The sequence below is a fragment of the Nocardioides kongjuensis genome (assembly GCF_013409625.1).
GTDB classification, from domain to species: domain Bacteria; phylum Actinomycetota; class Actinomycetes; order Propionibacteriales; family Nocardioidaceae; genus Nocardioides; species Nocardioides kongjuensis.
Genome location: NZ_JACCBF010000001.1, coordinates 4,495,017 through 4,719,180 on the forward strand (window position 1 = coordinate 4,495,017; position 224,164 = coordinate 4,719,180).

Here is a 224,164-nt window from a genome sequence, read left to right on the forward strand (position 1 = left end):
GCAAGTGGTGAATGGGTGGACGTGGTGACGTCCCCCTGTGCGTCTGCCTCTGTTCGGGGCGGCGTACTGGCGCCGCAGGCGGTTGCTGAAACCGCCAAGAGAAGTGCCGGACCTCGTCGAGTGGCCTGCCTAACCATGGAGCCCGTGGCCGTGTGCCGGCCGCGTTCTCGTATCAGGCGGGCGCGGAGGTCCTGGCGGCAGTTGTCATGAAGCTCGGGCGATCTCGTTGCGTTCACGTTCCCTCCCAAGAACGGTACAGTTCCGTACTTCACTGCAAGGTACGCTCGCGTACGTGACTGGTCAAGAGTTGAACTCGGCAGCATTGCCCAAAGGCCCGCACAGTTTGACGCGGGAAGAGGTACTTGCGTCGCAGCGCGCTCGGCTATTGACGGCGACGCTCAACGCGGTGGGTCAGTGCGGATACGCCACGTTGAAGGTTGAGCGGATCACCTCCGAGGCGCACGTGTCTCGGACGGCCTTCTACGAGCAGTTCACCAACAAGGAAGACGCGTTCTTGCAGGCTTACGATTCTTTCGGCGAGGCCTTCCTGGCTCAGTTGATCGAAGTGAGCTCTCTGGCGAGCCATCCATTGGCTGCTGTCGAATCGAGCACGAAGCTGTTGGTCGGGTGGCTGACCGAACGTCCCCTCGCGGCCCGTGCGTGGCTGCTGGAGATCTACGCCTTGGGTGATCGTGGGCTTGACCGGCGCGCGTCCACCATGCGCGCTGTCGAAGAAGCGTTCGGCCTTGCAGCACGATGGATACGTCGACTCGATCCCGAACTGTCCGCAGTGCGACCGTTGGTAGCTCGGGGTGTCGTGGCCGCCTCATTCGAGCTCCTCAGCGAGGCTGTCAGGGATCCCACGCCTCAACAGATTGCTGAAGCGACGACCGCCATTAGTGACCTCTGGATCATGGGCATGACATCGATGCCCTACGAACCAGGGTCATCGCCCAAGCTGACCAGAGACGGGTAGAGCGGAAGAGGGAGGAATTGGAGGCGAAGCCCCGACGGATCCCCCAACTGTTGCTCATAGAGCGCAGCGGCCTCTGCGCCGCACCTTGTCGAGTACGGCCCAGAAAATGAGCGAGAGCCGGTGTGCGTGTCAATGCAAGCCACGAGGTACTGCGTCGGCCCGACAGTGCATCCCGCGCACACTTCCGATTCGTCGGTGGCGCCATCTGAACGTCTGCGGTGAGGCATCCGAGTCCCCCTTCGTACGTATCCCGTGCTAAAGAGACGCACGTGGGCGCGCAGCACTTACCCCATTAGGAGCGCTTGGAGCGTGCGGACCGATGACGCCTGCGGGTCTGTTGTCCGGCCTGGCTTGGTGCGCGGACCACAGGTGTCGATGCTTTCCGCAGCACAGCTCCAGTTCGCCCAGGGCTGTGGGCAACAGGGTTGGCCAGCAGTCTCAAGATGGCCTGAGATCAGGCGCCTCTGATGCGATGCACGCCAACTATCTCCCCGTCTCCGGATGGGACTCGTGTCGGGAGCGGCTCCTCTGGGGCGCGTAGCCTGCCTCGCTGTCCTATTGTTCTAACGAATTGAGACGCTGATGAAGAGTCGCTCGCATCCAGTCTCCACGCTGCGCCGCACCGGCGTGAGCTTCGGTATCGGGTTGATCCTCGCCGGCCTCGCCGTGCTCGGCTGGGTGGCGTGGCAGTTCTGGGGCACCAACTGGCAGTCGGGCCAGCGGCAGGACGACGTACGCCGTGCGCTCCAGTCCGGCTGGGGCGACGGCCAGGACGTCGTCCGCACCGACTTCGGCAATGCCACCGCCATCGTGCACATCCCGAAGTTCGGCAAGGACTACGCGGTGCCCGTGCTCGAGGGCTCGAGCCAGGAGGTGCTCGCTGCGGGGGTGGGCCACATGGCCGACACCGCGGACGCGGGTGCTGCCGGCAACTACGTCCTCGCCGGGCACCGGGTCACCCACGGCGAGCCCTTCGCCGAGCTGCCCTCGCTGGAGCCCGGCGACGAGGTGGTGGTCGAGACCCGCGCTGCGACGTACACCTACGTCCTCGACACCGGCGGCCAGGACCTGGTCATCCCGTTCACCCAGACCTGGGTCCTCGACCCGAAGCCGGTGAACCCTCACGGCGGCACCCAGCCGCCGGCCGACGCGGGGGACCACCTGATCACCCTGCTCACGTGCTCGGAGATCTTCCACACCGACAACCGCTCGGTCGTCTTCGGCCACCTCGTGTCAGTCGCATCCCCTTAGGGGAGCGTCAGCCTGTGGATCCGCTGGGCAGCTTCTAGAGGCCGCAAACGACCACGACCGAATTTTCCGGCGATCGGTGTTAGAAATCGCTGGTCCCAAGCGTCATTCGTGTATGACGCCGCCCAATGCAGACGACCCCGGGCACCTTGAACGGCGAGGAGAGCTCCGCCCGCCGAATCCCCAGGACGCCCTCGATCCAGCGGCCTTCGAGAGCGGCATGGCACGGCTGGTAGAGATCCTTGTGGCCGACGAGGTCGCTCAGTTGGATCATCTGCACATCGTGATCCTGAGGAGTTCGCTGACGACCCAGTTCGTTGGCCCCTTTCCTGACGCCATCGCCGCTGCTTGTGCTGCGGAGGTTGAGATCCAGACCAACGAGCAACTGGCAGAAGAAGATCGCCTCTGCATCACGGTCGCTCCACTGCTCAGTCCTTCTCCTTCGTAGCCCAGTCGGCACTTGCGCCACGCCATCGCTTGATGGGCCGGCTTGGGCTGGAGCAAGTGGAGGCCTGATCTGCGGGCTTCATCTCCTCTGCGCGCAAACGGCTCGTGGACTTCGGCGCGGGCGGCCGCGCGTGGATGATGGACATCGAGAAGGTCGGGGCATGCCGGCCCGACATGCTCCTAGGGTTGGCCCCCTCCGTCGCGCCGCGGCGTGTCGACAGTCCGGCCGCTAGGTCACCACGTGCACCCACGTCGACAGGCCACTGCGACGCCGCAATGACCTGTGTGCGATTCAAGAATGCGGCCCTGACTCTCGTAAGTTTCCCGCCAGTGGCGACGTCCTTTCCACATGACTGGACTCGTGCTGGGGATCGCCCTGTTGGTGGTGGCGGTTGCCGTCGTGCTGCAGCGCCCGACTGCGGCGGTACTCATGTCAGACGCGGTCCGGGGTGCTGGGCCTAGCTTCGAGTCGGGCGCCTGCCCGTCCTCGACGTCCAAGCGCTCAGACGTGCGCCAGGAGGCCACCGCGATGTTTGTAGAGCGCGGACGCGATGCGGGCTACACCACCTACCTCACTGCTGACGCCACGGAATCACTCCGCGCGATGAACCATGAAGATGGTCGGGTCATATGTGCCTTCATCTTCGGGGACTTGGCATTGGCGCCCCAACGCCACGGGGCGCGGGTTCTCAGCGCCTCTGATCCAGCCTGGCAAACTGCGTGTGGCGGCTACAGGATCGTCTACGTGATCAGCGCCGTCGAGCGTACGGTCCATGTTCTGGAAATCGCCTGACGTACCGGCGGCTTGAACTCTTCCGGTAGTCATTGAACGGCCACCGGCGACGTGATTCGCAGCCGGAAGAGGTGGCCGGATCGACGACGACGGATAGCGTCGAGTTCGTCGTCGAACCGCCTCGGCGCGACGGTGCCGTGGGCGTCAAACCGGTAAGGCTGTTTGCGACCAGGTGGCGGTTTGCCTCGGCTTTCGTTGCCACCTTGGAGTGTCGACCTGCGCTGTGGGAGGGCAACCACCAGCTTCAGAAGATCTGGTGACAGCATGCTGCGAGCCACGCGCTCTGGGGGAGCCGGCATCGTCGCGTACTCGCGACGTTCCACAGGCCTCGGATGACAGTCGGTAGGAAGTCGGATCCAGGTGATGAGCTCGCTCGCATGCCGATCCTGCGAGCTCAAGGGAGCTCGATGACGGCAGTGCGCAAACGGCCTGCGAACTGCCGATAGGCCGCAACGCGGCGCGAGTGATTCGTAATCTCCTTGGCGTCCTGCACGTCTTCCTGCAGGGAGACTGCGCGAATCCACGCCGGGCTCGGGTCCTGACTGGCTGGCTCCGTTCCGTTCGCTTGACACCTTAGGAGACTGCGATATCTGTGATGACAATGTGGCTGGTTGCCATTGTCTCGTGGTTGTGCCTAGCGGCAGTTGTCACCTGTGCCTTGACGTCCGCGTCACGGAAGGGACGGTTTGCCGAGGAGACGGGACCGGAGCCGGACGAAGATGTGCGTGACACGCTCCAGTAGAGCGGCGCTGCGCAGCGGCATCGCTCCGGCGAACCGCATCCGACAGCGGTCGTTGTGTCACGCCCGAAGTGCAGCGCCGGCACAAGGCCGACGTGGGTCGACTCCAGTAATGATCACTCGATGGCCCGCGTCTCATATCCGATGTCGAAGGAGCGCGGGCAAGCGCCGCCGTTGTCGCATGGCTGACGGCGAGCATTTCCTGTTCGAGCCCTTGTCGGGCGCGCTTCGACTGACGGACGTTCTAGTGGGCGGATGTCCACCCTAGCCCCGTGGCGCGGACGACTGGCCCTGCTGCCGAATCGACATCACCCGGCTCGGTCCAGACTAGCTTGAGGAAAGCAAACGATGTCCTGTCTTCGGCGCGTTGGCGCACCACTACTTCTCATTGCCCTCGCGATTGGCTTGGCGACCGCGCCGGCCACAGCGAGGGCGCGGCCCGGATCCACACAGTCTCTGTCGGCTGTCGCCCATGACGTCCAGGCTGGAGACAGGAATGACTTGATCTTGTGGCGAGGCGTACCGGACCTCGACCGTGCCTACCTCTTAGGTCGCTTTCGCTGGTCGCGATGCCGGATCGTGCCAGTCCGGGTAGTCGGCGGCACAACCATCTGGCGTGCGACCCGGGCGGCGGTGGCCCATGTCAGAAGGGCCAGTGGTTTGCCGCTCCACATTCAGGCGGAGCCACTTCCAGATGGCCGAGGTATCCGCGTCCGTGCCCATGCTCTTCGCGCTCGCTACACACTTGGTGAGACCAGCTTGTTCTCATTGGGGGGCGAGCTGTGGCGTGCCGATTCGGATATCGACGTTGCGAAGGCGGGTTCGGAACGCCTCAGCACGGTAATTGAGCACGAGTTGGGCCACGCGCTCGGCATAAGGCACTCGCCTCGGTACGAAGGCGACGTCATGTCGCCCGTTGTGCGGCGTGGTCCGTTGCCGTTGTCGGCTTGGGACCGAGCCGCATTCGCGTACTCCGGCCGCGGAAGGTGTTCTCCGTGAGTCGCCGTCGCCGGTGTGTAAGCGCAGGCGCGGCGAAAGAACGTCGGCGCCATTCGATGGCCGGGCTGCGCCGTAAGATCGACGGCTCTCTGCACGTCTGAGCGATGAAGACGACATTGAGTCAACCGGGCAACCGAAGGGCGTGGCATGGGCAGCAACAGGGTTGGGTACGTCATCACAGCAGCTGGCCTGGTGGCTCTATCGGTGCCGCTCGGCACGCAAGCAGTCGCAGCCGAACCCGGTCCCACCCAGGCACAGGCCGTCGGAGAACCTCGACTAGCTTTCGAGCTTCCGATGGGCGATGTCTTCGGACACCATGACGCGGCGCGCTTGGGGAGCGCTTCGATGTTGGCCAGCCCGCCAGCGCCGCTGCCGCCGACTCCTCCGGCGTCGCCGACGGCGAGCCCCTCTGCTAGCGCGTCACCGACACCGCATCCGCCGCAACCGCCGGCGTCCCCGTCGAGTTCGCCGTCGACCACCCTGCCGGCGTCGCCCGCCGCGACTTCTAGTCCATCGGAGACGGCAAAGCCGCCGGTGGCGACGCCAAAGGCCGATCCAGCGCTGCCTGAGGTCGGCAAGTCCGAACCGAGCGAGCGTCCCGCTGAGGTGCAGACTGGCATGGGCCCCGCGGAGGAACGCGACAATGAGGGAGACGTCGCCGCACAGGTAGGCACGGCGGGTGTAGCGGGGCTCGCAGCAGGCGTCGCAGCCTGGATCGGGCTTTCGCGGCAGCGCCGAAAGAGCGGCCGCCGATGACTCAAGTCATGCCCAGTCCTCGAGAGATATTCTCACGGGTCTGGAGCGGCGTCGTACCTGCGGATGTCTGCGAGGCAGTCATCGCTGAGGCGACCGGAGTCGAGGCCTTCGAAGGGACCGTCGTCGACCGCGACCGCGAGGGTGGGCGCCTTGATCACAACATTCGCAAGACGCTGACTGTCGGACTGGACGGCGGCAACTGGGCCTCATCGTTGATCGTGCGGTACGCAGATCTCGCCAATCAGGAGATATGGAACTTCGACGTCAATCAGCTCGAGTCGCCGTTCTCACTGCTCCGTTACGAGCAAGGCGGTCACTTCGACTGGCACAGCGATGTGCTGAGAGAGCCCGCATCATCGAATACGCCGTTCGGGCCGGTTCCAGCAGAACGCAAGCTCAGCGTCACCATCAACCTGTCAGACCCGGACGACTATGACGGGGGGCGGTTCGAGGTCGCAACCCCACACGGCAAAGTCATTACGTCTCCAGAGCTCGCGGCCCGCGGAAGTGTCGTGGTCTTTCCTTCGACAGTCGTACACCGAGTCACGCCAGTAACAAGAGGGACACGATGGGCCCTGGTCGGCTGGCTCCTCGGTCCTCAGCTGAGATGATGCACGCGTGCGGCCGCGGCTTCTTGCGGCTACTCCTGTTACTGGCGGCAACCCTCATGCTCGCCTGCAGTTCCAATGAGCCGATCGAGGATGGCGGCCAATCAATTCTCCCTTGGCCCCGCGTGGATGCAATGCCGATCCCGGACGGCAGCTCGGTGCAGACAGAGCGGCTCCCAAGGGGGCGCCCTGTCGCTGTGACCGTCGTTCGACATGACAGCCGCGAAGTCCTCGTCGATGCTCCGGTCTTGCCCGTCGTGCTCGACCCCAGCGGCGTACTTGCGCCGCCGGCGGGCATCGCAGGCTGGTACCACGAGCCTGGATGGCCACGGCCCGGGGAGGAAGGGGCCGCGATCATTGTCGGTCACGTCGACACAAGAGACGGGCCCGACACCTTCGCCGAACTGCCCGCAGCCCGACCGGGTGACGCTGTTCACGTCCGCTACTCCAGTAACGATTCCGTCGATTTCGTTGTTCGGCGGTCAGCCTCGATGGCCAAGACCGACGTACCTCACGATGACACGATCTGGGACGTGCGCGATGGGCGGGCAGTGATCCGACTCATCACCTGCGACCCGGAGAGCAGACCGGTCAATGGCCACTATGGCGACAACTGGGTGGTGTGGGCAGACCGCACCACGTTCGCGTACTGAGGAGGGATTACATGCTTCTCATTGAACAGCGCTGCCTGATTCTTCGCATGCCCAAGACAGGTTCGAAATGGGTAGCGCGCGCCTGCAGGAACGCGGTCTACGGTAGCGTGGAAGAGATCGGGCACGAACACGGGACCCTGCGACACGGAGTCAATCTGGTTGGCGACCTGAATCCGTTCATCGCGACCTTTGTGCGGAATCCAATCGATTGGTACGTCTCGGCCTGGCTCTACTGGAGGCGTTCGGGAATCTTCCCTGCCTCATCAGATGCGCAGCATTTGGCCGACCCAGGATTTGAGCGAACCGTACTTAACTGCCTTGACTACTGGCCAGAAGGATTCGTCACGAGAACGGCTGAAGGATTTGCTGGCCGATGGTTCCAAGGTGTCCACTTCGTCGGACGGCAGGAATCTCTCTGCGCGGATTTGGCCACCGTGCTGCGGCGGGCAGACATCCCCTTCGATGAGGAGGCCCTCGGGGCAACGCCACAGGTGAACCAGCGTGAGGCCAGCGCGACGGATCCTATGACGCTCGAGCTGGCCGAGGTGATCTCGGGCGCTGAGGGTGATCTGATGCGTCGGTTTGGATACACGGTGCCGGGCGGTCTGGCGTCGCAGGAACGCCTGAGCATCGGTTGGGGGCCTAACGAATCTGAAAGAGACTTGGCGACGGGCTTCGCTTCTGATTGATCAGCCGCTGGCCAACAGTTGCCGGTGCCGAATGCTCCCGTAAGCGACGTTCCGCCGGCTCGTCTACTTGGCAATACGCCCGCCTCAGTGACTGATGTTGTCTGGTGAGGAGACCCGTGCCGACGAGAGACGAACCTTGGCCGCCAGGTACGCCCAACTGGGTTCACCTGTCCGCGGGCGATCCGCACGCGGCGGCCGCGTTCTACGGTGACTTGTTCGGCTGGACGTTTCATGACTCCAGCGAGGAGGAGAGGCGACTACTTGCTCGCATTCAAGAACGAGCGCCTGGCGGCCGGGATAGGGCCAAGTCCCGTCACCGGACTGCCGGCCCACTGGTCGACCTACTTCGCGTCGAACGATGCGGATGCGACCGCAGATGCGGTGAGGTTGGCTGGCGGCGCATTGCTGATGGAACCGTTCGATATCCTCGACTTGGGTCGAATGTTCTTCGCTAGCGCACCTGATCACTCGACGTTCGGTGTCTGGCGGGCCGATAGCCACATTGGGGCAGGGATCTACAGCGAGCCTGGGGCTTATGCGTGGAACGAACTGCACTCGCAGGACTTTGAGGCCGCGCATGTGTTCTACGCAGCGGTATTCGGGTACGCGTACGACGACATGAGTACGGCAGGCCTCACCTACTTCGTCATGAGGCGGCGTGATGGTCACGGCGTGGGCGGTATGACGGCAGCCTCCATATGGCCGGTTCATGCGCGATCCGCGTGGTTGACATGGTTCGCTGTCGAGTCGTGCGACGACGCGGTCGAGAAGGCGGTGTCAGGTGGCGGGGCCGTGGTGATGGCGCCGCACGACGGTCCCTTTGGACGTAAGGCGATCCTGACGGGTGCCGAAGGTGAGACGTTCGGAGTTATCGATCTCGATGCTTTTGGCGTACGGAGCTGAGCGTCAAGAGCTTATGGCCGAAGAGTGGGCGTCTGGTCGGAGCTATCCGGCCGGCGCTCGACGGTGGCGGCCACCAGACCCGTTGCCAGTGACCGCCACCTGTGCCTCAGCCTGATTGTGGGGACAGAACTGTGACACTGATAGGCACGCACGCTCCGTTTGACGAAGCGGCGTGCGACCGAGCCTGGGCTGCGTTGCCAGTCCAACGGTCTATGGACACTGACGAACGTCAGGGCTTCTTCCTTACAGGCCAATTTTCGTGGGGTCCTTGCATTGACGCGCCGACCCGTTCTCGCTTGGTTCGAATGAACATCGCTCGCCGCTCGCAAGGGCTGCGCTGCCCGAACAACAACCGCTTACGGCGTCGGTTCCCCTCGTTTCTGGCGCTCCCTTCCTCCGGCGCCCGAGTTCGGTGCGACAAGGACTGGTCCTGAGCGCGATCTGTCTCACGACTGTGCCGGCGTGGTAGTCACAGGCCACGAGGGTCATCACGCGCGCAGCGATGCCCCGCCGTGCTCTCGAGTGTCGCCCTGCTCAAGGTCGGCAGTTGCCCGCGATCACGTAACAGAGGTGTTCTCAGCGCTCCGGCCGGTTCAACCAGTCAGAGCCGTCGAGAAGAGATGTGTCTGGATGGACTTCCACAACTTCCAGGGTTGCTGTATCCAAGAGCCCCGCAACGAGGTCTGCTCCGCCCGCGACTATCGTCGAGTCCAGGTCGATCTCAGAGGCCACAAACCACCGTCTGTCTGCTGGCCACCAGAGGTTCGGGGACTGAACTGCCCCCGAAGCCCTCAGTCGAGCCGCGAGCCGAGTCTGGTCAATCACGTCACCTCCGGCATCCGAATCGGTCAGACTTGTCATGGCCAGTCGACCGCCGGCGGCCGCTTCTGCGATGCCGGCATGCTCGAAGTCCAATGAGAGTTCAACGACTCGAGCCAGCGGCTCCGCGAACAGCCAGTAATCCCGGCCGGGCAGGTGGAAGGTCGGCGACTGCCGCCACGCGCTGGGTTGGTGTCCGTAGCCGTCCCACAGCGCACACCAACACGCGTTTGGGGTGGACGTGTGGCTGGTCAGGATGTCGCGGAGGATAGGGAGAGTCATCTGATCCAAAGTGCCCTCGAGCGGCTCATCGCCGCGAGTGTGATCTCTCAGCTCGGTGCGAGCGATCGCGGCGAACTCGCACTGCGGATGGACCTGGGTGTCGTTCCGTGCGGCCACCGCGGCCCACGATGGCGGCGACAGTTGATCGGGCTGGCCGTGGTCCGGTCGATGAAGAATCCGCGCGAATCGCTCGAACGACCGATGGGGAACCAAGTTCCTGACGATTGCTCCGAATCCGGTCAACTCGCGTGCTACCCAAGACGCCGGCCCAAGGTCGTCGACAGGTTTTGGAATCGTGGGGAACCTTGTCATTACGCCTCGCTGTCACTTGGCGGGTCCGGTGTTGCTGCGCCGCGGTCATCTGGGTCCGGAAGCTGGACGGCGCCAGACGGAGATCGACTGCGGTTCGGGGCAACGGCCGATCATCCTGTTAACGGTGAACGGACCTCCGATCCCCGTCTGGCAAAGGGCGCCTGGCGTGGCATCCTTCTTCCTCCTTGACGTCGCCCCGTCGTCGTTCCTTACGCCGCCCGGACCGGACGCGGGGGAGGTCGGAGTTGTGTTTCGCGGGACCACCCCGCGGCCGCGAGTGTCCGGCGTCACTGCGGGAACGCTCGCGGGCGCACGCTGGAGGGTCGAACTAGCCCGACGTCCTGACGCGACAAGCCAGATGCAATGCAAAGCGATCGTCGGCGTTGTCCAAGTCCAATCCGAGCATGGGCACCAGCCGCCGGATACGGTACGTGACAGCGTTGGGGTGTAGATGAAGCCGAGCGGCGCTCCTCGTGGGCGAGCATTGTTCGTCGAGGTACGCCAACAGGGTCTCAATCCCCTGCGCAGCCCGGTCAGGACCGGCTGCATCCAACGGGGCGAGCACTTCGTCGAGGATGCGCCGACTGGTCGAGGACGCCGCGATCTCTGCCAGGACGCGCCGGACGCCGGTGCCGTCGAACGTGACCGGGTCGCCGACTCGGTTCTTGTCGTGGGCGATGCGAGACGCCACCCGCGCTTCCGTGACAGCCGAGCGAAGTCCTTCGACTCCTTGCCACGGACCGCCAATGCCGACATAGACTTCGATGCCCGGCTCGGTCGAAACCGCCCTCAGCAACTGCTCCAACCCTCGGCGAAGGTCAGCCACCAGGTGCTCAGGTCGAGTGGGCGAGTTGCCAACAACAAGCAGGTTTCCCGCAACCGGGACGAGATGCCAGACGCCGGCCAAGTCAACGAACCGTTGCAGTCCTGCAAGTTCGACGCGGCCCAGTAGTCGGCGTCGGCGCGCCAAGATTTCGGCATCCTCTGCATTCAACTCGCCGAAGTCGAGCCACGCAGCGCAGTGGTGGCCGTCCGCTCGGAAGCCAACTCGTCGCGCCTGTTCCACGAGAGACGGCAGGAGGCTGGGTTCGGCGAATGCCACCTGGCTGACCAGCTCTGCACGCGTGCGTGTCTCCGCGAAGAGATGCGCCAGTTCCCGCTGCTTCGCACGAGACAAGGCGACGCACAGAGCTGGAAGCGCAAGTTGCACTCCCTCGTCATTCGGCGCGCGCACGAAGCCAACGACCTGTTCGCCGATCGTCACTGCCCCCGTCGAACCGTCCAGTTCGGAATCGCTGTCGCAGGCCTCAAACTCGAGCGGGACCCCAAGTGCATCCTGTGCACGTTCAAGGAGTTCGGCGGCGCTTGCCGTGGGGTCGGAGACGGCTGCCTGTGCAGCAGCGAGCCGCTCGAGAACTACGGCGGCGGTCGTTGTCACGAGTCTGTCAATCCTGATGATCAGGCGCGCTATGTCAGACGTAGCGGGCGTCGCCAGGAGGACGAGCCCGCTGCGTTCGGCGAGCTTGCGGCAGGTCGCGGGAACGTCGATGTCGCCAACGAACAGCAGCGCAGCGCATTCCTGGGAGCTCGCGAGCTTTGCGGCAATGTCCAGCTCGTAGGGCGAGGCACGCTCGACCGAACTGGTGGTCAGCACGACGACACGACCGCTCTGCTGATCGGCAACGTCGGTGAGTCGTTCGACGGCGCGCACGCCAGTAATGGATCGGCCTGGCCCGTGCCCCGCGAGCCAACTGATCTGCAGATGGTGGGCGTCAGCCAGATCCTGCGGAGTAGTCACCGACCAATTGTGGGCCAAACTGTGATGTCGCGACAAGGCACACCTGATTCCTATGATGGTGCCACATTGCTAGTGAGGTCAGTCACTTCAAGAATCGACGCCATGCAACGAGTTCACGAGATCGACCTGGAGACACTCGATGCGTTGGGCCGGGGGTGCGCCGTTCTCGGCACCGGCGGAGGTGGAGACGTCGCTGCCCCGTTGATTGCCGCGGCTCACGCCATCCGTACCCGCGGTCCGGTGCCCATCGTCCAGCTCTCCGACCTGCCCAACGATGCGCTGATCGCCCCGCTGTCGGGCATCGGTGCCCCGACCGTCAGCGTCGAGATGCTGCCCGGTCAGTCCGAGGTGCACCGACTCCGCGAGGCTGCCGAGCGGTTCATGGGCGGGCCGCTCTCAGCGGTGATGTCGTCGGAGATCGGCGGCTCGAACGGCGTGGAGCCCTTGTTGTGGGCCTCCTTGCTCGGGCTACCGATCGTCGATGCCGATGGGATGGGCCGCGCCTTCCCGGAGGTGCAGATGGTCTCGATGAACGTCGCCGGGCTGCCGGTGAACGTCGTGATTGTCGCTGATCTCGCAGGAAACGTGACGACTATTCAGCCGATCGACGGTGACTGGTCCGAACGAATCGCCCGAGCCGCTTGCGTTGCCGGCGGCGCCTCGGCGCTGATGGCCGATTACATCCTCACCGCCGAGCAGGCCAGGGGCGCTGTCATCGAAGGCAGTGTCAGCCATGCAGTTCACCTCGGTCAGTCGACTGTCGGCGCAGCAGACCCGCTCGAGGCTCTGCGAAGCGAGCTCGACGCGCGCGTCCTCATCAGCGGCAAGATCGTCGACATCGAGCGCCGTACCGGCGGAGGATTCGTCCGCGGCTCGGTCGTTGTCGAGGAGATCGGGGGAGCTGGTCGACTGACGCGAGTCGAGATCCAGAACGAGAACCTGGCCGTATTCGAAGACGGCGAGGTCCTCGCAAGCGTCCCTGACCTGATCTCGGTGGTGGACACCCAGACTGCTTCGGCGATCTCCACGGAGTCTCTGCGGTACGGGCAACGTGTGAGCGTGCTCGCCTGGCCGTGCCATCCCTTGTGGCGAACCGATCGCGGACTGACCATCGCCGGCCCTAGGGCTTTCGGCTACGCCATCGACTACGTCCCCGTTGAGAAGATTGGATCCTCCGTTGTCTGACGACCTCCGGATCGGCATTGACGTCGGCGGCACGAACACTGACGCCGTCGTCCTCGACCCCAATGACAAGATCCTTGCCTGGACCAAGGCACCCACCACCACGGACGTCTCCTCCGGCATCCACGCCGCGATTGCGGCCGTGCTCTCCGACATCGGCGATCGAGCCCGTCACGTACGCCGCGTCATGCTCGGGACGACGCACGCTACGAACGCGATTCTCGAGCGACGCGGCCTCGGACGCGTGGCTGCCATTCGCATCGGTGCGCCGGCCACAACTGCCATTCCGCCCCTCACTGGATGGCCCGCGGATCTGCGCTCGGTGGCCTGCCCTGCCGCGACCGTGGTGCACGGCGGCTACCTCGTCGACGGACACCCCCTCGCCCCATTCGACAAGGCCGCCGTCGCCGCCTTCCTCGAATCCGTCGGCGGCAAGGTGGACGCAGTCGCTGTCACCGGCATGTTCAGCCCGGCGTTCCGTGACCAGGAGCTCGAGACAGCAGAAATCGCAGCCAAGGTCCTGGGCGCCGACATCCCTGTGACCATGAGCCACGAGCTCGGCAGTCTCGGCTTGATCGAACGAGAGAACGCTGCCGTTCTCAACGCTTCGCTGTACGCCGTCGCCAGTGATGTGACTCAATCGCTCGCGCGCGCCCTTGCCGAGCACGGGCTCGACGTCACCTGCTACTTCGCACAGAACGATGGCACCTTGATGGCCGTCGACCACGCCGAGCGCTATCCGGTTCTGACGATCGGCTCCGGACCGGCGAACTCTATCCGCGGGGCGGCGTACCTGTCGGGGCTCGACGAGGCCATCGTCGTCGACGTCGGTGGGACCTCGAGCGACTTCGGCGTCCTCAAACAGGGCTTTCCCCGCGAGTCGGCCTTGGCTGCAGACATCGGTGGCGTCACGACCAACTTCCGGATGCCTGACGTCCTTGCCGTGGCCATCGGCGGCGGAACCATGATCTCCGGAGCGGCGCAGGCGCCGGTCGTGGGCCCCCAGTCAGTCGGTTATCGAATCCGGGAGCGTGGCCTCGTCTTCGGAGGCGACACCGCGACGCTGACCGATGCTGCCGTGGCAGCCGGCCGCACCGAGATCGCGGGACGCGCCCTGCCATCTCACGTCGACAGCGAGCTGTTCGCAGCCGCCCTCCGAGCGTCCGACCGCCGCCTGGCTGAGGCTGTCGATTCCGTGTCTCTCGGCCGTCACGACAACCGTCTGGTGGCCGTGGGCGGCGGTGCCTTCCTCGTGCCCGACGACCTGGAGGGTGCCGCTCAGGTAGTCCGACCGGATCACGGACAGGTGGCCAACGCCGTCGGAGCTGCCATTGCGCTGGCCAGTGGCTGGTGGGAGACGATCATTCCCACCGGAGACGGTCGTCGTGAGGCCATCGAAGAGGCGTCCGATGTTGCACGCCGTCGCGCAGTTCACGCCGGCGCAGCACCGGACCAGGTCGAGGTGGTCGAGATCACCGAAGTGCCGCTGTCCTACCTGCCCAAACCCTCAGTTCGCCTCTCGGTCAAGGCTGCCGGGCCTCTTGCCCGATCTTGAGCCCATTGCACCCGCGCCCAACATCATCGAATCTGGAGATCTCATGAAGCGCTTGTGGCCCCTCATGGCCGCTGCCGTAGCCGCGGCCCTCATTCTGGCAGGGTGCGGGGGAACGACCCGCTCGCCCAGTGGCAGCGCGGACAAGACGTTCGTCTACGCCTTCCACCTCAACGTCGTGACCGAGTGGGACCCGGCAGTGTCCTACTCCAACGAGAGCATTGCGATGGGCAATCTGTACGAATCGCTCACGAAGTACGACGCAACCACCAAGAAGGTCGAGCCGTCGCTGGCAAGTTCGTGGACGAAGTCCGATGACGGTAAGACCTGGACCTTCACCCTGCGTGACGGCGTCAAGTTCCACACGGGGCGGGCGCTCGACTCGACGGCGGTCAAGGAGGCGATCGAGCGGACAAAGAAGTTGGCCGCTGGTGCCGCCTACATCTGGGACCCGGTCACCAAGATCGATACCCCGGATCCGACCACTGTGGTGTTCAGCCTGGAGTATCCGGCGGCCCTCGATCTGGTCGCTTCCTCCGGATACGGCGCGTACATCTACGACACCCAAGCTGCTGGCAGCGGCGATCTGGCGGCGTGGTTCAAGGAGGCGAAGGACGCAGGCACTGGTCCGTACACCGTCGACACGTGGAAGGCAGGCGCCGAGACCGAACTCCGGCTGAAGGCGTATGACGACTACTGGGGTGGCTGGAAGGACGACCAGTACAAGGCCGTCGAGTTCCGGGTCACGCCGGAGGTGACGACCGCGTGGCAGCTGCTCCAGCGTGGAGACGTGTCCTTCGTCGACAGGCTCACCCCGCAGATCTTCGAGCAGGCGGCAAAGACTGACGGCGTCAAGACCGGCGAGACCAGCTCGTTCCAGAACCTGCTCGCCCTCTACAACACGGAGTCCGGTCCGATGGCCGACGTGCGGGTGCGTCGTGCTGTGCAGATGCTCACCGACACCGACGCGATCATCAGCGCGCTGCACGGTGCTGCGGCGCCCGCCGATGGCCTCATTCCGCCTGGACTGATCGGAGAGGGCAAGGTTGGAGTCCAAGCTGACGCGGAGGCTGCCAAGAAGCTGCTAGCCGAAGCTGGCTTTGGTTCCGACAAGCCCCTGCGGCTGCAGCTGACTTACGCCCAAGGCGACAAGGACCAGTCGCTCTACGTCACGCTGCTGGGTTCGGCGCTCAAGGCTGCGGGTGTCGAGTTGGATGCGCGACCGATGCAGTGGGACGCACAGTGGACTCGCGCGAAGAGTAGTGACCCCGCAAAGCGTCAAGACATCTTCGTCATGTACTGGTACCCGGACTATGCCGATCCGTACTCGTGGTTCGTCAACCTCTTCCAGAGTGCGGAGAAGCCGTACTTCAACCTGGCATACCTCCACGATCCTGAGGCGGACGCGGCCATCAAGAAGGTGCCGGAGGAGACTGCGACGTCCCCCGACCAGGCGGCCCAGACCTACCTGAACCTCCAGAAGCGGATCGTGGTCGACGACGCCGCGGTGACCCCCCTGTATCTCATCAACTACCAGCGTGCGTACAGCGCTCAGGTTGACGGGTACGTCGACAACCCTGCGTACCCCAACGTCGTGTTCGTTCACGACCTCAGGATCAAGTGACCGATCGTGACCACAACAACCACTGTCGCCGCGGCCGCGAGATCCGCCCGGCGTCGGCCGTCGGGCTTGGGAAAGGTGCTACTCAGACGCCTCACCCACGCCGCCGTGGTTGTCGCGGGCGTCGTCTGTCTGACGTTCATCATCGCGCGGCAATTGCCTGGTGATGAGGCGGTCACGGCAGCCGGGGCCCGCGCCACGCCAGAACAGCTCGCCGCGGCTCGGGCGCGACTCGGCCTCGACGATCCACTACCTGTTCAGCTGTGGCACTACTTGACTGGCCTCGTTCAGGGTGATCTCGGGACTAGCCTGCACACCAGGCAGCCCGTGCTCGAAGACCTCAAGCGCGCGTTGCCGGCGTCATTGGAACTCGTTGGCTCGGCCATGATCCTCGCGGTCCTGATCGGGCTACCGCTCGGGGTGACCGCTGCCCGGTTCGCCAAGCGGCGGACCGACCTGGCGGTCAGGACCGGATCCATGCTGCTGGTCTCTGTACCGGTGTTCTGGCTTGCCCTGGCGATGCAGCTCCTGCTGTCGACGCGACTCGGCTGGTTTCCGGTCGCAGGAGAGTACGACCGCTCGCTCGACTCCACCTCGCCGTTGACCATCTACACCAACATCACTGCAGTGGACGCGCTGATCACGGGGAACTGGCCGATCCTGTTCAGCACGCTGCACCACCTCGTCTTGCCGGCACTGGTTGTCGCCGCATATCCGATCGGCGTGGTAGCTCAGATGACACGCGCCGCGCTGATCGAGGAGAGCCAGCAAGACCACGCACGAATGGAGCGAGCGCTCGGCTTCCGACCACTGGAGATCCTCCTTCGCTTCTCGTTGCGCCCCGCGATCGGTCCGGTGCTGACGTTGCTCGCGCTGGTCTTCGCCTACACGCTCGTCAATAGTGTGCTCGTCGAGGCGATTTTCAACTGGCCCGGCATCGGCACCTACACCGCCGATGCGATCCGGTCCGTCGACACACCGGCGATCGCCGGCGTCACCCTCGTCATCGCCTTGGTCTACGTTCTCGGGAACCTGGCCGTGGACGTGGCTCAGATCGCGATTGATCCTCGGACAAGGAAGTCATGAGTACCACCACGAACCGCCGGCAGGCGTCCCTGCGCGTGAGAGGGCTGCGTCGCCTGCTGCGCCAGGATCCGCCGACGACAGTTGCGGGCACCGTCCTGCTGGTCATCATCGTCGCGGCAGCACTGGCGCCGCTGATCGCGCCATACCCGAGCGACGGCACCACGGCCACCCACCCCGCGGAGTCCCTGCTCGGTCCGTCCGGCGCCCACTGGATGGGAACGGATGCGGTCGGCCGCGACATCCTCACCCGGGTCCTGTTTGGGGCCCGAACATCGTTGCTCATCGCCGCCGCCGTCCTTGCCCTGTCGGCAACCGTGGGCACTGTGCTCGGCTGCGTCGCCGGATACGCGGGGGGCTGGGTGAGCGACGTCATCATGCGGGTCACGGACGTGTTCCTCGCCTTTCCCGCGCTTCTGCTCTCGCTCGCGCTGGCGGTCATCTTGCGGCCGGGGGTTGGCACAGCGATCATCGCCATAGCTGCAACGTGGTGGCCCTGGTACGCCCGACTGGCCTGCTCGGCGGCGAACACCATTCGCCATCGCGCCTACATCGACTCGGCCCGGTGTCTCGGACTGCCGGCCTGGCGGATTGTGGCCGGGCACGTCCTTCCCAACTCGATGACACCGGTAACAGTTCAGCTCTCGCTCGATGCCGGCGGTGTGATCTTGACCGCTGCGGCCCTGTCCTACCTCGGCTTGGGTGCCGTCGAGCCCACCAGTGAGTGGGGCCTGATGGTGCAGCAAGGTCAGACGAACTTCACCACCGAGTGGTGGATCGTCACCTTCCCGGGTCTGGCGATCTTGGTCACCGCATTCTGCTTCAACATGCTGGGTGAGGGCCTTCGCCAGATCCTCGACCCGAGGAAGGTGACACGATGAGTCACACCACCAGCGACGTCCGCACCGATCTCCTCCTGCGGGTCGATGACCTTCAGGTGCTGTATGGCGGACGTCAGGTGTCCAGCCTTCCCTCCCTCAGCATCGCCCCCGGCGAGGTGGTGGCCATCGTTGGCGAAAGCGGATCGGGCAAGTCGACTGCACTCATGGCGATCCTCGGTCTCCTGAACGGCACGTCGGCCCAGGTGCGCGGGTCGATCGATGCCTTCGGAACCCAGGTCGTCGGCAGTTCCGAGCGCCAAATGCGGTCTCTGCGCGGCTCGGAGATGACCCTGATCATGCAGAGCCCGCAGGCGTCGTTGAACCCGACGATGCGTCTGCGGACTTTGATCCATCGCGCTCTCCGACGACACGGTATCGACAAGAGCGAGGCCGCGAGTCGGATCCAGGACGCCATGACAGCGGTTCGGTTGGACGAGAAGATTCTCGATCGGTACGCCCACGAGGTGTCGGGCGGTCAGGCGCAACGCTTCGCCATCGCCCTTTCGGTCTGCCTGGGGGCAAGGCTGATCGCGGCGGACGAACCCACAAGCGCACTGGACGCGACCGTGCAGCTCGAGGTGCTGACCCTGATCCACCGGCTCGCCCAGGAGCGGTCGACTGCGTGGCTCGTGGTCGCGCACGACCTGGCCATGGTTTCGATGATCGCCGACCACGTCGTCGTCATGCGCAACGGAGAGGTCCTCGAGGCGGGCTCAACTCGCACCGTGCTCGGCGAGCCTCAACACGAGTACACCCGGACGCTGCTGGATGCGGTGCCCACCCTTCCCGGAGAAGGAGTCGAACATGTCTGATCCGGCTGCGTCTGATCCGATCCTGACCGTCAGCGACGTCACGTTGGCGTACGGCGACAACGTTGCTCTCAACAACGTCAGTCTGTCGTTGCGTCGTGGCGAGGGTTCGGTGGCCATCGTCGGTGAGAGCGGTTCGGGCAAGACCTCGCTCGCCAGGGCGGTGCTCGGCCTTCTACCACCGCGTCACGGCACCATCGAGGTCGGTGGCATCGACATCAACCAGAGTCGCGGCCGCGCGGCGCGTACGTGGCGACGCAGAATTCAGCCGGTGTTCCAAGACGGGCAGGAGGCTCTCGATCCGCGCCGCACGGTCGGCTCGACTTTGACTGAGGCGCTCCGGATGGCTGACACGCCTCGGCAGCGGTGCGGCGATCGCATCGAGGAGCTCCTGACCGAAGTCGATCTGCCCGCAGAGCTCGCACGCCGACGGCCGCACGAGCTCTCCGGCGGCCAGCGGCAAAGGGTGGCGATTGCGCGCGCTCTGGCAGCATCGCCGGATCTGTTGGTGCTCGACGAGCCGACGAGCGCCTTGGACGTCACCGTCCAAGCGCGCATTGTCGCCCTCCTCGAACGAGTGGCCGAGGCCCAGCAGATCCAGCTCCTGCTCATCACGCACAACATCGCGCTCGCGCAGGTACTGACCAACCGCGTCGTCGTTTTGTTCCGCGGAAACGAGGTCGAGTCGGGCCCGACGGCCGACATCTTGCGCATGCCGCGGCATCCCTACACGCACCGGCTGGTGTCATCGACGCCCAGGATGTGGGCTCCCCTGCCCAGTCTCTCTCCGAGTGCCCCAGCGGCTGCCGACACCGCCGGCTGCAGCTATCGGTCCCGCTGCGACCGTGCCGATCCCGCCTGCCATTCGGTTCCGCCTCTGCTGGGATCTCCTGCCGTGGCCTGCCACCACCCGCTCGTGCAGCGACCTCCCGCGCAGCCTACGCGATTCGAGCAGGCACTCCCGGCGAACGGCGCCTGACGCACAGGTCAGGCAACGCCCCAGTAGCGACACGCCTCGGCTCTTATACGGCGCTGACGTGGGTGATCAGCGACGGCGCTCATGCCAGCCGGTCTCACAGCGAGCCCGCAAATTCGGCCGTCAATCTCGTCGAACCGGCCTTGACATCCTTCCCGCCAAAGTATCCCGTCCGAAAGGACCCGCGTTGCCGCACGAACTTCACTGCCGCTCCGTCGTTGCCGACACTCACAACGACCTGCTCTGTTCGGTTGTCGCGCGCCCGCCGGACGTGTGGAGTCACTACTTCCGCGACAACTGGCTCCCGCAACTGAAGGCAGGAGGTGTCAATCTCCAGGTCCTCCCAGCTTTCATCGAAGACCCGTACCGGCCTGAGGGCGCGCTCCGCAGAACGTTGCGGATGATCGAAGCCGGGCACCGCATTGCAGAGGGGAATCCGAACGATGTCTCCATCTGCCTGACCGGTACGGAAGTCGACTCCGCCGTCGACGCGGGAAAGATCGCGCTCATCTTGGCTCTCGAGAGCGCTCCCGGCGTTGGTGAGGATGTCGAACTCCTTGAGACGCTGCATCGCCTCGGCATCCGGGTGGCGTCCCTTGCTCACTTCGGTCGAACCGCACTCGCAGACGGAAGTGGCGAGGATGCCACCGGCAGCCGGCTCACGCGTGCAGGTGTTCGGGCGGTCGCAGAGATGGAGCGGATGGGCATGATGTTCGACGTCAGCCACCTCGGAGCGAGCGGGGTCGAACACGTCCTCGAGCTCGCAACCCGTCCGATCATCGCCACACATTCGTCGGCAAGGGCGCTGCGGGACCACCACCGTAACTTGACTGACCAGCAACTTCGGGGGATCGCCGCGACGGGCGGCGTGGTTTGCGTGAACTTCCTGGGTTCGTTCCTGCATCCGGAGGAGTACACCCTCGAGAAGCTGCTGGACCACATCGAGCACATCGCAGCTGTGGTCGGTGTCGAACACGTCGGGCTCGGCCCCGACTTCATGGAAGAAGTGATCGCCGACACCACGCCACCTTGTTGTGAAGGAATCATCGTCGAAGGCATGCCGTGGCGCTCGTATATCCCCGGGCTCGAAGGTCCCGCCGGCCTCCCACTCGTCACCGAAGGGCTTCTCGGCAGAGGATGGTCGAATCATGAGGTGACGTCCGTTCTGGGGGAGAGTGTGCTGCGTCTGTTCAGAAACGAACTTGGTCGGCCGGCGTCCGCGGGCGGCTGACAGTGAGCGCCCGGGCCTTCGACGCTCAGGCCGATCCGGTTCCGAGCCGCGGCTTAGAACAGTGCCGAGATCTCAACGGAGCACTCGCAGCTGGTGTGGCGAGGGATAGAGGTCGTAGCTGAAGATGCCGAATTCGGCGTCTGCAAGATGGTTCGACTTTCCCGTACGGCGAGTGCCCAGCGGGCAAGCGACCGCGTTAGACATACGGGGCGGCCAAGCAATGGCCCGCATCCGAGCGAAAGTTACTCGGGTTGACGGAGACCGCCATGCCTAATCATGACCAGCTGGAACCAAACCGCCCTGGGCAGCTCGGCGGCCAGACGGCACAGCCGAATGCCCGCGTCCTGACGGGTGATGAGTCGGAGGAGCTCGAGCCGCAAACTGGTGCCCAACTAGCTGCCGAACATCAGGAATTGAGTCAGTACCTGCGCCGTGCAGGTGCAATTGGTGCCGACGCAGACGATCTCGCCTCCGAAGCCATCTGTCGCCTTTGGGTGGCGTCCCAAAAGGGGTTCTCGGCCAACAGCCGAGCAGCTTGCTTGCGCACTATCGCTCGTCGCCTGTACATCGACCACGTTCGCTCCCTGGCACGTGAACGCGCACTCGAACAGGTCTTGCTGGCTAAGGTTCGGACAGCGCCGTACCCTTCGAACTTGACCGATCCGCAGGATGAGGCGCTGCGGATTGCCGTTGAGGTCGCGCGTGCGCGGCTCCCGATTCGCTTTCAGCGCGTCCTGATCTGCACTGTCGATGCACAACTGACGCTCGAGCAGACTGCAGTTGCTCTCGGGCTCCCCTCGGGCGGCGCGGCGGGCGTACTTGCCCATCGAGCCCGACGTGCCCTCGCGGCCTCGTTGACCGACCGCACGTGAAAAGGTTCGTCTCGCGGCAGTTGCAGATGCCCCCCAGGGGCCGTCCAAGGTGTTGAACTACCTAGGCATAGAACTGCTTGGGCTAAAAGCCTCCCGGAAACCACGTAAGCCCAGAACTTCCCTGTGCGTCTCAAGGGTGGATCGGCTGCCGGGACCCACACTCGACGCGGGTCCATGCGTTCTGCTTCGGGACAAGTAGCACGCACCCCTTGGTGCCGGAACATCTCCAGCTTGTTGCGGCGCTGCGGTGGGGGCCGCGAGGCTGTGGAATAGACCTCGCCGCCCCCACCGCCTCGAGGCATCGTCCGTCGGCATCTTCCAGCCGCACATCGGTGCCTCGCAGCTGATGCCGGTCCACCCACCGAGGCCTTCATCGCGGCTGTCGCAGACCAACTCGCCTAGCGTGCCCTGCTCGACGCTGGTTCGCTCCTCGCGACTGACCGGACACGCTGTAGATCCAGATAGTTCGTAAGGCCGTGCCGATTGGGAACGTCGCATGGGTGTCGGACAACGGAGCCCGACGTGACTGCCGTGCGAGCGCTGCGCCAGGCACCCACCCAACTCGAACGCTGAGTGGGTGACGCCCGCAGCACGATCACGGCCCAGCGCTTTGCTGACGTCACCTCGCGCAGCAAGCAGATGATCCCGGGAGTTGAACGGTGCTCTTTTCTGATGGACGGACTTGGCTCGGCCGGAGCCTCAGGCCGACAGTGACTGCGATTGCGATGGTTGCGGCAGCGGTTGTGTTGTCGTTGTTTCCCTTGCGTCCAGCTCACGCAGGATCGCTTGCCGGCGGCGAGCTGCAGCGCCTCTCGGCGAGGGCGGCTGATCCCTCATACGTGGTGGCACCCGGAATCGTCTTCAACCATCCCTTCCGTAAGAAGAAGCGAACACGTATCCAGCGCAAGATCATCAACACGGTCAGGAACGTTCCCGCGGGCGAGACGATTCGACTGGCTACATGGAACTTTGACTCACCGATCCTGGCAAGGGCGTTCATCAAGGCTCATCGTCGGGGGGTCTCGGTGCAGATCATCATGTCGCGTGGCCTGGCGAGGGCTCAAGGAGCCGGCGGCTCGTACCAGACCCTTCGATCTGCGCTGGGAAAGGGAAACGCAGACCGGCCTCCGTCTATGCGCAGCTGGATCCGCACGTGCCGATACACGTGCCGCGGCAAGGGGGGTGCCATGCACTTCAAGTTCATGCTGGTCAGTCGGTCCGGTGCGACCAATTGGGTCGTCTCTCAAGGGTCAGGCAACTTCACCGGTGCCGCCGCCGTTCAGCAGTTCAACGACTGGACGACCGTCACTGAAAACAAGGCATTGTGGGATGGCTGGATCAACATCTGGAACCAGGCTGTGAAGGACCGGAACTTTCCCGCTGTCCGGTTCACAACCGGCGAGATCACCTCAACGTTTGCTCCCCACAAGAGCGATGTGGATCCCGCGTTGGCTGTTCTGAACAAGGTGCAGTGCACGGGAGCGGCGAACACTGCAAGCGGGCGTACGAAGGTTCGCATCGCCAACGCTGTGTGGGGTGAGGAGCGCGGAGCACGAATCGCACGGAAAGCGCGAGAGCTCGATCGCGCAGGCTGTGACGTCGAGATCGTCTTCATGATGATGCAGCGAAAGATCCGCGCCATCCTTCGGGGGATGCGCGCCAAGCAAATGGTCTACATCGTGGGCGCGACGGCCGACAAGTTCAAAGACCGTTACGTCCACCTGAAGGGCCTTGCAGTTCAGGGAAACGTGGCCGGTGCCGCGGACGGAAATGTCGTGCTGTCAAGTAGCGAGAACTGGACGCGCCTCGGATGGCATTCCGATGAGCAGGACGTCATCTTCTGGAACGACGCAACGATGGCCTCGAAGTATGCGAACTGGGTTGACCTGATCTACCGCCAGGCGCCTCGCAGCCTGAACAACTACGTCAACTCAGCCGACCCCGCGCGTCGAGTCCCGGGTACGGAGTACCTCAAGCCCAAGGACTACCCGTTCGAGGATCTCGAGGCTGAGTTGGGGTAGAGAACCGCAGCGGTTCTGCCCGAACACAGGCTTGGTTCGGTCAGGTTGCGAACCAAGCCTGTGTGCGGTGCGACGCTCGGGCGGCTCCATGCCTTCCAAGCCAACGCCGTTGGACCGGGCTGCACTCGTCGAGACGGAGCGCAAACGACTGTAAGGATCTGTCATCGGCAGTCGTCATTGGGTTCGAGCCTTCCCGCGGTTGAGGGAAAGCTGTAGAGAAGCCGGATCGATCAGCACGCCCCTCGGCAAGTCGACTCCAGAGGAGAACAAATGTCCCATCACGCCAACGTGGCCGGCCCTAGTACGGCCAAGATCATTGCCGCGGAGTTCCTCGGCACGTTCGTCCTCGTCTTCGGCGGCTGCGGAACGGCTGTCCTCGCGGGCAAGGAGGTCGGCTTCGCCGGCGTCGCGGCCGCGTTCGGTCTCACCGTCGTGGTGATGGCCTACGCAGTCGGCCACATCTCGGGCGGCCACTTCAACCCGGCGGTCACGCTGGGTGCTGCGGCAGGGGGCCGCATCGCCTGGAAGGACACCCCGGTCTACATCGGCACCCAGGTCGTGGCGGGCATCGTCGCGGGCGCGGTGCTCCTCGTGGTGGCCAGCGGCACCGACGGCTTCGACGCCGTCAAGAGCGGCTTCGCCTCCAACGGGTACGACGACCGCTCGCCGCTGGGCTACAGCCTGGCCGCCTGCCTGTTGGTCGAGGTGCTGCTGACCGCGATCTTCCTGTGGGTCATCCTCGGCGCCACCGACTCGCGCGCACCCAAGGGCTTCGCGCCGCTGGCGATCGGCCTGTCGCTGACGCTCATCCACCTGATCAGCATCCCGGTCACCAACACCTCGGTGAACCCGGCGCGCTCGATCGGCGTCGGCCTGTTCGCCGGCGGTGACGCGATCGGCCAGCTGTGGCTCTTCATCCTGGCGCCCGTCATCGGCGGGCTGATCGCGGGCTTCTCCTACGCCGTCCTGCTGGGCAGCGACGAGACCGTGCCGCTCGCCGACGCAATGGAGGCCTGAGGCCATGTCGACATCGGCGCCCTTCTGGCTGGACGGCGGGCGTAAGGTGGCCCGTTGTCGGACGCTGACCCGTGACTTGGCCAGTTGCTCACTTCTTCGATCCGGTGCGTGACCGCGCTCCAAATCTATTGCCCAAGCTCAGCGCGTAGTGCAGTGCGCGCCCGGTGGACGAGCACGGCTGCGGCACCCCGCGAAGGAAGTCCGAGGTGGCGAACGATCTGCTCGTAGGACATGTCCAGTTCAACGAGGCAGAACAGAACCTGTTGGTAACGACGCGGCAGCCGTCGCCGAGCCTCACGAAGCGTAAGCACCTCGGCCACCCCCTCGGGGCTTCGATCGTCGTTGGCGCCGGGGATATCCCCGCAGTGTGCGAGTGCAGAGAGTTGGGCAAATCTCGCCCACTCGCGCGCCGACTGACGTTCGTGGTCGCACCGTAGGTTGCGAACAATGCACATCAGATACGCAGCAGCACACTCCGGTCGATAGCCGGACTGCAGCCGACACCACAAGCGCAGCACTGCCTCGGCGGCTAGGTCCTCGGCGGTCGCCGGGTCCACCCCGTGGCGGACCAAGTAGATGCGGGCCAACTGGAGCGCCTCGGTGAGATCCAACGGTGGCTCGGGCTCCAGTGCATCGCCCGTCCTGTGCAAGGCGTCGCAATCTGCGGCGCCCTGATTCCCTGGTGCGGGTGCGCCAACCAGCGTCGCTCTGTTCGAGGTTGCATGTTGATCAAGAGCCATGGCGCACACCTAGAGCCCATCTCGCGAGATGTAGTGCCTTCCCGAGTCCTGTCAGCCAATTCAACGTCCGACCCCGACGATTGGTTAGGCATTTCGCATCGATCCGAGCCGAGTCGCTACGTGACGTCCTCAGTGAACGCCGGTGACGGCTTCATCGGCGTTTCTCGGAGGAGCGCTCGTGGTCGCGAAGCCGCTGCATGCAGATGTCCAGTGTTGGCCCGGCCGCCGGTTCGGCACACGGCGTTGCATGAATGAGATGAGGGAGGCGGTCCGAGGGCGTGGCGGTCCGAGGGCGTGGCGGTCCGAGGGAGCTAGGGACCCTCGCTGCCAGTTGGTCGCGTCGAACGTGCACCTAGCAACTCGAGCGGATTGAGTCCGAGCTGCTGGGCGATGCGTTCCACGGAGCGCAGTGACAGATTTCGTTCGCCTCGCTCGAGACCGCCGACGTAGGTCCGGTGGTATCCGAGGAAATCGGCGAACGCCTCTTGGGAGAGCCCGCGCTGGTCGCGGTAGCGCCGCAGGTTGCGCCCCAGCGCTCGCTGCAACTCTCCCTCTGCCATTGCCCGAACGCTTCCGGGCTGCTACTTGTGGGTCTACAGACTTATAAGTAGCGCACCTGGTCCGGCAGGTCCATCGGCAAGGCGACCGGTGTCGTTGGCGATGCCGGATCCCGTTGGAGAGCAGTCCGGCGAATGCTGCCTGAATTCCGGCACTGGGGAGACAGCGCTGTGCTGCCGCACACCTTTAGGGCGTGGAGAATGAAGATGAAGACCTGCTCGTGCCGAGCGAATGTGCAACTGTGGTGGGACTCGCTGTGAAGACGCTCGCGAACTACCGCTACCTTCCTGGCCCCTATGCCGGACCGCCATACATCCGAGTTGGGCGTGGGCGAGGGCGTATCCGCTATCCAAGGACGGAAGCCGTTGCGTGGGCAGCTGCGCAGAGGCGTGACACTGGTTCGTCGAGGCGAGGCTGATGGGCAGGCCCGCGATCCGCGACGGCCAGCGAGGTCGAATCGTTCCGAGGAGACGCGGCACGGCTTGGTACTGCCGAGTCCGCTATCGGGATCGTTCTGGGGTGCGACGTGAGTTCAATGTCGGGCCCTTTCCGCGTGCGCGCGACGCGGAAGACGCTGCAGAAGCGCGTTGGTCGGAGATCGAGGGAGCGATGGGTGTGGCGTCAGCGATCTCCCTCAACGACGTCGCTGCCAGATGGCTGGCCGCGATGGAGGCCGACGTGGAGATCAAGCCCGGCAGCGTCCGATCGTGGTCCAAGACGTGGCATGCAACCTTGGCTCCTGTCATTGGCGGCCGCGACGTCAACGAGTTCGCTCGCGCCGACGCAGTCGAGGCGCTGCGTTCGCTCTATCGGCGAAAGCCACGACGGCGCCTCAGGGATGTCAATGGTCGGATGATCACGATGCTCATCGACGGCGAAGAGCGCGCAATCTGGGAGCACGACTTGGCGTCGTGGGGGAGTGGTCATGTCAGGGATCAACCTCACGGACCGGACTGTGCCTCGAACTGGATTCCTCTTGCGGGCTCGCAGCCTCGCTCTGTTCTCATGATGGTCCTGCGGTTTGCAGCGGACGAAGGTCTTCGCCGCGATGGCGTTGTCGTACTCGAAGGTACGAGAGCGCCGAAGCGCCCCCGACCGCAGCCACGCGAGGTGATGTCCCGCGACTTCGAGCGCCTGCTGGACATGGCGAATGCAAAGGCGCAGCACCAGCGGAGTGACACGAACCTCCGGGATCTACTGATCCTCTTCTATTACTGCGGCGTCCGCATGGGTGAAGCCCTGGGGCTCACGTGGGACAGGGTCTTCCTCGATGATGATGAGGCCCCGTGGATTCTCGTCGACCGTCAACTGCTTGAAGATGGCGGCCTGGCATATGGCAGCACGAAGGGCACCCGGGCTGACGGGCGGATGGAGGTGCGGCGAATCGTGCTGCATCCGAGGGTGGCCGAGATGCTCGAGCAGCGTCGAACTACTTCGAAGTGGACAAGGCCCGAACACCCGGTTTTTGCAACGGCCAAGGGCGGGAGTTCGACGGTCACGGAGCGAGGCGTTGGACGGGTCCTAATGCCTGTCCACCTGCGGCACTCCAACGTCCGCACTCGTATCCGAGCTCTGGTTGCTGGCACGGACCTGGACTGGGTGCACGCACACTCGTTCAAGCACTCGCTACTGACCAAGGCGGATCGCATCGCCGGTTCAGCAGTCGCTGCGGATTTCGGCGGGCACGCCAGTGACGCGGTAACGAAGAAGCACTACATCGTCAGAGAAGAGTTCACGCTGCTTGACCCACGCGCATTCTTTGACGACGAGGGCGTTGGATGAACACACGAACGACACACGCAAAGCCGGTCGAACGGGCACTGCCGGGCACTCCCGGGCACTCCATTGACAGTATCTCCGCAGGTCGCGAGGCGTGTGGGTTTGCTCTGCTTTGACCAGTGTTGGCGGTTTATGCGCCGACGCAGCTCGATTAGGTCGTCGGTTCGATTCCGACAGGCGGCTCCGAAAAGGGCGTCCGACCAGCGGGAACGCTGGTCGGAGGCCCTTCGTCGTTCGTCCTGGGCGACACGTCTCGTGACGCGATTCGGGCCAGACGGGCAGCTCGGCCGTGGCGTCATGCATACAGTGCTGTCGCGCCGCCCCAGAGCGCACCCGGGTTCAGCCGGTCGGGGAAGCGCTGGAGCATGGCGTTGAAGAAGTCGAGCGCGGTCGTCTGTTCCGCCAGCATGGTGGCCGCAGTGGTGAGGTACTCCCGGGTCTCGCGGATCGTGCGCCGCGCATCGTCGTCGAGGACCTTGTTCTTGTGCCCGGCCACGACGAGCCGCGGGCGCAGTGACTCGACAGCGTCGATCGCGCGGAGCCAGGCGTTGATGCCGTCGCCCTGCGCCTCACGCAGGAACTGGTGCACATCGTTGTAGATGACGTCGCCGGCCACGACCAGGTCGAGGCTCGCGACATGGAGCACGCTGGTGTCGTCGGTGTCGGTGCCCGACGTCGATCACCCTGAGCGTGTGTCCCTCGAGCTCGATCGCGTTGTTGGGCACCTCCGTCGCCACGACCTCGGTCGCGGGGATCTGGCCCGGGAAGAGGGCATCCCAGAAGAGCTCGCGGATGGCGAGGTTGCCGTGCATCTGGTCGATCGTCCCGGCGGTGGCCACCACCTCGGCGCCGAACCGCTCGGCGAGCTCGGCGGACCCGAACCAGTGGTCCCCGTGGCCGTGGGTGACGAAGATGTGCGTCAGGTTCTTCCCGGTGGACTCGACCCAGTCGCCGACAGCCGCGGTCTGGGCGATCGTCATCGGCGGGTCGACGAGGACGGCGTCCCGGTCGCCGGAGACCAGGGTGATCGAGAGCGGGGAGAACATGCGCTTGTCGCCGTTCGGCACGAGGTCGGTGACGTCCTGGGGCACGGGGTCGGCGACGAAGACCTCGTAGGACAGATGGTCGGACATGGGAGCTCCAGTGGTCGGTGGTCGGGGCTAGCTGAAGAGCAGGCAGGTGGCGATGGCGTGGGCCACGACGCGCCCGCGGTCGTCGAGCACCTTCGCCTCGGCGGTGGCGGTACGACGCCCGATCGTGACGACCTCTGCGCGACAGCGGAGCAGGCCGCTGTCGAGGTTGGCGGCCCTGGTGAACTTGATGTTCAGGTCGAGCGACGTGTAGCCGGCCCCGGCCGGCAGCTTCGTGTGGACCGCGCAGCCCAGCGCCGAGTCGGCGAGCCCGGCGATCATCCCGCCGTGGACGGAGCCGATCGGGTTGTAGTGCCACTCCTCGGGCTGCATCTCGAACTCCGCCCAGCCGTCACCGACGGCGACGGGGAGGATGTTGGTCGTCGCGCCGGCAGGGACGAGGGGCAGCTCTCCGCTGCCGATCCTGTTGAGGAAGTCCAGCCCGGCCAAGCCGGCGGCGGCATCCACGAAGACCTTGGGATCCTCCCAGGAGTACGTGCGTTCCCTGCTCATGCCTCGCTCCGTGCGAGCTGGGGGTAGAGGGCCTCGACCGGTGCGGCGAGCCCGGCCTTCACCTGGCGGCTGAGCTCGTCGGCGAGGATCTCGTAGCTCCCTGCCTCGATGCCGTCGTACGCCGAGCGGACCACGTCGGCCGGATCGAGCTTGGGAGCGTCCACGCCCCGGGTCATGGGGGTGTCGGCGTACCCCAGGTGGAGGCCGGCGACGTGCACGCCGTCGGCGGCCAGCTTGATGCGCTGGGTGTTGGTCGCCTGCCAGAGCGCGCCCTTGGTGGCGGAGTAGGCATCGCCGATGCCGAGCCAGCTCAGGACGGACAGCACGTTGAGCAGCGTTCCGCCGGACGACCTCAGGGCCGGGGTGAAGGCGTTGGTGACCTCGAGCGCTCCCCAGAAGTTCACCTCGAACAGCTCGCGCGCGGCGGACAGGTCGCCGAGGACGCTGGACCCGTTGGACGCCCCGGCGTTGTTGATCACGACCGTCACGTCACGGGCGATGTCGGCCGCGACCGCGACGGACTCCGGTGAGGTGACGTCGAGGACCAGCGGCGTGACGCGGTCATCGCCCCACTCGCGCGGGTTGCGGGCTGCTGCGTAGACCTTGCTGGCACCGCGTTCGAGCGCCTGGTGGACGAAGTGGGTGCCGAGGCCGCCATTGGCTCCGGTGACGAGCACGACGGCTCCGTTGAGGGTGGGCATGTCAGTTCCTTTCGGGGACGAGGGGTGTGGAGGGCGCAGCGGGCTGCTGGTGGCGGACGAAGAGCGCCGCGAGCACGGCGATGGCGAGCAGGACGAATCCGCCGACCAGGAGCCCCCCGTGCAGCGCCGTGGTGAACGCGTCGGGCACGGCCTGCGGGAGCAGGGCCAGGGCCGTGGCGTCGCCCTTGGGGGCCTGGCCGTGGCTGATGCTCGCGGCGACCGCGTCCGCGGTGGCCCGCGGGACGCCCTTGTCGTCGAGGCCTTCGGCGAGGAGCGAGGGGAACCGGCTGGTGGCGATCGTCCCGAGGACGGCGGGGCCGAGCATGGAGCCGAGCTGGCGGAAGAGGTTCACGCTCGCCGACGCCATCCCCGCCTGCAGGGGGCCGACGCTGTTGACGGCCGCCGCCGTCGACGGGGCGATGAGCAGTGCACTTCCGACGCCGGCCAGCAGCAGTCCGGGCCACATGTGTGCGTAGCCGCTGTCCGCGCCGTTCCACAGCAGGGACAGTGCGCCGGCGCCCATGAGCAGCAGGCCCGCCGTCAGCGTCACCGTGAATCCCACGGTCCGCACGATCCGGGCACCGAAGGCGCTGAGCACGACGTAGCTGAGCATCATCGGCATCAGCCGGACCCCGGCGCCGAGCGGGTCGTGCCCGGCGACCCGCTGGAGGTGCAGCACGCTGAGCAGCGCGATCCCGACGAAGCCGAACATCGCCGCCGCGCTCACCAGCATGACGGTGGTGAACGACCTGCTCCGGAACAGACGCAGATCGAGCATCGGGTCGTGGTGGGTGGACTCCACCCGCAGGAACAGCGCGCCGGCCACGGCGGTCACGGCATAGGCCACGACGATGTGGGGCTCGCCGTAGCCGTTGGCTCCGCCCTCGATGACCGCGTACGTCGCCGCCGCCACCGTGACCGTGCCCAGGACGACGCCGAGCGGGTCCAGCTGGCGCGAAGGGTGCCTGCTCTCGCCGAGCACCAGGAGCGCGAGGGCTCCGGCGACGACGCCGAGGAGCACGTTGGTCAGGTAGACGCTGTGCCAGGAGAACTCGCGGAGCAGCCCTCCGGCGACCAGCGGTCCGATGGCCAGCCCGAGCCCGGCGCAGCTGGCCCAGATGCTGATCGCTCCGGTGCGCTCGTGGGGGTCGTGGAAGCTGGTGCTCACGATCGCCAGGCCCGACGGCAGGATCGCCGCCGCGCCCACGCCCATGACCGCCTGCGCGGTGATCAGGACGCCGGAGCTGTCGGCCAGGAACGCCAGCAGGCTCCCGCCGGTGAAGACCGCAACGCCCGAGACGTAGGTGAGACGCCGACCGTAGAGCTCGGCGAAGGTCCCTGCCGACATCACCAGGCTCACGAGCGCGAGGGCGAAGGCGCTGGTGACCCACACGAGGGAGCTGCCCGGGACGTGGAGGTCGTCCTGGATCGACGCGAGCGCTCCGATCGTCGAGGAGGCGTTGACGAACGTCATCATCACGCCGATGCAGACGACGAACAGGCTGGGCCACCTGTTCCGGACGAGCGGCACGCCCGCCGTGCCGCGATCCTGACTAATAGAAACCATAGCCAGACCGTACACGCTGACTTGCAAAAGGCAAAGCCAGATCTAGAATCGAGTCATGGATCACGACGGAAGCGCGAGCGGCCCGAGCGACGTCCTCGAACGGCTCGGGGCCTTCTCGGACCGCGACGAGTGGCCCGCGCAGGGCTGGTGCCGGATCGAGCGCTCCCTCGAGGTCATCGGCACCCGCTCGGCGATGCTGGTGATCCGGGAGCTGTTCTACGGCGGCACTCGGTTCGACGAGCTCGTCCGCCGCACCGGACTCAGCGAGGCGGTCGTTGCCGGCCGGCTCAAGCAGCTCTTCGCCGACGGCATCGTCGACCGCAGGCCCTACCGTGAGGAAGGCAAGCGCACTCGCGACGAGTACGTGCTCACCGAGCGCGGGCGCGGGATCTTCCCGATCATCGTCGCCATGGTGCAGTGGGGCGAGGGGCTGCGCGACGACCACCGGACGGGGGTCGAGCTCGTGCATCGCGACTGCGGTACGCCGCTGTCCGCGAGCGTGACGTGCCGCAAGGGGCACGAGGTCCCGGTGGAACAGGCGGCGGTCCGGCTCAAGGACGAGGACTACGCCCTCGCAGGCCGGCGCCGCGGCCGAATCTAGCGCGTTCGCCCGTGTGAACGTCGCGGCCGGCTCAGGTCCGGCTCGCCACGCCGCAGCTGAACGACCGGGTGTCCGTCGTCCGCTGGGCGGATCGGCGGCGGTGAAGCCACGGGACGTGCCTGAGGCGCCCTGATCGCGCGGCTATCCGCGCGCGAGGGCAAGGGCGGTGTCGCGGGCGGCGGCGTCGGCGATGTGGCGCAGCTCGTCCGGCTCGTGCCCCAGGCGGCTTCGCTGGATGAGGCCCTGCGACAGCGTCACGTAGTGCGCGCTGAGCGCGGCGACGTCGACGTGCGCCGGGCTGTCGCCGAGGTCGCGGAGGAGGCGTTCCTCGAGGATGGTCTGCAGGTCCCGGGTCGTCCGGTCGATGACCGCGCGCAGCTGCGGTACCTGGTCGAGCAGGGTGAGGCTGTTGAGCATGAGGCAGCCGCGGCGTCCGGGCTGGCTGGTGCAGTCGCAGATGATGATCTCGAGGTAGTCGCGCGCGCTGGCGGCGACGTCGCCGGAGGTCCCCGCCATCCCGGTCCCGACCATCTGCGTCAGGGCCTGGCAGTAGCGGGTGACGGCGCTGACGTAGAGCCCGTTCTTGGAGCGGTAGGCGGCGTAGATGCTCCCGTTGCCGACGGTCGTGGCGCGGGCCACGTCCTCGATCGAGGTGCCGGCGTACCCGCGGCTCCAGAACAGCTGGATCGCGGCGTCGAGCAGTGCTGGCTCGTCGAACTGGCGCGGGCGGGGCATGAGGCGAACCTACGTCCTGGTGGTCGAGGTCACGAAACGTGTCGTGGCCGCCGGACCGGGGTAGCCGCCACGAGGGTTATGGAGGCATCATTCCACAATGACGTCGCCACGCACTGCTCGTCGGATCGGGTTCCTGGCCTTCGACGGCGCGATGCTCCTCGACCTGAGCGGCCCGGCGGAGGTCTTCGTCGCCGCCAACAGGCAGGCTCCCGGGGCCTACCAGCTCGAGGTCCTCACCGCGACGGGAGGACCGTTCGAGACCTCGGTCGGGGCGCCCATGGTCGCGGCACCGGTGCCGGCCTCGGGTGACTTCGACACGGTCCTCGTCGTCGGCAGCGCCGTTCCTGCGGCGCGGTTCGTCACCCCCGAGGTCGTCGCCGCCACCCACGACCTGGCCCGGCGTACCCGACGCCTCGGCTCGATCTGCACGGGCGCCTTCGCGTTGGCCGAGTCCGGACTGCTCGACGGGCGGGTCGCCACGACGCACTGGAAGTTCACCGCCGACCTCGCCAGCCGCTACCCGCGCGTGGCCGTGAAGCACGACGCGATCTACGTCCGCGACGAACGGGTCTACAGCTCCGGCGGCGCTGCCGCGGGCATCGACCTGGCCCTGGCGCTGGTGGAGGAGGACCTCGGCACCGAGCTGGTGCAGGCGGTGGCTCGCGACCTGCTCGTCTACCTCCAGCGAGGAGGCGACCAGTCCCAGTTCTCGCCCTCCGCCGGCGCGAAGGTGGCGGAGGCCGGCCTGGTCAGGCGCGTCACCGACCACGTGCGCGCCAACCCGCAGCTGCCGCACACGGTGCGCTCGATGGCGTCATTGGTCAGCCTCAGCGAACGGCAGCTCACCCGCCTGTTCCGCGAGGAGCTGGACACCACGCCGGGGTCGTACGTCGCCGACCTGCGCTTCGAGATCGCCTGCGACTCCCTGCGTGCCGGATCGACGATCGCCGGCGCAGCTGCGGCGGCCGGCTTCTCCGGAACCGAGATGATGCGGCGCACCTTCATGAACCGGCTCGGTCGCTCGCCCCGCGCGTACCGCAACGAGGTGTACGCGATCAGTGACCTGCGGCCGGTGCTCACCGGTCGTGGCGCAATCCGAGGGATTCCTGTCGCACGAGGTGCAGGTACGGGCACGGCCGCTCGGTAGAGACTCGAGGAGCCAAGCCCACCGGCGGCGCCCGACCCGGGATCCCCCTACCGAGGAGCACACCCATGCCCACCATCACCACCGATGACAACGTCGAGATCTTCTACAAGGACTGGGGCTCCGGTCAGCCGGTCGTCTTCAGCCACGGATGGCCGTTGTCGTCGGACGACTGGGACGCCCAGCTGATGTTCTTCCTCAACCAGGGCTTCCGCGTCGTCGCCCACGACCGTCGCGGCCACGGACGCTCGGAGCAGGTCGCCGAGGGCCACGACATGGATCACTACGCCGACGACCTGGCGGCCGTCGTGAAGCACCTCGACCTCCGCGACGCCGTGCACGTCGGCCACTCGACCGGCGGCGGTGAGGTGGTGCACTACCTGGCCCGTCACGGACAGGACCGGGCGGCGAAGGCCGTGCTGATCAGCGCCGTCCCACCGATCATGGTCAAGACCGAGTCGAACCCCGGCGGTCTGCCGAAGGAGGTCTTCGACGGGATCCAGCACGAGGTCGCCACCCGCCGCGCGGCCTTCTTCCGTGAGTTCGCCGAGGGCCCGTTCTACGGCTACAACCGACCGGGAGCCGAGCCGAAGGAAGGCATCATCGCCAACTGGTGGCGTCAGGGAATGGCCGGTGGCGCCAAGGCGCACTACGACGGCGTCGTGGCCTTCTCCCAGACCGACTTCACCGCCGACCTCGAGGCAGTGACGCTGCCGGTCCTCGTCCTGCACGGCGAGGACGACCAGGTCGTGCCGATCGCCGACTCCGCCGAGCTCTCGGCCAAGATCTTGCCCAACGGCACCTTGAAGACCTACCCGGGCTTCCCCCACGGGATGCCGACGACGAACGCCGACGTCATCAACGCCGACATCCTGGAGTTCATCAAGGGCTGACCGAGCGGTGCCGGCCATCGCCAGGGAGACCTCAGCCGGTGGCCGGCACCGACGAGATCGTCGCGAAGTGCGGCCCGTCCCCACCCGGTACGCCGCGCAGCCCGCGACCGGGGGTGCGCAGCGTGATCCGGACCCGGTCGGAGCGGAACAGGTCGTGGGAGAACTCGAACGGCGTCCCTGCGGTGTCGTACGTCGTCCGGGTGATCGAGACGAGCGGGTCGCCGACGGTGACACCGAGGAGGGCGGCCTCCTCGTCGGTCGCGTGGACCACCTCGACGACCTCCTCGGCGTCGGCGATGGTGACGCCGTAGTCGTTCTCGATCAGCTCGTAGATCGACCCGCCGAGCGGCTGCTCGAGCAGGCCGGGGAACCGGTCGGCGGGCAGGCGCGCCTGGTCGAGGGAGAACGGGGTGCCGTCGGCGAGCCGCAGGCGGCGCACGTCGACGACGAGGTCGCCCTCGGCGAGCTGGAGGGCTCGCCGGGTGGGGGCGTCGGCGACGCCCATCCGGGTGGCGACGACGCGGGTGCCGGCGGAGTAGCCCTGGCGCGCGAGGTAGGCGGGCACGCCGACCACCTTGGTCAGGTCGTGCTCGACCTTGGCGTGGTTGATGAACGTGCCGCCGCCGCGGCCGGCGACGCGCCGGACGAGTCCGGCCTCCTCGAGCGCGGCGAGCACCTGGCGCAGCGTGGCGCGGCTGACGCCGTAGTGCTCGGACAGCTCGCGCTCGCTGCCCAACCGGGCGCCGGGTGGCAGGGTGCCGGCGCCGATGTCGGTCAGCATCCTGCGGCGAAGGGTCTCCGCGACGGCGTGCTCGGTGGCCATGGTGCCGCTCCTTCCTCCGGTCCTCTTCGGTCGGCCCGATCCGCCGAATGGTCTGACCAGATGCTTGCAACCTACCTCAGGGCCGCGGCAGCGGCCCTCAGATCTCCTCGAGCGCCTGAAGCGACTCGGGCAGCACCTGGCCGCCGTCGACGATCAGCGTCTGCCCGGTGATGTACGACGCCTCCTCGGTCGCGAAGAAGAGGGCGGCGTTGCCGATGTCGGCGACACCGCCGAGCCGCTTCTGCGGCACGCTGGCCGCCATCGCTGCGAGGTAGTCCTCGCCGAGCCCGTCCAGCCCCTCGGTGGCGATGTTGCCGGGCAGCACGGCGTTGATCGTGATGGAGCGGGGCGCGAGCTCGAGCGCGGCGGTGCGCACGAAGCCGAGCTGGGCCGCCTTGCTGGCGCCGTAGTGCGACCAGCCGGGATAGCCGGTGTGCGGCCCGGTGATCGAGGAGGTCACCACGACCCGGCCGCGGCCGCTGGCGGTGAGTGCGTCCAGGCAGGCCTGGACCGCGAACACCGTGCCGTTGAGGTTCGTCGCCATCACGCCGTTGAGGTCGTCGGCCGTCATCGCGTCGAGGCGCGCGGCCGGGAAGACACCTGCGTTGGCGCACAGGACGTCGATGCCGCCGTGGCGCTCGACCGCGGTGGCGGCCATCCGGTCGCAGTCCTCGCGCCGGCTCACGTCGGCGACGACGAACGACGTCTCGCCGCCGATCGACGCGCACGCGGTCGCCAGCGACTCCTCGTCACGTCCGGTGACCAGGACGCGCGCGCCGGCCCGGGCGAAGACGGTGGCGATGCCGCGGCCGATGCCCTTGCTGCCACCGGTGACGACGACCGAGCGTCCGGCGAGTGAGGTGAACATGGGGTCTCCGATCCAAGGTCTGTGCTACAGGGATGCGCCGTCCGACGCGACGTAGCGCCGCGCCAGCTCGACGGTGCCGGCGGTGTAACCGGGCCCGAGGTCCTGGCACTCGCGGGAGTGCGCGTGCGAGCCCATCCAGGCGACGAGGAGCAGGCGGCGCATCATGACGAACGTCGCGAGCATGGCCTCGTGCTCGGCGGCCAGCTCGCTGACCGAGCGGTACCCGCGCAGCCAGGCCGCCTGCCACTGCGGCAGGCGCGGGTCGTGCTCGATGAACGACACCGCGGTGCCGAAGTCGTACATGAACCACGAGAAGCCGCAGTCGTCGAAGTCGATGACGGTGACGAGGTCGCCCTCGACCAGCAGGTTCGCCAGCCGGAGGTCGGCGTGGACGAGACCGAACCGGTCGGCTCCCGTGCCGTACGCCGAGAGCCGCTCCCGGACGACCTCGACCGCCGCCCCCAGCGCGGCCTCCTCGACCGGGCCGACGCCGATGCCGTCCTGCCAGCGTCCCCAGCGGGGCTGGTCGCCCAGCGAGTGCTCCCAGTCCCAGCTGAACCGGTGGAAGTCGTGCGGTGGCCTCCAGGTCCGGGCGTGCTGGTGCATGCGGGCCGTGATCGCGCCGAGCGTCTCGAAGTCGGCGGTACCGAGAGCCACGTCGTCGGGCTCGATGCCGGGTACGACGTGGAAGAGCACGGCGTGCCGCTCCTCGCCGTCGACCTCGACCGTGGTGACCCACTCGCCGCCACTGGTCGGCACGACCTCGGACGTCGCGACCCCGGACTCCTCCCGCAGTGCCGCCAGCCACGACAGCTCGCTCTCGATGTCCGCACGCGAGTGGTAGCCCACCCGGTGCACCCGCAGGATCGCGCTCCGCTCGCCGTCCTCGACCAGGAAGGTCGCGTTCTCCGACAGGTTGATCATCCGCAGCGCGGTGTCCGGGCCGAAGCCGTACCGCGGCAGCACCAGCTCGGCGACCCGCGTGTCCGCGGCAGCGGTGGTGGCGCCCATCAGTGCTCCCGTCCCTCGATCGATTCCAGGACCTTGGTGATCCGGTCCCGGGCCACCTCGACGTCCCCGGTGCTGCCGCTGAGGTAGAGCCGGCCCGCGGCCCCGATGAACTGGACGTCCACCATGGTGATGCCGGGAGCTGCGCGCTCGGCCTCGTTGGCGGCGACGGCCGCGAACAGGGCGGGTGCCATCTCGTAGACGAGGAGGGACTGTCCCGGCATGATCATCGACCCCGAACGGTTGCGGTTGAGGATCACCGCGTGCTGGTCGGTGATGCTCTCGATGATGTCGTGGAACAGCACCCGCGGGCGCAGCTGGTCACTGGCCGAGCTGCCGGTGCCGTCGAGGACGGCCTGGCCCGCCGCGACGACGTCCTCCAGCGACGAGGCGTGCAGCTCGAGCACCCCGAACTGCCGCTCGACGAAGAGGATGCCCGGCTCGACCGACGGCGCCGCCCGCAGCGCGAGGTCGATGACCCGCTCGATGGCCAGTGCCGGGGCGACCTCGATGATGAGGGCGTGGTCGCCGGCGTACGGCGGGTAGCCCCGGGCACGGGTGGGCGTGCCCAGGTAGGCGGCGAACTGCGGCTGCAGGTCCTCGACCATCAGGTAGACCCGCAGCTCCGCGCGGGCATCGGTGGCGGCCATCGGACCTCCTCTTCTCGTGGGCTGGCTGGTGGGGGGTGAGGGACGGCGCTACTTCGAGCTGACGTCGAAGTGGTTGCCGAGCTCGGCGTGCGGGCGCGGGATGACGTGCACGCTGACGAGCTCACCGACCTGGGAGGCGGTCTCCGCGCCGGCCTCGGTGGCGGCCTTGACCGCGCCGACCTCGCCGGCGATGACCACGGCGACGAGGCCGTCGCCCACCTCCTGGCGGTCGGTGATGGTGACGTTGGCGGCCTTGACCATGGCGTCCGCGGCGGCGAGCGCGGCAACGAAGCCCTTGGTCTCGATCATGCCGATGGCGGTGCTGGACATGTGGTGCTCCTTGGTTGTGCGGTGGGGTTGTGCGGTGGATGGTGCGCGGGGGCCGGCGGCGCCCCGGGAACGGGGGTCAGGACGAGGCGGGCGGGCTGTCGATCGAGCCGATCACCAGCGCGTCGACCGGTGGTGGCGTCCCGGGGAACCAGGCCGCGGCCACGGAACCCTGGGCGACCAGGACGGTCTCGCCGACGCCGCTGCCCAGGACGTCGAAGGCGACCAGGCGACTGCCGCCGCCCTCCACCTCGACCTCCAGGAACGCGCCGTTGGGCAGGCCGTCGATCCTCTTGGTGGACCAGACATTGCCGGTCACGACTGCTCTCAGCATCAGCGCTCCTTCTCGATGGGAACCCCCAGCGCGCGGGCCTTCTCGCGCGCCAGGGGAGTCAGCACGGCACGGCGGCCGAGGACCAGGCGGCGGCCGGCCTCGGCGGCTGCCTTGACCTGTCGCTCCGTCACCGCGCCGGTGTCGACCCGCTGGGCCGGCCGGTCGGACGGCACGGCGGTCGCGGCGCCGCCCTCGAGGCGGAAGCGCAGGCGTCCGGCGCGCAGGTCCTGGCGGTTCTTCGGGTTCTCGAACAGCGCCAGCAGGTGCCGGGCGAACCGGTCGAGGTCGGCGTCGTCCCCGATCCGCACGGCCTCGACGCGCTCGCGCATCGCGGGTGGGGTCACGTGCTCGGAGCCCGCGACGCCGGCGGGTGCCGCGGCGACGGCGGGAGGGGCCGGCGCCGCGGCGGTCGGTGGTGCGGGCGCCGCCGGCCCGACGAGCTCGGCGACGACCTCGCGGACGATGTCGCGGACCTGGTCGGCGACCATCGCGCGCAGGTCGGGGGAGGTGCTCACGTCAGGCCCCGGAGCGCTTCCTCGGCGGCCTCGGCGGCCTGCCGGACGTCGGCCTCCTTGCCGGACAGGTAGACCCGCCCGGTGGCCCCGATCATGCGGTAGTCGACGACCTTGATGTCGGCGGCCTTCTCCGCCTCGTTGGTCGCCACGATCGCGTAGGACGCGGGCTGCACCTCGAGCACGTACATCGACTCGCCCGGCAGCACCATCGACCCGATCTTGTTGCGGTTGATCAGGAACGCGTGCTGGTGGTCGATCGAGCTGATGATCTTGCTGGCCAGGATCTGCGGCCGCACCGCGCTCGAGGCGTCCGCGTCGAGCGCGTCGAGGACGCCCTCCGCGGCGGCCTTCACCGAGCCGGTCTCGCCGTGGAACTCCAGGTAGCCGAACTGCCGCTCGACCACGAGCACGCCCGCCGCGACCTCGGCGTGCTTGAGGGCGACATCGGTGATCGGCTCGATGTCGATGCCGGGCGCGACCTCGATGATCTGCGCGGCCATGTGGGCGCGCGGCAGGGTGCCCTTGATCCAGGTGCCGAGGTAGCACAGCGTCTGCGGCTGCAGCCGGTCGATGAAGATGAAGGAACGCAGTTCAGCCATGGGTCAGCCCTTGATGAGGTGGGAGAGCTCTTCGACGACGAGGCGTCGTACCTGCTCGCGGAAGGCGGCGTCGTCAGCGCCGGCGGTGGTCGTGCGTGCGCCGATCCGGTCGACCAGCGCGTCGACGGCGAACGGCGCGCCGGCGCGGTCGTCGTTCGACGCCAGCGGGTACGCCGGCACCGGGTCGTGGTGGTCACGCCAGGGGCTCAGCCCCGCGTACGCCGGCATCGCCTCGGCGGGGTCGCTGTTGTAGGCGATCCGGGTCCAGTTCACGAGGTGCTTCGGCTGGAGGTTCTCGCCGAGGGCGCTGCGACCGACGAAGCCGGTGCCGATCGTCATGGTCGGCGCCAGGTTGGTGTCGAGGCCCGAGCTCCCCGTGCTGTTGCCGACGTTGACCGACACGCGCAGCACGGGGACGTCGGCGGCGTACCGCATCACCGTGGCGGGATCGGTCGAGTGGATCGCCGCGCTGTGGCCGGCACCGGCGATCCGGACGATCGCTCGGGCCGTCGCGATGCCGGTCACCGCGTCGGGGACCCGGATCATCCCGAGCACCGGTGACAGCTTCTCGTGCGTGAGCGGCTCCTCGGGGACGGCCACGTCGAACGGGGCGACGAGGACCTTCGTGCGCGGCCCGACCCGGACCCCGGCCTGCTGCGCGATCCACGACGCGTCCTTGCCGACGACGTCCACGTTGAGCCGGCCGTACGGGAACATGTAGTCACGCAGCCGTTGGGCGTCGTCGGGGCCGAGCACTGCCGCGCCGGCGCGCTCCATCTCGCGGACCAGCCTGTCGGCGACGGACTCCTCGACCACGAGCACGGACTCGTTGGTGCACAGCACCGAGTTGTCGAAGGCCTTGCTCTCGACCAGGCGCTGCGCGGCGGACCGGATGTCGGCCGATGCGTCGACGAGGACCGGGACGTTGCCCGGGCCGACGCCGATGGCCGGATTGCCCGATCCGTAGGCGGCGCGCACGACGCCGGTGCCGCCCGTGGCGAGGATGACGTTGGTGCGCTCGTCGCCCATCAGCGCCTCGACGAGCGGGATGGTCGGCTCGGCGACGCACTGGACGATGCCGTCCGGTGCGCCGGCCTCGACCGCGGCCCGGGCGAGGAGCTGCGCGGCGTCGTGACAGCACTCCTTGGCCATCGGGTGCGGGCTGACCACGACCGCGTTGCGGGTCATCAGGGCGAGGATCACCTTGAAGAAGACCGTGGCGACCGGGTTGGTCGACGGCGTCAGCGCCAGCACGACACCCGCCGGTCGCGGCACCTCGACGATCTTGTCGTCGAGCCGGACGTGCGGGGTGACGAAGTCCTGGCCCGCGTAGGTGTCCAGCAGTCCGCGCGAGCAGGCCTGGTTCTTGCGGACCTTGTGCTCGACGACACCGAACCCGGTCTCGGCCACCGCCCACTCGGCGTACTTCTGCGCGTTCGCGTGGGCGACCTCCGCGACGGCGCGCACGATCCGGTCGACGTCGCCCTGGGAGTAGGTCGCGAACGAGCGTGCCGCCCAGCGGGCGCGTTCGAGCATGTGGCCGGCCTGCGCGGGTGCGGCCACGGGTCCGTTCGGCTGGTCGGCCATCAGCTTGCCCTCCGGCGGGAGACAGCGGGGTCGGCGGCCGCGCGGCCGATCGCCAGCGCGGTGCGGTCGAGGAGCTCCTCGACGAGGTCGGGCGTCATCAAGATCCCGGGCTTGTACTGCAGGACGCGCGGGTCGAGCGTCGAGAAGATCGCCCACACACCGAGCGCGTAGAGCTCGCGCATGACGTACTTCGCGCCCTCGGGGTGGGCGAACTCGAGGCCGAGCACGACGCCGTTCTGGCGGATCCCGACGAACCAGTCGGGGTACTGGGCCTGCACCTGGCGCAGGCCCGAACCGACGAGGTCCGCGATGTAGTGCACCATCGAGCGCACCTCGGGCCGACGGCTGATCTCGAGGGTCTTCAGCGCCGCGACGCAGCCGAGCTCGGCGCCGCCGAAGGTGGAGATGTGCCCGAAGCCGTCCTCGCGCAGCCACGCACCGGCCCGCTCGCTCAGGAGCACCGCGGCGATCGGGTAGATGCCTCCGGACAGGCCCTTGCCGCTGACCAGGATGTCCGGCTCGATGCCGTGCTTGGTGATGCCCCAGAGCTCGCCGGTGCGCATCAGGCCGGTCTGCACCTCGTCGGCGATGTAGAGCGCGTCGTACTTCTCGCACAGCCTCTTGACGGCCTCGAGGTAGCCGGGCTGCGGGAGCGGGAAGCCGTAGGTCGCGGGGATCGTCTCCATGATCACCGCGGCGACGTCGCGGCCCCGGAGCGCCTGCTCCATGGCCTCGAGGTCGTTGAACGGGACCTGGGGGAACTCCTCGGGGCGGTCGGCGAGGAAGAGCTTGGAGAAGCGGTCGTCGCCGGTGGCGACGGCGAGCCCGGTGTGACCGTGGTAGGCCTTCACGATCGAGACGATCTTGCGCTTCTGCATGGCGTGCCGGGCGCTCTTGAGGGCGATGTCGATCGCCTCGCCGCCACCGGACGCGTAGGCGACCTTGGTCAGGCCCGCCGGGGCGGACTCGACCAGAGCCTCGGCGAGCGCGGTGCGGCCCAGCGAGGGGAAGTGGTGGTTGCCGACGTCGAAGCGGTCCATCGCCCGCTTCACGGCGGCGACCACCTCCGGGTTGCGGTGGCCGAGGTTGTAGGTGCCACCGTTGAGGTGGACGTCGATCAGCCGACGGCCGTCCATGTCCCAGAGCAGGTAGCCCTCGCGACGGTCGATGACCAGGTCGATCCCGCTGTCGGACCAGAACTTCGTCTTGTCCGGGTTCCAGTAGTGCGCCGACTTCTCGAGCATCTCTGCCTTCGAGTCGAAGCTGAACGCGTCGTAGTCGTGCATCGCCATCCCTTGGTGTCGGTGGCCACGTCCGTGGTCACCGGAAGCCTTGTGTCGAGAAGCCTGTTTGGTCAGACCGAAAAAGTCAATGGTCTGCGCCCAAACAAATTGTCTGACCCAAACCCTTGATTTGGTCTGTTCGGTAGTGCCAGCATGCCGGGATCTGGCGTGAGCCAGGGCACACCGGGACGTGCTGCGAGGCACGGGAGAGAGAGTCCGCATGTCTGCAGAAGAGACGCGTACGTCGTCCGAGGCCGAGTCGGGGGTCCAGCGCCTGAAGCCGAACGCCGTGGGCCTGTTCGGGGTCATGTTCATGGCGGTGGCCACCGCTGCGCCGATCACGGCGATGGTCGGCAACGTCCCGATCGCGATCGGCTTCGGCAGCGGCGCGAACGCGCCGGCCGGCTACCTGGTCGCCACGATCGTGCTGGGCCTCTTCGCGCTCGGCTACTCCGCGATGGCCAAGCACATCGTCTCGACCGGCGCCTTCTACGGCTTCATCTCGCACGGCCTCGGCCGCGTGGTGGGCATGGGTGCCGGCGCACTGACCACGCTGGCCTACGTCGTCTTCGAGGCCTCGCTGGTCGGCATCTTCTCGTTCTTCGCCGCGAGCTTCTTCTCCGCGCACTCCTCGCTCGACATCTCGTGGGTCTGCTACGCGCTGCTGATGCTGGGCGTCAACGCGGTGCTGACCTACTACGACATCAACCTCACGGCGGTCGTCCTGGGCGCCTTCCTCGTGACCGAGATCGTCATGCTCGCCGCGATGACGGTCTCGGTCGTCGTCTCCGGAGGTGGCCCCCAGGGCTGGTCCCTGGGCTCGCTCAACCCGATCAACGCGTTCTCCGGGCTCGACGGCTCCGTCGTCCACCCGGACACCGGCGCGACGCTCGCGGTCGCGGGGACCGCGGGCATCGGACTGTTCTTCGCGTTCTGGTCGTGGGTCGGCTTCGAGTCCACCGCCATGTACGGCGAGGAGTCGCGCAACCCGAAGAGGATCATCCCGCTGGCGACCATGCTCTCGGTGCTCGGCATCGGCATCTTCTACGTCATCGTGTCGTGGTCCGCGATCGTCGGCACCGGTCCGGACAATGCCGTCGCCCTCGCCCAGGACAGCGCGACCGCCGGTCAGATCTTCTTCGGTCCCGTCGAGCAGCACCTCGGCCACTGGGCGGTCATCGTCTTCGAGTTCCTGCTGATGAGCGGCTCGTTCGCCTGCGGCATGGCGTTCCACAACTGCGCCTCCCGCTACATCTACGCGATCGGCCGCGAGGACCTCGTCCCCGGGTTCGGGAGGACGCTCGGTGCCTCCCACCCGGTCCACGGCTCGCCGTACGTCGCCGGATTCGCGCAGACCACGCTCGCCACGGTGATCGTGGTGGGGTTCTACCTGACCGGCCGCGACCCCTACGGCCAGCTCTACGCGCTGATGGCCATCCTCGGGACCACGGCGATCCTCATCGTCCAGGCGCTGGCGGCCTTCTCCTGCATCGCCTACTTCCACGTCCAGGGCAAGCACCCCGAGACGGCGAACGTGTTCCGGACCTTCCTCGCCCCGCTCGTCGGCGGCATCGGCATGGTCTACGTCATCTGGCTGCTGATGGAGAACGCCGGCTTCGCGGCGGGTGCCGCCGCCAGCGACATCGTCTTCAAGCTCTCGCCCTGGATCGTCGGGGTCGTCGGGCTGTCGGGCCTCGGGTTCGCCCTGTGGGCCAAGAGGTTCGCCCCCGAGCGCTACGACACCATCGGCCGCGTCGTCCTCGAGGACACCCAGGAACGTGCGGACTGAGACGTTCGACCGGAGGCCACCGGGGGAGCGGCGGAGGGCGTACGCTTCAGGGATCGCCAGCTGGAGGTCCCGATGAGCAGTCGTCCTTCGCCGCTCGACCTGGTGGCCGACGTCGCCGCCATCTGCGTCGAGCCCACACCTGCGGCCGATCGGGCGTCCGCCGTCCTGCAGCGGATCGGTGAGGCCATCCCGCTCGAGGCGGCCGCACTGGCCACCTTCGACCCGGTCGAGGGGCGCCACTTCACCGTCGCCGAGATCGGCTACAGCGACCCGGTGCTCAGCTACCTCAACGACGGCTTCGTCAACGAGGACCCGGCCTTCCTCACCATGCGCTTCCGCAACCCGCGGCCGCTGCGCTGGTGCGACATCCCCAACTACCGCAACATGTTCAGCGCCCACGAGGTGTTCATCCCCGGCGGCTTCGCCGAGGGGTCGACGACGTGCCTGTTCACGCGCGACGGGCGCTACACCGGGGCGCTTCACCTGAGCTCCGACTCTCCGTTGCCGATCAGCGACTCGGCGATCGAGACGCTCATCGCGCTGCAGCGGGTGATCGCCCCGGTCATGGACGCCATGCGTCCGCCGGTGGGACACACCTGGACCGACCTGCTCGAGGAGGCCGCGGAGGCGGCGCTGCTCACGGCTGACCGCAGGCTCGTCACGCTCCCCGGGCTGCGTCGCGACAAGTGGCTGGCCGACGACTCCCCGCTGGTGGCCGAGCTGCTGGCCGGCGCCGAGGGGGCGGTGCACCGGTTCGCGTGGGTCTCGCCCACGGGCCGCTGCCACGAGGTACGCCGCACCCGGCTGGCCGCGGGCGTGCTGGTGACGCTGCGCGAGGCGGCGGCGCCGTACCGGCTCTCGCCGCGGGAGGTCCAGGTCCTGACGCTCGTCGCGGCCGGCCTCGGCAACCCCGACATCGGGCTCGCGCTGTCCCTCAGCCCGCGCACCGTGGCGACCCACGTGGAGCACATCCTCGCCAAGCTCGGCTGCGCCACCCGGGTCGCCGCGGCGAGCAAGGCGGTGGCGGAGGAGATCGTCCCGCTGCCGGGGCCGCCGGCCACCCCCCTGCTCGTGCGCACCTGAGGCTCCTGTCGTCGCGGCCCGGGATCAGGCGCCGAGCTCGACCGGCGTGCCGATCGTCCAGCCGCCGTCGACCAGCAGGTTGTCGCCGACCACGTGGTCCGCGAGCGGGCTCGCCAGGAACAGAACGGCGTTGGCGACGTCCTGCGGGCTCGCCCAGCGTCCGCGCGGCGTCTGCGCGGCGAGCGCGTCGTGCGTCGCCTGGTCGTAGAGCGCCGTCATGTGGGTGGTGACGAAGCCGGGTGCGACCGCGTTGACGTTGATGCCGTGCGCGGCGTAGTCGAGCGCGACCTGGCGGGTGAAGTTCACGATCGCGCCCTTGGTCGCGCAGTACGCCGCGAAGCCGGGGTTGCCGCGGAACCCGCTGATCGAGCTGATGTTGACGATCTTGCCGGGGCTCTTGCGCGCCAGCAGGCCGCGGACCATCTCGCGGGTGCAGTGGAAGGTGCCGTCGACGTTGACGAGGAACTGGGTCCGCCAGGTCTCGTCGTCGGTCTCGTGGACACTGCCCTCGCGCAGCACCCCGGCGTTGTTGACGAGGATGTCCAGACCGCCGAGGCGCTCGTCGAGCTCGGCGAAGACCGAGGCGACGTGGGCACTGGCCGTGACGTCGAGCTTCACGAACTCCGCGGAGCCGCCGGCCGCGACGATCACGGCGGCCGTGGCCTCGCCGCCCTCGCGGGCCTCCTCTGTCAGGTCGGCGACGACGACGTGGGCGCCGACCTTCGCGAGAGTGGTGGCGATGGCGCGGCCGATGCCGGACGAGCCTCCGGTGACGACGGCCTTCTTGCCGGTGAGGTCGATCATGATCGGGTCCTTTCGATGGAGGTGGGGGTCACTCGGCGCCGCACCAGTCGAGGGCGAGCGAGGCGTAGGTCCGGGCGGCGAGGTGCACCTCGTCGACGAGGCAGTACTCGTCGTCCGCGTGCGCGACCCTCAGGTCGCCGGGCCCGTAGCTGATCGCCGGGATCCCGGCGGCGGTGAGGAAGCTGCAGTCCTCCACCGCGCAGAACCCGGCGACCGGGGGCGGCCCCTGGTAGGCCGTCATCCCGGAGACCCGCTCGTGGGCCGAGGAGACCGCGGCGGTGATCGCGGTCGCCGCGTCGCCGGGGTCGTTGGCCGGCCAGTTGAGCTTCCAGTCCACGACCGGCGGGTGCTCGCGCAACCAGCCGTCGGTCTGCGCGATGGCGCGGATCTGCGCCTCGACCTCGGCCTTCACGGTCTCCGGGTCGTCCTGCGGCGGGTACCAGATGCAGTACTCGATCGTCATGTACTCCGAGAGGATGAACGGCACGAGCACGCCGTGCGGCCCGCCCTGGACGACGCCGGGGTGGATGGTGAAGTGGCCCGGCGCGAACAGCGGGTGGGTCTTGGTGAAGGCCCACTCCTCCTCCAGGCGCTGCATCGCCTGGAAGACGAGCATCCCCTTGTCGATCGCGTTGACCCCGACGGCGCTGCCACCGCCACCCGCGCGGATCGTCTGGCCTCGCATCGAGGAGTGCGTCGCCTTGCCCTGCACCGTGACCGAGAACCAGAGGAGCCCTGGGGTCACCGGGATGACGCCGAGGTTGGTCGGACCGCTCGGCTCGGCCACGACGGCCGCGTCGGCGCGGTAGCCGTGCTCGATCGTCGAGGTGACACCGCACTCGTGGTCCATCACCTCCTCGCCCACGACCGCCTGCACGATCAGGTCGCCGTCGAGGGCGACGCCGGCGCGCTGCAGGGCCTTGACCGCGAACGCCTGGGCCACCAGGCCTGCCTTCATGTCGCTGGCGCCACGGCCCCAGACCCGGTCGCCGTCCACCTTGCCGGAGAACGGGTCGCCGGACGTCCAGCGGTCCGGGTTGCCGGGCGGCACGACGTCGACGTGGCCGTTGAAGATGAGCGAGCGCCCACCGCCGGTGCCCTTCAGGGTGCCGACCGCGTTGTCGCGGCCCTTCTCCACCGCCCAGTACTCGACGTCGGCGCCGGCGTCCTCGTAGATCTCGCCGACGAGGCGGGACACGCGGCCCTCGAGGCCGACCACCTCGTCGTACACCTGGCCGGGATACTTCGGGTTCACGCTCGGGATCGAGATGACCTCCGAGAGCGTGGAGACGAGGTCGTCCTTGAGGGCGTCGACCGCCGCCAGCACGCGGTCGTGGGTCTCCTGGGATGTCATGGCACAGCTCCGTTCGGGAGGGGACGGGATTCAGCGAGTGGGGGAGAGGGACGGCTCGGGCCGGGACCTGCCGGCCTCGAAGAGCTCGTCGATCCGGCGGCGCTCCGACTCGGAGTGCGGCACCAGGTAGGCCACCACGACGTACACGACGAGGTTCACGCCGAGCGCGACGACGCCACTGGTGAGGCTGCCGAGCCCGGGCATGTCGTCCGGGTACTGCCAGGTGAGGACGGCGGCCACCACGAAGCCGGTGCACATCGAGGCGAGCGCCGCGACCTTCGTGCCGCGCTTCCAGAACATGCCGAGGAACATCGGCACCGAGAGCTGCACGATGCCCTGGTAGGACATCTGCGCCAGCAGCTGCAGGCGCGGGTAGTCGAAGGCGATGTAGGCGACGATCGCCGAGGCGAGCATGTAGACGACCATCGAGCCCTTGGCGACGACCTTGAGCTGGAAGTCGGTGCGGGGCGAGATGACGTGGACGATGTCGTTGGCGATCTGGGCGCCGCAGACCTGGACGCATCCGTCGATCCAGCCCATGCTCGCGGCCAGGACGATCACCAGGGCCATGCCGAGCAGCCACTGGCCGCCGCGGTCGTAGAGGAGGGTGAACCAGCCGTCCTGCGGCGCGGCGGCGATGTCGGTCATCGAGGCGGCGGCGAGGGCGACCAGGGTCAGCATCAGGTAGAAGCCGCCGGCCACGACCATCGTCTGCAGGGTGCCCTTCTTGACGCTGCGCACGCCCTTGGCGGTGTAGATGCGCTGGTAGCTGGTCGGCCAGCACAGCGATCCGATCACGCCGGTGACGATCAGGGAGAAGAGGTACCAGTGACCGTAGGTGCCACCGTCGCCCGGGACGTGGAGCAGTGCGTCCGGCAGGTCGGTGACGGCGCTGAAGCCGGCCGAGTCGGCGGGCCCGAACAGGATGCCGAGGCAGACCAGCGCGGCCAGGCCGTAGGCGACGATGCCCTGCACCAGGTCGGTGATGACCAGGCCTCGCATGCCCATCTGGACGGTCCAGATCTGGCGGACGGCGATCACCGCCACACCGACGACCAGGCAGGTGGTCACCGACCACTGGCCGAAGCTCGCGAACCGGAAGATCAGGCCCATCGCCTGCATGCCGAGGACGATCCACGGGAACAGGCACACGACGCCGATCGCGCTGGCGATCACCCGCACCGCCGGAGACTGGAAGCGCAGGCCGAGCATGTCGGGCTGGGTCTTCAGGTCGTAGCGCTTGCCCCACAGCCAGGCCCGCTCGGCCATCAGGTACATCGCCGTCACGCCGAGCAGCGAGTAGGCAAGGGCATAGAACCCGAGGACGCCGGCGCCGACGCTGAGGCCGAAGAAGGCGGTGTACGTCGCGCCCGGCCACCAGGAGTTGGTGTAGGACATCGCGATGTACCAGCTGCTGAACGAGCGTCCGCCCACGGCGTAGTCCGAGAAGGACTTGGCGTTGCGGTTGGTCGCGTAGAGCACGAAGACGATGAGGGCGAAGAACGCCGTCAGCAGGCCGAGCGTGACGGCCATCGAACCGGTCATGGTGGACATCAGGCCGCCGCCTCCTCGGGCTCCTCGCCCACCTCGCCACGGATGTTCTCGAGGATCCACAGCAGCCACACCGCGCCCGTGGCGAGGAGGGCGTCGAAGATCCAGTAGGCGACGCTGAACGGCACGCCGAGTATCGGGGTGTCGATGCCGCTGCCCGCCAGGTAGAGCGGGGGGAACACCGCGAGCAGGATGCTGCTGCCGAAGAGCAGCCAGAAGATCGTCATCTTGGTCCGTGACGACATCGCACGGATGGCGCTTGTCATGGGTCCTCCAGGGTTCGGTCTGACCGAGATGCCCCGAAACTATGTGCGCCAGATCACGCCCGGTATCGGGTCAGGTGCCCGATCTGGGCAGCCCGGAGGAGCGGAGCATCCGTCAGTTGACGGATGCCGCCGTGGGGGAGAACGGTTCTCGCCGGGGCGCCCGGTGGTCGGACCGAAAGCCGTCTGGAGGGTCCGCGACGCTCGGGCGCGGTGGGTGCTCGGCGTTGACGGCCGCGGCGGCGACGTTCATCATCAGCCGTGTCGAGGTGCTGACCCGTCCGAGCGCCCGCCGAGCCGCCTGGAGGTGCGATGGGAGTCCCTGCCCTCGCCCGGCTGACGGTGGACCACGGGCGATCCGTGCTCGCGGGCACGGGGGACGCCGACCAGGTGATCGAGGCCTGCACCGGTGCGCTGCGCCCGCACACGCTCACCGTCCACGAAGCCGGCAGCCCGCTGGCGACCCGGCTCACCCACGTCCCGCTGCAGGACGTCTCGGTCAACCTGCTGCGCTACGGCGCCCAGGTCACGGTGAGCTCGGGTGACGGGGTGCTCGACGACTACCTCCTCACGCTGCCGGTCGCCGGCGCCGGCCGGTTCCGGTACGGCGACGCGGTGGCCGTGGCGACCCCGGAGCGTGGTGTCATCATCGGTCCGCACCGCGAGTTCGAGTTCGCCTTCGACCAGGACTGGGACCAGGTGGTGGTCCGCCTGGACCGCACGCGGGTGGAGTCGGTCGCCGCTGCGCTCACCGGGGAGGTCGGTCCGGTCCACTTCGAGCTGGCCCTGGCCGACGGCATCGGCAGCCTGGACGGGCTGCTGGAGTCAGCGGTCAGCCTGGTCGACTCCACGGCGGTCGAGCACCGGCCCCAGCTGCTGTGGCAGTTCGAGCAGCTCCTCATCGAGACCCTGCTGCTCGCCCAGCCCAACAACCGCACCACCGCGCCCCGGCCCGAGGCGGGCAGGCCGGTCTCGCCGCGCGTGCGGCAGGCGATGGACTTCATGGTCGACCGGATCGGCGAGCCGGTCACCGTCACCGCCGTGGCCGAGGCCTGCGGGACGAGCGTGCGCAGCCTGCAGTCCGCGTTCCGCACCGAGCTGGCCACCACGCCGGTGCAGTGGCTGCGTGCCCAGCGGCTCGAGCGCGCCCACGCCCTGCTGGCCAGCGGTGCGCCCGGTCTCTCGGTGACCGACGTGGCCTACCGGTGCGGGTTCTTCCACCTCGGGGAGTTCGGCGCCGCGTTTCGGGCCCGGTACGGACTCACGCCCTCGGCGCTGCTCTCGTCCCGGCGCTGACCCGGCGCTGACCCGGCGCTGACCCGGTCCTGACGCGCGCGGTCGCGCGAATCCGAGTGCGCCCCGTCGCACTTCCGATATCGGGTGTGGTCGCGGTCACATGAGGGTGGGGGCATGCAGATCGCCCTCCTCCAGCTCGCCAGTCCGGACCACGAGTCCGTCCGGGACCGGCTCGCCCGCGTCGACCGCACCGTGCTCGCCGAGCGTGCCCTTCGTGACGTCGACCTGCTGGTCCTGCCGGAGATGTGGACCGCCGGCTACTTCTCCTTCGAGCAGTACGCCGAGCGTGCCGAGCCGTTCGAGGGCGCCACTCTCGCGGCCGCCCGCACCTGGGCCACCGCGGTGCAGGCCTTCGTCCACGTCGGCAGCTTCGTCGAGGTCGACGCCGCGGGCCGGCTGCACAACACGTCGGTGGTTCTCGCACCCGACGGTGCGCTCGTCGCCGAGTACCGCAAGGTCCACCTGTTCGGCTACGGCTCCCGGGAGTCCCAGCTCCTCACGCCCGGCGACAGCATCGGCGTCGGCCCGGTCGCGGGGGTGCCCACCGGTGTCACGACCTGCTACGACCTGCGCTTCCCCGAGCTCTACCGAAGCCTGGTCGACGAGGGCGTCGAGCAGGTCGTCGTCTGCGCCGCCTGGCCCGCGGCCCGCCTCGAGCACTGGCGCCTGTTCACCTCGGCGCGCGCCGTCGAGCAGCAGGTCAACCTGATCGCCTGCAACGCCGTCGGTGAGCAGCAGGGTGTGCTCCTCGGCGGCCACAGCCGGGTCGTCGCCCCCACCGGCGAGGTGATCGTCGAGGCGGGTGCCGACGAGGGCTTCACGTACGCCGACCTCGACCCCACCCTTCCGCGAGCCTTCCGCGCCGAGTTCCCCGCCCTGGCCGACCGCCGTTGGTCTGCCACCACCACCACCAAGGAGTACGCATGAGCACCACCGCGACGCGCCTGCGCCTGAGCACCGCCGACGGTGCCGAGGTCGAGGTCGCGCCGACCCACCTCGTCGTCGCCGGCTACACCGGCCGCGACCAGGAGGCGGTCCGCCACCACATCGACGAGCTCGCCGCGATCGGCGTACCGGAACCGGAGACGATCCCCGCGTTCTACCCGCTCGACGTGGACCGACTGACCACCGGTGACGAGGTCGAGGTCGGCGGCTCCGCCACCTCCGGCGAGGTCGAGCCGGTCCTGATCCGGGCCAACGGCACCTACTACCTGACCGTGGGCTCGGACCACACCGACCGCGAGATGGAGACCGTCGGCATCCAGCTCTCCAAGGCTGCCTGCCCCAAGCCGATCGCCACGACGGTCATCGAGCTCGGCGACCCGCCGGCCCTGGTCGACTGGGACGCGATCGTCGTCCGCAGCTGGGTCGACGACGAGCTCTACCAGGAGGGCACCCTCGCCTCGATGCTCCCGATCACCCAGGTCCTCGCCGAGTGGGACCAGATCGGCGGCACCGGCGACGTCGCGCTGGTCCTCTTCGGCGGCACGAAGCCGTTGCTCGACGGCACCTTCCGCTACGGCCGCGACTGGCGCATGCAGCTCGAGGTCCCCGGCCACGCCCCCATCGAGCTCGCCTACACCGTCTCTGTCACCACTCCCGGGAGGAGCAGCTGATGCGCACCAGCGCCGACTACCTGAAGTCCCTGTCCGACGGCCGTCAGGTCATCGTCGACGGCTCGCCCGTCGACGACGTGACGACCCATCCGGCCTTCGCGCCCATCGCGCGCACCGTGGGTGAGCTGTTCGACCTCGCGGCCGACCCCGCCAACGGCATGCAGGTCACCGACGAGGTGACCGGCAACCCCGTCAACCGCCTCTACGTCGCCCCGCGCACCGCCGAAGACCTCACCGCCTGGCGCGCCGCCGCGCAGGTCTGGGCCGACCACACCAACGGCTGGGTGGGGCGCTCGCCCGACCACGTCGGTGCCTTCGTGGCTGCCTTCGCATCGCACCCGGAGGCCTTCGCCACCGAGCGTGGCCTGGCCGAGAACGTGGTGGCCTTCCAGCGCCGCGTCGTCGAGAACGACCTCTACGTCTCCTACGCGATCATCCCGCCGCAGGTCTCCCGCGCGACGACCGCGCACGCTTGGGACGGCGACTTCGTCCAGGTCGGCGTCAAGGAGGAGCGCGAGGACGGGATCGTCGTCAGCGGCGCCCAGATGCTCGCCACCGGCGGCGCCGTCGCCGACGAGATCCTGGTCTCCTGCATCAAGCCGCTGACGCCCGAGGACACCGACTTCGCGATCTCCTTCACGGTGCCGGTCGCGACGGACGGACTCAGGCTCTACTGCCGCCGGCCCTACGCCACGGGCGCGACCAGCGACTTCGACTACCCGCTCACCACGCGGTACGACGAGACGGACGCCCTGCTCGTCTTCGACGACGTGTTCATCCCGTGGAAGGACGTCTTCGTCTACAAGGACGTGCCCGGGCTGCGCCAGCAGTTCTTCGACACGGGTGCCCACGTCCTGGGCAACTTCCAGGCCCAGATCCGCTTCGCGACCAAGCTCCGCTTCCTCGCCGGCATCGCCCGCAAGGTCGCCGCGGTCAACGGCGTCGACCGGTTCCCCGGCGTCGTCGAGAAGCTCGGCGAGCTGGCGAGCCTGGTCTCGGTCGTCGAGTCGGCCCTGCACGCGGCCCAGTTCACCGCCGCCGCCGACGAGCAGGGCCTCCACCGGCCGGGCGCGCAGTCGCTCTACGCCGCGATGGGCCTGCAGGCCGAGCTCCACCCGCGCGTCATCGGCATCCTGCGCGAGCTGGTGGGCGGGGGAGTGCTCCAGGTGCCCTCGTCGGTCGCCGAGCTCCAGAACCCGGACACCGCCCAGGACATGGAGCGCTACGTCTCCAGCCCCGGCATCTCGTCGGTGGAGCGGGTCAAGCTGTTCAAGCTGGCCTGGGACGCCATCGGCAGTGAGTTCGCCGGTCGTCACCAGAGCTACGAGCTCTTCTACTCCGGCGCCCCCTTCGTCGTGAAGGGCTATGCCTTCCGCAACTACGACTACGACCGGCCCGTCGCGGCCGTCGACGAGTTCCTGGCGTCGTACGGCGTCACGGAGCTCCCCGCCCTCCAGGAGGTCCCCGCATGAGCAAGCCCGAGATCGAGTTCACCCCCGTCACCGACGTCGAGTACACGCTGTGCCCCGGCGACGACCCGCTCATCAAGGAGCGGATCCTCGCGGCCGATCCCGTCGGCGGCGTGGCGACCCGGATCCTGCGCTACGAGCCCGGCGCCGACTTCACCCCGATGGGCGTGCAGAAGCACGACTTCTGGGAGGAGGTCTACATCATCGAGGGCTCCTTCCACGACGTCACGCTGGACAGGACCTTCGTGGCCGGCGAGTTCGCCTGCCGACCGCCGGGCATGCCGCACGGCCCGTGGCGCACCGACGAGGGCGTGACGACCTTCGAGGTCCGCTACCACGCCCGCGCCGAGGACTGAGGAGATGGTGACGATGACCGCGCCGCTCGTGGACCCGATGGCGATGCGCCAGGCCATGGGGCGCTTCGCGACCGGCGTCGCCGTGATCACCACCGAGCACGACGGCATCCCCCACGGGATGACCGTGAACTCGCTGACCTCGGTGTCCCTCGACCCGCCGCTGCTCCTGGTGTGCTTCAACCACGGAGCGCGCACGGCGGAGGCCGCCGTGGCGGCGGGGCGGTTCGTCGTCAACGTCCTCTCCCGGCGTCAGCAGGCGATCGCGCTGCGCTTCGCGGCCCGGGGCGAGGACCACTTCGCCGGCCTCGAGCTCGAGTACGCCGAGCACCGTGTCCCCGTGGTGCCCAAGGCTCTCGCGCACCTCGAGTGCGACGTGGAGCGGGTCGTCGAGGCCGGCGACCACACGATCGTGTTCGGCGCCGTCATCGGCCTGGACACCCGCGACGGGGAGCCGCTCGGCTTCTTCGGCGGCAAGTTCAGCGACGTACAGCAGCACGGGCACGAGCCCGAGCACTGGTTCTTCTAGCAGGAATGCCTCGGTGGCTGCGCCAACAGCCACCGAGGCGAGGTCACCGGACACGCACCCTCAGGAGAGAAACACATGTCCAACGCAACCCTCGAACAACCTAGCAACGAGCGGCAGCGCCGCGGCCACACCAGCCTCCCCGTCATCGCGGCATCGAGCCTGGCCGGTACCGCCGTCGAGTGGTACGACTTCTTCCTCTACGGCACCGCCGCCGCCCTGGTCTTCCCGGCCCTCTTCTTCCCCGACTCCGATCCGCTGATGGGTACCGTGCTGGCGTTCGCCACCTATGCCGTCGGGTTCGTCGCCCGGCCCGTCGGCGCCGTCGTGCTGGGACACTACGGCGACCGACGCGGGCGCAGGGCCACGCTGGTGGCGAGCCTGCTGCTCATGGGCGTCGCCACGTTCCTCATCGCCCTCCTCCCGACGTACGGCGCCATCGGCATCGCGGCCCCGATCCTGTTGGTGCTCCTCCGCCTCGTGCAGGGCTTCGCGCTGGGAGGCGAGTGGGGTGGCGCCGTGCTCCTCGTCTCCGAGCACGGCGACTCCGCCCGCCGCGCCTTCTTCGCCTCCTGGCCCAACGTGGGCCCGCCGCTCGGCAACCTGATGGCCGCCGGCGTGCTGGCGATCCTCGGCGCAACGCTCTCCGACGACGCCTTCCAGTCCTGGGGCTGGCGCCTCGCGTTCGCGTTGTCGGCGCTGCTCGTCGTCATCGGCCTGGTCCTGCGCCTCTACGTCACCGAGACCCCGATGTTCGAGCAGGCCCAGCGCACGGCGGACAGCGCGCCCAGGGGCCTGCCGGCCGGTGTCGTCGTGCGGAAGCACTGGCGCACGGTGCTGCTCGCCGCTGCCACCCGTTTCGGCGAGAACGCCGGCTTCTACATCTACTCGTTGTTCGTCATCACCTACGTCACGAAGATGCTCGAGCTCGACAAGTCCGTCGCGCTGACCGCCGTGATGATCGGCCAAGGTGGGGCCGTGGTGGCGATCCCGCTGATCGCGATCCTCGCCGACCGCATCGGCCGGCGTCCGGTCTACCTGGTCGCGTCGGTCGCCACCATCGTGTGGGCCTTCGTCTTCTTCGCCCTGCTCGACTCGAGGAGCCCGGGCCTGACCATCGTCGCCGTGGCCGGAGGACTGCTCATCTTCGCGGCCTTCAGCGCGGTCATCGGCGCCTTCTTCTCCGAGCTGTTCCCGACCGAGGTCCGCTACTCCGGCGTCTCCCTCGCCTACAACCTCGCCTCGGTCCTCGCCGGCTCACTCGCCCCGATCGTCGCGATCTGGCTCTACGCGAGGTTCGACAGCGGCTACGCCATCGGCGCCTACCTCGCCGCCATGGGCGCGGTCTCCCTCGTCGCCTCGCTCATCGCCGAGGAGACCCGCGAGACCGACCTGACCACCGTCGGTCAGGGCTGACAGACAGACAGGTCCAGACGTCCTCGGCCCGGGCGTGACGCCCGACGCGCCGCGGGCGAGCGCGGGCCCCGGCCTCAGCCCAGCGGCGGCGTGCGCGGCGGCACCGTACGACGCTCGCCGGTCGCCTCGAAGGCGGCGGCGAGCTCGAGCAGCGCGGTGTCGTCGTACGCGCGGCCGGCGATGGTCAGGCCGACCGGCATGCCGGTGTCGGCCATGGTGCCCATCGGCACGGTGACCGTCGGGATGCCGAGGTGGCGGATGGCGAGGTTGCCGTTGGCGACCCAGACGCCGTTGCGCCAGCCGAGGTCGGCCGACGCCGGGTCGACGTCCATGTCGGCCGGCGCGACGTCGGCCATCGCCGGGAACACCACCGCGTCGAGGCCCAGGGCGTCCATCCACTCCTCGAGGTCGCGGCGGCGGGTCTCCTCGAGCCCGCGCACGCCCTCGGCCAGGTGGGGGATGTCGGTGAAGGCGGCGTACGGGTGCTCGCGCACCTGCGCGGGGTACGACGCGATGTCGTCGTCGAAGCCGGTGTAGCGGTCGGGGAGGGCGCCCTCCGGGGCGGGGAAGATCAGCGCGCCGTCGACGTCGGCGAGGGCGGACAGGTGCGGGTCGCCGTTCGCGGCGAGGAAGTCGTCCCAGGCCCAGGCCGAGAGGTCGGCGATCTCGTGCCGGAGGAAGTCGGGGGACACCAGGCCGCGGGTGCTGATCGTCGGGGCGCCGGCGCGGTCGCCCTCGTAGTTGGTCACGACCGGGAAGTCGACGTCGACCACCTCGGCGCCGGCGGCCTCGAGGTCGCGGCGGGCGGCCTCCCAGAGCGCGATCACGGAGGGACGGGTCTCGATCCGCTCGCCGGTCGGTCCGCCGATCGTCGTACCGGTGCCGGCCTCCGGGTCGGCGTTGACGTACATGCGCGGGACGCCGAGCCGCTTGCCGGCCAAGGATCCGCGCAGGTCGCGGTAGGAGGGCGGGCGCACGCTGGAGGACGCGGGGACCTGGACCCACGGTTGGGCGCGCCAGAAGTCACCGCGGGTGTCCGCGTCGTCGGCGACGATGACGTCGAGGAGCTCGAGCAGGTCGGCCATGGTGCGCGTGTGGGGTACGACGACGTCCATGGTCGGGACGAGCGGCCAGTTGCCGCGCACCGAGATCACGCCCCGCGAGGGCGTGTAGGCGCACAGGGCGTTGCAGGACGCCGGAGCACGGCCGCTCGACCAGGTCTCCTCACCCAGCCCGAACGCCGCGAACGACGCGGCGGTCGCGGTGCCCGACCCGTTGGACGAGCCCGAGCCGAACGCCGAGGTCAGCCACGCCTCGTTGTAGGGGCTCTCGGCGCGTCCGTGGACACCGCGCTGCATGCCGCCGTTGGCCATCGGCGGCATGTTGGTCAGGCCCAGGCAGATGGCGCCGGCGGCCCGCAGCCGCTCGATGGTGAACGCGTCGCGCTGGGCGACGAGGTCGGCGAAAGCGGGCGAGCCGGCCGCTGCGGTCAGGCCGCGGACGAGGTAGCTGTCCTTGGCCGTGTAGGGGATGCCGTCGAGGGGCCCGAGCGACTCGCCGCGTGCTCGCCGCGCGTCGGACGCGGCCGCCTCGGCGAGGGTGTCGGGGTTGCGCACGACGACGGCGTTCAGGGCGGTCGGCGTGCCGGGGGCGTCGTAGGCCGCGATCCGGGCCTCGTAGGCGCGCACCAGGTCCACGCTGGTCGTCTCGCCCGACTCGAGGGCGGCGCGCAGCTCGGCGATGCTCGCCTCGAAGACCTCGATCATCGCGTCGCGCCCTCGGTGCGGAGGGCCGGTTGCTGCTGGGTGATGCAGTGGATGCCGCCGCCCCGCTCGAAGATCGCCCGCGAGTCGACGGTGACCGCGCGGCGGCCGGGGTAGGCCTGCTCGAGGATCTCGCGCGCCACGGCGTCGGCCTTCTCCTCGCCGAACCCGCAGACCACGATGCCGTCGTTGACGACGAGGTGGTTGATGTAGCTCCAGTCGACGAAGCCCTCGTCGTCGGTGATGGTCTCCGGGGCGGGCACGTCGACGATCTCGAACGGGCGCCCGGCGGCGTCGGTCTGCTGGGCCAGGAAGGCGCGCAGCTCGCGGGTGACGGCGTGGTCGGGGTGGTCGGGGTCGGGCTGGTGGTGGACCAGGACCTGCCCGGGCGCCGGCATCCCGGCCACGATGTCGACGTGGCCGTTGGTGCCGAACTGCTCGTAGTCGCGGGACAGGCCGCGCGGCAGCCAGACGAAGTGCGTCGCGCCGAGGGTGCGCGCGAGCTCGGCCTCGACCCGCGCCCGGTCGGCGTACGGGTTGCGGCGGGGGTCGAGCTGCACGGTCTCGGTCAGCAGCACGGTCCCCGCGCCGTCGACGTGGATGCCGCCGCCCTCGTTGACGAGGAGTGAGCTGACCAGCTCGGCGCCGCTGGCCTCGGCGACGATCCGGGCCATTCCCGCCGACTTGCGCCACTGCGACCACTCGTGGTCGCCCCAGCCGTTGAAGATCCAGTCCACGGCACCGAGCACCTCGGGCCGGTCGGCGTCGAGCACGAAGGTCGGGCCGACGTCGCGCATCCAGAACTCGTCCAGCGGCGCCTCGAGGATCTCCACGTCCGAGCCCAGCAGGTCGCGGGCGCGGCCGGTCTCGCTCGGGTCGACGACCATCGTGACCGGCTCGAACGCGGCGATGCTGTGGGCGACCGCGCTCCAGGAGCGGTAGCACTCCTCGGCCGCCTGGGGGGTGTCGCCGAGCGTCGGCCCCGCGCAGGGGAAGGCCATCCAGGTGCGCTCGTGGGGAGCTGATTCAGCAGGCATGCGCCACGTCATGGATCGAAGGTACAACTAGTATCGACTAGTGACAAGTTCAATATTGTCGCGGACGGGTGCGCCGCGGCCGCGGCCGGGGACCGCTGACACGCCTCCTACGATGGGCGCCATGTCCTCCGCGTCGCTGGCCTCCAAGCGCGCCGCGACGCGTGCGCAGATCCTCGACGCCGCCGTCGCGACGATCCACGCCGAAGGCGTCGCCGGGGTCCGGATCGACGACGTCGCCGCGACGGCCGGTGTGTCCCCGGGGCTGATCTACTACCACTTCGCGAACCGGCAGGCCCTGGTCCGCGCCGGCCTCGCCGAGGCGCTGGACCGCTACGCGGCCGAGGCCGGACCGGCGGGCCGACGTGACCCGCTGGCCCACCTCGTCGACGAGCTGCAGCGACACATCGGCCTGCCGGACGGCGACGGCGCGGCCCGGGGGCGGGTCCGGAGCGCCGCGCTCGAGGCTGCGGTGTTCGACCCCGACCTGCTGCCTGCGGTCCAGCAGTCCACCGGGCGCTGGATGGCGGGCGTGGCCGACCTCGTCGACCTCGCCCGGGGCGGAGGTGGCGACCCTGTCGAGCGCGCGCGCGTGGCCGAGGTGCTCACGGCGCTCGCCGACGGGCTGCGCCAGCGCGTCCTGTCGGGCACGCTGCAGCCGGCCGAGGCCCGGCAGCTGGTCGCCGCCATGGTCCCGGTCGTGCTCGCCGGAGCGGCCGGAGCGCGGGGATGAGCCAGGCGACCGCCGAGACCAGCCGGACCCGGATCCTCGCGGCGACCTGCGAGGTCATCGGCGCCCAGGGCATCGCCTCGTTCGCCGTCAAGGACGTCGCGCGGGCGGCCGGGGTCACGACCCAGCTGCTCTACTACCACTTCCCCAACCGCGAGGCGCTCGTCGCCGCGGCGCTCGAGTACGCCAACGAGCGGGCTCCCTCGGTCAACCTGCTGCAGGGCGAGCCCGACGGCACGGGGTACGACGCGCTCCGGGCCGCTCTCCTCGCCGAGTTCGACGACGCGCCGGCGGTCCGCAGCCTCAACCTGCTGTGGAACGAGGTCGCCGCCTCCTCGGCGCAGCAGTCCGAGCTGCACCCGGCGCTCGAGCGGGTCACGACCGGGTGGGACCAGAAGATCGCCGTCGGCGTGCTGCGCGGCATGGTGGACGGCTCGCTGCGGACCGACCTCGAGCCGCACCTCGTCGCCCGGACGCTGACCTGTGCGGTGGAGGGACTGAGCCAGCGCTGGCTCGCCGGGATGATGACCACCGAGCAGGCGCGCGCCGCTCTCGACCTCCTCCTGTCCTCGCTCCGAGGGCAGGACGACGGGCGGGCCCTTGGCAGGATGGCGCCATGAGCACGACGATCGCCTTCCTCGGCTGCGGCTCGATGAGCGAGGCCATCATGGCCGGGCTCCTCGGGAGCGGCTTCCCGGCGGACCGGGTCCGCGCGACCGTCCGTACGACGACCCGCGCGACCTGGCTCGCCGACACCTACGGCGTGACCGCGACAGCCACGGACGGGACGGACGCCAACGCGCGTGCGGCGACCGGCGCCGGCCTGGTGGTGCTGGGGGTGAAGCCGGGGCTGGTCCGGGAGGTGGTGGCGGAGGTCGCGAGCGTGCTGGACCCCGCGGCGGTGGTGGTGAGCGTGGCCGGCGCCGTACCGCTGGCGAGCATCGAGGCGGCCCTGCCGGCGGGACAGCCGGTGGTGCGGTCGATGCCGAACACCCCCGCCCGGGTGGGTCACGGCGTCACGGCCCTCGCCGCCGGCGCCCATGCCCGGCCGTCCGACGTCCAGCAGGTCGCCGACCTGTTCGCCACCGTCGGCCTGGTGGTCGAGGTCGAGGAGGACCAGATCGACGCCGTCGGGACGGTGAGCGGGTCGGGACCGGCGTACGTGTTCTACCTGGCCGAGGCGATGGCCGAGGCGGGGGAGCGGTTGGGCCTGCCGGCCGACCTGGCCCGGACGCTCGCGGCGCACACCGTCGCCGGGGCGGGTCGGCTCCTCGACGACCCGGACGCCGACCCGGCCGCGCTGCGGCGTGCGGTCAGCAGCCCGAACGGCAGCACCGAGCGGGCGATCGCGGCGTTCGAAGCGCGCGGCATGCGCGACGTCGTGGCCGCGGGCACCGCGGCCGCGGAGGCGCGGGCGAAGGAGATCACCCGCGAGATCACGGGCTCCTGACGCTCCCGGGCAGGCACGTCACCGCCCGTGGTGGTGGGCCCGGCCGAGGCTCCGGGCCCCCACCACGTGGCCGCCGAGGTAGCCGGCGACGGCCGCGCCGAGCGCAGCGGTGACGTGCAGGGCGACCGGCAGGACCACGCCCCTGCGCCGGTGCTCCTCCTCGCGGACCGACGCCATGGCCGTGGTCCAGTACTCCACGGCCGGGTCGCTCGTGCCGGCGCTCATCGCGGGTCCGTCGCTTCGTTGTCGTCACGGCCGAGGAACAAGCCGAGCCCGATCATGCCGAGGCCGAGGACGAGGTGCAGCCAGTTGTCCGCCTTGTCGAGCGGCACGACGTTCGCGTCCTCGTGGCGGTCGACCAGGAGTCCGTAGATCGTCAGGAGCAGGTAGACGGCGCCGCCGCCGATCAGGAACGCGCGGGCGCCGGTCCAGCTGGTCGCCAGCAGGAAGCCGGCGACGCCGAAGGCCAGGTGCACGATGTTGTGCAGGACCGAGACGGCGAAGAGGTCCAGGAGCTGGGCGCCCGACTCGTGGCCGGCGAAGGTGATCTCGTCGTAGCGCGTGGTGATGCCCGGCACGAAGCCGAGGATGCCGACGAGGACGAACGTGCCCGCAACCACGGCGGCTGCTTTCTGGCTGAGCGTCGTCATCGCCGTGGGAGCGAGCGAGGTGTTCATGGCCGGGTGGTACCCCGAGCCTGTGGTGCGAGACGTCAGGCCGCGTAGTCGCCCGCGAGCACGATCGCCTGTTCCTCGAGCAGGTGGTACTCGGCTCGGGTGATGGTGGTGGTGCCGCTGCCGGTGACGAGGCGGTGGAGGCCGTGGGGTGTGCCCCAGACCCATTTGTCGGGTCCGAGCTGCAGGACGGTGTAGCCGAGGTGGGTCTTGGCTCGGTGGTGATGGCGCGACAGTGGGGTGTCGTTGTGGTCGCCGGTCTGGCCGGGTGGGCCGTTCTTGTCGTAGGGCGTGGTGTGGTCGTGGTCGGGTGCCCGGCCGTGCCGGGTGAAGAGGCCGGTGGCGTGGGGGAACACGTCTCCGATGGTGCGGAGCTCGGTGCGCTTCTTGACGTCGGTGGGGTGTTCGTAGCCGTTGACCGACCTGCCGGTGTGGAGGTCGATGACGGGGGTGAGGGTGGCGTGGGCGTGGCGGCGGAGCAGGTCGCGGACCTGGTCGAGGAGCCGCGGGCCGAGCCCTTCGACGCGGGCCAAGGGGCCGAGGGTGCCGTCGGACTGCTGGGCGACGTGGACGACGATCTCCGCGGCCGGAGCGCTACTGGGCTCGGGATCCGCTTCGACGCCATGGAGGAACGCGAGGACGGCGGCGGGGTCGGCGAGCATCGCGAAGGCCTCGGCCCGCCAGTGGTCCATCCCCAGCGGCTCCTCGCCCTCAGCGGGCGGTGCGGCGTGTTCGGCCAGCGCGGTGGCGAGGTGCTCGACCATGGCCGCGTGCTCGATCGCGTCGGCCTCGTCGAGACGGGCGAACACCGTGCCCAGACCAGCGGTGTTCTCGGTCTCCTCGACCTGCGCCCCGGGGCGGGGTTTCGGGTACCAGACGCCCTTGCCCCTGCGGTTGTCGCTGATCCGCTTCGCGTGGGCGGCCGGGTCGGCCTCGATGATCTTCGCTTCGGCGATCGCGAGGATCCGTGCGGGTGCCTCGTCCAACGCGGCGGCGACCGCGTCGTCGACGATCCGGGCCTGGTGGCGGTCGAGCTTGCGGGACCAGCGGGCGACCTTGCGGACCACCCACATCTCGCAGCGTCCGGCCTTCACGCCGGCCCACACGGCAGGGAGGCGGTGGCGCAGGTCGAACGCATCAGCCAGGGCGTTGCGGGTGGTCAGCACGCCCTCGTGGCGGGCGATCGCGATCTCGACCAACGCCAGGTCCTGGACCTCCGGCGTCCCGTCCCCACCGAGGATGATCAACCGCGGACCGCCGAACCTGACGGGCACGGCGCCGGGCTCGGCTTGCGGGTCACCCGAATGCAGGTCGGCCCAGGCGAGCAGCAACTCCAGCTTGTCGACCTCGACCTGACGGGCCACGCGGACGCGCCCCTCGGCCGCGTGGAGCAGCTGCTCCGGCGTGGCTTCCGAGAGGTCCGAGATCATGGCTTGATTCTATCGCACACATGTTCGAACAGCCAGTGTCGTGCGGCGAGTTTCGCCTTGTTTCTAGCGTGTTTTCGAGGTTGGTCGGGTGGTCTCGTCACGGTCGCTGTGCGACCTCCTCGACCTCCGGGAACGCGGGCCGACCGTGCGACCCGGCCATCTATGCCCCTTCCTCGTCGCTGCCTTTCGGAACGGTGCCGGCCAACCAGCTGAAGCGCGCGGACAGTTCCGGCAGTAGGGCCGGTGGTCTCGCGACAGTCGCTGTGCGACCTCCTCGACCTCCGGGAACGCGGGCCGACCGCGCGACCCGGCCACCGGTGAGCCTCACACCTCGACGGGAGGTCACAGCCCCAGGTCGCGCCCGATCAACATCTTCATGATCTCGTTCGACCCCGCCCAGATCTTGGTGACCCGCGCATCCCGCCAGGCCCGCGCGACCCGGTACTCGTTCATGAACCCGTACCCGCCGTGCAGCTGCACGCAGTGGTCGAGGATGTCGTTCTGGACCTGGGCGGTCCACCACTTGGCCTTGGCGGCCTCGATCGGGGAGAGCCGGCCGTGGGCGTGGGCGAGGATGCACTGGTCCACGAAGGCCTGGGTGACGTCGGCCTTGGTGACGAGCTCGGCGAGCAGGAATTGATTGTGCTGGAAGCTGCCGATCGGCTGCCCGAACGCGGTTCGCTCGCGGGCGTAGGCGATGGTCTCGTCGAGGATCTGGCGCGCGTGCGCGAGGTTGCCGACGGCGGCACCGAGGCGCTCCTGCGGGAGCTGCTGCATCATCAGCGGGAAGCCGTTGTCGATCTCGCCGATCACGTCGGCCTCGCTGACGACGACGTCCTCGAGGAACAGCTCGGCGGTGTCGGACTCGGCCTGGCCGACCTTGTCGAGCTTGCGGCCGCGGGAGAACCCGGGCGTGTCCGTGCGGACGCCGAACAGCGTGATTCCGCGCGCCCGCTTGCCGGGTGAGGTCGAGGCGGCCACGACGACGAGGTCGGCGGAGTAGCCGTTGGTGATGAACGTCTTCGAGCCGTTGAGGACGAAGCTGTCGCCGTCGCGCACGGCGGTGGTGCGGAGCGCGGCGAGGTCGGATCCGCCGCCGGGCTCGGTCATGCCGATCGCGGTCAGCAGGTCGCCGGAGCAGACACCGGGCAGCCAGCGTTCGCGCTGCTCCTCGGTCGTCAGGTGCACGAGGTACGGCGCCACGATGTCGGCGTGGATGCCCCAGCAGCTGGCGAGTGCCATGGTGACCTTGGCCAGCTCCTCGGTGAGCACCGCGTTGAACCGGTAGTCGGGCTCGCCCTCGAGCTCGCCGCCGTACTCCGCCGGCACCTCCAGGCCGAGCAGGCCCTGCTTGCCGGCCTCGGTCCAGAACGTGCGGGGGAGCGCCTTGTCGGCGGCGAACTCGCCGACGTACGGGCGGACCCGGCGGTCGAGGAACTCCCGGACCGAGTCGCGGAAGGCCTCGTGGTCGGGGCCGAACAAGGTGCGCATCCGGGTGTGCCTCCAGGGGTCAGTGCTTGATGGAGCCCCCGTCGACGACGAGGGTCTGGCCGGTCACGAAGGACGCGCCGGGGGAGAGAAAGAAGCGGACCGGCTCGACGAGGTCGGCGGTGGTCGCGGCACGCTTGATGGCGCGGGAGGCGATGTTGGCCGCCTCGGTGGAGGCGATGATCTCGGACATCGGGGTGACGACGAGACCGGGGGCGACCACGTTCACGGTGATCCCGCGCTCGCCCAGCTCCTCGCAGATGCTGCGGGCGAAGCCGATCACGCCCGCCTTCGAGGCTGCGTACGCCGCCGCGCCGCCCGGACCCTTGAACGCCGTACCCGAGGAGAAGAGCACGACCCGACCGTGGTCGGCGAGGGTGGGGGACAGGGCCTGGACCAGGTTGATGGTGCCCTCGAGGTTGACCCGTACGACCCGCTGCCACTCGGTCGGTGTCATCTCGGCGAGCCCGCCGAACGCGGCGACACCGGCGCAGTGGACGAGCGCGTCGAGGCGCGAGACTCCGAGCGCGGCCAGTGCCGCGCCGACCGCGGCGCCGACGCCGGGGTCGGTGACGTCGGCGCACACCCCGTCCGGGCGCACCTCCGCCCGGTCCAGCACGACGACCCGCCAGTCCGGCTCCAGTGCAGCCGCGACCGCGCGACCGATCCCCGAGGCGCCCCCGGTGACGAGGACGACCGGGCGCGGGGTGGTCACCGGATCCGGCTCCGCATGAGCTTCTGCAGGCCGAGGATCGCGTAGTCGAGGGCCATCGACATGATGCCCATGGCGAGCAGGACGGCGAACGACTCGGCGACCTGGAAGTTGTTGGTGGTGACGACCAAGCGCTGGCCGAGACCCTCGTAGGCGCCGACCATCTCGGAGACGACGGCACCGAGGACGGAGTAGACGGCACCGAGGCGGAGCGATCCGACGATGCTGGGCAGCGCGTGCGGCAGCTCGACCTTGAAGAAGCGCTGGCGGGCGTTCATCGACAGTGACTGGGTGAGCAGGCTGACGTCGTGGTCGATGCTCTTGAGCGCGGCCATCGTGGTGGTCATCAGCAGGAAGAAGACGACGCTCGCGGCGACCAGCGCCTTCGGTGTGAAGCCGAGGCCGAACCAGAGGATGAAGATCGGCGCCAGGGCGGGGCGCGGGAGGCTGTTCATCAGCGTGAGGTACGGCGCCGCGGCGCGGTCGAGCACCTCGGAGCGGGAGAACACCAGCCCGGCCAGGATGCCGGCGACACCACCGGCGAGCAGGCCGGCCATCGCGCCGCTGAAGGTGGCGCGCAGGTCGACCCAGAACACCGAGTCGGTCAGCTGGTGCCGGAAGGCGTCGAACACCTCGCGCGGGGTGGAGATGAGGAGCGGGTCGACCCAGCCGCGTGTCGTGGCCTGCTGCCAGAGCAGGTAGATCGCGACGAGGAACCCGAGGCGCAGGACCCAGACGAGGGTGTTGGTACGACGGCGGGCCCGGCGCCGCTCGGCGAAGATCGCCCTGTCGTCGGCCGCGGCCGGACGGGTGCGCTGGACCGGTGCGGAGGTCACGGCGTTCTCGGTCATGGGGTCAGGCTCCTCGGGACGGGGATCAGGCATCGACCGGCTGGCGGACCAGGTCGATGTCGGCCGGGGTGGAGGTCAGCGGGCCGCCGGCGACGGGCAGCACCGCGCCGGTGATGTAGCTCGCGGCGTCGGAGCACAGGAACAGGCAGGCGCCGGCGATCTCCTCGGGGCGGCCAACCCGTCCGATCGCGACGTACCGCTCGACCCGCTGGAGGATGTCGCCCTCGGCGGCGAAGCGGGACGACTCGGTGAGGATCGCGCCGGGCTCGATGCAGTTGACCCGGATGCCGCGGTCGGCCCACTCCCAGGCCATGGTCCGGGTCAGCGAGGCAAGCCCGGCCTTGGCGGCGGCGTAGGCGCCGCGCAGCGGGTGGGCGTGGTTGGCCGACACCGAGCCGACGTTGACGACGACGCCGCTGCCCTGCTGCTCGAAGGTCGGCAGGCACGCAGTCGCGCAGTGGAAGGCGCCGCTGAGGTTGGCCTCGATGGTCGCGTTCCAGGCGTTGGGGGAGAGGGTCTCGAGGCGGGCGCCGAAGTTGCCGCCGGCGTTGTTGACGAGCACGTCGATGCGCCCGTACGCCGTCAGCGCGGCGTCGCGGATCGCCTCGGCCGTCTCGCGGGTGCGGATGTTGCCGGTCACCCAGACCGCCTCGATGCCACGCTCGGCGAGCTTGCGGGCGAGCGACTCGAGCGCGTCCTCGCGTCGTCCGTGGAGGACGAGCCGCGCGCCGGCGTCGCCGAAGGCGTCCGCGACGGCCGAGCCGATGCCGCCGGAGGCACCGGTCACGATGACCACCTGGCCGGCGAAGTCGAAGCTCGCCCGGCCGGTGGGCAGGGGCTGCTGTGCGGATGTCATGGTTGCAGCGTGGTGCGCGTCACGTCCGGGTGCAACGCGTCGTCCCCTATCGCCCCGATAGCCCGGGTGGCCGCCGATTTCCTTGACTCGCCGCAGGCCAGGAACCACGATCGAACAACCCGGCCGAGTGAGCCGCCTCACACGGTGAAGCCCTCGGGATCTCAAGGCGCGAACCCCTTGGTCGCGGCCTGCTCCGGGACCGGACGAACCCTTGCTGGAAGGTGATGACATGACGGCGACCACGGTGCGCAGCGACGAGGCGACGCGCGGCCTCGGCGTGACCTTCGAGCACGTGGAGCACAGCTTCATCCACGGCAAGCGGGCCGTGAAGGTCCTCGACGACTTCAACCTCGACATCGCCCCATCGGAGTTCGTGAGCATCGTCGGCCCCTCGGGCTGCGGCAAGACCACGGCGCTCAGCATGACCGGTGGCCTGGTGCGCCCGCGCGTCGGCTCGGTCCGGCTCGGCGGCCAGGAGGTCACCTCGACCTCGCAGGACGTCGCCTTCCTCTTCGCCCGCGACGCCCTCCTGCCGTGGCGTCGGGTGCGCAGCAACGTCGAGCTCGGCCTCGAGGTGCGCGGCGTCCCGAAGAAGGAGCGGCGCGAGCGGGCCACCGAGTGGCTCAAGCGGGTCCGGCTCCACGACTTCGCCGAGTCCGACGTCCTGCACCTCTCGCAGGGCATGCGGCAGCGGGTCGCCATCGCGCGGACCCTGGTGCAGAGCCCGAAGGTCGTGCTGATGGACGAGCCCTTCGCCGCCCTGGACGCGCAGACCCGCGCCTTCCAGCAGGAGGAGTTCATCCGGCTGTGGGAGGCCGAGCGGCCGACGGTCATCTTCGTGACCCACGACCTGGAGGAGGCGATCCTGCTGAGCGACCGCGTCATCTTGATGGCAGCCCGGCCCGGCCGGATCATCGCCGACATCGAGATCGGCCTGGAGCGTCCGCGCACCCAGGAGATGCGCACGTCCTCCGACGTCTTCCGCCAGCACTTCGAGGAGCTTTCCGACCTGCTCCGCAAGGAGGTCCTGGCCGTGGACTCCGCCCAGGGGGACAAGTGAGCGAAGCGCGCTTCGCCGCGTCCGACGGTACGACGATCGCCCACCGCACCTTCGGCAACGGTCCTCGCGTCGTCACCGCCCTGCACACCCTCAGCCTCGACGGCTCCTGGTACGCCCGCCTCGCCGAGGCGCTCGGGTCGTCGTACCGCGTGGTGTGCCCGGACTTCCGGGGCCACGGCGGCAGCGACGAGGGCCCGGAGCCGATGACCCTGGCCCGGCTCGCGGCCGACGTCGTCGACCTGTGGGAGCACCTCGGCATCGACACCTCGGTCGTGCTCGGCGTCTCGATGGGCGGCATGGTCGCCCAGGCCGTTGCGGCGAGTGCCCCGGACCGGGTCGAGGCGCTGGTGCTCACGGCGACCGGCGGCGGGTTCGCCGAGGACGCCCGCGAGGGTGCGCTCCAGCGCCTGGCCGGCGTCCGCTCCGCCCCCGACATGGGCGCCCTGGTGCCGGTGACGCTCGAGCGCTGGTTCGGCGACGCGGCCGCGGCCGACGACCTGGACCGGGCCCGGGACGCCCTCGCGCGGACGAGCACCCGGATCCACGCGGACGCCCTCGAGGCGATGCTCGACGTCGGCCGGTTCGGCCCACCCGAGCCCGCCGTGCCGACGCTGGTCGTCGGCGGCGACGCCGACGTCAGCGCTCCGCCGGCGGCGATCGACGCGCTGGCGGCCAAGTACCCCGGCTCACGGCGCGTGTCCGTGCCCGGCCCCCACCTCTTCGCGCTCACCGACCCGGCCGTCTTCGCGGCCGAGGTCCGGGCGTTCCTCGACGAGCACCCCATCGCTGACCGGGAGACCCCACGATGACCAGCACCATCCCGAGCTTCCCCACGATCGAGGAGATCCGCGCCCGCGCGGCCTCGACCGAGGTGCCGGCGCTCCTCATGACCGTCGCCCACGTCACCGGCGACGTGTCCGTCCTGCGCGACGAGTGGCGCCCCGACCCGGCGCTTCTTCCCGCGAGCGGCCTGGCCCCCGAGATCGCCGACGCCGCCCGTGCCCACGCCCTCGACCGGCTCGAGGCAGCCCTCGCCGAGGACCGTCCCGTCTCCGTCGAGCCGCCCGCCGGCGTGCTCGAGGCGATCGGCCGGTGGAGCCTGGGCGAGACCGCCGACGGCATCGACGACCTCATCGAGGCGGCGTTCGTGCCCGACGGCGTCGACCCGCGGGCGCCGCGCTGGACGCTCGAGGAGCTCGCCCCGGGCCGCACCTTCGACGTCGCCATCGTCGGCACCGGCATCTCCGGCCTGCTCTCCGCGCTGCGGATGAAGCAGGCGGGGATCCCGTTCACGATCTACGAGAAGGGCCACGAGGTCGGCGGCACCTGGAGCGAGAACACCTACCCGGACTGCCGCACCGACGTCCACAGCCACATCTACACGTACTCGTTCCACCCGCACGACTGGCCGTCGTACTTCTGCCGGCAGTCGGTGATCCTCGACTACCTGCGTGGGTTCGCCGAGAAGAACGGCCTCCTCGAGCACATCCGGTTCGGTACCGCGGTCGCCGCAGCCGCCTGGGACGAGGACTCCCACACCTGGTCGGTCACCACGGTCGACGAGGAGCAGCGCGAGACGACCACGTCGTACTCCGTGCTGATCAGCGCCGTCGGGCAGCTGAACCGGCCGTCGATCCCGGCGATCGAGGGCCTCGAGAAGTTCGCCGGCCCGGCCTTCCACTCCGCCGAGTGGGACCACTCCGTCGACCTCGCCGGCAAGCGCGTGGCGGTGATCGGCACCGGCGCGAGCGCCCTGCAGTTCGCCCCGGCTGTCGCGAAGATCGCCGAGCAGGTGACCATCGTCCAGCGCAGTGCCCCGTGGCTGATGCCGACGCCGGAGCTGCGCCGGGACATCGGGGCCGACGAGCGCTGGCTGCTCGCCTGCCTGCCGCTCTACCGGGCCTACTACCGGCTCTCGATCTTCCTGCCGCGCGTCATCGGCCAGCTCTCGGCGGTCACCGTCGACCTCGACTACCCGCCGACCGAGCGCGCCGTCTCCGCGGAGAACGAGCAGCTGCGGCGGGTGCTGACCGACTACCTCCTGCAGCAGGCCGGCGAGCGCACCGACCTCGCCGAGGCGATCGTCCCCGACTACCCGCCGGGCTCGAAGCGGATCGTGCGCGACGACGGCACGTGGGTCGCGACGCTCAAGCGCGACAACGTGCGGCTCGTGACCGGCGGCGTCACCCGGGCCGACGAGACGGGGATCTGGACCTCGGGCGGCGAGCACGTCGAGGCCGACGTGATCCTGTTCGGCACCGGTTTCAAGGCGTCGGAGTACCTCATGCCGATGCGGATCACCGGCCGCGACGGCCGCGACCTGCACGAGCTGTGGGGCATCGACGCAGCGGCCTACATGGGCATCACGATCCCCGGGTTCCCCAACCTGTTCTGCGCCTACGGTCCCAACACCAACCTGGTGGTGCACGGCAACCTCGTCTTCTTCCTGGAGTGCCAGGCGGCGTACGTCGTCGACGCGATCCGGATGCTGCTCGAGGGCGGCCATCGCTCGATGGACCTGCGCGCCGACGTCTTCGAGGCCTACCAGGACGAGATCGCCGAGCAGAGCGCCCTGCGTGCCTGGGGCTGGTCGAAGACCCACAGCTGGTACCACAACGCCGAGGGCCGCTCGACGGTCATGTGGCCGCTCCCCGCGCAGCGCTACCTGCACGGCACCGCCGCCGCGCAGCCCGAGCTCTACGACATCGCGTGACACCAACAGGAGAGACATCCCCGTGATCCAGACCGAGACCGTCGTCGTCAACGACCTCGAGACCCGCTACCTGCACGGCGGCCCGGAGGGCGCGCCCGTCGTGGTGTTCCTCCACGACGGGGCGTGGGGCGCGAGCGCCGACGTCACCTGGAGCGGCGTGCTGCCGCTGGCCGCCGAGCGCTTCCGCGTCATCGCCCCCGACCTGCTCGGCTTCGGCGGCAGCGCCAAGGCGATCCGGCTCGACCAGGCGCCCTTCGGCTTCCGGCTGCGCCACGTCCTCGCGCTGCTCGACCAGCTCGGCATCACCGAGCCCGTGCACCTGGTCGGCTCGTCGTTCGGGGGCTCCGTCGCGCTGCGCGGCCTGACCGACCCGGCGCTGCGGGCGCGGATCGCGTCGGCCACCACCATCAGCGGCACGGGCGGTCCCTGGCGGACCGAGGCGGGTGCGGCGCTCGGCCCCTTCGACGGCACGGAGGCCGACGTACGACGCATCGTCGGGCTGCTCGTCGACGACTACGCCGGCATCGACGACCAGGTCCGCGAGCGCTACCGGTGGGCGGTCGTCCCCGGTCACTACGCCGGCGTGATGGCGATCCACACGCCCGTCCCGGAGGCGCTGCAGGTGGAGCGCCCGGCCGACCCGTACCCCGCATCGCTCGGCGGCGTCCAGCAGCCGGTGCTGCTCGTCGCCTGCACGCAGGACCCGCTCGTCGACCAGGCGTGGACCGGTCACCTGCGCGAGGTCCTGCCGCAGGCGCAGGTCGCCGAGCTGCCGCACAAGCACTCGCCCAACATCTCCCACCCCGAGGAGACCTGGCAGGTGCTGGAGGACTTCCTCGCCGGCGTCGCCGGTCTGACCCGCGAAGGAGCCACGAGTGCTGCCGAGTGACCCGCTGCACCCGGTCGGTGCGACCGAGGTCGACCACTCCGCGCTGTTCCGCCTGGACGGCCGCACCTACGCGGTCATCGGTGCCGGAGCGGGGATCGGCGAGCACGTCGCGCGCACGCTGGTGTCGATGGGCGCGCAGGTCGTCTGCGTCGACATCGACGAGGCGAGCGTGCGCGCCGTCGCCACCGACCTGAAGGCGATCCACGTCGTCGCCGACGTGACGACGGAGAAGGGCGCCGCGGCGCTCGCCGCGGTCGTCGGTGCCGAGGTCGACGTCCTCGACGGGTACGTCGACGTGATCGGCCAGATGCAGCGCAAGGCCTTGGGTGACTTCAGCCTCGCGGAGTGGGAGCAGGACCTGCGGGTCAACCTGCACCACGCCTTCCTGCTCGGCCAGACCCTCGCTCCGCGGGTCGCGCAGAGCCCCGCCGGGGCGATCGTGCACGTGTCGAGCGTGATGGGCGCCCGTGCGGGGCGTCGTTCGCCCGGCTACGGGCCGGCCAAGGCCGCGCTGGAGATCTGGGTCAAGCAGCTCGCCGCCGAGTACGGCGACCGCGGGGTCCGCGTCAACGCCGTCGCACCCGGCCTGTTCCTGTCCCCACGCTTCGTGAGCGGCCCGGGTGCCCAGGCCGAGCCGATGCTCTCCGCGCGCACCATGCTGGGCCGGCTCGGGCAGCCCTACGAGGTCGCGGCCACGGTCGCCTTCCTGCTCTCGCCCGCCGCCGGCTACATCACCGGCGCCACGATCCCGGTCGAGGGCGGGTCGCTGTCCACGGACTCGACCGGCCTCGACGACCTCCCGCTGTGACCCCGGTCTCACAAGGCCTATCAGCCCGATAGCCGTTCTGACGGGGTCCCGTCCTTGACTGGCGAACCGGGTCGCACGAGGATCGGGAAACCGGTTCGCGCAAGGTCGAAAGAGCGCGAAAGCCGCTAGAAACAAGGGAAATCTCCGCTTCGGTCGAGGCGGTCCCAGCTCTCTCTCGGATCACCACAAGGAGTGGACATGACCGGATCTCAGCGATCCATGACCTCGCGCCGGGGCTTCCTGCGCTACACCGGGATGGGCGCGCTCGCGATCGGGTCGGCCGGCCTGCTCGCCGCGTGCGGCGACGACGGCGGCAGCGCCGCCGGCAAGGGCGGCGCGGCCGGGGCGCTCACGAAGCCGACCCGGTTCCGGATCGCCAGCGCCCCGGGCGACAACTACTTCCTCGACCAGGTCAACGTCTCCGAGAAGCAGTTCGAGGCCTACAACCTGCAGATCGGCAAGCTGATCTTCCCGCAGAGCGGCGTGCAGGCGATGCAGCTGCTCGCCGGCGGCGGCGTCGACGGCATGGTCCAGGACCCGATCCTGACCATGGCCAGCTACGTCAACGGCCAGAAGGGCAAGCGGCCGGTCATGGTCGGCATGCGGATCCCCGAGACGACGTACTCCATCGTCGCGAACGCCGGCACCGACTTCCCCGACGACTCGGCGTCCTTCGAGGACAAGATGAAGGCGCTCAAGGGCAAGCGGGTGGGCGTCGCCGCCGTCGGGGCGGGCTCGGACCAGCAGCTCAAGCTGGCCCTCGAGGCGGCGGGCATGACCTACGACGACGTCGAGCACGTCGGCGTCGGCCAGTTCGCCTCCGGCATCGCCCAGATGAAGGCCAAGCGGCTCGAGGCCTACGTGACGGTCACCTGGGCCACCACCCGGCTCGCCGCCGCGCAGACCGGCGGCCGGGTGTACGTCGACTTCCTCGCCGACAGCACGCCGGAGGTCCTGCGCAACCAGCAGGTGCAGTACTTCATCACCCGGGAGGACTTCCTCGAGAAGAACCCCGCCGTCATCCAGGCCTGGCTGGACGCCCAGACCGAGGCCAAGGACTGGGTCGTCGCCAACCCCGACAAGGCCGCCGACCTGCTCAACAAGACGAGCTTCGACGGCAAGGGCGAGCAGTTCGCCAAGGACTACATCACCCACTTCACCGACGTCGTCGTGCCGAAGATCCAGCCGGACTGGAGGGTCCCGAAGGACGCGGTCGACTTCATGATCGACATCGCCGTGCAGCTCGGCACCGTCAAGGAGGGCCAGGTCTCCTACGAGGACCTGGTCGCCGAGTCGGCCCGGGCCTGACGACCCCTGCCGGACCCGCGCCCCTTGGGGGTGCGGGTCCGTCGCCGGGTCTAGCATCGCGACATGCGGTTCGAACAGCTCAGCTACCTGGAGGCCGCCCTCCGCACCGGGTCCTTCCGGCAGGCCGCCAAGGAGCTCGGCGTCTCGCAGCCGACGATCACCATGCAGGTGCAGCGGCTCGAGGAGGACCTCGGCGTCATCCTGGTGCTGCGTGACGCCCACGGCGTGCGGCCGACGTACGCCGCCGAGCGGATCCTGCCCCACGTCGTGGCCGCCATCCGGGCCGAGCACGCGATGCGCCAGGAGGCCAGCTCGCTGGAGAACCTGAAGGTCGGCAACCTGCGCCTCGCGGTCGTGCCGACCGCCAGCGACACGATCATGCCGGGCGTCGTGAAGCGGCTGCACGACGAGCACCCGAGCATCCGCTTCGAGGTCGCCGAGGGCGGGTCCGACATGGTCCGCCACGGCGTCCAGACCGGTCACTTCGACGCCGGACTGCTGACCTACCTCGGCTTCGACGAGCTCGCCGACGACCTCCACTACGTCGACCTGCTCACTGGCCACCTGGTGCTCTGCGTCCCCGAGGACCACCCGATCGCCGACAAGGACGAGGTCACCGCCGCGGACCTCGCCGGCGAGCCCCTCGTCTTCTTCTCCAAGGGCAGCATCCTGCGCCGCGCCTTCGAGAGGCTCGTCGCGGACGTCGAGACCAACGTCGTCTACACGACCGACGGCGTGAAGGCCGCCCAGCGCATGGTGCAGGCCGGTGTCGGCATCTCGCTGGCCAACACCCTCTCGCCGTACACCGCCAGCGGTGACGGCGTCATCCTCGTCCCGATCCGCGAGGACTGGGCCCGCGCCACGCTCGCGGCCGTCGTGCGCAAGGACGAGGCGCGCCCTGCCGTCGTGCAGACCTTCCTGCGCCTGCTCAAGGAAGCCGCGCACCCTCCCCGCCGATAGCGCTTCGGTATCACCCCGCCAGTCACTCCGATCTTCCCGCCCCTCGCCGGATCCCGTGAGACTGCGTGCGTTGCGTCACAACGCCGCAGATCCTGCGTACGCCGATGAGGAGAAGGTCCCGTGTCAATCGATTCGAGCACGATCCCGGTCCAGGAGCTGGCCTCGCGGGTCGTCGAGGACGCCCTCCAGTCCGGCCTCCAGGTGCTGCCGGAGTACGTCGGGAAGATGCTCCTCGCGGCCGGCGGCATCGCCGTGCCGGCCGGTGTCGAGATCGTCGACGTCGACGAGGTCCCGGCCGGCCTGGCCGGGCCGTTCGCGGTCAAGGCGGTCTCGACCACCCTGGTCCACAAGACCGACGCCGGCGGGGTCCGGATCGGTGTCGGCCGTGACCAGCTGGCCGCCGAGACGGCCGCGATCCGCGCCAGCCTCGCCAACGCCGGGCACGAGTGCGAGGGCTTCCTCGTCGAGCAGATGGCGCCGAAGGGCGAGGAGGTCGTGGTCGGTGCGGTCCGCACGGAGGGTCTCGGCTGGGCCGTGATGGTCGGCCTCGGCGGCGTGTTCGTCGAGGTGCTCGAGGACGTCGCGTTCGGCGTCGCGCCGATCACCCGCGACCAGGCGGCCGCCATGCTCGCCGAGCTGCGCGGCCTCCCGCTGCTGCAGGGTGCGCGTGGCCGCACGCCGGTCAGCACCGACGCCCTGGTCGACGTGATCGTCGGGCTCGCCGGCGCCGACGGCCTGCTGGGGGCACTCCCCGCGCAGGTGCGGGAGATCGACCTCAACCCGGTCATCGTCTCGTCCACCGGCGCGGTCGCGGTCGATGCCCGGTTCGTGCTGGACGCCGAGGCCGAGGACGACGCGACCGACCACGCCGCTGACGAGGCCGCCGACCTCGGCCCGCTCTTCGAGCCGCGCCGGGTCGCGGTGCTCGGCGCGAGCGCCAAGGGCACCAACGGCGGCACCCTGTTCATCCGCAACCTGCTGGGCTACGGCTTCCCGGGCACGATCGTCCCGATCCACCCGAGCGCGGAGAGCATCGAGGGCATCGCCGCCGTGCCGTCGCTGGCCGAGGCCGGCGACATCGACTACGCCTACGTCGCCCTGCCGTCGGGCGCGGTCGCCGAGGCCCTCGCCGCGGCCGAGGGCCGGGTCCGCTTCGCCCAGGTCATCTCCAGCGGCTTCGCGGAGACGGACGAGGGCGTCGAGCTGGAGCGGGACCTGGTCACCCGGATGCGAGCGCTCGGCACCCGGGTGATCGGCCCGAACTGCCTGGGCACCCACTCGACCAGGGGTCGGATCACCTTCGTCCCGGACGCACCCAAGGAGGTCGGCGGTGTCGCCGTCCTGTCCCAGAGCGGCGGCCTCAGCGTCGACATCCTGCGCCTCGGCGAGGCCCGCGGTGTCGCCTTCCACAGCGTCACCAGCATCGGGAACAGCGCGGACCTGACCGCCGCCGAGATGCTCGAGCACCTCCTCGACTCGCCGGACACGCGCGTCGTCGGGCTCTACCTGGAGTCCCTCGCCTCCGGCCGGGCGGTGCTCGACGTCCTGTCCCGGCGCGCCGACGCCAAGCCGGTCGTCCTCCTCGCCGGCGGTCGTACGGCGGACGGGTCCCGTGCGGCGACCAGCCACACCGGTGCCCTGTCCGGCCACCACCGGCTCTGGCCCGCGCTCGCCCGCCAGGCCGGTGTCGAGCTCGTCGACACCCTCGGTGACTTCGTCAACGTGCTCGCCGCGATGGACCTGCTCGACGGCGGGTACGCGGTCGACAACAACGAGGTCGTGCTCTTCGGCAACGGTGGTGGCGCCAGCGTGCTCGCCGCGGATGCCATGCAGCGGGTCGGGCTGACCACCCCGCGCCTGCCCGACGCGACCATCGCTCACCTCGACGGCCTCGGCCTGCCGCCCGGCAACGGCCTGGCCAACCCGATCGACGCCCCGGCACCGACCTTGGCCGTCAACGGCGGCGCGGTCGCCAGGGACATCCTCGGCGCGGTCCTCGACGCGACCCGTCCGGCGGCCGTCATCTCGCACTTCAACGTCGGCATCATCCAGCGCAACATGGGCGCCACCCACGGCGACGTGACCGGCACGCTCATCGACGCGATCGCCGCCGCCCGGGACGCCGGGCCTGCGCCCTGCCACCACCTGATGGTGCTCAAGAGCGACGGCAAGGCCGACATGGAGGCGCTGGTCCGCGACTACGCCCTGCGGGCCCGCGAGCGCGGGTTCCCCGTGTTCGCCGAGCTCGAGGAGGCCGCCGTGGTGGCCCGCGCACTCGTGCGCCGCGGTCGTCGTACGGCCTCGTCCACCCACTGACACACCCAGCAACCCAACCGAAAGAGGGCGACGTCGCCATGGAGCAGTCCCTTGCTGCCAAGCACCACGAGGAGCGCCGCGCAGCGGCCCTGGCGATGGGCGGGGAGGCCAAGCTCGCCAGGCGGAGGGCCGCCGGCGTGCTCAACGTCCGCGAGCGGGTCGACCTGCTCGTCGACGAGGGCACCTTCCACGAGCTCGGCCTCTACGCGACCTCGCCGGTCGACGCCGACAAGGACGTCACGCCGGCCGACGGCAAGGTGACCGGGACGGGCGACGTGGGCGGGCGCCGTACGGCGCTCATCGCCTACGACTTCACCGTCAAGGGTGCCTCGAGCAGCTCGGTCAGCAACAAGAAGATGGCGCACCTCAAGGACATGGCCGCGCGCTGCGGCATGCCGCTGGTGTTCCTCACCGAGTCGACTGGCGTCCGGATGCCCGACGTCATGGGCGGCACCGGCATGGGCAACGGCAACGAGAAGGACCGCTTCCGCCGCAACCGGCAGAGCCCGTGGGCGACCGCCGTGTTCGGGTACGCCTTCGGCTCGGCCACCTGGCACACCGTCTGCGCCGACTTCGCGGTCTTCCGCAAGGGCACGGTGATGGCGGTGTCCAGCCCCGGGCTGGTCAGCCGCGCCACCGGCCAGGAGGTCGACGGCGAGGTCCTCGGTGGCTGGAAGGTCCACGCCGACGTGACGGGCCTGGCCGACGCCGTCGCCGACACCGACGAGGAGGCGATCGCGCTGGTGCGGCAGTTCCTGTCGTACCTGCCGGCCCACAACGGCGAGGCGCCGCCCGTCGTCGCCGTGCCGGAGGGGTCGGGCAGCCGGGCCGAGGAGCTGCGCACGCTGGTCCCCGAGTCGCGCACCCAGGTCTACGACATGCGCAAGGTGCTCGAGGTCGTCGCCGACGAGGGCAGCGTCTTCCCGATCAAGGCCCGCTTCGGCAAGAGCCTGGTCACCGCGCTGGCCCGGGTGGACGGCCGGACGGTCGGCTTCATCGCCAACAACCCGATGTTCAAGGGGGGCGCCATCGACGCGGATGCCTGCGACAAGGCGACCAGCTTCCTGGTGCTCTGCGACTCCTACAACATCCCGGTCGTGTTCATGGTCGACCAGCCGGGCTTCCTGATCGGCCTCGAGGCCGAGCGCAACAAGGTGGCCGGCAAGGTGATCAACTGGATGAACGCGCTCTCGCAGGTCACCGTCCCCAAGGTGACCGTGATGCTGCGCAAGAACTACGGCCAGGCCTACGTCAACATGGGCGGCGCCGGTACGGCGGACGCCAGCGCCGCCTGGTGGTCCGCGGAGGTCAGCTTCATGGACCCGCGCTCCGCGGTCGGTGTCGTGCACGGCATCACCGAGGAGGAGCACCCCGAGGAGTACGCCCGCCGCCTCGACGAGATGGCCCGCGACTCCACCGGCTACGACGTCGCCCGGGTCTACGGCGTCCACGACGTCATCGACCCAGCCGACACCCGCGACTACATCGTCCGCTCGCTGCGCGACAACCACCTCGCCCGCACCAACGGCGTCGGTGAGCACCTGCTCAGCGGCTGGCCGACGAGCTTCTGAGAGGGGCACCGACGATGACGAACCCGCTTCCCCAGCGCGTCCTGGTCGCCAACCGCGGCGAGATCGCGCGCCGCGTGATCGCCACCTGCCGCCGCCTCGGCGTCGGCTCGGTCGCCGTGCACCACGCGGTCGACGCCGGCCTCCCCTTCGTGGCGGAGGCGGACATCGCGCACGAGATCACCGGCGACGTACCGGTCAAGGCCTACCTCGACGGCGCCCAGCTGATCGAGGTGGCGAGGTCGACCGGAGCGACCGCGATCCACCCCGGCTACGGCTTCCTCGCGGAGAACGCCGACTTCGCCCAGCAGGTGACCGACGCCGGCCTGACCTGGATCGGCCCGACGCCGGAGTCGATCCGCACGATGGGCGACAAGGTCGAGTCGCGCCGCGTCGTCGCGGCGCACGGCGTCCCCGTCAGTGGCGGCGCCGACGACGCGCTCGCCTCCGTCGAGGAGGCCGTCACCGAGGCCGCCCGGATCGGCTACCCGGTCATCGTCAAGGCGTCCGGCGGCGGTGGCGGCATCGGGATGGCCGTCGCCCACGACGAGGAGCAGCTGCGCAAGGCGTTCGAGAGCACCCGCTCCATGGCCGAGCGCAGCTTCGGCTCCGACCGCGTCTTCGTCGAGCGCTTCGTCTCGACCGCCCGGCACATCGAGGTCCAGGTGCTCGGCCGCGCCGACGGCAGCATCGTCGCGCTCGGCGAGCGCGACTGCTCGGTGCAGCGCCGCCACCAGAAGCTGGTCGAGGAGTGCCCGGCCCCACACCTGTCCGACGACGTACGCCGACGGCTCCACGAGAGCGCCGTGCTGGCCGCCGGATCGGTGGGCTACCTCAACGCCGGCACCGTCGAGTTCCTCCTCGACACCGTCACCGAGGACTTCGTGTTCCTCGAGATGAACACCCGGATCCAGGTCGAGCACCCGGTCACCGAGCTCACCCACGGCGTCGACCTCGTCGAGCAGCAGCTGAGCATCGCGCAGACCGGCACCACCACCGCCGACTTCGCGCCGGCCCTGAAGGGGCACGCCATCGAGTTGCGCATCTGCGCCGAGGACCCGAAGCGCTTCTTCCCGAGCCCGGGCGACATCGACGTGTGGGAACCTCCCACGGGACCGGACATCCGGCTCGACGCCGGCTACGCGCAGGGCACCACCGTGACGCCGTACTTCGACCCGATGATCGCCAAGCTCTGCGTCCACGCCGACACCCGCGAGCAGGCCGTCGAGCGCGCCCGCGCCGCGGCCGCTGCCTTCGAGATCGGCCCGCTGACCACGAACCTGCCGTTCCTGGTCGAGCTGCTCGACTCGGCGGAGTTCAGCGCCGGTCGCTACGACACCAACATCGTCGCCAACATCAAGAGCAAGTAGAAGAGGAGCCGTCCCGTGCCGGAGACGATCAGCGCCGAGATGAGCGCCAACATCTGGAAGATCCTGGTCGCCCCCGGCGACGCGGTCGAGGAGGAGACACCGCTCATCATCATGGAGTCGATGAAGATGGAGATCCCCGTCCTGGCCGAGTCCGCCGGCGTCGTGGTCGCGCTGCGTGTCGCCGAGGGCGACATGGTCAACGCCGGCCAGCCCCTCATCGACATCACCACGGACTGAGGGGATCGCCGATGCAGTCCACGATGAAGGCCTGGTCCGTCACGTCCCTCGGTGAGCCGAAGGACGTCCTGCAGCTGGTCGACGCCCCCACCCCCGAGCCCGGCCCGCGCCAGGTCCTGGTCAGGGTCCTCGCCAGCGCCGCGAACTTCCCCGACGTGCTGCTCTGCCGCGGGCTCTACCAGATCAAGCCCGAGCTGCCGTTCACGCCGGGATCCGAGCTGTGCGGCGAGGTCGTCGCGGTCGGCTCCGAGGTCACCCGACTGGCCGTCGGCCAGCGGGTGCTGGGCCTGTGCGCCCTGCCCTACGGCGGGTTCGCCGATCTCGCCCTGATGGACGAGCACACGACCTACCCCGCACCCGCGTCGCTCGACGACGCCCAGGCGGCGTCGCTGTTCATCGGCTATCAGACCGGCTGGTTCAGCCTGCACCGCCGTACCGTCCTCCAGCCCGGCGAGACCCTGCTCGTGCACGCCGCTGCCGGTGGTGTGGGCAGTGCCGCCATCCAGCTCGGCAAGGCCGCCGGGGCGCGGGTGATCGGCGTCGTCCGTGGCCCGGAGAAGGCCGAGTACGCCAAGCAGCTCGGCGCGGACGTGGTCGTCGACCGTCGGACCGAGGACTTCGTGGCCGTCGTCAAGGACGTCACCGAGGGCCGCGGCGCCGACGTCGTCTACGACCCGGTCGGCGGCGAGACCTACCAGCGCTCCACGAAGTGCATCGCCTTCGAGGGCCGGATCCTGGTCATCGGCTTCGCCGGCGGCGAGATCCAGAGCGCCGCGCTCAACCACGCGCTGGTCAAGAACTACAGCATCATCGGCGTGCACTGGGGCCTCTACAACGCCCAGAACCCCGCCGCCGTCGCCGCCTGCCACGACGAGCTGACCCGCCTCGCCGATGTCGGCGCGGTGCGCCCGTTCGTCAGCGAGACCTTCGGCATGGCCGCGGTTCCCACGGCCGTGCAGCGGCTCGCCGACGGCGAGACCGTCGGCCGGCTGGTGTTCCAACCGTGACAGTCCCGTCCCACGACGACGCGAAGGGCGCCGGGCCGACTGGCCCGGCGCCCTTCGCGCTGGTGTTGCTGTGTGCCGGGCGGGACTGCGCCGACCTGGAAGTAACACGTTGTCCACCCGACTACCTGTCGATTCTCAGCACGACACGCCGTGTGAAACGGCCCGAACCTGCTGAGAAGTGGCGAGCAGTCGGATGGACAGCGTGTTACAGCACCTTGCGCGCCGACGCCCCGGCGTCGTCGCGGTCAGGCGATGGCCAGCACGCCGACCAGCGACACCGTCGCGACGACCAGCGTCGACACCATGCCCAGCGCGAGCGGGCGGCCGCCGCTGTGCAGCAGCTTGCCGAGGTGGACGCCGGTGCCGAGCGCGAACAGCGCGGCCGCGAGGGTGATCGTCTGCAGCGTGCTGATGACGTCGAGCACGCCGGCCGGCACCACCCCGCTGGTGCGCAGCAGCACGCAGGCCAGGAAGCCGAGCACGAAGAGCGGGACGATCGGCGGGCGGCCGGCGGCCGCACCGTCGGCCGCCGGGTGCGTACGACGACGGGTCGCGCTCACGACCGCGACCACCGGCGCGAGCAGCAGGACGCGGGTCAGCTTGACCACGACGGCCAGCGCGACCGCGGTGGCGCCGGCGGGCCCGGCGGCGGCGACGACCTGGCCGACCTCGTGCACGCTGGCGCCGGCCCAGATGCCGAGCTGGCGGTCGGTGAGGCCGAGAGGCGCCTGCAGCAAGGGGATCGCGATCATCGCGAGGGTGCCGCACAGGGTGACCATGGTGATCGCGGTGGCGACGTCGTCCTCGTCGGCGTCGGCGGTGCGCTCCATGCCGGCGATCGCCGAGGCACCGCAGATCGAGAAGCCGGTCGCGATCAGCAGGCTGCGGGCGGGGCCGACCTGCATCCTCAGGCCGAGCCACCAGGTGAAGGCCAGCGTGCTGACCAGGGTCAGGACGACCAGCGCGATCACCGGTGCGCCGAGGGCGCCGATCGCGGTCAGCGACAGCGAGAACCCGAGCAGCACGACGCCGACGCGGAGCAGCTTCTTGACCGCGATCCGCAGGCCCGGTTGGGCAGCGATCGGGATGAGGTCGAGGTTGGCGGCGACCGCACCGAGCAGCACCGCCCAGGTGAGCACACCCACGGAGGGGACGACGTGGTGACCCGCGGTGGCGAGTGCCACGCCGACCCCCGTGATCGCGAGCCCCGGCAGCAGCACGGATCGCTGCGGACGTCGGGCGCTCGTCGTCGTACGGACCGGAACGGTTCTCGTGGCCATGTCCTCCACCCTCGTGGCGTGCGGCAGGCTTCGGTAGTGAGCACCTCGGCATCACGTCATACGGAGGACGCATGAGCACCCCCACCCGGCGACCGGACCTCGACGACCTCGAGGTGCTCGCCCTCGTGGCACGCAGCGGGAGCATCGGCCAGGCAGCGCAGGAGCTGCGGCTCTCGCAGCCGAGCGTCTCGCGACGGATGCTCGCACTGGAGCGGCGTCTCGGCGTGACCCTGCTGCACCGCACCAAGCAGGGCACCACGCTGACCGCGCACGGCCGCCTCGTCGTCGACTGGGCCGGCGAGCTGCTCGATGCCGCCGAGCGGTTCACCCGATCGGTCGCCACCCTGCGGGCGGAGGGCGAGCGCGTCGTCCGGGCGGCCGTGTCGATGACGATCGCCGAGCACTACGCGCCGGCCTGGCTGGCCCGGCTGCACGCCGTCGCGCCGGACCTGCAGGTCTCGCTGAGCGTCGCCAACTCCACCGAGGTCGAGCGCCTCGTCCGCACCGGTGCGGCCGAGCTCGGGTTCGTCGAGGTGCCGACCGTGCCCGACGGGCTGCGCCACCAGCAGGTCGGCGCCGACCGGCTCGTCGTCGCGGTCGCGCCCGGCCACCCGTGGGCGGACCGGACCGAGCCGGTCGGCGCGGCCGAGCTCGCCGTCGGTGGCGTCCTCGTCCGCGAGGAGGGCTCCGGCACCCGGGTGACCCTGGAGGAGGCGCTGCGCCGCGAGGGGCACGAGCTGGTCCCGGGCCTGGTGATGGCGTCCAACAACGGCCTCACGCACGCCGCGATCGCCGGGATGGGCCCGGTCGCCCTGTCGGAGCGCGGGCTCGAGGCCGACCTCAAGCTCGGCGAGCTGCGCGCCGTGCCGCTCGACGGGGTCTTCCTGCTCCGCCCGCTCACCGCGATCTGGCCGGCGGAGGCGACGCTGTCGGACGCCGCCGCACGCCTGCTCGCCGCTGCCGGGCCGACCGGCACCGCGCGTCCCGGCTATCCCACCGATAGTGCCGAAGGGGGTTCCGGTCGTGCCTGCGCGCCATGATGCTGGGATCGTCATCCCCTGATCCGAGGAGTCGTCATGCCCGAAGCCGTCATCGTCTCGACCGCCCGCTCGCCGATCGGCCGGGCCGGGAAGGGCTCGTTGAAGGACATGCGTCCCGACGAGCTGTCGGTGCAGATGGTGCGGGCGGCGCTGGCGAAGGTGCCGGGGCTGGACCCGGCCGAGATCACCGACCTGATCCTCGGCGTCGGTCAGCCGGCCGGCGAGGCGGGCAACAACCTGGGCCGCGCGGTCGCCGTGCTGTCCGGGATGGACCACCTGCCCGGTGTGACGGTCAACCGCTACTGCTCGTCGTCGCTGCAGACCACGCGGATGGCGTTCCACGCGATCAAGGCGGGGGAGGGCGACGCGTTCATCTCCGCCGGCGTGGAGACGGTGAGCCGGTTCTTCAACGGCTGGTCGGACAACCCGGAGGGCCAGAACCCGGCCTTCGCGGACGCGCAGGCCCTGACCGACAAGCGTGCCCAGGGTGGCGCGGAGACGTGGGTGGACCCGCGCACGTCGGGTGAGCTGCCGGACCTGTACATCGCGATGGGCCAGACCGCGGAGAACGTCGCGCAGGTCCTCGGCATGTCGCGCGAGGAGCAGGACGTGTTCGCCGTCCGCAGCCAGAACCTCACCGAGCAGCGGATCGGCGAGGGCTTCTGGGCCCGCGAGATCACCCCGGTGACCCTGCCCGACGGGTCGACGGTGTCCGCGGACGACGGCCCCCGGGCGGGTACGACGCTCGAGGCGGTCTCCGGCCTCAAGCCGGTGTTCCGTCCCGATGGCACGGTCACGGCCGGCAACGCGTGCCCGCTCAACGACGGCGCCGCGGCACTGGTGATCATGTCCGACACCCGTGCCAAGGAGCTGGGCCTGACCCCGCTGGCCCGGATCGTGTCGACCGCGGTGACCGGGCTCTCGCCCGAGATCATGGGCCTGGGCCCCGTCGAGGCGATCCCGGCCGCGCTCAAGCATGCCGGCATGTCGTTGGGCGACATCGACCTGTTCGAGATCAACGAGGCGTTCGCCGTTCAGTCGCTGGGCTCGGCGCAGCAGCTCGGCATCGACGTCGACAAGCTCAACGTCAACGGGGGTGCGATCGCGGTGGGTCACCCGTTCGGCATGACCGGCGCGCGGATCACCGCGACGCTGATCAACTCGCTGCAGTGGCACGACAAGCAGTTCGGTGTGGAGTCGATGTGCGTGGGTGGCGGCCAGGGCATGGCCATGGTCCTGGAGCGGCTCAGCTGAGCGGGGCGCGCGTGACACACGGTCCCGTCGATGTCAGTGCCGCCCTCCGTGCCGTGGTCGTCGACTTCGGCGGGGTGCTGACCACGAGCGTCGGCGCGGCGCTCGCCGTGCTCGGTGCCGGCATCGGGCCCGACCCGATGCTGCCGGCCCGACTCCTGTCCCGCGACGAGCCGTCCTCGCGCCTCCTCGTCGAGCACGAGGAGGGCCGGCTGTCCCAGCGCGGGTTCGAGGAGGGCTTCGCCGAGCGGCTGCGCGCCCACGGCGCCGACGCCACCGCCGACGGGCTGGTCGCGACGATCCAGGCCGCGCTCCGGCCGGACCGCGCGATGCTCGACCTCGTCCGCGACCTGCGGTCCTCGGGTGTCCCGGTCGGGCTGCTGTCGAACTCGCTCGGCGACGACTGCTACGCCGGCTTCGACCTGCCCGCCCTCTTCGACGCGGTCGTCATCTCCGCCGAGATCGGTGCGCGCAAACCCTCGCGCCGTGCGTACGGCGCCGCGTGCGAGGCCCTCGGTGTCGCACCCGAGGAGGCGGTGATGGTCGACGACCTCGAGCACAACATCGTCGCCGCCCGGCGCTTCGGGATGGCGGGCGTCGTGCACACCAGCGCCGCGGTCACCGTCGCCGCGCTCGCCGGGCTCGGGATCCGGGTGCCCGCTCAGTCGGCCTGACCCGGCACCCGGACCAGGCCGAGCACGCCCCGTCGTACGGCGGCCAGCTGGTCGGCGTCGAGACCGAGGCCGCGCTGGTAGATCGGCTCCATCAGGGTCCAGCCGACCAGCAGCGACCCGATCGCGGCGGCGGTCACCCGCGCCTCCTCGACGTCGAGGGCCGGCTCCTGCCCGGTCAGCTCGGCGACCAGGGTGCGCATCAGCGGGAAGTCCCACTGCATCGAGTCCATCAGCTCGGGGGATGACACCAGGTTGGCGAACGTGCGCCACGCACCGGTGTCGAGCGGCCGCGTCGGGAGCTCCTGCCACCACGACCGCGCGGAGCCCGCGCGGCTCGCGCCCTCGCCGAGCTCCGCGGTCAGCTCCTCGAGAACGGCGCGGAAGATGGCCTGCTTGGAGCCGAAGTACTGGTGGATCAGCCCGTAGTTCACCTGGGCGGCCGTGGCGATCCGGCGTCCGGAGATCTGGGCGGCAGGCATCTCGCCGAGCAGCCGGCGCGCGGCCGCGACCAGCGACCGCTTCACCTCCTCGACGCCCCGGGGGGCCGGCTCCTCGCTCACGGGCGTCACCGTACAACGCCCGCCGCGGCGTCGTGCGGACGGCGAGAGGGGTCCGATGGCAGGGCGATAGCCGTCCCGGATCACCCCTGTTGACAGGTTTAGCCGACTGGCTAAAACATGGTGCAGGTCACACAGCCCGAGGAGGAGTTCCCCATGGAGCAGCCCGGTTGCCCGCACCTGCGGCAGTTCACCCTTGCGCCGCCCGCCGAGCGGCCGCTCGACGAGCCGGACTACTTCGGTGAGCTCCGCACGGAGTGCCCGGTCTCGAAGGTCAAGCTCTCCGAGACCAAGGAGGCCTGGTTGTTCACGAAGTTCGACGACGTGAAGGCCGTGCTGGCCGACCCGCGCTTCAGCTCGGAGTCGGGCCGCGATGGATTCCCGATCGAGGGCCAGCCCGGCGGCCTGCACCCGGTCAACGTCGGCATGTTCATCCGCCAGGACCCGCCCTTCCACACGAAGCTGCGCCGCATGGTCGTCCCTGCCTTCACCCCCAAGGCGGTCGCGGACGCCGCGGAGTTCATCGAGAAGGCCATCGTCGCCCGGCTCGACGCGCTGGCCGCACTGCCGCAGCCGGTCGACCTCGTCGAGGCGTACGCCATCGCCATCCCCTCCGACGTGATCGCTCGGATCATGGGCGTCCCCGCTTCGGAGACCGAGCGCTTCCAGCAGCTCACCGAGCGGCTGGTGACCATCACGCTGACGCCCGACGAGCTCGACGAGGCCATGGACGCGTTCATCGCCTTCTGCGACGAGATGATCGCGCTCAAGCGGGCCGAGCCGGGCGACGACCTGATCACCCAGCTGATCACCGACCGCCTCGACACCGGCGAGATCGACCGCGACCGCCTGCTCGGCTTCATCATCCTGCTCGTCCTCGGCGGCCACGACACGACCGGCGGCATGATCGCGCTCGGCATCTTCACCCTGCTCAAGCACCCCGACCAGCTCGCCCTGCTGCGCAGCGGCCAGCGCTCGTGGGGCGTCGCCGTCGAGGAGATGCTGCGCATCCACTCCGTCGCCCGCTCCGGCCCGCGCCGGGTCGCCTCGGAGGACCTCGAGGTCAACGGCTTCCAGGTGCGCGCCGGCGAGGGCGTGATCCCGTCGGTCCTCTCGGCCAACCACGACGGAGAGAAGTACGGACCCAGCCGGTTCCGCGACTTCACCATCCCCGAGGAGCGCCCGCGCCACCTCGCCTTCGGGTTCGGCCCGCACCAGTGCGTGGGCCAGAACCTCGCCCGGGTCGAGGTCGGCGTCGCCGTCGAGCGGATCCTCGAGCGCTACCCGAACATGCGCCTGGTCGACGACCGGGTGGAGAACGTCCAGGTCCGCAAGGACCGGGGTTTCTGGGGGCTGCGTGAGCTCCTCGTGGACCTCGGCCCGGCGGCGGAAGGAGTCGAGCGGTGAGGATCGAGATCGAGGCCGACAAGTGCTGCGGCGCCGGCCAGTGCGTGATGTTCGCGCCGACCTACTTCGACATGGACGACGCGGGTGTCGCGTTCGCCCTCGTCGACGAGGCCGACCCGGCCGACGTCGCGGACATCCAGGAGGCGATCGACTCCTGCCCGACCCTGGCGATCCGCCTTGTCGGCGACTGACCTCGACGACGGCGCAGGTACGTCGGGCAGGGCCGTCGTCGTCGGCGGTGGCCACGGCGGCACCCAGACCGCCGACGCGCTGCGCCGCTTCGGCTGGACCGGGCCGGTCACCGTCGTCGACGCCGACCCCTGGCAGCCCTACCAGCGCCCACCCCTGTCGAAGGGCGTGCTGGGCGACGCCCGCGACGACCTCTGCTTCCACGGGCCGGAGCACTACGCCGACGAGTCGATCGACCTGGTCCTCGGCGACGGTGCGGTTGCCCTCGACCGCGCGCAGCGGGAGGTGCGCCTCGCGTCCGGCCGGGTGCTCGGCTACGACCACCTCGTGCTCGGCCTCGGCTCGGTCGCCCGGCCGGTGCCGTTCGACACCGCGGGCCTCGACGGCATCGGTGTGCTGCGGACCCGGCAGGACGCGGACGCCTTGCGCCGATGGGCCTTCGAGGCCCGCTCCGCCGTCCTCGTCGGCGCCGGCTTCATCGGCCTCGAGCTCGCCACCCAGCTGCGCGGCATCGGCCTCGACGTCACCGTCGTGGAGACCGCACCCGCCCTGCTGACCGCGGCCCTGTCCGACGTGACGGCCGACTTCCTGCGCGCGCGGCACGAGGCCGACGGCGTACGCCTGCGCTTCGGGGCCCGCGTCGTCGCGGTCGACGGCGTCGGCGGCCGGGTGCGCCGGGTGCGCCTCGACAGCGGCGAGCTCCTGCCCGCCGACCTGGTCGTGGTCGGCGTCGGCGCGCTCCCCAACGACCGCCTCGCGGCGGACGCCGGCCTGGCGGTCGACGACGGCATCGTCGTCGACCACGACTTCCGCACCAGCGATCCCGCGATCTTCGCGATCGGCGACTGCGCGCGCTTCCCCACACCTGGCGGGCCGTCGCGGCTCACGTCCGTCCAGCACGCCTTCGACTCCGGCACCCGGGTCGCCAAGGTCCTCACCGGTCGCGAGGGCGGACCCATGCCGGTGCCGTGGTTCTGGACCGACCAGGCCGGCGTCAAGGTGCAGATGGCCGGCGGTGTCGGCGGCCACGACCGGGTCGAGGTCCTCGGCAGCATCCAGGACGCCCGGTTCTCCGTACGCCGCTACGCCGGCGACCTGCTCGTCGGCGGCGAGTCCGTCGGCTGGCCGCAGGAGCACCTGGCCACACGGCGCGAGCTGGCCGCTGTCCCCGCCCCGAGCTGACGTCAGCCGTCCAGGAACTCCAGCTGCGCGAGGCTGTGGTGCTCGCCGGCGGCCGGCCCGAGCCCATCGAGACGGGCGAGCTGGTCGGCGGTGAGCACGACGTCGGCGGCCGCGAGGTTCTCCTCGAGCCGGGCGATCCGCTTCGTCCCCGGGATGGGTACGACGTCCGGTCCGCGGTTCAGCAGCCAGGCCAGCGCGACCTGGGCGGGCGTCGTACCGGCTTCGGCGGCGACGGCGGCGACCTCGTCGGCGAGTCGCAGGTTGTGGTCGAAGTTCTCCGCCTGGAAGCGGGGGATCTGGGCGCGCCAGTCGCTCGTCGAGATGTCGGCGGCCGAGCGCAGCGTGCCGGTGAGGAAGCCGCGGCCGAGGGGCGAGTAGGCGACGAACCCGATGCCGAGCTCGCGCAGGACGGGCAGCACGGCAGCCTCAGGATCGCGCGTCCACACGGAGTACTCCGACTCCACGGCGGTGATCGGGTGCACCGCGTGGGCACGACGGATCGTCTCGGGCCCGGCCTCGGACAGGCCGATGTGCAGCACCTTCCCCTCGGCGACCAGCTCGGCGAGGGTGCCGACCGTGTCCTCGATCGGCGTGCCCGGGTCGACCCGGTGCTGGAAGTACAGGTCGATCCGGTCGGTGCACAGCCGGCGCAACGACCCTTCCACGGCGGCCCGGACGTTGGCCGGGCTGCTGTCGGGCAGGCCGGCGTCCCCGCGGACGTGGGAGATCATGCCGAACTTCGTGGCGACCACGGCGCGGTCGCGGTGCCCCACGAGCGCCTTGCCGACCAGCTCCTCGTTGGCGTACGGACCGTAGAACTCGGCCGCGTCGATGAAGGTGGCGCCGAGGTCGAGCGCCCGGTGGATGGTCCGGATCGACTCGGTGTCGTCGCTCCCGGTGCCGTCGAAGCCGGCGGCCATGCTCGCCGTACCGATGCCGATGCGGGAGACGGTCAGGTCGTTGAGCTGGGTGGTCTGCACCCGACCGAGCCTCGCGGCGCCACCGGTGGGCGGCAACGACCAGGCGGCTATCGCGGCGATAGCCCCGGGTCGTGCGCGACCCGGGCGGCGTGCAGCCGCGCGTGCTCGATCGCCTCGGGAGTGGTGGCGAACAGGTGCCGCTCGTGGGCGAGCTGGCGGTGCACGCCGAGCTGCTCGAGGACGGCGACGTGCTCGGGCCTGGTGCCGGACAGCAGCACGGTGACGCCGCGCTGCTCGAGGCGGCCGATGGTGTCGGCGAGCACGTGGGCGCCGGTGGCGTCGACGGCGGTGAGGTGTGACATCCGGAGCACGACGACGCGGACCCGGCTGACCTCGGCGAGCTCGAGCAGGAAGTCGTGCGCGGCGGCGAAGAAGAGCGGGCCGTCGAGGCGGTAGGCGACGATCTGCTCGTCGAGCAGGCGACGCTCCTCGTCCAGGTGGTCGCTCTCGTCGAGCGGCACCTCCTCCAGCCGCGCCGTCGCGGCGGTGTGGCGCAGTGCGAAGAAGCCTGCGACCGCCAGGCCGACGAGGACGGCCTGGACGAGGTCGAGGGCGACGGTGGCGACCGCGGTGAGGACCAGGGTCGCGGCGTCGCCGCGGGTCGCGCGCAGCAGCGGGGCCAGGCTGGAGACCCGGACCATCTGGACGGCGGTCGCGATCAGGACGCCGGCGAGCGCGGCCAGCGGGATCCGGCCGACCCAGCGTGCAGCCACCAGGACGACGACCAGCAGCAGCACCGCGTGCGTGAGGGCGGCGAGTCGCGAACGCGCGCCGGAGCGGACGTTGACCGCCGTACGGGCGATCGCCGCGGTGGCCGGGATGCCGCCGAAGAGCGGGCTCGCGAGGTTCGCCAGGCCCTGCCCGAGCAGCTCGCGGTCCGGGTCGTGGCGCTGCCCGACGCTCATCGCGTCGGCGACCGTCGCGGACAGCAGGCTCTCCAGCGCGCCCAGTGCCGCGACGGCGACGGCCGCGAGCACGAGGGTGTCGAGGTCGCCCCAGGGCACCGCCGGCAGGTGGGGTGCGGGCAGGCCGGGCGGGATCTCGCCGATGGTCGCCAGCGCCGTGCCCCCGGAGCGGTCGGCGACCAGGGCGTTGCCGAGCGTGGCGGCGACGACGAGGACCAGGGCCGCCGGGAAGCCCGCGCGCACGCGCGACATCGCGACGATCGCCACCGCGACGCCCAGGGCCGTGGCCGGCGGTGCCCACGTGGGAGCCTCGAGCCATGCCCGTACGGCGTCCGCGGCCAGGGTGAGGATCCTCTCGGCGTGCACGTCGACGCCGAGCGCCGCCGGCAGCTGCTGCAGGGCGATGATCACGGCGATCCCGGCGGTGAAGCCCTCGATCACCGGGACGGGGACGTACCTGATCGCCCGGCCGGCACCGGTCACCGCGAGCACGAGGAGCATCAGGCCCGCGAGCAGTCCGACCACGAGGACCCCGTCGGCTCCGTGCGCGGCGACGATGGGGATGAGGACGACCGTCATGGCACCTGTCGGACCGCTGACCTGGACGTGGCTGCCGCCGAAGACCGCCGCGACGGCGCCGGCGACCACCGCCGTGACGATGCCGGCCCCGGCGCCGACGCCCGAGCTCACGCCGAAGCCGAGCGCCAGGGGCAGCGCCACCAGCGCGACCATCACGCCGGCGGTGAGGTCGTGCCGCAGGTCGGCCTGCGTCCAGTCGGTCCGACGCGGTGCGAGCTGGCGCAGTCGCGCGAGCGCCGGGTTCATCGCACGCTCATCGAGCGCCGGGGACCATCAGCTCGTCCTCGAAGTCGGTGCGGGTCTCGGCGAGCCCCACCAGGATCCTGCGGGCGGACAGGAGCAGGTCGCGCACCTCGGGCGCGCTGATCGAGTAGACGACGGCCGTGCCCTCGCGGCGCGACACGACGAGCGAGGTACGGCGCAGCACGGCCAGCTGCTGCGACAGGTTGCTGGGCTCGATCGCGATCTGCTCGAGCAGCTCGTGGACCGCGTGGTCGCGCTCGGACAGCAGCTCGAGGATCCGGATCCGGGCCGGGTGGCCGAGGGTGCGGAAGAACTCCGCCTTGGTCTGGTAGAGCGGCACTCCCATCGTCGTACCTTCCTCTCCTCGGTGTCCGGTACCGCTACGATACATGACTTGAAGAAGTCTTCATGTCGTTGATCCCTTCGGGGAGCGGAGGAAGGAGCGGGCCGGCCGCATGGACGAGGGCACCGTCGAGACCGTCAGCATCGCCCAGCTCGAGCCGGGCGACGTCGTCACGCTTCCCGGGGTCCCGGGCCGCTGTCGGATCCAGGTCGCGCGCTCGGCCGTGCCGGGCGTCGTCTGGCTCTACGTCGCCGACGCGGTCACGGGCGTGCGCCGACGCGGCCACGTCGCCCTGCCCCTGCACCAGGACGTGACCCGGCACGGAGCCGCACCGGCGCCTCGCGGCCGGGCGCCCGAGGACACCTAGGGCGTCTCGCGCGTCAGCCGACCAGCTCCGCCACGAGGTCGACCTGACGGGGGTCGTCGCTGGTCGGGATCAGCTGCACCTCGTCGGTGCCGATCGCCGCGAACCGGTCGAGCAGCGCCCGCAGCTCGTCGAGCGTGCCCGCGAAGCCGGCGGTCGGGGCGAGTGCGTCGACGAGGGCGGGTGGCAGCCAGTTCATGTAGTGCCGCAGGTGCTGGTGGACCTGGCCCCGCGGCTCGGGCGCGGTCTCCGCGAGCGCGAACCAGAACGACGTCGTCAGCCGTGGCGCCGGCCGACCGCCCTCGGTCCAGGCCGACCGGGCGACATCGAACAGCGCGCCGGTCTCGTCGACGTCGGCGCTCAGGGTCATGCCGGCCACGCCGTCGGCCCAGCGTGCGGCGTGCCGGACCGTGCGGTGGCCGAGCGTGCCGACGAGCAGCTCGGGGCCGCCCGGCTGGACCGTCCGCGGGCCGACCGGGCGGGTGGCCCCGGTGAGGTTGTCGCCGCTCCACACCCGTCGCAGCACCCCGGCCCGCTCGGCCATCTCGGCCATGGTCCGGTTGCTCCAGTCGGCAGACACCGCCGCGTAGTCCTCCTCGCGCCCGCCCACGCCGAGGCCCACGCTCAAGCGGCCGCCGCTGAGCTGGTCGCCGGTCGCGAGCGCCTTGGCGAGGAGCACCGGGTCGTGCAGCTGCGGGACGACGACCGTCGTACCGATCCGCACCCGGCGGGTCCATGCCGCGACCGCGCCGAGCAGGGTGAGCGCGTCGGGGTTGTCGAAGGCGATCCGCTCGCCGAAGCACACCGAGCTGTAGGGGCCGGCGTCGATCCGCTCGGCCCACTCCCGCAGCACGTCCGGCGCGATGTCCGGCTCCATCACGGGCAGCGTCATGCCGACGTCCATCGCGGAGCTCACGGGGGCTCAGCCTCGCGCCCGCAGGCCGGTCGCGACCAGGTCGACCAGCGCCTGGTAGGCCTGGGCGTCGTCGAGCCCGGTCGCCGTACCGATCCGGCCGTCGCCGATCGCGTCCATCACCTCGGCGACGGCGGCGCCGACGAAGGTGGCGTTGACCCGGCGCAGGGTGCCGGCCTCCACCCCCTCGGTCACCAACGCCTGGACGCGGGCGGCTGCCTGGGCGGTGTTGGCGCGGTAGACCTCGGCTCCGGGCGGGAAGCCGGCCAGGTCGGCGTAGAACTGCGGGGAGGCGGGAGCGAGCTCGTCGGCCACGGCGGTGAGGTACGTCGAGAGCCGGTCCGCCGGGTCCGCGGCGGCCCCGACCCGTTCCTCGATCCGCTCCGCGGCGCGCTTGAAGAAGTGCCGCACGGTCGCGGTGATGACCTGCTCCTTGCTCGGCGCCACCAGGTAGAGGGTGCTGCGCGAGCAGGACAGTCGCTGGGCCAGCTCGCCGATGCCGAAGGTCGCGAATCCCTCGGCCAAGAACAGCTCGACCAGCTCGTCGAGCAGCGCGTCACGGCGCTGGCGGGTCCGCGCCGGGAGGGTTCGCTGCTGCTGCACGGTGGCAGGCTAGCAACGAAGGGAGTACCGTAGTCCGTACCAGAATCATGATTTCAGTACCCAACACGGAGGACCCGATGCCCGCACGTCGCCTGATGGCGTCCGAGGAGTACGCCGACCTGCTCCGCCTGGCCCGCCAGCTCGCCACCGAGGAGCTGCTGCCGCGCGCCGCGGAGGCCGAGGCGACGGGCACCTTCCCGCGCGACGTGTTCCGCCTGCTCGGCCGGGCCGGCTTCCTCGGCCTGCCCTACCCCGAGGAGCTCGGAGGCGGTGGGCTGCCCTACGAGGTCTACCTGCAGGTGCTCGAGGAGATCGGCTCGGTCTGGTCGAGCGTCGGCGTGGGCGTCTCGGTCCACGCGCTGAGCTGCTTCGGCCTGGCCACCGCCGGGACCGACGAGCAGCGCAAGGCGTGGCTCCCGGAGATGCTCGGCGGTGACCTGCTCGGCGCCTACTGCCTCTCCGAGGCGCACGCCGGCTCCGACCCGGCGGCGATGCGTACCCGGGCCCGGCTCGACGGCGACGCGTACGTCATCAACGGCGCGAAGGCCTGGGTCACCCACGGCGGCAAGGCCGACTTCTACAAGGTCATGGCCCGCACCGGTGACGGCCGCGGCGACATCTCCTGCTTCCTGGTCCGGGCCGACACGCCGGGCCTGTCGGCCGACGCCCCCGAGGACAAGATGGGCCTGATGGGCTCGACCACCGCCACGGTGCGCTTCGAGGACGTCCGGGTCCCCGTCGAGCAGCGCCTCGGCGACGAGGGCCAGGGCCTCAAGATCGCCCTCGCCGGCCTCGACGCCGGCCGCCTCGGCATCGCCGCCGTCGCGACCGGTCTCGCCCAGGGTGCTCTCGACCGCGCGGTCGCCTACGCCCAGCAGCGCGAGGCCTTCGGCCAGCGGATCATCGACCACCAGGGCCTGGCCTTCGTGCTCGCCGACATGGAGGCCGCGATCCAGTCGGCCCGCGCCACCGTCCTGCACGCCGCCCGCCTCAAGGACCTCGGCCTGCCGTTCTCCCGCGAGGCCTCGATCGCCAAGCTGGTCGCCACCGACACCGCCATGAAGGTCACCACGGACGCCGTCCAGGTCCTCGGCGGCGCCGGCTACACCAAGGACTTCCCGGTCGAGCGCTACATGCGCGAGGCCAAGGTGATGCAGATCTTCGAGGGCACCAACCAGATCCAGCGGATGGTCATCGGGCGCTCGCTCGACCGCGAGGCCGGCCAGGGCGCGATCGTCACCGCCTGACGACATCCGGGCGCGGCGTCAGCCGTCGGCGTCGGCGACGTCCCTGCGCAGACGCACCTCGACCTGGTCGTCCTCGAGCTGGTGACCGGCCGCGCACACGACGCGCAACCCGGCCGGCTGGCCGCAGCCTGCGTGCGCGAGCTCCAGCTGGTCGGAGCCGTCGGTGTGCTTCGCGCCCCAGGCGAACAGCCCCATCACCACCGGCACCAGATCGGTCCCGGCCGGGGTCAGCACATACTCGTCGCGGGTGCGGGCGCCGTCCGCCTGGTAGGGACGGCGCTCCAGCAGGCCGGCGTCGGCCAGCGCCTTGAGGTGGGTGGAGGCGGTGGCGGGCGCCACCCCGACCCGGGTGACGAAGTCGTCGAAGCGGCGGGTGCCGTAGTGCGCCTCGCGCATGAGCAGCATCGCCGGCCGCGAGCCCACCACGGCCATCGCCTTCTCGATGGGGCAGTGCCCCACCGGCGACCAGACCGTGCGGTCGTCCAGCGGTGCGTGCAGCTGCATGTCGTCCACCTCACTCGAGCTTCACTCGGATCTGACTTCAGGAATCTGTAGTCAGAGCGTAGCGTTCCCCTCCTGACTTCAAATTCATGAAGTAGATCCCTGAGGAGGGCACCATGAACACAGCTGTCATCGTCGACGCGGTCCGCACCCCGCTCGCCAAGGGCAAGCCCACGGGCGCCTACGCCGACATCCACCCCGTCGACCTGCACGCCGCCTCGCTGCGGGCGATCGTCGAGCGCACCGGCATCGACCCGGCCGGGATCGACGACGTCATCAGCGGTGCCGTCGGGCAGGTCGGGGAGCAGTCGGGCAACACCGCGCGGTGGGCCCTGCTCGCGGCCGGCTACCCGGAGAGCGTGCCCGGTGTGACCGTCGACCGCCAGTGCGGCAGCAGCCAGCAGGCCCTGCACTTCGCCGCGCAGGGCGTCATCGCCGGTGCGTACGACGTCGTGGTCGCCTCCGGCATCGAGTCGATGAGCCGCATCCCGATCGGCAGCCAGACCCTCGGCAGGGACTTCCGCGGCCCCCGGGTCGACGCCCGGTACGGCGGGGCCCTGGTGCCCCAGGGCATCAGCGCCGAGCTGATCGCGCAGAAGTGGAACCTCTCGCGCGCCCAGCTCGACGAGTACTCCGCGATGTCGCACGAGCGGGCCGCGCGGGCCTGGAAGGACGGCCTGATCGACAGCCAGGTCACCTTCGTCAACGACCTGCACACCGACGAGACGATCCGGCCCGGCACGACCCCGGAGGTCCTCGCCGGCCTCCGCCCGGCCTTCCGCAACGAGGACTGGGCCGCGGCGTACCCGACGATCGACTGGAAGGTCACCGCCGGCAACAGCTCCCCGGTCAACGACGGCTCCGCAGCCGTCCTGGTCACCTCCGAGGACGCCGCCACCCGCCTCGGCCTGAGGCCGCGGGCCCGGGTGCACTCCTTCGCCGTGGTCGGCGACGACCCGGTCCTGATGCTCACCGGCATCATCCCCGCCACGCACAAGGTCCTCGACCGGGCAGGCCTGACGATGGCCGACATCGACGCGTTCGAGGTCAACGAGGCCTTCGCCTCCGTGGTCCTGGCCTGGCAGGCCGAGACCGGCGCCGACCTGGAGAAGGTCAACGTCAACGGGGGTGCCATCGCCATCGGTCACCCGCTGGGCGCGTCCGGTGCTCGGCTGACGACCAGCCTGCTCAACACCCTCGAGCAGCGCGGCGGCCGTTACGGCCTCCAGGTCATGTGCGAGGCGGGCGGCCTCGCCAACGCCACCGTCATCGAACGCCTCTGACCCGTCAGCGCCTGACCGCGATCGTCCTCGTGCTCGGCGTCGGGTCCCACGTGGTCCCGGCGCCGGCCCGGACGTACAGCGTGTAGCGCCCCGGCTTCAGGTGCCGGGTCCTCAGCACGTACGACGTCGAGCAGGCGCGCCACCCGGCCGCGACCGGGGCGGAGCGCTTGCGCCGCAGCTGGCAGGTCAGCGTCGCGCCCGGCGTCGGCGACGAGAGCCGGTACGTCGCACGCCGGCCCGACCGCACCGTGCCCGGCCCGGTGACCGGACCGGTCTCGGGGGCGTTCGCGACGGGGGTCGGCTGGGGCTGGTGGCCGGGGCCCGGGTCGATGGGGTCCTCGTCGTCGGGGACCGAGAGCCACGACCAGCCGGCCGGCGTGGCGTCGAGGTTGCCGACGGCGTCGTACGCCGCGACCTCGAAGGTGTAGGTGCCCTCCGCGGTCAGGCCGGTGAAGGTCACCGGCGAGGTGCAGGCGGACCACGCGTCGCTGCGCCCCGGTCCGGTCACCCGGCACCGGAAGGAGGCGCCGGGCTCCGCGGTGAAGGTCGAGCGCATCACGCCACCGCTGACCTCCCCGCCGGTCAGCGTGGTCTGCGGGGCCGTGGTGTCGACCGTCCAGGTGTGGCTCACCGGCACCTGGTCCTGCCAGCTGCCCTTGCGGCCCCAGATCCGCATCCGGTGCTGGCCCTCGGTGACGCCGGAGACGGTGTGGTTGCCGACCCGCTGGCCCAGGCAGACGTACGGCGCCTGGTCGTCGAGCTGGCAGACGTAGTCGGCGGCGCTGTTGCTGGTCAGCCCGAAGGTCGCCTGGGTGCTCCCGGTCAGCACGGGCGGGGTGGCGAGCAGGTAGGTCTCGACGGCGGTGTAGTCGACGACCCGCAACGCGCTGGCCTGGCCGGACGGGTCGACCGCCCGCACCCAGAAGCTGTGGGCGCCCTCACCGACCAGCCGTTGTTCGCCGCTCGCGCACGGTGCCCACGGGGTCACGCCGTCGAAGGCGCACTCGAAGACGCCCTCGTCGGCGGCGAAGTCGTAGCGGAACGTGCGGTCGACGCCGGGCACTGCACTCACGGCGGCGTAGGTCATCTCCGGGACGTGGGTGTCGTTGAAGCTGATCCGCGGAGTCTTCTCGACGGTGCTGAACGGGCCCGACTGGAGGCCGCACAGCGGGACGCCGTCGTCGATCTCGATCAGGTCGCAGCCCGACCAGTTCCCGGTCGCCCAGCTCCCGGGCGCGGCCTCCGGCCGCAGCCACGTGGTCGCCACGAGCGGCTCCTCGTTGCGCATCCGCTCGCACGTGTTGACGACGCGCTCGTCGACCTCGCTGGTCCAGTCGCAGACGGTCGGGCCGTCCTCGATGGAGCCGGACTCGACGGTGACCTTGCCGGCCCCCTTGATCGAGATGACGACACCCACCTGGCCGGCGTGGGCAGGAGAGGTCAGTGACGGGACGGCGGTCAGGGCTGCCGTGGTGGCCAGGGCGGCGGCAGCGCGAAGCAGGGATCTCACGAACCACTAGCCTTCGGCGTCGCCAGCACCCGCGACCATCCCGAGTCGCTGGTGAATCGGACGTCCCAGAGTGCTGGGAGTCGTCCTGCATCTAGGGTGGCGCCGTGAGCGATGCGGAGCTGCCCGAACCGGTCGAGCGCCGGCTGCAGCGGCTCTGGGCCGACGCGGCCGAGCGGGGTGGGCCGATGCCGGGGGAGACGGTCCTTGCCTCCGAGCTGGAGATCAGCCGTCCCGCCGTGCGCGAGGCGCTCGTCCGGCTGGAGGAGCGCGGCTTCATCCACCGCCGCAAGGGCGCCGACACCACGGTCAACAGCTCGCTGCTCGCCATCCCGGCCCGCTTCGAGCAGCGTCTCGACAGCGCCGAGCTGATCGCCGCGATGGGGCGTACGCCGTCCGTCCGGGTCGTGTCCGCCGAGGTCGGCGAGGTGAGCCTCGACGAGGCCGACGCCTACGACCTCACCCCGCGCCAGTCCGTGCTGCGCACCACCAAGGTGTGGTCGGCCGACGACGAGCCGGTGCTGGTGGCGCGCGACGTCGTCCCCGTCCTGACCCGGGTCGCTCCGGACGACGTCGACCCCGCGACCCCGATGCCCGCGCTGGCGCGGGAGCTGGCCGGCGAGCAGGTCGGCTGGGAGCTGGTGTGGCCCGGCGCCGACGGCCTGTCGGCCGAGGACGCCGGGCTGACCGGCCGCCCCGAGGGAGAGGCGGCGTTGACCCTCGAGGCGACCGGGATCAGTCGCACCGGCACGGTCTGCTACTGGACCCGTGAGGTGCACGTGCACGGGGCGTTCCGGTACGCGATGGTGCGTCGCGCCGACTGGTAGGGCGCGCTCAGCGGTGCAGGCGCGTGGTCGTCTCCGACTCGGCCACGACCCGACCCCGGCGGATCACCCAGCGTGGCCGCGCGTGCTCGGTGAGCACGTCGCGCAGCCGTCCGTCGGCGTGCACGCACAGGTTGGCCGGGTTGCCCTCCGCGATCGCGTGGTCCGCGACCCCGAGCACGTCGGCCGCGCGGGTCGTGACCAGCTCGAGCAGCAGGCGCTGGTCGGCGGAGGTGAGGAAGCGCAGCGTGTGGGCGGCCAGGAAGGCGACCTCGAGCATGCTGTGGCGGCCGAACGGGTAGTACGCGTCCTCGATGTCGTCCTGGCCCAGGGCGACCGGGATGCCGTCCTCGAGGAACTCCCGCACCGGTAGGTGCAGGGGCCCCGTGTGCGGGTCGGACACGAAGCCCAGACCGGCCGCGTGCGCGAGGTCCATCAGCCGCTGCAGCGTCGGTTGCGGGTAGGTCGCCAGCGCCCGCGCGTGGCAGGCCACGCCGCGGCCGCGCAGGTCGTGCTCGATCATCGCCTCGGCCAGCATCTGCGTCGTCCGCAGCCCCGGGTCGCCGGCGTCGTCGACCAGCATCGCCACCCGCTTGCCCTGCGCGGCGGCCAGCCGGCACGCCCACTCGACGTGTGCGCGGGCGTCGGCGTCGGTCATCTCGATCCAGGGGATGCCGCCCACGACGTCGGCGCCCATCCGCAGCGCCTCCTCGCACAGGGCCGCCGCGCCCGGGTCGCGCAGCAGCCCGTCCTGCGGGAACGCCACGACCTGCAGGTCGAGCAGGTCGCGGTACTCCTCACGCACGGCCAGCACCGCCTCCATCCCGACCAGCCGCGCGGTGGTGTCCACGTCGACGAAGGCCTGGAGGTGCAGCACGCCGTGGGCGAGCGCGGCGTCGAGCGCCCTGCGGATGTTGGGCTCGAGCCAGGCGCGGTCGTACTGCCGCTTCACCGCGCTCGCCTCGCGCACGATCGAGCGCAGCGCGGCGCCCATGGTGCCGGACGTGTACGCCGCCAGCGCGCCCTCGCCCGCCCGGTCGAGGGTGTGCACCTTCTCCAGGTGCATGTGCCCGTTGACGAAGGTCTCGGTCACCAGCCCGCCGGCGGCGTCGAGGGTCCGGGTCGCGGTGGCTCCGGCCGGCGGCTGAGGGGCGACGTGGACGTAGCGGCCGTCACGGACACCCAGTGCCACGGGCGATCCGTCGGCCAGGCGCGCGTCGGTGACCAGCAGGTCGAGGGGCGCGCTCATGCCGCGGCCTCGAACGCGATCGACTCCTGCAGGGTGAGCCCGCGGCGCAGCGTGTTGCCGACCGGGCAGGTCTCGATGCCGTGCCGCAGGGCGTCCTGCTGCTCGGCGGTGAGGTCGCCGTGGACGGTGACCTCGGCGATGATCCGGGAGATCCGCAGCTCCCGCTCGCCCGGGTCGAGCGGGCCCGACGTCGGCCGGTTGATCCGCAGGGAGAGCCGGATCTCTGCACGGACGTAGTCGAAGCCGTGCTGCCGCGCGACCCCGCGCAGGGTGCCGGCCATGCAGCCGCCGAGCGCCGAGAGCACGAGGCCGAACGGGTTGGGCGCCGTACCGCCGCCCTCGAACTCGCGCGGCTCGTCGATGACGACGGTGTGCTCGCCGCCGACGACGGCGAGCGAGGCGAAGTCGTTCAGGCTGTGCACGACGACGTCGCGGTTGGCCGACGCGTGGGCCGTTGCGGTCATGGGTCCTCCCGGGCTCGAGCTGATCTGTCAGACAGGACGTTCCTCACCTGTCAGACATGTGTCAAGAGCTCCGGGCGCGCCGCTGGACCGGCTCGTCAGGTCTCGACGAGCCGGCCGGGGCGTTCGGGTCAGGAGTTGCCGTCGACCGGTACGACGCCCGCGCGGTGCCGCTCGGCGAGCTCGGCGTAGTAGGCGGCGTTGGTCTCGACCCAGAAGTGCGCGCCGGTGCCCTCGATCGGGCGCTTGGTCTCGGCCGGGGCGCCCGCGGCGAGAACGCCCTCGGGGATCTTCGTGCCCGGCGTGACGACGGCCCCGGCGGCGACGAGGGAGCCCGCGCCGATCGAGGCGTGGTCGAGGACGGTGCTGCCGTTGCCGAGCAGCGACTTCTCGCCCATCGTGTCGCCGTGGAACACGCAGGCGTGGGCCACCGTGGCGTTCGGGCCGATGTCGACGACGACGTCGGGGGCGCCGTGGACGACCGAGTTGTCCTGGATGTTCGACCCCTCGCGCACGATGATCGTGCAGATGTCGGCGCGGAGCACGGCGCCGTACCAGACGCTGGCGCCCTTCTCGATGCGGACGTCGCCGATCAGGGTCGCGGTCGGCGCCACGAACGCCTCGGGGTGGACCTGGGGCCGCCGGCCCTCGAACTCGTAGAGGAACACGGCCCCACCGTAGGGGTCAGCTGCCGGCGGCCCGCAGCCGGTGCTCGGCGTCGCGCCACGGCTTGACCCAGGTCATGTCCTCGGGGCGCAGCGGCTCGCCGCAGGCGCTGCAGGTCTCGGCCTGCGTGGTCTCCTGGCCGCAGGTCTCGTGCCGCATCCCCATGTGCGCGCCGCCCGCGGGCAGCCGGGTGTGCTTCTCGCCCCACAGCGCGAGCTGCTGGAGCAGGGGGAGCAGGTCGGCGGCGGCCTCGGTGGCGACGTAGCGCTGGCGGGTGCGGCCGTCGCGGACGTAGTCGACGGTGTCGAGCAGCCCCGCCTCGCGCATCGCCTTCAGGCGCCGGCTGAGCACCGCCTCGGAGATGCCGAGGTTGTCGCGCAGCTGCTCGAAGCGGCCGGTGCCGTGGAGCACGTCGCGCACGATCAGCAGCAGCCACGGGTCGCCCAGGACGTCGAGGGAGCGGCGGACCGGGCAGAAGTCGGTCGACCAGTCGGAGCGCAGGGGCATGCGTGCTAGCGTACCGGTCTGACTTCGCTCAAGAAAGCCTGCTCGATGACGATCTCCTCCCCGCCGCTCGCCCGGCGCGGCCTCCACCCGGCCTGGGCCGTGGCCGCGGTCGCCTTCCTCGCGCTGATCGGCGCTGCGGGCTTCCGCGCGGCCCCGGGCGCGCTCATGGTGCCGCTGCACGACGAGTTCGGCTGGTCCACGAGCGTCATGTCGCTCGCGGTCAGCATCAACCTCGTCCTGTTCGGCCTCACCGCGCCGTTCGCCGCGGCGCTGATGGACCGCTTCGGCGTACGACGGGTGGTCGCCGCGGCGCTCTCGCTGGTCGCCCTCGGGGCGGGCGGCAGCGTGCTGATGACCGCCTCCTGGCAGCTGGTCGTGTGCTGGGGCGTGCTGATCGGGCTCGGCACCGGCTCGATGGCGCTGGTCTTCGCCGCCACCGTCGCGAACCGCTGGTTCGAGCAGCGCCGCGGCCTGGTCATGGGCATCCTCACCGCCGGGTCCGCCACCGGCCAGCTGGTGTTCCTGCCGATCGTCGCGGCGCTCGCCGACGGCGCCGGCTGGCGCCCCGCCTCCCTCGTGATCGCGGGGGCGGCGCTGGCCGTCGTACCCGTGGTGTGGCTGGTCGTCCGCGACCATCCCGAGGACCGCGGCGTGGCGCCGTACGGTGCCGAGCCGGGGTGGACTCCTGCGCCGCGAGCCGAGGGCGGGGCGACGCGGCGAGCGATCGAGGGCCTCGCGTACGCCGCCCGGCACCGTGCCTTCTGGGCGCTCGCCGGCGCCTTCGCGATCTGCGGCGCGACCACCAACGGGCTGATCGGCATCCACTTCATCCCCTCGGCGCACGACCACGGGATGCCCGCCACCACCGCGGCCGGCCTGCTGGCCGTCGTGGGTGTCTTCGACATCGTCGGGACCATCGCGTCCGGCTGGCTCACCGACCGGTTCGACCCGAGGGCGCTGCTGGTCGCCTACTACCTGTTCCGCGGACTCGGCCTGCTCCTGCTGCCGAGCCTGCTCGCGGACGCCGTGCACCCGAGCATGGTGCTGTTCATCGTGACCTACGGCCTCGACTGGGTCGCCACCGTCCCGCCCACCGCGGCCCTGTGCCGCGAGGCCTTCGGTGAGCGCGGCACCATCGTCTTCGGCTGGGTCTTCGCCTCCCACCAGCTCGGCGCGGCCGCCGCGGCCCTCGCCGCCGGCGTCATCCGCGACCAGCTCGGCACCTACACCTGGGCATGGTGGGGCGGTGCCGCCCTCTGCGCCCTCGCCGCGGTGCTGTCCCTGATGCGCCGACCCGGCTCGAAGCTGCTCTGAGATCGCGCCGACCCGGCTCGAAATGGCCCGAGAAAAGCACTGACCCGGCAGAAAGTGACCTCACGGAGGAGCCACTTTCTGCCGGGTCGGCGGTGTTCTGAGGCTAGTTTCTGCCGGGTCGGCGGGAGATCAGAGCCAGCTCGGGCCGGGTCAGTCCTTGATCTCGCAGACGACCTCGCCGTTGCCGATCGTCGCGCCGACCTCGGCCGAGAGGCCGGTGATGGTGCCGGCCTTGTGGGCCTTGAGCGGCTGCTCCATCTTCATCGCCTCGAGGACGACGACGACGTCACCCTCCTCGACGCTCTGGCCCTCCTCGACGGCGACCTTGACGATGGTGCCCTGCATCGGCGAGGTGACCGAGTCGCCCGACGCCGCGGCGCCGGCCTTCTTGCCGCCGGCGCGCTTCGGCTTCTTCGCGCCACCGGCGGCCGCACCGCCACCGAGGCCACCGAGGCCGGCCGGGAGGACGACCTCGATCCGCTTGCCGCCGACCTCGACGACCACCTTCTGCTTCTCGCCGGCTTCCTCGGCCTCGCCCGCGGCGCCGCCGTACGGCGTGATCTGGTTGTCGAAGTCGGTCTCGATCCAGGTGGTGTAGACGTCGAAGGAGCCCTCGCCCGACGGGTTGGAGGCGCCGACCCAGGCCGGGTCGTTGACGATGACCTCGTGGAAGGTGATCGCGGTCGGCATGCCGTCGACCTCGAACTCCGAGAGCGCCCGGCGCGAGCGCTCGATCGCCTGGGTGCGGCTCGAGCCGGTGATGATCAGCTTGGCGATCAGCGAGTCGAAGGCGCCGGGGACGGTCTCGCCGACCTCGTAGCCGCCGTCGACGCGGACCCCGGGGCCCTGCGGCGGGTTCCAGGCGGTCAGCGTGCCGGGGGCCGGCATGAAGTTGTTGCCGCCGTCCTCGGCGTTGATCCGGTACTCGATCGAGTGGCCGCGGATCTCCGGGTCGCCGTAGCCGAGCTCCTCGCCCGCGGCGATGCGGAACATCTCGCGGACCAGGTCGATCCCGGTGACCTCCTCGGACACGCAGTGCTCCACCTGGAGGCGGGTGTTGACCTCGAGGAAGGAGATGGTGCCGTCGGCGGCGACGAGGAACTCGCAGGTGCCGGCGCCGACGTAGTTGGCCTCGCGCAGGATCGCCTTCGACGACTCGTACAGGCGAGCGTTCTGCTCGTCGGTGAGGAACGGCGCGGGCGCCTCCTCGACCAGCTTCTGGTGGCGGCGCTGCAGCGAGCAGTCGCGCGTCGAGACGACCACGACGTTGCCGTGCGAGTCGGCCAGGCACTGGGTCTCGACGTGGCGCGGCTTGTCGAGGAACTTCTCGACCAGGCACTCGCCGCGACCGAAGGCGCCGATCGCCTCACGGGTGGCGGACTCGAACAGCTCCGGGATCTCCTCGAGGGTGCGGGCGACCTTGAGGCCGCGACCGCCACCACCGAAGACCGCCTTGATGGCGACCGGGAGGCCGTGCTCCTTGGCGAAGGCGACGATCTCGTCGGCGTCCTTGACCGGGTCCTTGAGGCCCGGGGCCAGCGGGGCGCCGGCGGCGAGGGCGATCTGCTTCGCCTTCGCCTTGTCGCCCAGGCCGTCGATCGCCTCGGGGGAGGGGCCGATCCAGATCAGGCCCGCGTCGAGCACGGCCTGCGCGAACGCGGCGTTCTCGGCGAGGAAGCCGTAGCCCGGGTGGACCGAGTCGGCGCCCGACTGCTTGGCGACATCGATGATCTTGGCGATGTCGAGGTACGTCTCCGCGGGGGTCGCGCCGCCCAGGGAGTACGCCTCGTCGGCCAGGCGCACGAACAGCGCGTTGGCGTCCGGCTCGGCGTACACCGCGACCGAACCGATACCCGCGTCCTTGGCGGCACGGATGACCCGAACCGCGATCTCGCCGCGGTTGGCGATCAGGACCTTCTTCAACGACATGGTGTGGCCTTCCAGTTCAGCGGGGCAGGGCGCTGGCGCGCCAGGCGCCGCGTCCGGGGTTCGGGTGGGAGCTGGCGGTACGACGCAGGCGGCGGGCCGGGTTGGTCCACTCCGAGCGTGGTGCCTCGGGCGCCGGGGCGCCACCGCCGAGGGCGGAGAGCACCGCGACGATCGCGGCGACCTCCTCCGGCGTGGTGCCCGGGGTGATGACGCGCAGCAGGGGAGCAGCGGACGACGCGTCCGCCTGCTCGGGCTCGGTCACGGCCTCGGCGCTCACAGCGGGATGTTCCCGTGCTTCTTCGGCGGCAGCACCTCGCGCTTGTTGCGCAGCAGGCGCAGCGCCTTGACCACCTCGGCGCGGGTCTCCGACGGCTTGATGACGCCGTCGACGTAGCCGCGCTCGGCCGCGATGTAGGGGTTGGCGAGCGTGGTCTCGTACTCGTCGATCAGCTCGGCGCGCCTGGCCTCGACGTCACCGCCGGCGGCCTCGAGCTCGGCGAGCGTACGGCGGTGCACGATGTTGGCCGCGCCCTGCGCGCCCATCACCGCGATCTGGCCGGTCGGCCAGGACAGGTTGATGTCGGCGCCGAGGTGCTTGGAGCCCATGACGTCGTACGCGCCGCCGTAGGCCTTGCGGGTGATGATCGTGACCAGCGGGACGGTCGCCTCGGCGTAGGCGTAGATCAGCTTGGCGCCGCGACGGATGATGCCGAGGTGCTCCTGGTCGACGCCCGGGAGGAAGCCCGGGACGTCGACGAAGGTCAGCACCGGGATGCTGAAGGCGTCGCAGAACCGGACGAACCGCGCGGCCTTCTCGGAGGCGTCGATGTCGAGCGTGCCGGCGAACTGCATCGGCTGGTTGGCGACGACGCCGACCGAGCGGCCCTCGACCCGGCCGTAGCCGACGATGATGTTGGGCGCGAACAGCGGCTGCACCTCGAGGAAGTCGCCGTCGTCGACGATCGTCGTGATGACGTCGTGCATGTCGTACGGCTGGTTCGGCGAGTCCGGGATCAGGGTGTCGAGCGCGAGGTCCTCGGCGGTCGGCTCGAGGTCGGCCGCGTCGTCGTACGTCGGCGCCTCGTCGAGGTTGTTCTGCGGCAGGAAGGCGAGCAGCGCCTTGACGTACTCGAAGGCGTCCTCCTCGTCGGAGGCCATGTAGTGGGCGTTGCCCGACTTGGTGTTGTGGGCCCGGGCGCCGCCGAGCTCCTCCATCGAGACGTCCTCGCCGGTGACGGTCTTGATGACGTCGGGGCCGGTGATGAACATCGCCGAGGTCTGGTCGACCATGATCGTGAAGTCGGTGACCGCGGGGGAGTAGACGTGGCCGCCCGCGCAGTTGCCCATGATCATCGAGATCTGCGGGATCACGCCGGAGGCGTGCACGTTGCGCTTGAAGATCTCGCCGTACAGGCCGAGCGAGACGACGCCCTCCTGGATGCGGGCGCCGGCGCCCTCGTTGATGCCGATGATGGGGCAGCCGGACTTGATCGCCAGGTCCATGACCTTGGTGATCTTCTCGCCGTAGACCTCGCCGAGCGAGCCGCCGAAGACGGTGAAGTCCTGGGAGAACACGCACACCTGGCGGCCGTCGACCGTGCCGTAGCCGGTGATCACGCCGTCGCCGTACGGACGGGTCTTCTCGAGCCCGAAGGCCGTGGAGCGGTGGCGGGCGAACTCGTCGAGCTCGACGAAGGAGCCCTCGTCGAAGAGCAGCTCGATGCGCTCGCGGGCGGTCTTTCGTCCCTTGGCGTGCTGCTTCTCCTGCGCCTTGGCTGCGGGAGCGTGCACGGCCTCGTCGGTGCGGCGGTCGAGGTCCGCCAGCTTGCCCGCCGTCGTGTGCAGGTCGATCTCGGTCATGAAACTGAGTATCATCCATTGATACTGGAGTTCACAAGGGGGGTGGGGTGTGACGCAATCGCACGACGACGACCGACGGCCCCCGGTCGCCAAGGGTCCTGCCGCCGCGATCTCCGAGGCGGCCTTCCGGCTCTTCGCCGAGCACGGGTACGACGCCACCAGCGTCGACGACATCGCTGCTGCCGCGGGCGTGAGCCGCAGCTCCTTCTTCCGGCTGTTCGGGTCGAAGGAGATGGTGATCTTCCCCGACCACGACGCGATCCTCGCCGCGGTCGAGGAGCGGCTGGCCGCCTCGACCCAGAAGAGCGCCATCCTCGCGGTCTCCGACGCGGTGCGCGTCGTCCTGTTCCACTACATCGCCGAGGGTCCGCTGGCCCGGCGTCGCTACCAGCTCACCTCCACGGTCCCGGCCCTGCGCGAGCGCGAGCTGATCAGTGGGGCCCGCTACCAGCAGGTCTTCCGGCAGTACATCAGCGCCTGGGGCGACGGCTCCGAGGAGTCCGAGCGCCGCGGCGAGCTGATGGCTGCCGCCGTCGTCGCCGCCCACAACCGGGTCCTGCGCCGCTGGCTGCGCGAGGAGTGCGAGGACCCGCACATGGAGATCGACGAGGCGATGGCGCAGGTCAACGCGCTCTTCGCCCCGCCGCCCACGGCGACGACGCCGGCCGCCCCCGGCGCGATCGTCGTGGTCCGCACCGACCAGGACCTCGCCGCGGTCGCGGAGCAGCTCCGGTCGCTGTGACCCGCCCGCCCGGCTGCGCCGACGGCACGGGGGTACCGCCGCAGCCATGCCGAGCGTCGAGCGTGTCGTCGTCGTCCCCCGTCCCCTCGCGAAGGTCTGGGACTACCTGACCGACTTCACCACCACCGAGGAGTGGGACCCGCCCACCGTCACGACGGTGCGCACCTCCGGCGACGGCGACGTCGGTACGACGTACCGCAACGTCTCGTCCTTCCTCGGCCACGAGACCGAGGTCGAGTACCGCGTCGTCGCCGTGGTGCCGCACGAGCTGTTCGAGCTCGCCGGCACCGCCCCGGGCGTCGACCTGCGCGACACGATCCGCTTCTGCGAGCAGGACGGCTCGACCACGGTGCGCTACCGCTCCGAGCTCACGCCGCACGGCATCGGCAAGCTCGCGTCGCCGCTCGTCAAGGGCGGCCTCGAACTGCTCGCGAACCGGGTCGCCGACAGGATCGAGGAGCGCCTGCTCCTCCTCTAGACCTGCATGCCCGCTCTCGTCACGGGTCGACCCGGCTCGCGAGCGCGGCGCCGACCGTCACGCCCAGGGCCGCACCGGCCGCGACGTCCCCGGGCCAGTGCGCGCCCTGGTGCACGCGCGCGTACGACGTGAGCAGGGTCCCCGCGGCCGGATCGGTCTCGTCGCCCACCGGTACCCGCGCGCACGCGGGCGAGCCGACGCCGCGCAAGGCTTCCTCCGTCGCGAAACTTGACCGCGGATCCTCTCGCCAACAGGGCCCTGGGGAGGACAGGATGTGGCCTGGCGCACATCCCGCGTCCTTCCTCTCGGAAAGGTTGATCCATGCCACAGCACCACCGGCGGTTCCGTGCCGCCGTCCTCACGGTCGCGACCGGCCTCACCCTGGCCGGTCTCTCCGTGGGCGGCACCGGCGCCAGTGCCGCTCCGTCGGCCGGCGGCGAGCCCGTCTCGACCCCCGTCCCGATCAGCACCCCGGACGGGGTCGTGTCGGCGTACCTGCTCAACGCGAAGCACGCCAACCCCGGCCAGACCCGGCTCCTCGAGCGTGCGGTCACCAGGGCGGGCGGCGTCGTCGTCCAGACCTGGCCGCAGATCGGCGTCGTCGTCGCCCACAGCGACAAGGCCGCCTTCCGCGCCGACGTGACGGCGTACGCCGGCAACGCGCTCGAGTCCGTCGGCGCGACCCGCACCGTGCCGGTCACCGAGGGCACCCCGGCCGGCGTCCAGGCGCCCTGGGGCCCGGGCAGGGGCCAGGTCCGCAAGGCCCAGTCCTCGCCGCAGCGAGACGACACCGAGAACACCGTCACGGCCGCGGACCCCCGCGAGACCGAGCAGTGGGACATGCAGGTGATCAAGGCCGACCAGGCGCACGCGATCACCGACGGCTCCCGTGACGTCGTCGTCGGCGTGCTCGACTCGGGCATCGACCCCGACCACCCGGACCTCGTCGCCAACATCGACGTCGCCGACTCGGTCAACTGCAGCAACGCCGGGCGTCCCGACACCTCGCCGACCGGCTGGTACCCGACCACCAGTGACCACGGCACCCACGTCGCCGGCACCATCGGCGCCGCGCGCAACGGCGTCGGCATCGTCGGGGTGGCGCCCAACGTGCGGATGGCCTCGGTCAAGGTCGTCAACGACGACGGCTTCATCTACCCGGAGTACGCCGTGTGCGGCTTCGTCTGGGCCGGCATGCACGGCATGGACGTGACCAACAACAGCTACTACGTCGACCCGTTCGAGTTCTACTGCGAGGACCAGCCCGACCAGTACGCCGCCAAGGAGGCCGTACGTCGTGCCGTCGCCTGGTCCACCGACCAGGGCGTCGTCCACGCCGCGGCCGCCGGCAACTCGGGCCACGACCTGGCCGACAAGTCGTCCTTCCTCGACGAGGGCAGCCCTGACGACGGCACCCCCGTGACCCGCACGCTCAACAGCGGCTGCCAGGACATCCCGACCGAGCTCCCCGGTGTCGTGACCGTCTCCGCGAGCCACCGTGACGACGTGCTGTCCTACTTCTCCAACCGCGGCCTCGGCGTCATCGACGTCGCCGCCCCGGGCCGTCGGATCCTGTCGACCATCGTGGCCGGCAACGGCTACGGCCTGAAGTCCGGTACGTCGATGGCCTCCCCGCACGTCGCCGGCGTCCTCGCCCTCATGAAGTCGGCCCACCCCGACCTCACGCCGGCGCAGATGGTCGCCAAGCTGCGGGCCGACGCCGACGACCACCCCTGCACGGTCCAGGAGACGCCGCCGGCCGGCGTCGACCTCGGTGCCCCGTGCGTCGGGACCGACGCCGACAACAGCTACTACGGCGAGGGCATGGTCGACGCCCTCGACGCGGTCCGCTGACCCACGGGCTCCGCTGGGGCTGGGCTCAGTCCCAGCTCCAGCGGATGCCCAGCGTCCCGGGACCGAACGACGCGACCGTGCGGCTCACGCTGGTCCCGAAGGTCTCCAGCTCGACGACCTCCTCGCGGCCGTCGACGATCGTGTAGTACTCGCAGCGGGTCGGCATCTGGTCCGGGTCGAACCGGATCCACAGGCTGATCGAGCGCATCTTGCGCACGGCCCAGTAGAAGTAGCTGTTGTCGTCGGGGTCGGGCGTCCGGTAGACGACCTCCTGCTCGAGCAGCGCGGTCTCGCCGGGGCCGAGCGGCCGGTCCAGGACCATCTCGCCGACGACGATGCCGCGCTCCTCGTCGTGGATGACCTCGCCGAGCTCGAAGCCGCCGAGCGAGGTCACGCCGGGCGTCAGCGCACCGGGGCGCACCCGCAGGATGAAGGCCCGCCGGTCGGCGTTCACGCGGACCGACTCGACGACGACGATGTAGGTCATCCGCACCGGTGAGCGATCCGGGCCGATGACGTACTTCAGCGTCACCTCCTGGTCGACCAGCCGGTCGGAGGGGGAGAGGAAGCCGAGCTCGCCGAGGAGCACCTGGATCCGGTCGGCGTCGTCGCTCAGGTCGGAGAGCAGGTCGGGCGCGACGCGTCGCCGGCGGCCCTCGATCAGTGCCTCGAGGGCGCCCGGCTCGAGGCCGAGGACCTCCTCGACCTGGGTGAGCGCGTGCAGCGATCGCTCCTGCTCGGGCTCGCGCTGGCCCGAGCGCCAGTAGCTCAGGGTCGCCAGGCTGACACCGGCACCGCGCGCGCTGAGCACACGGTGCAGTGCGCTCAAGCTCATCGCCCGGTCCGAGAGCGCCTGGTCGAAGGCCAATGAGAACGGGCCCCTCCGCATGGGTGGACCCTAGCCAATCCCTCCCGTCGGGAGGCCCACGACACTTCCCGGGCATGCGGCACACTCGACGCGTGAGCGCCATCGTCCCCGAGGAGCAGTCGGCATTCCTGCGTGAGCTGCGGCTGTTCCACCTGAACTACAAGTTCGGCCTCGACGAGATCCTGACCAAGATCAACATCCTGCGCGAGGAGATGACCTTCCGCGACGGGGCCAACCCGATCGAGCACGTCAACTCACGCATCAAGACGATCGACAGCCTGCGTGCGAAGGCCGCCCGCATCGGCTGCCCCTTCGAGCTCGAGGCCATCGGCGAGCAGATCCGCGACATCGCCGGCGTACGCATCGTGTGCAGCTTCATCGCCGACGTCTACCGGGTGCTCGAGATGCTGACGTCGCAGCCGGACGTCACCGTCTGCGAGGTCAAGGACTACATCGCCCGGCCCAAGGCCAACGGCTACCGCAGCCTGCACGCCATCGTCGAGATCCCGGTGTTCCTGTCCGACACGACCCGTGCCGTGCCGATCGAGGTCCAGATCCGCACGGTGGCGATGGACTTCTGGGCGAGTGTCGAGCACAAGATCTACTACAAGTACGCCAAGGACGTGCCGGTCGAGCTCGTCGAGGAGCTGTCGGCGGCCGCCGGGGTCGCCCACGAGCTCGACGGACGGATGGCGGAGCTGCACCGCATCGTGCACGGGTGACGAAAACTAGAACAGGTTCTATTGTGGTCCCGCTGCACCTGCGCAGCGACCCGACCAGGAGGAACCCATGACCGACCAGCTCGCCCCTCGCGCCCAGCGCTTCACCGGCCGCCGGGTCGTCGTCACGGGTGCCGCCGGCGGCCTCGGCCGGGTCGTCGCCGAGCTGTTCCGGGCCGAGGGCGCGACCGTCGTGGCCACCGACGTGGTCGCCGCCGACGGCGTGGTGGCCTGCGACCTGTCCGACGACGCCGCGCGCGACGCGTTCGTGGCCGACGCCCTCGCCGAGCTCGGTGGCCTCGACGTGCTGTGCAACGTCGCCGGGATCCAGAAGTTCGCCGAGGTCGGCACGATCACCGCCGACCTGCTGCGCAAGCACTTCGACGTCAACGCGCTCGCGCCGATCATGCTCGCCCAGGCCTGCGCCGACGCACTGGTCGAGAGCAAGGGCAACGTCGTCTCGGTGGCGTCGATCTCGGCGGTGATGGGCCAGCCCTACAACGCGCCCTACTGCTCCTCGAAGGCCGCGCTGCTGCTCGGCATGCGTGCGCTCGCCGTCGAGCTCGGCACCAAGGGGGTGCGGGTCAACTGCGTGTCCCCGGGCGGCATCGCGACCCCGATGGTCGAGGCGGCCGCCGCCGGGCTGCCCGCCGACGCCAACTGGGACCTGGTCGCCCGCAGCACCTCGGTCATCCCCGGCTTCATGCCGCCGGCCGACGTCGCCGAGGCGCTGCTCTACCTGGCCTCGGACGCCGCCGCATCGGTCACCGGTGCCAACCTCGTCGTCGACCGCGGCGTCGTCTGGTGAGTGCCGGGGTCACGCGCCGCGCGATCGTCACCGGCGCCGGGCCGCGCTCGATCGGCCGCGCCGTCGCCGACGCGCTCCTCGCCGACGGCTGGGAGGTCACCGTCACCCGCCGCGCCACCCTCGACCTCGCCGACCGGGCGTCCGTCGCGGCCTTCGCTGCGTCGTACGCCGGACGGGCCGACGACCTCGACCTGCTGGTCAACAGCGCCGGCATCCACCTCGACCTCGGGTCGCGGTGGAAGCAGCCGCAGCTGCTCGACGGCCACGAGGTCCACTGGCGCACGAACTACCTCGGCACCGTCGACCTGACGACGGCGCTGCTGCCGCTGCTGCTGGGTGGTGGTGGAGGGACCGTGGTGCACGTCGTCTCGCAGCTGCACGAGCGCGGCACCACCGACCAGCTGCTCGGCCGGCCGGTCGCCTACGACTCGTGGGCGTCGTACGGCACCTCGAAGCTCGGCCTGGTCCACCACGCCGCCCTGCTGGCCGAGCGGTACGGCGACCAAGGGCTGCGCGCCCTGTCCGTCCATCCCGGCGCGGTGTCGACCAACATCGCCAACCGCGGCCTCGAGACCCGGCCGCTGCTGCGCCGGCTGCGCAACCTCGCCCTGCCCCTGGAGCGCCGCACCCTGATGACGCCCGAGGAGTCGGCCGCCCACCTGGTCCGGATCGCCACCGATCCCTCGGCCGCGTCCGGCTACTACCGCAAGAGCCGGCCCCTCGACCCGGCCCCGGCCGCCGCCGACCTCGCGGCGCGCGCCGAGCTGGCGGCGACGACGGAGGCGTGGCTGGCCGCTACGCGCTGAGCGCCCTGGCCAGGAAGCGCAGCTGCCCCGGCACCACCCGGCGCCAGTAGCCGACGTCGTGGCCGCCCCGGCCGAACCCGCCGGCCGGCCGCGTCGTCAGGTCGGCGACGAGGTCGCGGGTCGCGGGGTAGAACGGGTCGCCCTTGCCGCAGTCCACGCGCAGCGGCACGCCGGCCAGCGTGTCCTCGCGGCCGAAGATCGTCACCCGCCCGAAGTCGGCGGCGTCGTCGTAGGAGCCGGGACTGGTGTCGGCGTACCGGTGCCAGAGGGCGGGGCTCATCACGCCCACGCCCTTGAGGACACCCTCCAGCGCCGGCACCAGGTGCAGCGCCCCGAACCCGCCCATCGACCAGCCCAGCAAGGCGACCCGGCTGGTGTCGAGGCCACGCTCGGCCAGCAGCGGCAGGAACTCGTCGACCACCATCGCCCCGGCGTCCTCGCCGCTGCGTCTCCTGTGCCAGTAGGTGTCGCCCCCGTCGACGCTGGCGATCGCGACCGCCGGCATCGCGTCGGCCAATCCGGCTGCGAGGAACCGGTCGAGCGCGAGGTAGGAGCGCGCGAACGCCGACCGGTGGTCGTTGCGCCGCCCGTGCAGCACCACCACGACCGGCAGGTCCTCGCCCGGCGTCGCGACCGACCACCCGCACCGCGCGCCCCTGCGGGCCTGCGACACGAAGCTGCCCGAGGTGACCGCCACCCCCGTGACGTCCGGCACCGGCCCATCGGGGCCGTCGTCGGTCCGGTACCGGTACGCCGCCCCCGCGGCACCCAGCGTCACCGCGCCGCCGCCGGCGACGAGCAGGCCGCGGCGGGAGAGGCGGCGGTCGCCGGCACGGGTCATGCCCGGAATCTAGCGCCGCAGCTGCGCCAGCGCGTGCAGCTGCTCGACGTAGTGCGATGCTGACTCGGCCGCGATCCGCACGGACGCCGCGGTCGCGCCGGCCTCCTCCAGGGCGCCGAGCGCATCGACCGCAGCCGCGGCGGCGCCTGACGGGTCGAGGGCGGCACCAGGGGTGAGCACGACCTCGAAGCCCGCCGGTAGGTCGGCCCGTGCCAGCATCGCCGCGAGCTCGCCGGGCGAGAGCCCGAAGGGCACCCAGCCGTCGGCCAGCTCGACTGCCCGGCGCAGCGAGCGGGGCGTGCGCCCGCCGATCCAGAACGGCACGTGTGGCTGGACCGCGTGCGGTGAGACGACCACGTCGGAGAACGAGAAGTGCGGTCCGTCGTACGACGGTGTCCGGGTCGACAGCGCGGCGCGCAGGGCCCGCAATGCGTCGTCGGCGACCGCGCCACGCCCTTCGAACCGAACGCCGAGCAGTGCGAACTCCTCCTCGAGCGAGCCCACGCCCAGCCCGAGGACCAGGCGGCCGCCGCTGACCAGGTCGAGGGTCCCGTAGCGCTTGGCGATGGCGAGGGGGTGGTGGTAGCCGAGGACGAGGACCTGGGTGGCGAGCCGGATCCGCGAGGTGCGGGCGGCGAGGTGGCCGAAGGTGGCGAGCGGGTCCCAGTAGGTGCCGCCGCGCTGCGCGGCGATGTCGGCCGGCACCATCACGTGCTCGCTGCAGGTGAGGAAGTCGAAGCCGAGGGTGTCGGCGGCCTCGGCGATGGTGCCGAGCTCGGCGATGCCGGCATCGGCCTCCCACGGGGAGAACGCCCCCGGCAGCTGCACCACCACGGGGCTGTTGATGCCGATCCTCACGTCAGTCCTCTTTCGTCGTCCGCGCACATCTGATAAACCAAGTGCTTGCTTGGTTTTCTGAACCCTACCCCCACTCGCAGGAGCCCGCCCGTGACCAGCCCGCTCAACGACAGCCCCCTCGTCTTCTTCTCGTTCGTCACCCTCGAGGGAGCCGGGCCCGACGAGCACCGCGCCTACAACGAGTGGCACCAGCTCGACCACCGCCCGGAGAACCTCGCCCTGCCCGGCGTCGCGTGGGGCGACCGCTGGGCCCGGCCCATCGACTACCGCAGCGGCGTCGCGTCCGACGAGCACGCGCCGACCGACTACGTCGCGATGTACTGGTTCAACGACCCGGTCGAGCGCGCGCTCCAGGAGTGGTCCGACCTCGGCGAGGACTCGTTCCAGTGGGGCCGCGGTCCGCTCATCCCGGGGGTGCGGCGCAAGCTGCTGTCGTTCTACCGCCCGGTCAAGGGGTACGCCGCTCCGTCGGCGCTCGTGTCGCCCGAGGTGATCCCGTACCGCCCCAACCGCGGCCTCCACCTCACCCTGTCGCGGCACGCCGAGCACCACAGCGGCGCCACCCACGAGCACTTCACCTGGCAGGACCGCAGCCTGATCCCCGCCCTGCTCGACCTCGAGGGCGTCGCCGGCGCGTGGACCTTCTCCTTCGCCCGCCACCAGGCGCACCCGTCGCTGCCGCTCGCCACCGAGACGCCGGACGCGCCGGGGTCGCTGCGGATCCGGCTCGTCTACCTCGACCAGGACCCGCTGTCGACCACCGAGGCGATCGACAAGACCACCGCCGAGCTGACCGCCCGGCTCAGCGAGGAGGCCGTCGCCTCCGAGGAGGTCCTGCTGAGCACGCCGCTGCGCACGATCATCCCGTGGCAGGACTGGTGAGCCGGGTCAGCTGAGCCGGCTCACCTGAGGCCGCGCGCCAGCAGCTCGGCGAGGTGGACCGGCTCCGCGTCGGGAGCCAGCTCGTCGAGCTGCGTGCGGCAGGAGAACCCGTCGGCCAGCACGACGCGCCCGGCCTCGCCGGCGGACGAGCGCACCGCCGGCAGCAGGTTCGCCTCGGCGACCGCGACCGACACCTCGTAGTGCCCCTGCTCGACCCCGAAGTTGCCCGCCATGCCGCAGCACCCGGGCACGGCCTCGACACTCGCGCCGGCCTTCTCCAGCAGCGCCTGGTCGGTCGACCAGCCCATCACCGCGTGGTGGTGGCAGTGCGGCTGCGCGACGATCCGCACCCCGGCCAGCGACGGCGGCGTCCAGCCCGGCGTACGCGACAACAGCTCCGCCAGGGTGGTGGTCGCCGACGCCACGGCCGCCGCGTCCTCACCCGGCACCAGCTCGCGCAGCTCGTGGCGCAGCACCGCGGCGCAGGAGGGCTCCAGCCCGACGATCGGCACGCCGGCCAGCGCGTCGTCCTTCAACGCGTCCACCATCGCGCCGAGCCGGCGCGCGGCGCCGTCGAGCTGGCCGGTGCTGATCCACGGCAGGCCGCAGCACTCCTGCTGCCGGGTGATCCGCGGGTCGTAGCCCGCGTCGCGCAGCACCGCGACCGCAGCCTCGGCGACGCGCGGGGCGAAGTGGTTGGTGAACGAGTCGACGAAGAGCACGACCGGCGTACCCGTCCCGACGGAACCCCCGAAGGTACGGCGGAAGGTTCGTCGCGCGAACGCCGGCATCCGCCGCCGCGTGTCGACGCCGGCCGCCTTCAGCGCGACCTTGCGCAGTGGCGCGAGGTCCATCGACCTGTTCGCGAACCGCGGCATCGCGGAGCCGACCTTCGCCCACCGCGGCAGCCAGCCGACCGAGTAGTGCGAGCGCGGGCGCAGCTTGCGCTTGTAGGTCTGGTGCAGCACCTCGGCCTTGTAGGACGCCATGTCGGTGCCGGTCGGGCAGTCGGACGCGCAGCCCTTGCAGGACAGGCACAGGTCGAGCGCCTCGTGCACCTCGGGCGAGCTCCAGGTCGTCGTGCTGGAGCCGTTGACGATCTCCTGCAACAGCCGGGCACGACCGCGGGTGGAGTGGATCTCCTCCCGGGTCGCCTGGTACGACGGGCACATCACGCCACCCGAGGCGCTGTTGTCGGCGCGGCACTTGCCCACGCCGGTGCAGCGGTGCACGGCCTGGCCGAAGTCACCGCCGTCGGAGGTGTACGCGAGCGCGAGTCCCTTGGTGAGTCGTGCGGTCGAGGTGTAGCGCAGGTCGGCAGCGCTCGAGGCGGGCTCGACGAGGATGCCCGGGTTGAGCATCCGGGCCGGGTCGAAGACGTCCTTCACGGCTGCCATCAGCGACAGTGCGGCGGGGGAGTACATCCGCGGCAGCAGGTCGCTGCGTGCCCGCCCGTCGCCGTGCTCGCCGGAGAGCGAGCCGCCGAGCGAGGTCACCAGGTCGGCGGCGTCCTCGAGGAACGCGTGGAACGCCTCGGCCCCGTCGGGCCGGTCGAACGGGAAGTCCATCCGCACGTGCAGGCAGCCCTCGCCGAAGTGCCCGAACGGCATCGCGGTCAGCTCGTGCCGTGCGAGCAGCTCCTCGAACGAGGTGAGGTAGGTGCCGAGCCGCTCCGGCGGTACGGCGGCGTCCTCCCAGCCGGCCCACGCGGGCTTGCCCGAGGGTGCACGCCCGGCGAGGCCGGCGCCGTCGGCGCGGATCTTCCAGAGCCGGTCCGCGGTCCGCGGGTCGTCGACCACGAGCGCCGACACGCCGAGGCCGGCGGCGGCGAGGAGGTCCGCGCGCCGTCGTACGTCGTCGGGGTCGGTGCCCGACAGCTCGACGAACATCCACGCGTCTCCGGCCGGAAGCGGCGGCACCGCGTTCTCGCCGCGCCGCTCGCGGATCACGTCGACGATGCGCCGGTCCAGTCCCTCGCACGCGGACGGCTCGAAGGCGAGCACCTCGGGCGTTGCGAAGCCGGCCGTCGGGAAGTCGGCGAAGCCCAGCACCACCATGATCGCGGCCTTCGGCGCACGGACCAGCCGGACCGTCGCCTCGGTGAGCACGGCCAGCGTGCCCTCGGAGCCGACCAGGGTGCGGGTGAGGTCGAAGCCGCGTTCGGGAGCGAGGTGGTCGAGCGCGATGCCGGACACGTGCCGCCCGAAGGTGCCGAACTCGGTCCGCACGGTCGCGAGGTCGCCCGCGACGACCTTCCGCAGCCGGTCGAGCACGTCGGACCCCCCGGCCTCGGCGACCGGCGCCCCGGAGGCGTCGTACCCCGTCGTCAGCACCGACCCGTCGGCGAGCAGCGCCCGCACCGCGCGCACGTTGTGCGAGGTCCGGCCGTAGGCCAGCGACCGCGCCCCGCAGGCGTCGTTGCCGATCATCCCGCCGATCGTGCAGCGGGTGCTGGTCGACGGGTCCGGCCCGAACCTCAGCCCGTACGGCGCCGCGGCCTTCTGCAGCACCGCCTGGACGACGCCCGGCTGGACCACCGCGGACTCCGCGTCGCCGTCGATCGAGACGACCTGGTTCAGGTGCCGGCTGAAGTCGATGACCACACCCGGTCCGATCGCGTTGCCCGCGACCGACGTGCCGGCGCCGCGGGCCGTGACCGTCAGCCCCTCCTCGCGTGCCGCGGCCAGCACCGCGGCCACCTCGTCGGCCGAGCGCGGGAACGCGACGGCGACGGGCGGGACGCGGTAGAGCGAGGCGTCGGAGGAGTACGCGCCGAGGACCGCGGCGTCGTCACTGACGTCGCCCGCTCCGTGGCGCTGGAGCTGCTGAGCGATGCCGGACACGGACTGAAATCTAGTGGGTGGCTCTGGCGGCTACGCTCCCGTCCCAGGTCACGACCGTCACGACTACCCAGGGGGCGCCATGCGGCTCGGCATGATCATCGACTACTCCGGCGGCTTCGCCGAGACCGTGGAGCTGCTCCAGGAGTACGAGCGCAACGGCCTCGACCTGGTCGCGATGCCCGAGGCCTACTCCTTCGACGCGGTCAGCCAGCTCGGCTACATCGCCGCGAAGACCGAGCGACTCGAGCTGATGTCGGCGATCTTCCAGATCTACACCCGCACCCCGTCGTTGACCGCGATGACCGCCGCGGGACTGGACTTCGTGTCCGACGGCCGGTTCACGCTCGGTCTGGGCGCGAGCGGCCCGCAGGTCATCGAGGGCTTCCACGGCGTCAGGTACGACGCCCCGCTGGGGCGCACCCGCGAGGTGATCGAGATCTGCCGGCAGGTGTGGAAGCGCGAGCCCGTCGAGTACCGCGGCAAGCACTACACGGTCCCGCTCACCAAGGAGGACGGCGGCTCGGGCCTGGGCAAGCCGCTCAAGATCATCAACCACCCGGTCCGCAGCGAGATCCCGATCTCGGTCGCCGCCCTCGGCCCGAAGAACGTCGCGCTGGTCGCCGAGCTCGCCAACGGCTGGCAGCCGCTGTTCTTCCACCCCGGCAAGCGCGACCTCGCCTGGGGCGAGCCGCTGGCGGAGGGGTTCGCGAAGCGCGACCCCGCGCTCGGCGAGCTCGACATCCAGCTCCAGATCGCCTTCCACCTCGGCGAGCCGTCGCCGGAGGCGGTGCAGGCGATCCGCAACCAGCTGGCGCTCTACGTCGGCGGGATGGGCGCGCGCGACAAGAACTTCTACAACCAGCTGGCCTGCCGCTACGGCTACGAGGCCGAGGCGAAGGAGATCCAGGACCTCTACCTGTCGGGCGCGAAGGCGGACGCCGCGGCCGCCGTGCCCCAGGAGCTGGTGGAGGCCGTCACCCTGCTCGGTGACGAGGACTCGATCCGCCGGCAGGTCGCCGAGTTCCACGCCGCCGGTGTGCGCACCTTCCTGCTGAACCCGCTCGCCGCCACCGACGGGGAGAAGGTCGCCCAGGTGCGCCGGCTGTCCGAGATCGTCAAGGAGGTCGCCCCGTGAGCGACCGCCGGTTCACCGTCGCCCGCGACGGCGCCGTCGCCACGGTCGGCCTCGCCGGCCCGGGCGGCAAGGCGGTCATGGACGAGGCGTTCTTCGCGGAGCTGGGGGCGACCTTCACCGAGCTCGACGCCGACGACGCGGTCCGTGCCGTCGTCCTGTCCGGCGCGGGCGACCACTTCTCCTACGGCCTCGACCTGGCGGCCGCGGCCGGGACCTTCGCGCCCCTGCGCCAGGCCACGCACGCCGGCGCCCGGCAGGAGCTGATGGCACTGATCCGGCGTTGGCAGGCGGCCCTCGACACGGTTGCGAACCTGCGCAAGCCCACCGTCGCCGCGGTCACCGGCTGGTGCATCGGCGGCGGGGTCGACCTCGCCGTCGCCTGCGACGTCCGGGTCGCCTCGGCCGACGCGGTGTTCAGCGTGCGCGAGGCCAAGGTCGGCATCGTCGCCGACCTCGGCAGCCTGCAGCGCCTGGTCGGCGTGATCGGCGACGGCCACCTGCGCGAGCTCGCCCTGACCGGCGACGACGTCGACGCCGCCCGCGCCGCCCAGATCGGCCTGGTCAACCACGTGCACGCCACCCCCGCCGAGACGCGGACGGCGGCCGCGGAGCTCGCGGCCCGGATGGCCGCCAACTCCCCGCTGGTCCTGCGCGGCATCAAGGACGTCCTCGACACCGAGCGCGGTCCCCGCGTCGAGGCCGGCCTGCGCTACACCGCCGTGTGGAACTCGGCCTTCCTGCTCAGCGACGACCTCGACGAGGCGATGCTGGCCTTCCTCGAGCGCCGCCCGCCGGAGTTCACCGGCCGCTGACGAGTCACTGCGCGAGCCGGTCCCGGCCGCCCCCGCCCACCAGGCGGTCGCGGCCGGGACCGCCGTACAGCCGGTCGTTGCCACCTCCGCCACGCAGCACGTCGCGACCGCCGCCCCCGCACAGCACGTCGCGCCCGCCGCGGCCGTCGATCCGGTCCTTGCCGCCCAGGCCGACGATCACGTCGGGTCCCGGAGTGCCGATCAGCACGTCGTTGCCGGGCGTGCCGACGATCGTGGCCGCCCTGCCGTGGCACCGAGCGGTGGCCGGCTGGCCGCAACCACCCTCCGGGCTGATCACGACCTGGCCGCCCGTCGCCTGCGCGGCGACGCCGGACTGCGCCGGCGGCACGCTGCTGTAGCTGCCTCCGCCTCCGCCACCGCCGGACGCGCCGTCGAGGAAGCCCCCACCCCCGCCGCCGCCGTAGCCGCCGCCACCGCCGCCCGCGGTCCCGCCCCCGCCGCCTCCGCCGAAGCCACCGCTGCCGCCGGTGCCCCCGCTCAGCACGGCACCGCCGCCCCCGGCGCCGCCGTTGCCGATGGCCAGCCCGCCGGCGCCGCCGCCGGTGCCGCCGCCGTCGATGAGCACACCGCCGCCACCGCCGCCGGGTTCGCCGTCGCCGGGCAGGAGGCGGGCGGTCGCCACCAGGCTGCTGCCACCGACCGTCCCGCCGCCGGCCGGCGTACTGATTCCTGCTCCCGTCCCGCCTGCTCCCGCCGGGGCCCCGTTGCCACCGGTCCCGGTGAGGCTGGCGTCGAGCCCGCCGGTGGTGATCCCCGAGCCGCCGCCACCGCCGGCCACGACGAGCACGCCCGCGGCCGTCGGGCTGGTCATGACGAACGATCCGCCGCCACCACCGCCGGCCGTCTGGCCGGGGAGCCCGTTGCCGCCGGCGCCACCGACCACGACCTGCAGCGTGCTGCCCGGCGCGACCGGGACGCCCGGGACGAAGAGGAAGCCCGCGTGTCCACCGGCGCCGGTCGACGAGCCACCCGGCGCGCCCACGACGTACAGGCTGACCCGATCCACCCCCGCCGGCACGACCCAGGACTGCACGGTGCCGGTCGAGGTGAAGGTGGTCGGCGGCGCAACCGCGCACGCGTCGACGCCGGTCGCGGGCGGTCCCGCAGCGGGCATGACGAGCGCGCCGACGGCGAGGAGGCCGGAGGCGAGCGTCCGGAGCACGGGACGGCGAGGTGAGGGGAGCATGGAGCAGGCCTTCCGAGAGCAGTGGCGAACCGAGCCGATCCGCCCCCTCGGGCCGGGCCTCGCACGCTACCCCCGCGCGGCATCGCGGGGAAGGGGTGTCGAGGTGCTAGCTCGCGTCCCGCTTCGCCCGCGTGATCGCGGCGACCGCCCGCCCGTAGGTGATCGGTACGGCGCCCAGCGCCAGCGCCCGCTGGCGGGTCGGCTCGGTGACGTCGAAGTGCTCCTTCGCGGTCCCCGGGTTCTGGATCCAGCGCGCCTCGATACCGAGCCGGCCGGCGAACTCCAGCAGCTCGCGGTGGCCGGCCTCGCCCGGGAGGTCGGAGAGCAGGTGGGACCACACCCCGTCGACGGGGCCGACCACGGCTTCCAGCTGCATGTCGTCGACGTACACGGTCACGGGCCCAGCCTCCCATTTGCCCGACGTCCAGCCGTGGCGCAGGATCGGGGCCATGGGCGACTCGGAGCCCCGCACGGGGGACTGGCTGGGCAGGTACCGACTCGTCGAGGTGCTCGGCCGCGGTGGGATGGGGACGGTGTGGCGTGCCCACGACCCGCAGCTCGAGCGCGACGTCGCGCTCAAGGTGATCAACCCCGCGCTGGGCCAGGACGCCGAGTTCCGCGAACGGTTCCGCCGCGAGGCGGTCGTCCTGTCCCGGATGGACAGCGCCCACGTCGTCGCCGTCTTCGACCACGGCGAGCAGGACGGTGCGCCGTACCTCGTGACCCAGCTCGTCCGCGGCGGTGACCTGAGCGGGGTGCTGGGCTCGCGCGGCGCCCTGGAGCCGGCGTACGCCGTCGACCTGGCCTGCCAGGTCCTCGAGGGTCTCGCCGACGCCCACGCGATCGGGGTGGTGCACCGCGACGTGAAGCCGTCCAACGTGCTGCTGCGCGACGACGGGTCGACCGCCTACCTGTGCGACTTCGGCATCGCCACCTCGCCCGGCGGCGAGCTCACCCGCACCGGCGTGCTGGTCGGGTCCGCGGCCTACATGGCGCCCGAGCGGCACTCCGGCGACACGGGGGCCGCCGGCGTGGCGGGCGACGTCTACTCCGCCGGCTGCCTGCTGTGGACGATGCTGACCGGCACGCCGCCGTACGTCGGCACCGACGCCGAGGTCGCCATGGGCCACCTGCGCGGCCCGGTGCCCCAGGTCCCCGGCCGCGGCCCGTTCCTCGACGGCCTCAACGCCGTGCTCCGCCGCGCGCTCGCCAAGGACCCGCGCCGCCGCTACCCGTCCGCCCGCGCGATGCTCGCCGACCTGACCGCGCTGCGGGCCGGCGCCCCCGACGGCCTCGTGCTGCCCGACGTCACCGCCGTGCGCCAGCCGCTCGACGTCCCCCCGGCACCGGCCTCGCTACGACGCCGTCTCGTCGCCACCACGCTGGTGGTGGTCCTCGTCGGCCTCGCGGTGTACGTCGGCTCGCTGCTCGGCGGAGTCGACATGACCCCGTCCGCGCTGACCGCCCAGGACCCGTCGACGACCACCTCCGCGCCCGCCACCCCGACCACCGCGGTCCCGGATCCGACCGCGACCCCGTCGCCGAGCCGCACCCCGCGCCCGCGCAGGAGCAGGCCCACCCACCCCGACCTGGTCGACCCCGGCCCGGTCGAGGAGCCGGCACCCTCGGCGGATGCCACGAGGACGGCGAAGCCGAAGCGCACGCCGAAGCCCACGCCGGAGCCCACGCGCACCCCGGAGCCGGCCCCGACCTTCCGGTGCTGGACCGGCAGCGAGGTGCCGGCGAGCTCCGCGTGCGCCCTCCCCACCGGCTGGCAGGGCGCGCAGTGGGTGTTCCCCGGTGTCGCGAGCGCGCCGGCCTGCAAGCCCTGGTCCCTCACGGCGAGCGGGTACGTCGAGGGCTGGCACTGTGCCGCGAAGACGCCGGACGGCACCTACCGCCACCTCACGGTGACCCGGTGGAGCACCGCAGCGGCCGCGACCGGCTACTACTACGGCGCCTACAACCCGGACAAGGAGCGGGTCAACCAGCCCTGGGCCGGACGCGACGTCGTCTACGGCAAGCGGTTGGGCGGCTTCATCGGCAAGGCGGTCTACCACTCCGACCGCGTCTACACCCACTCCGGCACCAACGCCTGGGTGTTCTCCGCCTGGGCCAACACCAGCGCCAAGGTGCAGTCGATGTTCGCCTACGTGAAGTTCCGCAACCCCACGCAGTTCCGGGGCGTCCCCATCAGATGACCCGACCGCCGGTCCTCCCTCATACGGAGGACCGGCGGTCGACGTTTCGTGTGACCGAGCGGGTCAGCGGACCCGGCCGTAGAAGACCGAGCTGGTCCAGATCCGGTCCCGGCGCACCGGGGTGCCCGGACGCGAGGCGTGCCACAGCGTGTGGTTCCCGGCGTAGATGCCGACGTGGTAGACGTGGCCGCCGCTGGTGAAGAACACCAGGTCGCCGACCTGCGGGTTGCGCACCCGCATGGTGGCGCCGGCCTGGGCGCTCGAGGTGCGCGGCAGGTTCTTGCCGACGTGGCGGTACACCCACTGCACCAGGCCCGAGCAGTCGAAGGCGTTCGGGCCGGCGGCGCCGTACACGTAGGGCTTGCCGGCGCGCGAGCGGACCGTGTCCATGACCCGGTCGACGCGCTTCTCGGCCTTCTCCTTCGCCTTGTCCTCGGCCGAGGCGTGGTGGGGGTGCTGGGCGGACTCGTCCTTGGCGTTCTCCGCGGCGGGCACGAGCGCCGAGACGACGGGGTCGTCGGCATGGGCGGCCGGAGCCGGCGAGAACAGGCTGGCGGACGCCAGGACGGGGACGACGAGCAGGCGCGCGGCAGCGCGCGACGCGATGGTGGACATCAGATGGAACTCCGCAGCGGCGCCTGCGAGAGATGACCTGTCGGGCTTGGGCTGCTGGTGCCCAGGGACCGTGTCCCTTCGCCCCGAGCCGGATCACTCCGGCGTACTACCTGGGTCTCCCGTGCCCGCGCTTACCTTCATCGTGGTCGATGTCTCCCCACCGTCGAGCGCGGGCCTCGGCGCGACGCGGGCGGCCTTCCCGGGTCGGGAAGGTCTCGTCGTCCAGTGCACCCTGCTTGCAATAGTTAGCGCAGTGGCCACCGTCACGTTTGCGGCGTGGCGATCCTCACCCGTGACGATGTAACGCGGACGCTGATCGGTCCGGCCGATCAGCCGGGTCAGCCCGGGAAGTGCGGGTCGGCGAGCAGGTACTGCGCGATCCGGCCCTCCCGGCCCCGGTGCGGGCGCACCGGCTCGGGCACCATCCGGCCCTCGGCGGTGTCCCAGAACCGGTCGACCTGCAGGGCGATCCGACGGGCGAGCCGGCCGCTGAGGCCGCGGTGGGGCAGGTACGGGTGCGGGCGGGTGGGCACTCGCCGCTCCGTCCGGTAGAGGTGCTCGGCGAGCTCACTGCGCTGGTCGGCGTCGGTCGCGGCGACCAGGTCGTCGACGAGCTGGAGCTCGAGGGTGCGGGTGGCGGCGAGCTCGCGCTCGACCTCCTCCCAGATGCCGGCCCAGGGGCGTCGTACGACGAACGTCGAGCCGTAGAGCTTGGCCTTGAGCTGGCTCAGCGCGATCTCCAGCCGCTTGCTCTGCAGGGCGAGCTCCTGGGCGCGGCGGTGACCCTGGTCGAGGTGACGGCGCGCCGCGGGGGCGAGCACGGCGTTCGCCGCCGCGACGTGGCGGCTGGTGCTCGCGAGGAACGGGTCCGCCGCGCTGAGCGCGGCCCGTGGTCGGTCGCGGGTGGGCCGGGAGGCCTCGGCGCTGCGCAACCGGGCGTGCAGCACGGCGTGGGTCTGGGTGACGGTGTCGGCGAGGACGTCGGCTCCGGCGTGCGGGCTGTCGTTCATGGCTCCTCCTCGGAGAGAACCCCCCTCAATTGCAGTGTGCGCCGGCCCCGAGCCCCTTTCAAGGGGCCGGGACCGGCGCACACGGCGACCGGTGCTTGCCGACGGACGTCAGGCGCGCGGCAGGGTCGTGTACTCCACGCCGCAGATGTACTGCACGGTGCGCAGCACCTGGCAGGAGTAGCCGAACTCGTTGTCGTACCAGACGTAGAGGATCGCCGAGTCGCCGTCGACGATCGAGGCGCCGCCGTCGACGATCGAGGCCGCGCGGGCGCCGATGAAGTCGGTGGACACGGCGTCGGAGGCGGTCGTGTAGTCGAGGTTGCGGGCCAGCGGGCCGACCAGGGAGGCCTTGCGCAGGTGGTCGTTGACCTCGTCGCGGGTCGTCTCGCGCTTGAGCTGCAGGCTCAGGATGGCGATCGAGACGTCCGGCGTGGGGACGCGGATCGAGTTGCCGGTGATCCGGGCCTGGAGGTCCGGCAGCACCTTGGCGACGGCCGAGGCGGCGCCGGTCTCGGTGATGACCAGGTTGAGCGGTGCGGAGCGACCGCGGCGGTCGGCCTTGTGGTAGTTGTCCAGCAGGTTCTGGTCGTTGGTGAACGAGTGCACCGTCTCGACGTGGCCGCGGACGATGCCGAACTCGTCCTCCATCGCCTTGAGCGGCGGGACGATCGCGTTGGTCGTGCAGGAGGCGCAGGAGAGCACCTTCTCGTCGAGGTCGACGTCGAGGTGGTTGACGCCGTGCACGATGTTGGGGACGTCGCCCTTGCCCGGCGCGGTCAGCAGCACCTTGGCGATGCCGGGGCGCAGGTGGCTCGACAGGCCCTCGCGGTCGCGCCAGATGCCCGTGTTGTCGATCAGGATGGCGTCGTTGATGCCGTACTCGGTGTAGTCGATCTCGTCGGGCGAGTTCGAGTAGATCACCTGGATCACGTTGCCGTTGGCGATGATCTGGTTCTTCTCCTCGTCGACCGTGATCGACCCGTTGAAGGCACCGTGGATCGAGTCGCGACGCAGCAGCGAGGCGCGCTTCTTGAGGTCGTCGCCCTTGCCCTTGCGCACGACCACGGCACGCAGCCGCAGGCCGTTGCCGGAGCCGGACTTCTCGACCAGCAGGCGCGCGACCAGGCGGCCGATGCGGCCGAAGCCGTAGAGGACGACGTCCTGCGCGGACGGCGCGGGGAGCTTGTTGTCACCGGTGGCCTCGGCGAGGGCGGCGGCGGTGAAGTCGGGGATCGACTGCCCGTCGCCGGTGGCGCGGTAGGCCCGGATCAGCAGCGCGAGGTCGACCTTCGCGGCGCCCAGGTCGAGCGCGGCGATCGCCTCGAGGAAGGGGAAGGTGTCCTTGACGGACAGCTCGACGCCGTCGATCTGGCGCGCGTAGCGGTGCGTCTTGAGGATGTCGATGACCGACTTGTTCACCAGCGAGCGGCTGTGGAGCAGGATCGTGACGTCCTTCTCGCGGTGCAGCTTGCCGACGATCGGGATCATCGCCTCGGCGAGCTCCTCGTGGTGCTTCCAGCGAGTGAACTTCTCTTCGGTGGTGCTCAACGCTTCCCCTCTTAGCAGGTCGACAAAGCCGCTTGATGGTAGGCCCCCTCACGGGTGCCACGGCTAATCGGGCCGCTCGGTGGGACGCGTGCGGTCGGTCACAGCACCTTGGTGCCGTACATCTCTCCGAGCGGGTCGGCCAGCAGCTCGAGCCGCTCGCCGTCGGGGCCGGGGAAGTAGAGGGAGACCTTCGACTCCAGGTGGTACGCCACGCCCGCGTCGTCGAGCTTGGCGCGCAGGTAGTCCCACTTCTCGCGGGTCACCGAGATGGCGAGGTGGTGGTGCCCGCCGAGCACCTCGGCGTACGGCCCGAGGTCGAGGCCGGGGAGGGTGAAGAATGCCAGCAGGTTGCCCGCGCCCACGTCGAAGAAGAAGTGGTCGGAGCCGGCGTAGTCCCGGTTCTCGAAGATCTCCGTCAGCGGGAACTCCAGCAGGCCCTGGTAGAAGTCGATCGTGCGCCGGACGTCGGAGGACAGCAGCGCGGCGTGGTGGATGCCGCGGGCGCTGCTCTCGGGCCGCTCGCCCTCGGGGACGAGGTACTCCTTCTTGATCCGCTCGCGGTCCCTGGTGATCGCGTCGAGGTCGATGGTTGCCATGTCAACTACTCTCCTCCGAGGTCGTGGATATGTCAACATTCACCGCTAGAATGGCACCGATGAGTACGACGACGCGATGGCTCGATGCCGAGGAGACCCATGCCTGGCGGGCCTGGCTCGACCTCAACAACCGGCTGTTCGCGCGCCTCAACCGCGAGCTCCAGGCGACCAGCGGCCTGTCCATCTCCGACTACGAGATCCTCGTGGCCCTCACCGACGACGACGTGCCCGAGCGCTCCTTGCGGATGTACGAGCTCGGCGAGCGCCTCCAGTGGGAGAAGAGCCGGGTCTCCAAGCAGGTCTCCCGGATGGAGGCGCGCGGTCTGGTCGCGCGCCGCCACTGCGCCGACGACCGGCGCGGCGCCTTCGTCGAGCTGACCGAGGCCGGCCAGGCCGCCATCGACGCCGCCGCGCCCGGCCACGTCGCCCTGGTGCGTGAGCTGTTCTTCGACGGCCTCAACGGCGAGCAGGTGCGCAGCCTCGGCCGCTTCGCCACCACGGTCCTCGACCGGCTCGCCGAGGACTGACCGGCCGACCTGTTCTCAGGACGTCCGCGGCCAGGTCCGGCGGTGCCTCACCCGATCTCGTGACGCATGTCCTCCACGGCGAGCGACGCGAAGGTCATCGCCGCGCCGAGCGGGGCCCCCGGACCCGGGTACGCCGAGCCGAAGACGGAGGCGGTCGAGTTGCTGGCGGCGTACAGGCCGGGGATGGGCGCGCCGTCGGTGTCGAGCACCCGGCCGCTCGCGTCGGTGACCAGGCCGCCCTTGGTGCCGAGGTCCGAGAGCACGAACCGTGCAGCCGTGAACGGGGCCTTGTCGACGGGGACGAGGGCGGCCGACGGGCCGCCGCCTCCGGCGAAGAAGGTGTCGTACTCGTCCTCGCCGCGCCCGAAGTCCTCGTCCTTCCCTGCCGCGGCGAACCCGTTGTAGCGCTCGACGGTGGCGACCAGGGTGTCGGCGTCGAGGCCGGTCGCGGCGGCCAGGTCCTCGAGGGTGTCCGCCTCGACCCACGTGCCGGCCGCGAGGTGCTCGGCGCGGTCGCCCTCGGGCATGGCGATCGCCGGCAGCCGGCCGTCCTCGCGGGAGTCGAAGACGAACCACGACGGCGTCCGGCTCGGGTCCTCGGCCATCACCCGTCCGAACCGGTCGTAGGGCAGGCACTCGTTGCCGTAGCGCCGCGCCGCGGCGTCGACCATGACGCCGCCGCGGAAGCCGAGCGTGAAGGCGCCACTGCCGTCGGGCTGCTGCAGCCCCGGGCAGAACCAGCCCTCGCCCGACCAGTCGGTGGCCGCGCCGATCGCGGCCGCCGCGTCGATCACCTCGCCGGTGTTGGTGCCGCGCGGGGCCATCGTCCACGCGGCGTCCCCCGGCGTCCCGTGGGCGGTACGACGCTCCGCGCTGCCCTCGAAGCCGCCGGCCGCGACCAGGATCCCGCGCCGGGCGCGGACCTCCCCGGGACCGTGCGGGCCGTCGTACCGGACCGTCGTGGCGCGCCCGTCGGCGTCCCGCCCGAAGCCGGTGACCTGGTGTCCGACGGCGATCGTGCCGCCGTCGCGCACGGTCATCGCGGCGAGCCGGGCGATCAGGGACTGGCCGCCGGACAGGGTGGAGCGCCCCGGCTGGCCGGCGCGGTCGCGCTCGACCGGCGGCCGGACGACGGCGGTCACGGCGGGGTCGAGCTCGTCGCGGCGGATGTTCCTCGGCTGGATCGAGCGGCCCATCGGCACCCGGCCGGGCGCGTCGTAGTACTCAGAGAACGGGATCCACTCGAGCTCCATGAGCGGGTCGGCCTCGAGCTGGGCGACCAGCCGCGGTGCCTGCGCGAGCAGGGCCTCGACCCGGTCCTGGTCGGGGTCGTCGAGGACGGCGGCGAGGTACGCGCGGGCGCCCTCGGTCGAGTCCGGCAGGCCGGCGCGCTGCTGCACGTCGGTGCCGGGTAGCCAGCACGCACCGCCGGAGTAGGCCGACGTGCCGCCCACCAGCGGCGTGCGCTCGAGCACCAGGGTGCTCAGCCCGGCCGCGGCCGCGAGCGCGGCCCCGGTCAGCGCACCGCCGCCCGACCCGACCACCACGACGTCGTACTCCTGCTGCAGGGTGTCCGCCCCGACCAAGCCGCTCATGGCGAAACGATAACGTGTTCTAGTTCACTCGTGGGGTGAGGCGCGGGCGGATGCTGAGCGGCCAGGCGAGCACCGCGCCGGCGAGGCCGCCCAGGCCGTTGTGCCAGACGTCGGCCAGCGACGGCACGCGGGTCGGGAGGAACTGCTGCTGGGCCAGCTCGATGCATGCCGAGGCGAGGACGGTCAGCGCCGTGGCGAGCAGCGGGCGGCCGAGCACGATCGCGAGCAGGAAGCCGGCGGGCACGAACAGTGCGACGTTGGCCAGCACCTCGGTCTCGCTCCAGTCCAGCCGCCCGTCGCTGGCCCGCCAGGCCGCCGACCCGGCCAGGTCGAACGCCCACCGACCGGCCGACGGGTCGGCCAGGGTGAGCCGGGCGACGACGACGGAGTAGCAGGCGAGCAGGGCGGCGGCGACAGGGCGGCGGATCATGCTCTCGACGCTAGGTCGCCCCGTGGCCCGCGAGATCGGTCTCGGGTGCCGGCCGCCGGTACCTGGGGACCGGGTTCACGCCGCGTCGCGGATCGGCCCGAGCCAGGGCTCGAAGCCGTCCTCGCCGCCCGCTGCCGGGACCGTCTCGCCCGGCGCCAGCAGCAGGTGGTCGAAGGCGGGGCGCAGGTCGGCCGGCGCCGTCCCGACGCCGATGAGGACGATGCGCGTGAAGGCCCGCCGCACGCCCCACGAGGCATGGTCGCCGATGCTCAGCTGACCTCCTGCACCGTCCCAGGCGAGCGCCCGGCCGGGCCGGCCGGGCAGCCAGAAGCAGCCCCGCGAGCGGTGCGCTCCCGTGCCGAGGCGTTCGAGCGAGGCGAGGAGCCGGTCGGGGTGGAAGGGCTGGAGGGACTGCAGGTCCACGCGCCAGACGCCCTGGGCGCGGACGTCGGTGAGGGCGCCGGTGCGGACCGGGCTGGACCAGGCCAGGGTGCGTTCGTGCTGTTGCAGCCGGCCGAGCAGCACCTCGCCGCCCACGTCGTGCACCCCGTCCAGCACGGCGGCGTCGGGGCGCGCGAGGGTGCGGACCAGGCCGCGGGCGACCGGGTCGGCCGGCCCGTCGAAGGCGACGACGTCCGCGTGCTCGATCATCGCGGCCAGCACCTCGCCCACCCCGCGCCGGTCGTCGGAGGCGCAGTGGTGGCCGCGCTCGGCGAGCAGGTCGTCGCCGAGCAGGTCGCGGACCGGCTCCCGGGAGCCGACCGCGGTCACCACCGCCGAGACCCGCAGGTGGCGGGCGACCCGGGTGTCGTGGGCGAGCGCCGTGCACAGCCGAGCCGCCTCGGCGCCGACGGGCAGGTGGGCCACGATGCTCCGCCAGCGGCCGTCGCGTGCCAGCCGCTCCAGCGTCGGCAGGATGTCGGCACGGATCGCGCAGCTCACGCAGGCGTGCTCGAGCAGCACCTCGTGGGTCTCGACGATCCCGCTCAGGTCGCTGACCGTGCGCGTCAGCACCCCGCGCTCGACGTCGATCGTGTGCCGGCACGCGACCGCGGAGGGCAGGTCGAACTGCAGCCCGACCATGGTCGCGGCCATCGCGTCGGGATCGACGCCGGACAGCAGGACGACGGGAATGCGCATGGTTCTCCTTGAGTTGAGAGTGATAATCATTCCCAATCTAACAAGGAGGAGGCGCCATGGCCACCAGGGCATCGGAGGTACGTCCCGTCGTGAAGCTGCGCTCGACGGGCGGCAGCGGGTACGTCTACGTCACCCGCAAGAACCGGCGCAACGACCCGGACCGTCTGGTCCTGCAGAAGTACGACCCGGTCCTGCGCCGGCACGTCGAGTTCCGCGAGGAGCGCTGACGCTAGCGAGCGACGCCGAAGCTGAGGCGCTTGGTGCGGCTCTCGAAGCCTTCTCGCGACACCACGATCTTCAGGACCACGGACTTGCCTCGCATCGCCTTGGTGACGGCCAGTCGGCGGCCGGACGCCGGCACCGACCGGCCGCCGACGATCCAGCGATAGCGCACCTGCGCGCCGGGTGCGACGGTCCTCGAGGCGCGGGCCGTGCCGCCGACCCGTGCGGCGCTGCGCTTCTTGCTCCAGGCGCGCACGGTGACCCCGGGTTCGTCCGGTTGCGCCAGCTCGTCGCTGTCGGCGGGCGGATTCCCGGCGCAGTTGGCCTCGCCCACCTCCGGGAACATGTGGCTGACGTCGCCCTCGACGACGTCGGTCGCGTAGCCCGCGGCCATGAAGGTGGCCCGGAACGGGATGATCGCTCCGACCTTCTTGCGGTTGGCGTAGAGCTCGATCCACATCGAGAAGGTGCCGGAACCGGTCATCTCGGTGACGCCGGCAACGCCGCCGAAGCAGTCGAAGACCTCGACCCTGACCGTCGTCGACGCGACGGCGTCCTTGACGCCGAAGTTCATGCTCAGCACGTGGTGCGGCGGCGACGGGTCGAAGTACGTCCACACGTGGTCGATCGCGCTCGGGTACGGCGGCAGCGGGTCGGCGCTCGCTCGCTGGAACGGGAGGACGGCGAGCAGGGTGGCGAGTGTCAGGGCCAAGGCGGCTCGAGGTGCCGCCGCAGGCCTGCGGCCCTCCGTCGTACGCGTGGTCCGGCCGTCCATGCTGCCCCCTCGTGCGTCCCCGTTGCGGGCGACAGCATAGAGGGGCAGCGACCGGTCAGCGGCTGATCCGGCGCAGCCGGTCCAGGCGCTGGAGCCCCTCCCGGTCGGGGCCGGTCGCAGGTGCGAGCGCGTCCTGCAGGCGGAGCCGGGCGGCGTCGGCGTCGAGGCCGATCCCGATCGCGACCAGCTCGCTGTGGTCCGGGGCCGGGCGCAGTGCGTCGACGTGGACCTGACGCCCGACCACGTGGACGACGTACCCGCGCGACCCCCGCGCCGTCTCCACCGCGACGGTTCCCTTGATGCGGTAGGCCGCCGCCGGCGGGTCGAGGAGGAGGTCGGCGACCGCGCCGGGTGCGACGGTGCCGCGGACCCGGGCGGAGGCCGACGCGGCACGGGGTCCGTGGTCGTGCCCGTCCGCGGCGGCGCGCTCGGCCCGCAGCAGGGAGGCGAGTGGCAGCTGGTCGGGCGGGTCGTCGGCCGTCGCGACGTCGTGGACCAGGGCCGGGTCGATCCGCCCGCGGGAGGTGCGCACGACGTGCGCCGTCGGGTTCACCTCGCGCACGCGCGCCTCGATGGCGGCGAGGGTCTCCTCCCGCTCGGTGGGTGGCAGCAGGTCGACCTTGTTGAGCACGACGAGGGTCGCGACCGAGAACCGCGCCGGGGGCATCCCGCCGTCGTCGAGCGTGCGGAAGTACTCCACGGTGTCGACCACGTCGACCACCCCGCCCGGTCGCACCCGCGGTGCCCGGCTGTGCCGGATCATCTGCGCCAGCGCGCCCGGCTCGGCCAGCCCGCTGGCCTCGACGACCACCGCGTCCAGCGCCAGCCGGGGGTGGGTCAGCTTCTCGAGTGCCGCGTCCAGCCCGGAGACGTCCTCGAGGCAGCACAGGCAGCCGCCCGCGATCGACACCGGCTCGTCGACCTGCCCGGTCACCAGGCCGGCGTCGACGTTGATGGCGCCGAAGTCGTTGACGATCACGCCGATCCGCGCCCCGGGCTGGCGCAGGAGCCGGTTGAGCAGCGTGGTCTTCCCGGCCCCGAGGTGCCCGGTCAGGGCGGTCACGGGTACGGCGTTCACCCGCCCCAGCCTAGTTGACAACGATTCTCATCCTGAGGTCGGCCGTGGCAAGGTGTGCGCCGTGAGCAGTCACCGCCGGGAGAAGCCTGCCCGCAGCCAGGGACACGGCCACGGTCACGGCCACGGACACGGCGGCGACCTCGCCCCCGTCCGGATCGGTACGACGGCGCGCACCGCGCTGCTCGCCGTCCTCGCCCTCGCCCTGGTCGGCACCCTGGTCGGCCTCGTCGTCTGGTGGCCGCCCGGGGACGCCGCCGAGCGCAGTGCCAAGGCCGGCGGTCCGGCCGCCCAGTTCGCAGCGCCGGGCGTCACCTTCCCCTCCGCCGAGGTGGTGAAGGTGTCGCCACGGTGTGCCGGCAACGGGCTGCCCGACGGCTCCGGCTGCAGCTCGCTGACCGTGAAGGTCGCCGAGGGGGAGAAGGGGGCCGGTGACACGGTCCGGGTCGACGTACCGCCGGAGGTGATCGACTCCGGCCTCGGCAAGGGCGACCACGTCGAGCTGCTCCGCACGCCGACCCCCGACGCGGCCCAGGACGCGTCGTACTCCTACTTCGCCACCGAGCGCTACGGCACCCTCGTCTGGCTGAGCGTGCTGTTCGTGGTCGTGGTGCTCGCGGTCGCCCGGCTGCGCGGTCTCCTCGGCCTGGTGGGGCTCGCGTTCGGCGGCGCGGTCGTGTGGTGGTGGATGCTGCCGGCGCTGCTCGACGGCGCCCCCGGCGTCGGGGTCGCACTGGTCAGTGCCGCGGCGATCATGTTCGTCGTCCTCTACACGACCCACGGCTTCTCGCTGCGCACCAGCACCGCCCTCGCCGGCACCCTGCTCGGCATCGTGCTCACCGCCGGGATCGGCGTGCTGGCCATCGGCGATGCCCGGCTGACCGGCATCAGCGACGAGGGCGGGGCCATCCTCGCCACCTTCGGGGCCCTCGACTTCCAGGACCTGCTGGGCTGCGCGCTGGTCATCGCCGGGCTCGGCGTCCTCAACGACGTCACGATCACCCAGGCCTCCGCCGTCTGGGAGCTGCGCGCCGCCACCCCCGACGCGTCGCGGACCGAGGTCTTCACCAGCGCCATGCGGATCGGTCGCGACCACATCGCCTCGACGATCTACACGATCGTGTTCGCCTACGTCGGCACCGCACTCATCCTGCTGATGCTGCTGCGGGTCTACGACCGCCCGCTGCTCGAGCTGATCTCCACCGAGCAGCTCGCCGAGGAGGTCGTGCGCACCCTGGTCACCTCGATCGGCCTGGTCCTCGCCGTACCGGTCACCACCGCGGTCGCGGCGCTGATCGCCGCGCCTCGGCCGGCCGCGGACCGTGCAGGAATCGCCTCCTAGGTGTGATGTCCGGGGAGGTTGGTCAGCCGGGTGACCGGTGGGCGGCCTCCAATGGCGGAGTGGGCGCGGTGGTGATTGTAGAAGTGGAGCCAGGCGGGCAGCGCGGCGTTGCGTTGCTCGGTTGACTCATAGAGCCGGGCGTAGGCCCATCCGTCGGCGAGGGTTCGGTGGAAGCGCTCGATCTTCCCGTTGGTCTGGGGCCGGTAGGGCCGGGTCCGCTTGTGGCTGATGGCGAGCTCAGCGCACGCGTCGCGCCAGGCGTAGGACCGGTAGGCCGAGCCGTTGTCTGATAGGACTCGTTCGATGGTGACGCCGTGATCGGCGAACCAGGCCACCGCACGCTGTAGGACGCCGATCGCGGTGGCGGCCTTCTCGTCGGTACAGATCTCGGCGTAGGCGATGCGTGAGTGGTCGTCGATGACGGTGTGCACGAACGCGGTCCCGATCAATGGTCGATAGTGCTTCCCGCGTTCGCCTGTGCGGAGTGCTGTCGCGATGCCGTTGGCTCGACTCTGTTGGCGGCTGAGGAACTTGTGCCCGCCGCCGTCGGGGATGTTGCCGAACTTGGTGACGTCGACGTGGATCAGCGAGCCGGGGTGCGGATGCTCGTAGCGTCGCAGCGGCTCCCCGGTAACGCGGTCGATGTGGGAGAGCCGGTTGATCCGGCAGCGGACGAGCACGGCGTGCACGGTCGAGGCCTGCATGCCGAGCTGGCCGGCGATCTGGACCGGACCGAGTCGCTGGCGCCATCGCAGTCGCACGATCTGGCGCACCACCTCCGGCCTGGTCCTGTTCGGACACGTCTTCGGTCGTGAACTGCGGTCGACCATCCCGCCCGGGCCTTCGATGCGGTAGCGGTCGGCCCACTTCTTCGCGGTGCGTGGGGCGACCATGAACATCTTGGCCGCTGCAGCGTAGGTCCAGCCGCGGTCGACGACGAGCTGGGCGAGCCGCAAACGGGCGCGCGGGGTCAGGGCAGCGTTAGCGTGGGACACGAGGGCCTCCGGTCAGTGAAGCGTTGAACTAGACAGCTCCACTTCACAACCGGAGGCCTTCGTCTGTCAGACAGGCTCACCGGTGCCGGGCGGTACAACCTCCCTGGACATCACACCTAGGCGGTGTTTCCTGCACTTACTGCCCGTTGCACCGGTCGGTGAGCGCCAGCTTCGCCTCCTCAGCGGCGATTCCTACATCCGCCGCCGACCTCACAGGGTCGGGTCGGTCCACGCCAGCTGGACGATCTCCGCACCGCGGTCGCGGGTGAGCATCTTGCCGCGACCCGGCTGGGCCGGACCGGGGCGCAGGTTGCCGATGAGCGCACCCTCGTCGCGGCTGCCGGACAACAGGATGCCGGGCATGGCGAGGTCGCGCATGGACTGGATGACCGGCTCGTAGAGCGCCCGCGACGCACCACCCGAGCGACGCGCGAGCGCGATGTGCAGGCCGACGTCGCGGGCCTGGGCCATCAGCGGCTGCAGCAGCGCGACCGGTGAGCTCTGCTGGGTGGCGACGAGGTCGTAGTCGTCCACCACGACGAACACCTCGGCGCCCTTCCACCACGACCGGTTGCGCAGCTGCTCGGGCGTGACGTCCGGACCGGGGATCCGGTTCTGGAGGTACGTCGCGAGGTCGTTGAGCGCCGGCTGCGCCTGGGTCGCGGAGGTGAGGTAGTTGAGCAGGTACTCCTCGGGCACCTCGCCGAGCAGGGAGCGGCGGTAGTCGACCAGCAGGATCTGGGCCTCGGCCGGGGTCCGGGTCCGCATGATCTCCTGGCAGTAGCTGCGCAGCAGGTTGGTCTTGCCGGACTTGCCGTCGCCGAAGAGCAGCAGGTGCGGCTCGGTGTCGACGTCGAGCGGGACCGGGGCCAGCTCCTTCTCGTTGATGGCGAGCAGCAGCTGCCGCTGCGGCGGGGTGCCGGCCTGGGCGCGGACCTCGTCGAGCGTGATCCGGTCGGGCAGCAGCCGCAGCTTGGGGCCGGCGGGTCCGCGCCACGCGGCCGCGACGGCGCTGATCATCGCGTCGACGCCGTCGCCGAGGGTCTCGACGGTGTCGATGCCGTCGATGCGCGGCAGGGCGCCGAGGAAGTGCAGCTTGCCCGGCACCAGGCCGCGTCCCGGCCGGTTGCCCGGCACGAGGGCCGCGACCTTGCGGTCGATCTCGGAGTCGATCGGGTCGCCGAGGCGCAGCTCGAGCCGGGTGCCGATCAGGTCGCGCATCGCCGCGCGGAAGTCGGGCCAGCGGGTCGCGCCGGTGACGATGTGCAGGCCGAAGGTCAGGCCGCGGCCGGCGAGCTGCTGGATCTCGAGCTCGAGGTCGTCGAAGTCCGCGCGCAGCGTGCCCCAGCCGTCGATCACGAGGAAGACGTCGCCGTACCCGTCGTCGGCCCGGCCCTGTGCCCGCCGGCTGCGGTAGGTCTCGATCGAGTCGATGCCCTGGCTGCGGAAGTAGCGCTCGCGGCGGTCGACGATGCCCTTGACCTCGGCGACGATCCGGCGGACCACCTCCGGCTCGGAGCGGGTGCCGACGCCGGCGACGTGCGGCAGCGCGGACATCGGGGCGAACGTGCCGCCGCCGAAGTCGAGCACGTAGAACTGCGACTCCAGCGGCGTCGTGGTCAGCGACATGCCGGTCACGATCGTGCGCAGGACGGTGCTCTTGCCGCTGCGCGGGCCGCCGACGACCGCCACGTGGCCGGCCGAGCCGCTGAGGCTGATCGTGAGCGTGTCGCGGCGCTGCTCGCGCGGGCGGTCGACCGTGCCGAGCGGGACGGTGAGGTTGCCGACCCCACGCCACTGCATCGACACCAGGCCGAGCTCGGGGTGCGGCGCGAGGTCGGGCATCAGCTGGTCGATCGTGTCGGGCCGGTCGAGCGGCGGCAGCCACACCTGGTGGGCCGCGGGGCCGCGTCCGTCCATCCGCGCGACCGCGACGTCGAGCAGCGACGCGCTGCCCTCGGGCACGGCGGCCGGCACGTCGGACTCGTCGGGCTCGGGCTCGTCGAAGGTCTGCACCTCCGAGATGGTGAACGGCAGGATGCCGCGCACCTTGCCGCCGCTGTCGCGCACGACCCGGCGCCGACCGGTCTCCGGCGGACCGGACACGTACGCCGCCTTGAACCGGGTCATCGTCGTCGGGTCCGGCTTCAGGTAGCCGAGCCCGGGCACCGCAGGGAGCTCGTACGCGTCGGGCACGCCGAGCACCGCCCGGGACTCCTGGGCGCTGAACGTCCGCAGACCGATCCGGTACGACAGGTGCGACTCGAGGCCGCGCAGGCGACCCTCCTCCAGCCGCTGCGAGGCGAGCAGCAGGTGCAGGCCGAGCGAGCGACCGAGCCGGCCGATCGCGACGAAGAGGTCGATGAACTCCGGCTTGGCCGACAGCATCTCGGAGAACTCGTCGACCACGAGGAACAGCGACGGCAGCGGCGCGAGGTGCGCGGTGGCCGGGTCGCCCGACGTACGGGCCTTCTCGTAGTCGCGGATGGACGCGAAGTTGCCGGCCTCGCGGAGCAGCTCCTGGCGGCGCACCATCTCGCCGGACAGGGCGTCCTGCATGCGGTCGACGAGGGTGAGCTCCTGGGCCAGGTTGGTGATGACCGCCGACACGTGCGGCATCTCGGCCATGCCGGCGAAGGTCGCGCCGCCCTTGAAGTCGACGAGCACCATGTTGAGCTGCTCGGGCGAGTGCGTCATCGCCAGGCCCAGCACCAGGGTGCGCAGGAACTCCGACTTGCCGGATCCGGTCGCACCGATCACCAGCCCGTGCGGGCCCATGCCCTGCTGGGCGGACTCCTTGATGTCGAGGTGCACCGGCCCCGCGCCGTCGCCGACGCCGATCGGGACCCGCAGCCGGTCGCGCGCCGGCCGCGGCCGCCAGGCCGTGGCGGGGTCGAAGCGGTGCACGTCGCCGAGCCCGAGCAGGTCCATGAAGTCGGTGGGCGCCGACAGGTCGGCCGCCTCCTCGCCGACGGCCGCGCCGGCGCTCGGGGTGAACAGCGGCGTCAGCCGCCGGGCCAGCGCCTCCGCGGTGGCCGCGCCGCACTGGTCGCCCTTGGCGCGCACCGGCTCGGTCCGCAGCCGTACGGCGACGATCGGCACCGACTCCGGCGTCGTCCCGGTCACGGCGGACCCGGCGTGCGGCTCGATCTCGAGGCGCAGCGCCGTCGGGCTGTCGAGCTCGCCCCAGCGGGCGGGCAGGTCGATGACCGTCACGCCGTGCAGGCCATCGGACGGGATCAGGTGGTTGCCCGGCGGCAGCTCGGCGCCGTCGGTGACCAGGATGATGTGGGGGATCGCGGGACGCTCGTCGGCACCGAAGCGGGGACGCTCGGTCAGGTCGGGCGGCAGCATCGTCGCGAGGTCGCTGAGCGAGGTCGTCACCATGCGCGCCGGGCCGACGGCGTCGTTGTGGTGCTGGCTGTGGGCGTGCGGCAGCCACTTCACCCAGTCCCAGTGGGCCAGGGTCGCCTCGGTGGCGAGCACCGCGACCTGCAGGTTCTCCGGGGACTGGAAGGTCGCCGACGAGCAGAGCAGCGCCCGGGCCAGCGACCGGGCCTCCTCCTCGTCGCCGCACACCTCGATCCGGTCGAAGGACCGCAGGTCGATCGAGGCGGGCAGGTCGGGTTGCAGGCGGTGGACGACGAGCAGGCGGTGCAGTGCGGACGCCGACGCCGGGTCGACCTCGTCGATCGGCGCGGCCTCCGGCGGCAGCAGCTCGAGGGCGAGCGGCTGCGCGCAGACGCCGTAGCGGACCTGGAGGAAGGCCGGGTCGGACGACGACCGCTCCCACACCCGGGTCCGGTCCTCGGCCAGCGACGGCAGCGCCGTCGGCGCGGGGTGCATCCAGGTCAGTGCCCGGCGCTGCTGGTCGGCGGCGTCGCGGGCGACCTTGCGCACGGTCGCGAGGTAGCGCAGGTACTCGGTGCGCGAGCCGGTGACCTGCTGCTGGCGCTGCTTCCGCTGCCGGTCGATCTGGACGACGATGAAGCCGAGGGTCGCGAACAGGAACATTCCGGCCGCGATGAAGCGCAGCGAGGAGTTGCCGCCCTGGCCGCCGAGGCCGGCGACGAGGACGATCGAGCCGAGGCTGCCGAGCATCGGGATGGCGTTCATCGCCACGCCTGCGGCGCCCTCGCTGGGCTGCAGCTGGGGCGGCGGCTGGAGCTGGAGCTGGCCGCCCGGGAGCTCGGGCCGCTCGCCGCGGCTGCCGCGCTGGCTCAGGCTGCCGGCAGCGGCGGCCGGGGGCGCCACGCGCCTGCCCTGGGGGCCGCCGGGTCCGCCGGCGCCGCCCGGCACCGGGAGGCCCGGTGCGCGGTGCGTGCCCGGACCGCTGCCTGGAGTGATGCCCACCGTCATGCTGCCGTCCCCTGTCGTCGATGCCCGGTCATGCGACGCGCATGATGATAGGACCGGGGTCCGTCAGGGTAAGCAGCATCGGAACGCACAGGGTGGAGGACTACCCTGCGAGCCGGGCCGTGAACCTCGGTCCGGCACCACGACTCATCTCGGGAGGCGATCTCTGGTGAACGGGACGTCCCGCACCCCGGCTCCGGGCACGGTCACCGCGGTGACGGTGCACGGGCCCCGCGGCGTGCTCGACCTGACGGTGCCGGTCGACGCCACGCTCGAGGACGTGTCGCGGGCCTACTCCACGGAGGCACGCCTGCCGGTCGTGCTGCCGCTGGTGACCCGCTCCGGCGTACCCCTCCAGCTGGGCGACCTCGTCGGCGACGTCGGCCTGGTCGCCGGCTCCGTCGTGGTCGCGGTCGACCCGTCGTCCCGACCGGCCCCGCCGCGCAGCCGGTTCCGCTCCGGGGACGCGGGCGAGTCCGCACTCGCCGCCGGTCGGGCCTCGGCCACGTGGTTCGCGCTCGCGGTGGCGTTCGCCGCGCTCGCGGGCTGGTGCGCGGCCCAGCTGCCGTCGGACGAGCGCTGGCCGGTCGCCGCCGTCCTGCTGGTGGCGGCACTGGCCGGCTGCCTGCCGATCGGCGTGCTGCGGGTCCAGCGGGTGCTCGCTGCGCCTGCCTTCGCCGCAGCGGCGGGCTTCGCGCTGGCCTGGGACCCGGTGCCCGAGCAGCTCCCGACGGTGTGCGGCGTCGCGGCGCTGTGCGCCGCCGTGGCGGCCGGGGTCGGCCGGGCCCTCGCCGAGCCCGACAGCCCGGCGGTCGACGGGCTGCGGGTCTGGGTCGCCGTCGGCGCCGGCTGGTTCGTGGTCGCCGGGCTCGGCGCCCTCACCGGCGTCTCGCCGCAGGTCGTGTGGGCGGTGCTCTTCCTCGCCGCCGTGCTCGCCGCCCGCTTCGTGCCCGAGCTGGTGGTCGACGTACCCGACCAGTACCTGCTCGACCTGGAGCGCCTCGCCGTGACCGCCTGGTCGGCGCGCGAGCGCCCGACCGGCCGGCGCGGCCGGATCGTCGTGCCGGAGCAGGCCGTGCGCGCCGTCGCCGACCGGGGCGCCCGCGCGGTCACCGCCGCCGCCGTCGCCGTCCTCGTCGTCGTCCTGGCCACCACGCCCCTGCTCCTCGCCACCGCCGACCTCCCGCTCGACCGCACGGGTGCGCGCTGCCTGGTGGGGTTCGGCGGGGCGGCGCTGCTCTTCGCGGCGCGCAGCTACCGCCACGCGGCCGCGGGCCGGTTGCTGCGGCTGGCGGGTGTCGTGGCCCTGGCCGTGCTCGCCGTGGTGCTCCTCGGTCTCGTGCCCGGGCGGGACCCGGTGGCGGCTCCCCCCGCAGTGGCGGCGGTCGCCGTCGCGATCGCTGTCGCGCTCGTGCTGGCGGCCGTCTTCGTGGGACGCGGCTGGCGCTCGGCGTGGTGGTCGCGTCGGGCCGAGATCGCCGAGGCGATGTGCGGCGCCTTCGCCGTCGGGTCGCTGGTGGTGGCGGTCGGCTTCTTCCGCCACCTGTGGGAAGTCACGGGCTGAGGTTTAGCCCCTCGCGGGGCGGGGGTAACCCCTGACGCGTCGGCTCTTTGGCAGTGCTCGGGGAGCCAGATCGATGGAACCGCAATGCAGGGGCGGGTTGATGCCGCCCGCCAACCAGCAACCAAGGAGCAGACATGGCAGGCACTGAGTTCGGACACGGAGAAGGCGCCCTCAAGAAGGTCGCCGAGCTCGTGGCCCAGACCAAGCAGGACCTCGTGAAGAAGTCGGGCGAGATGGAGTCCGGCCTCGCCAACATGAAGTCCGCGTGGGTCGGCGGCGGTGGTCTGGCGTTCGAGAACGTCAAGAATGCCTGGATCGAGAAGCACAAGGTCGTCACGGCGGCGCTCGACAAGTTCGAGGCGTCCCTCATCGAGACCGAGTCGGACAACATGAACACCGACAGCACGATCAGCGGCGACCTCGGGAGCTTCCTGAGCAAGCTCGACGCCCAGTCCTGACCCACCCACACCAGACTTCGAGGAGATCACGATGACCGGAACCAACTACGGCGCACTCGACGGCCTGCGGGTCAAGCACGGCGAGCTCGACGCGGCGGCCCAGCAGATGTACGAGGTGGCCAAGGCGATGAACGCCCGCCTCGACCAGCTCGAGAGCGACGCCTCCCAGTACGTCCAGACCTGGGCGCCCGACAGCGCCCAGCGCCAGAGCTACGACCAGGCCAAGCTGGCCTGGGACTGGGCGATGAAGGAGCTGCTCGACCTGCTCGACGGCGTCTCCAAGACGACCTACCAGTCGAACGCCGACTACATGCAGGCCGACAAGCGCGGAGCGAACCGGTTCTGATCCGGACGCACCCAGGTACGGAGGGGTCGACCCAGGAGGTCGGTCCCTCCGTTGCTGTGTCCGGCAGCGTGGCTATCTAGGATCGAGCCCCCAGGCTCTCGGGAAGGGTTGAGCAGATGACACAGGCGCCGCGCACGAGCGCAGCCGTCGCGTCCGGTCTGGTCCGGGTGACCGTGACCTCCGGGACCCGACGGGTCGACCTGGTGCTTCCGGGTGCCATCCCCGTGGCCGAGCTGTTGCCCGAGCTGGCCCGCAGCGTCGGGCTGCTCGATCCCGCCACCGTCCACGGCGGCTACCGGGTCGGCACGTCCGAGGGCCGGCGTCTCGCCCTCGACACCGGCCTGACCCTGCAGGGCATCGAGGACGGCGGACTGCTCACCGTCACCGCCGGCGTCGACGACCCGGCACCGCGCGTCTACGACGACGTCGTCGAGGCGATGACCGACGTCGTCGAGCACGACCTCGAGCCGTGGCACCCGGCCGCCGGACGTCGTACGGCGCTCGTCGCCGCCGGCCTCTTCCTCGCGCTCGGTGCCGGTGCACTGCTGGTGCAGCGCGGCTCCGACATCGCCGCCGCCGCGACCGCCCTGGTCGCGGCCGCGCTGTGCGCGGGAGCGATCGTGCTCTCGCGGGCCCAGGGCGAGCACGAGGCCGGGATCGGCGTGGCCTGGCTGGGAGCCGGGTACGCCGCCGTCGCCGGCGTGATGCTCGTGCCCGACAGCGAGCACTGGTTCGCCGACCCGCTCGCCGCGGCCGGTGCCGGCGCACTGCTGGCCGGCGTCGTGTGCCTGATCGGGCTCGGTCCGGGGCGGACCCTCGCCTTCCCGCCACTCGTCGTCGGTGCGCTCGCGGTCGGGGTCGGCCTCTACGTCCGCTCCTCGCCCGACGGCTTCGCGCCGGCTCCGCTGCTGACCACGGTGCTGGCCCTCGTCGTCCTCGCGGGCAGCGTCTTCCCGTGGCTCGCGCTCGGCGCGACCACGACCCGGGTCGACCAGCTCTACTCGGCGGCCGACATCACCGCCGACCCCGACGACATCGAGCGCGACCGGGTCGCCGCCGACGCCCGGGTCGCCCACGAGATCCTGCTCGCGATCAGCGGGACCGTCGGCCTGCTCCTGGTGCTGGTCGCCCCGCTCGCGGTCAGCCTCGGCGTGACCGGCACGCTGCTCGCGGTCGACGCGTGCCTGATCGTCGTGCTCCGCACCCGCCAGTACCGCACCGGCAGCGAGGTGCTGCTCGGCCTCGGCTCGGGCGTCGCCGGCATCGCCGCGACCGCCATTGCCGTGCTGGCCCTCCACCCCGACTGGCGCCCGACGTTGGCGGTCGTCCTGGCCGTCGTCGGTGCCGTGCTCCTGGTCGCGACGCTGAGCCCCGCCGCTCCGTCCGTACGACGCGGCCGACTGGGTGACGTGCTCGAGTCCGTCGCCCTGCTCACCCTGCTCCCGCTGCTCGTCGTCGCGACCGGTCTGTTCGACCAGGTCCGCGACTGGATCGGCTGAGCCGTGGCCACCAAGAAGGACCTCGTCGAGGCGTACTCGTTCAGCCGTCGGCGGCTGGTGACCGCGTTCGTGTCCGGCGCGCCGGGCGGCCGTGAGGTCGAGCCCGCCCGCCCTGGCCGGATGATCGTCGGTGGCGTCGCACTCGCCATCCTCCTCGTCGCGGGAGCGGCGATCGCCGGGGCCCTGTCCGACCGTGCCGAGGTCGACTGGAAGAAGTCCGGCCTGGTCGCCGACGACCGCGGCGCGCTCTACGTCATCCTCGACGAGGACGCCGTGCCCGGTCAGCCCCGGGTGCGCCCGGTGATCAACGTGACCTCGGCCCAGCTGATCCTCGGCGCAACCGTCGAGGCCCGCAAGGTGCCCGACGACGAGCTCGCCGGGGTGCGCAAGGGACCGACGATCGGGATCCTCGACGCCCCGGCCACGGTGCCGACCGTCAAGAGCCTCGACCAGTCCGGCTGGACGTCGTGCACCGGCACCGGTCACGGAATGAAGACCGCGGTGTCGAGGACCCCGGGTGTGACGGCGGTGCCGGACGACGCCTTCGTGGTGAGGTCCGACGAGGACGACAAGGTCTACCTGGTCGCCGAGGCCGACACCCCCGGGCTGCCCCGCCGGGCCTACCGCTACGAGCTCCCTGCCGACAACCCCGGCCTCTACATCGAGCTCGGGATCTCGCCGAACGACGAGATCACCGTTCCCGGTGCGTGGCTCGAGCTGTTCCCGCCGGGAGACCCCCTCGACGCCGACGGCCTCGGGCTCGACGGCGCCGGGAAGCCGGCCGGGCTGCCGGGGTACGACGGCGCGCGGGTGGGCGACGTGGTCGTGGAGAACGACAAGACCTACGCCCTCACGCGCGACGGCCTGCTCGAGCTGTCGCCGTTCGCGGCAGCGGTGCTGCGCAACACGGCCTTCGGCAAGAGCGCGAGGAAGCCGGCCGAGCTCGACTACGTGCCCAGCGCGCAGGTCGACATCGTCGCACCGGCCGCGGACGCCCGTGAGTTCTGGCCCGAGCAGGTCTTCGGCCGGTCGCTGCCCAGCACCGAGCAGGCCTGCGTCCAGCTGGTGACCGCGAAGGGACAGCCCGCCGCCGCCCGGCTGGCGACCTCGCCGCAGGGTGATGCCAGCGCCGAGGACGTGGAGCCCGGCGACCGCGAGGTGACGGTCGCGTCCGGGCAGGGTGCCGTGGTCCGCTCGGCCGACTGGATCAGCAGCGACGACGGCACCATCCACCTCGTCGACGACCGCGGCTACAGCTACCCGGTCGCGAGCACGTACGACCTGGAGCAGCTCGGCTACGCCAAGGTGCCGGTCGTCGTGGTGCCCGACGTGTGGAACAAGCTGTTCGAGGCCGGACCCGAGCTCTCCCAGGACGCGGCGCTGTGCCCGCCGTCCAAGGACCAGTCGTGCGGCTAGGACACGCCCTGGTGCTCGGCGCAGCCGTGACCGTCGCCGGCACGCTCGTCGGGCCGGCGGTGACGCCCCCGGTCGCGGCCGTGACCCTCGCCGCACCGGTCGGCCCGTCCTGCCTCGACGCCGACGCGTCGGCGACCGACCAGCTCAAGGTCAAGGGCGACAACACCGCCAACCTGTCCCTCCACGTCGCCCAGGCGCAAGCCCTGGCGACGAAGGCCGGCAAGGTGGCGGGGCAGGGCGTGACGGTCGTGGTCGTCGACACGCCCTTCGGTGGCTACCCGGGGTCGGCCGACCTCCCGAGCGGGCACGGCTACGCCGTCGCCGGCATCGTCAACGGGGCCGACCAGGACGCCCCGGCCGTCTCCGTCGGCATCGCGCGGGGAGTGGCCCTGCAGTCACGGGACTTCTACGACGCCCCGGAGCGCACCCAGGACGGGCAGCGGACGCCCACGGCGGCCGCACTCGCCACGACGCTGTCGGGGCTGGCCGACCAGCGGGCCGGTCTCGGTGACCGGGTGGTGGTCGTCGTACCCGCGCAGGTGCCGTACTCCGCCGAGCTCGAGGCGGCCGTCGGTCGCCTCGTCGACGCCGGCGTGCTGCTGGTCGCCGCCTCCGGCGACCGTCCGGCGGACGAAGGGGGCTTCCCCGACGGCTACGAGGGCGATCCCGACAAGGGCGAGGACGCCGCCGACCTGGTCTGGCCCGCCGCGCACCCGGGCGTCGTCGCGGTCGGGGTCTCGACGCCCGACAGCTCCGGCACCGTGCTCCGCAGCTCCGCCATCGACCTGTCCGCACCGGGCGTCGACGCCGTGTCCCGTGCCCGCAACGGCGGCTGGTGCGTCGTCGGCCCTCCGTCGACCGCGTGGGCCGCCGCCGAGGTCGCCGGCGTGGCCGCCCTGGTGTGGTCGATGCACCCCGACGAGGATGCCACCCAGCTGCGCACCCGGCTGGAGCAGACCGCCAGCGGCAACGGTGGCCCGTCCAGCCCGATCACCGGGTACGGCGTCGTCCAGCCGGTCGAGGCGATCCAGCGCGACGTCGCCGAGATGGGTGCCGAGAAGCAGGACCGGGTCGAGCCGGCGCGCCCGCCCCGCGCCCAGGCCGACGCGCTGGCAGGGGCCCGCCACGACGCGGTCTGGTGGGGGCTCGGTGGGGGAGCCGCCCTCGTCGTGCTCCTGATCCTGCGCCCGCTCCTGTCCCGACGACGCTGATGTCCCGGGCGGCCCGCCGCGGCGGCAGCCCCGGGTCCGGCACGACCCCACGCTGCGTCGTGCGACGGACGTCGAGCAGGTCTTCGGTGGGCTGGCTCTGCTGGCTGAGAACGTCGAACGGCGCCGCGCTGTGCGCGGCGCCGTCCGGTGGTGCTGGCGGAGCTGGGGGGATTCGAACCCCCGAGGGCTGTTAACCCAACCCGCTTTCCAAGCGAGCGCCATAGGCCACTAGGCGACAGCTCCGTGGGAGAGATTACCGGCAGATGGACGGCGAGGTGGAATCGGGACTCCACCCGGGGCCGCGCGGGCGACGTACCATCGGTGCATGACCGCGCGGGGCGACGACCCGGAGCCGTGGGCTCCGGTGGACCACCTGCCGAGCGACGCCCAGCGGATGGGCCTCAACCGGCTGGTGCCCGACGGTGCGCTGCTCGAGCTGGCGGGCTCGCTCGACAGCTCGAAGCGCTCGCACCGGGTGGTTGCCTGGGTGCTGCTGGTCGTGATGGCCGCGCCGGTCGTGCTGACCGTTGCCACCATCCTGCGCTGAGGACGCGGAGGGAGGAGCCATCGTGACCCACCCCGCCTACGACCTCGCCGCCCTCGACATGGCCGGCACCACCGTCGAGGGGGGCGGCCTGGTCTACCTCGCGGTCGAGCGCTCCGTCGCGGAGTCGATCGGCGGCGACATCCCTGCCGACGTGCTCCGGCGCTGGAAGGGCACCTCGAAGGAGGAGGCCATCGCCGGCATCCTCACCGACCTCGGCGAGGACGCCTCGGCGGCGCGGGTCGCGTCCGTCTTCGAGCTGTTCACCGCCACGATCGACGAGGCCTACCGCGAGCACCCGCCCACGCCCGTCCCCGGCGTGCTGGAGACCTTCGACGAGCTCCGCTCGGCCGGCGTGAAGGTCGCGCTGCAGACCGGCTACTCCGCTCCCGTCGCCGCCGCCATCCTCGACCAGCTCGGCTGGCGCGTCGGCGAGACCGTCGACGCGTTGGTCACCAGCGACCTGGTGCCGTTGAGCCGCCCGGCGCCGTACCTCGTCTTCCGGGCGATGGAGGCCACCCGGGCGACCGACGTACGCCGGGTGCTGACGGCCGGCGACACCCCCAACGACCTCGGCGCCGGCACCGCCGCGGGGGCGGGCTTCGTCGTCGGCGTCACCACCGGCTCGTTCGGGCGCGCTGCGCTCGAGGCCGAGCCGCACACGCACGTCTTCGACAGCATCACCGGCATCGCGTCCCTGCTGTGACGCTGATGTGAGGCTCCGCGGCCCCATCTACTAAGGTGGTCCGCAACCCCCCACGTGGCGGTATCTCACCCAACTCCCCCAGGGCCGGAAGGCAGCAAGGGCAAGTGAGCTCTATCGGGTACGTGGGGGGCCTTCGTCTTCCCGGCTACGGACGACGCGCGAGGTAGAAGTAGTTGAACGGGTCGGTCCGGACCTCGCGCACGTCGACGTCGACCAGGCCGGCCTCCTCGAGCATGCGGACGGCGGTCTGCCGGCCCCACACGGTGCCGAGCCCGGCGCCGCCGTGGGCCAGGGACACGGTCATGCAGTGCATCAGGCTGAGCGTGTAGAGGTAGGTCAGCCACGGCAGGCCGAGGTTGTTCTCCACGCCGGTCTGGGCCTTGATGTCGACCATCAGGAAGGTGCCGCCGGGGCGCAGTGCGGCGGCGACGCCGGCGAGGACCCGGTCGGGGAAGGCCTGGTCGTGGATCGCGTCGAAGGCGGTCACCACGTCGTACGCCGCCTCCTCGCCGAGGGCGGCGACGTCGCGGACCTCGAAGGTCGCGTTGGCCAGGCCCCAGGCGGCGGCCTCGGCGCGAGCGGCCTCGATCGCCTCCTCGCCGAGGTCGTACCCGACGAACGTGCTGGCCGGGTAGGCGCGGGCGAGCAGGTTGACCGCGTGCCCGGAGCCGCAGCCGATGTCGGCGAGGGCGACGCCGGCGCTCAGCTGCTCGTGGAGCCCGGGAACGGTGGGGACCACGACGTCGAGCAGGCCGGCGTCGTGCACGGCCGCGGCGTCGGCGGCCATCAGCTCGTGGAACCGGGGGAAACGGTCGTAGCCCAGCCCGCCGCCGTCGCGGAACCTCTCCCGCAGCTCCGGCTCGACCCCGGCCAGCATGGTCAGCATCTTCAGGCTGCGCGCGAGGTTCACCGGGCCGTCGGCCGGGGTGAGGCAGGCGGCGCGCTCGCGGGAGAGGGAGTAGTGGCCGGTCGCGGGGTCGTACGTCGCCACGTCGCCGGCGACGATGCCGTCCAGCCACTCGCGCAGGTAGCGCTCGTCGACGCCCGCCGCGGCGGCGAGGGTGCCGGGACCGGCAGGGCCGGTGCGAGCCAGCACCTCGAGCAGGCCGAGCTCGTCGCCGATGCCCAGGAGCAGGCCCAGGGCGGCGTCCTCACGCACCCGGACCATCCGCTTCTGGAAGGCCCTCGCCTCGTCGCGGTCCATGTCCGTCATGGCTGGTCGTCCTCTCGCTCGGGGGCGCCCGGAGGTGTCGGGGCCAGCGACTAGGGTGGCACCCGTGGACTCCCCGCTCGCGCTCTACCGCCGCTACCGGCCCGAGACCTTTGCGGAGGTCATCGGGCAGGAGCACGTCACCGAGCCGCTGCGGGCTGCGCTGGCCGCCAACCGGGTCAACCACGCGTACCTCTTCTCCGGCCCCCGCGGCTGCGGCAAGACGACGAGTGCGCGGATCCTGGCCCGGGCGCTCAACTGCGAGAAGGCGCCGATCTCCGACCCGTGCGGCGAGTGCGAGAGCTGCCGCGACCTGGCCCGCAACGGTCCGGGCTCGATCGACGTGATCGAGATCGACGCGGCCTCCCACGGCGGCGTCGACGACGCGCGCGACCTGCGCGAGAAGGCGTTCTTCGCGCCGGTCAAGAGCCGCTACAAGGTCTACATCATCGACGAGGCCCACATGGTCACGACGCAGGGCTTCAACGCCCTGCTCAAGCTGGTCGAGGAGCCGCCGCCCCACCTGCGGTTCATCTTCGCCACGACCGAGCCCGAGAAGGTCATCCCGACCATCCGCTCGCGCACCCACCACTACCCGTTCCGGCTGATCCCGCCGCGGCTGCTGACGTCGTACCTCACCGAGCTGTGCGAGCGCGAGGGCGTCTCCATCGAGCCGGCCGCGCTGCCGCTCGTGGTGCGGGCCGGCGCGGGCTCCGCGCGCGACACCCTCTCCGTGCTCGACCAGCTGCTCGGCGGTGCCGGGCCGCAGGGCGTCACCTACGACCTCGCCAGCGGGCTGCTCGGCTACACCCCCGACACCCTGCTCGACGACGTCGTCTCCGCGTTCGCGGCCGGCGACGGCTCGGCCGTGTTCGGCGTGGTCGACAAGGTGATCGAGACCGGGCAGGACCCGCGCCGGTTCACCGAGGACCTGCTGCGCCGGCTGCGTGACCTCGTCATCATCTCCGCCGTCCCCGACGCCGCCGCGTCCGGCCTGCTCGACCTGTCCGGCGACCAGGCCGACCGCCTCGTCGCCCAGGCGGCCGCCTTCGGCCGGGCCGAGCTGACCCGCGCCGCGGACCTGGTCGCCGCCGGCCTCACCGACATGCGCGGCGCCACCGCGCCCCGCCTGCTGCTCGAGCTGATCTGCGCCCGGATCCTGCTCCCCGCCGCCGACCACACGACCGAGGGGGTGCTCGCCCGTCTGGACCGGCTGGAGCGCCGCGCCTCGATCAGCGGTACGACGTCCGCCGAGTCCGCCCCGGCCCCGGCCCCGGCCGCGGTGCCCGCCCAGGACCGGCCCGGGCCCTCCCGGCACGACCGCGCGGCTCCCGAGCGGGCGGAGGTGCCGCCGGCCGTGGCTCCCGCACCCGTGGCTCCCGTGCCTGTGGCCGCGCCCACCCCGGAGCGCGCTCCCGAGCCGGTCCGGGCGCCCGAGCCGGTGCCCGAGCCGGCGCCGGTCGCGGCCGCGCCGCAGCCCCCCGCTCCCGCTGCCCCTGCTCCCGTCGCTGCAGCCGAGCCGGCCGGTGGCGGCAGCGGCCTCACCCTGGTCGACGTCCGCCGGCTGTGGCCCTCGGTCATCGACCGGGTCAGGAGCGTCAAGCGGGTCACCTGGATCCACCTCACCCAGAACTCCCAGGTCGTCGGGTTCAACGGCAAGGTGCTCAGCCTGGGCTTCCAGTCCGACGGACCGCGGCGCTCCTTCGAGGCCGGTGGCCACGCCGAGATCGTCCAGCAGGCGGTGATCGACGAGATCGGCGCCGACGTCCGGATCGAGGCGATCGTCGACCCGGCCGCCGACCCCAACGCCCGCGTCCCGGAGCCGGCCGCGCCCGCTGCCCCGGCGCCGCCCGCCGCGGCCCCTGCTGCCGACGCCGGCGGCTGGCCCGAGGTCACCGCGCCACCGGGGGCGAGCGCAGCGCCCGTCGCGCCGGCGCCCGTCCAGGACACCGCGCCCGCAGCCCGGCCCGCGCCGCAGGACGACCCGCCGCCGTGGGCCACCGAGCCGCCGCCGGCGGACGGGCCGCCTGAGCCGGAGCCCGACCACGAGCCGAGCGCCCGCCGGCAGATGATCGCCGACATCCAGGCGCGGGCCGACGCTGCTGCCGACGCGCCGCCGGAGGACCCCGACGCCGCCGTCGACTTCAACGACCAGGAGGTCGACGCCGAGTCCAGCGCCGAGCTCCTGGCCCGCGAGCTGGGCGCCCAGCTGATCGAGGAGATGCCGCGCGGCGAGTGACCCGCCCGGCCCTCGACGTACCCACCACCTTTCGCACAGACACGGAGAAGAGTCCCCATGAGCCAGAACCCCTTCGACGCCCTCGCCGGTGGCGGCGGCCTCGGCGGCCTCGACCTGGGCGCCCTGCTCCAGCAGGCCCAGCAGATGCAGGACCAGCTCCAGGACGCCCAGCAGCGCCTCGCCGAGACCACCGTCGACGGGACCGTCGCCGGCGGTGCCGTCACCGTGACGGTCACCGGGGCCGGCGAGCTGACCGCCGTGCAGATCAAGCCCGAGGCGCTCGACGGCACCGACGCCGAGGCCCTCGCCGACCTCGGCGACCTGGTCGTCGCGGCCTTCCGTGACGCCCGCACCAAGGTCGACGAGCTCGCCGAGCAGACCCTCGGCCCGCTGGCCGGCGGGATGCCGGACCTGGGCGGCGGACTCCCGTCGCCCGGCCAGCTCGGCTTCTGAGCGAGGGCAGCACCCTTGTACGAAGGCGTCGTCCAGGACCTCATCGACGAGCTCGGGCGGTTGCCCGGGGTCGGTCCGAAGAGCGCCCAGCGGATCGCGTTCCACCTGCTGCAGTCCGACCCGGCCGACGTACGCCGCCTCGCGGAGGTCCTGATCGAGGTCAAGGACAAGGTGAAGTTCTGCTCGGTCTGCTTCAACGTGGCCGAGGACGACCAGTGCCGGATCTGCCGCGACCCGCGCCGCGACCCGACGGTCCTGTGCGTGGTCGAGGAGTACAAGGACGTCGTCGCGATCGAGCGGACCCGTGAGTTCCGCGGCCGCTACCACGTCCTGGGCGGCGCGATCTCGCCCATCGACGGCATCGGACCCGAGCAGCTCCACATCCGCGAGCTGCTCACCCGCCTCGGTGACGGCACCGTCGTCGAGGTGATCCTCGCCACCGACCCGAACCTCGAGGGCGAGGCCACAGCGACGTACCTCACGCGCATGCTCGGCCCCCTGGGGTTGCGCGTCACGCGTTTGGCAAGTGGACTTCCGGTGGGAGGAGACCTGGAGTACGCCGACGAGGTCACCCTGGGTCGGGCATTCGTGGGAAGGCAGGCAGCGACATGAACGGGAACATGAGCGACGACAGCACCACCACCGAGCAGCTCCCCGGCCTCGCGGCGCTGGAGGCGCTGATCGCGGTCGAGACCGAGACCGTGCGCTTCGCCGACGACATCGCGGCGTCCGTGCGCTCCTTCCTCGACGGCCTGCGGGTCGTCGCGGCGCAGGCCAGCGGCGGCCAGGCCGTCTCCCTGCTGCTGCTCCAGATCAGCCAGATCGCCCTCACCGGCGCCCGGCTGGGCGTGCACCGCGACTTCGCGCCGCGCGACGAGTACCAGCCCGACGACGGGCCGGACCCCGACGACATCGACGAGCTGCGCCTGCAGCTGGCGAACCTGCTCGGCCAGCTCGACACCTACAGCTACGTCTTCGACCCCTACGCCCCCGAGGTGGTCGAGGGCCTGCTCTCCGACGACCTCACCAGCATCGCGGCCGACCTCGCCGTCGGCGTGCGCCACTACGAGGCCGGCGACGTGGAGGAGGCGCTGTGGTGGTGGCAGTTCTCCTACGTCTCCTCGTGGGGGGCGCTGGCCGGGTCGGCGATGAAGGCGCTGCTCTCCGTGGTCGCCCACGACCGGCTCGACGTCGATCTCGACACCACCCAGGAGCTCGCGCTCGTCGAGGCGGCGTCCGCTGTGCTGGACAGCGCGGAAAACGGCTAGCCCGCTCTCGTAGAATCGGGGGCGGCCCCGTCGTCGTGGCCTGCCCTTCCCCCGAGACCACCGCCAGGAGTGAGCCCCCGTGGGCATTGTCGTGCAGAAGTACGGCGGCTCGTCGGTCGCCGATGCCGCCGGGATCAAGCGCGTCGCGCAGCGCATCGTCAACACGAAGAAGGCCGGCCACCAGGTCGTCGTCGTCGTGTCCGCGATGGGGGACACGACGGACGACCTGATCGACCTCGCCAACGAGGTGTCCCCGCTGCCCCCCGCGCGCGAGCTGGACATGCTGCTCACCGCCGGTGAGCGGATCTCGATGGCCGTGCTGGCCATGGCGATCCACGACCTCGGCCACGAGGCGCGCTCGTTCACCGGCTCCCAGGCCGGCGTGATCACCGACGCCGAGCACGGCCGCGCGAAGATCATCGACGTCACGCCGGGCCGGATCGAGGCCGCCATCGGCGAGGGCGCGATCGCGATCGTCGCCGGCTTCCAGGGCGTCTCGCAGACGACCAAGGACATCACCACGCTCGGGCGCGGCGGCTCCGACACCACCGCGGTGGCGCTGGCCGTCGCGCTCGAGGCCGACGTGTGCGAGATCTACTCCGACGTCGACGGCATCTTCACCGCCGACCCGCGCATCGAGCCCAGGGCCCGCAAGGTCCCGCGGATCTCCTACGAGGAGACCCTCGAGATGGCCGCGCAGGGCGCCAAGATCCTGCACCTGCGGTGCGTCGAGTACGCCCGCCGCTACGACATGCCCATCCACGTCCGCTCCTCCTTCTCCGAGAAGGAGGGCACCTGGGTCGTCAAGGCCGAGGACGTCGCACAGGAGAACACCATGGAAGCCGCGATCATCACCGGTGTCGCCCACGACCGCAGCCAGGCCAAGATCACCGTGGTCGGCGTACCGGACAAGCCGGGCGAGGCGGCCGCGATCTTCCGCGCCGTCGCCGAGGCGCAGATCAACATCGACATGATCGTGCAGAACGTGTCGGCCGCGGCGACCAGCCTGACGGACATCTCCTTCACGCTGCCCGCCGGCGAGGGCCAGACCGCGATGACGGCGCTGTCGCGCCTGCAGGAGTCGGTCGGCTTCGAGTCGCTGCTCTACGACGACGGCGTCGGCAAGGTGTCCATCGTCGGCGCCGGCATGAGCTCGTCGCCAGGCATCTCCGCGCGCTTCTTCGAGGCGCTCTCGGAGGCCGGCGTCAACATCGAGATGATCTCCACCTCGGAGATCCGCGTCTCGGTCGTCGTGGCCGAGACCCAGGTCGAGGCGGCCGTCAACGCCGCCCACGCGGCGTTCGACCTCGGGTCGGACGAGATCGAGGCCGTCGTGTACGGCGGAACGGGGCGCTGAGCCATGGGCATCAACATCGGAGTCGTCGGCGCGACCGGCCAGGTCGGCGTCGCCATGCGGCAGATCCTGCTCGAGCGGAGCTTCCCGGTCGACCAGGTCCGCTTCTTCTCCTCGGCCCGCTCTGCCGGGAAGGTGCTCCAGTTCGGTGACCGCGAGGTCGTCGTCGAGGACGCCGAGACGGCCGACCCGACCGGGCTCGACGTCGCGCTGTTCTCCGCCGGCGCCACCGCGTCGCGCGCGCTGGTGCCGCGGTTCGTCGACGCCGGCGTGATCGTCGTCGACAACTCCTCGGCCTTCCGCAAGGACCCGGCCATCCCGCTGGTCGTCTCCGAGGTCAACCCGGAGGCCGCCCGCGAGGTGATCGAGGCCGGTCGCGGGATCATCGCGAACCCGAACTGCACCACCATGGCCGCCATGCCGGTGCTCAAGCCGCTGCACGAGGAGGCCGGCCTGGTCCGGCTGATCGCCTCGACGTACCAGGCCGTCTCCGGCTCCGGCATCGCCGGCGTCGAGGAGCTCGCCACCGGCGTCGCTGCGGCCGGCGACAAGGCGCGGGAGCTGGCGTACGACGGCGAGGCCGTCGCGTTCCCCGAGCCGGGCGTCTACAAGAGGACGATCGCCTACAACGTGCTGCCGTTCGCCGGCAACCTCGTGGACGACGGGCTCAACGAGACCGACGAGGAGCAGAAGCTCCGCAACGAGTCCCGCAAGATCCTCGGGATCCCGGACCTGCGGGTCTCCGGCCTGTGCGTCCGTGTCCCCGTCTTCACCGGCCACTCGCTGGCGATCAACGCCGAGTTCTCGAGGGCGCTGACCCCCGAGCGGGCGCGTGAGCTGCTCGCCTCGGCCCCGGGCGTCGAGCTCGCCGACATCCCCAACCCGCTCGCCGCGGCCGGCAAGGACCCGTCGTACGTCGGCCGGATCCGCCAGGACCCGGGCGTCGACGGAGACCGCGGCCTCGCGCTGTTCGTCTCCAACGACAACCTGCGCAAGGGCGCCGCCCTCAACACGGTCCAGATCGCGGAGCTGATCGCCGCCTCCCGCTGACCCGGCCCCAGTTGGCCGCAGAATTGCGCCGACCCGGCAGAAGATGACCCCGCTGAGGTGATCTTCTGCCGGGTCGTCGGCGTTGCGGGCTGATGGTACTGTAACACGTGGTTCGCCGCTGTCGGGGGCGCGTGTCCGCTGTAACACGTGGTTCGCTGCACTACCCGACCCAAGACCCCGCGAAAGGGGGTCTGCACGGGCCCCGAACAGGGGACACGTGGCGGGTAGAGCGGCGAACCACGTGTTACAGCGGCCAGGGGCCGTGGCGGGGCAGCGCTACTCGTCGGCAGGGTCGACGAAGGTCTTGGTGACCCAGACCGAGGCGAGGTAGGCGCCGATGCTGAGGATCGGCACGATGATCAGCGTCGACCAGTGGTCGAGCAGGTCGATGAGGAACAGCAGCGCCACCACGGCGACCAGGCCGACGGCCAGGAAGCTGCTGCTGCCCGGGTCGGGGATCGCGAACGCCTTGAGCAGCTGGGCGCCCAGCAGGACGCACAGCGCGAACGTGGCGACCAGCAGCAGGAACCCCGGACCGCCACCGCACGAGGACGTCCCGCGGACGGCCTCGCAGCCGCGCAGGGACAGCCAGGTCAGCACGACCATCGCCGCGCCCACCACGAGCCCGGTGAGGGCCGCGGCGCGGTAGACGGTCAGCAGCGGGCCGCCGTCGCCAAGGGCGGCGATCTCGGCGTCCTCCAGGGCCGCGGTGCTCACCGGCTCGGGCTCGACGTCCACGACGACCGGCTCGGGCCGGACAACGGGCTTCGGTGCGGGCTTGGGGACCGGCTTCGGAGCGGGCGTAGGGGCCGTGACGACGGGCGCGGGCTCCGGCTCGGGCTCCGGTTCCGGCTCCGGTTCCGGTTCCGCGACGACGGTCGGCTCGGGCTCCGGCTCAGTGGCCTCATCGGCAGGCTCGGGCTCGACGACCTCGGGCAGGACCGCGGTCGGCTCGGGCACGGGGTCCGGCTCGACGGCAGGCTCGGGCTCCACGACCTGGGCGACGGGCTCGGCGGCGGGCTCGGGCTCCACGACCTGGGCGACGGGCTCGGCGGCGGGCTCGGGCTCCACGACCTCGGCGACGGGCTCGGCGACGCGCTCCGGCTCCGGGACCGGACGGGCAGCAGGACGGGCAGCAGGACGGGCAGGCGGAGCGGCTTCCGCCGGGGCGGGCGCGGCGGCCGACTCGGCGGACTTCTTCTTCCGCCCGAACAGCTTGGGCGGCTCCAAGCTGAGCTTCAGCTTGTCCTGCTCGTCTGACATGGCATGCAGTGTGTCACGAACGCACAGGTGATCGACGGGTGGCCGCAGGGCGACACGGCGACGCGCGCACGGTAAAGAATCCGGCGAAAACGTCGCGGGGGCGGACCCGGTCTCGCCGGATCCGCCCCTCACGCTGTCGGGCTGACAGGATTTGAACCTGCGGCCTCCTCGTCCCGAACGAGGCGCGCTACCAAACTGCGCCACAGCCCGCCGATCATGGGCTTCGCAGAAGCCCACTCACAAGCACGGGAGCATAGCGGAGCAAGGGCCCGGACCTGCAATCGGGATACCCCCGCCGGGGATCACCGCGGCTGGAGCGTGAGCAGCGTGGCCTCGGGACGGCAGGCGATCCGGACCCGGGTGTACGGGTTGGTGCCGAGGCCGGCCGACACGTGCAGCCAGGCCGAGCCCGGGTCGCCGGGGCGGGAGTCGGCGGGGTGGCGGTGCAGGCCGCGAGCGCGGGCCGGCTCGAGGTCGCAGTTGGTGGCGTACGCGCGCGAGCCGCCCGGCCACGGCAGCCGGACCTGGCCGCCGTGGGTATGGCCGGCGACGATGGCGTCGTACCCGTCGGCGGCGAACTGGTCCAGCACCCGCAGGTACGGCGCGTGCGCGACCGCGAGCCGCAGGTCGGCCGTGGCGTCGGCGGGGCCGGCGACGGCGGCGAGGTCGTCGTACTCGAGGTGCGGGTCGTCGACGCCGGCGAAGGCCAGCACCGCCTCGCCGACCTTGACCTGCTCGCGGCGGTTGGTGAGGTCGACCCAGCCAGCACCGGTGAGGCCGGCGCTGAGGTCGCGCCACGGCAGCTGCGGGACGTGGGTGTGGCGGGTGCCGTCGTCCGGCAGCAGGTAGCCGATCGGGTTGCGGAAGCCGGGCTCGAAGTAGTCGTTGGAGCCGTGCACGAACACACCCGGGCGCTCGAGCAGCCCGCCGAGGCTGTCGAGCACGGCGGGCACGGAGTCGCGGTGGGCCAGGTTGTCGCCGGTGTCGATGACCAGGTCGGGCTCGAGCCGCGCGAGCCCGCGCAGCCACTCCTGCTTGCGGGTCTGGCCGGGGGTCATGTGGAGGTCGCTGAGGTGCAGCACCCGCACCGGCCGCATCCCGGCGGGCAGCACCCGCAGGTCGAGCCGGCGCAGCGTGTACTGACGGGCCTCCCAGGCGGCGTACGACGTCACCGCCGCCCCGAGGCCCGCCCCGACGCCGGCGCTCCGCAGCAGCGCACTCCCGAATCCCATTCGTCCAGTCTCGCCCACGGCGGGCAGAATCAAGGCATGAGCACCCTCAAGGACCAGCTGCGCACCGACCTCACGACCGCCATGAAGGCCCGCGACGAGGTCCGGTCGTCGACGCTGCGGATGATCCTCACCGCCGTGACCAACGCCGAGGTCGCCGGAAAGGTCGCCAAGGAGCTCACCGACGACGAGGTCCTCACCGTGCTCGCGGCCGAGGCCAAGAAGCGCCGCGAGGCCGCGGTTGCGTTCGAGGAGGGCGAGCGCCCCGAGAGCGCTGCCAAGGAGCGTGCCGAGGCCGCGGTCATCCAGGACTACCTGCCCGAGCAGCTCGGCCCCGAGGAGATCGCCGCGATCGTCACCGCCGCCGTCGAGCAGGCCGGTGCTGCGGGCGCCGGGCCCAAGGCCATGGGCCAGGTGATGGGCATCGTGCAGCCGCAGGTCAAGGGTCGCGCCGACGGCGCTGCCGTCGCCGCGGAGGTACGCCGCCAGCTCGGCTGACGCGTGCGGCGGAACGGTCGGGGGTCAGCCCCGGCCGTTCCCGTGGCCCTTGTTCTTCTTCCCCTTGCCCTTCTTGACCTTGGGCGTGCCGTCGGAGACGTAGAGCGTGACGGTGTCGCCGGAGGCGAGGCGCGCGCCGGTGCCGGGCGCCGAGTAGGCGACCAGGCCCTGGCCGACCGCGGAGTCGACGGTGCCGCCGTTGACGACCGTGAAGCCGAGGCCCTCGAGGGTCGCCTTCGCGTCGTCGTACGACTTCCCGGACACGGCCGGGACCGTGATCAGCAGGCCGCGTACGTCGCTCGAGGACGGGCGGGTGAAGTCGACGTCGTCGAGCAGCGGGGCCACCGCCTTGAAGGCGTCACCCCAGATCGGGCCGGCGGTCGTGGAGCCGGAGGACGAGTACAGGGTCCGGCCGCCCACGGCCTTGCCGTCGAGCGACTCGGGGTGGCCCTGCGGGTTCACGCCGGCGACCATCGCCGCGCCGGCGAGGTTGGGCGTGTAGCCGACGAACCACACCGCCTTGTTGTCGCTGGTGGTACCGGTCTTGCCGGCCGCGGGCTGGCCCGGGTACTGCGCGGCAGCGAAGCCGCCGGAGGAGACCACGCCGCGCAGCACGTCGTTGACCGCGTTCGCGACGGGACTGGCGAGCACCTGGGTGCACTGCTTCTCGTACTTCTTCAGCACGTTGCCCTGCGCGTCGGCGATCTCGGTGACGGGACGGGCGTCGCAGTGCAGGCCCTGGGCGGCGAAGGTCGCGTAGGCCTCGGCCATCTCGAGCGGGCTCACGTCGGCGATGCCCAGGGTGAACGACGGGACCTGCGCGGCCTTGGTGAGCTCGGTGATGCCCATCTCGCGGGCCAGCTTCCACGGCTCGCAGATGCCGGTCGCCTTCTCGAGGTTCACGAAGAAGGTGTTGACCGACTTCTGGGTTCCCTCGTAGAGGTTCGGCGCCGCCGAGGCGCTGGTCGAGTTCTTCGGGCTCCAGGTCTCGCTGCTCTGGTAGGGCCCGTCGCAGGTCGTGAAGTCACGGAGGTTGACGGTCAGCGTCTGCGGCGCGGGGAAGCGCTGGGTCAGCGGGATGTCCTGGTTGATCGCCGAGGCGAGCACGAACGCCTTGAACGTCGAGCCGGGCTGGAAGCCGGCCGCGTCGCCGTACCGCGTGGGCACGGTGTAGTTGAGGAAGGTCTCGCCCTTCTTCTTGCCCATCGGCCGCGACTGGGCCAGGCCCTTGACGTTGCCGGTCCCGGGCTCGATGAGCGCGAGGCCGCCGATGGCCTGGTCGTCCTTGTAGACGTGCGCGGCGACGGCAGCGTTCGCGGCCTTCTGGTAGCGCAGGTCGACGGTCGTCTTGATGGTGAGGCCGCCGTTGAAGATCAGCCGCTTGCGCTCCTGCTCGGTGGCGCCCAGGGCGGGGTCGGCCATCAGCCAGCGCACGACGTAGTCGCAGAAGAACTGGGCCTCGGAGTTGACGCAGCCGTTGGGCTGCTCCTGAACGTGCAGGCCGAGCTTGCGGTCCTTGGCCTTGTCGGCGTCGGCCTGCGAGATCACGCTCAGCTGGGCCATCCGCTCGAGCACGACGTCGCGACGGACCTTGGCCTGGGCGGCGTTCCGCGTCGGGTTGTAGGCCTCGGGGCTCTGCACGAGACCGGCCAGCAGCGCGGCCTGGCGCAGCTTGAGGTCCTTGGCGTTGACGCCGAAGAAGTGCTGGGCGGCCGCCTGGATGCCGTACGCGCCGTCACCGAAGTACGCCGTGTTGAGGTACCGCTCGAGGATCCAGTCCTTGCTGTGCCGCTTCTCGAGGGCGATCGCGTAGCGCAGCTCGCGCAGCTTGCGGCCGTAGCTGTCCTCCTTGGCGGCCCGGATCGCCTCCTTGTCGCCCTCCGCCTGGGTGATCAGGGTCAGCTTCACCAGCTGTTGGGTGATCGAGGACCCACCCTGGGCGACGCCACCGGCCGCCTGGTTGGTGAGCAGCGCGCGCAGCGTGCCCTTCAGGTCGAGTGCGCCGTGCTGGTAGAAGCGGAAGTCCTCGATCGCGACGATCGCCTCGACCATGGTCCGCGAGATCTGGCGCAGCGGGACGTTGACCCGGTTCTGGTCGTAGAGCGTCGCGATCGTCTTGCCCTCGGCGTCCTGCACCTCGGTACGCTGCGGGAGCTGCTCGGTCTCGAGCTCCTGGGGCAGGTCGTCGACCGACTCGGAGACGTTGCGCGCGGAGAAGCCGAGCACGCCGGCGAACGGGATCGCCAGGCCGGAGACGACGACGCCGAGCACGACTGCGACGAGCAGCATCACGCCGAGGTGGGATGCGACCTTCCCGGGGGGCAGGCCGTCGAACCGGGTGCGAGACATGCGGTCAGGGTACGGGACCCTGCCCCACGGCCCCGACTCGTCGGGGGTCGGGCACCGGCTCCCTGCCTAGTCCTATGTGACTAGGCAGGTTGGGCCCGATGAGTGATATCCAGTTTGGCGATCCTCCTTTACTTTGGAGCGGTCGAGGAGACCGAGCGCTGTGGGGGCGACGGCTCTTCGGATGTGGGAAGTACAGGGGACAACACATGTGGGTTGAGGATTGGGCGCCGCGCGCCGCCTGCCGGGACCAGCAGCCGGACCAGCTGTTCGTCCGTGGCGCTGAGCAGAACAAGGCGAAGCAGGTCTGCACCAGCTGCGCCGTACGCACCGAGTGCCTCGCCGAGGCGCTCGACAACCAGATCGAGTGGGGTGTCTGGGGCGGCATGACCGAGCGGGAGCGTCGTGCTCTCCTCCGTCGTCGTCCGGCTGCCTCGTGGCGCAAGGTCCTCGAGGACGCGCGCGACGAGCAGACCATCCCCGCCGTCTGACGGGAGACAACCGCCTTCTCCGGCGCTGCTGGCCTCGGTCAGTGGCGTCGGGCGAGGAGGTTGCCGACCCGGCGCAGGCCGTCGAGGTCGTGCACGTCACCGGCGAGCGCCGGTACGACGGCCGTCGCCACCTGGGGGTGCGCGGTCGCGAACCGCTCCCGCAGCGTGCGCTCGCGCTCGACCATGCGCACCCGGTCGGCGTGCAGCCGGAGCAGCCCGGCGGTCAGCGAGCCGTCGCCGGTACGCCGCAGCCGCTCGGCCGCGGTCATCGCCTCGTCGGCCGACAGCTCGCCGCCCGGGTCCGGGCTGGCGCGGTTGACGACCAGGCCGGCCAGCGGCATCTCGTCCTCGCTGAGCCGCTCGACGAAGTACTCCGCCTCGCGCAGCGCGTCCGCCTCGGGCGCGGCGACCACGAGGAACGCCGTGCCGTCGGCCTTGAGCAGCGAGTAGGTCTGCTGCGCGCGCTGCCGGAACCCGCCGAAGACGGTGTCGAGCGCGGTGACGAAGGTCTGCAGGTCCTTGAGGAACTGCGCCCCCAGGATCTTGGTCAGCGCGTTGGTGATCAGGCCGATCCCGGCCGTCATCAGCTTGGCCGGCCCCTTCGCGGGCATCAGCAGCAGCCGCACGAACCGGCCGTCCAGGAAGCTGGAGAGGCGCTCGGGTGCGTCGAGGAAGTCGAGTGCCGAGCGCGACGGCGGGGTGTCGACGACGATCAGGTCGTAGGTCCCGGAGTCCTGGGCATCGCGGTGGATCTGGCCGAGCTTCTCCATGGCCATGTATTCCTGCGTGCCCGCGAACGAGCTCGACAGCGCGATGTAGAACGGATTGGCCAGGATCTGCCTGGCCTTCTCCGGGCTGGCCTGGGAGAGCACCACCTCGTCGAAGGTGCGCTTCATGTCGAGCATCATCGCGTCGAGGTGGCCGCTGCCCTGCACGCCGGTGACCGGTCGCGGGGTGTTGTCGAGCTCCTCGATCCCCATCGACTGCGCGAGCCGGCGGGCCGGGTCGATGGTGAGCACGACGACCTTCCGGCCGCGCTCGGCGGCGCGCAGCGCGAGCGCCGCGCTGGTCGTGGTCTTGCCGACGCCACCGGAGCCGCAGCACACGATGATCCCGGTCCGGGGGTCGTCGAGCAGGGCGTCGACGTCGAGCGGGTCGGCGTGGTGGCCGGGGCCGGTGGCGGGACCGACACGGGAGGGACGGTGGGCGCTGCTGCGGGCCATGATCGCTATGCCATCCCTTGCGCTCGGAGGAGGCCGGCGAGCTCGTAGAGCCCGCCGAGGTCGATGCCGCCCGCCATCCGCGGCAGCTCGTACGACGGCACGTCGAGCCCGGCGACCAGCTCGCGCTGCGAGTCCTCGAGCGCCCGGCGCTCGGCGTGGTCGGCGGCCTCCGCGAGCAGGCCGTCGACGAGGGCGGGGCTGACGGTGATGCCGCCGGCGGCGAGGTCGGCCTCGATCCGGTCGCGGTCGAGGGTGCCGGCGCGGGCGGCCGCGAGGTCGTCGGCGTCGAGGTCGCGGGGCCGGACCTGGTTGACGATCACGCCGCCCACGGGCAGCTTCGCCGTCCGCAGCTCGGCGATGCCGTCGGCGGTCTCCTGCACCGGCATCTCCTCGAGCACGGTGACCAGGTGCACGGCGGTGCGCGGGGAGCGGAACAGGGTCATCATCGTGTCGGACTGGGCCTTGATCGGTCCGACCTTCGCCAGGCCGGCGAGCTCGTTGCTGACGTTGAGGAACTGCGTGATCCGGCCGGTCGGCGGCGCGTCGAGCACGACGGCGTCGTACTCGATGGCGGACTTGTTGCGGCTGTTGCGCTGCACGGCCTCGTAGACCTTGCCGGTCAGCAGCACGTCGCGCACGCCGGGCGCGATGGTCGTGGCGAACTCGATGACGCCGAAGCGGTCGAGGGCCTTGCCGGCCCGGCCGAGCCGGTAGTACATCGAGAGGTACTCCAGGAGCGCGGACTCGGCGTCGATGTGCAGCGCGTGCACGACGCCGCGACCGCCGTCCTCGTCGGGGAGGCCGGTCGTCAGCCGCCGCTCCTGGTAGGGCAGCGGGTCGACGTCGAACATCCGGGCGATGCCCTGGCGGCCCTCGACCTCGCACAGGAGCACGTTCCTGCCCCGGGTCGCGAGGGCGAGCGCGAGGGCCGACGCGACGGTCGACTTGCCCGTGCCGCCCTTGCCGGTGACGACGTGGAGACGCACCTTCGGCCAATCGCTCACCCGACGGAGCCTAGTGGTGCGCCCCCACGTCAGGGGATCAGTCCAGCGAGAGCCCGGCGGCCGGCGTGACCCGGGACGCCTTGCGCGAGGGCAGGACCGCGGCGACGAGGCCGGCCAGGGCGGAGGTCGTCACCACGGCCGCGAGCTGCCCCCACGGCAGCACCAGGCTCGCGCCGTCGACGGCGGGCTGCACGAGCGCCCGGACGCCGGTCCAGGCGAACAGCACGCCCAGCGCGGTGCCGATCAGGGTCGCCACGACGGACAGCAGCACCGCCTCGGCGGCCAGCATCCGGCGTACCTGGCGACGGGTGAGGCCGAGCGCCCGCAACAGTGCGTGCTCGCGGCCGCGCTCCAGCACCGACAGGCCGAGGGTGTTGCCGATGCCGACCAGGGCGATGAGCACGGCGATGGCGAGCAGGCCGAGGACACCACCGGTGAGCACGTCGAGCTGGGTGTCGACGTACGCCCGCCTGGCCAGGCCGTTCTCCACGCCGGCGTCGAGTGGAGAGGCGACGGCCTCGACCGAGCCGGCCAGGTCCTCGGGGTCGGCGTCCTCGGCGGCGCGCAGCCACACCGCCTGGGTCCCGGCATCGGGGGCGAGCTTCGCGAGCGTCGTACGGCGGACCAGGGCGGCCTCGCCCCAGCCCTCGCCACCGGCGACCCGGAGGTCCCGGCTCCTGTCGCCGACGGTGACCCGGACGACGTCGCCGACCTCGACGCCGTCGCCGATCAGGTCCCAGGGGACCAGGACCTGCCGCGGCCCGGGCGTCGGGAGGTCGCCGTGCAGCACCTCCGCGGCGCCCGCGGTCGTCGCGGGCAGCAGGGGGAGCGGGTCGAGGTCGCCGATCCGGGCGAGCGCACCGGGGACGGGTACGGCGGCGGCGATCCCGTCGATCGCCCGCAGCCTGGCCTGGGTGTCGCCGGGCAGCGGAGCGGCACCGGTGACGGCCAGGTCGATCGGGTGCTGCTCGTCCATGTCGGCGGCGAGGGCGCTGCGGGAGCTCGCCATGCCCGTGAGCACCGCCGTCGTCAGGGTGACGCCGACGAGCAGCGAGGCCGCCGTGGCGGCGGTCCGGCGCGGGTTGCGCACGGCGTTGCCGGCGGCCAGGCGTCCGGCCGGTCCGAGCAGCCGGTGCGTGAGCGGCCCGGCCGCGCGGATCAGGGCGGGCACCAGGACCGGCCCGAGGAGCAGCACGCCGGCGAACACCGGGATGCCGCCGGCCGCGAGGGTGCCGACGTCGGCGGTGGCGACCGCCGCCGCCAGGCCGAGAGCACCGGCGGCAAGGGCGAGGACGCCGAGGGTGAGCCGGATCCGGCCGCTGCGGGTGCGGACCCGGGTGCTGTCGTCGGGGCGCAGGGCGGCGAGCGGGCTGACCTGGACGGCGCGGCGGGTCGGCAACCAGGCCGCCACGAGGGTGACGAGGACGGCCACGGCGGCGGCCCCCGCGAGCCAGGCCGCGCTCACGTGGGGTGCGCCGAGCCGGGTCTGCGGCCACTGCGCGCGGACCAGCGCCACCAGGCCGTGGCCGACGCCGAGCCCGGACAGGACGCCGATGACGGCGGCGAGGACCCCGAGCGCGAGCGACTCGAGCCGGACCGAGCGCAGCACCTGACGACGGGTCGCGCCGACGCAGCGCAGCAGCGCGAAGTCGCGCGTGCGCTGGGCGAACAGGATCGTGAAGGTGTTGTTGATGACCAGGATCCCCACCACGAGGGCGATCGCGCCGAACAGCAGCACGACCACTTGGACGACGTCGACGCCGTTGTTGACCTGCTGCTGGAGGTCCTGGACGTAGTCGTCGACGGACTCGACGTCCGCGTCCGCCACGGCGGCGCCGATCCTCGACGCTGCATCGGGACCTGCCCAGGCGAGGCTGGTCACGAACAGCTGGTCCTGCCACCGGGCGAGGTCCGACCACAGCACGTAGACCGAGGCATAGGCGTAGGTCGACGGCGAGTCGACGAGCCCGACCACGGTGACGTCGAGCGCGCTGGCTCCGGTGCCGATCCGCAGCCGGTCGCCGACCGCGACCTTCTCGACCTTGGCGGTGTTCGTGTCGACCACGGCCTCGCCCGGTCCGCCCGGGAACCGGCCGGCGACGAGGTCCTGCCAACGACGGTCGGGTCGGTCGGGGAGCTGGCCGATGTCGGTGTCGGTGTCGATCACCTTCCCGGCGAGGGCCACCTGCTGCATCGTCCAGCCGATCAGCCACGCGTCGGCGCCGTCCTGCTGCGCGGCGTCGAGGAGGGTGCCTGCGTCCGCGGCCGAGGGGCTGTCGACGACGGCCGTGGCGCCGTCGTACGGCTCCGCGAGACCGGCGGTCAGGCCCGCCCGCATCGACGACGACAGGGCGGCGGTGACCACGATGAACGCCGAGCCGATGACGACGGCGAGCAGCGCGGCGCCGTACCGGCGCGTGTGCGTGCGCAGCGACGCCAGGATCACGGTGCGCATCAGGCCGCGACCTCGCGGCGCTCGGTGATCCGGCCGTCGGCGAGCACGACGACCTCGTCGGCGTACTGCGCCGCCTCGATCTCGTGGGTCACCATCACCACGGTCTGGCCGAGCTCGCGCACGGACTGGCGCAGCAGCGAGAGGACCTCGGCCGAGCTGGTGCTGTCGAGGTTGCCGGTGGGCTCGTCGGCGAACACGATCGCCGGCCCTGCCAGCAGCGCCCGCGCGATGGCGACCCGCTGCTGCTGACCACCCGACAGCTCCGAGGGCCGGTGCCCGAGTCGCTCGGTGAGGTCGAGGGTCTCGACGATGGCGGCGAACCGCTGCTGCGCCTCGCTGCTGCGGTCGCGACCGGCGAGCTCGGTCGGCAGCCAGATGTTCTGCTCGGCGCTCAGCATCGGCAGCAGGTTGAACGCCTGGAAGACGAACCCCACGTGGTCGCGGCGGAACCGGGTCAGTGCGTCGTCGCCGAGGTTCTCCAGGGGCTGGCCCGCGACGGTGACGGTGCCGCCCGTCGGCTGGTCCAGGCCGGCCAGGCAGTGCATCAGCGTGGACTTGCCGGACCCGGAGGGCCCCATGATCGCGGTGAACCGGCCCGCGGGGAGGTCGAGGTCGACGCCGCGCAGGGCGTGGACGAGGGTGTCGCCGCGGCCGAAGGACTTGGTGAGGCCGCGAGCGCTGGCGGCGAGCAGGGAGGTCATGGCACCGAGCCTCGCCGGGATCGGCGGGCGGATCGTCAGGCCACGGGCTGATCCTGTGTACGACGACGGGTGGACCTCGGGTGCGACCGGTCAGGAGCCGACCAGTCCCGTCTCGTACGCCAGCACGACCAGCTGCACGCGGTCCCGGGAGCCGGTCTTGGCGAGCAGCCGTCCGACGTGCGTCTTCACGGTGGCTTCGGAGACCACGAAGTCGGCGGCGATCTCGGCGTTGGAGAGGCCCCGGCCGACGAGGACGAGGGTCTCGCGCTCGCGCTCGGTGAGGGCGTCGAGCCGGTCGTCGGGGGCCGTGGACGACGGGTCGGGCAGGGCGCCGGCGAAGTGGTCGAGCAGGCGGCGGGTGGTGCTGGGGGCGACGACGGAGTCGCCGGCGTGGACGGTGCGGATGGCGTCGAGGAGGGTGTCGGGGGTGGCGTCCTTGAGCAGGAACGCCGCTGCGCCGGCGCGGATCGCGGCGAAGGCGTACTCGTCGAGGTCGAAGGTGGTCAGCACGATCACCTGGGGCGCCTCGGGCCACTGGGCCAGGCGTCGGGTGGCCTCGACACCGTCGAGGCGCGGCATCCGCACGTCCATGAGGACGACGTCGCAGCGCGTCACCGAGAGCCGCTCCAGCGCCTGGCCGCCGTCGCCGGCCTCGCCGACGACCGTCAGGTCGGGTTGGCTGTCGATGAGCATCCGGAACCCGGCGCGGACCAGGTCCTGGTCGTCGACGAGGAACACCCGGATCGGCTCGCTCCCAGCATCGGTCACAGGGGGATCCTCGCGCACACGCGGAAACCGCCGCCCGGCACCGGCCCGGCCGTCAAGGTGCCGCCGTGGGCGTCGACCCGCTCGCGCATTCCGGCCAGGCCGAGTCCGCGGCCGTCGTCCGGTGCTGCCGCGCCACGACCGTCGTCGGCCACCTCGACCGCCACGACACCGTCCTCGACCCGCACCCCGACGCGGGCAGCGGCACCCGGCCCCGCGTGCTTGCGGACGTTGCTCAGCGCCTCCTGCACGATCCGGTACGTCGTCAGCGCCACCCCGTCCGACACGGCCGGCAGGCCGGCCGGCACGTGCCCGTCGACCGAGGTGCCCGCGGCGCGCGCCTCGTCCAGCAGTGCCGGCAGGTCGGCGAGCCGGGGCTGGGGGACGGTGGTTGCCTCCTCCGCACGCAGCAGGCCGAGCATCCGGCGCAGCTCGGCGATCGCCTCCCGCCCGGTGCTGGCGATGGTGGCGAGGGCCGGACCGGTCACGCTCGGGTCGTGCGCAGCGGCAGCGCGGGCGCCGTCGGCCTGCACGACGATCGTGGTCAGCCCGTGCGCCACGACGTCGTGCATCTCGCGGGCGATCCGGTGCCGCTCCTCCATCGCGGCCAACGCTGCCTGCTGGGCCGCCTCGCGCTCGAGCCGCTCGCCGCGCTCGACCAGCGCGTCGACGTACGCCTGACGGGTGCGGGCGAGCGTGCCCAGCGTCCAGGCGACGACGACGAACAGGCCGATCGTGACCGAGTACGCCGCGACGTTCTCGGGGGTGAGCAGGTTCGCGCCGAAGCCGCGCAGCCAGTCGACGGCGGCGATGGCGGCGCCGACCAGACCGGTGCCGAGCGCGGCAGCAGCCCAGCGCGGGCCGGCGTAGCGGGCGACGGAGTAGAGGGCGACCGGGAACGCGAACTGGCTCCACAACGGGGTGTCGTTGACCAGCGGCTGCACGGCCGTCGCGCCGGCGACGAGGGCGAAGACCGCGACGGGGTGGCGGCGCCGGGCGAGGAGCGGGGTGATCTGCAGGACCATCAGCACGCCGTCGACGGCGTCGACGAGAAGCAGGTACGGCACCACCGGCAGCAGCAGGAACCCGGTCAGCCCGAGGTCGAACCACCGCTCGCCGCGCGGCCCGAGGCGCCAGGGTTGCCGATGCACCGGGCCACCGTAGACGGGCCGGGAGGCCCGGACGTCAGACCACGGGTGGATCCGTCACGGCCGACGTACCATCGGAGATGTCGGAAGGAGTTGCCATGGCCGAGCAGTCCCGGCTGGAGCGCTACAAGCACCTGCCCCCGCCGATCGACCCGGACACGCTGCGCACCTCGCAGGACGTCGACCCGGCGCCGCCGGAGGAGGACGACACCTACCGCGAGCTGCTCTGGGTCGTGAACCGCTACGGCTGACCGGCTCAGCGGGCTCGGCGGGGCTCAGCCGGCGATCTTGTCGGCCAGGACCACCCAGGTGAAGAAGGCGATGCCGAGCAGCATCCCGACGTGCCCGAGGATCGACAGCGACGGCCCTTCCGCCCAGCTGTCGCCGGTGGTGTCGGCGGCGTGCTTGCCCGGGCGCGCGAACCACCGCGCCAGGATCAGGATCCCGACCAGCACCTCGAGCCACCAGGCGACCAGTGCGAGCGCGCCGATGCCGCCGCTGGGAGAGGTGAGGTAGTAGATCCACACCGCCAGCGCGACCACCCCGATCAGGGTGTGGGCGTTGACGACCGTGAGGGGTACGACGGCGTGGCCGGACTGGGCGTGCTCCGAGGAGAGCCGCATCCTGGTCAGGAGCACGACCACCGCGGCGAGCGCGGTCAGCATCCACACGGCGTTGTCGAGGCTCACCGCGGCATCGTCGCACACCCTGTGACCCGCGCCACACGACCATGCCGTCTGAGTAAGGTCAGTCCATGACCAAGTGGGAGTACCAGGTGGCGCCCGTCCTCAACCACGTCGCGGCGCAGATCCTCAACAACTTCGGCCAGGACGGCTGGGAGCTCGTCACCCTGATCCCGGGCCAGGGCGGCAACGACATCGCCTACTTCAAGCGCCCGGTCGAGGGCTGAGCCGTGGCCGCGCACAGCACCCCCGAGGAGCGCCTGGCCGAGCTCGGCCTGACGGTTCCCGCGGTCGTTCCGCCGGTGGCGGCGTACGTCCCCGCCGTCCGCAGCGGCGACCACGTCTACACCGCCGGCCAGCTGCCGATGCGCGATGGCGCGTTGATGGAGACCGGCAAGGTCGGCGACACGGTGAGCCCGGACGAGGCCTACCAGTGCGCCCGCCAGTGCGCGCTGAATGCGATCGCCGCGATCCGCTCCGTGGCGGGCGACCTCGCCAACGTGCGGATCGTCAAGGTCGTCGCCTTCGTCGCCTCGGCGCCGGACTTCACCGGCCAGCCGGGGGTCGCCAACGGCGCCTCCGACCTGTTCGGCGACGTCTTCGGCGATGCCGGCATCCACGCCCGCTCCGCGGTCGGCGTACCCGTGCTGCCGCTGGACTCGCCGGTCGAGGTCGAGGTCGTCGCCGAGATCATGGCGGCCCTGTGAGGATCCCCCTCCCGCCGATCCCGTTGCCGGCGCACGTCGCGGACCTCGCGGCGCAGTACGGCGACGGGCGGCGCGAGGCCGCGCAGCCGCGCGATGCTGCGACCGTCGTCCTGCAGCGCCCGGACGCGCAGGGGCGCCCGGAGGTCTACCTGCTGCGCCGGCAGACCACGATGGACTTCGCCGGCGGCATGTGCGTGTTCCCCGGCGGCGGGGTGGACCCGCGCGACTACGACCACACGGTCGCCTGGGCCGGACCCCAGCCCGCCGAGTGGGCGGCCCGGCTCGGCACGAGCGAGGACGTCGCCCGCGCGCTCGTCTGCGCCGCGGTCCGCGAGACCTTCGAGGAGTCCGGTGTCCTGCTGGCCGGCGCGTCCGCCGGCTCCGTCGTCGCCGACACCACCGGCGAGGACTGGGAGGCTGATCGGGTCGCGCTGGAGTCGCGCGAGCTGGCGATGACCGACTTCCTGGACCGCCGCGGACTGGTGCTGCGCACCGACCTGCTCGGCATCTGGAGCGGGTGGCTCACGCCGGTCTTCGAGCCGAAGCGCTACCGCACGTGGTTCTTCGTCGCCCAGCTGCCCGAGGGGCAGGTCACCCGCGACGTCTCCTCCGAGTCCTCCGAGGTCGTCTGGCTGGCTGCCGACGAGGCGGTCGCGCAGACCGAGGCCGGCGAGATGGCGATGCTGCCGCCGACGTACCTCACCTGCATGGAGATCGGGGCCATGGGCACCGTCGACGCCGTGATCGCGGCCAGCGCCGAGCGCAGCGTGGAGATGTTCATGCCCGAGGTGGAGCCGCTCGGCGACGGGTTCACGCTGTCGATCCCCGAGCTGCTGCGGCCCCTGCTGGCGGCGCGCCGGAGCTGAGTCGATGACGGTGGAAGCCCAGTCCTGGACCGGCGGCGAGCACGGCGACCGAGGCCGCTGCGTGCTGGCCCCCAACCCCGGCATCATGACCCTCGACGGCACCAACACGTGGGTGCTGCGCGAGCCCGGCTCCGCCCGCTCGATCGTCGTCGACCCGGGCCCGCTGCACGACGAGCACCTCGACGCCGTCGCGGAGGTCGCCGGCGAGGTCGAGGCGGTCGTGGTCACCCACCACCACCTCGACCACACCGAGGCCGCCCGCGCGTTCGCCGAGCGGATGGGCTGCGGCGTGCGCGGGCTCGATCCGGCGCAGTGCTGGCGTTCGGAGCCCCTGGCCGACGGCGAGGTGCTCTCGGTCGGGGGCCTCGACGTCGAGGTCATCACGACCCCCGGCCACACCACCGACTCGATCTCACTGGTCGTCGACGCCGACGGTGCGCTGCTGACCGGCGACATGGTGCTCGGTCGTGGCACGACGGTGATCGTCCACCCCGACGGCGACCTCGGCTCGTACTTCGACTCGATCGCCCGGATGCGCTCCCTCGTCACGTCCGGTCGGGTGCGGTCGCTGTGGCCCGCCCACGGCCCGGTGCTCCCGGACGCCGCCGGGGTCCTCGACCACTACGTCGTGCACCGCCGCGAGCGCCTCGCCCAGGTCGAGCAGGCGCTCCAGCGCCTCTGCCTGTCGCCGGCGCAGCTCCCCGCGGACGTCGCCGAGGACCCGACGCTGCCACGACAGGTCGTCGAGGTCGTGTACGCCGACGTCGACGAGTCGCTCTGGGGCGCGGCGGAGTGGTCCGTGCGCGCCCAGCTGGCATACCTCGCGCGGCGCTGAACGACGACGCCCCTCCACGCCGGTGGCGTGGAGGGGCGTCGGTGCGTCGAGGCGTCAGCGCGCGCGGCGCGACATCCGCTCCATGTCGAGGATGACGACCGAACGGGGCTCCAGGCGCAGCCAGCCGCGCGACGCGAAGTCGGCGAGCGCCTTGTTGACCGTCTCGCGGGAGGCGCCGACCAGCTGGGCGAGCTCCTCCTGGGTGAGGTCGTGGTGCACGTGGACGCCGTCGTCCGCGGTGCGGCCGAAGCGGTCGGCGAGATCGAGCAGCGCCTTGGCGACGCGGCCGGGCACGTCGGAGAACACGAGGTCCGCGACGACGTCGTTGGCCTTGCGCAGCCGGGCGGCCAGCTGGGCGAGCAGCCCGCGGGCCACGGTGGGGCGACCCTCGAGCCAGCGCAGCAGGTCCTCGTGCGACAGCGACGCGAACTCCGCGTCGGTCACGCAGGTGACGGTCGCCGAGCGCGGACCCGGGTCGAAGAGCGACAGCTCGCCGAACATCTGGCCGGGGCCCATGATCGCGAGCAGGTTCTCGCGCCCGTCGGAGGAGGTGCGGCCGAGCTTCACCTTGCCCTCGAGGACGACGTACAGCTTGTCGCCGCTGTCGCCCTCGTGGAACAGCACCTCACCACGGCGCAGCCGGGTCGTGGCCAGCGACGTGCGCAGCCCTGCCATCGCCTCGTCGTCGAGGGCACTGAACAGTGGCGCCTGACGGAGTACGTCGTTGTCCACGCTTCCTCCAAAGAACGTAAAACCCGGTCGGCGGCATCCTAGCCAGTGCGGCATGTCACACCTAACACGACGCGCAGGACGGGACTGTCGTACCCACACCGTAGGGTGGCGTCCGTGCGGCCGATCGACACCACCGAGGAGACGTCGACCCAGCTCGTGAGGCGGGCGCGGAAGATCGACCGGGTGCTGGGGGAGACCTACCCGGACGCGAAGGCCGAGCTCGACTTCGACAACCCCTTCGAGTGCCTCGTGGTCACCGTGCTGTCCGCCCAGACCACCGACAAGCGCGTCAACGCGGTGCGCCCCACGCTGTTCGCCGCCTACCCCGACCCGGCGTCGATGGCCGCGGCCGACCGGGCCCACCTCGAGCAGATCGTCGGACCGCTGGGCTTCTTCCGGGCCAAGACCGAGTCGCTGCTCAAGCTGAGCGCCGCCCTCGTGGAGAAGTACGACGGCCAGGTGCCGGCGAGGCTCGACGACCTCGTCACCCTGCCCGGTGTGGGCCGCAAGACCGCCAACGTGGTCCTCGGCAACGCCTTCGACGTCCCCGGCATCACCGTCGACACCCACTTCGGGCGGCTGGCCCGGCGCCTCGGCTTCACCGACGAAACCGACCCGGTGAAGGTCGAGCACGCCGTCGGCGCGCTGTTCCCCAAGCGGGACTGGACGATGCTGTCGCACCACCTGATCTGGCACGGGCGGCGCCGCTGCCACGCCAAGAAGCCCGCGTGCGGTGCCTGCCCCGTCGCGCGGTGGTGCCCGTCGTACGGCACCGGCCCGACGGACCCGGTCGAGGCCGAGAAGCTGGTCCGCACCGAGGGTCCCAACTGATGCGTCTGCGCGCCGCCGCGGTGGCCCTCCTGGCCGCCGGGGTCCTCCTCACCGGCTGCGACAGCGTCGCGCCCAGCTTCGCGTGCAAGGTCGACGTCGCCGCCAAGGACGTCGTCGGGGACCGGGAGGCCGCGGGCATCGCCAGCTGCCGGACGATCCCTGCGACGGGCACCGACGCCGGGCTGCCGTCGGTCGACCTCGACTGCCTCGGCGAGAAGGGCAGCGTGCGGCTGGACGCGATCAAGGGCCCGGCGATCCTCAACTTCTGGGCGTCCAACTGCGGTCCGTGCCGCAAGGAGATGCCTGCGCTGCAGGACTTCTACGCCGCGCACGGCGACCAGGTCCGGGTGATCGGCGTCAACTACCTCGACACCTACCCCGGCGCCGCGATCGACCTGGCCAGGCAGAGCGGTGTCACCTACCCGTCGCTGGCCGACGCGTGCGGCGACCTGCAGAAGACCGACGCCGAGCTCGGCAAGGGCCTGCCCTTCTTCCTGTTCGTGTCCGCCGACGGCACCGTCTCCCGCCCCCACGTCGGCGGGGTCACCACCGCCGACGAGGTGGTCGCCCTGGTCCGCGAGGAGCTCGGCATCGACGTCACGAAGGCGGCGAAGTGAGCGACCTGCCCGCCGACCTGCCCGACTGGCTGCACCCGGTCGCTGCCGGCGCACGCGCCATCCAGGGCAGCGACCTGACCGCGTTCCTGCCGCCGAAGGACAGGCCCGTACGCCGCGGCGCCGTGCTCATGCTGTTCGGCGACCACGACGTGCTGCTCACCGAGCGGGCCCACGACATGCGCTCCCACCCGGGCCAGGTCTCCTTCCCGGGCGGCAGCATCGACCCCGGCGAGAGCGTGGTCGAGGCCGCGTTGCGCGAGGCGGACGAGGAGATCGGGGTCGACCCGGCAGGGGTCGAGGTCTTCGGCACGCTGCCGGAGCTGTGGTTGCCGCCGTCCAACTTCGCGGTCACGCCGGTCCTCGGCTGGTGGCGCGACCCGGCTCCGATCCGGGTCGCCTCGCCGGAGGAGGTGCACGCGATCCACCGCGTGACGCTCGAGGAGCTCTTCGCCCCCGAGCACCGGATCCAGGTCCGCCACCCCGGCGGCTGGATGGGCCCCGGCTTCCTGATCGGTCCCGACAAGGACGTCATCCTGTGGGGGTTCACGGGCGGGATCCTGACCCGGTTCTTCGACTTCCTCGGGTGGCTCCCACCAGTGACGGACCCGCCGGTGCATGATCTCCCGGACTACATGCTCGCCGAGCACGTCCGCCGGACGGCCGCCGCGGCAGCTGCCGACGAGGACGCGGGGGACGGCATGGACATCTTGGAGCCCAACGAGTGAGCCGCCGAGTGAGCCCCGCGTGAACGTCCTCGACTGGCTGCTCGTCGTCCTCGTTGCGGCGTACGCCCTGTCCGGCTACTGGCAGGGCTTCATCACCGGCGCCTTCGCGACGATCGGCCTGCTCTCGGGCGGCCTCGGCGGGATCCTGCTCGCGCCCCTCGTCCTCAGCAGCCTCGAGCCGTCCCTGGCGGTCTCGCTCGGTGCGCTGTTCATCGTGATCCTGTGCGCCTCGCTGGGCCAGGCCGTGCTGCAGTACGCCGGTGCCCGGGTCCGGGAGCGGATCACCTGGCAGCCCGCGCGGGCGCTCGACGCCATCGGCGGCGCGCTGCTCAGCGGGCTCGCCGTCCTGCTCGTCGCCTGGGCGCTGGGCGTCGCGATCTCCGGCACCCGGATCGGCTCGGTCACCTCGATGGTGCGCAGCTCGGTCGTGCTCTCGAAGGTCAACGAGGTGCTGCCGGAGTCGGCGCCCAACGCGCTGCAGGCCTTCAACAACGTCGTCGGCACCGGCTTCTTCCCCCGCTACCTCGAGCCGTTCGCCCCCGAGCGGATCGTCGAGGTGGCGCCCGGGCCGGCCGACCTGCCGGGCACCGAGCAGGTCAAGGCGACCCGGTCCAGCGTGGTCAAGATCCGTGGCGCCAACGACTGCGGTCGCGGCGTCGAGGGCACCGGCTTCGTCTTCGCGCCCGACCGCGTGATGACCAACGCCCACGTCGTGGCCGGCGTCGACGACCCCGAGGTCAGCATCGGCGGCGGCACCGAGCTCGCCCGGGTCGTGCTCTACGACCGCGAGCTCGACATCGCCGTCCTGGCGCTGGAGACCGACGACGCACCGGTGCTCAGGTTCGACACCACCGTCGGCGCCGAGGATCCGGTCGCGATCGTCGGCTACCCGCAGGACGGCCCGTTCGACGTCCAGACCGGCCGCGTCCGGGCGATGCAGAACCTCCGCTCGCCCGACATCTACGGCAACGGCACCGTGGTCCGCGAGGTCTACTCCCTGCGTGGCCTGGTCCGCCCCGGCAACTCCGGCGGCCCGATCGTCACGCCGCAGGGCAAGGTCGCCGGCGTCGTCTTCGCCGCCTCGGTGACCGACCCGGAGACCGGCTACGCGCTGACCGCCCAGCAGGTGCAGTCCAGCGCCCGGGCCGGCACCGCCCCCGGCACCGACGACGGCGAGGTCGACACCGGCGACTGCGCCTCGTAGCCACTAGGCCATAGTTGGGCGCATGACCGAGACCTTCGTGCGCTACGAGTACGCCGACGGCGTCGCCCGGATCACCCTCGCCGACGGCGAGCGTGGCAACCCGATCCATCACGGCTCGGTCGCCCAGCTGCACGACGCGGTCCGGTCCGCGGCGCGCGACGGCGCGCGCGTCGTCGTGCTCGCTGCCGAGGGCCGGTTCTTCTCCGTCGGGGGAGACCTCGGCGCCTTCGCCGGCGCCGACGACGTGGCCGGATTCATCGACGACCTCGCCGAGGCGCTGCACCGCGTCGTCAGCGAGCTGGTCCGCTCCGACGCCATCGTCGTCAGCGCCGTCCAGGGCACGGCCGCGGGCGCCGGCTTCCCTCTCGCCGCCGCGGCCGACGTCGTGATCGCCGCCGACGGCGCGAAGTTCAGCCTCGCCTACACCAAGGTCGGTCTCTCGCCCGACGGCGGCAGCTCGCTGCTCGTCCACAGCCTCGGCCTGCACCGCGCGCTGCGCCTGGCCCTGCTCGGCGACCTGCTCACCGCCCAGGACGCGTACGACGCCGGCCTGGTCGCGCGCGTCGTACCCGCTGACGAGCTCGCCGCCACCGTCGACCAGGTCGTCGACGGCCTCGCCGCCGGCTCCGCCACCGCGAACGCCGCCGCCAAGCGGCTGCTGCGCGAGGTCGCCGCGCCGACGCCGGAGACCGCGCTGCGCAAGGAGTCCCTGTCGATCCGCACCCTCGCCGAGAGCCCCGACGGGCGTGAGGGTGTGGCCGCGTTCGTGGAGAAGCGGGCGCCCAAGTTCAACGGGTGACGCCCCGGCCGGGCCCGCGGGTCAGGCCGATGCGTCGTGCCGCACGGGGCACCCGCCGACGCCGGGCACCGGGAAGGTGCCGAGGTCGGAGAGCTGGAACCCGTCGGGGTAGCTCTTGATCCGCGGCAGGTCGGCCGTGTACGTCGGCACCCGGTTCGACGGCGTCCAGCGCAGCAGCCGGGCCCGGGCCCGCATCGCACCGACACTGAGCCGGCGGACCACCGGGCCGGGGTCGGTGTAGGCGAACGCGTCGAGCAGCGGCTGGTCCATCAGCGCGCGGCTGAACAGCTCGACCGGCTTGCGCAGCGGGCGCGGGTAGAAGGTCGTGAGCAGGTGCAGCGTGGAGTCGGCGACCCGTCGCCCGCCCGCGTCGAAGTCGAAGTGCGTGCGCTCGTAGTCGTCCATCAGGTGCATGAACGCGTCGTAGGTCTCCGGGATGTCCTTGATCCCCATGTGCCGCCCGAGCGCGCGGTAGTAGTTGACGCTCGCGCGCAGCTCGGTGTCGGTGAGCGCGCGCCAGCCGTAGTCGTCGAGCCAGCGCTTGGGGACCACGACGAAGGTCGACAGCACGTAGCGGAAGTCGTCGTTGGAGATGTCGTACATGCGGTGCATCTGGTTGATCCGCCGCATCGCGGTCCGGCCGGCCTCGGAGTCGAAGCCGTGGACGAACGGCGCCTCGAGGAGCAGCGCCGTGTCGTCGTACCGCTTCTGGACGGCGCCCGTGAACGCGCCGGTCTCGTCGAGGAGCCGGCCGATGCTCGGCACGGCGTAGGTCCGGAACAGCGCGAAGCTCAGTGCCTGGGTGAGGTCCCAGGTGAACTCGTAGAGCGCCAGGTTCTGGTAGATCTCGACGTAGTCCGTCTCCGGGTCGAGCGACTCGTTCCGGTCCCGCCACAGCGTCTTGGCCATGCTCCGGAGCCTAGGACGGTCGTCGGGCCCGCAATAGATGACGAGTTCTCACTTTTCTCTCGCTTTTCCGGTGCGCGACTTTCTAGAACGTGTTTCAGTTCGCGGCTAGAGTGCGCCGCGTGAGCATCCCCGACGTCTTCGCGCCCGTCGACCTGGGCCCGGTCCGGCTGCGCAACCGCACGGTCAAGGCGGCCACCTTCGAGGGGCGCACGCCGCACGGTGTCGTCACCGACGAGCTGATCGCCTACCATCGCGCCCCGGCTGCCGGAGGTGTCGGACTGACGACCGTCGCCTACCTGGCCGTCGCGCCCGACGGCCGCACCCACCGCGAGCAGATCGTCGTGGGGGAGCGCACCCTGCCGGGCCTGTCCCGGCTGGCCGACGAGATCCACGCCACCGGCGCCGCCATCGCGGGCCAGGTGGGCCACGCCGGCCCGGTCGCCAACGGTCGCTCCAACGGCGTGCCGGCGATCGCGGCCAGCCGGATGCCGAGCCCGCTGTCGATGCAGATGATCCGCTCGGCCTCCGAGAAGGACCTGACCCGCGTCACCCGCGCGTACGTCGACACGGCTCGCACCCTCGTCCGCGCCGGCTTCGACGTGCTCGAGCTGCACATGGCGCACTCGTACCTGATCTCGTCCTTCCTCGCTCCCGGCCTCAACCGTCGCCGCGACCGCTGGGGCGGCCCGCTCGAGCGACGGGCCCGGCTCGCGCGGCAGGTCGCGCGCGTCGTACGCGAGGAGGTCGGCGACGCCGTCGCGGTGAGCGCCAAGGTCTCCGTCTCCGACGGCTTCTCGGGCGGCGTGACGACCGCGATGAGCATCGAGCTCGCCCAGCTGCTCGAGGCGGACGGGCACCTCGACGCGCTGCAGCTGTCGGGCGGCTCGTCGCTGATGAACCCGATGTACCTCTTCCGCGGCGACGCCCCGGTCGCGGAGTTCGCCGAGACCATGCCGCCGCTCGTGAAGTGGGGGATGAAGACGCCGGTGGGCCGCGGGTTCATGAAGCGCTACGCCTTCGAGGAGGCGTACTTCCGCCCCAAGGCGCTGGAGATCCGCTCCGCCGTCGCGATGCCGCTCATGCTGCTCGGCGGCATCAACCGGCTCGAGACGATGCAGCAGGCGATGGCCGACGGCTTCGACTTCGTCGTGATGGGCCGGGCGCTGCTGCGCGAGCCGGACCTGGTCGACAGGCTCCGCGCGGGTACGGCGGCCGGCGGGACCTGCATCCACTGCAACCGCTGCATGCCGACCATCTACTCGGGCACCCGCTGCCCCGAGTGGGCGCCGGACGAGGTCATCCCCGTCCCGCGCTGAGCGTCGGTTGACGTAACTCGAGGTGGGACGAGAAAACTGGCGCTGGGACGAGGATGCTTCCTCGTCCCAGCGCCAGTTTCACCGGCCGGCCGGTGAAACTGACAGCGCACCCCTTCCGCAAAACTAGAACTCGTTCTAGATTGACCCGCATGTCACAGGTCATCCCGGAGAAGCCGCTGCGGGTCGTCGTCTGGTCCACGGGGACGATCGGGCGGCACGCGATCGTCGGCGTCGACGCCCATCCCGACCTCGAGCTGGTCGGGGTGTGGACCTCGACGCCCGAGAAGCACGGCCAGGACGCCGGTCTGCTCGCCGGGCTCGACCGCGAGCTCGGCATCAGGGCGACCACCGACCGCGACGAGCTGGTCGCGCTCCGGCCCGACTGCGTCGTGCACGGCGCGATGACCGACGACCGGGTGTTCGAGTCGATCGCCGACCTGACCGAGCTGGTCCGCGACGGTGTCAACGTCGTCTCGTCGGGGCCGGTCATCCTGCTGCACCGCACCGGCACGCTTCCCGACGAGATGATCGAGGCCATCGACGAGGCCGGCCGGCAGGGCAACGCCAGCCTGCACGTCAACGGCATCGACCCCGGCTTCGCCAACGACGTGCTGCCGCTGGTGCTGACCTCGCTGTCGCAGCGCATCGACCACGTCGTGGTCAGCGAGATCGCCGACTACTCGACGTACTACCAGCCTGTGGTGATGCGCGACCTGTTCGGCTTCGGACAGCCGCTCGACGGCGCGGACACCAAGCCGCTGCTGTGGGAGCCGGGGATCCTCACCACCGCCTGGGGTCCGGTGGTGCGCCTGATCGCGGAGGGACTGGGCGTGAGGCTCGACGAGCCGCTCGTCGAGGAGGTCGACCGGCGCCCGGCCGAGCGGGACACGAAGACCGTGTCGCTGGACGTGGCGGAAGGCACCATGGGGGCCGTCCGCTTCCGCGTCATCGGCACCGTCGACGGAGTCCCGCGGGTCACCCTCGAGCACGTCACGCGTACGGCGCCCGACCAGGTCCCCGAGTGGCCCACTCCCGCCGAGGGCGACGGCTGCTACCGGATCGAGATCACCGGCGAGCCCTGCATGAAGCTCGAGTTCACCCACCACGGCGAGCACGGCGACCACAACGTCTCCGGGATGATCGTCACCGCGCAGCGGCTGATCAACGCGATCCCCGCCGTCGTCGCCGCGAAGCCGGGGCTGGTCACCGCGCTCGACCTCCCGCTGGTCACCGGCCGTGGCCTGGTCGCCGGCACGGGCACCGAGGGGGAGCGATGAGCATCCTCGACCGGTTCCGCCTCACCGACCACGTCGCCGTCGTCACCGGCGCCGGCCGCGGCATCGGCGCGGCCACCGCGATCGCCCTCGCCGAGGCCGGCGCGGACGTCGTCATCTCCTCGCGCACCGAGGCCCAGCTCAAGGAGGTCGCGGTCCGGATCGAGGACGCCGGGCGCCGCGCGCTCGTCGTACCGGCCAACCTCGCGCACACCGACGAGGTCGCCGCGCTCGCCGATGCGGCCTTCGACGAGTTCGGTCGGCTCGACGTCGTCGTGAACAACGTCGGCGGCACCATCCCGAACGCCTTCCTCGACACCGACGTGGCCTACCTGGAGGAGGCCTTCCACTTCAACGTCGCCACCGCGCACGCGCTCAGCCGGGCCGCCGTACCGCTCATGCTGAGGTCGGCGGGCGAGGGCCGGCAGAAGTCGATCACCTCGATCTCCTCGGCGATGGGCCGGCTGGCCGGGCGCGGGTACCTCGCCTACGGCACCGCCAAGGCGGCGCTCGCGCACTGGTCACGGCTGGCCGCCACCGACCTCAACCCGGAGATCCGGGTCAACGGCGTCTTCGTCGGCTCGGTGATGACCAGCGCGCTGGAGTTCGTGGCCGGGGTGCCGGAGATGAAGACCCAGCTCGAGGAGGCGACGCCGCTCGGCAGGATCGGCGAGGCCGAGGACATCGCCGCCGCGGTGGTCTACCTCGCCTCGCCCGCCGGGAAGTACGTCACCGGCAAGCTGCTGGAGGTCGACGGCGGCATCCAGGAGCCGAACCTCGACCTCCGGCTACCCGATCTGCGACCGGATGTGAACGCCACCTAGAGTGCGTTCATGAGCACTGGAGGGATCGCCACCGGACACGCCGTCTCGCCCGACTCGGGTCGGCACTGGGCCGACGAGGGCGCCTGGGAGGTCGCCGAGGGCATCCACCGGATCCCGCTGCCGCTGCCGATGGACGCGCTCAAGGCGATCAACGTGTACGTCGTCCAGGGCGACGACGGGCTCACCCTGATCGACGGCGGCTGGTCGATCCCGGTCGCCCGGGAGCTGCTCGACACCTCGCTGCGCTCGATCGGCTCGGGCTTCGGCGACATCAAGCGGTTCCTGGTCACCCACGTGCACCGCGACCACTTCACGCTGGCCACCGTCCTCGGGCACGAGTACGGCGCCGACGTGGCCCTCGGTCGCGAGGAGCAGCCGGCGCTCGAGCTCCTGCACCGGGCCGGGCGCGACGGGCTCGACGAGAGCCCCTTCCTCGCGGTGCTGCGCACCGCCGGCGCGGAGGAGATCGCCCAGCTGTGGGCGGCCGGTCCCGGGGAGCTGCCGAAGCCCGTCGACTGGGCGTTCCCCGACACCTGGCTCGAGGGCGACCGCAGCTTCGACGTCGGCCGTCGCCGTCTCGACGCCGTGCACACCCCCGGCCACACCCCTGGCCACTACGTCTTCGCCGACCAGGCCGAGGGAGTCCTCTTCTCCGGCGACCACGTGCTCCCCACGATCACCCCGTCGATCGGGTTCACCGTCCCGCCCGCGGACCAGCCCCTCGGCCAGTTCATGGCCTCCCTCGCCCGGGTGCGCGAGCTCCCCGACCTGCGCATCCTGCCTGCGCACGGCCCGGTCGCTCCGTCGTCGTACCAGCGCGTCGACGAGCTCCTCGCCCACCACGAGGACCGCCTCGACCTGTGCCTGGCGTCCCTGAAGGAGCGCGGCTCCGCCACCTCCCTCGTCGTGGCCAAGGACCTCGGCTGGACCCGGCACGAGCGGGCGTTCGGCGAGCTCGACGTGTTCAGCCAGGGCATGGCCGCGATGGAGACCAAGGCGCACCTCGACCTGCTCGTCGCCCGGGGCCAGGCCAGCGCGGTGGACCTGCCGGACGGCGTGGTCTACACGGCGTCCTAGAATCGGAGGCGTCCGACAGGGGAGCACCATCCGGGTGCTGAGAGTGCGGCGCGGGCCGCAGACCCTCCGAACCTGATCCGGTTAGCACCGGCGAAGGGAGTCATCCGATGCGTACGCGCATGCTCACCGGCCGCCTCAGCCTGGTGGCCCTCTCCACCACGGTCCTGCTCGCAAGCGGCTGCTCGCTGGTCAGCAGCGAGAGCGACCACGAGAAGGCGGACGACAAGACGGTCACGCTGGTGACCCACGAGTCGTTCGCGATCCCCGACGAGCTGGTCAAGGCGTTCGAGAAGGACACCGGCTACGACCTGAGGATCAGCAAGCTCGAGGACGCGGGCGCATTGACCAACGAGCTGGTGCTGACCAAGGACGAGCCGGTCGGCGACGTCGTCTTCGGCGTCGACAACACCTTCGCGACGCGTGCGGTCGACGAGGGCGTGTTCGCGTCGTACGCGCCGACCCTGCCGGAGGGCGCCGCCGCCCACGAGCTCGACGGCGACGACGACCACGCGCTCACGCCGATCGACACCGGCAACGTCTGCGTCAACGTCGACGACGCGTGGTTCCGGGCCAAGGGAATCCCGGCGCCGACCACCCTCGACGACCTGACGAAGCCCGCCTACAAGGATCTCTTCGTGATCCCGGGCGCCAGCACCAGCTCGCCCGGCCTGGCCTTCCTGCTGGCCACGATAGCCAGGTACGGCGACGGCTGGCCGTCGTACTGGACCGAGCTCGTCGACAACGGCGCCAAGGTCGTGAAGGGCTGGTCCGACGCGTACTTCACCGACTTCACCTTCTCCGGCGGAGACCGTCCGATCGTCGTGTCCTACGACTCCTCGCCGGCGTTCACGCTGACCAAGGCGGGCGACCGGACCACGACCAGCGCGCTGCTGGACGGCTGCTTCGAGCAGGTGGAGTACGCCGGCGTGCTGCACGGCGACACGACCAACACCGCCGGCGCGCACGCGGTGATCGACTGGCTGCTCTCGCCCGAGGTCCAGGCCGCGCTGCCCGAGTCGATGTACGTCTTCCCGGTCGACGCCTCCGTCGAGCTGCCCGCCGACTGGGCGAAGTTCGCGAAGCGGCCCGCGACCACCGAGCAGGTCGCGCCGGCCGAGATCACCGAGAAGCGCAAGGCGTGGCTGGAGCAGTGGACGGAGATCGTGTCGCGATAGGTGGTGCGACGGTGACCCGACGACTGGCGCTGGGACTGCTCGCCGCGGTCCCGGTCGCCGTCGTCGCCGTCTTCTTCGTGCTGCCGGTCGGGGCGATGCTCCACCGCGGGGTGTGGCCGGACGGCTCGTTCGACCCGGGCGCCGTGCTCGACGTGCTGCGCCGCCCGCGCACCGGCCGGGTGCTGTGGTTCACCGTGTGGACCAGCACGGTCGCGACCGCGTGCGCGGTGCTGCTCGGCCTGCCGGCGGCGTACGTCCTGCACCGGCTGCGCTTCCCCGGCCGTGCCCTGGTCCGCACGGCGCTCCTCGTCCCGTTCGTGCTGCCCACCGTGGTCGTCGGCCTCGCGGTGCGTGAGCTGATCTCGTCGTCGGGGCCGCTCGGCTTCCTCGACCTCGACGGCACCCCGGCCGCGATCCTGATCGGCCTGGTCTTCTTCAACGTGGCGGTCGTGATCCGCACCGTCGGCGTCGCCTGGGAGGGCCTCGACCGCCGGCCGGCCGAGGCTGCGGCCGCGCTCGGTGCCACGCCCCTCGCCGTGTTCCGCACCGTCACCCTGCCCGCGCTGCGCCCGGCGATCGTCTCCGCGGCCAGCGTGGTCTTCCTGTTCTGCGCGACCGCGTTCGGGGTGGTGCTGGTGCTCGGCGGCGTGCGGTACTCCTCGGTCGAGACCGAGATCTACCTGCTCACCGCCGACCTGCTCGACCTGCCGGCCGCTGCCGCGCTCTCGCTCGTGCAGATGCTGGCGGTCGTGGCGCTGCTCGTCGTGGTCGGCCGGCTGCGCGCCGTACCCGACCCCACCCTGCGCCGGGTCGCCGCCGCGCCCACCCGCCCCCGCCCGCACGACCTGCCGGCGCTCGTCGTCACGGCGCTCACCCTTGCGCTCGTGGCACTGCCGGTCGTGGCGCTGGTCATCGGTTCGGTACGACGTGAGGGCCGCTGGACCCTCGACTCCTACCGCGCGCTCGGCGGCTCCGCCGACGGCCTGCTGCAGGTGCCGGTCACCCACGCGCTGCTGGCGAGCCTGCGGATCGCGGTCGACGCGACCTGGATGTCGCTGTCCCTGGGGCTCGTCGTGGCGTTCGTGGTGACGCGGAAGGTCCGCAGCAGAGCGGGACGGCGGGCGCGGACGATCCTCGACGGCTTCTTCATGCTGCCGCTCGGCGTCTCGGCGGTCACGCTCGGCTTCGGCTTCCTGATCGCCCTCGACCAGCCGCCGCTCGACCTGCGCGCCAGCCCGCTGCTGGTGCCGATCGCCCAAGCGCTTGTTGCGCTGCCCCTCGTCGTACGGACGCTCGTGCCGGTGCTCGCCGGCATCGACGACCGCCAGCGCCAGGCCGCGGCCTCGCTCGGCGCCGGTCCGCTGCGGACCCTGCAGACGGTCGACCTGGCCGTCGTGTGGCGGCCCCTGCTGGCCGCGGCGGGCTTCGCCTTCGCGGTGTCGCTGGGGGAGTTCGGCGCGACCTCGTTCATCGTGCGCCCCGCGGAGCCGACCCTGCCGGTCGTGATCTACCGCTTGCTCGGGCACCCGGGCGCCCTGAACTACGGCACCGCCATGGCCGCGTCGGTGGTGCTCGCCGCCGTGACCGCCGGTGTCATCCTCGTCGTCGAGCGGCTGCGTGTGCCGGGAGTGGGATCGTGGTGAGTCCGTGGTGAGCCTGGAGCTGCAGGGAGTGAGTGTCGCCTTCGACGCGACCGTGGCGGTCGACGCCGTGGACCTGGGCGTCGAGGACGGCCACGTGCTCGCGGTCCTCGGGCCGTCCGGCTGTGGGAAGTCGACGCTGCTGCGCGCGGTCGCCGGCCTCGAGCCGCTGTCGTCGGGCCGGATCGCCTGGGACGGCGCCGACCTCACCGGCGTACCGACGCACCGGCGCGGGTTCGCGCTGATGTTCCAGGACGGCCAGCTCTTCGACCACCTCACCGTCGCCCGCAACGTCGGCTACGCCCGCCGCCTGCAGGGCGCCTCCCGCGCCGCCGTGCGCGCCGAGGTCGACGACCTGCTCGAGCTGGTCGGCCTCGGTGGGTACGCCGACCGACTGCCGCGCACGCTGTCCGGCGGCGAGCGGCAACGCGTCGCCCTGGCCCGCTCCCTGGCCGCGAGACCCCGGCTGCTGCTGCTCGACGAGCCGCTGAGCGCCCTCGACGCCGGCCTGCGCGGTCGGCTCGCGGCGGACCTCCGGCAGATCCTCACCCAGGCCGGTACGACGGCCCTGCTCGTCACGCACGACCAGGACGAGGCCTTCGCGATCGCCGACCGGCTGGCGGTGATGCGGGAGGGCCGCATCGTCCAGGAGGGCGCCACCGGTGACGTCTGGGCGCGCCCGGCCGACGCCGCCACGGCCCTCTTCCTCGGGTATGCCCGCGTCCTCACCCCCGAGGCCGCCACGATCCTCCTCGGCCGCCCCTCGGGCCAGGTCGCCCTCCGCCCGTCCGCCCTGCTGGCCGGCCCCGACCTCGTCGACGGCCTCCCCGCCACGGTCGTCAGCTTCCGCCCGACGCCCGACGCCGGTCGGCTCGTGGTGGCCCTCGACGGGCTCGGCGAGCTGGACGCGGTCGGGGTGCCCGGGTGGATCGCGCAACCCGGCCAGCCGGTCGTCGTACGTGTCGCAGAGCACGCAATCGCCGTCCTGCCCAGCACTGCGGCCGAACCCGCTGGGAGTGCACCGTAGGATCCCTCGGGTGTACCGCCGCGCCTACACCCTTCTCATCGGCACGGCCGCGCTCATGCTGGGTATCGCGGTCCTCACCGCGTGGAAGCTCGATCGCCGGCTCCTCGACCCCGAGGGGAGCTTCCTCGGGCCGTCGTACATCCGGCTGCCGCTGCTCCTGTTCGGCGCCCTCCTCCTCGACCTGCTGCCGCTGGCGTTGTGGAAGGCCCACGGCCGGCCCAGCCGCGTCGTCCCCGTCGTCCGGGAGCGGCTGCGCACGCACTGGACCAAGGAGCGCGCGACGCTGGTCGCGATCGGCGTCATCAGCTTCTACCTGACCTACGTCAGCTACCGGAACCTCAAGTCGTTCCTGCCCTTCGTGCGCTCCGACCCGAACGCCGCGCCCGGCGAGGTCCGCGCGTTGTCGTACGACCGTGAGCTGCACATCCTGGACCGGGTCATCTTCTTCGGCCACGACCCCAGTGACGTGCTGCACGGCCTGCTCGGCAAGACGGTCACCGCCGAGATCCTCTCGCCGATCTACCTGATGTTCCTGCCGCTGGTGCCCCTCGCCGTCACCGCCTGGCTGGTGTGGTCGCGCAACCACTCCTTCGGCTACTGGTTCGTGACCTCGCAGTGCCTGGCCTGGTCGCTCGGCACGCTCTCCTACTACCTGCTGCCCACGCTCGGCCCCGGCATCGCCTACACCTCCGAGTACTACGGCGCCGGCGGTCTCGCCCACACCGGCACCACCGACCTGATGAACTCGATCGTCAGGGCACGCGGCAACGTGCTGTACGGCGGTGCCACCGAGTCGGTGAACTCCATCGCCGGCTTCGCCAGCCTGCACTGCGCGATCACCCTGCTCTTCGCGCTGATGGTCCAGTACACGCTGCGCTCGAAGATCCTCAAGATCGTCTTCTGGGTGAACTTCGGCCTCACGGTCGTCGCGACCCTGTACTTCGGCTGGCACTACGTCGCCGACGACCTTGCCGGCATCGCGATCGCGGTCGTCTCCTTCTACGTCGGCGGCATCGCCAGCGGCCAGAAGTTCGACAAACGCGGCCACTCGCACCCGACCACCACCACCTCCAAGGTGCCCGTCAACGTCGACTGAGCTGCGGTGCGGCGGTCGAGTCAGTTTCACCGGCCGGCCGGTGAAACTCGCGCTTGGCCGAGGAAGCATCGTCGTCCAAGCGCCAGTTTTGTCGTCCCAGTGCCAGTTTCACCGGCCGACCGGTGAAACTGGCACCGGCGGCAGCGCGAATTACATCGATGTAGTTCGTCAACCCGACACGCCGGTGCCACATGAGATTTCTGAGATTTTTGTTTCGCATGTGACAAAAGAGCACTACGGTGACGCGAGTGCGTTCCCCGAGCATCGGTACCGGCCTGGCCGCCCTCGTCCTGACGGCGGTGGTCTGCGTCCCCGGCGCGCAGGCGGACCCGACCCCGCCGACGCCGGTCGTGCCGGGTGCACCGAGTGCGGCGGACGTGCAGGCAGCGCAGGACCGCGCCGGCGCAGCCGAGGATGACGTCGCGGCCATCCAGCAGCGGCTCGCCGACGCGGCTGCCGAGCTGGACGGCGCGACCATCCGGGCGGCGCAGGCGAGCGAGGCGTGGAACGGCGCCCGCTGGGCCGCGCACACCGCCCGGGCTGCCGAGCGGCGCGCGATCGCCGACTCGACGGCCGCCGCGCAGGCCCTGGCCGAGCACGAGGACGCCTTCCGCGACGCCGTGATCACCGCCCAGGGGATGGGCCTCGAGCTGTCCCTGGTCGAGGCGATCGTCGACGCCGACGGCGTGGACGCCCTGCTCGAGCAGACCTCGGCCAACGAGCACGTCCAGGCGCTCTTCGACCAGCGGCGCGACGAGTACCTCGCCGCCTCGACCGCCGCCACCGAGGCCGCCGACGCGGCCGCCGCGGCGTCGGCCGAGGCCGACCGGGCGCTCGCCGACGCGAGGACGGCCCGCGACCGGGCCCGGGCCGCGGCCCGGGAGGCCGAGACGGTCACCGCGCGGATCGAGAGTCGTCGTTCGCGACTCGTGAAGCGGCTCGCCCGCCTCCAGGGCGTCAGCATCGCGGTCGCCCGCGCCCACCAGGCCGCCGTCGACGCCGAGGCGGCGGCGAAGGCTGCCGCCGACGCCAAGGCGGCGAAGGAGGCCAAGGAGGCCAAGGAGGCCGAGGCCGCGAAGGGAGGCAAGGGCGACGCGCCCACCCCGGCGACCGACCCGGCGCCCGCCGACGGCGCCCAGGCCGCCATCGCGTTCGCCCGCGCCCAGCTCGGTGAGCCCTACCGCTGGGGCGCGGCCGGGCCCGCAGCCTGGGACTGCTCCGGGCTGGTCGAGAAGGCATGGGCGGCCGGCGGGAAGTCGCTGCCGCACTACTCGGTGGCGCAGTACGAGCAGTCGACGCCGATCACCCGCGACCAGCTCCGGCCCGGCGACCTCGTGTTCTGGTCCGACGGCGGCCCGGGCGCGATCTTCCACGTCGCCCTGTACGTCGGCGGTGGGCAGATCATCCACGCCCCGCGCACCGGCCGCCCGGTCAGCCTGGAGTCGATCGACTACTGGCGCACGCCGGACCTCTACGCGCGACCCTGACCGGGACGCTAGGTTCGCCCCATGGCCGAGGAGTCCACTGCGACCGCGCCCCCCGAGCTGGCGGTCGACGTCGCCGCGCTGACCGAGCTGCTCGACGGCAGGTACGCCGACGTCCGCCGCACGGTGCGCGAGCTGCTGCCGTCGTACGCCTGCGTGCTGGAGGACGCCGAGACGATGCCGCGCGCGGAGTTCCGCGAGCGGGTCAAGGACGTCGTGCTCGAGATCGCGGGCACCGGCGCGGCGGGGATGGGCTTCCCGAAGGAGTACGGCGGAGGTGGCGACATCGGCGCCTCGATCGCGGCCTTCGAGTCCCTCGCGTACGGCGACCTGTCGGTCCTGGTCAAGGTGGGCGTGCAGTTCGGCCTGTTCGGCGGCGCGATCCTGCAGCTGGGCACGAAGCGTCACCACGACGCGTACCTCGCCGACGTCGTGAGCGGCCGGCTGCTCGGCTGCTTCGCGATGACCGAGACCGGGCACGGCAGCAACGTCCAGGCGCTCGGCACGGTCGCGACCTACGACCCGGCGACCTCGGAGTTCGTGGTCACCACCACGACGCACAGCGCCGGCAAGGACTACATCGGCAACGCGGCGAGGCACGCGCGCGTGGCGGTGGTGTTCGCCCAGCTGGAGGTTGGGGGTGAGGGGCACGGCGTGCACGCGCTCGTCGTACCGCTGCGCGACGAGGACGGCGCGACGCTGCCCGGCGTCCGGATCGAGGACGACGGCGCCAAGATGGGCCTCAACGGCGTCGACAACGGCCGGATCTGGTTCGACGGTGTCCGGGTGCCGCGCGAGGCGTTGCTGAACCGGTTCGCCGACGTCACCGAGGACGGCAGCTACGTCAGCGAGATCGAGAGCGCGGGGCGACGGTTCTTCACGATGCTCGGCACCCTCGTGCAGGGCCGGGTCTCGGTCGGCGCGGCCGGGGTGAGCGCGTCGAAGTCGGCGCTGACGATCGCCGTCCGCTACGGCCTCCAGCGCCGGCAGTTCGAGACCGGCACCGAGGAGGGCGGCGCCGAGCAGCTGCTGCTCGACTACGGCCTGCACCAGCGGCGGCTGTTCCCCCGGCTGGCGCGGACCTACGCCCTGCACTTCGCCCAGGAGGTGCTCGCCGGCGAGCTGCACGACGTCTTCTCCGGCATCCGCGACGACGAGGAGACCCGGCGGCTGCTGGAGTCCCGCGCCGCGGGCACCAAGGCGCTGGCGACCTGGCACGCGACCGACACCATCCAGGAGTGCCGTGAGGCCTGCGGCGGCGCGGGCTACCTGGCCGTCAACCGGTTCGCCGCGCTCAAGGCCGACACCGACGTCTTCACGACCTTCGAGGGCGACAACCACGTCCTGCTGCAGCTGGTCGGCAAGGGCCTGCTGACCGACTACGCCAGCGACTTCTCCGACCTCGACCAGCTCGGGATGGTCCGCTTCGTCGCGGGCCTCGCCGTCGACACCGTGCTCGAGCGGACCCGCGTGCACCGGCTGTTCGAGCAGATCCGCGACGCGCTGCCCGGCGGCAAGGACGACTGGCACACCGACAGCGGCCTGCGCGACCCCAACTACCACCTGGCGATGTACCGCTTCCGCGAGGAGCACCTCATCGGCGGCGTCGCCCGGCGGCTCAAGCGTGGCGTCGACTCCGGGATGGTCCCCGGCGAGGTGTTCTCCCGGGTGCAGGACCACGTCATCCAGGCGGCCCGTGCCCACGTCGAGCGGCTGGTGCTGGAGGCGTTCACCGCCAAGGTCGCCGCGATGGAGGACGGCGACCTGAGGCTCACCCTCAACCTGCTCTGCGACCTGCACGCGCTGTCGGGCATCGAGGCCGACCGTGCGTGGTTCATCGAGCACGGCCGCCTCAACACCCAGCGCTCGAAGGCGATCACCCGCGAGGTGGCCGAGCTGTGCCGCCGGGTGCGGCCCGTCGCGCGCGAGCTGGTCGACGCGTTCGCCGTACCGGAGGCGCTGCTGCGCGCCCAGGCCCTCATCGGAGGAGAGGCATGATCCGTTCCGCCCTGTCCCACGTCCCCGGGCTGGGCGGCTGGTCGGACGACCCGCTGTGGGCATCCTTCTACGACTGGACGGTCGAGCACCCGACCGCCGGCGGTGCGCTGTGGCGCCTGGGCATCAACAGCGACCTGCGCCGGCTCTACCGCGCCGCCGACGAGATCGGCCGCCAGCCCGCCGGCAGCCGGGTCCTCGACATCCCCTGCGGTGGTGGGGTCGCGCTGCGCGGCCTGCGGTCCGGGCAGGGCGTGGAGTACGTCGCCGGCGACATCGCGCAGACCATGCTGGACCGCACGATGCGGGTCGCCGAGCGCCGCGGTGTCGCCGACCAGGTCGTGCCGCGGATCGCCGACGTCGGCGACCTGCCGTTCGAGGACGGTTCCTTCGACCTCGTCGTCACGTTCACGGGCCTGCACTGCTTCCCCGACCCCGAGCGGGCCGTCGTCGAGATGGCCCGGGTGCTCCGCCCCGGCGGGGTGCTCACCGGCAGCGCGCTCCTCAACGACACCGGGATCCGGTTCGAGCCGCTGCGCCGGGTCGGCCGGGTCGCCGGGCTCCTCGGACCGGGATGCACCAGCGACGACCTCGAGGACTGGCTCGCCCGCGAGGGCGTCGCCGACGTGGTCCTCGAGCGCAGCGGCGCGATCGCGTACTTCCGTGGGGTCAAGCGCGGAGACGCGCGCACGTGAGTGCCGCCGCGGAACGTCGCACCGCTGTCTTCGCGGCCCTGCGCGCCCTCCTGCTCGAACGCCCCTGGGGCGACGTCACGCTCGAGGCCGTCGCCCGCGATGCCGGGGTCAGCCGGCAGACGCTCTACAACGCCTTCGGCTCGCGCTACGGCCTCGCGCAGGCCTACACCGTCCACCTCGCCGATGCCCTGTGCGCGCTGATCGCCGAGACCCTCGCCGCCCACGCCGACGACCCGCGCCGGGGGCTCGAGGAGGGCCTCCGGCTGTTCCTCGAGACCGCCGCCGAGGACCCGCTGATCGACCGGGTCCGCGCCGGCGACGCTCACCACGACCTGGTTCGGATCGTGACCACCGACGCCGGCCCGCTGCTGGTCCGGGTCGCCGAGCAGCTCGAGGCCGCGGCCGGCGCGGCCTGGCCGGGCACCGACCCGGCCGTCGTACGCGAGCTCGCCCGTACGCTCGCCCGGCTGGCCCTCAGCTTCGTGACGATGCCGCCCGAGTACGACGACAGCCCCGCGGCGATCGCCGCAGGGCTGGCTCTGCTGCTGGGGCCTCGTTAGGGCTCGACGAAGGGATGCTTCCGGGGGATGCGTCTCGTGAGTGACTCGCGGTGTTGGTTTGGCTCGCTTCGCTCGCATGTCGGCGCCCTTGGCGCCCGACGAAAAGCCGCTCAGCCGCACCTCATGCAAGGAGCATGAGATGCGGCTGAATGTCGTCGAGCGCGCCGCGTTGCCTGGACGGAGCGGAGCGAGGAACGAGCGGAGCGGAGGAAGGCGACGCGCCAAAGCGCGCTCGACATGCGCGAGCGCAGCGAGCGCCCAATGACTCAGTGAGTCTTGAAACGCTCGAACGAGGCGACGATCTCGGCCTCGGCCTCGGTGCGGCCGACCCAGTCGGCGCCCTCGACGGACTTGCCGGGCTCGAGGTCCTTGTAGACCTCGAAGAAGTGCTGGATCTCGAGCCGGTCGAAGTTCGGCACGTGGTTGATGTCGCGCAGGTGCTCCATGCGCGGGTCGCCCGCGGGGACGCAGAGGACCTTGTCGTCGCCGCCGGCCTCGTCGGTCATCCGGAACATGCCGATCGCACGGCACTTGATCAGGCAGCCCGGGAAGGTCGGCTCCTGGAGCAGGACCAGCGCGTCGAGCGGGTCGCCGTCCTGGCCGAGGGTGTCCTCGATGTAGCCGTAGTCGGCGGGGTACATGGTCGAGGTGAAGAGGAACCGGTCGAGGCGCATGCGCCCGGTCTCGTGGTCGACCTCGTACTTGTTGCGGCTCCCCTTGGGGATCTCCACGAGGACGTCGAACTCCAGCACAGTCTTCCTCCACACTCTCGGCCCGGTCGGGGCTGACGATCGGGTCTGGCGCGGACGTGCTCGCGGGAGCTGTGAACCTGCCCGGCGCCGTTGTTCGCAGCATTGTCCCGCACAATGTCCCGGAACGCGCAGTCGGGGAGCACTCCCGGAAGGAGAACCGTGGCCAAGAAGGACCGCGAGCCGGGCACCCGGCGGGGGCGTCGCGTGCTCTCCGGGGTGCTGGTGGTGGCACTGCTCGCGGGGGGCGGGGTCGCCTGGCAGACCGGGGCCGCCGAGCGCTGGTGGCACGACCTGCGGGCCGACGCCGGCACGCCGGCCGACCCGGCCGCGGTCGCGCCGCCGCCGGAGGTCGACGTGCCTCCGGTCGTCGTGCCCGACGCACTGGCGCCGACCGCCGACGGCACCGCCGCGCTCGACGCGGGCGCGGTGGAGCAGGCGCTGTCCCCGCTGAGGTCGGCCGCCCTGGGACGCCACGTGATCGCCGCGGTGGGCCCGCTCGAGGGCACCGGCTACGCGTACGAGGCGGCCGAGGGCGCCGGCGTCGCCATCCCGGCCTCGACGACGAAGCTGGTCACCTCGACCGCAGCTCTGTTCCTGCTCGGCCCCGAGCACACCTTCGCGACCACCACCGTCCTCGACGCCAGCGGTACGACGCCCCGCCTGGTCCTCGTCGGCGGCGGCGACCCGCTCCTGGCGCGCGAGCCCAACGCCGCGCCCACGGGGGCGACGTACGACCCCCACCGGGCCGACGTCCGCACCCTCGCCAAGCGGACCGCCCGCAGCCTGAAGGCATCCGGCGTGACGAGCGTCGAGCTCGGCTTCGACGACTCGCTGTTCACCGGCCCGCAGGTCCACCCGACGTGGAAGCCGGACTACATCCCCGAGGAGATCAACCCGGTCAGCGCGTTGTGGGTCGACGAGGGCCGGGCGCTCCCCGGGCAGGGGCCCGTCGCCGACCCCGCACTGGAGGCCACCACCGCGTTCGCGCAGGCACTGGCCCGGCGCGGGATCGCGGTGACGGGCAACCCGACCCGGACCACCGCCCCGGCCGGCGCGACCGAGGTCGGTCGGGTCACCAGCCCCACGGTCGCCCAGATCGTGCAGCGCCTGGTCGAGGTCAGCGACAACGCCGCCGCCGAGGTGCTGCTGCGCCAGGCCGGCATCGCCGACAGCGGCGACGGGTCGTTCACCGGCGGCCAGGCGGCCGTCGAGCGGGTGCTGACCGCCAACGGCATCGACCTGCGCGGCTCGGTCCTCCACGACGGCAGCGGCCTCTCCCGTGCCAACCGGCTGGCACCGGGCGTCCTCGTCGACGTGCTGCGCCTCGCCGCCTCGGCAGACCATCCCCAGCTGCGTCCGCTCCTGGCCGCGCTCCCGGTCGCCGGCTACACCGGCTCGCTCACCGACCGGATGGACCTCGGGCCCGCCGCCGGCCGCGGGCGCGTGCGCGCCAAGACCGGCACCCTCACCGGTGTCACCTCGCTCGCCGGCATCGCCATCGACGCCCAGGGGCACCTGCTCGCCTTCGCGCTCATGGCCGACAAGGTCAAGAAGGACAAGGCCCTGCTCGCCCGCACCACGATGGACTCCGCGGCCGCCGGCCTCGGTGCCTGCCGGTGCTGACGCACGGCGTTCCCGGCGGCGTTCGACCCCACGGCCTAGGCTTCCGGGCATGACCGCACCCGCCGCGCCGCTGCCCCCGATGATCGACTGGGGCCTCGCCGTCGCGCTCGGGTCCAGGCTGGCCGGGGACGGGCCGGTGGTGAGCCGGGCCGAGGCGGACGAGGCGGTCGCCGAGCTCCGGGCGGGCGCCCACCGCTCGACCGGACTGGTGCGGGAGTTCACCGGGCTGGACGCGCCGGACGGCACCGCGCCGATCCTGGTCGTCGACCGGCCGGGCTGGGTGCAGGCCAACGCCGAGGGCTTCGCGGTCGCGACCCGGCCGATGATCGAGAAGATCGCCGCGAGCAAGCCGCCGAGCGGGATCGGGCTGAAGGTCGGCGCGAAGGTCACCGGTGCCGAGGTCGGCGGGCTGCTCGGGTTCCTCGCCGGCAAGGTGCTCGGCCAGTTCGACCCGTTCCACGAGCCCCACGGGCGGCTGCTGCTGGTCGCGCCCAACATCGTCCACGTCGAGCGCGAGCTCGACGTCGACCCCCACGACTTCCGGCTCTGGGTCTGCCTGCACGAGGAGACCCACCGGGTCCAGTTCACCGCCGTGCCCTGGATGCGAGAGCACCTGTTCTCGGAGATCCGTGCCATCAGCGACACGGTCGAGCCGGCCAGCTTCCTCGAGGGCGGCCTCGAGCGGATCACCGAGGCGATCAAGGCCGGCCGCAACGGCGGCAGCATCGTCGAGATGTTCAGCACCCCCGAGCAGCTCGAGGTCATCGACCGCGTCACCGGGATGATGTCGCTGCTCGAGGGTCACGCCGACGTCGTGATGGACGACGTCGGCCCGACCGTGATCCCGAGCGTCGCCCAGATCCGCAAGAAGTTCACCAAGCGCCGCCAGGGCGTCGGAGCGCTCGACCGCGTGCTGCGCCGACTGCTCGGCCTGGAGGCCAAGATGGCGCAGTACCGCGACGGCGCCCACTTCGTCCGCTCCGTCGTCGACCGGGTCGGCATGGACGAGTTCAACGCCGTCTGGGCCGGCCCCGAGAACCTCCCCAGCAAGGCCGACCTGAGCGACCCCGACGGCTGGGTCAAGCGCGTCCTGGCCTGACATGGGCCTGCACCCGGCGATCGCCGCCGTCCGCCAGGGCGTACGACGCACGCTGGTCGACCTCGACCCCGGCGCCACCGTGGTGGTGGCCTGCTCCGGCGGCGCCGACTCGCTCGCCCTGCTCGCGGCCACGGTCTTCGAGGCCCACAAGGCCGGGCTCCGGGTGGTCGGCGCGACGGTCGACCACGGCCTGCAGGAGGGTTCGGGCGAGCACGCGGCGCGTGTCGTCGCGCAGATGGCGGGCCTGGGCGCCGACGAGACCGCGACCGCCCGGGTCCAGGTCGACCCGGCCGGGCTCGGGATCGAGGCGGCTGCCCGCCGGGCCCGCTACGCCGTCCTCGACCAGCTCCGCGAGCACTTCGCCGCCCAGGCCGTGCTGCTCGGCCACACCCGCGACGACCAGGCCGAGACCGTCCTGCTCGGGCTGGCCCGCGGCTCCGGTGGCCGCAGCCTGGCCGGGATGCGCCGGACGTTCGACCACTACCGGCGTCCCCTCCTCGACGTCGCCCGCGCCGACACCGTCGCCGCCTGCCTGGCCGACGGCATCGAGTTCTGGGACGACCCCCACAACGCCGACCCGGGCTTCGCGCGGGTCCGCGTCCGGCAGCGCGTGCTGCCCGTGCTCGAGGACGAGCTCGGCCCCGGCATCGCCGCCACCCTGGCCCGCACCGCGGACCAGGTCCGCGCCGACGTCGAGGCGCTCGACGCCCTCGCCGCGACGGCGTACGACGACCTGGCCGGTCCCGACGGGCTCGACCTCGCCGGCGTCCAGGACCTGCTGCCCGCCCTCGGCGGCCGGGTGCTCCGCCTCGCGGCCCTCACCGCCGGGGCGGTCGACGCCGAGCTGTTCCACGTCCACGTCGCGGCGCTCCAGCGCCTCGCCAGCGGAGAGAGCGGCGGTGAGGTGCAGCTGCCGGGTCACGTCACGGCGTACCGCGACCGCTCCCACCTCCTCTTCCGCCGAACTGCTGTGGCAGGCTGACGCCATGCATGCGAGCGACGTCGCGGACGACCTGGTCGAGGTGCTCTTCACCGAGGCGCAGATCCAGGCCCGGGTGGCCGAGATGGCAGCCGAGATCGAGCGCGACTACGAGGGCAAGGACCTCGTCCTCGTGGGCGTCCTGCGCGGCGCGGTGATGATCATGGCCGACCTCGCCCGTGCCCTGAACAAGCACGTCGAGATGGACTGGATGGCCGTGTCGTCCTACGGCTCCGGCACCAAGTCCTCGGGCGTCGTGCGGATCCTCAAGGACCTCGACGCCGACATCGCGGGGCGCCACGTCCTGATCGTCGACGAGATCATCGACACCGGCCTGACCCTGTCGTGGCTGACCTCCAACCTCGGCTCCCGCGGCCCGGCGAGCGTCGAGATCGCCACCCTGCTGCGCAAGCCCGAGGCGCTCCAGATGCCCGTCAAGCCCCGGTACGTCGGCTGGGACATCCCCAACGAGTTCGTGGTCGGCTACGGCCTCGACTACCGCGAGAGCTACCGCAACATGCGCGACATCGGCACGCTCTCGCCCAGCGTCTACTCCTGAACATCGTCCTGATCGCGGCTTCCTCGCGCCGCCCAACCAGGGACCAGACAGAATGGGACCCGTCGGCGGCGTGTACCGTCGTCAGATCCTTGTCGACGGAGTTGGGGAGCGAGTAAGTCTGTGAAGCGCGTTTTCAGGGGGCCCTGGCTCTGGATCGTGGTGGCGGTCCTCGCCGTCGTCCTCGCTCTCGAGTTCCTCGCACCCGGAGGCGGGTACGACGAGATCCCCACCTCGCAGATGTCGACGTACATCGCCAAGGGCCAGGTGGACGAGATCACCTTCGTCGACGGCGACCAGTCGATCGAGGCCACGCTCAACGAGGGCACCCGCAAGCAGGGTGACAAGGTCCTGTCCTACTACGTCGACGGCGCGCAGCAGGGCCTGATCGAGCAGGTCGAGCAGCAGAAGGCCGACGGCAAGATCAACAAGTACGACTTCAAGAACCCCAAGCCCAGCCTGCTGGGCTCGATCCTCGCGACGCTGCTGCCGTTCGCGCTGATCATCTTGCTGTTCATCTTCTTGATGAACAACGTCCAGGGCGGTGGCCGGGGCGTCATGCAGTTCGGCAAGTCCAAGGCCAAGATGATCAGCAAGGACATGCCGAAGACCACCTTCGCCGACGTCGCCGGGTGCGACGAGGCGATCGAGGAGCTCGGCGAGATCAAGGAGTTCCTCCAGGAGCCGGCGAAGTTCCAGGCCGTCGGCGCCAAGATCCCCAAGGGCGTGCTGCTCTACGGCCCGCCGGGCACCGGCAAGACCCTGCTCGCGCGCGCCGTCGCCGGCGAGGCGGGGGTCCCGTTCTACTCGATCTCCGGCTCGGACTTCGTCGAGATGTTCGTTGGTGTCGGTGCCTCCCGCGTCCGCGACCTGTTCGAGCAGGCCAAGGAGAACGCGCCCGCGATCGTCTTCATCGACGAGATCGACGCCGTCGGGCGCCACCGCGGCGCCGGCATGGGCGGCGGCCACGACGAGCGCGAGCAGACCCTCAACCAGCTCCTCGTCGAGATGGACGGCTTCGACGTGCGAGGCGGCGTGATCCTGATCGCGGCCACCAACCGTCCCGACGTCCTCGACCCCGCGCTGCTGCGCCCGGGACGGTTCGACCGCCAGATCCAGGTCGACGCGCCCGACCTGGCCGGCCGCAAGCGGATCCTCGAGGTCCACTCGCGCGGCAAGCCGCTCGGTCCCGACGTCGACCTGATGTCGGTCGCGCGTCGTACCCCCGGCTTCTCCGGTGCCGACCTCGCCAACGTGCTCAACGAGGCCGCGCTGCTCACCGCGCGCAGCAACCAGAAGGTCATCACCGCGCCGCTCCTCGACGAGGCGATCGACCGCGTGATCGCGGGTCCGCAGCGTCGTACCCGTCTGATGACGGAGAAGGAGAAGCTGATCACCGCCTACCACGAGGGCGGCCACGCCCTCGTCGCGGCAGCGCTGCCGGGCACCGACCCGGTCCACAAGATCACGATCCTGCCGCGCGGCCGGGCGCTGGGCTACACGATGGTGCTGCCCGACGAGGACAAGTACTCCCAGACCCGCTCGGAGATGCTCGACAAGCTCGCCTACATGCTGGGCGGCCGGGCCGCGGAGGAGCTCATCTTCCACGACCCGACGACCGGTGCCGGCAACGACATCGAGAAGGCCACCTCGCTGGCCCGCGCGATGGTCACCCAGTACGGCATGACCGAGCGACTCGGCGCGATCAAGCTCGGCGAGTCCAACTCCGAGCCGTTCCTGGGCCGCGACCTCGGCCACTCGCGCAACTACTCCGAGGACGTCGCCGCGATCGTCGACGAGGAGACCAAGAACTTCCTCGCCGCCGCTCACCAGGAGGCCTTCGACATCCTCGTCGAGAACCGCGACGTGCTCGACGCCCTCGTCCTCGCGCTGCTCGACAAGGAGACGCTCGACAAGGAGCAGGTCGCGGAGATCTTCACCGCGCTGCGCCTGCGTCCCGAGCGGCCCGCCTGGACCGGCTCCCCGACCCGGATCCCCTCGACCATCCCGCCGGTCGAGATCCCCGAGGAGATCCGGCGCCGTGCCGAGCAGAACGGCTCGGTCCCCGAGCCCGCCGCCGGTGACAGCGGCCAGATCCTGACCCCGCCCGGACCCGGTGGCGACGTCTACGGCGGGACGCCGTCCGCGCCGCCGACCGACCCGCAGCCGCCGGCGCCCTCGGCATGAGCGAGGGCACGGGCGCGTTCGACCACGAGCGCGCCGAGGCGGCCGTCCGCGAGCTCCTGGCCGCCATCGGCGAGGACCCGGACCGTGAGGGTCTCAAGGACACCCCGGCCCGCGTGGCCCGGGCGTACGCCGAGCTCACCGCCGGCCTGCGGATGTCGGCGGAGGAGGTGCTGACCACCACCTTCGACCTCGGCCACGACGAGATGGTGCTGGTCCGCGACATCGAGCTGTGGTCGATGTGCGAGCACCACCTGGTGCCGTTCACGGGTGTCGCCCACGTCGGCTACATCCCGGCCGAGACCGGCAAGATCACCGGCCTGTCCAAGCTGGCCCGCCTGGTCGACGTCTACGCCAAGCGCCCGCAGGTCCAGGAGCGGCTGACCACCCAGGTCGCCGACTCGCTGATGGAGCTCCTCGGCGCCCGCGGGGTGATCGTCGTGATCGAGGCCGAGCACCTGTGCATGACCATGCGCGGCGTCCGCAAGGCCGGCGCCCGCACCATCACCTCGGCCGTCCGCGGCACGATGCTCAAGGATGCAGCCACCCGTGCCGAGGCGATGGCGCTGATCCACAGCCCGCGCGGCTGACCTTGACGCCCTGAATGGATCCCCCGGACATCCGGGGATCCATTCAGCGCGCCCGCTCAGGCCAGGTACGCCGCCAGCGCCTCGTCGGCGTCGGTGCTCACGAACCCGGTGGAGGCGAGCTTGTCGAGCGCGAGGGTGCTGTAGAGCGGCCGCGGGGACAGGTCCTTGCCGGCGCCGTACTCCTCGGTGGTCACCGTGCTGACCCGGGCAGGGTCGTGGCCGGTGAGCTCGAAGACCTTGCGGGCGTAGTCGGCCCACGAGCGCTCGGTGCCGCTGTTGGTGACGTTGTAGGTGCCGTACGGCGCGCCGGTGGCCACCAGGTGCGCGGTCGCGCGGGCCAGCTCGGAGGTGAACGTCAGCCGTCCGACCTGGTCGGAGACGACCGCCGGGTCGACCCCGTCCGCGGCGAGACGGGCCATGGTGCGCACGAAGTTGTGGCCCTCGCCGATCACCCACGAGGTGCGCAGGACGTAGTGACGCGGGGCGCCCGCGACGGCGAGGTCGCCGGCGGCCTTGGTCTGGCCGTAGACGCCGAGAGGGGCGAAGGCCTCCTCCTCGGTGTGACCGCCGGGGACCTCCGAGCCGTCGAAGACGTAGTCGGTCGAGTAGTGCACGAGGGTGATCCCCCGGGCAGCGGCGATCCGGGCGAGCGCGGCAGGAGCCGACGCGTTGGCGGCCCAGGCGACAGGGCGGCCCTCGGGCGTCTCGGCCTTGTCGACCGCGGTGTAGGCGGCGGCGTTGAGGATCAGGCCGTACTCCTCCCACGGCCACGCGGCCAGGGCGGCGTCGTCGGTCAGGTCGAGCTCGTCGAGGTCGACCAGCGTCGCGCCCGGGTACAGCGGCGCGAGCGCCTGGCCGAGCTGACCGCGGCACCCGGTGATGAGCGTCTTCCTCGGCGCCATCGGCTCGACGTCGCCCAGCACGGGGTTGGCCAGGTCCTTGGCCGAGATCTCGACGTCCTCGGAGTCGAGGGGGATCGGCCACGGGATGGCTGCGGTCGCGTCCTTGAGGTTCAGCGCGGGGTAGACCCGGCCCGCGACGTAGTGGTCGTTGACCAGGTACGAGTAGACGGTGCCGTCCTCGAGCGCCTGGTAGGAGTTGCCGACGCCGCGCGGCACGAAGATCGCCTTGCTCTCGTCGACCTCGGTCCAGTACGTCGCCCCGAACGTCTCGCCCTCGCGCATGTCCACCCACGCGGCGAACACCTTGCCGGTCGCGACGGACACGAACTTGTCCCAGGGCTCGGTGTGGATGCCGCGGGTCGCGCCGCGCGCGGCGTTGTAGCTCATGTTGTTCTGCACCGGGCCGAAGTCGGGCAGGCCGAGCGCGACCATCTTCTCGCGCTGCCAGTTCTCCTTGAACCAGCCACGGTCGTCGCCGTGCACCGGCAGGTGGACGACGAGCAGCCCCGGGATCGACGTCGTCTCGACGCGCAGCTCGCCCACGCTCACTGGCCCTTCGCGGCGTAGGCCGCCTCGGTGGCGTCCTTCTTCGGACGCCACCAGGCCTCGTTCTGCTGGTACCACTCGACGGTCTGCGCGAGGCCGGCCTCGAAGTCGCCGTACTGCGGCGTCCAGCCGAGCTCGGTGCGCAGCTTGCCGGAGTCGATCGCGTAGCGCAGGTCGTGGCCGGCGCGGTCGGTGACGTGCTCGAAGTCGTCGGCGTCGCGACCCATCAGGGTCAGGATCATCCGGACCACCTCGAGGTTCGACTTCTCGCCGTCGGCGCCGATCAGGTAGGTCTCGCCGATCCGGCCCTGCTCGAGGATCCGGAGCACGGCGGAGGAGTGGTCCTCGGTGTGGATCCAGTCGCGCACGTTCTCGCCCGAGCCGTAGAGCTTCGGGCGGCGGCCGTCGACCACCTCGGTGATCTGGCGCGGGATGAACTTCTCGATGTGCTGCCAGGGGCCGTAGTTGTTGGAGCAGTTCGAGATCGTGGCCTGCACGCCGAAGCTGCGGACCCACGCGCGCACGAGGTGGTCGGAGCCGGCCTTCGAGGCGGAGTACGGCGACGACGGGGTGTAGGGCGTGTCCTCGGTGAACCGCTTCGGGTCGTCGAGCTCCAGGTCGCCGTAGACCTCGTCGGTGGAGACGTGGTGGAACCGGACGCCGGCCTTGCGGACCGCCTCCAGCAGCGTGAACGTGCCGATCAGGTTGGTCTGGATGAACGGCGACGGGTCGTTGAGCGAGTTGTCGTTGTGCGACTCGGCGGCGTAGTGGACGACCGCGTCGTGCTGGTTGACCAGCGGCTCGACGAGGGCGGCGTCGACGATGTCGCCGACGACCAGCTGCACGCGGTCCTCGGGCAGCCCGGCCAGCGACTCGCGGCTCGCCGCGTAGGTCAGCTTGTCGAGCACCGTCACCGTGGCGTCGGTGTGGCGGACGAGGTGGTGGACGAAGTTGGAGCCGATGAACCCGGCTCCGCCGGTCACGAGGATGCGCACGTCCGACAGTGTATGAAGGACAATGCCCTGTCGAGACATCGAGACGGAGCCAGCGAGGCGCCGAGGAGTGGGAGACGAGATGCGCGGGATCATCCTGGCGGGCGGTACGGGGAGTCGGTTGCACCCGATCACCCACGCCATCAGCAAGCAGCTGATGCCGATCTACGACAAGCCGATGATCTACTACCCGCTCTCGACGCTGATGCTCTCCGGCATCCGCGAGGTCCTGGTCATCACGACCCCCCACGAGGCCGACCAGTTCCGCCGCCTGCTCGGCGACGGCAGCCAGTTCGGCATCGAGATCACCTACGCCGTCCAGCCCTCGCCCGACGGCCTCGCGCAGGCCTTCCTCATCGGCGAGGAGCACCTCGACGGCGGCGGTGCCGGCCTGGTGCTCGGTGACAACATCTTCTACGGCGCCGGCCTCGGCACCCGCCTGCGGCGCTTCGAGGACCTCGACGGCGCCGCGGTGTTCGGCTACCGCGTGGCCGACCCGAAGGCGTACGGCGTCGTCGAGTTCGACGCCGAGGGCAAGGCGCTCTCGCTGGAGGAGAAGCCCGAGAAGCCGCGCAGCCACTACGCCGTGCCGGGCCTCTACTTCTACGGCTCCGACGTGGTCGAGAAGGCCAAGTCGCTCGAGCCCTCGGCTCGCGGCGAGCTGGAGATCACCGACCTCAACCGGATGTACCTCGACGAGGGCCGGCTCCAGGTCGAGGTGCTCCCGCGCGGCTCCGCGTGGCTCGACACCGGCACGTTCGACGACCTCAACGACGCCAGCAACTTCGTGCGCGCGCTGGAGGCCCGGCAGGGCACCAAGGTCGGCGCGCCGGAGGAGATCGCCTGGCGGCTGGGGATCATCGACGACGCCAGGCTCGAGGAGCTCGCGAAGCCGCTGCTCAAGAGCGGCTACGGCCGCTACCTGCTCGACCTGCTCGCCGAGGCCGCAGACGCGGGGCCGAACCACCTGCTCTAGGCCCAGACGCCGGTGAGGCGCGTCTCGGCACGCCGCTCGCTGGCGCTCGACGACCTACGAGCGGCGCAGGCGGCTGAGCAGCCCCTTGCGGGCGGGCCTCTCCTCGGCGGGCAGCCGCAGCAGCAGTCCGTCCTGGGCGGAGTGGTCGAGCACGACCGGACCCACGCGGGTGCCGGCCGGGAGGTCGCTGAACGCCCGCTTGATGCCGGTGCGTCCGTCGAGCTCGCACATGCCCAGCACGAGGTGCGCGCCCGTCGGCAGCGCGCCTCCCATCGCGGCGGTGGTGGGGTCGAAGCGGGCCGAGAAGGTGCCGGCCGGCTCGAGGGTGCCGTCCTCCTGCTCGACCAGCCGGACCTGCGAGGTCGACGGGAGCAGCCAGCTGACGCGGGTCGGTGCGTGCCGGACCGCCACGTCCACGAAGGCGTCCGAGACGTCGGCGGTCGGGGTGAGGCCGTGCTCGGCGAGCAGCCCGGCCAGCGGCTCGGGCAGGTCGCGGACGACCTCGCCGGTCGGCGTACGCCGGGCGAAGGGCTGCCCCGGCACCCGGCTCCAGGCGACCGTGCCCCTCACCGTGACGCTGCCGTCACCGGCGTCGTCGACCGCAGTGACGGTGAAGTCGGGCTTGCGGTCGATGCCGTCGCGCAGGAAGTCGGCCGCCGCGTCCGCGTGGCCGGCGCGGAAGAGGGTGATCGCGACCCGGCTGCGCTCGGGGAGCAGCAGGTCGAGCTCGGCCGGGACGTACGCCTCGAGCATCCGGGCGACCTCGGCCCGCGCTTGCGTGACGCCCGCGTCGTCGGTGCCGGAGGCTCGCTGGCCCAGCTGCGACACCAGGCGGACGTGGACGTTCTGGGCGAGCAGCTCGTTGCGGATCGCGGGCTCCGCGACGCCGACGACGAGCTGGAACAGCTTGTCGAGGTAGGGCCAGTACTCGGGGTCGCCGCTGTAGTCGAGCCTGGTTCCGTCGGTGGAGCTTGAGTTGTTCTCGGCGGTCTTGCGCCAGTGGTAGAAGGGCGTGGAGCTCAGCAGCGCGACCCTCGGCTCGTGCCGGATCACGTCCACGTGGAAGAACAGGTCCTCCCACAGGTGCCGCGGAGCCTCGGGGAAGCGGACGTCGTGCTCGAGCAGGAACGCTCGCCGGTAGAGCTTGTGCGGCGTCATCGGCAGCAGCCCGCGCAGCGGTTCGCCGCTCGCGTCGTGCGTGTCGTGGGTGTAGTTGGTGAGCCCCCAGCGGGCGATCTGGGTCCGCACCTCCTTGCCGTTGACCACGTCGGCCCCGGCCGCGTCGCCCAGCACGACCGCGGCCCGCAACGCATCGGGGTAGAGCTCGTCGTCGTGGTCGAGGAAGAGCACGTAGCGGCCGCGGGCCTCGCGGACGCCGATGTTGCGCGGACGGCTCGGCCACCCGGACGCCTCGAGCGCGAACGCGCGGTAGTTCGCCCGGCCGGCCGCGATCTGCTCGATCCGGGCCGCGGTCCCGTCCGGGGAGCCGTCGTCGAGCAGCAGGACCTCGAGATCGTCCTGGGGCAGCGTCTGGGCGTCGAGCGACGCGATCGCGCGGTCCAGCCCCGGACCGGAGCGGTAGGTCGGGATCACCACGGACACGGAGGGGTCGTGAGGAACCTCGGCCATGGCGGGAGTCTAGGGTTTCGGGCATGACCGGACCGTCGACGCCCCTGGTGATGGGGGTCGTCAACGTCACGCCCGACTCGTTCTCCGACGGTGGGCGGTACGACGACCCCGAACGCGCCATCGCGCACGGCCGCGAGCTGCTCGCCGAGGGCGCCGACATCCTCGACGTCGGCGGTGAGTCGACCCGGCCCGGGGCGACCCGGCCGTTGCTCGCGGAGGAGCTCGACCGCGTCGTGCCGGTCATCGAGGCGCTGGCCGCGCAGGGGGCGACCGTCTCGGTCGACACCATGCGCGCCGAGGTCGCGGACCGGGCCGTCGCGGCCGGGGCGCGGATCGTCAACGACGTCTCCGGCGGGCTCGCCGACCCGGCGATCCTCGACGTGGTCGCCCGCACCGGCGTCACCTACGTCGCGATGCACTGGCGTGCCCACAGCGACCGGATGCAGCAGTTCGCGCAGTACGACGACGGGGTCGTCGCGGCGGTGCGCGCCGAGCTGGCGGAGCGGGTCGCCGCGATCCGGGCCGCCGGCGTACGGGACGACCGGATCGTGCTCGACCCGGGCCTGGGCTTCGCGAAGCTGCCCGAGCACAACTGGGAGCTGGTGCGCCACCTCGACGAGCTGGCGGACCTCGGGTTCCCGCTGCTGGTCGGGGGCAGCCGCAAGACCTTCCTCGGGCGCCTGCTCGAGGACGCGGCCGGTCAGCCGCGCCCGGTGGGGGAGCGGGAGGCGGCCGGCGTGGCGCTGAGCGCCCTGCTCGCGGCCGGCCTGGGTGGCGCGCCCGTGTGGTGCCTGCGGGTCCACGATGTGCGTGCCCACCGCGACGCCTTGGCGGTTGCGGCACAGTGGGGGTCAGCCGCGGATCGGGCCGTGGCGCCGGAGAGGGATCGAGAATGACTGACGAGCTGAGCATCCTCGGCATCGAGTGCTTCGCCCACCACGGCGTCTTCGACCACGAACGACGCGACGGCCAGGTCTTCAGGATCGACCTGACCCTCGCGGTCGACACCGCCCCCGCGGCGGCCTCGGACGACTTGCGCGACACCGTGGACTACGGAAGCCTCGTCGATCAGGTCGTGGCTGCCGTGACGAGGGACCCGGTCGACCTGATCGAGACCCTCGCGCAGCGGATCGCGGACACCTGCCTGTTGGACCCTCGTGTTGAATGGGTGCGTGTGACCGTCCACAAGCCGGATGCGCCGATCAAGGCGACGTTCGCCGACGTACAGCTCACCATCACCCGCCGCCGTGAGGCGGCAGTGGTGGGAGACCGAACCGGGAAGGCAGAGGGCCCAGCATGACCGAGACCCCCAATCCGAACATCGTCGACGCGGACACGTTGACCGGCGAGATGCGACCGATCCGTCGGGTGGTGATCGCACTCGGGTCCAACCTGGGCGAGCGGTTCGCGACGCTGCAGGGAGCTCTCGGTGTGCTCGCGGACACCCCGGAGGTCTGGATCACCGGTGTGTCGCCGGTCTACGAGAGCGCCCCGGTCGACAGCCCGCCGGACGCACCGGACTTCCTCAACGCCGTCGTTCTTGCCGACACGACCCTGTCGGCGCACCGGCTGCTCGACCGTGCCCTGGCCATCGAGGACGCCTTCGAGCGCGAGCGCAGCGACGTCAGGAACGCCCCGCGCACCCTCGACGTCGACCTGATCGTCGTCGGCGACCGCCGCAGCGACACCGACGAGCTGCGCCTGCCGCACCCCCGCGCCCACGAGCGTGCCTTCGTGCTCAAGCCGTGGCACGACCTCGAGGCCGACGCGCAGCTGCTCGACCACGGCCCGGTTGCCGAGCTGCTCGAGAAGGTCGGCACCGACGGCCTCAAGCTGCGCGACGACCTGGTGCTCGAGACGGAGTGACGAGGGACCCGGTCCAGGAGCCCGAGCAGGAGCCCTCGGGCCCCTCCGACCCGTCACCGGACGGACTTCGCCCCACCGGCCTGCCCACCGTCCTGGGCTGGGCGGTGGTCGGCGTGGTCGTCGGCTGGGCGGTGCACCCGCTGTGCAACCGCCTCGACGTCGTGCCCCCGCTCGTGTCGCCGGCGCAGCCGCTCGCCCTGCTGCTGCTCGCCGCGATCCTCGGGTACGTCGCGTGGGTGACCCACCGCGCCGTCCACGTGCGCCGTGAGCGGCTCGAGGCCCACCAGGCCGTGAACCGGCTGGTCCTCGCCCGGGCCAGCGCCCTCGTCGCGGCGCTGGTCACCGGCGGGTACGTCGGCTACGCGTTGTCGTGGATCGGCGACTCCGCCGAGCTGGCCGACGAGAGGCTGGTGCGCTCGCTGGTGGCCGCCGGGTGCGCACTCGCCGCGGTCGTCGCCGGATTGCTGCTCGAGAGGGCGTGTCGGGTCCGCGACGACGGGTAGGAGTCTGCTCGTGCGCCTCCTGATCGCTCTCGTCTCCTCGCTCGCGCTCACCATCGTCGCCGTCCCCGCCGACGCGCACGCCACGGCCGCGGCGCCCGATCCCGTGGCCGTCGCGACGCTGCAGGCGGCTGCCCGGGCGTCGTACCTGACGGTGTGGCGCAAGGTCGGCGGCACCTACGAACAGCACTGCACCGACTCGGTCACCGGTGGGTACGGCTCGGTCGTCGAGCTCGACGCGAAGACCCACACGCAGCGGCGGCGGACCGACGGATCCGGTGCCCTGCAGGCGACGGTCTTCAAGGGGCGCTACCGCTACCTCAAGGTCTCGGGAGCGGTCCGCAGGTCCTTGCGAGTCCACGGCGCGCCGATGAGGGCGGCCTGGACGCGGGACCGCGCGGTCTGGGACGACGACCTGTGGGGCGGGGAGGACGGCCCCCTCCTCGCCGACGCCGGTGCTCCGTGGACCGAGCTCGCCACGACGCCGCTGGCAGGTGGTGGAACGTCCTTCGTCGGGACGATGGCGTTGGGCGCCGGCAGCGACGCGGAGTGGCGAGACGCGATCACCGCGCAGACCGATGCCCAGGGCCGGCTGACCAGGGTCGAGTCGGTGAACACCACGCTCAGCAGTGCCGGTGTGGTCCGCCGGTCGACCACCTGCGTCGAGACCTGGGCATGGAGCCGTCCCCACCTGTCGGCTCCCCGGAGGTCGCAGCCCTACCGGATGGCCCGCCTGTTCTGGGAGGTGTCCGCGATGACCGAGGCGGCCGGGCTCGTGAGCCAGGCCAACCAGATGCTTGCCGCCGGAGGCGCGGAGGCCGACGTGGTGGCCTGGTTGCAGCAGCAGGTGGGTCCGGGTCAGCGCCTGCCCGCCGGGATCCGCCTGGTGGTGCGACCGCACCGGAAGTCCGGCGCGCGCCCGCCGGTCGCCTTCCGGATCCTCGTCCGCGACGGGACGGCGTCCCTCCGGCCCGTCCGCTGACCGCCAGCCCGGCTGTGACAGCTGGCCGGCTGTGACAGTTGGGACGAGTGTGACAAGCGTGTCTGCGGCGTCTCGCAGGTGCGGAGGCATACCGTGCAAGGCATGACTTCCCCTGTCATGTCCGGCAACCGCCGCCGTCAGCGTTCCACTCGGGTCCTGGTCGCTGTGCTCCTCCTCGTGCTCGCGACGCTCGCCGTCGCCGGCACGGCCGTGACCGGCTCCTGGGTCCTCGTCACGATCGCCGCGGGCGCCGCCCTCGTCCTGGGCGCGGCCGCCACCAAGATCACCCACACCGAGCTCCTGGACTCCCGTCAGGAGGCCGCCCGGGACCGGGCCGCCCAGGCGCGTGCGTACGCCGACCTGACCGAGGTCCGCACGGCGGAGAACGTCGAGTTCGCCGCCGACATGACGGGCAAGGTCGCCAAGCGCGACGCCACCATCGCCCGTCTCGAGAAGCGCCTCGGCGACGCCGCCGCGGAGCTGGCCGACGCCCGCCGCGAGCTGGTGGAGGCCGGTGAGCGTGCCGAGGAGGCCCAGCGCACCGCCGACCGGCTCACCAAGAGCCTCGCCGACGCCGAGGAGCGCGCCGGCCAGGCCGTCGTCCGGGTCGCCGAGCTCGAGGCCGAGCTCGACGTCCTCACCTCCCAGATCCACGCCCTCGAGGCCCGGGCCCGCGCCCAGGCCCGCCGCCCCGCCTGACACCTCGCGGCGCCAGACGGGGCACTTCGGCGGCTCGGTAGCATCGGGCGACCCACCCATCGACCCGGAAGGACGCTGCCGCCGTGGCACTCGACCGCGCCCGCGCCCAGCAGGGCCTGATCAGGCTCGCCAAGGCAGGTCCCGGACGACTGCGCGGCCCCGTCGGCCGCGCCACCCGCCGCTTCCGTGGTGAGTTCTCCGGCCCGCTGGTCACCGTCGTGCTGCCCGTCAGCGACGACGACACGACCCGGATCGGCACCTGCCTGGACTCGCTGAAGGTGCAGACCCACCGCAACCTCGAGATCCTCGTCGTGCGCTTCGGGCGCCACCAGCGGGTCACCGCGACCGTCCGCGAGCACGCCGCCCAGGACTGGCGGATCAAGACCCGGATCAAGGTCGAGAAGTCCCTCGCAGCAGCCCGCAACGCCGGCGTCGCCGCCGCGTCGGGGGAGCTGGTCGTGGTGGTGACCAACGCCGGCGACGACTTCGTCCACACCGGCATCGAGCGCTTGGTCGAAGCCCACGCCCGCTCCGGCTCTCCGGTCGTGGTCGGCGCGATGCGCGAGCCCGACATCGCCGGCTGGATCCCCGACTCGGCGTACGACGCCGCCCACCACACCCCCGTCCGGGGTACGACGCTCGCCGCCACCCCGGTCGCCGTCACCGACCTCGGCCTGGGCAACAAGCTCTTCACGACGGCGACCTGGCGACAGCTCGGACTGCGCTTCTCCGACGAGTTCCCCGACGGCGCCGACGTCGCGCTCGGCCTGCTCGAGCGGGCGAGCGCCTTCGACCTGCTCGCCGACTTCACCTACATCCCCACCGACCGCCGCGACGGCGTCCAGGTCGGCACCGTCCCCGACGTGCTCAGCGGCCTGGCCGGCTGGATCGACCGCAACGACCACACCTGGCACCGGGTCGAGGCGCTCGGCCTGCCCGAGGTGAGCGAGTGGTTCCTGTGGGGCGTGCTCGACACGGCCGTGCAGCCGCTGATCGCCGACGTCGAGCGAGCCGACGAGCACCAGTGGCAGACCCTGCGCGACCACGTCACGATGCTGCTCGACGCCGCCGACGAGCACGTCTGGGCGCGGCTCAACGCCGAGGCCCGGGTCAAGCTCTGGCTGCTGCGCAACGACCACCGCAAGGCGCTCGAGGAGTTCCTCGGGGCGCGCCTGTTCACCCGCGGCAACCGGCCCACCGAGGTGCGCGACGGCAAGGTGTGGGCGCTGCTGCCGCACCACGACGACGCCGAGCTCGGCATCCCGCCGGAGCTGTTCGAGATGACCGCCGACGAGACCAGGTTCCGCGCGATGCTGCGCGAGGTCCGCTGGGTCGATGCCACCACCCTCGAGCTGACCGTGTTCGCGGCGGTCGACTTCGTGCACATGACCGCGACACCTGCGATCGCCTGCGCACTCGTCGACAGCACCACCGGGCAGCGGTTCCCGCTCGAGGTCCGCCAGTTCCGCGACGCCCGCGCCAACCAGGCGCTGCGCCGCCACCAGGACTTCTCCTGGGGCGCCTTCGACGCCGTCGTCCCCGTCGCCGACGTGGTCGCGGCCACCCACGGCGCCGACGGCACCGCGACCTGGATCCTCGAGGTCGACATCGACGTCGACGGCGTACGACGCTCCGGTGCCGTCCCCCTCATCGACGAGCAGGCCTCGGCCGGCTTCATCGGCCGTGACCACCTCGCCCCGCGCCCGGTCGCCGGCTCGGTGGTCGCGTTCAACCCCCGCTCCGACGTGGTGGGCCTGCGGGTCCGCCCCGACCACGGCCCGCGGCTGCGCACCCTCACCGTCTCCGGGCGCGCCGTCGAGGGCACCCTCGACCCCGCCACCACGAAGGTCACCGGCCTGCGTGTCGCGCAGGGCACGCAGCAGGTGCGTGCCGAGCTCGCCGCCGGCCCCGACGGCACCGCGACGTTCCGCCTCCAGCTCCCCGCGGCCTGGACCGGTCAGCGTCGCTGGCAGGTCCAGGTGCTGACCGCCGACGGCCGCGAGGTGCCGCTCGGCTGGGCTGCCGGCGCACCCCAGTGGCTCGGCGTCGGCGAGGGCGAGCTGGTCGGCTCCCGCACGCCGTCGGGCGACACCGAGCTGTACGAGACCGCCGGCACGCTCGTCGTCGACGACCTCGCCGTCGAGGGCCTCCGGCTCGACGTCACCGCCCGCTGGCTCGGCGCCGCGCCCGAGGCCAGCGCCCGGCTGGCCCTGCTCACCCAGGTCGGCGGCACCGAGGTCCTCGCCACCGACCTGCCGGCGGCCGACGACGGCAGCGTCCGCGCGAGCCTCACCCTCACGACCGACCGTTGGGGCCTCGGGGAGCGCCCGCTCGCGCCTGCGTGGTTCTGGCTCGCCGTCACCAGCGGCACCACCACCACCCGGGCCCTCCTCAGCGAGAGCGGCATCGACCGGCTCCACCACTTCATGGTCGGCTCCGACTACTCCGCACGCGTCGTGCAGGAGGGGCGGGTCGCGGGCGTCGAGCTGCTCCCCGCGGTCCCTGTCGAGGAGCGCGTGCCCTACGGCCAGACCCAGCTCCAGGAGTGGTACGCCGAGGGCGACATCCCGCTCGAGCCGGACTCGGTCTACTTCCAGTCCTACGTCGGTGCCTCCGCCACCGACAGCCAGCTCGCGCTGCACCACGAGCTGCGGCGCACCCGCCCCGACCTCACGCTGTACTGGGGTGTCGCGTCGGCCGCCTCCTGGGTGCCGGAGGGCGCCGTACCCGTGGTGATGACCACCCGGGAGTGGTACCGGGTGATGGCAGCCGCCGGGCAGCTGTGCATGAACATCGACCCCGAGCGCTGGTTCCGCAAGCGCCCGGGCCAGCGCCTGCTGCAGACCTTCCACGGCTACCCGTCGAAGTCGATGGGCATCCGGATGTGGGACGCCAAGCACTACCCGCCGCGACGCATCGAGCTCGAGCTCGCCCGCACCTCGCAGCAGTGGGACCTGATCCTCACCCCGGACCCCGACATGGACCAGTACTACCGCCGCGAGTACGCCTACGACGGCCCGATCCACAGCGCGGGCTACCCCCGCGACGACGTGCTCGTCGGCGAGCGGGCCGCGTCCGTCCGCGACGACGTACGCCGTCGGCTCGGCATCCAGCCCCACCAGAAGGCGATCCTCTACGCGCCCACCTGGCGCGACGACCAGGCGACCAACTGGCGGGCGGCCGACGCCGTGCACCACCTCGACGTGGCCTCCGCGGCCCGCGAGCTGGGCCCCGACTACGTCCTGCTGCTGCGCGGCCACCGGTTCCACAACCCCGCCGGCGACGGCGCGGGCGCGACCCGCTTCCTCGACGTCACCGAGTACCCCGAGATCAACGACCTGATCCTGGCGGCCGACGCCGCGGTGCTCGACTACTCGTCGCTGCGCTTCGACTTCGCGCTCACGAACCGGCCGATGGTGTTCCTGGTGCCCGACCTCGACACCTACGTCGGCGGTGTGCGGGGCTTCCTCTACGACTACGGCCCCACCGCGCCGGGGCCGCACGTCGACACCGCCGAGCAGGTCGTCGACCTGCTGCGCGACCTCGACGGCCTGCAGCGGCGCTACGCCGACGAGGTGGCCGCCTTCCACGCGCGGTTCAGCCGGTTCATGGACGGCCGTGCCGCCGAGCGGGTGGCGGCGGCCTTCTTCGGCACCGAGTCCTAGGATCACCCGATGCGCTCAGTCGACCTGCCCGACGCCCTCCCGGACGGCTCGCGGTTCATCCACATCGGCCTTCCGAAGACCGGGACGACGGCGCTGCAGGGCGCGCTCGACCGCGCCCGCCCCGAGCTCGAGGCGCTCGGCGCCCACAACGTCAACCACGGCCGGCACGAGATGCGGGTCGGCCAGGTCGCCGCGGGCGGCCTCGCCGACTTCTGGCAGGGCACCTGGGAGAGGCGCTGGGAGGAGCTGGCCAAGGAGTTCCGCGAGTCCGAGGCCCGGTGCACCTTCTGGTCGAGCGAGTCGCTGAGCCACGCCAGGGGGGAGCGGATCTCCTACCTCGCCGAGCAACTCGGCGCCGACACCCACGTCGTCGTCACGCTGCGGCCGCTGGCGCCGCTGATGGTGTCGCAGTGGCAGCAGTGGCTGCGCCGGCGCGGCACCCAGTCCCTGGAGGAGTGGGCGCAGAACCAGTTCGCCGCGGTGAGCGTCGCGGGCGAGGTGAGCCTCGACTACGTGAAGTTCATGCCGTCGCTGCACCGGTTCAGCCTGCGTCGGATCGTCGAGGAGTGGGGGCCGGTCTTCGGCGAGGACCGGATCGTCCTCGTCGTCCCCGACCCGGTCGACCGGCTGCACAACCTGCGGGTCTTCGAGCGCCTGATGGGCGTCCCCGAGGTGCTCCGGCTGGTGCCCGAGGGCAACGCCTCCCTGCCCTACCCCGAGGCCGAGATGCTGCGGTACTTCAACCGCGCCTGGACCGACCACGGCGGCGACCACCCCACCTGGATGGAGGTGATCGGTGTGCTGGCCCGGATCCCGCTGCGCGACTACACGAACACCACCACGCCCCACCCGATCCGCGCACCCCGCTGGGTCGCCGAGAAGGCCAACGAGTACGCCGTCGCGTGGAACGCCGCCGTCGAGGCCTCCGGCGTCACCGTCGTCGGCGACCTGGCCGACCTGGTCGTCGATCCCGCCGACTACCCCGAGGAGGTGGAGGTGCCCACCACGGTCGACGTCGAGAGCGCCGGCCGGCTGATGGACGTCGCGTTCACGGCTGCGCTCCAGCACGCGGGCAAGGCGGCCGCCGCCGCGCCTGCTCGGCCCGACCTCTCGACGTACGGCGGCCGCGAGCTGCTCGGCGAGCTCGGCCGTCGTGCCCGTCGGCGGGTGACGCGCAGGTGAGCCTGCTCCACGTCCCCGACGCGCACGCCGGGATGAACACCTTCGCCGTCCCCACCTGGTGGGCCTCGCTCGAGGACGAGCGGGTCAGCCGCGACGACGACGAGCTGCCCGACGTCACGGTGGTCGAGGTCGACCTCCCGACCGACCGCTCCCTGCTGGTGGTGGGTGCCGTCACCGAGCTGCTGCCCGAGCCGACGTCCGCGGGCCTCGCCGCCTGGGTGGACCAGGTGCGGGCGGTCCACTCCGGCGTTGCGCCGGTGCACGTCGCGGTCTCCCTCGACGAGGTCACCTCGCTCGACGAGCTCCTCACCCTCGCCTCCGGTCGCCGCTGGCCGCGCTTCGACGTCGCTGCCGCGGCCACCCACACCGACGCCGACCCGGTCCCGCCCCAGAGCGTGCCCGGCGGCCAGGACATCGCGCGGGCGTACGCCGACGCGATCGTCGCGCAGGTCGAGGTGCTGCTGCCACCCACCTGGCAGACCGCCGTCGACGGGGTCACCGACGCCACCGCCTGCATCAGCCGGGCCCTGGACACCGACCCCGACCTGGGCCCGGCCCAGGCGCGTGCGCTGCGCGAGGCCTGCCGTGCCGCCCTCGCCGAGCTGGAGGCCGACGGGGTGACCATCAGCGGGCCCCGCGACGCGCTGCTCTGGCCGGTCCCGGCCGAGCGCGGCATGGTTCCGATCGACGTCGCCGCCGACGCCGCGATCGAGGTGATGCTGGGCCAGCTCGAGCGTCCGGCCGACCTCGCGCCGGACCGGCCGGTCGTCGTACCGGTGGAGGAGCTGCCTGCCCGCGCCCTCGTGGCCCGGTTGAGGGGGGCGCGATGAACGACGTCGAGCCGCTGCCCGACGGCACCACGCTGGTGCACATCGGTCCCTACAAGACGGGCACCACCGCGATGCAGGGGGCGCTGTGGGACGCCCGCCCTGCGCTGGCCGCGCACGGCGTCGCCTACCCCGGTGAGCTCGCCCACGAGATGAACGCCGCGATGGCGGTCGCCCTGGGCCGGGTCGACCCGGGCAAGGACATCGACGCCTTCCGTGAGCGCTGGTACGCCCTCGTCGCCGAGCTGCGGGCCCGCCGGCCCCGGATCGGCGTGCTCAGCAGCGAGGTCTACTGCGAGGCCACCGACGAGGGCGCCCGCACCGTCCTCGACGTCCTGGGGCCGCGGACCCACGTCGTGATCACCGTGCGCCCGATCGTGCGGCTGCTCGGGTCGCAGTGGCAGCAGTACGGGCAGAACGTCCCCGTGCCGCCGTACGACGAGTGGCTGCGGCAGGTCCTCGAGCAGGCCGACGCACCCGAGGGCGGGGCGACCACGCCCTCCTTCTGGCTGCGGCACCGGCACGACCGCCTGGTCGAGCGCTGGGTCGGGCTCGTCGGCGCCGACCGGGTCACGGTGATCGTCGTCGACGACCGCGACCACCGCGGGCTCCCGGCGGCCTTCGAGGGCCTGCTCGGGCTCCCCGACGGCCTGCTCCGGCCGCCGGCCGACAAGACGAACCGGTCGCTGACCTTCGCCGAGGCGACCCTGATGCAGGCGCTCGTCGACCGGACCGCCCGGGCGCCGTGGACCAGCGCCGACCACGGCAGGTTCATCCGCTTCGGCGCCGCGCGCGGGCTGCAGGCCGCGCCCCCCGACCCTGCCGCCGAGCGGCTGCTCACCCCCGGCTGGGCGATCGACCGGGCCCTCGAGATCGGAGCCGGGATGGCCGAGCGGATCGGCGCGTCCGGGGCGCGGGTGATCGGCGACCTCGGCCTGCTCTCCGACCGGGCGCTGGCGCCGGCCGAGGGCGAGAACACCCCGGTCACCGCGGTCGATCCCGGCGCCGCGGCGGCCCTGGCCGTCGGCATCATCAGCAAGCTCACCGGGGTCCACCCCCGCCCCGAGCACCGCGAGCTCGCCGGCCCGGTCGAGCGCGCGGTCTGGTCCCGGCACCGCGCGGTCGCCGAGCACTGGGACGCCGAGCGTGACCAGGACGGCGCCCGTCGTACGGCGGCTCGCGAGCTGGCCCGCCGCGCCCGCCGGCGACTCGGCGGTTGAACGACCAGCGTGGGAGACTGCCTGCCATGACGAGGAATGTCGCCGTCCTGCTCGCCGGTGGTGTCGGGAGCCGGGTCGGACTCGACATCCCGAAGCAGCTGATCAAGGTCGCGGGCAAGACCCTGCTCGAGCACACCCTGCTCGCGCTCCACGACCACGCCGACGTCGACGAGGTCGTCGTGATGATGACTCCCGGGCACACCGACGCGGTCCGCGACATCACCCGCGGCGGCGGCTACCCCAAGGTCACCGCGATCCTCGAGGGCGGCGAGACGCGCAACGACACCACGCAGCGCGCGATCGACCACCTCATCGCGTCCGGCGACGCCGCGCAGACCCGGATCCTGCTCCACGACGCGGTCCGCCCGCTGGTCACGCCGCGGATCATCGGCGAGTGCTTCACCGCGCTCGAGCGCTACCCGGCCGTCGACGTCGCGATCCCGTCTGCCGACACGATCATCGAGGTCGCCGCCGACGACACCATCCGCAGCATCCCGCCGCGCGCCTCGCTGCGCCGGGGCCAGACCCCGCAGGCGTTCCGCCTCGACGTCCTCGCCCGTGCCTACGAGATCGCCGCCGGCGACCCGGACTTCACCGCCACCGACGACTGCAGCGTGGTGCTGAAGTACCTGCCCGACGAGCCGATCATCGTGGTCCACGGCGACGACCGGAACATGAAGGTCACCGAGCCGATCGACGTCTTCATCGCCGACAAGCTGTTCCAGCTCACCGGCATCGACCTGCCGCGCGCGAAGGACGACGCGGGCTACCGCGCCGCCCTCGAGGGCAAGACGATGGTCGTGTTCGGCGGCAGCTACGGCATCGGCGCCGACATCGCCGAGCTCGCGCAGTCGTACGGCGCCACGGTGCTCACCTTCAGCCGCTCGACCACCAACACCGACGTGGGCCGCCGCGCCGACGTCGCCGCCGCGGCGAAGGAGGCGATCGCCAAGGCCGGCACCATCGACTTCGTCGTCAACACGGCTGGGGTGCTGCCGCGCGGTGAGCTCCTCGAGACGACCGAGGAGACGGTCTATGCCGCCACCGAGATCAACTACCTCGGCCCGATCTTCATCGCCCAGGAGTTCTACCCGCACCTGGCCGCCAGCAAGGGCGCGCTGCTGCTGTTCACCTCGAGCTCCTACACCCGCGGCCGCAGCGGCTACAGCCTCTACTCCTCGGCCAAGGCCGCCACGGTCAACCTGACCCAGGCGCTCGCCGACGAGTGGGCCGACGCGGGCGTGCGGGTCAACTGCATCAACCCCGAGCGGACCGCCACCCCGATGCGCACCAAGGCCTTCGGCCAGGAGGCGCCCGGCACCCTGCTCGACTCCCAGACCGTCGCGCACACCTCGGTCGACGTGCTCATCTCCGACCAGTCGGGGCACGTCTACGACGTCCGCAAGGACGATCCCTTCAGCCTCGGCGACTGAGCCTGCCCCGCAGCCCCTTCGGGGGTACGCCGGCCGCGGGCCCGGGCGCGGCGTCGCCGGGAGTCGCCAGCCGCTGGGCCGCGAGGGCCAGGCCGGCGCCGAACCACGCGGCCACGCCGGCGTCCACGGTCGTCGGGGGCTCGGGCGTCGCGGAGACGCCGCTGGTCGGCGTCGCGGAGATCGAGTCGAGGTCGCCGTACACCTGGACGCCGAGGTCGCGGATCGTCGAGGCCATCGCGGCCCCGATCGCGTTCGCGCGGTCGACTGCCCAGTCCGGCGTGACGAGCGACGCCTCGTCGGGTCCGGGCTCGCGCTCCTTGAGGTGGTCCTTGAGGTGGCGGAACAACCGGACGTAGTGGTCGGGCTGCAGGCCGAGGCCGGCGTAGCTGGCGTTGAAGCGGCGCAGCAGCTCTGCCTCGTCGGCGCTCAGCGACCGGTTCTCCCGGGCGTCCTGGCCGGCGAGCGTCTCGGGGCGCAGGCCGAGGAGCCGCTCGAAGGCGTGGGGGAGGAAGGCGTGGTCGCGCGGGTCGAGGACGATGACGACCACCCGCTCGGGGCCGACGTGCCCGGCCCACCGGCGCGCGAGCGCGTCGTGGCGGTGCCGGTTCCAGAACTCGCGGGGCTCCGGGGCGGAGACGTCCTCGGCGAGGACCATCCGCAGCCAGGCGTCGTAGGTGTGGGGACTCTGTCGCTGCAGGCCCTGCTGGTACTGCGACGACAGGATCCGGGCGAGCGGGCGCAGGGTGATCGCCACCCACAGGTCCTCGCTGCCGAGCTCTCCGATGATCCGCGCGACCTGCTCGTCGGTGGCGTCCGACAAGAACTCGCTGCTGAACACGCGACGCTCGGGCCCGGGAGCCGTGAACCCCTCGACCACCGCCCGCCAGGCCTTCGCGGCGCGGGCCGGGTCGCGGCCGGCGACCATCCGGTCCGTGACGTAGCGCGCCGCCCGCGCATCGTGCTGGCTGCGCGAGAGGTAGCGGACACCTTGCTGTGCCGCGTCGCTGCGAGCCTGGTGGAACGCGCTCTGCAGGGCCGTCGTGCCGGTCTTGTGCGGGCCGACGTGCAGCAGGCGCGCCCCGGTGGGCAGGGCGGACGGCGTCGACATGGGTCCGAGCCTAGGAGACCGCTGCCGCGTGTGACGCAGCCCACCGGGCCGACCCGTTCCCGGGCTCCGCGGGCAGGCGTACCGTTGAGGCGTCCCGGAACCCCGGGACGACACCACTGAGCACAACGTCCGGTACCCACACCGGCTCGCGCCGCACGGCGCGAGTGGTCGGAGGGACGGGAACGAAAGGTTCACGATGTCCCCCAAGCTCTCCGTGGGTGTGATCGGCGCGGGTCGCGTCGGCGCCGTCCTCGCTGCGGGTCTCCGCACGGCAGGCCACCCCGTCGTCGCCGCTGCCGGTGAGTCCGACGCCTCGCGCCGTCGCGCCGCCGACCTCCTGCCGGGCGTCGCGATGCGCAAGCCGAGCGACGTCGCCCGCGAGGCCGACCTGCTGCTGCTCACCGTGCCCGACGACATGCTCCCCAACGTGGTCGAGGTGCTGGCCGACAGCGGCGCGCTGCACGCCGGCCAGGTCGTCGCCCACACCTCCGGGCGCCACGGCCTGGCCGTGCTCGCCCCCGCCGCAGCCGTCGGCGCCCGGGTGATCGCGCTGCACCCCGCGATGACCTTCACCGGCACCGCCGTCGACCTCGAGCGCCTCCACGGCTGCGTCTTCGGCCTGACCGCCGGCGCGGCCGAGCGTGAGCTCGCCGAGTCCCTCGTCGCCGACCTCGGCGGCCGCCCGACGTGGGTGCCCGAGGAGATGCGCACGCTCTACCACGCGGGCCTCGCCCACGGCGCCAACCACTTGGTCACCCTCGTCAGCGAGGCCATGGGCCTGCTCAGCGCCGCCGGTGTCGACGACCCGGCCGGCACGCTGCGCCCGCTGCTCGACGCCGCCCTCGACAACGCCCTCGCCCACGGCGACGCTGCGCTGACCGGCCCGATCGTCCGCGGCGACGTCCAGACCGTGGCGGCCCACCTCAAGGACATCTCGGCCAACGCCCCCGACACCGTGCCGTCGTACGTCGCGATGGCGTGGGCCACCCTCGACCGTGCGGTCACCGACGGCCGCCTGCTGCCGATCCGCGCCCGCGCGATCGGCACCGTGCTCAGCGCGTACGGCGAGCGCCGGGTGCTCCCGACCCACCGGGTGGACAGCCTGTGACCACCGCGACCGTCCCGGCGCTCGCGCGCAGCCGGTCCGAGCTGCGCGACCTGCGCGGCACCGGCCGGGTCGTGTTCGTGCCCACCATGGGTGCGCTCCACGAGGGCCACGCCTCCTTGCTGCGGATCGCGCGCGAGCGCGCCGGCGCCGACGGCACCGTCGTGCTGTCGATCTTCGTCAACCCGCTGCAGTTCGGGCCCGGCGAGGACCTCGACCGCTACCCGCGCACCTTCGACGCGGACCTCGCCGTCGCGGCGGCCGAGGGCGTCGACGTCGTGTTCGCCCCCACCGTGGCGCAGATGTACCCCGACGGCGTGCCCCACGAGGGCCCGGACAGTGCGGCCACCGAGGCGGTCACCGTCCAGCCCGGCCCGCTGGGCGACCTGTTGGAGGGCGCCAGCCGCCCCGGCCACTTCCGCGGCGTGCTGACCGTGGTCGCCAAGCTGTTCGGCCTGGTCCGCCCCGACGTCGCGGTCTTCGGCGAGAAGGACTACCAGCAGCTGGCGCTGATCCGCCGGATGACCTCGGACCTGTGCCTCGGGATCGAGATCGTCGGCGCCGAGACCGACCGCGAGCCCGACGGGCTGGCCCGGTCGAGCCGCAACCGCTACCTCGACGACGAGGAGCGCCGGCAGGCCGCCACGCTGAGCCGGGCCCTGCGCGCGGCGCAGGAGCGCGCGTCGTACGGCGTCCCCGCGGCCCGGTGGGCCGCGATGGGCGTCATCAAGGCGGAGCCGGGCGTGGAGCTCGACTACCTCGCGCTGACCACCACCGACCTCGGCGAGCTGCCCGACTACCCCGAGCCCGGCACCGAGGGCCGGATCCTCGTCGCCGCCCGGGTCGGCACCACCCGGCTCATCGACAACCTGCCGCTGCAGTTCTGACACCCAGGGGGAGTTCCCATGCTGCGCACCATGATGAAGAGCAAGATCCACCGCGCGACCGTGACGCAGGCCGACCTGCACTACGTCGGCTCGGTCACCGTCGACGAGGACCTGCTCGAGGCCGCCGACCTGCTGGCCGGTGAGCTGGTCCACATCGTCGACATCACCAACGGCGCCCGGCTCGAGACGTACACGATCGCCGGCGAGCGGGGCAGCGGCGTGATCGGCATCAACGGTGCCGCCGCCCGCCTCGTCCACCCGGGTGACCTGGTCATCCTGATCGGCTACGGCCAGATGACGACCGAGGAGGCGAAGGCCCACCAGCCGCACGTCGTCTTCGTCGACGCCGACAACAAGATCATGGCGACCGGGTTCGACCCCGCCGAGACCTTCGGCGACCCGGGCCTGTCCCGGGGCGACGTCACCGCCGCTCGCTGAGTAGCCTGCGGGGATGCCACTGGAGACGCTGCGCCTGCCCGGGTGCCTGACCGCCCCGAGCCCCGGCTGGACGACGCGCGCCGACGTCGTCATCGTCGGCTCCGGCATCGCCGGCCTCACCGCCGCCCTGCGGCTGCGCGGCCAGGTCGACAAGATCCTGGTCGTCACCAAGGACGTCCTCAACGCCGGCTCGACCCAGTGGGCGCAGGGCGGCATCGCGGCCGCCCTCGGTCCCGGCGACACCCCCGAGCAGCACGAGGCCGACACGCTCGTCGCCGGGGCGGGCGCCTGCGACCGCGACGCCGTCCGGGTGCTCGTCAACGAGGGTCCCGAGGCGGTCCGCGAGCTGATCGCGCTCGGCACCAACTTCGACCACACCGCCGACGGCGAGCTGTCGCTGACCCGCGAGGGCGGCCACCACCGCGACCGCATCGCGCACGCCGGAGGCGACGCCACGGGCGCGGAGATCCAGCGGGCGCTGATCGCCGCGATCCAGGCCGCCCCCGACATCGAGGTGATCCAGCACGCCCTGGCCGTCGACCTGCTGCTCGGGCCCGACGACTCCGGGAAGCCGGGCGTGGCGGGCCTGACCCTCCACGTCATCGGCGAGGGCGAGCGTGACGGCGTCGGCGCCGTCCACTGCCGAGCGGTGGTGCTCGCCAGCGGTGGCCTCGGCCAGGTCTTCACGCAGACCACCAACCCGGTCGTGTCCACCGGCGACGGGATGGCGCTGGCGCTGCGCGCCGGCGCGACCCTGCGCGACCTGGAGTTCGTGCAGTTCCACCCGACGGTGATGTACCTCGGCCCCGACTCCCGCGGGCAGCAGCCGCTGATCTCCGAGGCGGTCCGCGGCGAGGGCGCCTTCCTCGTCGACGACGAGGGCGACCGGATCATGCAGGGCGTCCACGAGCTGGCCGACCTGGCGCCACGCGACGTCGTCGCCAAGGCGATCATGAAGCGGATGCTCGAGACCGGCCGCCCGCACATGTGGCTCGACGCCCGGCACCTGGGGGCGCAGTTCTGGGAGCGGCGGTTCCCGACGATCCTCGCCACCGCCCGCTCCTACGGGATCGACCCGGTCACCCAGCTGATCCCGGTCGCCCCGGCGTGCCACTACGCGTCGGGCGGCGTGCGCACCGACCTCCACGGCCGCACCGACGTCCCCGGGCTGTACGCCACGGGCGAGGTCGCCTGCTCCGGCGTCCACGGCGCCAACCGGCTCGCGTCCAACTCGCTGCTCGAGGGCCTGGTCTTCTCGCGACGCATCGCCGAGGTGCTGCCCGCGGAGCTGGCCGCATGGCGCGAGCCTGTCGCCGAACGCCGCACCGCCGGCCTGGTGGCCGGCGACGTCCGCCGCGAGCTGCAGGAGACGATGAGCTCACGAGTCGGCGTGCTGCGCACCGCCCCCGGCCTGGCCGAGGCGGCGGTCGTGCTCGACAAGCTGGCGAGTCGCGCCGCCGAGACCGTCGACCAGGCCTCCTGGGAGGCCACCAACCTGGTCACCCTCAGCGCGGCCCTCGCCGACGCCGCCGCGCTGCGCGAGGAGACCCGCGGCTCCCACTGGCGCGAGGACTTCCCCGAGCGCGACGACGCCGACTGGGCCGGCCACTTCGACGTGACCATGGCCGACGGCGCCACCACCGTGACCTTCGCACCCTCGCCCGCCACCGACGGAGGACTGGCTTGATCACCCGGACGCCGTACGACGAGCTCCCGGCCAGCCTGGTCGCCGAGATCCGCGCGGCCGGGCTCGACCCGCAGGCGGTCTACGACCACGTCGTGGTCGCCTTCGAGGAGGACCTGCCCGGCGGCGTCGACGATGCCACCAGCGACGCGATGCCCGACATGGGCCGTGCGGTGGCCGACTTCGCCGCCCGCGAGCCGGGTGTCGTCGCCGGTCTCGCGATCGCCGAGCTCGCCTTCGTCTACGCCCTCGGCGACACCGTGACCATCACCGACCGCGCCCCCGACGGCACCCGCGTGAAGCCCGGCGACGTCGTGCTCACCGTCGAGGGTCCGGTCCGCGGCGTGCTCACCGCCGAGCGCACCGCCCTCAACTTCGCCTCGCACCTGTCCGGGATCGCCACCGCGACCTCGCGCTGGGTCGACGCGCTCGCCGGCACCCGCGCCCGCGTGCTCGACACCCGCAAGACCCTGCCCGGCTGGCGCGCGCTGCAGAAGTACGCCGTCCGGTGCGGTGGCGGCGTCAACCACCGGTTCAGCCTGGTCGACCGGGCCATGGTCAAGGACAACCACGCCGTCGCCGCGGGTGGCGTCGTGGCGGCCTACGACGCCGTGGTCGCCAAGCACCCCGGCCTGCGGGTCGAGGTCGAGGTGATGGACCTCGACGAGCTGCGCTCGATCCTGGCGGCCGGCTGCACCGAGGTGCTGCTCGACAACATGAGCAC

General features: G+C 71.5%; 218 protein-coding genes, 2 tRNA genes, 1 other RNA gene and 1 riboswitch (1 of these 222 running past the window's edge). Of the genes, 134 read left to right on the plus strand and 87 right to left on the minus strand.

What is annotated here, in order from left to right; translation table 11 throughout:
• Window positions 1–292: 292 nt before the first annotated feature.
• From BJ958_RS21535 to BJ958_RS21575, 9 genes are all read left to right on the plus strand, one after another.
• Window positions 293–976 carry a TetR family transcriptional regulator gene (locus tag BJ958_RS21535; protein ID WP_179728889.1) on the plus strand — a complete coding sequence of 228 codons (684 nt, stop codon included), beginning with the start codon at window positions 293–295 and terminating at the stop codon, window positions 974–976.
• Window positions 977–1,558: 582 nt separating this feature from the next.
• On the plus strand, window positions 1,559–2,227 hold the full coding sequence (locus BJ958_RS21540) for a class E sortase (RefSeq protein ID WP_179728890.1): 669 nt from the start codon (window positions 1,559–1,561) through the stop codon (window positions 2,225–2,227).
• Between the two features lie 112 nt (window positions 2,228–2,339).
• Window positions 2,340–2,672 (plus strand): hypothetical protein, encoded by a 333-nt coding sequence (locus tag BJ958_RS21545; RefSeq protein WP_179728891.1) that lies wholly within the window; start codon window positions 2,340–2,342, stop codon window positions 2,670–2,672.
• 348 nt (window positions 2,673–3,020) lie between these two features.
• On the plus strand, window positions 3,021–3,464 hold the full coding sequence (locus BJ958_RS21550) for a type II toxin-antitoxin system RelE family toxin (RefSeq protein ID WP_179728892.1): 444 nt from the start codon (window positions 3,021–3,023) through the stop codon (window positions 3,462–3,464).
• A 1,087-nt stretch (window positions 3,465–4,551) separates the two neighbouring features.
• Window positions 4,552–5,202: a matrixin family metalloprotease gene (locus BJ958_RS29340; RefSeq protein ID WP_425489782.1), complete on the plus strand. Its 651-nt coding sequence runs from the start codon at window positions 4,552–4,554 to the stop codon at window positions 5,200–5,202.
• Window positions 5,203–5,954: 752 nt separating this feature from the next.
• The gene (locus BJ958_RS21560) at window positions 5,955–6,569 is read left to right on the plus strand and encodes a 2OG-Fe(II) oxygenase (protein WP_179728894.1); all 615 of its coding nucleotides are present in this window, start codon (window positions 5,955–5,957) and stop codon (window positions 6,567–6,569) included.
• Window positions 6,570–6,763: 194 nt separating this feature from the next.
• Window positions 6,764–7,219 (plus strand): sortase domain-containing protein, encoded by a 456-nt coding sequence (locus tag BJ958_RS21565; protein WP_179728895.1) that lies wholly within the window; start codon window positions 6,764–6,766, stop codon window positions 7,217–7,219.
• Window positions 7,220–7,230: 11 nt separating this feature from the next.
• Window positions 7,231–7,908 (plus strand): sulfotransferase family protein, encoded by a 678-nt coding sequence (locus BJ958_RS21570; RefSeq protein ID WP_179728896.1) that lies wholly within the window; start codon window positions 7,231–7,233, stop codon window positions 7,906–7,908.
• A gap of 261 nt (window positions 7,909–8,169) precedes the next feature.
• The gene (locus BJ958_RS21575; protein ID WP_179728897.1) at window positions 8,170–8,811 is read left to right on the plus strand and encodes a VOC family protein; all 642 of its coding nucleotides are present in this window, start codon (window positions 8,170–8,172) and stop codon (window positions 8,809–8,811) included.
• Window positions 8,812–9,387: 576 nt separating this feature from the next.
• Here the strand turns inward: BJ958_RS21575 and BJ958_RS21580 are convergent.
• Window positions 9,388–10,029: a hypothetical protein gene (locus tag BJ958_RS21580; RefSeq protein ID WP_179724400.1), complete on the minus strand. Its 642-nt coding sequence runs from the start codon at window positions 10,027–10,029 to the stop codon at window positions 9,388–9,390.
• A 523-nt stretch (window positions 10,030–10,552) separates the two neighbouring features.
• Window positions 10,553–12,022 (minus strand): helix-turn-helix domain-containing protein, encoded by a 1,470-nt coding sequence (locus tag BJ958_RS29185; RefSeq protein ID WP_179728898.1) that lies wholly within the window; start codon window positions 12,020–12,022, stop codon window positions 10,553–10,555.
• A 102-nt stretch (window positions 12,023–12,124) separates the two neighbouring features.
• Here BJ958_RS29185 and BJ958_RS21590 point away from each other — a divergent pair, with 102 nt between their 5' ends.
• From BJ958_RS21590 to aqpZ, 11 genes are all read left to right on the plus strand, one after another.
• Complete coding sequence (locus BJ958_RS21590) at window positions 12,125–13,207, plus strand: S-methyl thiohydantoin desulfurase family protein (RefSeq protein ID WP_179728899.1); 1,083 nt, start codon at window positions 12,125–12,127, stop codon at window positions 13,205–13,207.
• Window positions 13,200–14,759 (plus strand): hydantoinase/oxoprolinase N-terminal domain-containing protein, encoded by a 1,560-nt coding sequence (locus BJ958_RS21595; RefSeq protein ID WP_179728900.1) that lies wholly within the window; start codon window positions 13,200–13,202, stop codon window positions 14,757–14,759. Before BJ958_RS21590 ends, BJ958_RS21595 begins: the two co-directional genes overlap by 8 nt.
• A 43-nt stretch (window positions 14,760–14,802) precedes the next feature.
• Entirely contained in the window at window positions 14,803–16,380 is a 1,578-nt protein-coding gene (locus tag BJ958_RS21600) for an ABC transporter substrate-binding protein (RefSeq protein WP_179728901.1), read from the plus strand.
• A gap of 6 nt (window positions 16,381–16,386) precedes the next feature.
• A complete protein-coding gene (locus BJ958_RS21605) occupies window positions 16,387–17,463 on the plus strand; it encodes an ABC transporter permease subunit (protein ID WP_218865928.1) in 1,077 nt (358 codons plus the stop codon).
• Window positions 17,460–18,341, plus strand: coding sequence for an ABC transporter permease (locus BJ958_RS21610; RefSeq protein WP_179728902.1), 882 nt, complete (start codon window positions 17,460–17,462; stop codon window positions 18,339–18,341). The genes BJ958_RS21605 and BJ958_RS21610 overlap by 4 nt, the downstream gene beginning before the upstream one ends.
• Window positions 18,338–19,153, plus strand: coding sequence for an ATP-binding cassette domain-containing protein (locus BJ958_RS21615; RefSeq protein WP_179728903.1), 816 nt, complete (start codon window positions 18,338–18,340; stop codon window positions 19,151–19,153). The genes BJ958_RS21610 and BJ958_RS21615 overlap by 4 nt, the downstream gene beginning before the upstream one ends.
• Window positions 19,146–20,129 (plus strand): ABC transporter ATP-binding protein, encoded by a 984-nt coding sequence (locus tag BJ958_RS21620; RefSeq protein ID WP_179728904.1) that lies wholly within the window; start codon window positions 19,146–19,148, stop codon window positions 20,127–20,129. Before BJ958_RS21615 ends, BJ958_RS21620 begins: the two co-directional genes overlap by 8 nt.
• A 184-nt stretch (window positions 20,130–20,313) precedes the next feature.
• Window positions 20,314–21,357, plus strand: coding sequence for a dipeptidase (locus BJ958_RS21625; RefSeq protein WP_179728905.1), 1,044 nt, complete (start codon window positions 20,314–20,316; stop codon window positions 21,355–21,357).
• Window positions 21,358–21,623: 266 nt separating this feature from the next.
• On the plus strand, window positions 21,624–22,229 hold the full coding sequence (locus BJ958_RS29345; protein WP_379146835.1) for an RNA polymerase sigma factor: 606 nt from the start codon (window positions 21,624–21,626) through the stop codon (window positions 22,227–22,229).
• A gap of 725 nt (window positions 22,230–22,954) precedes the next feature.
• Window positions 22,955–24,250, plus strand: a complete 1,296-nt coding sequence (locus tag BJ958_RS21635) for a phospholipase D-like domain-containing protein (RefSeq protein WP_246319804.1) — start codon at window positions 22,955–22,957, stop codon at window positions 24,248–24,250.
• Between the two features lie 270 nt (window positions 24,251–24,520).
• On the plus strand, window positions 24,521–25,267 hold the full coding sequence (gene aqpZ, locus BJ958_RS21640; protein ID WP_179728908.1) for an aquaporin Z: 747 nt from the start codon (window positions 24,521–24,523) through the stop codon (window positions 25,265–25,267).
• A gap of 125 nt (window positions 25,268–25,392) precedes the next feature.
• Here the strand turns inward: aqpZ and BJ958_RS29350 are convergent, their stop codons facing one another.
• A complete protein-coding gene (locus BJ958_RS29350) occupies window positions 25,393–26,007 on the minus strand; it encodes an RNA polymerase sigma factor (RefSeq protein ID WP_179728909.1) in 615 nt (204 codons plus the stop codon).
• Window positions 26,008–26,318: 311 nt separating this feature from the next.
• Complete coding sequence (locus BJ958_RS21650; RefSeq protein WP_179728910.1) at window positions 26,319–26,567, minus strand: helix-turn-helix domain-containing protein; 249 nt, start codon at window positions 26,565–26,567, stop codon at window positions 26,319–26,321.
• Window positions 26,568–27,084: 517 nt separating this feature from the next.
• On the opposite strand from BJ958_RS21650, the gene BJ958_RS29190 reads away from it, so the two are divergent.
• Window positions 27,085–28,347 carry a tyrosine-type recombinase/integrase gene (locus tag BJ958_RS29190; RefSeq protein WP_179728911.1) on the plus strand — a complete coding sequence of 421 codons (1,263 nt, stop codon included), beginning with the start codon at window positions 27,085–27,087 and terminating at the stop codon, window positions 28,345–28,347.
• A gap of 292 nt (window positions 28,348–28,639) precedes the next feature.
• Here BJ958_RS29190 and BJ958_RS27415 read toward each other — a convergent pair whose 3' ends face one another.
• The 5 genes from BJ958_RS27415 to BJ958_RS21675 are packed head-to-tail and all read right to left on the minus strand — an operon-like array spanning window position 28,640 to window position 32,219.
• A complete protein-coding gene (locus tag BJ958_RS27415) occupies window positions 28,640–28,960 on the minus strand; it encodes an MBL fold metallo-hydrolase (protein ID WP_218865929.1) in 321 nt (106 codons plus the stop codon).
• Entirely contained in the window at window positions 28,914–29,477 is a 564-nt protein-coding gene (locus BJ958_RS21660) for an MBL fold metallo-hydrolase (protein ID WP_218865930.1), read from the minus strand. The genes BJ958_RS27415 and BJ958_RS21660 overlap by 47 nt, the downstream gene beginning before the upstream one ends.
• A gap of 27 nt (window positions 29,478–29,504) precedes the next feature.
• A complete protein-coding gene (locus BJ958_RS21665) occupies window positions 29,505–29,987 on the minus strand; it encodes a PaaI family thioesterase (protein WP_179728912.1) in 483 nt (160 codons plus the stop codon).
• A complete protein-coding gene (locus tag BJ958_RS21670; protein WP_179728913.1) occupies window positions 29,984–30,688 on the minus strand; it encodes an SDR family oxidoreductase in 705 nt (234 codons plus the stop codon). Before BJ958_RS21670 ends, BJ958_RS21665 begins: the two co-directional genes overlap by 4 nt.
• 1 nt (window position 30,689) lies before the next feature.
• Window positions 30,690–32,219: an MFS transporter gene (locus BJ958_RS21675; protein WP_218865931.1), complete on the minus strand. Its 1,530-nt coding sequence runs from the start codon at window positions 32,217–32,219 to the stop codon at window positions 30,690–30,692.
• 91 nt (window positions 32,220–32,310) lie between these two features.
• On the opposite strand from BJ958_RS21675, the gene BJ958_RS21680 reads away from it, so the two are divergent.
• Complete coding sequence (locus tag BJ958_RS21680) at window positions 32,311–32,856, plus strand: winged helix-turn-helix transcriptional regulator (protein ID WP_179728914.1); 546 nt, start codon at window positions 32,311–32,313, stop codon at window positions 32,854–32,856.
• Window positions 32,857–32,997: 141 nt separating this feature from the next.
• Here the strand turns inward: BJ958_RS21680 and BJ958_RS21685 are convergent, their stop codons facing one another.
• On the minus strand, window positions 32,998–33,591 hold the full coding sequence (locus BJ958_RS21685) for a TetR/AcrR family transcriptional regulator (RefSeq protein ID WP_179728915.1): 594 nt from the start codon (window positions 33,589–33,591) through the stop codon (window positions 32,998–33,000).
• Between the two features lie 97 nt (window positions 33,592–33,688).
• Between BJ958_RS21685 and BJ958_RS21690 the strand changes: the two genes are divergently transcribed.
• A complete protein-coding gene (locus BJ958_RS21690; RefSeq protein ID WP_179728916.1) occupies window positions 33,689–34,738 on the plus strand; it encodes a GlxA family transcriptional regulator in 1,050 nt (349 codons plus the stop codon).
• Between the two features lie 65 nt (window positions 34,739–34,803).
• Window positions 34,804–35,628, plus strand: coding sequence for an alpha/beta fold hydrolase (locus BJ958_RS21695; protein WP_179728917.1), 825 nt, complete (start codon window positions 34,804–34,806; stop codon window positions 35,626–35,628).
• 31 nt (window positions 35,629–35,659) lie between these two features.
• Here BJ958_RS21695 and BJ958_RS21700 read toward each other — a convergent pair whose 3' ends face one another.
• The 10 genes from BJ958_RS21700 to BJ958_RS21745 all read right to left on the minus strand — a co-directional run bounded on the left by BJ958_RS21700 (window position 35,660) and on the right by BJ958_RS21745 (window position 43,625).
• Window positions 35,660–36,451 (minus strand): GntR family transcriptional regulator, encoded by a 792-nt coding sequence (locus BJ958_RS21700; RefSeq protein WP_179728918.1) that lies wholly within the window; start codon window positions 36,449–36,451, stop codon window positions 35,660–35,662.
• A gap of 97 nt (window positions 36,452–36,548) precedes the next feature.
• On the minus strand, window positions 36,549–37,319 hold the full coding sequence (fabG, locus tag BJ958_RS21705; RefSeq protein WP_179728919.1) for a 3-oxoacyl-ACP reductase FabG: 771 nt from the start codon (window positions 37,317–37,319) through the stop codon (window positions 36,549–36,551).
• Window positions 37,320–37,343: 24 nt separating this feature from the next.
• Window positions 37,344–38,330 (minus strand): phosphotransferase enzyme family protein, encoded by a 987-nt coding sequence (locus BJ958_RS21710; RefSeq protein WP_179728920.1) that lies wholly within the window; start codon window positions 38,328–38,330, stop codon window positions 37,344–37,346.
• The gene (locus tag BJ958_RS21715) at window positions 38,330–38,977 is read right to left on the minus strand and encodes a microcompartment protein (RefSeq protein WP_179728921.1); all 648 of its coding nucleotides are present in this window, start codon (window positions 38,975–38,977) and stop codon (window positions 38,330–38,332) included. The genes BJ958_RS21710 and BJ958_RS21715 overlap by 1 nt, the downstream gene beginning before the upstream one ends.
• Before the next feature lie 48 nt (window positions 38,978–39,025).
• On the minus strand, window positions 39,026–39,307 hold the full coding sequence (locus tag BJ958_RS21720) for a BMC domain-containing protein (RefSeq protein ID WP_179728922.1): 282 nt from the start codon (window positions 39,305–39,307) through the stop codon (window positions 39,026–39,028).
• A 76-nt stretch (window positions 39,308–39,383) separates the two neighbouring features.
• Complete coding sequence (locus tag BJ958_RS21725) at window positions 39,384–39,638, minus strand: EutN/CcmL family microcompartment protein (RefSeq protein WP_179728923.1); 255 nt, start codon at window positions 39,636–39,638, stop codon at window positions 39,384–39,386.
• The gene (locus tag BJ958_RS21730) at window positions 39,638–40,153 is read right to left on the minus strand and encodes a hypothetical protein (RefSeq protein ID WP_218865932.1); all 516 of its coding nucleotides are present in this window, start codon (window positions 40,151–40,153) and stop codon (window positions 39,638–39,640) included. Before BJ958_RS21730 ends, BJ958_RS21725 begins: the two co-directional genes overlap by 1 nt.
• The gene (locus BJ958_RS21735; protein ID WP_179728924.1) at window positions 40,150–40,752 is read right to left on the minus strand and encodes a BMC domain-containing protein; all 603 of its coding nucleotides are present in this window, start codon (window positions 40,750–40,752) and stop codon (window positions 40,150–40,152) included. The genes BJ958_RS21730 and BJ958_RS21735 overlap by 4 nt, the downstream gene beginning before the upstream one ends.
• A 3-nt stretch (window positions 40,753–40,755) precedes the next feature.
• Entirely contained in the window at window positions 40,756–42,339 is a 1,584-nt protein-coding gene (locus tag BJ958_RS21740) for an aldehyde dehydrogenase family protein (protein ID WP_179728925.1), read from the minus strand.
• Window positions 42,339–43,625, minus strand: a complete 1,287-nt coding sequence (locus tag BJ958_RS21745) for a class-III pyridoxal-phosphate-dependent aminotransferase (protein WP_179728926.1) — start codon at window positions 43,623–43,625, stop codon at window positions 42,339–42,341. Before BJ958_RS21745 ends, BJ958_RS21740 begins: the two co-directional genes overlap by 1 nt.
• A gap of 217 nt (window positions 43,626–43,842) precedes the next feature.
• Here BJ958_RS21745 and BJ958_RS21750 point away from each other — a divergent pair, with 217 nt between their 5' ends.
• Together BJ958_RS21750 and BJ958_RS21755 are read left to right on the plus strand one after the other, a co-directional pair.
• Window positions 43,843–45,411, plus strand: coding sequence for an APC family permease (locus BJ958_RS21750; RefSeq protein WP_179728927.1), 1,569 nt, complete (start codon window positions 43,843–43,845; stop codon window positions 45,409–45,411).
• Window positions 45,412–45,483: 72 nt separating this feature from the next.
• Window positions 45,484–46,494, plus strand: a complete 1,011-nt coding sequence (locus BJ958_RS21755; protein ID WP_179728928.1) for a response regulator transcription factor — start codon at window positions 45,484–45,486, stop codon at window positions 46,492–46,494.
• Window positions 46,495–46,518: 24 nt separating this feature from the next.
• Here BJ958_RS21755 and BJ958_RS21760 read toward each other — a convergent pair whose 3' ends face one another.
• The 4 genes from BJ958_RS21760 to BJ958_RS21775 are packed head-to-tail and all read right to left on the minus strand — an operon-like array spanning window position 46,519 to window position 50,469.
• Window positions 46,519–47,298, minus strand: a complete 780-nt coding sequence (locus BJ958_RS21760; RefSeq protein ID WP_179728929.1) for an SDR family NAD(P)-dependent oxidoreductase — start codon at window positions 47,296–47,298, stop codon at window positions 46,519–46,521.
• 28 nt (window positions 47,299–47,326) lie between these two features.
• Window positions 47,327–48,652 carry a M20 family metallopeptidase gene (locus tag BJ958_RS21765; RefSeq protein WP_179728930.1) on the minus strand — a complete coding sequence of 442 codons (1,326 nt, stop codon included), beginning with the start codon at window positions 48,650–48,652 and terminating at the stop codon, window positions 47,327–47,329.
• 30 nt (window positions 48,653–48,682) lie between these two features.
• Window positions 48,683–50,206 (minus strand): sodium:solute symporter family protein, encoded by a 1,524-nt coding sequence (locus BJ958_RS21770; protein ID WP_218865933.1) that lies wholly within the window; start codon window positions 50,204–50,206, stop codon window positions 48,683–48,685.
• A complete protein-coding gene (locus BJ958_RS21775; protein ID WP_179728931.1) occupies window positions 50,206–50,469 on the minus strand; it encodes a hypothetical protein in 264 nt (87 codons plus the stop codon). Before BJ958_RS21775 ends, BJ958_RS21770 begins: the two co-directional genes overlap by 1 nt.
• 309 nt (window positions 50,470–50,778) lie before the next feature.
• Here BJ958_RS21775 and BJ958_RS21780 point away from each other — a divergent pair, with 309 nt between their 5' ends.
• The 7 genes from BJ958_RS21780 (at window position 50,779) to BJ958_RS21810 (ending at window position 57,142) form a co-directional block, all read left to right on the plus strand.
• Complete coding sequence (locus BJ958_RS21780) at window positions 50,779–51,762, plus strand: helix-turn-helix transcriptional regulator (RefSeq protein ID WP_179728932.1); 984 nt, start codon at window positions 50,779–50,781, stop codon at window positions 51,760–51,762.
• Window positions 51,763–51,876: 114 nt separating this feature from the next.
• On the plus strand, window positions 51,877–52,689 hold the full coding sequence (locus BJ958_RS21785; RefSeq protein ID WP_179728933.1) for a carbon-nitrogen family hydrolase: 813 nt from the start codon (window positions 51,877–51,879) through the stop codon (window positions 52,687–52,689).
• Window positions 52,686–53,378, plus strand: coding sequence for a DUF2848 family protein (locus BJ958_RS21790; RefSeq protein ID WP_179728934.1), 693 nt, complete (start codon window positions 52,686–52,688; stop codon window positions 53,376–53,378). The genes BJ958_RS21785 and BJ958_RS21790 overlap by 4 nt, the downstream gene beginning before the upstream one ends.
• Window positions 53,378–54,850 carry a 4-hydroxyphenylacetate 3-hydroxylase family protein gene (locus BJ958_RS21795; RefSeq protein WP_179728935.1) on the plus strand — a complete coding sequence of 491 codons (1,473 nt, stop codon included), beginning with the start codon at window positions 53,378–53,380 and terminating at the stop codon, window positions 54,848–54,850. The genes BJ958_RS21790 and BJ958_RS21795 overlap by 1 nt, the downstream gene beginning before the upstream one ends.
• Window positions 54,847–55,203 (plus strand): cupin domain-containing protein, encoded by a 357-nt coding sequence (locus BJ958_RS21800; RefSeq protein ID WP_179728936.1) that lies wholly within the window; start codon window positions 54,847–54,849, stop codon window positions 55,201–55,203. The genes BJ958_RS21795 and BJ958_RS21800 overlap by 4 nt, the downstream gene beginning before the upstream one ends.
• Before the next feature lie 13 nt (window positions 55,204–55,216).
• On the plus strand, window positions 55,217–55,729 hold the full coding sequence (locus BJ958_RS21805; RefSeq protein WP_218865934.1) for a flavin reductase family protein: 513 nt from the start codon (window positions 55,217–55,219) through the stop codon (window positions 55,727–55,729).
• Between the two features lie 75 nt (window positions 55,730–55,804).
• Window positions 55,805–57,142 carry an MFS transporter gene (locus BJ958_RS21810; RefSeq protein ID WP_179728938.1) on the plus strand — a complete coding sequence of 446 codons (1,338 nt, stop codon included), beginning with the start codon at window positions 55,805–55,807 and terminating at the stop codon, window positions 57,140–57,142.
• Window positions 57,143–57,216: 74 nt separating this feature from the next.
• Here BJ958_RS21810 and BJ958_RS21815 read toward each other — a convergent pair whose 3' ends face one another.
• Both BJ958_RS21815 and BJ958_RS21820 read right to left on the minus strand, forming a co-directional pair.
• Complete coding sequence (locus BJ958_RS21815) at window positions 57,217–58,908, minus strand: amidase (RefSeq protein ID WP_179728939.1); 1,692 nt, start codon at window positions 58,906–58,908, stop codon at window positions 57,217–57,219.
• Window positions 58,905–59,954, minus strand: a complete 1,050-nt coding sequence (locus BJ958_RS21820) for an agmatine deiminase family protein (protein ID WP_179728940.1) — start codon at window positions 59,952–59,954, stop codon at window positions 58,905–58,907. Before BJ958_RS21820 ends, BJ958_RS21815 begins: the two co-directional genes overlap by 4 nt.
• Window positions 59,955–60,063: 109 nt before the next feature.
• Here BJ958_RS21820 and BJ958_RS21825 point away from each other — a divergent pair, with 109 nt between their 5' ends.
• From BJ958_RS21825 to proC, 3 genes are read left to right on the plus strand one after another with little or no spacing between them, the layout of a single operon-like run.
• Window positions 60,064–60,672, plus strand: coding sequence for a TetR/AcrR family transcriptional regulator (locus BJ958_RS21825; RefSeq protein ID WP_179728941.1), 609 nt, complete (start codon window positions 60,064–60,066; stop codon window positions 60,670–60,672).
• On the plus strand, window positions 60,669–61,289 hold the full coding sequence (locus tag BJ958_RS21830; RefSeq protein ID WP_179728942.1) for a TetR/AcrR family transcriptional regulator: 621 nt from the start codon (window positions 60,669–60,671) through the stop codon (window positions 61,287–61,289). The genes BJ958_RS21825 and BJ958_RS21830 overlap by 4 nt, the downstream gene beginning before the upstream one ends.
• Window positions 61,286–62,119, plus strand: a complete 834-nt coding sequence (proC, locus tag BJ958_RS21835; RefSeq protein WP_179728943.1) for a pyrroline-5-carboxylate reductase — start codon at window positions 61,286–61,288, stop codon at window positions 62,117–62,119. The genes BJ958_RS21830 and proC overlap by 4 nt, the downstream gene beginning before the upstream one ends.
• 18 nt (window positions 62,120–62,137) lie before the next feature.
• Here the strand turns inward: proC and BJ958_RS21840 are convergent, their stop codons facing one another.
• The 7 genes from BJ958_RS21840 to BJ958_RS21870 form a co-directional block, all read right to left on the minus strand.
• A complete protein-coding gene (locus tag BJ958_RS21840; protein WP_179728944.1) occupies window positions 62,138–62,344 on the minus strand; it encodes a hypothetical protein in 207 nt (68 codons plus the stop codon).
• Window positions 62,341–62,796 (minus strand): DUF4383 domain-containing protein, encoded by a 456-nt coding sequence (locus tag BJ958_RS21845; RefSeq protein ID WP_246319086.1) that lies wholly within the window; start codon window positions 62,794–62,796, stop codon window positions 62,341–62,343. Before BJ958_RS21845 ends, BJ958_RS21840 begins: the two co-directional genes overlap by 4 nt.
• Window positions 62,797–62,831: 35 nt before the next feature.
• Window positions 62,832–64,223, minus strand: a complete 1,392-nt coding sequence (locus tag BJ958_RS21850) for a 13E12 repeat family protein (RefSeq protein ID WP_179728945.1) — start codon at window positions 64,221–64,223, stop codon at window positions 62,832–62,834.
• Window positions 64,224–64,565: 342 nt separating this feature from the next.
• Window positions 64,566–65,714, minus strand: a complete 1,149-nt coding sequence (locus tag BJ958_RS21855; RefSeq protein WP_179728946.1) for an acyl-CoA dehydrogenase family protein — start codon at window positions 65,712–65,714, stop codon at window positions 64,566–64,568.
• Between the two features lie 19 nt (window positions 65,715–65,733).
• Entirely contained in the window at window positions 65,734–66,426 is a 693-nt protein-coding gene (locus tag BJ958_RS21860) for an SDR family oxidoreductase (RefSeq protein ID WP_179728947.1), read from the minus strand.
• A complete protein-coding gene (locus BJ958_RS21865) occupies window positions 66,423–67,274 on the minus strand; it encodes an ABC transporter permease (protein WP_179728948.1) in 852 nt (283 codons plus the stop codon). The genes BJ958_RS21860 and BJ958_RS21865 overlap by 4 nt, the downstream gene beginning before the upstream one ends.
• 25 nt (window positions 67,275–67,299) lie before the next feature.
• Window positions 67,300–68,130 carry an SDR family NAD(P)-dependent oxidoreductase gene (locus BJ958_RS21870; protein ID WP_179728949.1) on the minus strand — a complete coding sequence of 277 codons (831 nt, stop codon included), beginning with the start codon at window positions 68,128–68,130 and terminating at the stop codon, window positions 67,300–67,302.
• A gap of 229 nt (window positions 68,131–68,359) precedes the next feature.
• On the opposite strand from BJ958_RS21870, the gene BJ958_RS21875 reads away from it, so the two are divergent.
• From BJ958_RS21875 to BJ958_RS21930, 12 genes are all read left to right on the plus strand, one after another.
• Window positions 68,360–69,190, plus strand: coding sequence for an ABC transporter ATP-binding protein (locus BJ958_RS21875; RefSeq protein WP_179728950.1), 831 nt, complete (start codon window positions 68,360–68,362; stop codon window positions 69,188–69,190).
• Window positions 69,187–69,999 (plus strand): alpha/beta fold hydrolase, encoded by an 813-nt coding sequence (locus BJ958_RS21880; protein ID WP_179728951.1) that lies wholly within the window; start codon window positions 69,187–69,189, stop codon window positions 69,997–69,999. Before BJ958_RS21875 ends, BJ958_RS21880 begins: the two co-directional genes overlap by 4 nt.
• Complete coding sequence (locus BJ958_RS21885) at window positions 69,996–71,903, plus strand: flavin-containing monooxygenase (RefSeq protein ID WP_179728952.1); 1,908 nt, start codon at window positions 69,996–69,998, stop codon at window positions 71,901–71,903. Before BJ958_RS21880 ends, BJ958_RS21885 begins: the two co-directional genes overlap by 4 nt.
• A 22-nt stretch (window positions 71,904–71,925) precedes the next feature.
• On the plus strand, window positions 71,926–72,792 hold the full coding sequence (locus BJ958_RS21890) for an alpha/beta fold hydrolase (protein ID WP_179728953.1): 867 nt from the start codon (window positions 71,926–71,928) through the stop codon (window positions 72,790–72,792).
• Window positions 72,779–73,600: an SDR family oxidoreductase gene (locus BJ958_RS21895; RefSeq protein WP_179728954.1), complete on the plus strand. Its 822-nt coding sequence runs from the start codon at window positions 72,779–72,781 to the stop codon at window positions 73,598–73,600. The genes BJ958_RS21890 and BJ958_RS21895 overlap by 14 nt, the downstream gene beginning before the upstream one ends.
• Window positions 73,601–73,798: 198 nt before the next feature.
• On the plus strand, window positions 73,799–74,908 hold the full coding sequence (locus BJ958_RS21900; RefSeq protein WP_179728955.1) for an ABC transporter substrate-binding protein: 1,110 nt from the start codon (window positions 73,799–73,801) through the stop codon (window positions 74,906–74,908).
• Window positions 74,909–74,971: 63 nt separating this feature from the next.
• Complete coding sequence (locus BJ958_RS21905) at window positions 74,972–75,868, plus strand: LysR family transcriptional regulator (protein ID WP_179728956.1); 897 nt, start codon at window positions 74,972–74,974, stop codon at window positions 75,866–75,868.
• A 120-nt stretch (window positions 75,869–75,988) separates the two neighbouring features.
• Window positions 75,989–78,184 carry an acetate--CoA ligase family protein gene (locus BJ958_RS21910; RefSeq protein ID WP_179728957.1) on the plus strand — a complete coding sequence of 732 codons (2,196 nt, stop codon included), beginning with the start codon at window positions 75,989–75,991 and terminating at the stop codon, window positions 78,182–78,184.
• Window positions 78,185–78,222: 38 nt separating this feature from the next.
• The gene (locus BJ958_RS21915; protein ID WP_179728958.1) at window positions 78,223–79,755 is read left to right on the plus strand and encodes an acyl-CoA carboxylase subunit beta; all 1,533 of its coding nucleotides are present in this window, start codon (window positions 78,223–78,225) and stop codon (window positions 79,753–79,755) included.
• Window positions 79,756–79,769: 14 nt separating this feature from the next.
• A complete protein-coding gene (locus tag BJ958_RS21920) occupies window positions 79,770–81,122 on the plus strand; it encodes an acetyl-CoA carboxylase biotin carboxylase subunit (RefSeq protein WP_179728959.1) in 1,353 nt (450 codons plus the stop codon).
• 15 nt (window positions 81,123–81,137) lie between these two features.
• Window positions 81,138–81,359 carry a biotin/lipoyl-binding carrier protein gene (locus tag BJ958_RS21925; RefSeq protein WP_179728960.1) on the plus strand — a complete coding sequence of 74 codons (222 nt, stop codon included), beginning with the start codon at window positions 81,138–81,140 and terminating at the stop codon, window positions 81,357–81,359.
• An 11-nt stretch (window positions 81,360–81,370) separates the two neighbouring features.
• Complete coding sequence (locus BJ958_RS21930; RefSeq protein WP_218865935.1) at window positions 81,371–82,366, plus strand: NADPH:quinone oxidoreductase family protein; 996 nt, start codon at window positions 81,371–81,373, stop codon at window positions 82,364–82,366.
• Window positions 82,367–82,611: 245 nt separating this feature from the next.
• On the opposite strand, the gene BJ958_RS21935 is transcribed toward BJ958_RS21930, so the two are convergent.
• Window positions 82,612–83,646: a YeiH family protein gene (locus BJ958_RS21935; RefSeq protein ID WP_179728961.1), complete on the minus strand. Its 1,035-nt coding sequence runs from the start codon at window positions 83,644–83,646 to the stop codon at window positions 82,612–82,614.
• Window positions 83,647–83,717: 71 nt separating this feature from the next.
• On the opposite strand from BJ958_RS21935, the gene BJ958_RS21940 reads away from it, so the two are divergent.
• Genes BJ958_RS21940 through BJ958_RS28765 form a run of 3 tightly spaced genes read left to right on the plus strand, consistent with a single transcriptional unit; the run spans window position 83,718 to window position 86,611 of the window.
• Window positions 83,718–84,686 (plus strand): LysR family transcriptional regulator, encoded by a 969-nt coding sequence (locus tag BJ958_RS21940; RefSeq protein WP_179728962.1) that lies wholly within the window; start codon window positions 83,718–83,720, stop codon window positions 84,684–84,686.
• 36 nt (window positions 84,687–84,722) lie between these two features.
• Complete coding sequence (locus BJ958_RS21945; protein ID WP_179728963.1) at window positions 84,723–85,940, plus strand: acetyl-CoA C-acetyltransferase; 1,218 nt, start codon at window positions 84,723–84,725, stop codon at window positions 85,938–85,940.
• Between the two features lie 11 nt (window positions 85,941–85,951).
• The gene (locus tag BJ958_RS28765) at window positions 85,952–86,611 is read left to right on the plus strand and encodes an HAD family hydrolase (protein WP_218865936.1); all 660 of its coding nucleotides are present in this window, start codon (window positions 85,952–85,954) and stop codon (window positions 86,609–86,611) included.
• Here the strand turns inward: BJ958_RS28765 and BJ958_RS21955 are convergent.
• Window positions 86,599–87,171, minus strand: a complete 573-nt coding sequence (locus BJ958_RS21955) for a TetR family transcriptional regulator (protein WP_179728964.1) — start codon at window positions 87,169–87,171, stop codon at window positions 86,599–86,601. The two genes, BJ958_RS28765 and BJ958_RS21955, sit on opposite strands and share 13 nt — an antisense overlap.
• A 153-nt stretch (window positions 87,172–87,324) precedes the next feature.
• Between BJ958_RS21955 and BJ958_RS21960 the strand changes: the two genes are divergently transcribed.
• From BJ958_RS21960 to BJ958_RS21970, 3 genes are read left to right on the plus strand one after another with little or no spacing between them, the layout of a single operon-like run.
• Window positions 87,325–88,575, plus strand: coding sequence for a cytochrome P450 (locus BJ958_RS21960; protein ID WP_179728965.1), 1,251 nt, complete (start codon window positions 87,325–87,327; stop codon window positions 88,573–88,575).
• Window positions 88,572–88,766 (plus strand): ferredoxin, encoded by a 195-nt coding sequence (locus BJ958_RS21965; RefSeq protein ID WP_179728966.1) that lies wholly within the window; start codon window positions 88,572–88,574, stop codon window positions 88,764–88,766. The genes BJ958_RS21960 and BJ958_RS21965 overlap by 4 nt, the downstream gene beginning before the upstream one ends.
• A complete protein-coding gene (locus tag BJ958_RS21970; RefSeq protein WP_179728967.1) occupies window positions 88,753–89,946 on the plus strand; it encodes an NAD(P)/FAD-dependent oxidoreductase in 1,194 nt (397 codons plus the stop codon). Before BJ958_RS21965 ends, BJ958_RS21970 begins: the two co-directional genes overlap by 14 nt.
• Before the next feature lie 2 nt (window positions 89,947–89,948).
• Here BJ958_RS21970 and BJ958_RS21975 read toward each other — a convergent pair whose 3' ends face one another.
• Genes BJ958_RS21975 through BJ958_RS21985 form a run of 3 tightly spaced genes read right to left on the minus strand, consistent with a single transcriptional unit; the run spans window position 89,949 to window position 92,999 of the window.
• A complete protein-coding gene (locus BJ958_RS21975) occupies window positions 89,949–90,926 on the minus strand; it encodes an aldo/keto reductase (RefSeq protein WP_179728968.1) in 978 nt (325 codons plus the stop codon).
• Between the two features lie 47 nt (window positions 90,927–90,973).
• Window positions 90,974–92,656 carry a SulP family inorganic anion transporter gene (locus BJ958_RS21980; RefSeq protein ID WP_179728969.1) on the minus strand — a complete coding sequence of 561 codons (1,683 nt, stop codon included), beginning with the start codon at window positions 92,654–92,656 and terminating at the stop codon, window positions 90,974–90,976.
• Between the two features lie 7 nt (window positions 92,657–92,663).
• Window positions 92,664–92,999, minus strand: a complete 336-nt coding sequence (locus tag BJ958_RS21985) for an ArsR/SmtB family transcription factor (RefSeq protein WP_179728970.1) — start codon at window positions 92,997–92,999, stop codon at window positions 92,664–92,666.
• 109 nt (window positions 93,000–93,108) lie between these two features.
• Here BJ958_RS21985 and BJ958_RS21990 point away from each other — a divergent pair, with 109 nt between their 5' ends.
• On the plus strand, window positions 93,109–93,363 hold the full coding sequence (locus BJ958_RS21990) for a hypothetical protein (protein ID WP_179728971.1): 255 nt from the start codon (window positions 93,109–93,111) through the stop codon (window positions 93,361–93,363).
• Window positions 93,364–93,376: 13 nt separating this feature from the next.
• Here the strand turns inward: BJ958_RS21990 and BJ958_RS21995 are convergent, their stop codons facing one another.
• Window positions 93,377–94,276: an LLM class flavin-dependent oxidoreductase gene (locus BJ958_RS21995; protein WP_218865937.1), complete on the minus strand. Its 900-nt coding sequence runs from the start codon at window positions 94,274–94,276 to the stop codon at window positions 93,377–93,379.
• Window positions 94,277–94,282: 6 nt separating this feature from the next.
• Window positions 94,283–94,876 (minus strand): TetR family transcriptional regulator, encoded by a 594-nt coding sequence (locus BJ958_RS22000; protein WP_179728972.1) that lies wholly within the window; start codon window positions 94,874–94,876, stop codon window positions 94,283–94,285.
• Window positions 94,877–94,953: 77 nt separating this feature from the next.
• Here BJ958_RS22000 and BJ958_RS22005 point away from each other — a divergent pair, with 77 nt between their 5' ends.
• A complete protein-coding gene (locus BJ958_RS22005; protein ID WP_179728973.1) occupies window positions 94,954–96,123 on the plus strand; it encodes an acyl-CoA dehydrogenase family protein in 1,170 nt (389 codons plus the stop codon).
• 18 nt (window positions 96,124–96,141) lie between these two features.
• Here the strand turns inward: BJ958_RS22005 and BJ958_RS22010 are convergent, their stop codons facing one another.
• Window positions 96,142–96,627 carry a winged helix-turn-helix transcriptional regulator gene (locus tag BJ958_RS22010; RefSeq protein WP_179728974.1) on the minus strand — a complete coding sequence of 162 codons (486 nt, stop codon included), beginning with the start codon at window positions 96,625–96,627 and terminating at the stop codon, window positions 96,142–96,144.
• Window positions 96,628–96,740: 113 nt separating this feature from the next.
• On the opposite strand from BJ958_RS22010, the gene BJ958_RS22015 reads away from it, so the two are divergent.
• A complete protein-coding gene (locus tag BJ958_RS22015) occupies window positions 96,741–97,907 on the plus strand; it encodes a thiolase family protein (protein ID WP_179728975.1) in 1,167 nt (388 codons plus the stop codon).
• Between the two features lie 4 nt (window positions 97,908–97,911).
• Here BJ958_RS22015 and BJ958_RS22020 read toward each other — a convergent pair whose 3' ends face one another.
• Window positions 97,912–99,417 carry a hypothetical protein gene (locus BJ958_RS22020; protein ID WP_179728976.1) on the minus strand — a complete coding sequence of 502 codons (1,506 nt, stop codon included), beginning with the start codon at window positions 99,415–99,417 and terminating at the stop codon, window positions 97,912–97,914.
• Between the two features lie 104 nt (window positions 99,418–99,521).
• Between BJ958_RS22020 and BJ958_RS22025 the strand changes: the two genes are divergently transcribed.
• Window positions 99,522–100,241 (plus strand): UTRA domain-containing protein, encoded by a 720-nt coding sequence (locus tag BJ958_RS22025; protein WP_179728977.1) that lies wholly within the window; start codon window positions 99,522–99,524, stop codon window positions 100,239–100,241.
• A gap of 7 nt (window positions 100,242–100,248) precedes the next feature.
• On the opposite strand, the gene BJ958_RS22030 is transcribed toward BJ958_RS22025, so the two are convergent.
• The 4 genes from BJ958_RS22030 to BJ958_RS22045 form a co-directional block, all read right to left on the minus strand.
• Entirely contained in the window at window positions 100,249–101,487 is a 1,239-nt protein-coding gene (locus tag BJ958_RS22030) for an amidohydrolase family protein (protein ID WP_179728978.1), read from the minus strand.
• Window positions 101,484–101,951 carry an OsmC family protein gene (locus BJ958_RS22035; RefSeq protein ID WP_179728979.1) on the minus strand — a complete coding sequence of 156 codons (468 nt, stop codon included), beginning with the start codon at window positions 101,949–101,951 and terminating at the stop codon, window positions 101,484–101,486. The genes BJ958_RS22030 and BJ958_RS22035 overlap by 4 nt, the downstream gene beginning before the upstream one ends.
• 128 nt (window positions 101,952–102,079) lie before the next feature.
• Window positions 102,080–102,616: a gamma carbonic anhydrase family protein gene (locus BJ958_RS29195; RefSeq protein WP_179728980.1), complete on the minus strand. Its 537-nt coding sequence runs from the start codon at window positions 102,614–102,616 to the stop codon at window positions 102,080–102,082.
• A 16-nt stretch (window positions 102,617–102,632) separates the two neighbouring features.
• Window positions 102,633–103,121 (minus strand): winged helix-turn-helix transcriptional regulator, encoded by a 489-nt coding sequence (locus tag BJ958_RS22045; protein WP_179728981.1) that lies wholly within the window; start codon window positions 103,119–103,121, stop codon window positions 102,633–102,635.
• 45 nt (window positions 103,122–103,166) lie between these two features.
• Between BJ958_RS22045 and BJ958_RS22050 the strand changes: the two genes are divergently transcribed.
• Complete coding sequence (locus BJ958_RS22050) at window positions 103,167–104,435, plus strand: MFS transporter (protein WP_179728982.1); 1,269 nt, start codon at window positions 103,167–103,169, stop codon at window positions 104,433–104,435.
• 150 nt (window positions 104,436–104,585) lie between these two features.
• On the opposite strand, the gene BJ958_RS22055 is transcribed toward BJ958_RS22050, so the two are convergent.
• The 3 genes from BJ958_RS22055 to BJ958_RS22065 are packed head-to-tail and all read right to left on the minus strand — an operon-like array spanning window position 104,586 to window position 108,224.
• Window positions 104,586–106,364 carry an acetyl/propionyl/methylcrotonyl-CoA carboxylase subunit alpha gene (locus BJ958_RS22055; RefSeq protein WP_179728983.1) on the minus strand — a complete coding sequence of 593 codons (1,779 nt, stop codon included), beginning with the start codon at window positions 106,362–106,364 and terminating at the stop codon, window positions 104,586–104,588.
• Between the two features lie 16 nt (window positions 106,365–106,380).
• Window positions 106,381–106,641, minus strand: coding sequence for an acyl-CoA carboxylase epsilon subunit (locus tag BJ958_RS22060; protein WP_218865938.1), 261 nt, complete (start codon window positions 106,639–106,641; stop codon window positions 106,381–106,383).
• Window positions 106,638–108,224 (minus strand): acyl-CoA carboxylase subunit beta, encoded by a 1,587-nt coding sequence (locus BJ958_RS22065; protein WP_179728984.1) that lies wholly within the window; start codon window positions 108,222–108,224, stop codon window positions 106,638–106,640. Before BJ958_RS22065 ends, BJ958_RS22060 begins: the two co-directional genes overlap by 4 nt.
• Before the next feature lie 49 nt (window positions 108,225–108,273).
• Here BJ958_RS22065 and BJ958_RS22070 point away from each other — a divergent pair, with 49 nt between their 5' ends.
• Window positions 108,274–108,966: a TetR family transcriptional regulator gene (locus BJ958_RS22070; protein WP_179728985.1), complete on the plus strand. Its 693-nt coding sequence runs from the start codon at window positions 108,274–108,276 to the stop codon at window positions 108,964–108,966.
• Window positions 108,967–109,012: 46 nt separating this feature from the next.
• The gene (locus BJ958_RS22075; protein WP_179728986.1) at window positions 109,013–109,444 is read left to right on the plus strand and encodes an SRPBCC family protein; all 432 of its coding nucleotides are present in this window, start codon (window positions 109,013–109,015) and stop codon (window positions 109,442–109,444) included.
• Window positions 109,445–109,463: 19 nt separating this feature from the next.
• Here the strand turns inward: BJ958_RS22075 and BJ958_RS27420 are convergent, their stop codons facing one another.
• Window positions 109,464–109,613: a phosphatase PAP2 family protein gene (locus tag BJ958_RS27420; RefSeq protein ID WP_218865939.1), complete on the minus strand. Its 150-nt coding sequence runs from the start codon at window positions 109,611–109,613 to the stop codon at window positions 109,464–109,466.
• A gap of 152 nt (window positions 109,614–109,765) precedes the next feature.
• Here BJ958_RS27420 and BJ958_RS22085 point away from each other — a divergent pair, with 152 nt between their 5' ends.
• On the plus strand, window positions 109,766–111,298 hold the full coding sequence (locus tag BJ958_RS22085; RefSeq protein ID WP_179728988.1) for a S8 family peptidase: 1,533 nt from the start codon (window positions 109,766–109,768) through the stop codon (window positions 111,296–111,298).
• 25 nt (window positions 111,299–111,323) lie between these two features.
• Here the strand turns inward: BJ958_RS22085 and BJ958_RS22090 are convergent, their stop codons facing one another.
• Window positions 111,324–112,187, minus strand: coding sequence for a hypothetical protein (locus tag BJ958_RS22090; RefSeq protein WP_179728989.1), 864 nt, complete (start codon window positions 112,185–112,187; stop codon window positions 111,324–111,326).
• Window positions 112,188–112,258: 71 nt separating this feature from the next.
• On the opposite strand from BJ958_RS22090, the gene BJ958_RS22095 reads away from it, so the two are divergent.
• From BJ958_RS22095 to BJ958_RS22105, 3 genes are all read left to right on the plus strand, one after another.
• Window positions 112,259–112,888, plus strand: a complete 630-nt coding sequence (locus BJ958_RS22095) for a GTP pyrophosphokinase family protein (protein ID WP_273518633.1) — start codon at window positions 112,259–112,261, stop codon at window positions 112,886–112,888.
• A gap of 67 nt (window positions 112,889–112,955) precedes the next feature.
• Window positions 112,956–113,693 carry an SDR family NAD(P)-dependent oxidoreductase gene (locus tag BJ958_RS22100; RefSeq protein ID WP_179728991.1) on the plus strand — a complete coding sequence of 246 codons (738 nt, stop codon included), beginning with the start codon at window positions 112,956–112,958 and terminating at the stop codon, window positions 113,691–113,693.
• On the plus strand, window positions 113,690–114,499 hold the full coding sequence (locus BJ958_RS22105; RefSeq protein ID WP_179728992.1) for an SDR family NAD(P)-dependent oxidoreductase: 810 nt from the start codon (window positions 113,690–113,692) through the stop codon (window positions 114,497–114,499). Before BJ958_RS22100 ends, BJ958_RS22105 begins: the two co-directional genes overlap by 4 nt.
• On the opposite strand, the gene BJ958_RS22110 is transcribed toward BJ958_RS22105, so the two are convergent.
• Together BJ958_RS22110 and BJ958_RS22115 are read right to left on the minus strand one after the other, a co-directional pair.
• Window positions 114,489–115,340 (minus strand): alpha/beta hydrolase, encoded by an 852-nt coding sequence (locus BJ958_RS22110; RefSeq protein ID WP_179728993.1) that lies wholly within the window; start codon window positions 115,338–115,340, stop codon window positions 114,489–114,491. The two genes, BJ958_RS22105 and BJ958_RS22110, sit on opposite strands and share 11 nt — an antisense overlap.
• 9 nt (window positions 115,341–115,349) lie before the next feature.
• Window positions 115,350–116,198: a TIGR03619 family F420-dependent LLM class oxidoreductase gene (locus BJ958_RS22115; RefSeq protein ID WP_179728994.1), complete on the minus strand. Its 849-nt coding sequence runs from the start codon at window positions 116,196–116,198 to the stop codon at window positions 115,350–115,352.
• 90 nt (window positions 116,199–116,288) lie between these two features.
• Between BJ958_RS22115 and BJ958_RS22120 the strand changes: the two genes are divergently transcribed.
• Window positions 116,289–117,080, plus strand: a complete 792-nt coding sequence (locus BJ958_RS22120; RefSeq protein WP_179728995.1) for a hypothetical protein — start codon at window positions 116,289–116,291, stop codon at window positions 117,078–117,080.
• Window positions 117,081–117,100: 20 nt separating this feature from the next.
• On the opposite strand, the gene BJ958_RS29200 is transcribed toward BJ958_RS22120, so the two are convergent.
• Window positions 117,101–119,923 (minus strand): FAD-linked oxidase C-terminal domain-containing protein, encoded by a 2,823-nt coding sequence (locus tag BJ958_RS29200; RefSeq protein WP_179728996.1) that lies wholly within the window; start codon window positions 119,921–119,923, stop codon window positions 117,101–117,103.
• Window positions 119,924–120,002: 79 nt separating this feature from the next.
• Here BJ958_RS29200 and BJ958_RS22130 point away from each other — a divergent pair, with 79 nt between their 5' ends.
• Window positions 120,003–121,058, plus strand: coding sequence for an LLM class F420-dependent oxidoreductase (locus tag BJ958_RS22130; RefSeq protein WP_179728997.1), 1,056 nt, complete (start codon window positions 120,003–120,005; stop codon window positions 121,056–121,058).
• Window positions 121,055–121,870: a crotonase/enoyl-CoA hydratase family protein gene (locus BJ958_RS22135; RefSeq protein WP_179728998.1), complete on the plus strand. Its 816-nt coding sequence runs from the start codon at window positions 121,055–121,057 to the stop codon at window positions 121,868–121,870. The genes BJ958_RS22130 and BJ958_RS22135 overlap by 4 nt, the downstream gene beginning before the upstream one ends.
• Before the next feature lie 4 nt (window positions 121,871–121,874).
• Here BJ958_RS22135 and BJ958_RS28785 read toward each other — a convergent pair whose 3' ends face one another.
• Both BJ958_RS28785 and BJ958_RS22155 read right to left on the minus strand, forming a co-directional pair.
• Entirely contained in the window at window positions 121,875–123,077 is a 1,203-nt protein-coding gene (locus BJ958_RS28785; protein WP_281367200.1) for a calcium-binding protein, read from the minus strand.
• A gap of 106 nt (window positions 123,078–123,183) precedes the next feature.
• Window positions 123,184–123,474, minus strand: a complete 291-nt coding sequence (locus BJ958_RS22155) for a DUF4031 domain-containing protein (RefSeq protein ID WP_179728999.1) — start codon at window positions 123,472–123,474, stop codon at window positions 123,184–123,186.
• A 52-nt stretch (window positions 123,475–123,526) separates the two neighbouring features.
• Between BJ958_RS22155 and BJ958_RS22160 the strand changes: the two genes are divergently transcribed.
• Entirely contained in the window at window positions 123,527–125,278 is a 1,752-nt protein-coding gene (locus tag BJ958_RS22160; RefSeq protein WP_179729000.1) for a protein kinase domain-containing protein, read from the plus strand.
• A gap of 63 nt (window positions 125,279–125,341) precedes the next feature.
• Here the strand turns inward: BJ958_RS22160 and BJ958_RS27430 are convergent, their stop codons facing one another.
• From BJ958_RS27430 to BJ958_RS22180, 4 genes are all read right to left on the minus strand, one after another.
• Window positions 125,342–125,893: a C40 family peptidase gene (locus BJ958_RS27430; protein WP_218865940.1), complete on the minus strand. Its 552-nt coding sequence runs from the start codon at window positions 125,891–125,893 to the stop codon at window positions 125,342–125,344.
• 338 nt (window positions 125,894–126,231) lie between these two features.
• Window positions 126,232–126,903, minus strand: coding sequence for a hypothetical protein (locus BJ958_RS22170; RefSeq protein ID WP_179729001.1), 672 nt, complete (start codon window positions 126,901–126,903; stop codon window positions 126,232–126,234).
• A gap of 108 nt (window positions 126,904–127,011) precedes the next feature.
• On the minus strand, window positions 127,012–128,451 hold the full coding sequence (locus BJ958_RS22175; RefSeq protein ID WP_179729002.1) for a glyceraldehyde-3-phosphate dehydrogenase: 1,440 nt from the start codon (window positions 128,449–128,451) through the stop codon (window positions 127,012–127,014).
• A 98-nt stretch (window positions 128,452–128,549) separates the two neighbouring features.
• On the minus strand, window positions 128,550–129,047 hold the full coding sequence (locus tag BJ958_RS22180; protein WP_179729003.1) for a VOC family protein: 498 nt from the start codon (window positions 129,045–129,047) through the stop codon (window positions 128,550–128,552).
• A 59-nt stretch (window positions 129,048–129,106) separates the two neighbouring features.
• Between BJ958_RS22180 and BJ958_RS22185 the strand changes: the two genes are divergently transcribed.
• Window positions 129,107–129,574 carry a MarR family winged helix-turn-helix transcriptional regulator gene (locus BJ958_RS22185; protein ID WP_179729004.1) on the plus strand — a complete coding sequence of 156 codons (468 nt, stop codon included), beginning with the start codon at window positions 129,107–129,109 and terminating at the stop codon, window positions 129,572–129,574.
• Between the two features lie 47 nt (window positions 129,575–129,621).
• Here the strand turns inward: BJ958_RS22185 and BJ958_RS22190 are convergent, their stop codons facing one another.
• The 3 genes from BJ958_RS22190 to BJ958_RS22200 form a co-directional block, all read right to left on the minus strand.
• Window positions 129,622–131,169: an FAD-dependent oxidoreductase gene (locus tag BJ958_RS22190; RefSeq protein ID WP_179729005.1), complete on the minus strand. Its 1,548-nt coding sequence runs from the start codon at window positions 131,167–131,169 to the stop codon at window positions 129,622–129,624.
• A gap of 19 nt (window positions 131,170–131,188) precedes the next feature.
• Complete coding sequence (locus BJ958_RS22195) at window positions 131,189–131,599, minus strand: VanZ family protein (protein WP_179729006.1); 411 nt, start codon at window positions 131,597–131,599, stop codon at window positions 131,189–131,191.
• A gap of 75 nt (window positions 131,600–131,674) precedes the next feature.
• Window positions 131,675–132,739 (minus strand): GTP-binding protein, encoded by a 1,065-nt coding sequence (locus BJ958_RS22200; RefSeq protein ID WP_179729007.1) that lies wholly within the window; start codon window positions 132,737–132,739, stop codon window positions 131,675–131,677.
• A 56-nt stretch (window positions 132,740–132,795) separates the two neighbouring features.
• On the opposite strand from BJ958_RS22200, the gene rpmG reads away from it, so the two are divergent.
• Complete coding sequence (gene rpmG / locus BJ958_RS22205) at window positions 132,796–132,966, plus strand: 50S ribosomal protein L33 (protein WP_179729008.1); 171 nt, start codon at window positions 132,796–132,798, stop codon at window positions 132,964–132,966.
• 2 nt (window positions 132,967–132,968) lie between these two features.
• Here rpmG and BJ958_RS22210 read toward each other — a convergent pair whose 3' ends face one another.
• Both BJ958_RS22210 and BJ958_RS22215 read right to left on the minus strand, forming a co-directional pair.
• Window positions 132,969–133,736, minus strand: coding sequence for a hypothetical protein (locus tag BJ958_RS22210; RefSeq protein ID WP_179729009.1), 768 nt, complete (start codon window positions 133,734–133,736; stop codon window positions 132,969–132,971).
• A gap of 55 nt (window positions 133,737–133,791) precedes the next feature.
• Window positions 133,792–134,814 (minus strand): CobW family GTP-binding protein, encoded by a 1,023-nt coding sequence (locus BJ958_RS22215; protein ID WP_343052765.1) that lies wholly within the window; start codon window positions 134,812–134,814, stop codon window positions 133,792–133,794.
• A 61-nt stretch (window positions 134,815–134,875) separates the two neighbouring features.
• On the opposite strand from BJ958_RS22215, the gene BJ958_RS22220 reads away from it, so the two are divergent.
• Window positions 134,876–136,153 carry a YibE/F family protein gene (locus BJ958_RS22220; protein WP_273518600.1) on the plus strand — a complete coding sequence of 426 codons (1,278 nt, stop codon included), beginning with the start codon at window positions 134,876–134,878 and terminating at the stop codon, window positions 136,151–136,153.
• Here the strand turns inward: BJ958_RS22220 and BJ958_RS22225 are convergent.
• Window positions 136,150–137,148, minus strand: coding sequence for an IS481 family transposase (locus BJ958_RS22225; RefSeq protein WP_179729010.1), 999 nt, complete (start codon window positions 137,146–137,148; stop codon window positions 136,150–136,152). The two genes, BJ958_RS22220 and BJ958_RS22225, sit on opposite strands and share 4 nt — an antisense overlap.
• Before the next feature lie 210 nt (window positions 137,149–137,358).
• A complete protein-coding gene (gene eccCa / locus BJ958_RS22230) occupies window positions 137,359–141,507 on the minus strand; it encodes a type VII secretion protein EccCa (RefSeq protein ID WP_179729011.1) in 4,149 nt (1,382 codons plus the stop codon).
• Window positions 141,508–141,673: 166 nt separating this feature from the next.
• Between eccCa and BJ958_RS22235 the strand changes: the two genes are divergently transcribed.
• The 6 genes from BJ958_RS22235 (at window position 141,674) to BJ958_RS22260 (ending at window position 147,998) form a co-directional block, all read left to right on the plus strand.
• Window positions 141,674–143,068: a hypothetical protein gene (locus tag BJ958_RS22235; protein ID WP_179729012.1), complete on the plus strand. Its 1,395-nt coding sequence runs from the start codon at window positions 141,674–141,676 to the stop codon at window positions 143,066–143,068.
• A 134-nt stretch (window positions 143,069–143,202) separates the two neighbouring features.
• Window positions 143,203–143,526 carry a WXG100 family type VII secretion target gene (locus BJ958_RS22240; protein ID WP_179729013.1) on the plus strand — a complete coding sequence of 108 codons (324 nt, stop codon included), beginning with the start codon at window positions 143,203–143,205 and terminating at the stop codon, window positions 143,524–143,526.
• A 31-nt stretch (window positions 143,527–143,557) separates the two neighbouring features.
• On the plus strand, window positions 143,558–143,872 hold the full coding sequence (locus tag BJ958_RS22245) for a WXG100 family type VII secretion target (RefSeq protein ID WP_179729014.1): 315 nt from the start codon (window positions 143,558–143,560) through the stop codon (window positions 143,870–143,872).
• Window positions 143,873–143,988: 116 nt separating this feature from the next.
• Window positions 143,989–145,371, plus strand: coding sequence for a type VII secretion integral membrane protein EccD (gene eccD, locus BJ958_RS22250; protein WP_179729015.1), 1,383 nt, complete (start codon window positions 143,989–143,991; stop codon window positions 145,369–145,371).
• 3 nt (window positions 145,372–145,374) lie between these two features.
• Window positions 145,375–146,787 carry a type VII secretion protein EccB gene (gene eccB / locus BJ958_RS22255; protein ID WP_179729016.1) on the plus strand — a complete coding sequence of 471 codons (1,413 nt, stop codon included), beginning with the start codon at window positions 145,375–145,377 and terminating at the stop codon, window positions 146,785–146,787.
• Window positions 146,778–147,998: a S8 family serine peptidase gene (locus tag BJ958_RS22260; protein WP_179729017.1), complete on the plus strand. Its 1,221-nt coding sequence runs from the start codon at window positions 146,778–146,780 to the stop codon at window positions 147,996–147,998. Before eccB ends, BJ958_RS22260 begins: the two co-directional genes overlap by 10 nt.
• A gap of 154 nt (window positions 147,999–148,152) precedes the next feature.
• On the opposite strand, the gene BJ958_RS22265 is transcribed toward BJ958_RS22260, so the two are convergent.
• A tRNA-Ser gene (locus tag BJ958_RS22265) sits at window positions 148,153–148,241 on the minus strand.
• 82 nt (window positions 148,242–148,323) lie between these two features.
• Between BJ958_RS22265 and BJ958_RS22270 the strand changes: the two genes are divergently transcribed.
• The 3 genes from BJ958_RS22270 to ffs all read left to right on the plus strand — a co-directional run bounded on the left by BJ958_RS22270 (window position 148,324) and on the right by ffs (window position 149,383).
• Window positions 148,324–148,545, plus strand: coding sequence for a hypothetical protein (locus tag BJ958_RS22270; protein ID WP_179729018.1), 222 nt, complete (start codon window positions 148,324–148,326; stop codon window positions 148,543–148,545).
• A 22-nt stretch (window positions 148,546–148,567) separates the two neighbouring features.
• Entirely contained in the window at window positions 148,568–149,248 is a 681-nt protein-coding gene (locus BJ958_RS22275) for a phosphonatase-like hydrolase (RefSeq protein ID WP_343052766.1), read from the plus strand.
• 44 nt (window positions 149,249–149,292) lie between these two features.
• Window positions 149,293–149,383, plus strand: an RNA gene (gene ffs / locus BJ958_RS22280) — signal recognition particle sRNA small type.
• A gap of 10 nt (window positions 149,384–149,393) precedes the next feature.
• Here ffs and BJ958_RS22285 read toward each other — a convergent pair.
• The gene (locus BJ958_RS22285; protein ID WP_179729019.1) at window positions 149,394–150,461 is read right to left on the minus strand and encodes a class I SAM-dependent methyltransferase; all 1,068 of its coding nucleotides are present in this window, start codon (window positions 150,459–150,461) and stop codon (window positions 149,394–149,396) included.
• Between BJ958_RS22285 and BJ958_RS22290 the strand changes: the two genes are divergently transcribed.
• From BJ958_RS22290 to BJ958_RS22315, 6 genes are all read left to right on the plus strand, one after another.
• Window positions 150,451–152,697, plus strand: a complete 2,247-nt coding sequence (locus BJ958_RS22290) for a DNA polymerase III subunit gamma and tau (RefSeq protein ID WP_425489784.1) — start codon at window positions 150,451–150,453, stop codon at window positions 152,695–152,697. The genes BJ958_RS22285 and BJ958_RS22290 overlap by 11 nt on opposite strands.
• Window positions 152,698–152,754: 57 nt before the next feature.
• Window positions 152,755–153,150: a YbaB/EbfC family nucleoid-associated protein gene (locus tag BJ958_RS22295; protein ID WP_179729021.1), complete on the plus strand. Its 396-nt coding sequence runs from the start codon at window positions 152,755–152,757 to the stop codon at window positions 153,148–153,150.
• Between the two features lie 15 nt (window positions 153,151–153,165).
• A complete protein-coding gene (gene recR / locus BJ958_RS22300) occupies window positions 153,166–153,762 on the plus strand; it encodes a recombination mediator RecR (RefSeq protein ID WP_179729022.1) in 597 nt (198 codons plus the stop codon).
• A gap of 8 nt (window positions 153,763–153,770) precedes the next feature.
• A complete protein-coding gene (locus BJ958_RS22305) occupies window positions 153,771–154,418 on the plus strand; it encodes a DUF5063 domain-containing protein (RefSeq protein WP_179729023.1) in 648 nt (215 codons plus the stop codon).
• 79 nt (window positions 154,419–154,497) lie between these two features.
• Window positions 154,498–155,775 carry an aspartate kinase gene (locus BJ958_RS22310; protein ID WP_179729024.1) on the plus strand — a complete coding sequence of 426 codons (1,278 nt, stop codon included), beginning with the start codon at window positions 154,498–154,500 and terminating at the stop codon, window positions 155,773–155,775.
• A gap of 3 nt (window positions 155,776–155,778) precedes the next feature.
• Complete coding sequence (locus tag BJ958_RS22315; protein WP_179729025.1) at window positions 155,779–156,822, plus strand: aspartate-semialdehyde dehydrogenase; 1,044 nt, start codon at window positions 155,779–155,781, stop codon at window positions 156,820–156,822.
• 276 nt (window positions 156,823–157,098) lie between these two features.
• Here BJ958_RS22315 and BJ958_RS22320 read toward each other — a convergent pair whose 3' ends face one another.
• The 3 genes from BJ958_RS22320 to BJ958_RS22330 form a co-directional block, all read right to left on the minus strand.
• Entirely contained in the window at window positions 157,099–158,085 is a 987-nt protein-coding gene (locus tag BJ958_RS22320; RefSeq protein WP_179729026.1) for a hypothetical protein, read from the minus strand.
• A gap of 136 nt (window positions 158,086–158,221) precedes the next feature.
• Window positions 158,222–158,295 (minus strand) — tRNA-Pro (locus BJ958_RS22325).
• 92 nt (window positions 158,296–158,387) lie between these two features.
• A complete protein-coding gene (locus tag BJ958_RS22330; RefSeq protein ID WP_179729027.1) occupies window positions 158,388–159,317 on the minus strand; it encodes a metallophosphoesterase in 930 nt (309 codons plus the stop codon).
• A gap of 36 nt (window positions 159,318–159,353) precedes the next feature.
• Here BJ958_RS22330 and BJ958_RS22335 point away from each other — a divergent pair, with 36 nt between their 5' ends.
• Window positions 159,354–159,812, plus strand: coding sequence for a GatB/YqeY domain-containing protein (locus BJ958_RS22335; RefSeq protein WP_179729028.1), 459 nt, complete (start codon window positions 159,354–159,356; stop codon window positions 159,810–159,812).
• Between the two features lie 24 nt (window positions 159,813–159,836).
• Here BJ958_RS22335 and BJ958_RS22340 read toward each other — a convergent pair whose 3' ends face one another.
• Window positions 159,837–162,161: a transglycosylase domain-containing protein gene (locus BJ958_RS22340; RefSeq protein WP_179729029.1), complete on the minus strand. Its 2,325-nt coding sequence runs from the start codon at window positions 162,159–162,161 to the stop codon at window positions 159,837–159,839.
• A 206-nt stretch (window positions 162,162–162,367) separates the two neighbouring features.
• Between BJ958_RS22340 and BJ958_RS22345 the strand changes: the two genes are divergently transcribed.
• Window positions 162,368–162,649: a WhiB family transcriptional regulator gene (locus BJ958_RS22345; RefSeq protein WP_179729030.1), complete on the plus strand. Its 282-nt coding sequence runs from the start codon at window positions 162,368–162,370 to the stop codon at window positions 162,647–162,649.
• A 38-nt stretch (window positions 162,650–162,687) separates the two neighbouring features.
• Here the strand turns inward: BJ958_RS22345 and bagB are convergent, their stop codons facing one another.
• The 6 genes from bagB to BJ958_RS29205 form a co-directional block, all read right to left on the minus strand.
• Complete coding sequence (bagB, locus tag BJ958_RS22350) at window positions 162,688–163,872, minus strand: ArsA family ATPase (protein ID WP_179729031.1); 1,185 nt, start codon at window positions 163,870–163,872, stop codon at window positions 162,688–162,690.
• 5 nt (window positions 163,873–163,877) lie between these two features.
• Complete coding sequence (gene bagA / locus BJ958_RS22355) at window positions 163,878–164,909, minus strand: ATPase BagA (protein WP_218866546.1); 1,032 nt, start codon at window positions 164,907–164,909, stop codon at window positions 163,878–163,880.
• Window positions 164,910–164,913: 4 nt separating this feature from the next.
• On the minus strand, window positions 164,914–167,331 hold the full coding sequence (locus tag BJ958_RS22360; RefSeq protein ID WP_179729033.1) for an ABC transporter permease: 2,418 nt from the start codon (window positions 167,329–167,331) through the stop codon (window positions 164,914–164,916).
• On the minus strand, window positions 167,331–168,032 hold the full coding sequence (locus BJ958_RS22365; RefSeq protein WP_179729034.1) for an ABC transporter ATP-binding protein: 702 nt from the start codon (window positions 168,030–168,032) through the stop codon (window positions 167,331–167,333). Before BJ958_RS22365 ends, BJ958_RS22360 begins: the two co-directional genes overlap by 1 nt.
• 90 nt (window positions 168,033–168,122) lie before the next feature.
• Window positions 168,123–168,800 (minus strand): response regulator, encoded by a 678-nt coding sequence (locus BJ958_RS22370; protein ID WP_273518570.1) that lies wholly within the window; start codon window positions 168,798–168,800, stop codon window positions 168,123–168,125.
• A complete protein-coding gene (locus tag BJ958_RS29205) occupies window positions 168,797–169,948 on the minus strand; it encodes a DUF7134 domain-containing protein (RefSeq protein ID WP_179729035.1) in 1,152 nt (383 codons plus the stop codon). Before BJ958_RS29205 ends, BJ958_RS22370 begins: the two co-directional genes overlap by 4 nt.
• 95 nt (window positions 169,949–170,043) lie before the next feature.
• Between BJ958_RS29205 and BJ958_RS22380 the strand changes: the two genes are divergently transcribed.
• Entirely contained in the window at window positions 170,044–170,196 is a 153-nt protein-coding gene (locus BJ958_RS22380) for a hypothetical protein (RefSeq protein WP_179729036.1), read from the plus strand.
• A 24-nt stretch (window positions 170,197–170,220) separates the two neighbouring features.
• On the opposite strand, the gene BJ958_RS22385 is transcribed toward BJ958_RS22380, so the two are convergent.
• Complete coding sequence (locus BJ958_RS22385) at window positions 170,221–170,634, minus strand: hypothetical protein (RefSeq protein WP_179729037.1); 414 nt, start codon at window positions 170,632–170,634, stop codon at window positions 170,221–170,223.
• A 65-nt stretch (window positions 170,635–170,699) separates the two neighbouring features.
• Here BJ958_RS22385 and sp36 point away from each other — a divergent pair, with 65 nt between their 5' ends.
• Genes sp36 through BJ958_RS22405 form a run of 4 tightly spaced genes read left to right on the plus strand, consistent with a single transcriptional unit; the run spans window position 170,700 to window position 173,036 of the window.
• Window positions 170,700–170,855: a Sp36 family protein gene (gene sp36, locus BJ958_RS22390; RefSeq protein ID WP_179729038.1), complete on the plus strand. Its 156-nt coding sequence runs from the start codon at window positions 170,700–170,702 to the stop codon at window positions 170,853–170,855.
• 3 nt (window positions 170,856–170,858) lie between these two features.
• Window positions 170,859–171,335 carry an Atu1372/SO_1960 family protein gene (locus BJ958_RS22395; RefSeq protein ID WP_179729039.1) on the plus strand — a complete coding sequence of 159 codons (477 nt, stop codon included), beginning with the start codon at window positions 170,859–170,861 and terminating at the stop codon, window positions 171,333–171,335.
• Entirely contained in the window at window positions 171,332–172,201 is an 870-nt protein-coding gene (locus BJ958_RS22400; protein WP_179729040.1) for an NUDIX hydrolase, read from the plus strand. Before BJ958_RS22395 ends, BJ958_RS22400 begins: the two co-directional genes overlap by 4 nt.
• Before the next feature lie 4 nt (window positions 172,202–172,205).
• The gene (locus BJ958_RS22405; RefSeq protein WP_179729041.1) at window positions 172,206–173,036 is read left to right on the plus strand and encodes an MBL fold metallo-hydrolase; all 831 of its coding nucleotides are present in this window, start codon (window positions 172,206–172,208) and stop codon (window positions 173,034–173,036) included.
• 54 nt (window positions 173,037–173,090) lie between these two features.
• On the opposite strand, the gene BJ958_RS22410 is transcribed toward BJ958_RS22405, so the two are convergent.
• Window positions 173,091–173,768, minus strand: coding sequence for a Crp/Fnr family transcriptional regulator (locus tag BJ958_RS22410; RefSeq protein ID WP_141800618.1), 678 nt, complete (start codon window positions 173,766–173,768; stop codon window positions 173,091–173,093).
• A 114-nt stretch (window positions 173,769–173,882) separates the two neighbouring features.
• Here BJ958_RS22410 and nth point away from each other — a divergent pair, with 114 nt between their 5' ends.
• The 5 genes from nth to BJ958_RS22435 are packed head-to-tail and all read left to right on the plus strand — an operon-like array spanning window position 173,883 to window position 177,944.
• The gene (gene nth / locus BJ958_RS22415; protein WP_179729042.1) at window positions 173,883–174,599 is read left to right on the plus strand and encodes an endonuclease III; all 717 of its coding nucleotides are present in this window, start codon (window positions 173,883–173,885) and stop codon (window positions 174,597–174,599) included.
• Entirely contained in the window at window positions 174,599–175,216 is a 618-nt protein-coding gene (locus tag BJ958_RS22420) for a TlpA family protein disulfide reductase (protein WP_179729043.1), read from the plus strand. The genes nth and BJ958_RS22420 overlap by 1 nt, the downstream gene beginning before the upstream one ends.
• Window positions 175,213–175,941 (plus strand): NUDIX domain-containing protein, encoded by a 729-nt coding sequence (locus BJ958_RS22425; RefSeq protein WP_273518555.1) that lies wholly within the window; start codon window positions 175,213–175,215, stop codon window positions 175,939–175,941. The genes BJ958_RS22420 and BJ958_RS22425 overlap by 4 nt, the downstream gene beginning before the upstream one ends.
• Before the next feature lie 19 nt (window positions 175,942–175,960).
• Window positions 175,961–177,145, plus strand: coding sequence for a MarP family serine protease (locus BJ958_RS22430; RefSeq protein ID WP_179729044.1), 1,185 nt, complete (start codon window positions 175,961–175,963; stop codon window positions 177,143–177,145).
• Between the two features lie 22 nt (window positions 177,146–177,167).
• Window positions 177,168–177,944 (plus strand): enoyl-CoA hydratase/isomerase family protein, encoded by a 777-nt coding sequence (locus tag BJ958_RS22435; protein WP_179729045.1) that lies wholly within the window; start codon window positions 177,168–177,170, stop codon window positions 177,942–177,944.
• A 21-nt stretch (window positions 177,945–177,965) separates the two neighbouring features.
• Here the strand turns inward: BJ958_RS22435 and BJ958_RS22440 are convergent, their stop codons facing one another.
• A complete protein-coding gene (locus BJ958_RS22440; protein ID WP_179729046.1) occupies window positions 177,966–178,853 on the minus strand; it encodes an oxygenase MpaB family protein in 888 nt (295 codons plus the stop codon).
• 119 nt (window positions 178,854–178,972) lie between these two features.
• Here BJ958_RS22440 and BJ958_RS29210 point away from each other — a divergent pair, with 119 nt between their 5' ends.
• From BJ958_RS29210 to BJ958_RS22500, 12 genes are all read left to right on the plus strand, one after another.
• On the plus strand, window positions 178,973–180,169 hold the full coding sequence (locus BJ958_RS29210; RefSeq protein WP_343052767.1) for an oxidoreductase: 1,197 nt from the start codon (window positions 178,973–178,975) through the stop codon (window positions 180,167–180,169).
• Window positions 180,170–180,318: 149 nt separating this feature from the next.
• Entirely contained in the window at window positions 180,319–181,446 is a 1,128-nt protein-coding gene (locus BJ958_RS22450) for an NAD(P)H-dependent amine dehydrogenase family protein (protein ID WP_179729047.1), read from the plus strand.
• Window positions 181,443–182,267: an SDR family oxidoreductase gene (locus BJ958_RS22455; RefSeq protein WP_179729048.1), complete on the plus strand. Its 825-nt coding sequence runs from the start codon at window positions 181,443–181,445 to the stop codon at window positions 182,265–182,267. Before BJ958_RS22450 ends, BJ958_RS22455 begins: the two co-directional genes overlap by 4 nt.
• 9 nt (window positions 182,268–182,276) lie before the next feature.
• Window positions 182,277–183,344, plus strand: a complete 1,068-nt coding sequence (locus BJ958_RS22460) for an MBL fold metallo-hydrolase (RefSeq protein WP_179729049.1) — start codon at window positions 182,277–182,279, stop codon at window positions 183,342–183,344.
• 7 nt (window positions 183,345–183,351) lie between these two features.
• A riboswitch (TPP riboswitch) is annotated at window positions 183,352–183,460 on the plus strand.
• Complete coding sequence (locus BJ958_RS22465; RefSeq protein WP_179729050.1) at window positions 183,452–184,519, plus strand: thiamine ABC transporter substrate-binding protein; 1,068 nt, start codon at window positions 183,452–183,454, stop codon at window positions 184,517–184,519. It overlaps the preceding riboswitch by 9 nt.
• A gap of 11 nt (window positions 184,520–184,530) precedes the next feature.
• The gene (locus BJ958_RS22470; RefSeq protein WP_343052768.1) at window positions 184,531–186,162 is read left to right on the plus strand and encodes an ABC transporter permease; all 1,632 of its coding nucleotides are present in this window, start codon (window positions 184,531–184,533) and stop codon (window positions 186,160–186,162) included.
• A 7-nt stretch (window positions 186,163–186,169) separates the two neighbouring features.
• Window positions 186,170–187,186 carry an ATP-binding cassette domain-containing protein gene (locus BJ958_RS22475; RefSeq protein WP_179729051.1) on the plus strand — a complete coding sequence of 339 codons (1,017 nt, stop codon included), beginning with the start codon at window positions 186,170–186,172 and terminating at the stop codon, window positions 187,184–187,186.
• 10 nt (window positions 187,187–187,196) lie between these two features.
• Window positions 187,197–188,282, plus strand: a complete 1,086-nt coding sequence (locus BJ958_RS22480) for a phosphatase PAP2 family protein (protein ID WP_273518539.1) — start codon at window positions 187,197–187,199, stop codon at window positions 188,280–188,282.
• Between the two features lie 248 nt (window positions 188,283–188,530).
• Window positions 188,531–189,769 (plus strand): NlpC/P60 family protein, encoded by a 1,239-nt coding sequence (locus tag BJ958_RS22485; RefSeq protein ID WP_179729052.1) that lies wholly within the window; start codon window positions 188,531–188,533, stop codon window positions 189,767–189,769.
• A 21-nt stretch (window positions 189,770–189,790) separates the two neighbouring features.
• Window positions 189,791–191,764: an acyl-CoA dehydrogenase family protein gene (locus BJ958_RS22490; RefSeq protein WP_179729053.1), complete on the plus strand. Its 1,974-nt coding sequence runs from the start codon at window positions 189,791–189,793 to the stop codon at window positions 191,762–191,764.
• Entirely contained in the window at window positions 191,761–192,456 is a 696-nt protein-coding gene (locus BJ958_RS22495) for a class I SAM-dependent methyltransferase (protein WP_179729054.1), read from the plus strand. Before BJ958_RS22490 ends, BJ958_RS22495 begins: the two co-directional genes overlap by 4 nt.
• Window positions 192,453–193,016 carry a TetR family transcriptional regulator gene (locus BJ958_RS22500; protein WP_179729055.1) on the plus strand — a complete coding sequence of 188 codons (564 nt, stop codon included), beginning with the start codon at window positions 192,453–192,455 and terminating at the stop codon, window positions 193,014–193,016. The genes BJ958_RS22495 and BJ958_RS22500 overlap by 4 nt, the downstream gene beginning before the upstream one ends.
• A gap of 266 nt (window positions 193,017–193,282) precedes the next feature.
• Here BJ958_RS22500 and BJ958_RS22505 read toward each other — a convergent pair whose 3' ends face one another.
• The gene (locus BJ958_RS22505; protein ID WP_179730337.1) at window positions 193,283–193,765 is read right to left on the minus strand and encodes an inorganic diphosphatase; all 483 of its coding nucleotides are present in this window, start codon (window positions 193,763–193,765) and stop codon (window positions 193,283–193,285) included.
• Between the two features lie 162 nt (window positions 193,766–193,927).
• On the opposite strand from BJ958_RS22505, the gene dacB reads away from it, so the two are divergent.
• The 6 genes from dacB to folE all read left to right on the plus strand — a co-directional run bounded on the left by dacB (window position 193,928) and on the right by folE (window position 200,799).
• Window positions 193,928–195,391 carry a D-alanyl-D-alanine carboxypeptidase/D-alanyl-D-alanine endopeptidase gene (gene dacB / locus BJ958_RS22510; RefSeq protein ID WP_179729056.1) on the plus strand — a complete coding sequence of 488 codons (1,464 nt, stop codon included), beginning with the start codon at window positions 193,928–193,930 and terminating at the stop codon, window positions 195,389–195,391.
• A 49-nt stretch (window positions 195,392–195,440) separates the two neighbouring features.
• Window positions 195,441–196,490 (plus strand): zinc-dependent metalloprotease, encoded by a 1,050-nt coding sequence (locus BJ958_RS22515; RefSeq protein ID WP_246319088.1) that lies wholly within the window; start codon window positions 195,441–195,443, stop codon window positions 196,488–196,490.
• Window position 196,491: 1 nt separating this feature from the next.
• On the plus strand, window positions 196,492–197,472 hold the full coding sequence (gene tilS, locus BJ958_RS22520) for a tRNA lysidine(34) synthetase TilS (protein WP_179729057.1): 981 nt from the start codon (window positions 196,492–196,494) through the stop codon (window positions 197,470–197,472).
• A gap of 4 nt (window positions 197,473–197,476) precedes the next feature.
• On the plus strand, window positions 197,477–198,028 hold the full coding sequence (hpt, locus tag BJ958_RS22525) for a hypoxanthine phosphoribosyltransferase (RefSeq protein ID WP_179729058.1): 552 nt from the start codon (window positions 197,477–197,479) through the stop codon (window positions 198,026–198,028).
• A gap of 120 nt (window positions 198,029–198,148) precedes the next feature.
• Window positions 198,149–200,212 carry an ATP-dependent zinc metalloprotease FtsH gene (gene ftsH / locus BJ958_RS22530; protein ID WP_179729059.1) on the plus strand — a complete coding sequence of 688 codons (2,064 nt, stop codon included), beginning with the start codon at window positions 198,149–198,151 and terminating at the stop codon, window positions 200,210–200,212.
• Window positions 200,209–200,799: a GTP cyclohydrolase I FolE gene (gene folE / locus BJ958_RS22535; RefSeq protein WP_179729060.1), complete on the plus strand. Its 591-nt coding sequence runs from the start codon at window positions 200,209–200,211 to the stop codon at window positions 200,797–200,799. Before ftsH ends, folE begins: the two co-directional genes overlap by 4 nt.
• A gap of 56 nt (window positions 200,800–200,855) precedes the next feature.
• Here folE and BJ958_RS22540 read toward each other — a convergent pair whose 3' ends face one another.
• Window positions 200,856–202,244 (minus strand): sugar nucleotide-binding protein, encoded by a 1,389-nt coding sequence (locus BJ958_RS22540; protein ID WP_179729061.1) that lies wholly within the window; start codon window positions 202,242–202,244, stop codon window positions 200,856–200,858.
• A gap of 2 nt (window positions 202,245–202,246) precedes the next feature.
• Window positions 202,247–203,236 carry a dTDP-glucose 4,6-dehydratase gene (gene rfbB / locus BJ958_RS22545; RefSeq protein WP_425489799.1) on the minus strand — a complete coding sequence of 330 codons (990 nt, stop codon included), beginning with the start codon at window positions 203,234–203,236 and terminating at the stop codon, window positions 202,247–202,249.
• 85 nt (window positions 203,237–203,321) lie between these two features.
• Between rfbB and rfbA the strand changes: the two genes are divergently transcribed.
• Window positions 203,322–204,215 (plus strand): glucose-1-phosphate thymidylyltransferase RfbA, encoded by an 894-nt coding sequence (gene rfbA, locus BJ958_RS22550; RefSeq protein WP_179729063.1) that lies wholly within the window; start codon window positions 203,322–203,324, stop codon window positions 204,213–204,215.
• Between the two features lie 54 nt (window positions 204,216–204,269).
• Here rfbA and BJ958_RS22555 read toward each other — a convergent pair whose 3' ends face one another.
• Window positions 204,270–205,844, minus strand: coding sequence for a glycosyltransferase family 2 protein (locus BJ958_RS22555; RefSeq protein ID WP_179729064.1), 1,575 nt, complete (start codon window positions 205,842–205,844; stop codon window positions 204,270–204,272).
• 23 nt (window positions 205,845–205,867) lie between these two features.
• On the opposite strand from BJ958_RS22555, the gene folP reads away from it, so the two are divergent.
• From folP to BJ958_RS22610, 11 genes are all read left to right on the plus strand, one after another.
• Window positions 205,868–206,740 carry a dihydropteroate synthase gene (gene folP / locus BJ958_RS22560; RefSeq protein WP_246319089.1) on the plus strand — a complete coding sequence of 291 codons (873 nt, stop codon included), beginning with the start codon at window positions 205,868–205,870 and terminating at the stop codon, window positions 206,738–206,740.
• Window positions 206,737–207,144 carry a dihydroneopterin aldolase gene (folB, locus tag BJ958_RS22565; RefSeq protein ID WP_179729065.1) on the plus strand — a complete coding sequence of 136 codons (408 nt, stop codon included), beginning with the start codon at window positions 206,737–206,739 and terminating at the stop codon, window positions 207,142–207,144. The genes folP and folB overlap by 4 nt, the downstream gene beginning before the upstream one ends.
• Complete coding sequence (folK, locus tag BJ958_RS22570; protein ID WP_179729066.1) at window positions 207,141–207,710, plus strand: 2-amino-4-hydroxy-6-hydroxymethyldihydropteridine diphosphokinase; 570 nt, start codon at window positions 207,141–207,143, stop codon at window positions 207,708–207,710. Before folB ends, folK begins: the two co-directional genes overlap by 4 nt.
• Window positions 207,707–208,213, plus strand: coding sequence for a DUF3180 domain-containing protein (locus BJ958_RS22575; RefSeq protein ID WP_273518520.1), 507 nt, complete (start codon window positions 207,707–207,709; stop codon window positions 208,211–208,213). The genes folK and BJ958_RS22575 overlap by 4 nt, the downstream gene beginning before the upstream one ends.
• A gap of 10 nt (window positions 208,214–208,223) precedes the next feature.
• Window positions 208,224–209,192: a hypothetical protein gene (locus BJ958_RS22580; protein WP_179729067.1), complete on the plus strand. Its 969-nt coding sequence runs from the start codon at window positions 208,224–208,226 to the stop codon at window positions 209,190–209,192.
• 102 nt (window positions 209,193–209,294) lie between these two features.
• Window positions 209,295–209,891 carry a hypothetical protein gene (locus BJ958_RS22585; protein ID WP_179729068.1) on the plus strand — a complete coding sequence of 199 codons (597 nt, stop codon included), beginning with the start codon at window positions 209,295–209,297 and terminating at the stop codon, window positions 209,889–209,891.
• An 83-nt stretch (window positions 209,892–209,974) separates the two neighbouring features.
• Complete coding sequence (locus BJ958_RS22590) at window positions 209,975–213,556, plus strand: CDP-glycerol glycerophosphotransferase family protein (protein ID WP_179729069.1); 3,582 nt, start codon at window positions 209,975–209,977, stop codon at window positions 213,554–213,556.
• A 9-nt stretch (window positions 213,557–213,565) separates the two neighbouring features.
• The gene (locus tag BJ958_RS22595) at window positions 213,566–214,738 is read left to right on the plus strand and encodes a hypothetical protein (protein ID WP_179729070.1); all 1,173 of its coding nucleotides are present in this window, start codon (window positions 213,566–213,568) and stop codon (window positions 214,736–214,738) included.
• Window positions 214,735–215,568, plus strand: a complete 834-nt coding sequence (locus tag BJ958_RS22600) for a hypothetical protein (RefSeq protein ID WP_179729071.1) — start codon at window positions 214,735–214,737, stop codon at window positions 215,566–215,568. Before BJ958_RS22595 ends, BJ958_RS22600 begins: the two co-directional genes overlap by 4 nt.
• A complete protein-coding gene (locus tag BJ958_RS22605; protein ID WP_179729072.1) occupies window positions 215,565–216,785 on the plus strand; it encodes a hypothetical protein in 1,221 nt (406 codons plus the stop codon). Before BJ958_RS22600 ends, BJ958_RS22605 begins: the two co-directional genes overlap by 4 nt.
• Before the next feature lie 26 nt (window positions 216,786–216,811).
• Window positions 216,812–218,218: a bifunctional cytidylyltransferase/SDR family oxidoreductase gene (locus BJ958_RS22610; RefSeq protein ID WP_179729073.1), complete on the plus strand. Its 1,407-nt coding sequence runs from the start codon at window positions 216,812–216,814 to the stop codon at window positions 218,216–218,218.
• Here the strand turns inward: BJ958_RS22610 and BJ958_RS22615 are convergent.
• Entirely contained in the window at window positions 218,202–219,326 is a 1,125-nt protein-coding gene (locus tag BJ958_RS22615) for a hypothetical protein (protein WP_179729074.1), read from the minus strand. The two genes, BJ958_RS22610 and BJ958_RS22615, sit on opposite strands and share 17 nt — an antisense overlap.
• A gap of 196 nt (window positions 219,327–219,522) precedes the next feature.
• On the opposite strand from BJ958_RS22615, the gene BJ958_RS22620 reads away from it, so the two are divergent.
• The 5 genes in view from BJ958_RS22620 to nadC are tightly spaced (at most 18 nt apart) and all read left to right on the plus strand, a layout consistent with a single transcriptional unit that may run on beyond the window.
• Complete coding sequence (locus BJ958_RS22620) at window positions 219,523–220,434, plus strand: Rossmann-like and DUF2520 domain-containing protein (protein ID WP_179729075.1); 912 nt, start codon at window positions 219,523–219,525, stop codon at window positions 220,432–220,434.
• Complete coding sequence (gene panC, locus BJ958_RS22625) at window positions 220,431–221,318, plus strand: pantoate--beta-alanine ligase (protein ID WP_179729076.1); 888 nt, start codon at window positions 220,431–220,433, stop codon at window positions 221,316–221,318. The genes BJ958_RS22620 and panC overlap by 4 nt, the downstream gene beginning before the upstream one ends.
• A gap of 18 nt (window positions 221,319–221,336) precedes the next feature.
• A complete protein-coding gene (gene panD / locus BJ958_RS22630) occupies window positions 221,337–221,756 on the plus strand; it encodes an aspartate 1-decarboxylase (protein ID WP_179729077.1) in 420 nt (139 codons plus the stop codon).
• Between the two features lie 13 nt (window positions 221,757–221,769).
• Entirely contained in the window at window positions 221,770–223,443 is a 1,674-nt protein-coding gene (locus BJ958_RS22635) for an L-aspartate oxidase (RefSeq protein WP_179729078.1), read from the plus strand.
• Window positions 223,440–224,164 carry the 5' portion of a carboxylating nicotinate-nucleotide diphosphorylase gene (nadC, locus tag BJ958_RS22640; RefSeq protein ID WP_218865943.1) on the plus strand. It continues 190 nt past the right edge of the window, so only the first 725 of its 915 coding nucleotides appear in the window; the start codon lies at window positions 223,440–223,442; its stop codon lies off the right edge, out of view. The genes BJ958_RS22635 and nadC overlap by 4 nt, the downstream gene beginning before the upstream one ends.

Bases quoted from the DNA above. Each gene is read 5' to 3' on its own strand.
- BJ958_RS21695 (WP_179728917.1), top strand. From the start codon at position 34,804: ATGCCCACCATCACCACCGATGACAACGTCGAGATCTTCTACAAGGAC.
- BJ958_RS21845 (WP_246319086.1), bottom strand. From the start codon at position 62,796: ATGAACACCTCGCTCGCTCCCACGGCGATGACGACGCTCAGCCAGAAA.
- panD (WP_179729077.1), top strand. From the start codon at position 221,337: ATGCTGCGCACCATGATGAAGAGCAAGATCCACCGCGCGACCGTGACG.
- BJ958_RS22100 (WP_179728991.1), top strand. From the start codon at position 112,956: ATGACCGACCAGCTCGCCCCTCGCGCCCAGCGCTTCACCGGCCGCCGG.
- BJ958_RS21545 (WP_179728891.1), top strand. From the start codon at position 2,340: ATGACGCCGCCCAATGCAGACGACCCCGGGCACCTTGAACGGCGAGGA.
- BJ958_RS22160 (WP_179729000.1), top strand. From the start codon at position 123,527: ATGGGCGACTCGGAGCCCCGCACGGGGGACTGGCTGGGCAGGTACCGA.
- BJ958_RS21785 (WP_179728933.1), top strand. From the start codon at position 51,877: ATGCAGATCGCCCTCCTCCAGCTCGCCAGTCCGGACCACGAGTCCGTC.
- BJ958_RS21940 (WP_179728962.1), top strand. From the start codon at position 83,718: ATGAGCACCCCCACCCGGCGACCGGACCTCGACGACCTCGAGGTGCTC.
- BJ958_RS22605 (WP_179729072.1), top strand. From the start codon at position 215,565: ATGAACGACGTCGAGCCGCTGCCCGACGGCACCACGCTGGTGCACATC.
- BJ958_RS21745 (WP_179728926.1), bottom strand. From the start codon at position 43,625: ATGCACGACTACGACGCGTTCAGCTTCGACTCGAAGGCAGAGATGCTC.
- BJ958_RS22055 (WP_179728983.1), bottom strand. From the start codon at position 106,364: ATGTCGTTGAAGAAGGTCCTGATCGCCAACCGCGGCGAGATCGCGGTT.
- BJ958_RS22005 (WP_179728973.1), top strand. From the start codon at position 94,954: ATGCCCGCACGTCGCCTGATGGCGTCCGAGGAGTACGCCGACCTGCTC.
- BJ958_RS21760 (WP_179728929.1), bottom strand. From the start codon at position 47,298: ATGATCGACCTCACCGGCAAGAAGGCCGTCGTCACCGGAGGCTCGTCC.
- BJ958_RS21830 (WP_179728942.1), top strand. From the start codon at position 60,669: ATGAGCCAGGCGACCGCCGAGACCAGCCGGACCCGGATCCTCGCGGCG.
- BJ958_RS21635 (WP_246319804.1), top strand. From the start codon at position 22,955: ATGGTTGCGGCAGCGGTTGTGTTGTCGTTGTTTCCCTTGCGTCCAGCT.
- BJ958_RS22495 (WP_179729054.1), top strand. From the start codon at position 191,761: ATGATCCGTTCCGCCCTGTCCCACGTCCCCGGGCTGGGCGGCTGGTCG.
- BJ958_RS21800 (WP_179728936.1), top strand. From the start codon at position 54,847: ATGAGCAAGCCCGAGATCGAGTTCACCCCCGTCACCGACGTCGAGTAC.
- BJ958_RS22345 (WP_179729030.1), top strand. From the start codon at position 162,368: ATGTGGGTTGAGGATTGGGCGCCGCGCGCCGCCTGCCGGGACCAGCAG.
- BJ958_RS21865 (WP_179728948.1), bottom strand. From the start codon at position 67,274: ATGACCGAGAACGCCGTGACCTCCGCACCGGTCCAGCGCACCCGTCCG.
- BJ958_RS21900 (WP_179728955.1), top strand. From the start codon at position 73,799: ATGACCGGATCTCAGCGATCCATGACCTCGCGCCGGGGCTTCCTGCGC.
- BJ958_RS21775 (WP_179728931.1), bottom strand. From the start codon at position 50,469: ATGACAAGCGCCATCCGTGCGATGTCGTCACGGACCAAGATGACGATC.
- BJ958_RS22200 (WP_179729007.1), bottom strand. From the start codon at position 132,739: ATGCGCATTCCCGTCGTCCTGCTGTCCGGCGTCGATCCCGACGCGATG.
- fabG (WP_179728919.1), bottom strand. From the start codon at position 37,319: ATGTTCACCTCACTCGCCGGACGCTCGGTCGTCGTCACCGGTGGCAGC.
- BJ958_RS22050 (WP_179728982.1), top strand. From the start codon at position 103,167: ATGACGATCTCCTCCCCGCCGCTCGCCCGGCGCGGCCTCCACCCGGCC.
- BJ958_RS21870 (WP_179728949.1), bottom strand. From the start codon at position 68,130: ATGACATCCGCACAGCAGCCCCTGCCCACCGGCCGGGCGAGCTTCGAC.
- BJ958_RS22595 (WP_179729070.1), top strand. From the start codon at position 213,566: ATGCGCTCAGTCGACCTGCCCGACGCCCTCCCGGACGGCTCGCGGTTC.
- BJ958_RS29340 (WP_425489782.1), top strand. From the start codon at position 4,552: ATGTCCTGTCTTCGGCGCGTTGGCGCACCACTACTTCTCATTGCCCTC.
- BJ958_RS21855 (WP_179728946.1), bottom strand. From the start codon at position 65,714: ATGCGCACCTTGTTCGGCCCCGACCACGAGGCCTTCCGCGACTCGGTC.
- BJ958_RS22635 (WP_179729078.1), top strand. From the start codon at position 221,770: ATGCCACTGGAGACGCTGCGCCTGCCCGGGTGCCTGACCGCCCCGAGC.
- BJ958_RS21875 (WP_179728950.1), top strand. From the start codon at position 68,360: ATGACGGCGACCACGGTGCGCAGCGACGAGGCGACGCGCGGCCTCGGC.
- BJ958_RS22335 (WP_179729028.1), top strand. From the start codon at position 159,354: ATGAGCACCCTCAAGGACCAGCTGCGCACCGACCTCACGACCGCCATG.
- BJ958_RS22440 (WP_179729046.1), bottom strand. From the start codon at position 178,853: ATGGCCAAGACGCTGTGGCGGGACCGGAACGAGTCGCTCGACCCGGAG.
- eccD (WP_179729015.1), top strand. From the start codon at position 143,989: ATGACACAGGCGCCGCGCACGAGCGCAGCCGTCGCGTCCGGTCTGGTC.
- folK (WP_179729066.1), top strand. From the start codon at position 207,141: ATGACCGAGACCCCCAATCCGAACATCGTCGACGCGGACACGTTGACC.
- BJ958_RS22170 (WP_179729001.1), bottom strand. From the start codon at position 126,903: ATGAACGACAGCCCGCACGCCGGAGCCGACGTCCTCGCCGACACCGTC.
- BJ958_RS22295 (WP_179729021.1), top strand. From the start codon at position 152,755: ATGAGCCAGAACCCCTTCGACGCCCTCGCCGGTGGCGGCGGCCTCGGC.
- BJ958_RS22015 (WP_179728975.1), top strand. From the start codon at position 96,741: ATGAACACAGCTGTCATCGTCGACGCGGTCCGCACCCCGCTCGCCAAG.
- BJ958_RS21985 (WP_179728970.1), bottom strand. From the start codon at position 92,999: ATGGGAGTGCCGCTCTACCAGACCAAGGCGGAGTTCTTCCGCACCCTC.
- BJ958_RS22380 (WP_179729036.1), top strand. From the start codon at position 170,044: ATGGCCGAGCAGTCCCGGCTGGAGCGCTACAAGCACCTGCCCCCGCCG.
- BJ958_RS22455 (WP_179729048.1), top strand. From the start codon at position 181,443: ATGAGCATCCTCGACCGGTTCCGCCTCACCGACCACGTCGCCGTCGTC.
- sp36 (WP_179729038.1), top strand. From the start codon at position 170,700: ATGACCAAGTGGGAGTACCAGGTGGCGCCCGTCCTCAACCACGTCGCG.
- BJ958_RS22315 (WP_179729025.1), top strand. From the start codon at position 155,779: ATGGGCATCAACATCGGAGTCGTCGGCGCGACCGGCCAGGTCGGCGTC.
- BJ958_RS21650 (WP_179728910.1), bottom strand. From the start codon at position 26,567: ATGGCAGAGGGAGAGTTGCAGCGAGCGCTGGGGCGCAACCTGCGGCGC.
- BJ958_RS21615 (WP_179728903.1), top strand. From the start codon at position 18,338: ATGAGTCACACCACCAGCGACGTCCGCACCGATCTCCTCCTGCGGGTC.
- BJ958_RS21550 (WP_179728892.1), top strand. From the start codon at position 3,021: ATGACTGGACTCGTGCTGGGGATCGCCCTGTTGGTGGTGGCGGTTGCC.
- BJ958_RS21690 (WP_179728916.1), top strand. From the start codon at position 33,689: ATGACGTCGCCACGCACTGCTCGTCGGATCGGGTTCCTGGCCTTCGAC.
- folP (WP_246319089.1), top strand. From the start codon at position 205,868: ATGACCGGACCGTCGACGCCCCTGGTGATGGGGGTCGTCAACGTCACG.
- BJ958_RS22130 (WP_179728997.1), top strand. From the start codon at position 120,003: ATGCGGCTCGGCATGATCATCGACTACTCCGGCGGCTTCGCCGAGACC.
- BJ958_RS22030 (WP_179728978.1), bottom strand. From the start codon at position 101,487: ATGAGCGCGCCCCTCGACCTGCTGGTCACCGACGCGCGCCTGGCCGAC.
- BJ958_RS22210 (WP_179729009.1), bottom strand. From the start codon at position 133,736: ATGGACGGCCGGACCACGCGTACGACGGAGGGCCGCAGGCCTGCGGCG.
- BJ958_RS22515 (WP_246319088.1), top strand. From the start codon at position 195,441: ATGACCGCACCCGCCGCGCCGCTGCCCCCGATGATCGACTGGGGCCTC.
- BJ958_RS21750 (WP_179728927.1), top strand. From the start codon at position 43,843: ATGTCTGCAGAAGAGACGCGTACGTCGTCCGAGGCCGAGTCGGGGGTC.
- BJ958_RS22450 (WP_179729047.1), top strand. From the start codon at position 180,319: ATGTCACAGGTCATCCCGGAGAAGCCGCTGCGGGTCGTCGTCTGGTCC.
- BJ958_RS21735 (WP_179728924.1), bottom strand. From the start codon at position 40,752: ATGGCTGAACTGCGTTCCTTCATCTTCATCGACCGGCTGCAGCCGCAG.
- BJ958_RS21850 (WP_179728945.1), bottom strand. From the start codon at position 64,223: ATGATCTCGGACCTCTCGGAAGCCACGCCGGAGCAGCTGCTCCACGCG.
- BJ958_RS21935 (WP_179728961.1), bottom strand. From the start codon at position 83,646: ATGGCCACGAGAACCGTTCCGGTCCGTACGACGACGAGCGCCCGACGT.
- BJ958_RS21700 (WP_179728918.1), bottom strand. From the start codon at position 36,451: ATGGCCACCGAGCACGCCGTCGCGGAGACCCTTCGCCGCAGGATGCTG.
- BJ958_RS22185 (WP_179729004.1), top strand. From the start codon at position 129,107: ATGAGTACGACGACGCGATGGCTCGATGCCGAGGAGACCCATGCCTGG.
- BJ958_RS21795 (WP_179728935.1), top strand. From the start codon at position 53,378: ATGCGCACCAGCGCCGACTACCTGAAGTCCCTGTCCGACGGCCGTCAG.
- BJ958_RS22460 (WP_179729049.1), top strand. From the start codon at position 182,277: ATGAGCACTGGAGGGATCGCCACCGGACACGCCGTCTCGCCCGACTCG.
- BJ958_RS22290 (WP_425489784.1), top strand. From the start codon at position 150,451: ATGTCCGTCATGGCTGGTCGTCCTCTCGCTCGGGGGCGCCCGGAGGTG.
- BJ958_RS21540 (WP_179728890.1), top strand. From the start codon at position 1,559: ATGAAGAGTCGCTCGCATCCAGTCTCCACGCTGCGCCGCACCGGCGTG.
- BJ958_RS21740 (WP_179728925.1), bottom strand. From the start codon at position 42,339: ATGGCCGACCAGCCGAACGGACCCGTGGCCGCACCCGCGCAGGCCGGC.
- BJ958_RS21810 (WP_179728938.1), top strand. From the start codon at position 55,805: ATGTCCAACGCAACCCTCGAACAACCTAGCAACGAGCGGCAGCGCCGC.
- BJ958_RS22035 (WP_179728979.1), bottom strand. From the start codon at position 101,951: ATGACCGCAACGGCCCACGCGTCGGCCAACCGCGACGTCGTCGTGCAC.
- BJ958_RS21790 (WP_179728934.1), top strand. From the start codon at position 52,686: ATGAGCACCACCGCGACGCGCCTGCGCCTGAGCACCGCCGACGGTGCC.
- BJ958_RS22245 (WP_179729014.1), top strand. From the start codon at position 143,558: ATGACCGGAACCAACTACGGCGCACTCGACGGCCTGCGGGTCAAGCAC.
- aqpZ (WP_179728908.1), top strand. From the start codon at position 24,521: ATGTCCCATCACGCCAACGTGGCCGGCCCTAGTACGGCCAAGATCATT.
- BJ958_RS21920 (WP_179728959.1), top strand. From the start codon at position 79,770: ATGACGAACCCGCTTCCCCAGCGCGTCCTGGTCGCCAACCGCGGCGAG.
- eccCa (WP_179729011.1), bottom strand. From the start codon at position 141,507: ATGACGGTGGGCATCACTCCAGGCAGCGGTCCGGGCACGCACCGCGCA.
- BJ958_RS21815 (WP_179728939.1), bottom strand. From the start codon at position 58,908: ATGATCGAGGTCTTCGAGGCGAGCATCGCCGAGCTGCGCGCCGCCCTC.
- BJ958_RS21840 (WP_179728944.1), bottom strand. From the start codon at position 62,344: ATGAGCGCCGGCACGAGCGACCCGGCCGTGGAGTACTGGACCACGGCC.
- BJ958_RS28785 (WP_281367200.1), bottom strand. From the start codon at position 123,077: ATGCTCCCCTCACCTCGCCGTCCCGTGCTCCGGACGCTCGCCTCCGGC.
- folB (WP_179729065.1), top strand. From the start codon at position 206,737: ATGACTGACGAGCTGAGCATCCTCGGCATCGAGTGCTTCGCCCACCAC.
- BJ958_RS21755 (WP_179728928.1), top strand. From the start codon at position 45,484: ATGAGCAGTCGTCCTTCGCCGCTCGACCTGGTGGCCGACGTCGCCGCC.
- BJ958_RS21770 (WP_218865933.1), bottom strand. From the start codon at position 50,206: ATGTCCACCATGACCGGTTCGATGGCCGTCACGCTCGGCCTGCTGACG.
- BJ958_RS29350 (WP_179728909.1), bottom strand. From the start codon at position 26,007: ATGGCTCTTGATCAACATGCAACCTCGAACAGAGCGACGCTGGTTGGC.
- BJ958_RS22435 (WP_179729045.1), top strand. From the start codon at position 177,168: ATGACCGAGACCTTCGTGCGCTACGAGTACGCCGACGGCGTCGCCCGG.
- BJ958_RS22610 (WP_179729073.1), top strand. From the start codon at position 216,812: ATGACGAGGAATGTCGCCGTCCTGCTCGCCGGTGGTGTCGGGAGCCGG.
- BJ958_RS21710 (WP_179728920.1), bottom strand. From the start codon at position 38,330: ATGGGCGCCACCACCGCTGCCGCGGACACGCGGGTCGCCGAGCTGGTG.
- BJ958_RS27430 (WP_218865940.1), bottom strand. From the start codon at position 125,893: ATGTCCACCATCGCGTCGCGCGCTGCCGCGCGCCTGCTCGTCGTCCCC.
- BJ958_RS21930 (WP_218865935.1), top strand. From the start codon at position 81,371: ATGCAGTCCACGATGAAGGCCTGGTCCGTCACGTCCCTCGGTGAGCCG.
- BJ958_RS21570 (WP_179728896.1), top strand. From the start codon at position 7,231: ATGCTTCTCATTGAACAGCGCTGCCTGATTCTTCGCATGCCCAAGACA.
- BJ958_RS21945 (WP_179728963.1), top strand. From the start codon at position 84,723: ATGCCCGAAGCCGTCATCGTCTCGACCGCCCGCTCGCCGATCGGCCGG.
- BJ958_RS21905 (WP_179728956.1), top strand. From the start codon at position 74,972: ATGCGGTTCGAACAGCTCAGCTACCTGGAGGCCGCCCTCCGCACCGGG.
- BJ958_RS21670 (WP_179728913.1), bottom strand. From the start codon at position 30,688: ATGCCCACCCTCAACGGAGCCGTCGTGCTCGTCACCGGAGCCAATGGC.
- BJ958_RS21990 (WP_179728971.1), top strand. From the start codon at position 93,109: ATGGACGAGGGCACCGTCGAGACCGTCAGCATCGCCCAGCTCGAGCCG.
- BJ958_RS21600 (WP_179728901.1), top strand. From the start codon at position 14,803: ATGAAGCGCTTGTGGCCCCTCATGGCCGCTGCCGTAGCCGCGGCCCTC.
- BJ958_RS21590 (WP_179728899.1), top strand. From the start codon at position 12,125: ATGCAACGAGTTCACGAGATCGACCTGGAGACACTCGATGCGTTGGGC.
- rpmG (WP_179729008.1), top strand. From the start codon at position 132,796: ATGGCCACCAGGGCATCGGAGGTACGTCCCGTCGTGAAGCTGCGCTCG.
- BJ958_RS22190 (WP_179729005.1), bottom strand. From the start codon at position 131,169: ATGAGCGGCTTGGTCGGGGCGGACACCCTGCAGCAGGAGTACGACGTC.
- BJ958_RS21725 (WP_179728923.1), bottom strand. From the start codon at position 39,638: ATGCTGAGAGCAGTCGTGACCGGCAATGTCTGGTCCACCAAGAGGATC.
- BJ958_RS22465 (WP_179729050.1), top strand. From the start codon at position 183,452: ATGCGTACGCGCATGCTCACCGGCCGCCTCAGCCTGGTGGCCCTCTCC.
- BJ958_RS22585 (WP_179729068.1), top strand. From the start codon at position 209,295: ATGACTTCCCCTGTCATGTCCGGCAACCGCCGCCGTCAGCGTTCCACT.
- BJ958_RS22620 (WP_179729075.1), top strand. From the start codon at position 219,523: ATGTCCCCCAAGCTCTCCGTGGGTGTGATCGGCGCGGGTCGCGTCGGC.
- BJ958_RS22490 (WP_179729053.1), top strand. From the start codon at position 189,791: ATGGCCGAGGAGTCCACTGCGACCGCGCCCCCCGAGCTGGCGGTCGAC.
- BJ958_RS22065 (WP_179728984.1), bottom strand. From the start codon at position 108,224: ATGACCGAGATCGACCTGCACACGACGGCGGGCAAGCTGGCGGACCTC.
- BJ958_RS22365 (WP_179729034.1), bottom strand. From the start codon at position 168,032: ATGACCTCCCTGCTCGCCGCCAGCGCTCGCGGCCTCACCAAGTCCTTC.
- BJ958_RS22305 (WP_179729023.1), top strand. From the start codon at position 153,771: ATGAGCGACGACAGCACCACCACCGAGCAGCTCCCCGGCCTCGCGGCG.
- BJ958_RS21765 (WP_179728930.1), bottom strand. From the start codon at position 48,652: ATGACATCCCAGGAGACCCACGACCGCGTGCTGGCGGCGGTCGACGCC.
- folE (WP_179729060.1), top strand. From the start codon at position 200,209: ATGAGCGAGGGCACGGGCGCGTTCGACCACGAGCGCGCCGAGGCGGCC.
- rfbA (WP_179729063.1), top strand. From the start codon at position 203,322: ATGCGCGGGATCATCCTGGCGGGCGGTACGGGGAGTCGGTTGCACCCG.
- BJ958_RS21915 (WP_179728958.1), top strand. From the start codon at position 78,223: ATGGAGCAGTCCCTTGCTGCCAAGCACCACGAGGAGCGCCGCGCAGCG.
- BJ958_RS22555 (WP_179729064.1), bottom strand. From the start codon at position 205,844: ATGGCCGAGGTTCCTCACGACCCCTCCGTGTCCGTGGTGATCCCGACC.
- BJ958_RS22270 (WP_179729018.1), top strand. From the start codon at position 148,324: ATGACCGCGCGGGGCGACGACCCGGAGCCGTGGGCTCCGGTGGACCAC.
- BJ958_RS21805 (WP_218865934.1), top strand. From the start codon at position 55,217: ATGACCGCGCCGCTCGTGGACCCGATGGCGATGCGCCAGGCCATGGGG.
- BJ958_RS21660 (WP_218865930.1), bottom strand. From the start codon at position 29,477: ATGTCCGACCATCTGTCCTACGAGGTCTTCGTCGCCGACCCCGTGCCC.
- BJ958_RS21610 (WP_179728902.1), top strand. From the start codon at position 17,460: ATGAGTACCACCACGAACCGCCGGCAGGCGTCCCTGCGCGTGAGAGGG.
- BJ958_RS22180 (WP_179729003.1), bottom strand. From the start codon at position 129,047: ATGGCAACCATCGACCTCGACGCGATCACCAGGGACCGCGAGCGGATC.
- tilS (WP_179729057.1), top strand. From the start codon at position 196,492: ATGGGCCTGCACCCGGCGATCGCCGCCGTCCGCCAGGGCGTACGACGC.
- BJ958_RS21960 (WP_179728965.1), top strand. From the start codon at position 87,325: ATGGAGCAGCCCGGTTGCCCGCACCTGCGGCAGTTCACCCTTGCGCCG.
- BJ958_RS22010 (WP_179728974.1), bottom strand. From the start codon at position 96,627: ATGCAGCTGCACGCACCGCTGGACGACCGCACGGTCTGGTCGCCGGTG.
- BJ958_RS21720 (WP_179728922.1), bottom strand. From the start codon at position 39,307: ATGTCCAGCACCGCCATCGGCATGATCGAGACCAAGGGCTTCGTTGCC.
- BJ958_RS21680 (WP_179728914.1), top strand. From the start codon at position 32,311: ATGGATCACGACGGAAGCGCGAGCGGCCCGAGCGACGTCCTCGAACGG.
- BJ958_RS21620 (WP_179728904.1), top strand. From the start codon at position 19,146: ATGTCTGATCCGGCTGCGTCTGATCCGATCCTGACCGTCAGCGACGTC.
- BJ958_RS22110 (WP_179728993.1), bottom strand. From the start codon at position 115,340: ATGACCCGTGCCGGCGACCGCCGCCTCTCCCGCCGCGGCCTGCTCGTC.
- BJ958_RS22285 (WP_179729019.1), bottom strand. From the start codon at position 150,461: ATGACGGACATGGACCGCGACGAGGCGAGGGCCTTCCAGAAGCGGATG.
- BJ958_RS22615 (WP_179729074.1), bottom strand. From the start codon at position 219,326: ATGTCGACGCCGTCCGCCCTGCCCACCGGGGCGCGCCTGCTGCACGTC.
- BJ958_RS21780 (WP_179728932.1), top strand. From the start codon at position 50,779: ATGGGAGTCCCTGCCCTCGCCCGGCTGACGGTGGACCACGGGCGATCC.
- BJ958_RS21560 (WP_179728894.1), top strand. From the start codon at position 5,955: ATGACTCAAGTCATGCCCAGTCCTCGAGAGATATTCTCACGGGTCTGG.
- BJ958_RS22405 (WP_179729041.1), top strand. From the start codon at position 172,206: ATGACGGTGGAAGCCCAGTCCTGGACCGGCGGCGAGCACGGCGACCGA.
- BJ958_RS21715 (WP_179728921.1), bottom strand. From the start codon at position 38,977: ATGGCCGCCACCGATGCCCGCGCGGAGCTGCGGGTCTACCTGATGGTC.
- BJ958_RS22075 (WP_179728986.1), top strand. From the start codon at position 109,013: ATGCCGAGCGTCGAGCGTGTCGTCGTCGTCCCCCGTCCCCTCGCGAAG.
- BJ958_RS22045 (WP_179728981.1), bottom strand. From the start codon at position 103,121: ATGCCCCTGCGCTCCGACTGGTCGACCGACTTCTGCCCGGTCCGCCGC.
- BJ958_RS22360 (WP_179729033.1), bottom strand. From the start codon at position 167,331: ATGCGCACCGTGATCCTGGCGTCGCTGCGCACGCACACGCGCCGGTAC.
- BJ958_RS22330 (WP_179729027.1), bottom strand. From the start codon at position 159,317: ATGGGATTCGGGAGTGCGCTGCTGCGGAGCGCCGGCGTCGGGGCGGGC.
- BJ958_RS21665 (WP_179728912.1), bottom strand. From the start codon at position 29,987: ATGAGCAGGGAACGCACGTACTCCTGGGAGGATCCCAAGGTCTTCGTG.
- BJ958_RS21825 (WP_179728941.1), top strand. From the start codon at position 60,064: ATGTCCTCCGCGTCGCTGGCCTCCAAGCGCGCCGCGACGCGTGCGCAG.
- BJ958_RS22420 (WP_179729043.1), top strand. From the start codon at position 174,599: ATGCGTCTGCGCGCCGCCGCGGTGGCCCTCCTGGCCGCCGGGGTCCTC.
- proC (WP_179728943.1), top strand. From the start codon at position 61,286: ATGAGCACGACGATCGCCTTCCTCGGCTGCGGCTCGATGAGCGAGGCC.
- bagB (WP_179729031.1), bottom strand. From the start codon at position 163,872: ATGGCCCGCAGCAGCGCCCACCGTCCCTCCCGTGTCGGTCCCGCCACC.
- BJ958_RS21685 (WP_179728915.1), bottom strand. From the start codon at position 33,591: ATGCCCCGCCCGCGCCAGTTCGACGAGCCAGCACTGCTCGACGCCGCG.
- BJ958_RS22320 (WP_179729026.1), bottom strand. From the start codon at position 158,085: ATGTCAGACGAGCAGGACAAGCTGAAGCTCAGCTTGGAGCCGCCCAAG.
- BJ958_RS21980 (WP_179728969.1), bottom strand. From the start codon at position 92,656: ATGAACCCGGCGCTCGCGCGACTGCGCCAGCTCGCACCGCGTCGGACC.
- BJ958_RS22240 (WP_179729013.1), top strand. From the start codon at position 143,203: ATGGCAGGCACTGAGTTCGGACACGGAGAAGGCGCCCTCAAGAAGGTC.
- BJ958_RS22085 (WP_179728988.1), top strand. From the start codon at position 109,766: ATGCCACAGCACCACCGGCGGTTCCGTGCCGCCGTCCTCACGGTCGCG.
- BJ958_RS29345 (WP_379146835.1), top strand. From the start codon at position 21,624: ATGCCTAATCATGACCAGCTGGAACCAAACCGCCCTGGGCAGCTCGGC.
- BJ958_RS21820 (WP_179728940.1), bottom strand. From the start codon at position 59,954: ATGACGTGGCGCATGCCTGCTGAATCAGCTCCCCACGAGCGCACCTGG.
- BJ958_RS21885 (WP_179728952.1), top strand. From the start codon at position 69,996: ATGACCAGCACCATCCCGAGCTTCCCCACGATCGAGGAGATCCGCGCC.
- BJ958_RS22340 (WP_179729029.1), bottom strand. From the start codon at position 162,161: ATGTCTCGCACCCGGTTCGACGGCCTGCCCCCCGGGAAGGTCGCATCC.
- BJ958_RS22195 (WP_179729006.1), bottom strand. From the start codon at position 131,599: ATGATCCGCCGCCCTGTCGCCGCCGCCCTGCTCGCCTGCTACTCCGTC.
- BJ958_RS22090 (WP_179728989.1), bottom strand. From the start codon at position 112,187: ATGCGGAGGGGCCCGTTCTCATTGGCCTTCGACCAGGCGCTCTCGGAC.
- hpt (WP_179729058.1), top strand. From the start codon at position 197,477: ATGCATGCGAGCGACGTCGCGGACGACCTGGTCGAGGTGCTCTTCACC.